The organism is Neotabrizicola sp. VNH66 (genome assembly GCF_049445895.1).
In the GTDB taxonomy this organism is placed as follows: Bacteria; Pseudomonadota; Alphaproteobacteria; order Rhodobacterales; family Rhodobacteraceae; genus Pseudogemmobacter.
Genome location: NZ_JBMSDW010000004.1, coordinates 165041 through 346558, shown reverse-complemented (window position 1 = coordinate 346558; position 181518 = coordinate 165041). Strand labels below are relative to the sequence as shown.

Sequence of the window (181518 nt, the reverse complement as noted above, 5' to 3'; positions counted from 1 at the left end):
CAGGGCCGCATTGTAGGCGGGCCAGTTCGTCGTGCGGTAGCGGGCAGAGGAAGGCTTCGGCATGGACCGAATCTAACGCTCAGGATTCACGACGTGAATCCGCATCACCGATAAGTGCAACAACGTCCATATTCTCTAGACCTCATGACTGCGCGAGTATGGTAAGTGGCTTTCAAGCATCTGGAATTTCAATGTTTTTCTGAGATTAATGCTGGACACTTCGCTGTCGGCGGCCTTCGTGGGGGGTACGCATGAAGTTTTAGATGGCGCATATCAAGCTGTCGCACAGCCGTGCCTTTTGCTTCGGGCCTACCCCTGCGGACCCATGAGATGCTGTTTGATGGGCATTGGCACATCCCCCCGTTGAAGCGCTCGACAAACCCGTTCTGCATCGGCTTTCCCTGTGCGATATAATGCCAGTCGATCCGGTGCTCGCCACGGAATTGGGGTCTGAGCTCGGTTCAACGCATCGGGCCATTAAGACGGCGAGGTGCTGGTCTGCCACGGGCCGTTTGTCAGGGCCCGGTTGATGATCCTGCGCTGCCGTCAGTCGGACGGCAATTGCCGGGCCTTGGACCATTCCGAGGTGAGGGCGGCCGGTTGCGCGTGGCCTGAAGCAACGGCGACAGGGCCCGTCCGGCCCCTGCAGGACTTTTGCAACAATGTTCTGTACCTGCTTCAGCGTGCCGCGCGCGCCGGGTGGAATGGCATGGCGCGGCTTCCAGAACCAACGGCGCTACTGTTCTTGACTCGTCCTGCGGGATTCGCAAAAATGGAACAAAAAGAGAACATACCGGCATGATCACTGCGCGCGCACCCACGATTGCCCTGCATGAGGCCGTCTCGCCTAGCGGATTGGCCGGGCGGGCGGCGTTGCATGAGTTCTATGCCGCGACCGAGGCTGATGCCGCTGCGATGACGGGTGTGGTCCTTGCCCTTGCTGCTGGTTCATCCCTGCGTCCGCTGCTCTGGGCCCGTCAGGATTTTCTTGAGCGGGAGTGGGGCACCCCTTTTCCGCCGGGGCAGGCAGAGTTCGGCTTCGATCCGGGCCGCCTGATTTTCGTGCGCGCAGGCACGACGCAGTCAATCCTGCAGGCCGGGCTGGAGGGCGCGCGCTGCGGTGCACTTGGTGCGGTGCTCATCGAATTGTGGGGCGAGGCAAGCGCGCTGGACCTGACGGCAAGCCGCCGCCTTGCCCTTGCCGCGCAGGCATCAGGCACGCCGGTGCTGATGGGGCGGGTTGCGGCACAACCCTGTCCCAGTGCCGCCGAGACGCGGTGGAGCGTGCGCGCCGCCCCCTCGCGCGCGCTGGCCGCCAATGCACCGGGCCCCCCGGCGGTTCGCCTTGAGTTGCTGCGTCATCGCGGCGGGCTCTCCCATGCAACCTGGGATTGGGAGTGGAATCGTGACACCGGACACTTCGAGGACAGAACTGCCGGATCCACCCCACAGGAACGTCCGGCGCTATCTGGCACTGTGGCTGCCGTATCTTTCGACGGACGCGTTCCGGCTGGCGGCGCGGAAATCCGGCGCCGCCAGACCGGATGACATGCCGCTGGCGCTCATTGATCGGGACAGGAGCGGGTTGCAGGTCATGGCGCTGAATGCTGCGGCTGAAAACAACGGCCTGCGCATCGGCATGACCCTTGCCGATGCCTCTGCCCTGCTGCCGGAGCTGAAGGTGGCCGAGGCTGACCCGGCGGCCGACAGTCGTCTTTTGCTGGCGGTGGCCGGGGCCTGCGAATCCGTGTCCCCGCTGGTTGCCCTGGACGGGGCGCATGGCGTGCTGGTCGATATCACCGGATGCGCGCATCTTTTCGGTGGTGAAGAGGGGCTGAGGGTGCAGCTGTCCCGGCGCCTCAAGGCGACGGGCGTCAAACAACGCAGCGCCATCGCAGGCACGCCCGATGCCGCACATGCCGCGGTCCGCTTTGGTCGCCACGCCATCGTGCCGACGGGCCGCGAAGCGCAGGTGGCGCGATCCTTGCCGGTGGCCGCGCTGGAACAGCCGCCCGAGGTCACGACCGCCCTGATCCGGGCCGGATTGAAGACCTTGGGCGATCTTGCAGATCGTCCGGCGCATATGCTGGCTGCCCGTTTTGGTGCCGGACTGGTCACGAGGCTGCGCCGCATCACCGGACAGGAAGATACACGGCTGACCCCCCTGCGCCCCTTGCCGGAGTGTCAGGTGACAAAGGTCTTTCCTGAACCCATGCTGGAAATGCCTGCAATCGAAGGGGTGCTGGCCGATCTGGCGCAGGATATCTGCCGCATGCTGGCCGAACGGGGGCAGGGGGGGCGGTGCTTTGAGGCGGGGTTCTTCCGCAGCGACGGCGCCGTCCGCCGCATCGCGGTTGAAACCGCGGTGGCTTGCCGCAATGTGCCCACCATCCTGCGGCTGATGCGGCTGAAGCTGGAGACACTGGCCGATCCGCTTGATCCCGGTTTTGGTTTCGATGCGTTCCGGCTGGGCGTGCAAAGGGTTGAGCCGCTGACGGAGCATCAGGTCGCCCTGGACGGACGGGTTGACCGGGAGGCGGATGTGAACGCGCTGATCGACCGGCTGGTCGTCCGCTTCGGGCGGGGCAATGTGCAGCGATTCGTCGCCCGCGACAGCCATGATCCGCGGATGAGTGCCGCGCGTGTTCCTGCAACATCCAACGCCTCATCGGCCCCTTGGCCTGAACCTGAACCCGGCGCGCCGCCTTCCCGGCCGCTGACCGTGTTCATCCCGCCGCAGCATATCGAAGCCCTTGCCGAGGTGCCGGACGGTCCGCCGCTGCGCTTTCGCTGGCGCCGCGTGCTGCATACGGTCGCGCGTGCCGAGGGGCCCGAGCGGATCGCCCCGGAATGGTGGCTGGATGGCAAGGCGGCAACGACCCGCGACTATTACCGCGTCGAGGATACGCTGGGCCACCGCTTCTGGATTTTCCGCGAGGGTTTGTTCGAGGAGACCGACGCCCGCCCCCGCTGGTTCCTGCACGGTCTTTTCGCATGAACAGCGCCGTCCCGCCCTATGCCGAACTGGTCGCGGCCACCAATTTCTCGTTCCTGCGCGGGGCTTCCTCCGGGCCGGAAATGGTGCTGCGTGGCCTGTGTCTGGGCCATGCCGGCCTTGGGATCGCGGACCGCAACACGTTGTCGGGCACTGTCAGGGCCTATACCGCCCTGAAGGAACTGCGCGAGGACGGCGTTTTGCCCCCGCTGAAGCGGCAAGACGGGTCCGGACCGGGCGAGTATAGCTATCAGCCCGCATCCTTTGCGGCACAGGATGAGAAAGAGGCCGCGGCATTCCAGGCCATGATCTTTGAACGTGCCCAGACATTCAGGCTTGTCACCGGCGTGCGTCTGGTCTTTGCCGACGGCACGCCCGACATCGTGGCACATCCCGAGAACCGCGCGGGGTGGGGCCGCCTGTGCCGTCTGCTGACGATCGGCAACAAACGGGCAGAGAAGGGTGAATGCCACCTGATACTGGATGATCTTCTGTCCGATCCCTACAACCTGCTGCTGACAGTCATGCCCTGTCGCAACAGTGCGGGCCTGCCCTCCCTTTTGCAGCGGCTGAAAGAGGCTGCTCCGGGCGCGGTCTGGCTGGGGGCGACCATGCCTCGGCATGGTGATGACCGCCGCAGGCTTGCCGGGATGAAGGCCCTTGCCGATCATGTCGGCGTTCCGCTTCTGGCCACCAATGATGTCCTCTATGCCAATCCTGCGGAGCGCGACCTGCAGGATCTGCTGACCTGCATCCGCGAAGGCACCAGCATCGCCAAGGCCGGCCGCCGGCTGGAGGCGAATGCCGAACGGCACCTCAAGGCACCTGCCGAGATGGCGCGGCTCTTCGCCGATTGCCCCGATGCCTTGCATCAGACGGCAGCGATGCTGGATCGCGTCGAATTTTCGCTGGCGGATCTGAAATACGAATATCCTGACGAGCCGATTCCGCCGGGCAAGGATGCGCAGGAATGGCTGACGGAACTGACTTTTCGTCATGCGATGTTCCGCTATCCCGACGGCATCCCGGAGAAGGTCGAGGCCCTGCTGCACAAGGAACTCGCCCTGATCGGCAAGCTGGATTACGCGCGCTATTTCCTGACGATCCACGACATCGTGCGCGTGGCCAACGACAAGGGCATCCTCTGCCAGGGGCGCGGGTCGGCTGCCAATTCTGCCGTCTGCTATGCACTGGGAATCACGGCGGTGGATCCGGCCGAGCACAACGTGCTTTTCGCGCGTTTCCTGTCGGAAGAGCGTCGAGAGCCGCCCGATATCGACGTGGATTTCGAGCATGAGCGGCGCGAAGAGATCATCCAGCACATCTATGAACGCTATGGCCGTCATCGCGCCGGAATCATCGCTACGGTCATCCATTACCGCCCCAAAAGTGCCATCCGCGATGTGGGCAAGGCGCTTGGCCTGTCCGAGGAGGTGACGGCGGCATTATCTCGCCTGCAATGGGGCAGTTGGGGCAGCGACATCACCCGCAATCAGGTGGTTCAGGCGGGGCTTGATCCGGACAACCCCATGATCGCCCGCGCCGTAGGCTTTGCCAAACGCCTGCTGGGTTTTCCCCGCCACCTGTCACAGCATGTCGGCGGCTTCGTTCTGGCCCGGGATCGTCTGGACGAATTGGTGCCCATCGGCAATGCAGCCATGCAGGACCGCACTTTCATCGAATGGGACAAGGATGATGTGGATAACCTGGGCCTGATGAAAGTCGATGTTCTGGCACTCGGGATGCTGACCTGCATCCGCAAGGCGCTGGATCTGCTGCGCGATCATGAGGGGATCGACTGGGGGCTGGCCGATGTGCCGCAGGACGATAGGGACACCTATGCCATGCTGAGCAAGGGCGATTCAATCGGCGTTTTTCAGGTCGAAAGCCGCGCCCAGATCAACATGCTGCCGCGCCTTCGCCCGCAGGAGTTCTACGATCTGGTGATTCAGGTCGCCATCGTCCGCCCCGGCCCGATTCAGGGCAACATGGTTCACCCCTATCTGCGCCGCCGGTCAGGTGCCGAAGAGGTTGTGTTCCCCTCGCCCGCGCCAGAACACGGCCCGGCAGACGAACTTTATGACGTGCTCAACAAGACCAAGGGCGTTCCGTTGTTTCAGGAACAGGCCATGCAGCTTGCCATGGTTGCGGCGAAGTTCACCGATATCGAGGCGAACAAGCTGCGCAAGGCGATGGCCACCTTCCGCAATGTGGGCACCATCAACCAGTTCGAGACGATGATGGTCGAGCGTATGGTCGCGCGGGGCTATGAGCGGGAGTTTGCGCAGAACTGCTACGATCAGATCAAGGGCTTCGGCAGCTATGGTTTTCCTGAAAGCCATGCCGCCTCTTTCGCCAAGCTGGTCTACATCTCGTCCTTCCTCAAATGTCACCACCCGGCGATCTTCGCCTGTGCGCTGCTGAACTCGCAGCCGATGGGATTCTATGCCCCGGCACAGATCGTGCGTGACGCACAGGAGCATGGGGTCAGGGTGCGCCCGGTCGATGTGAACCACAGCTTTTGGGACAATGTGCTGGAACCCGATGCCGACGGCAGTCTGGCCCTGCGGCTTGGGTTCCGTCAGACCGAAGGCATGCACGAATCCGAGGCGGAACGGCTGGTGCAGAACCGGCAGGGCGGTTTCACCTCGGTCAAGGCGCTTGCCGACCGCGCGCGGCTGTATGGCCGTCCGATGCGGGCGCTGGCCGATGCCGATGCGTTCCGCTCGATCGGCCTCGACCGCCGCGCGGCCCTTTGGGAGGTGCGCCGTCTGCCACAGGACGAACCCTTGCCGCTCTTCGCCGTTTCCGGGTCGGACGATCTGGGTGCGGAAGCGGACGCGGCCCTGCCACCCATGCCTTTGGGCGAGCATGTGGCGACGGATTATCAGACGCTGCGCCTGTCGCTGAAGGCACATCCGATGCAGATTCTGCGCCCGATCTTTGCCCGTGACAGGATTTCGACCTGCGCCGAAACCGCCGCCCGTGCCAACAATCGCTTCACCCGCACCGCCGGGCTGGTTCTGGTCCGCCAGCGTCCCGGCAAGGGCAATGCGATCTTCATCACGTTGGAAGATGAGACGGGCATCACCAATGTCGTCCTCTGGGCGCGCCAGTTCGAGGCGCTGCGCCGCGCGGTCATGGCCTCGCGTCTGATGCTGGTCGAAGGGCGGGTGCAGCGCAGCCCCGAAGGCGTCATCCACCTGATGGCGACCAATATCATCGACCGCTCTGCCGATCTTGAACAGCTGTGGAATGCCGGGGGGGATTCTGGCGGCCTGACATCAGAACTGGCAAAACGCCCGGTTCTGCCGCGACCTCGCGCCGACCAGCATCCGCGCGATGCCCGGATCTTGCCCAAGAGCCGCGACTTTCATTGATGGTCCTGAAAGCGGCAAGTTACAGGGTATTTTCTGCGGAGATTGAGTGGCGCCAGACCGACCCGTTCGAAGTTATATAACTGATTCCAAATAACTCTATGCAATCAGATTGTGGTGCGTTTTCGCTGCTCAGACAGGGCGTGCGCTGGCAGGTAGAGAGATGAAATCCCGCAGGAAACAACCGCGGAGAATGGGCCTTGTCTCTGTTTGGCAATGGACGCGGTTGTCGTGTGGCAGGGATTCTGGCAGCCGGTGACAGGAAGGTTTGCTGCAGGCGCACTTGCCTTGTTGGTGAAAACCCCCCCAAGGCGCCGCCGCGGGGATGAGGAGCTGCAAGCGGGTCTGGAGTGCGCCTCCTCTCAAGCTCAGCCAAGAACGGGCCACGAAAGGCGGAGCTCTTCGGGCTATCGGAATGAAGGGGGGTTGACGCCCCCACGCAGCTCTCTTACACGCGCCATCAGTGGGCCCGTAGCTCAGTTGGTAGAGCAACTGACTTTTAATCAGTGGGTCACAGGTTCGAATCCTGTCGGGCTCACCATTCAGGTCAAGCGCTTAGGCATAAGCCCAGGCTGCTATGCCCAGACCAAGTGTCCGATCAGAATGGCGCCAGGTCACAGCATCCCAGACGCATGTTTGCACTTTGCTGCGCGGGCGGCAGAGCGAAGCACCCCCAGCACGATGCAAGTGCCCCTGATCAGGGTCTCGCCCCTGTCCGCACCCCTTCCGCCGCGGGAAGGGGGCGGACAGGAGGGCTAGCGGACACAGGCCCCCATGAAGGGGCCTGAGATGGATTCGGAACGCTGTGTCAGCGGCCGGACAGCGGTTTTGTGCTGGGCCTTGTGAAAGACCCGAGCCTAGCCCCGCAGGGTGCCGCCCGTCGCCTTCGCGACCTTCTCGACGATCTTCTTCGATACTGCTTCGATATCGGCCTCGGTCAGCGTGGCCTCGATTGGTTGCAGCCGCACGGTCAAAGCGATGGACTTCTTGCCCGCCCCCATCTGTGCCTCGGCCTTGTCGCCGGTGAACTGATCGAAGACCCGGACGCTTTCGATCAGTGCCTTGTCGGCGCCCTGCGCGGCGTTGACCGCGGTCAGCGCCTCGACGCCCGCATCCACAACAAAGGCGAAGTCACGTTCCACCGCCTGAAGATCACTGATCGCCAGCGCCGGGCGGGTGGGCGTCTTGACCTTGGGCAGCGGGACATTGGCCACCAGCACGGTGAAGGCCACGGCCGGGCCCTTCACGCCCATGGCGGCCAGAACGCGGGGGTGAACCTCGCCGAAGGTGGCCATGACATTCGGTCCCAGCCCGATCACGCCGGACCGGCCGGGATGCCACCATGCGGGCACCTTGCGGGTGACCTGCACCCGGGCCGGGGCGCCGATGGCGGCCAGCACCGCCTCGGCATCGGCCTTGGCGTCATAGACATCGACCGGACGGCGGCTGCCGAACGGATCGCGCGGGGCAGTGGCGCCGACCAGCAGGCCCGCGGCCTGCAGGTGCTGCTCGCCCGGCTCACCGCCCTGGAAGGCGGGGCCAACCTCGAACAGGGCCAGATCGGCAAAGCCGCGTGCCTGATTGCGCGCCGCGGCGGCCAGCAGGCCGGGCAGCAGATCGGGGCGCAGATGGCTCATCTCCGACGAAATCGGGTTGTCCACCCGCACGGCATCAGCGCCGCCGCCGAACAGGGCGGCAGCCTTGGCCTCGATGAAGCTGTAGGTCACGCATTCATTGTAGCCAAGCGCGGCAATGGTCCGGCGGGCCGCCTTTTCCCGCACCTGCACGGGCGTCAGGATCGGCTTCGGCACGCCCGGTTGCGTCCGCTTCATCGGCGCGCCCTGCAATTTGGTCAGGCTGGCGATGCGGGCCACTTCCTCGACCAGATCCGCCTCCCCCAGCACATCGGGGCGCCACGACGGCGGGGTGGCCATCAGCCCGTCCATGCGGAAGCCAAGGGCGGTCAGCGTCTGGCGCTGCTCGGCCTCGGAAATCTGCATTCCGACCAGTGACACGCAGCGCGCGGGGTCCAGCCGGTAGGCGCGGGTCGTGTCCGGGGCGGCGCCATCCTCGACCACGCGGCTGGCTTCGCCGCCGCACAGGTCCAGCACCATCTGCGTGGCCAGTTCCAGCCCGGGCCGGGTGAAGGCCGGGTCCACGCCGCGTTCAAAGCGGTAGCGCGCATCCGAGTTGATCTTCAGCGCGCGCCCGGTGGTGGCAATGGTGATCGGGTCCCAGAAGGCGCTTTCCAGGAAGACGTTCACGGTATCCTCGGTGCAGCCCGAGTCTTCGCCGCCCATGATGCCGGCAAGGCTTTCGGGTCCGCGGTCATCGGCAATGACCATCTGGCCCGCCGTCAGCGCATAGGTCTTGCCGTCCAGCGCCAGCAGCGTCTCACCCGCCTCAGCAGGGCGGATGCGCAGGGTCGTGCCCTGCATCCGGTCCACGTCAAAGACATGCAGCGGGCGGTTCAGCGCGAAGGTGAAGAAGTTCGTGATGTCCACAAGGGCCGAGATCGGGCGCAGGCCGATGGCCTTCAGCCGCTTTTGCAGCCAGTCGGGCGAGGGGCCGTTCTTCACGCCGCGGATGACGCGGCCGGTGAAATGCGGCGCGGCCTTGGCCTTCAGCGCGGGGTCGATCTGCACGGCGACGGGGCTGTCGAAGCTGCCTTCGACAGGCGCAATCTCCAGCGGCTTCAGCGTGCCCAGACCGCGGGCCGCCAGATCGCGCGCGATCCCGCGGATGCCAAGCGCATCGGGGCGGTTCGGCGTGACCTTGATCTCGATCACCGGGTCGTTCAGGCCGCGGTAGTCGATGAAGCGGGCGCCAAGCGGCGCATCCTCGGGCAGTTCGATGATGCCGTTATGGTCGTCCGACAGCTCCAGCTCCCGCTCGGAACACAGCATGCCGTTCGATTCCACGCCGCGGATGACGCCGGGTTTCAGGTCCACGCCGGTGCCCGGCACATGGGTGCCCACGGGCGCGAAGACGCCGACAAGGCCGGTGCGGGCATTGGGCGCGCCGCAGACCACCTGCACCTCCATCGCCTCCGAACCGGGGCCGCCGGGATAGGTCGCCACGCGGCAGACGCGCAGCCGGTCGGCGTTCGGATGCTGAACCGCCTCGATCACGCGGCAGATGCGGAAGGCGCCAAGCGTTTCGGCCGGGTTTTCGATGCCTTCGACCTCTAGCCCAAGGTCGGTCAGCGTCTCGGCGATCTCCTCCACCGGGGCAGCGGTGTCGAGATGGTCGGCAAGCCAGGAGAGGGTGAATTTCATCGGCGTCGTTCCGGCTGATCGGGTTTGCCCCGGCCTTAGCGCAAAGCGGCGCAAAGGGAAAGCCGGGCATCTGCGGGCGCCGGACCGTGCGCGGATCGGAAACGCGGTGTTCCCGGACCGGGGGGAAGACCGGCGGCCCCCGCCGGGGTAGAAGGGGGCATGGATGACTGGCTGAAGATACCTGCCCGGCGCGAAGGGCTGCCTGCTACGCGGCTTTGCGTGATCATGGGGCTGACGCTGCTGATGCTGATGGCCGGGCAACCGTTTCTGGCCGCTGTTTTCCGCTAAGAATCGCGGCCATGGGGCCGTTCTGACGCTTGCCCCTGACCGGCCGGGCCGCTATCCCCTTCGTGCCAGTCTTGCGGGGAGGATCAGCCCATGACCACCAACCAGCGTTTCGACAAGTCGAAACTTCCCAGCCGCCATGTGACCGAGGGCCCGGCCCGCGCGCCCCATCGCAGCTATTTCTATGCCATGGGCATCACCGAGGACGAGATTCACCAGCCCTGGGTTGGCGTGGCCACCTGCTGGAACGAAGCGGCCCCCTGCAACATCGCCCTGAACCGTCAGGCGCAGATCGTGAAGCATGGCGTGAAAAAGGGCGGCGGCACCCCGCGCGAATTCACCACGATCACCGTGACCGACGGCATCGCCATGGGGCATGAGGGCATGCGCTCCTCGCTCGCCTCGCGCGATGCGATTGCCGATACGGTGGAGCTGACGATGCGCGGCCATTGCTATGACGCGATCGTCGGCCTTGCGGGCTGCGACAAGTCGCTGCCCGGGATGATGATGGCCATGGTGCGGCTGAACGTGCCGTCGGTCTTCATCTACGGCGGGTCGATCCTGCCGGGCCGCTACAAGGGGCAGGACATCACCGTTCAGGACATGTTCGAGGCCGTCGGCAAAAATCAGGCTGGCGTCCTGTCCGAGGCGGAACTGGACATCATGGAACGGGTGGCTTGCCCGTCCTCGGGTGCCTGTGGTGCGCAATACACCGCCAACACCATGGCCTGCGTGTCCGAGGCCATCGGTCTGGCGCTGCTGAACTCCTCGGGTGCGCCTGCGCCGTATGAAAGCCGCGACCAATATGGCGAGGCTTCGGGTGTGGCGGTCATGAACCTGATCGAAAAGAACATCCGCGCCCGGGATATCGTGACGCTGAAATCGCTGCAGAATGCCGCCCGCGTGGTGGCCTGCACCGGCGGTTCGACCAATGGCGCGCTGCACCTGCCCGCCATCGCGCATGAGGCGGGGATCGACTTCGACCTGTTCGACGTGGCCGACATCTTCCACGACACGCCCTATTTCGTCGATCTGCGTCCGGGCGGCAAATACGTGGCCAAGGACCTGTATGAGGTCGGCGGCGTGCCGGTCGTCATGAAGGAACTGGCCAAGGCCGGGCTTCTGCACCTCGACTGCATCACCGCCAGCGGCAAGACACTTGGTGAAAGCCTTGAGGAAATCCGCGGTGAGGCCGATGGCCGCGTGATCTATCCGGTGGAAACGCCCCTGACCAAGACCGGTGGCGTCGTGGGCCTGAAGGGCAACCTTGCCCCCGATGGCGCCATCGTCAAGGTCGCCGGCATGACCGAGGCTGAGCAGGTCTTCACCGGTCCGGCCCGCGTCTTCGAATGCGAGGAAGAGGCGTTCGAGGCGGTCAAGGCCCGCAGCTACAAGGAGGGCGAGGTGCTCGTCATCCGCAACGAAGGCCCGGCGGGCGGCCCCGGCATGCGCGAGATGCTGGCCACCACGGCCGCGCTTTCGGGGCAGGGCATGGGCAAGAAGGTGGCGCTGATCACCGACGGTCGTTTCTCGGGTGCGACCCGTGGCTTCTGTGTGGGCCATGTCGGGCCGGAGGCCGCGCATGGCGGTCCGATCGCGCTGGTGAAGACGGGCGATATCATCACCCTGAACGCGGTGACCGGAGAGATTTCGGTGGCCGTGTCGGATGAGGATATGGCCGCACGCAAGGCCGAGTGGAAAGGTCCGCGTCAGACCGATTACAACACCGGCGCGCTGTGGAAATACGCCCGTCTTGTGGGATCGGCCCGCTATGGAGCCGTCACCCATCCCGGCGCGAAGGCGGAAAGCCATGTCTATATGGATCAATAGGGCCGCGGCCTTTCTGATCCCAGTTCTGCTGGCCGCCTGCGTCCCCGCGGGCGGCCCCGCACCGCGCGGTGCCGCGACCTTTATCGGTGGCGAAATCACCGCCGCTCCGCCCGCGGGTTATTGCGTGGACCGCAGGGCCAGCCATGATGCCGCCGAAGGCGCCGTCATCCTGATGGGTCGTTGCAGCGGCGGGTCCGATGCGGCGCCCGCGCTGATCACCGTCAGCGTCGGCGGCACCGGCTCCAGCGCGGTGATCCGCTCGGGCGCGAAGGCACTGTCCGATTATTTCCGGTCCCCCGCGGGCCGGGCGGCGCTGGCGCGGGACGGCCGGGCCTCTTCTGTTCAGGTGCAGAAGACATCCGTGGCGGACGGGGTTCTGGTGCTGCGCGTGGCCGACCGCGGCGTCGGCACCTATTGGCGCGCGATCATGGCGCTGAAGGGACGGCTCGTGACCATCTCGGTCACCGCGCCCGAGGGCGCCACGCTGGACGAAGCCGCCGGACGGCTGATCCTTGACCGCAGCGTCGCCAGCCTGCGGCGCGCAAACCCCGCAACCATCAACTAATTCTGTCGAATGCCGCACAAGGTGTTGGCATGTTAACAATTTTGCGGTGATAACGGGAATCGTTTCCGGATCAGGAACGATCCGGGGGATCGGCAAGGGCAGACAACGGATGGCGGGCCGCTTTGAAAAGGTGATGGACCGGCTGGTCTTCCGCCGGGCGCTGGCCCGCTGGGCCCGTCTGGCCGAAGAGGCGCCCGGCATGGGGCTGGAACCGCTGCGCGGGTTGCGCAGCCGCGCCCGGCAGATGCGGCGCGAACTGGACCGGGTGATCCATCAGGCCGAATACCGCCTTGCCCTGCCGGTGATCGGCAGCAATGCCATCCGCAAACCCACCGGAACCGACTGGGCCTGGCGCCCCGACATCTGGAAGGGCCAGATCCCGGTGCCCGGCATGTCCTCGGTCGCGGCACGGGCGCAGGTCTGCGAAGGGGCCACGATCTTTCATGATTGTGTCCGGTCGGAACTGACTGTCCGGCAGATCCGCAACACGCGCGAGGCGGATATCGCCCCCTTCGGCCTGCGGATGGATGTGTTCCGCTTCGACGGCTCGTTCCTGTCTCTGGTGCTGGACCTGCCGCCCGATGCCTCCGATGGCCTGCGCCTGCGCCATCTGCTGCGGGTCGATGCCATCGTCGAGATGGAGAAACCGCTGGAAATCTTCGCCCGGCTGAACATCAAGCACGGGCCGAATGTGGAACAGGTGGTGCGGGAACTGCCGTTGAATGAGGAAGAGGTGATGGTGGAATTCGACCTCGCCTATACCAAGGTCAACGAAAAGCGGATCGAAAAGCTCTGGATCGACCTGATCTTCGAGGGGCCGGAGATGAACCAGATCATCCTGCGCGACGTGACGGTCAGCCGCCGTCCACGCGCGGAACTGTAAGGGGGCGGGCATGGACACGATCAGCCTGACACAGACGCGCATCCGCGCCGGGGTGTGGGAAGGGATCCTGACCGGCGGCGGACCGCAACCTCCGAAGATCGAGGTGCTGCTTCTGGAACGCGCGCTGCCCGGCGTGACGCTGGCTCCGGTGCCGGGCCGCCCGGGGGATTACGCCCTCCGCGTGCCCATTCCGGCCGATGTCCTGAACGAGGGCGTGCAGACCTTCCTGATCCGCGCCGCCGACCAGACGCTGGCACATTTCACCATCGTCACCGGGGTGGCGATGGAGGATGACCTGCGGGCCGAGATCGACCTTTTGCGCGCCGAACTGGACATGCTGAAACGCGCCTTCCGCCGCCATTGTCTGGAGACGATGGGCTGATCCTGTCGCTCCAGACGCGGTAAGCCCTTCATCTTGGCTCAAATGTCCCAAGGGATATGCCGGTGATTTCGCCGCGGTTTCGAGAAACCGGCGGCATGGGGGGGGACACCCCCCGGCCGAAGGTGCGGCAGGGGCCGTCAGTTCACCCGCCGCAAAATCTCGTCCGGGGTCAGGCCCGGGGGCGGCAGATCCGGCTCCTGCGGTGCAGACTTGGGCGGTGCGGGTTCCGGCTCCACAACCTCTTCGGCGACGGGTTCGGCCACCGGGGCGGGCTTCTGAATCCCCAAAGCGGGCGCGAACAGCAGCGGCGCAAGTTCCGGCCGCAGCGCAGGGCGCAGGGCGTGCGGGCGGTCCGCGTCTTTCCAGACCAGCGTGTCAAACCCGTTGCAGGACGAACAGACCGGGCCCCAGCGGTCATGCGTGGCGGCACAGGCCTCGCAGCACCATTCCGGGCCGCGCGGCGCGGTCAGCGCGCGCGCCAGAAGCTCACGCACCACCTCGTCCGGGGCGCCCTGACCGCGGCGAGCAGCAGCCAGAATGGCCAGCGCGCGCTGCGTCGGGTGGTCTTCCGGCACAGCGCCAAGCGCCGCCTCAGCCGCGGTGAAATCCTCTGCCGCCAGCAGAAGTTCGGCCCGCGTCAGCCGGGTTTCTTCGTGATCCGGGCGGCGCGACAGCAGCGCGTCGAACCGGCGCAGACGTTCCGCCGGGGTTTCGGTCGGCGCGATTTCGGCAAAGGCCCCGGCCAGATCGGGGTGGGGTTGGGCCTCCCATGCCTTTTTCAGCACCCGGGTCGCCCCCTTGATATCGCCCTTGTCGATCATCGCCCGCGCGGCCAGCGTGGCGGCGGGGATCAGGTCGGGCGACAGCTTGTTCGCCTCGATCGCGGCATCGCGGGCTTCCGGCGTGCTGCCCTCATCCAGAATGGTCTTCGCCTCCTGCAAGGCCAGCAGCGCATCCCGGCGGCGATAGACGCTGCGCGGCAGTTCGCCCGTGCGCAGCTTTTCCGAAAGCGTCTGCCGCGCGCCGCGCCAGTCGCCGCCCTCTGTCTGCAGTTTCAACACGATGTCCTGCGTCTCGGAATGACGCGGTTTCAGCGCCAGCGCCCGTTCGGCCAGCTTCAGCGCGGTAGACGTATCGCCTTCGGCCAGCTTCTGCCGCATCAATCCGCGCACGGCGACGAAGCGGGTCTCCTCATGGCCCAGAAGCTGTTTCCACGCCTCGGTCGCGGTGCGGCTGTCGCCCGAGGCTTCGGCCGCCTGCGCGGTCAGAAGCGCGGTCAGTTCCGGCTTGTGCAGCAGCCGCTCGGCCGTTTTGGCCCGGGCCATGGCCAGCGTCGTCTCGCCCCCGGCCAGCGCGATCAGCCCCTCGGACAGGGCCTGATAGCCGCGGCGTTCGCGGCTGCGGTCGAAATGGCGGCTGAGGGCTGTTTCATCGCCGTTCAGGAACCGGAAGGTGGCGACCAGCAGGCCCGACAGCCGCAGGATCAGCCACATCGCCAGAAGCAGCAATGCCAGCGCGATGATCCCGGCCAGCGGGCCAAGCGTGAATTCCTGATTGAACACCCAAAGACGCAGCGTTCCCCCGGTTTCCGAAAGCGAGGCGCCGAACAGCGCCAGTGCGGCGACAATGCACAGGAAAAGGACAACCTTAGCCAAAGACCAGAGCATGGACCTCTCCTCAGGGTGCGGTCGGGGCTGCAAGGCCCGCAATGGCGGTTTCGGCGGCGACACGCGCCTCGGCCTTTGCGGTCCAGTCCGCCATGGCAGACCTGCCTTCCGGCGGTAAGGCAGCAAGTTCCGTCAGCGCGCCGGCAACGTCCCCCGCGGTCAGCTTGGCCTCGGCCCGCGACAGCACGGCATCGGGATCGTCGCCCTCTTGCGGGGTCAACGACCGGGCGCCGGTCTGGATCCGCAGGAAGGACCACAGCTGCGAGGAGACGCCGTCCCCCGCCTCGGCCCGCAAGGCGGCATCCAGCGCGCTGCGGGCGGCTTCGGGGAAACCTTCCTGCAGCGCGGCCAAGGTCGGCAGGCCGGATCCGGAATATTGCGCCAGCACGGGCGGCACCTCCGGCAGGGCCAGAACCTCCAGTGCGGCGGCATAGGGGGCGCCGCTGACGGCGGCCTCGCGCAGGGTCAGCAGAGCAGTGTCATGGGCGGCGGTCTGCCGTGCCGCCTCGGCCCGTGCCGCTTCGGCTTCGGCCTCCGAAGCCGCACGGGCATCCAGGGCCCGGGACAGTTCCTGCGCGACAAGGGCCTGCAGCGCCTCGGGATCTGCGGGCGCTGCGGCCGGTGCAGCTTTCAGCGCGTCGATTTCGGCCTGAAGCCGGGCCACCGCCTCATCGGGCAAGGGGGTGCCAGCCGGCGCAGCTTTTACCGCTTCTTCCACCGCGGCCAGCCGGGATGCCAGCTCATCGCTGCGCGGATCGGCCGCCGGTGTGGCGGCGGCGGCCTTGGCCTCTTCCACCCCGGTCTTCACCGCGGTTTCAAGGGCGGCAAAGCGGGCGTCCAGCGCGACAGGATCGACCTCGGCCCGCAGCTTCAGCAGGTTGTAATGGGACAGGGCAAAACCTGCCCCAACGGCCAAGGCCCCGCCCAGCAACAGGAGGAGCACGGACCCCGCGCCCCGGCGGACGGGTGCCTGTGGCGGGACGGGCGGAACCGGGGGCACCGGCATTTCGACTGTTTCGGTCTTGCGATCCACCGAATCCGGTTCCGGCGGAACCACGGGCGCCATCGGCACAGGTCCGTCGGACTGTGGGGTCTCGCTAGCCGGGTGGTCAGAGGCGGGGCGGTCGGAATCACTCATATCGGGTCTGCCTCTGGCCTCATGGTCTACAGGGTCAAGGTAAGGGCGGCGGGCGGGAAGGTTCAAGTCGGCAGCGCGGCAATTGTGCGGTCAATGGCTTGCAGCATTGCCGCAGCACCGGGGTGGTCTGCCACAACGCATCGCGCGGCCAGCCGTTCCGGCAAAACGCCACGGGCGTTTTCGCTGATCGCCACCAGCACGGGCGGCGGTGCATCGGCGGGCAGTTCCGCCGCGAACAACCGGGCGGAGCGGGGGGAGAACAGCGGCACGATCACCAGGTCCGCCGCGTGCAGCAGGTTCAGCGCGGCGTCGGACAGGCTTTGCGCCTCTTGCCGGTAGACCACCTGCGACACAACCCGACGCCCCGGCAACAGCGCGGCCAGATCCGCCGCCCGGTCCGCACCATGCAGGTAGAGGAGCGGCCCCGTGTCGGGCTGCGACAGGATCAACCGGGCGAGGGCCGCGGCATCGCCCCCGGCGGCCATGGCGTGAAACCCCTGCGCACGGGCCGCTTCTGCCGTGCGCTCCCCCACGCAGAAGGCGCGGGGAATCCGGGCGGCGAGTCCCGCCGCGGCCTTGGCGCCGGTCTCGGAGGTCAGGACCACTGCGGCAAAGGGCCCCTCCGGCGGGGTGCAGGGCAGCAGCACCGCCCGCATCAGCGGAGAGATCACCAGCCGCAGTCCGGGGCCGAACCGCTCCGACAGTTCCGCCGCAAAGCGGCTGGCCTGCGGTTCCGGCCGGGTGATCAGGACGGCAAAGGATTGTCTCGACATGGGCGCGATGTTACCTGCGGGGCAGCGGGGGCCACAAGCGACCATGAACCAGAGCCTGACCTTCCTTGGCATCGAATCGAGCTGCGACGACACCGCCGCCGCCGTGGTGCGCTGGTCCGACGCGGGGGCCGAGGTGCTGTCCTCGGTGGTCGAGGGGCAGGCCGCGCTGCATGCGCCCTTTGGCGGGGTGGTGCCCGAGATCGCCGCCCGCGCCCATGCCGAGCGGCTGGACCACGCGGTGGAGGCGGCACTGGCACAGGCGGGCGTTCCGCTGGCGGGGTTGGACGGCATCGCCGTGACCGCGGGGCCAGGTCTGATCGGCGGGCTTTTGTCCGGGCAGATGTTGGCGCGCGGGCTGTCGGCGGCGACGGGCGTGCCGCTCATCTCGGTCAACCACCTTGCGGGCCATGCGCTGACGCCGCGGCTGACGGATGGAATCGGCTTTCCCTATCTGATGCTGCTGGTCTCGGGCGGGCATTGCCAGTTTCTGGCGGTGGAGGGACCGGACCAGTTCCGCCGTCTGGGCAGCACGATCGACGATGCCCCGGGCGAGGCCTTTGACAAGATCGCCAAACTGCTGGCCCTGCCGCAGCCCGGCGGCCCCCATGTGGAGCGGGAGGCGGCTTTGGGCGATCCGAAACGGTTCGCCTTCCCGCGCCCGCTGCTGGACCGGCCCGGCTGCGATCTGTCGTTCAGCGGGCTGAAAACCGCCGTGCTGCGCGCGCGGGATGAGGTGATTGCACAGAACGGCGGGCTGACGGTGCAGGACCGCCGCGACCTTTGCGCGGGCTTTCAGGCGGCGGTGGCGGATGTTCTGGCGGAAAAGACCCGTCGCGCGCTGGCCGCCTTTCCGGCGCCGGTTCTGGCCGTGGCGGGGGGCGTGGCCGCCAATGTGGTGCTGCGCGAGCGGCTGCAGGTGGCTGCGGCGCAGGCGGGCGCACGGTTTCTGGCGCCCCCCTTGCGGCTTTGCACCGACAATGGCGCGATGATCGCCTGGGCCGGGATCGAACGGCACCGCGCCGCACTGCCGCCCGAGGGCGGCATGGCCGCACGATCCCGCTGGCCGCTGGACGAAAGCGCCGCGCCGCTGATCGGCCACGGTCGCCGCGGGGCCAAGGCATGAGCGGCGGTGTCATCGGCATTGCCGGGGCCGGGGCCTTTGGCACCGCCTTGGCCGTGGCGCTGGCCGCGGGCGGGCGCGAGGTGCGGCTCTGGGCGCGCGATCCGGCGCAGCGGGCGGCGATGCGGCAGGACCGCAGCTCTGCCCATCTGCCGGGGATCACCTTGCCCGAAACGGTCGGGCTGCCCGATGATCTGGAGGCGCTGGCGGCGGCCGAGGCGGTGCTGCTGGCGCTGCCGATGCAGGCCTTGCGCGGCTTCCTGTCCGGGCCGGGGCAGGCGCTGCTGGCGCAGGACCTTGTGGCTTGCTGCAAGGGGATTGACCTTGCCACCCTGCAGGGCCCCTCGGCCGTGATGCGGGCGGCGGGGGCCATGGGCGCCGTGGCGGTTCTGACCGGTCCCAGCTTTGCGGCTGACATTGCCCGCGGCTTGCCCACGGCGCTGACCTTGGCTTGCGACGGGCCGGAGGCGACGGCGCTGCAACATGCGCTGTCCACGCCGACGCTGCGGCTTTACCGGACCGAGGATGTGGCGGGGGCCGAACTGGGCGGCGCGCTGAAGAACGTGATCGCCATTGCCGCGGGGGTGGTAATGGGCGCCGGTCTGGGCGACAGCGCCCGTGCCGCGCTGATCACCCGCGGCTTCGCCGAGATGCAGCGGCTGGCCGGCGATCTGGGCGCCCGGCCCGAGACTTTGGCGGGGCTGTCGGGCTTGGGCGATCTGATCCTGACCTGCACTTCGGCCCAATCGCGCAACTATTCCCACGGTTTCGCGCTGGGGCAGGGCGGCGTGCCGCCGGTGGCCACGGTCGAAGGCGTGGCGACGGCGCAGGCTGCCGCCCGACTGGCGGCCGAGCGCGGGGTGGATCTGCCGGTGGCGTCGATGGTGGCGCGGTTGGTGGCACAGGATATTGGCGTGGCCGAAGCGGTGAGGGAACTCATGTCGCGGCCCTTGAAGCAGGAGTAAGACGATGCGTGTGGCCCTGATCTGTCTTGATAAACCCGGCCATCTTGAAATGCGTAAAGCCAACCGCGAGGCGCATCTGGCCTATCTGGCGGAAACCGGCGTGGTCGAGATGGCCGGCCCGTTTCTGGATGCCGAGGGCGGCATGTGCGGCAGCCTTCTGGTGCTGGACGTCTCCGATCTGGCCGCCGCGCAGGACTGGGCCGCGAACGACCCCTATGCCAAGGCCGGGCTTTTCGCTTCGGTCGATGTGCGGGAATGGAAGAAGGTGATCGGATGAACTACTGGCTGTTCAAATCCGAACCCGATGTCTGGGGCTGGGATCATCAGGTCGCCAAGGGCGACGAGGGTGAGGAATGGCACGGTGTCCGCAACTATCAGGCGCGGAATAACATGCGCGCCATGAAGATCGGCGACCGTGGTTTCTTTTACCATTCGAACATCGGCAAGGAAGTGGTGGGCATCGTCGAGGTCTGCCGCGAATCCTCTCCCGACAGCACGACCGACGATCCCCGCTGGGACTGCGTCTGGATCAAGGCGGTGAAACCTTTGAAACGGGGGATCAGCCTTGACGAATGCAAGGTCACCCCGGGGCTGGAGCAGATGGTTCTGGTGAACAACACCCGCCTGTCGGTGCAGCCGGTGCGCCCCGAGGAATGGGAGATCATCTGTCGTCTGGGCGGGGTGGAGCCCTGAGGGGCCGTGCGGTCTGAAGCCCTGCACAGAAGGGCCGGACGCATCAGCGGCGGATCGCCTTAGCTGTAAGAAGACCGGTCTTGCCGGGTTTCCTGACTTCGAATCCGGCGGGGAGGGGAGCGGCTGACCGGTTTCCCGCGGATGTCTGCGGGGCGGGTTCCGAACCTGTCCGCATGGGACGTGCCGCCCGACCAGATTGTCGCGCTGAAAAAAGATGGAGGGCCCCGCACCCCTACGGAACCCTCCACCACCCCACGCGCACATCCCGTGCGTCCCCGCGTGATCTGAATAGGTTCCGGGCGTCCTGCCCTGCCTGAATGTTGTAACACAAAGCGCCGCGCCCGGGCAAAGCCGTAGCGCGGCGCTTTTTAGTCGAATGCGGTTGAGTGCCGGTCGTTAATGCCGGGCGTCGGGCAGGAAGAACGCGGCCAACCCCAGAAGCGGCAGGAAGGCGCAGATCTTGTAGACGGCGATAATCCCGATCTGGTCAGCCAGCACCCCCAGCCCCGCCGCCCCGAAGGCCGCGATGCCGAAGGCCACGCCGAACATCAGCCCGGCCACCATGCCGGTGTGCTGCGGCATCAGATCCTGCGCATAGACCACCATCGCCGGGAAGGCCGAGGCCAGCACCAGCCCCGCCACCGCCGCCACGATCACCGTGGGCACCAGCGGCAGCCAGGGCAGCACCAGCGTGAAGGGCAGGATGCCAAGGATCGACCACAGGATCACCCGGCGGCGGCCGATCCGGTCACCGATGGGTCCGCCGATGATGGTGCCCGCGGCCACGGCGGCCAGGAAGATGAACAGGCAGTTCAGCGCCTGTCCTTCGGTCAGCTGGAACCGCTCCATCAGGTAGAAGGCGTAGTAGCTGGAAAAGCTGACGGAATAGAGGAATTTCGAGAAGATCAGCAGGAGAAGCATGAACATCCCGAACCGCACCACACCGGGCGGCATCGCGGTTGCATCGCGGGCGCGCGCCTTGCGGGCCAGCGCCCGTCCGGCACCGACCTGCACATACCAGCGCCCGACCACAGCCAGAAGCACCATGCCCACCATGGCCACGCCTGCGAACCATTCGATCGAGACCTGTCCACGCTCCAAGACGATCCAGGCTGCGGCCAGCGGCCCAAGGGCAGAGCCCGCATTGCCGCCCACCTGGAACACCGATTGCGCGAAACCGGGTCGCATTCCCGCGGCCAGCCGCGCGATCCGCGATGCCTCGGGGTGGAAGATGGAGGAGCCAAGGCCGATCAGCGCGACCGAGAGCAGCACCATGGCAAAGCTGGAGGCATGCGCCAGCATCACCAGACCGACCCCGGTCGAGGCCATGCCCGCCGCCAGCGCATAGGGCATGGGGCGGCGGTCGGTATAAAGCCCGACCAAAGGCTGCAGGATCGAGGCGGTGCCCTGAAAGACGAAGGTGATCAGTCCGATCTGCGTGAAGTTCAGCGCAAGGTTCTGCTTCAGCAGCGGATATGCGGCCGGAATCAGCGACTGCATCAGGTCGTTCAGGAAATGCCCTGCCGCCACGGCAAGGATGATGGGCACGACTGTGGTGTCGGGCGTGTGGGCGGGGGCAGTCTGCGGAGAAGAGGTCATGGCACCGGCCTGGACGGACATTGCCGCGGCACCATGCCGCGGCATCCGGGAAATGGCAATCTGGTGCGCCGATATTTCTGAACCGTCCGGTTCGATTCCATCGGGAAACCGAACCGGCCCGGGACAGGTCAGCCGTAGACGGCTTCCTTGCCGAAATGCTTGACCAGAAGGTAATAGAACACCGCCCGGTATTTGTTGCGCTCGGACTTGCCATAGGTTTCGACGGCGGCGTTGATGCCTTCCATCAGGGCCGGGCTGTCGGCCAGCCCCAGCTTCTTGATCAGGAAGTTGGTCTTGATCCGCTCCAGCTCTTCCTTGTCGCTGGCGGCAACGGTCTGGGCGTCGTTGTCATAGATCGCCGGACCGCAGCCGATGGTCACCTTGGTCAGCAGCGCCATATCGGGCTGCATGCCGCATTTGTCCTTCAGGTCCCCGGCATATTTGGCGATCAGTTCGTCCCGCTTGCCCATGTTGTCCTCTCCTTTGGGTTCTTTCGCTCCCCCCGCCAATGCGAGAGACGGCGGAAGCTTAGGCCAAAGGGGAGGTGAGGCAATGGGGAAAAAACGCCGCCCTTCGTCAGGGCGGCGTTTCGGAAAGATCAGTCACCGGTGCCCTGCGGGCGATCAATAGCGGTAGTGGTCCGGCTTGAACGGGCCTTCGACCTTCACGCCGATATAGGCGGCCTGATCGGATTTCAGCTCTGTCAGCTTCACGCCGATCTTCTTCAGATGCAGGCGGGCCACCTTTTCATCCAGCGCCTTGGGCAGGATATAGACGCCGGGGGCATAGTCTTCGCCCTTGGTCCAGAGTTCGATCTGCGCCAGCACCTGATTGGTGAAGCTGGCCGACATCACAAAGGACGGGTGCCCTGTGGCATTGCCAAGGTTCAGGAGGCGGCCTTCGGACAGAAGGATGATGCGGCTGCCCGAGGGCATCTCGATCATGTCCACCTGTTCCTTGATGTTGGTCCATTTGTGGTTGCGCAGCGCGGCGACCTGGATCTCGTTGTCGAAATGGCCGATGTTGCCGACGATGGCCATGTCCTTCATCTCGCGCAGATGCTCGATCCGGATGACGTCACGGTTGCCGGTGGTGGTGATGAAGATATCGGCCGTGGCCACCTCATCCTCCAGCAGGGTGACCTCATAGCCGTCCATCGCGGCCTGCAGCGCGCAGATCGGGTCCACTTCGGTGACCTTCACGCGGGCGCCCGCGCCACGCAGGGATGCGGCAGAGCCCTTGCCCACGTCGCCATAGCCGCAGACGACGGCGACCTTGCCCGCCATCATCGTATCGGTGGCGCGGCGGATGCCGTCGACCAGCGATTCCTTGCAGCCGTATTTGTTGTCGAACTTCGACTTGGTGACGCTGTCATTCACGTTGATGGCCGGGAAGGGCAGCTGGCCCTTTTTGTGCAGCTCATAAAGCCGGTGCACGCCGGTGGTGGTTTCCTCGCTGACGCCCTTGATGGCGGCGCGGGTCTTGGTGAACCAGCCGGGGCTTTCCTTCATCCGCTTCTGGATCTGCAGCTTGATGACTTCTTCTTCTTCGGATTGCGGCACCGGGATGATGTCTTCCCCCGCCTCGGCCCGCGCGCCCAGAAGCACATAAAGCGTGGCGTCACCGCCGTCGTCGAGGATCATGTTCGCGCCTTCGGGGAACATGAAGGATTTGTCGAGATAGTCCCAATGCTCGGTCAGGGTCTGGCCCTTGACGGCAAAGACTGGGATGCCGGCGGCGGCAATCGCGGCTGCTGCGTGATCCTGGGTCGAGAAGATGTTGCACGAGGCCCAGCGGACATCGGCGCCCAGAGCGACCAGCGTTTCGATCAGCGCGGCGGTCTGGATCGTCATATGCAGCGAACCGACGATCCGCGCGCCTTTCAGCGGCTGCGACGGGCCGAATTCTTCGCGGCAGGCCATCAGGCCCGGCATTTCGGTCTCTGCGATGGTCAGCTCCTTGCGGCCGAATTCCGCAAGCGCGATGTCCTTGACGATGTAATCCGCCATGTCCGGCAATGCCTCTCTTTCACGTTTCGTCAGCCCATATCACTTGGCAGGGCAGACGGCAACGAAGAGGGGTCAGCTGGCCGGGCTGTCGGCGCCATAGGCCGGCACGGGCAGGCCAAGGGCCGTTTCAAACACCTTCGCGGGTGTGGTCGCATCTGTCCAGCCGATACCCGAAGACACGATGCACGAGATACCGTCATTGCCGCGGTGCACCACCGTCCAGGTGCCCATCAGGTCAGAGGCCCAGAGTTCCATCTCCAGCCCTTCGCCCGTGGTGCGGACCTGCACCGGCTCTTCGGCGAAGTCATGGCTCAGGTTCTGGGCCATGGTGGTATGGGGTTCGCAATGGGGCTGATCCATCGCCTGCGCATCGCCTGACATCATATCGTAGACCGAGGCATCACCCCCTGCGCCATAGGCCATGATTTCGGGCTGGGGAAGAACTGCGAACCGTGCATCCAGACGGTCCGACGCTGCGAAATAGATCGACGCGATGGCGGCAAGGCCCAGAAAGGGAAGCGGGTTCATGTCAGGTCCTCCAGCGGGTTTCCTTTCGCTCTGGCAACGCTGGTTCGGCGGAAAAGGTTCCGTCTTCGGCGCTTTACAGCCGGGCCGGGGCTGCGTTATCGCCGTGGAACAGGGATGCAGGGGGCGGGAATGGCACGGCAGGCGCGGGCATGGCAGCGGATGCTTTCGGGCCGGCGGCTGGACCTTCTGGACCCGACGCCGGTGGATATCGAGATCGAGGATATCGCTCATGGGCTGGCCTTCGTCGCCCGCTGGAACGGGCAGACCCGGGGCGACTGGCCGTATTCCGTGGCGGAACATTCGCTGCTGGTCGAGGAAATCTTCCGCCGCGCCAATCCGGGCATCGCGTTGCGCTGGCAGCTGGCCGCGCTGCTGCATGATGCGCCGGAATATGTCATCGGCGACATGATCAGCCCGGTGAAATCCGCGGTCGGCCCCGCCTATGGCGAGCTGGACCGGCGGCTGAGCGCGGCAGTCCACATCCGCTTTGGCCTGCCTGCGGTGCTGCCGGTGGCGGTGAAAAAGCAGATCAAGGCCGCGGACAAGATTTCGGCCTGGCTGGAGGCGGTGCAGATCGCCGGGTTTTCGGCCTCCGAGGCGGACCGCTTCTTCGGCCGCCCCGATGCGGCGCTGGCCGCGGGCCTGACCATCCGCCTGCGCCCCCCGGCCGAGGTGCGGGCGGATTATGTCGCCCGCCATGCGGCGCTGCTGGCGGGCTGTTAGCGCCGCCGCAGATAGACATACAGCGCGCCGCCGCCGCCGTGTTTCAGGTGCGCCTCTGACACCTGCTGCACGACATGGCTGAGGGGCGGCAGGCGCAGCCAATGCGGCACCTGATGGCGCAGCGCGCCGATGGGCCGGGGCACCGGCTCATAGACCTGCTTGCCCTTGCCGGTGATGACCAGAACCAGACGCAGCCCGGCAGATTGCGCGTTCAGGAGAAAGCGGATCAGTTCGGGATGCGCCTCGGACAAGGTCATGCCGTGCAGATCAAGCCGCGCCTCGGGTGCCAGCTTGCCGCGGGTCATCCTTGCATGGGTCTTGGCATCCATCCGCAGCGGCGCGTCCGACAGGACCGGCACAAGGACATGGGCGCGGGGCGCGGCGGCGGCCTTTTCGCCCACGGAAAACGCCGCCAGCAGCGACCGCGGCGGCGGTTCGGGCGGGGCGGCGGGCGGCGGGTCGGCCTCGGGCGCACGGGGAATGCGGGGGTGCATGGGCCGGGCGGTGCGGGCCACGGCCTCCCACAGCTCGGCCTCTTCGGGGCGCAGGGTGCGGCGGCGTTTCATTCGGCAACCAGCGCGAAGGCGCGGTCGATGGGCAGAAGCAGCACCATCCGCCCGCCATCCTTCACATCGCCCGCCGCATCGCCCGCCGCATCGCCGAAGCCATAGAAGATATCCGCCCGTTGCGCGCCCTTGATGGCGCCGCCGGTGTCCTGCGCCACCATCAGCCGGGCCAAGGGGGCGCGGCCTGCCTTCTCGATCCAGACGGGGGCGCCAAGGGGCGTGAAGACCGGATCCACCGCCAGTGACCGCAAAGGCGTGATCGACCGGCCCATGGCGCCGATCGGCCCCTTGTCGGCGGGCAGGTCGTCGATCCGGCGAAAGAAGATGTAGGACGGGTTGTGGTTCAGCAGCTCCGCCCCAAGCTTCGGATTGCGGCGCACCCAATTGGCGATGGTGCCCGCCGAAACCTCATGCGCGGTGAAGATGCCACGCCGTACCAGTTCCTGCCCCACGGAACGGTAGGGATGGCCGTTCTTTCCGGCATAGCCCACCCGGATCACCGACCCGTCGGTCATCCGGATCCGGCCGGAGCCCTGAATGTGCAGGAAGAACACCTCGACCGGATCGTCCAGCCACGCAATCTCCAGCCCGCGGCCCCGCAGGGCACCTGCTTCGATGGAGGCGCGCGAATGGTAGGGCACGCCCTCGTTCAGATCCGGCGGGCGGCGGTAGATCGGCCAGGCAAAGCGCGGGGTGCGGACCGGCGATCCGTTCAGCTCCGGCTCGAAATAGCCGGTGAAGAGGGCGGGCGGCTCGCCGACGATGACCGGGCGGAAGAAGAGTTCAAAGAACGCCCGGGCCGAGGCATCGTCCTTCGGCACATCGGCGGCCAGCGCGCAGATCGGGCGCCAGTCGGGCGCGTCCAGCTGGTCGCAGGTGACCAGAAAGGCGGCCAGCGCCTCCGCCTGACCGCCTTCGGCCCATCCGGCCAATTCCGCGAAATCAAGCACCCGCGCGGGTGCGGGGGCGGCTGTCACCGCCGCCACCAGTGCCAGTGCGGACAGGAGGCGCCGCCCCATGGCACGGGATCAGTCGCCGGTGGCCACAAGCTGCCAGTTCGGATCGTCGCTGCCCATGCGGCGCGCGAAGGTCCAGACATCGCGCTGGCGCTTGACGGCCTTGGGGTCGCCCTCGACGATCTGGCCCGCGCGGTCGCGCACGACCGAGGTCAGCTCCCCCACAAAGCGCACGGTCACCTCGGCCATGCCCGAGGCGCGGTCGAAGGTGGCATCTTCCAGCGAAAGCTCTTTCAGGCCGATGAAATTCGCCTCGACCGTCAGGCCCTGCGCTTCACGCGCGTCGATGACTTCGGCGAAGCTGGCCTCCACCTCATCCGACAGGAAGGGGCGGATGCGGTCCATCTCGCCCTTTTCGAATCCCATCAGGATCATCTCATAGGCCTGACGCGCGCCCTGAAGGAAGGGCGTCACGGTGAAGGATTTCTCCACCTTCTTCATCTCGGCCAGCGCCTGTGCGGCGGGGCTGCCTTCGGGCACATGGTCGGTGATGTCGCGGTCGGACCCGCCTTCGATCACCTCGAAGTCGCGCCGCACCTGCGGGCGCACCTCTTCGACCGGGACCGAGGGCTTTTCAAACCCGTCGCGGGTGCCAAGGACCGAGCGCAGCTTCAGGATCAGGAAAATGGCGATCCCGGCCAGCACGAGAAGTTGGATCAGCGACGAATTCATCGGGGTCCCTATACGAGATGAAAGCCCGCTTGGAACGGGCGGCAAGCCCACTATGTAGGGAGGCAGGGGGCGCAAGTAAACCTTGCGGCCGAATCTCTGGGGAAGGAGTTCCGGAATGTGGCGTCTTGGGGCATTTCTGGCATGGCCCTTGGCCGAAATCGCGCTTTTCGTGCTGATCGGCGGCGAGATCGGGCTTTGGGCCACGCTGGCCTGGGTGCTTCTCAGCGGCTTTCTGGGAATGCTGATCCTGCGGCTGGAGGTCGCACGTGGCGCGGTGATGCTGCGTCAGGGTGCGCGCGGCGGGGTCGGCCTGCGCGAAGGCGCGGCCGTGGGCGGTCTGTTCCGGGCGCTGGCCGGGGTCATGCTGATCCTGCCGGGGTTTCTGACGGATGCCATCGGCCTTCTGCTCCTGCTGCCGCCGGTGCAGAAGGCGCTGTCTGCCGCAGTGATGTCGCGGGTCACCATCGTGGGGGCCGGGATGGCATCCGGCGGCCGGTCGCGTCCGGCCGGTGAGGACGTGATCGACGGCGAATGGATCGAGGTCCCGCCCGAAGCCGCCGCACGGGGCGGGCGCCCCTCGGGCTGGGTCGAGGATCAGACCGGCGACCGAAACGGCCGGGACGGACGCTACTGACCCCGGGTCAGGGTCAGGATGCCGGGCATTGAGCGCGGCCCTCCTCTCTGCTAGGCACGGACGGCAACGAAGACGGACCGTGCCCGCCCAAGGGTGCGACCGGCCAGCCCGGAGGTTCCCATGGCCGAAGAGAACGACACGCCGAACGGTGCGGCACCCGCCGCCCCCGCCGCGCCGCGGATGCAGATCCTTGCGCAATATGTGCGCGACATGAGCTTTGAGAATGTCGTGGTGCAGAAGGGGCTGACCGCCTCGGAAGTGCAGCCTGACATTCAGGTGGCCGTCAGCCTTGACGCCCGCAAGCGCACCGCCGCCGGCCAGTATGATGTGCTGACCAAGTTCAAGGTCACCTCGAAGAACAAGGTGAACGGCGAGGTGCTGTTCCTGCTGGAGCTGGAATATGGCGCCACCGTGCTGGTGGACGGCGTGCCCGAAGAGCAGCTCCACCCGTTCCTGATGATCGAGGCGCCTCGGATGCTGTTCCCCTATGTCCGCCGCATCATCTCGGACGTCACGCGCGACGGCGGCTTCCCGCCCCTGAACGTGGACAATGTGGATTTCGTCGCCCTCTACCGGCAGGAGCTGGCCCGGCGGCAGGCTGCCGCCGCCGCTTCTGCCGCGACGCCGCAAGTGGCGAACTGATCCGAAGGGCGGGGATTTCCCCGCCCTTTTCCTTAGCAGGGAGGCCGGCCTTGGACATCCGCGAATTCGGTGTGGAAATCTGGATGAACGCGCATGAGACGAGCACGCGCTACAATCTGGCCGAGACCTGCGTCGACTCGATCACCATTGCCGAATTGCTGGCGCTGACCGGGCAGAATGACACTGCGCTGACGGACCTTTTGTCCATCCGCATGGGTTATGGCGACATCGAAGGGTCGGACCGGCTGAAGGATGCGATCTGCGCGCTTTATCAGCGGCAGTCGCGGCAGAATGTGATCGTCACCCATGGCACGATCGGCGCGAACCATCTGGTGCATGCGGCCTTGGCCGGGCCGGGTGATGCGGTCGTGGCGGTGGTGCCCACCTATCAGCAGCATTATTCCATCCCGGAGTCCTGCGGGGCTGAGGTGCGGCCGCTGTGGCTGCGGTCTGAAGACGGGTTTCTGCCGGATATGGACGCGCTGGCGCGGCTGGCCCGCGGGGCAAAGCTGATTGCCCTGACCAATCCGAACAACCCCACCGGCGCGCTGATCGGGCGCGAGGGGCTGGAGGCCATCGCCGCCATCGCCCGGGACAACGGCGCCTGGGTCCTGTGCGACGAGGTCTATCGCGGCACCGATCAGGAGGGGACCGGCACCACGCCGTCGATGGCGGACCTGTACGAAAAGGGCATCTCGACCTGCGGCATGTCCAAGGCGTTTTCGCTGGCCGGGCTGCGGCTGGGCTGGGTCGCCGCGCCGGAAGAGATCATCCGCAAGGTTTCCGTTCACCGCGATTACACCACGATCAGCGTGGGGCGCCTTGACGACCATTTCGCCGCGCTGGCGCTGGAACATGCGGACCGCATTCTGGACCGCAGCCGCCGTATCACCCGCACCAATCTGGCGATTCTGTCAGACTGGGTTGCGGCGGAGCCGCGGATCGACTGGGTGCGCCCGCGTTCCGGCACGACGGCGCTGTTGCGCTTCGATCTGCCGATGACCTCGGCCGAGCTTTGTCTGAAATTGCAGGCGGAAACCGGGGTCATGCTTTTGCCCGGATCGGCGCTGGATATGGAGGGCTGGCTGCGGATCGGCTATGCCTGCGACACGGAAACGCTGAAAACCGGCCTGTCGTTGTTTTCGGGATTTTTGGCCCGGCTGGGCTGACCGGCAGAAATTACCTATGCCGCGACCGTATAAGTTGCACTGTTTTGCCACATAGTTGCCTCAAAGTCTCACCTTCCGCAGCTTGGGGGGAAACTTCCGGGCTTTGCATCAACGTCACCCCATACCCTCTGGAAATTGAAGCGAAAGCTGGCTATCCCTTTCCTTAATAGGGGCATCAGACCCCATTGAGCATGTACCGGGCACAGACCCGGGTTTTCTGAGGCGGAGTAGTCAAATGTCCAAGGCGATTGAATTCGCCGTCCGTGATTCCGCGGGCGGTCTGGCGCGCGGCTTTGTGGCCGGGGATGCCAGCAGCAATATTGTGAAAATGGGAATCGGAGACGAGATCTCCCTGAACCTCGCCCCCCAATCCATCACCAATTATGCCAAGCGCGGCGATGATCTGGTGATCACGCTGGTGGACGGGCGCGAGGTCGTGCTCGACGGCTATTTCAATGCATCGGGAGAGCCGAACCAGCTCTATCTCTCGCAGCGCGGCGAGGTGATGGCGGTCGAATTCTCCGGCTCGGGCAATGCGCTTTATGCGCAATATGGCGCGGCCGATGGCTGGGACAAGTTCTCGACCATGGATGACCTGCGCTTTGCCCAAAGCGACGATCTGGCCATGATGCAGGCCGCCACGGACGATCCTGCCGGCATGGCACCTTTCCTGCCGGGCCTTGTCGGGCTGGGCGGCGTCGGCGCCGGGATCGCGGGTGTGGCCGTTGTCGGGGCCGTTGTTGGCGGCGGTGGCGGCGGCGGTGGCGACACCGGGCCGCGTCCGCCCACGGTGAATGACCCCACCTCGTCCCATACGGTCACGACCGAGACGACGGACCCCGCGCTGGTCGTTTCCGGCACGGGTGAGCCGGGCACCAATGTGACTGTGACGGTCGGCACCTCGACCGGGACCACGGTGATCGGTGACAACGGCACCTGGACGGTGACCATTCCGGGTACCAACCTGCCGCCCGACGGCACCTATGAATCGACGGCCACCTTTGAGGATGGCACCGGCGGCACCCCCACCACGCTGGACGGGCCGACCTTCATTCTGGACCTGACGCCCCCCGATGTGGCGATCACCGAAGGTGCCAAGAGCAACGGTGATGTCGAGAATGCCGTGGAATACACCGATGGCGTGACCATCGGCGGCACGGGTGAGGTGGGCGCGGCCATCGTGGTCGAGGTCAACGGCCATACCCAGACCACCACCGTCAGCACCTCCGGCACCTGGACCGTCACCTTCCCGACGACCCAGATTCCCGCCGGCGAATATGAGACGGCGATCACCGTCACCGCGACCGATGCGCTTGGCAACGACACCGTGATCCATGACACGCTGGTCGTCGACACGGTGCCGCATCCGATCACCTTCAATTCCGTCACCGCCGACAATACGGTCAATGCCAGCGAAAGCGCGGCAGGATTCACGATCACCGGCACTTCGACCGCAGGGGCCGTGCTGACCGTCACCGTGCAGGGCGTCAGCCAGACGGTCACCGTCGGGACCGATGGCAGCTGGTCGGCGACCTGGACCGCGGGCAGCCTGACGGCGGGCGAATATGACGCCACCGTCACCGCGACCACCACCGATGCCGCGGGCAACAGCAGCACCTCGACCCATACCTTCCGGGTGGACACGACCACCAGCGTGGCCTTCGATCCGGTGGCCATTGCGGGCGACAATGTGATCAACGCGACCGAGGCCGCGGCTGGCGTCACGCTGACGGGTACGGCTCAGCCCGGCGCGACCGTTCAGGTCAGCTGGGGCGGCACCACGCTTCCGGCGACCGTCTCGGCCTCCGGCGCGTGGAGCGTGGTCTTCCCGGCCACGGCCATTGCGGCCGGCACCTATGCCTCGACCGCGACGGTCACCGCAACGGATGCCGCCGGAAACACCGCAACCGCAACCCGCAGCATCAGCGTCGACACCGAGCTTTCGGTTTCGATCAATGCCGGTCAGGCGGGTGGCGATGATGTCGTCTCGGGCGCGGAACATGCCGCAGCCCTGACGATCACCGGCCGGGGCGAGCCGGGCGCGACCCTGCAGATCACGCTGGAAGGCGTAACGAAGACCGTTTCCGTCGATGCTTCGGGCAACTGGCAGGCCAGCTATGCCTCGGGCGAATATCGTGCGGGCACCTATGACACCACGATCTCGGTCACGGCGACCGATGCGGCGGGCAATGTGGCCACGGCCACCCGGTCGCTGCATGTCGATACCGAGGTCTCGCCCTTTGCCAAGGTTTCGGATTCCTCGGGCGCTGACGGCATCGTCAATGCAGCCGAGGCGACGGCGGGCCTGACCGTCACCGGCGTTGTCGAACCCGGTTCGACCGTCACGCTGCGGCTGGCCTCGGGCACGACTGTCACCGCCACCGTGGCGGCGGACGGATCGTGGACCGCGCTGATCCCGGCGGGCCAGATTCCCGCGGGCGAAAGCACCGTGCCGCTGGTCATCACCGCCACCGACGCCGTGGGCAACAGCGCCACGCTGAACCACAGCGTTGCCATCGACACCATCGTGCGCGATTTCGCCCGCACCGGCGGCGCCATCGGCGGTGACGGCATCATCAATGCGGCCGAGGCAGAAGCGGGCATCACCTTCGGCGGCACGGTCGAGCCGTTCTCGACCGTGGTGATCCGTCTGGGCAACGGCCAGTCCGTCACCGCCAGCGCGGGGGCCGATGGGCTGTGGTCGGCGACCTTCACCCAAGGGCAGCTTCCCGCGGGCGAAGGCACTTCGACCGTGACGATGACGGCGACGGATGCGGTCGGCAACACGCGGACCCTGACCGAGACTTTCACCTATGACACGGTGATGCCGGATACCCCCACGGTCATCTCGTTCGACCGGGTGGCCGCGGGTCTGCGCGGCATCGGGACCGAGATCACCTCGGACAGCTACAGCTTCACCGCGATCGACGCCGCGGGGAATGTCCATAGCCTCGGCTCGACCCGGGCGGATGACACGTTCTATGGCGAAACCGAATTCCGGCTGTCGTCCCCGGTGCCCGATGGCAGCTATCTGGTCATCGACACCACGGATACCGCGGGCAACCAGGTTTCCACGCTGCTGATCGTGAACAACACGACCTCGGTCAACGTGAACCTGTCGCGCACGGGCCTGTCGGAGTTCGACCTGAACGCCATCGACCTGACCTTCGCACCGGAGGCGAACCTGACGATCACCGCCGCCCAGCTTGAGGCCCTGACCGGCACCGAGCGGGAGCTGATCGTGAAGGGCGATGCCGATGACAAGGTGAACCTGGACCATGCAACCGCCACCGGCGCCACCCGGGTGATCGACGGGGAAACCTATCTCGTCTACTCGCTGGGCACCGGCACGGTTCTGGTGGACGACGACATCCAGACCACGATCATCTGAGCCACAGCCGGAGGACCGGTCATGGGTCTTCACCCTGTCATCCGACGGGCGGGGGGGCTTCTCCCCCTCGTCCCGGTGCTTTGCGCGGCGCTGGCCCTTTCGGGCTGCATGGGCGGCGCGCAGGCGGGCAAATCGGCGGCTTCGCCCGCCGATCTGGCCAGCCAGCCGGAACTGTCTGCAAAGGGAGACGTGCGCTCTCCCCTTATCGCCGACCTGACGGGTCGGCGGTCGATCCTGCCCGCGGGCAGTGCCTTTGCGCTGGTCGCGGAACAGGTGCTGCGGGCGGGTGCGGCCTCGGCCGAAAGCGAGCTGCGGATCAAGCGGCTGACGGCGCAGGCGCGGGCCAAGAACTGGCTGCCGCGGATCGGGCCGGATGTCAGCCTGTCCTCTCTGGGCGCCATTGCGGCGCAGCTTCTGCTGGATCAGGCCCTGTTCGATAACGGCCGCCGCAAGGCGGAGCGCGATTTCGCCGCCGCCGATGTCGAGGTGGCCGCGGTCAGCTTTGTGACCGATCTGAACCAGCGGGTTTATGACGGGCTGAAACTGTATCTGGAGGCGCAGCGCGCCGCCGAACTGGCCCGGATCAGTGAAACCGGCCTGACCCGGATGAAGGATTTCGAACGGATCATGCGCATCCGCATGGAGGGCGGCCTGTCCGACCCTTCGGAACTGCATATCATCACCCAGAAGCGGGCCGAGATGGAGGCCACCCTGTCGTCCGAGCGGGAGGGTCAGCGGTCGGCCATGGCGGAGCTGAACACGCTGTCTGCGGCGCCGCTGGACGGGGTGAAGGGCCTGTCTGCCCTGCCGCCCGATGCGGGCGCGCCCGAGGCCTTGTCGGTGCTGCTGGCACGCGGCGATGCGGCGCGGACGCTGGCCGAGGTGCGGATGGCGCGGTCCGGCTTTCTGCCGGGGCTTGGCGCCTCAGCCTCGGTCGACAAGGGCGGCGGTCTGGATGCGGGCCTGTCGCTGGACGGCGATGTGCTGAGTTTCGACCGCAAGGATAAGCTGCGCGCCTTGGCCGAGACCGAGGAAATGGCCGTTCGCAAGGTGGACGAGGCGCGGCGCGAGGCCGATCGCCGTATCGTCGCGCTGGACCGCGAGATTGCCGCCTTGCAGGCGCAGGCCGCACAGGAAGGCAAGGTTCTGGCCGAGATGGAGACCAACCTTTCCCTCTTTACCGAGCAGTATGAGGCGGGCCGCCGCACGCTGATCGAGCTGGCCGGACAATTCGAGGCGCTGGTCAGGCTGCAACGCAGCCAGGCCTCGGTGAAATATCAGATAGCACTGGCGCGGCTGGAAATCGCGCTGGTCAGAGGAGTTCTGGTGGACGGAGCCTCGATGTGAACACGGATCGCGTAATCGCCTTCGACATGAACGCCGGACAGGTTGTCGCGGCGGCGAACGGGGGCGGTGCGCGCGCCGTGCCCGTGGCCGGGACGCAAAGCCGCCACACCCGCCGGGCGCAGGCGCGGGCCGATCTGGCCGCGCTTTATGCCACGCTGCTGGGGGCCGATCTGTCGGCGCCCGATCTGGCCGAACATATCCGCAAGGCCGCCGATGCCGCAGGCACCCCGCCCGGTCTGGCCGAGATGGCGCGCGCGCTGCATGCGATGGGCCTGAAGGTCCGCATGCCCGAGGTGGGCGCCCTGACCGCGGGATACCTGCCCGCGCTGGCCGAACTGACGAATGGCCAGATCGTCCTTGTCCTGACCTTGGGCGAGGCGGGGCCAGAGGTCTATGACCCCGCCGCCCCGGATCACCGCACCGAGGTGGCCGCCGCCGATTTCGACGCGCTGTTCACCGGGCGCCTATTGGTCGCCCGCGCTTCTGTTCCCGATCTGGAGGTGCGGCATGTGCCCGCCGCGGCACCGGCCCATTGGTTCTGGGGAGAGTTCCGCAAGTTCCGCCGTCCCTTTGTCGAGGTATCGGCCGCGTCCATGGTGGCCAGCCTTCTGGCCGTCGCCGTCTCGCTGTTCTCGATGCAGATCTATGACCGGGTGATCCCCTATCAGTCGGAACCCACGCTTTGGGTGCTGGCGCTTGGCGTCACCTTGGCCGTGGTGCTGGAGGGGGTGCTGAAACTCGCCCGCTCCGGCCTGATGGATATGAGCGGCAAGAAGATCGACCTTGCCGTGCAGGACCGGCTGATGCAGCGCCTGCTGGGGATGAAGATGGCCCCGGGCGACCGCAAGCCTTCGGAAATCTTTGCCGCGATGCGTGATTTCGCTTCCGTACGGGAATTCTTTACCTCGTCGACCGTGGGCACATTGGCCGATCTGCCGTTCCTTGTGGTGTTCCTTGCGCTGGTCGCCTCCATCGGGGGCAATCTGGTCTGGGTGCTGATCATCGGCGGCGCGCTGATGGTGCTGCCGGGGTTCCTGTTCCAGCGGCGGATGGTGGCGCTGACCGCCTCGACCCAAGGAGCCTCGATCAAGGCGGCGAAGCTCTTGTATGAATCGGTGTTCGAGCATGAGACGATCACCACGCAGCGCGGTGAAGACCGGGTGCGGCGGTTGTGGTCGGAACTGGTGACGCTCAGCGCCGTGAAGGGCAGCGAACAGCGCCACCTGACCCATATGCTGACCACATGGGCGGCGGGGGTTCAGCAGCTGACCTATATCGCCACGGTGGTTGCGGGGACCTATCTGGTCTTTGCCGGGCAGTTCACCGTGGGCACCGTCATTGCCGTGGGCCTGCTGACCGGGCGCACGCTGGGGCCGCTGGCGCAGATCGCATCCATGATGGCACGGTGGAGCCAGGTGAAGGCCGCGCTGGTGGCGCTGGATGCCGTGGCGCAGTCCAAACAGGCCGAAGAGCCGGGCCGCCGCTATCTGCGCCGCGACCGGCTGACCGGGGCCTATGCGCTGCACAATGTGGAATTCCGCCATGACAAGCAGGGGCCGCCGACGGTGGAGATTGCCGCGCTGGCCATTCCGGCGGGGCAGCAACTGGCGGTGCTGGGCTCCAACGGTTCGGGGAAATCCACGCTGCTGCGGCTTCTGGCGGGGCTTTATGATCCGACGCAAGGCAGGGTGCTGATCGACGGGGTGGATCTGGGGCAGGTGCATCCGCGCGACCTGCGCCGCGGCATCGGCTATCTGGGGCAGGAGGTGCGGCTGATCGCGGGCTCGCTCCGCGACAACCTGAACCTGACGCAGCTGGAACGCGACGACGCGCGGCTTCTGGCGGCGCTGGATTTCGCCGGGCTGGGGCCTTTCGTCCGCAACCATTCCCGCGGGCTGGACCTTGAGATCCGGGAACTGGGCGAGGGGCTGTCCGTCGGGCAGCGGCAATCCATCGGCTGGGCCCGGCTGTGGCTGCAGGACCCGCAGGTCGTGCTCTTGGACGAACCCACGGCCGCGCTTGACCAGACGCTGGAGACCACGCTGGTCAGCCGCCTGAAGACATGGCTGCCGGGCCGCACAGCGGTGATCGCCACGCACCGGGTGCCGATCCTGCAACTGGTGACGCGGACGCTGATCCTGCAGAACGGGCGGCTGGCGGTGGATGGCCCGAAAGAGGCGGTGCTGGCCCATCTGGCCAAGGCACAAGCCGGTCAGGGGGGTGCGGCATGACCGTCTGGACCGACGAATTCGACCACCGCGAACGCCGCACCTCGGCCGTGGTCTGGGGCATTGCCGCGACGTTCTTGGTCTTTGTCCTTTGGGCCGCGGTGGCCTGGGTGGATGAGATCGTGCGCGCGCAGGGCACGGTCGTCTCCTCCTCGCGCCCGCAGATCATCCAGAACCTTGAAGGCGGCATTCTGGCGGAACTGAACGTCGCCGAAGGGGATGTGGTCGAACCCGGGCAGGTGCTGGGCCGGCTGCAATCCACGCAATACCAGTCGATGGCTGACGATCTGGCCGATCAGGCGGCGGGGCTGGAGATCCGCAAGCTGCGGATCGAGGCCGAGATGAAGGGCGAAGGCCGGTTCTTCGTGCCCGAAGACCTTGCCGCGCGGGTGCCGGAGATCATGGCCTCGGAAGCCACGCTCCTGAAGGCGCGGCTGGAGGATTTCGAGGCGAAGAAGGCGGGTGCGCAGGCGGTGCTGGACCAGACGCTGAAGGAACTGGATATCATGCAGCGCATGTTCGATCAGGGCGTGACACCGCAGATCGACGTGACCCGTGCGAAAAAGGCCGCCAGCGATGCGGAAAACAAGCTGTCGGATGTGGTGACGCAGACGGAACTGGACCGCGCCAAGGCCTATTCCGAGACCCTGGCCGAACTCTCCACGCTGGCCCAGAAGCTGAAGATCGCGCGGGATCAGCTGGACCGCACGACCCTTGTGGCGCCGATGCGCGGGGTGGTGAACAAGATCGGCATTTCCACCATCGGCGGCGTCGTCCGCCCGGGCGAGGAAATCCTGCAGATCATCCCGCTGGACGAAGAACTGTATATCGACGCCAAGGTGAAGCCCCGCGACATTGCCGCCGTGCGGCAGGGGCAGACCGCGACGGTGAAGCTGTCGGCCTATGATTACACGATCTGGGGCAGCCTGAAGGGCGAGGTCACCTTCGTCTCCGCCGATACGTTCATTGACGAACGGTCGCGCGCGGCGGACGGGGACCCGCATTACATCGTGACGCTGAAGGTGGATCTGGGCCAGCTGACCGAACGGCAGAAGGGCCTTGAGATCCGGCCCGGCATGCAGGCGGATGTGGAGCTGGAGACCGGCGGCAAGACGATCCTGACCTATCTGCTGAAGCCGCTCTATAAATCGAACGAGGCGTTGCGCGAACGCTGAAGGACTTTAGCGGGCACGATCCTCGTGGCCTTCGGCCGTTCTCGCAAGGTCACGGCACCGGGCGGTAGAAGTCGGAGGCGGGGTCGTTCAGCACCGCATCGCGCAGAAGATCCCAGAGCTGCCGCCGCAGTGGGGCGAAACCCGGGTGGGCATGCGGATCGCCGGTCCAGCGGGGCGGCGTGACGGTGGCCATGATCCTTCCGGGGCGGGCCGACATCACCGCTATGCGGTGACCCAGAAGCAGCGCCTCATCCACCGAATGGGTGACGAAGACCACGCCGGGGCCGCCTGCCTGCGCCACCAGCCGCAGAAGGCCGCACTGCATCAACTCGCGGGTCTGGGCATCCAGCGCGGCGAAGGGTTCGTCCATCAAAAGAACATCGGGCCGCGCGGCCAGTGCCCGCGCCAATGCCACCCGCTGTTTCATCCCGCCCGACAGCGCGGCGGGCCAGTGCCCCGCCACCCGCGACAGGCCCACCAGATGCAGCGCCGCGGCGACCCTTTCGGCCCGTTCGGCCGCGGGCAGAGGGGGCAGGGCAAAAGCCACATTCTGCGCCACTGTTTTCCACGGCAACAGGCGATAGGACTGGAACACCATCGCATTCCGCGCACCGGGCCGGGGGGCGCGGTCCTCCTGCCGCACCTCTCCGCCCGTGGGCGCCAGCAATCCCGCCATCAGCCGCAAAAGGCTGGTCTTGCCGCAGCCCGAGGGGCCAAGGAGGACCAGAACCTCGCCCCGGGACAGGGAGAGGCTGATATCCTGCACCACCGGCGCCCCGGCATAGCCGAAGGACACGCCGGTCAGCGCCAGAAGGGGCGGGGTCACCGCCAAGCGGTGTCTCCGGCCTCGGACGGGCCGATCTTCTCCAGCACCGCCTGAAGCGGGCGCAGATCGGCGAAGCTGTCCAGCGGGGCCGGGGTCAGGCCCTTGAAATCCTCTCCCTCATGCAGCCACGTCTGCGCCTCGGTCAGCTCTCCGACAGAGAGCCCGCCGTTCACCGTCCAGACGCCGGCAAAGGCCGTGGCCAGCAGGTGCAGATCGGCCTCATCCATATCGGGGCGGGCTTTCTTCATCGCGCTCACCCATTTCTCCGGGTCGGCCTGAAAGTCGCGGGCGGCCAGAACCAGCGCCTCGATCACGGCCTCGACCTCGGCCCCGCGGGTTTCCAGCGTGGCGGTGGTCACGACATTCAGTTTCGACAGGATTGGTGCGGCTTTGTAATAGGCGTCCACATCGACCAGCACCGACACGCCGGGGCTGTCGTCAATCGCAGTAAAGCTGCCAATCCCCATGGTGGTGGCGTCGATCTGCCCTGCCAGCAGGGCCTGCGCGCGCGCCTGCGGCTGGCCAAGCGCCACCAGTTCCAGCGTGCTGACATCCACCCCCGCCTCGGCCAGCACCCGCAACGACAGCAGGTGATCGACCGAGCCGACGCGGCCGATGCCAAACCGCTTGCCCGCCAGATCGGCGGTCGAGGCGACATCGCGCCCGGCAATCAGATAGGGCAGCGCCTTGTTGGGCGACATCACCCCGCGCAGATCGGTGGCGCCGCCCGCGACGGCCTGCAACAGCACATCCAGCGAGACATTGGCCATCTCGCCTTCACCCGCGCGCAGGGCGGCCATGACCATGGGCGACTGTTCGACACGGACGAATTCCACATCCACCCCGGCGCGGTCGAAGTAACCCTCCTGTTCGGCCAGCTCCATCACGGAATTGGGCACCAAGGGCGTCTCGGCGTCCGAGACGATCAGGCGGAAGGGCTCGGCCAAGGCAGGAAAGGCCAGCGCCGAGACGGCGGCGGCAAGGGCAAGGCGGAGTGCGGATTTCATCGGTGATCCTCCCGGGAAGATGAAAAGGGGTCAGGCGCCGCGCCAGCGCAGCAGGCGACGTTCGGCCAGTCGCAGCCCCTCGGCCAGGATCACGCCGATCAGGGCCAGGGTGCAGACGACGGCCAGATATTCGGCCATGCGGAAGCGGCCGCCGTACACGGCCAGCAGACCGCCAAGGCCCGCGATGGCGGTGTAAAGCTCGGCCACCACGGTATTGATCAGGCCGATGGTGGCGCCGATGCGGATGCCGGTCATCAGGAATGGCACCGCGCCGGGCAGGACGACATGGATCAGGATGCGGCCCCGTCCGGCGCCGGTGGCGCGCGCCATCTCGATCAGGTCGGGGTCTGTGGCGCGGACGCCCGCATAGGCGTTCAGGATGATGGGCATCACCGCGCCCAGAAACACGATCAGCACCTTGGCCTGAAGGCCCAGCCCAAGCGCCACGATGATCAGCGGGATAAAGGCGATGCGCGGCGTGGCGGCAAGGGCATAGACATAGACATCCAGCATGCGGCCCAGCCAGCCCCACATGCCCATGGCGAGCCCGAGTGCCGCGCCGAAGACGGCGGCCAGCGCGGTGCCGGTGGCAAAGACGGTGAGGCTGGACAGGACGGCGGGCGCCAGCTTCCCCTCACTCGCCAGCGCCCAACCGGCGTGGGCCGTATCCAGTGGCCCGGCAAAGAGGCCGGGCGGGGCCATGCGGTCGGCCAGCGTCCACACCGCCAGAACCAGCGCAAGGAACCCGGCCCGCAGGGCAAGGGTGCCCGTCAGGGTGGTTTTCGGCAGGGGGGCGGGCTGCTGTGACATGGGCCGATTGTCCGGCAGTGGGGGCCTGCCGCGCAAGGTGGCGGGCATCCGACCTTGGTCGTATGGGCCGGGCCCCGACGGGGACCTAGCGTGACGGCGGAGGAGAACCCGCCGTGCTTGCCCGCCTGCTGTGCCTGTGTCTCGCCCTGTTGCCGCTGGCCCTGCGGGCCGAGCCTCTGTCGCGCGAGGCCATCGCGGCGCTGGTGGTGCCGCCCTATGCCCTGGGCGATCCGGTGAACGACCGCGGCGTGTGGAGCTTGCTCAATTCGGGCGGGGCCGAGGCGGGGTATGTGTTCCAGACCGGCCCTTTGGCGCCGCTGCCGGGCTTTTCCGGCCAGCCGATCGACATGCTGGTGACGATCGATCTGGACGGTCGGTTTCTGGACGTGCGGCTGGTCCACCATAACGAGCCGATCTTCGTCTCCGGTCTGGGCGAGGCGCCGTTCCGCGGCTTTCTGGAGCAATACCGCGGCCATTCCATCCATGAGCCGCTGGTCGTGGGCACGCCCTATGGCGATGCCGGGCAGGGCAGCGATCTGGTCTATCTGGACGGGGTGACGAAGGCGACCGCCTCGGTCCGCATCGCGCATGAGTCCATTCTGGCGGCCACGCTGACGGTGGCGCGGGAAAAGATGCAGGGCATTGCTGCGGCGCCGCCGCTGCGGCCCGACCCTTCGGTCGATCTGGCGCTGACATGGGGTGATCTGGTGACCCGCGGGCTGGTGCGGCACCTGAGGGCGACGAACGCCGAACTGGACGCGGCGTTTGCGGGCACCCTCTGGGCCGGGGATGACCCTGATCCCGGCCCGCCAGACGCGGCTTTTCTGGACCTTTGGGCGGTGGACATCACGCCCCCGTCGGTGGCGCGTGCGGTGCTGGATACGGCCAGCCTGCGCGATGTGCAGCGCCTTTTGGGCGTGTCCCCGGATGATGAGCTGGTCCTGGTCATCGACGGCGGGCGGCACGGGCTGGTGTCCGAGGATTTCGTGCGCAACACCGCGCCGGACCGGCTGTCCGCCGAACAGGACGGGCTGCCGGTGGCGCTGCGCGATGCAGATCTGTTCTTCAACACCCTGCCCGGGGTGCCGGAGGGCACGGCGATGATCCTGCGGATCGACCGGAGGCTGGGCTTTGACCCCACCCGTGACTGGACCCTGTCGGCACAGGCGGTGCGCGAACACGGGATGCTGCAGCCCGAGATCGGATCGGCCCATTTCAGCCTGACACTGGCCAGCGACCGGGCGTTCTTTCAGGAACTTCGCCCGCCCGCGCCCTTGGCCCCGTGGCAAGAGGCGCTGTTGAACCGGCGGGGCGATCTGGTGGCGCTGGCGCTTGTTCTGACCGCGCTTCTGGCGCTGGTCGGCCCAGGCCAGCACTGGCTGGCGCGGCCCCGTGTGCTGCGTTGGCTGCGGCCTGCGGTGCTGCTGCTGGTGATCGGCTTTGTCGGCTATTGGGGGCAGGGGCAGCTATCCATCGTCACCGCGCTGGCGGCGCTGCGGGCGGCCACGGGGGGCGGCAGCCTTGCCGTGCTGCTTTATGATCCGTTTTCGCTGATGATCTGGGCGGTGGCAATCCTTGGCTTCGTCCTGTGGGGCCGCGGGCTGTTCTGCGGCTGGCTGTGCCCCTTCGGCGCGATGCAGGAGTTTGCGCATCATCTGGGCCGCCTGCTGCGTCTGCCGCAATGGATGCCGCCCGCGGTCTGGGACCGCCGGTTGATGGCGCTGAAATACCTGACCTTGGCCGGACTGGTGGCCGTGGCCTTCGTGGCCCCCGACCATGCCGAGACCGCGGCCGAGGTGGAGCCGTTCAAGACTGCCATCACCACAGGCTTTCAGCGCGAATGGTATTTCGTGGCATGGGCCCTGTTCTGGCTGGCTTTGTCCATGGTCACCTTCAAGGGGTTCTGCCGCTATCTCTGCCCTCTGGGTGCGCTGATGGCCATGGGCGGGTTGTTGCGGGGGCGCGATTGGATCGCCCGGCGGACCGAATGTGGCACGCCCTGTCAGCTGTGCCGGGTGCGCTGCCGCTATGGTGCTATCGAGAAGACCGGTGAAATCCGCTATTCTGAATGTTTCCAATGCTTTGATTGTGTGCAGATCCATGACGACCCGCGGCAGTGTGTGCCTTTGGTGCTGGCCGCGCGTCGCCGGGCGAAGGGGGCGGTATGAACCGCCGTCGGTTCCTGACCATCACTGCCGCCGCATGGGCAGCGCCCGCCAGCGCCGGGGTGACGACATGGCAGTCGACCGCTTTGGGCGGCACCCTGCTGCTGGACCTGCGCGGCCCGCGGGCGCTGTCCGCTGACTTGGCCACCGGGATTGCCGCCACCATCGAGGAGGTGGAGGCTGCTGCCAGCCTGTTCCGACCGGAATCCGCCCTGTCGCAGCTGAATGCCACCGGCAGGCTGGATGATCCGCCACGCGCGCTGCGCGATCTGCTGGCGCTGGCGGATGACATGCACCGGCTGACCGGCGGGCTGTTCGATCCGACGGTGCAGCCCCTGTGGCAGGCTTTGGCCATGGGGCGGGACCCGGCATCCGCCCGCGCGGCCATCGGCTGGGACCGGGTGCAATGGCAGGGCGCGCTACGGCTGGACACCGGGCAGGCCCTGACGCTGAACGGTCTGGCGCAGGGCTATGCCGCGGACCGGGTGGCGGCGCTGCTGCGGCAGGCGGGGTATGGCCCGGCGCTGATCGACATGGGCGAATTCGCGGTGTTGGGCGGGCCGTTCCGCCTTGGGGTCGAGGATCCCGAGGGCGGGCTGATGGCCACGCGGACGCTGACCGGTGGCGCCATGGCCACCTCCAGCCCCGGTGCGATGAGGCTGGGCATGTCGGGCCATATCCTTGGACCGCAGGGCCAGCCGCCGCGCTGGTCCACCGTCTCGGTCGAGGCGCCTTGGGCGGGGCTGGCGGACGGGCTGTCCACCGCCTTTTGCCTGATGGAGGCCGATGCGATCGGTGCCGTGGCCGCGCGGGCAGGTGCCACGCGGGTGATGGCCGTGGATGCGGGCGGCGATTTCAGCACGCTTTTTGTCAGCTGATGCCATCCAAACCGGCCTGTCGGCCGGAGCCACCCTCCCGCAGATCCGGATCGGCATTCCCGCAGCACAAAGGCCGCTGTTTCGGCGGGGGAAGCCGTGTATCCTGCCATTCCGGCCGGGCCTTGTCTGGGGGCTGGCCGGGGGCCCTTGCAGGCGCAAGCGGTTTGGCGGCAGAAGGCGCCGGCGGCCCGAAAAGCGGGGCGTCTGTCGGGGCTGTGGTCAGTGTCAGGGGCCATTCTGGCCGAGGAAACCGCCGGGATGGAGTTGGAAGCCATGAGGAAAGCCGATGCCGCTGCCGAAGGGAGCCGGGGGCTTGCGGCCTTCATCCCTGCTGGCGCGGCCTATCAGCCGGTGGATGATCCCGGGCCGACGCGCGACTATGCTTTCATTCTGGTGCCCGGTTTCACCTTTCTGGCCTTCGCCTCGGCGGTGGAGCCGCTGCGGATCGCCAATCAACTGTCGCAGCAGCCGCTCTATCGCTGGCGGGTGATGTCGGCCGACGGGGCGCCGGTGGCCAGTTCTTCCTCCATCCCCGTGGGGGTGGACGGGCCGATTGCGGCACAGGACAAGGAGACGCGGCTTTTCGTCTGCGCGGGCAATCCCGCGATGGCCGCGGCTGCTGTGGCCGTGGTGGGGGCGGTGCAGCGCCATCACCGCTTTGGCGGCACGGTGGGCGGCATCTGCACCGGGGCCGTGGCGCTGGCCAGTGCCGGGCTTCTGGCGGGCAAGCGGTTCACCCTGCACTGGGAAAATCAGGTCGCCTTTGCCGAGGCTTTCCCGGATCTGACCCCCACCACCGCCCGTTACGAGGCCGAGCCGCGGCTGGTGACCTGCGGTGGCGGCGCGGCGGCAACCGACATGATGCTGTCCTTTATCGCCGCGGATCACGGTGCCACCTTCGCGGCCATCGTGTCCGATATGTGCCTGCGCACGGTGATGCCGGGGGTGGAGCCGGGTCAGCGCAGTTCGACGGCGGCGCTGATGGCCTCACGCAATCCGGTGCTGATCGCCTGCGTCAAGCTGATGAACCTGCATATCGAAAACCCGCTGTCGATGGACGATCTGGCCGAGGCCGCGGGCTATTCGCGCCGCCATATGGAACGGCTGTTCCGCGATGCCATCGGCAAGACGCCGGGCGAGTTCTATCGTTCCTTGCGGCTGGATCGCGGGCGGAACCTGCTGGCAGCCACAGATATGACGCTGCTGGAGGTGGCCACGGCCTGCGGCTTCGATTCCGTCTCACATTTCTCGAAGAGTTTTCGCGCGCGTTTCGGGGTGGCCCCGACCCAGCTGAAACAGGGGATCGGTCGCGCGCGGCCTGCCGCCCGAAGCTGACACCACAAGGCCCTGCGAAAGACCACAGGGCCTTGCAGCGGGCCATTGCGGGGGAGCACCGCGGGCCCAAGGTCTTTGCCGCTTAACCGGCGAGGATCTGTTCGGCAATTGTGCTGGCCGTGCGGATTGCATGGGCGATGCCGCGGGCGGTCAGGTCGCGGTGCACGGAATGGATCACATTTGTGGGCTTCATCGCCTCTTCCCCCACCCGCAGCAGATCGGCGTCGGACACATCGGCCAGCCCCAGATCCGACAGCCGCACCGGCAGCCCGAGGAAGGCACAGAAACGCACGGCCTCTTCGATCTCGGGCAGAGGGCGGTTTTCCAGAACAAGCAGGCAGATGATCCCGAAGGCCACCTTCTCGCCATGGAAGAAATGGTGTGTCGGCTCCAGAATGGTCAGCGCGTCATGCACGCCATGCGCGCCCGACACCCCGCAGTTTTCAAAGCCAAGGCCGGACAGCAGCGTATTCGCCTCGATGATATTCTCCACCGCCTCGGTCAGGCAGCCCGCCTTGGCCGCCAGATAGGCGGCGCGGCCGTCGCGCATCAGCGTGTCATGGCAGGCCCGCGCGATCTGCGCGCCCGCGATGGTCACGGCATAGCCGTCTGCGATGTAATTGTTCGACCGGCTTTCGAAGTTCGACCGCGCCTCATACCATGTGGACAGCGCATCCCCCATACCCGCGGCCAGAAAGCGGACCGGCGCCTTCAGGATCACCTCGCTGTCCACCAGCACCACATCGGGGTTGCGGTAGCAACGCTCGACACGGACATAGACGCCGTCCTCGGTATAGATCACCCCGATGGAGCTGGTCGGGCTGTCGGTCGAGGCGATGGTGGGCACGGTGATGATCCGGGCGCCTGCCTCGCGCGCGGCGATCTTGCCGGTGTCCAGCGTCTTGCCGCCGCCCACGCCGATGACCACGCCGCAGCCCTGCGCAAGTGCGGCGCAGCGGGCGACCTCGGCTTCGGTCGATTCGCCGTTGAACCGGGTGGCCACCGTCTCCACCCCCGCCGCCGCCAGCGAGGCGCGCAGAGCGTCGCCATAGGTCTGGTCCACGAACGGGTCCATCAGCAGCAGCGCCTTCTGCCCCAGCCCGGCCGCATAGCCGCCCAGATCCTTCAGCACCCCCGGCCCCTGCACATAGCGCAGCGGGCCGCCGTATCCGCGTGTCAGCATGGTCGTCTCCCTCAGCGCAGCGTCAGGCCGCCGTCGATGGTGATGATTTCCCCGGTGGTGAAACTGGCCGCGTCCGAGGCGAGATAGACCGTGGCGCCCACCAACTCCTCGACGCCGCCGATGCGGTTCTGCACCGCGCCCTTGGCCCAGTGGTCGCGCACCACATCGGGGTGTTCCTTCAGCACCTCATCGGTCAGTTCGGTGCGGATATAGCCGGGCGCGATGGCATTCACCCGGATGCCATGCTCCGCCCATTCGGTGGCCAAAGCCTTGGTCAGCATATGAACCCCGGCCTTGGACACGTTATAGGCGGCATGCCGGAACGGCCAGTTCACGATGCGGCCCGACATGGACCCGATGGAGATGATGCTGCCGGATTTCTGCGCGATCATCTGCCGCCCCGCCGCGCGCGAGACGAGGAAGACCCCGTCAAGGTTCACCGACATGGTGCGGCGCCAGTCGTCCAGGCTGCAATCTTCGGCCGCGGCGGGCAGCACGATGCCCGCATTGTTGATCAGGATATCCACCCGGCCATAGGCGGCCACGGTTTCCGCAATCAGCCGGTCGGCATCCGCCTCAACGCTGACATCGGCCCTGATCGCCATGGCCCGTCCGCCCGCGGCTTCGATGGCGGCCACCACCTTTGCGGCCCGGTCCGCGGCGGACCGGTAGTTCACCACCACCGTCGCCCCCTGCGCCGCAAGCCCCTTGGCCAAAGCCTCGCCAATCCCGCGCGAGGCGCCGGTGACCACGGCCACCCGGCCCGAGAGGTCGAAGAGACCCCGGTTTCCCTCTGTCATGATATCCTCCCCGATATCCTTGTTCCGGCCGCGCCCGCCTCAGGCGGCGGCGCTGATCTTCAGCACGTCGCGCGTGATGTGTTCGGCCACCCGCACCGCCTGCGCCACGATGGTCAGCGAGGGATTGAACCCCGCCGAGGACGGCAGGAACGAGGCATCGACCACATAGAGGTTGTCCACGTCCCAGACCTTGCACCACGGATCCAGCACCGAGGTCGCCGGGTCGCGGCCAAAGACCGCGGTGCCGCATTGGTGCATCGACACGGTGATATCCATCCGCTGCGTGATGATCAGCGGATAGCCCACGGCGCGCATGGTCTTGGCCCAGACCTTCACCAGCTCGTTATGGGCCTTTTCGTTGTTGGGGGTGTAGGCCACGCGGATGGTGCCGTCGCTGTCCACCGTCACCCGGTTGTTCCGGTCCGGCAGGTCTTCGGACATGATCCACCAGTCGACCGAGCGGGTGGCAAAGAGGTCCATCATCCATTCCGGGATGAATTTCACATTGGCGGTCAGCATGCCGCCCTGCAGCTTGCCCAGACCCTGCACATTGCCCAAAGGATAGGGGCGATGGTCGTTGGCAAGGTAGAAGTCGTTGATCGCCATGGACTTCTGGAAGGTCACCCGGTTCTTTTTGAATGGGTTCACCGCCATCATCGCCGTGTTGTTATGGGCCATGTAGTTGCGGCCCAGCAGGTCCGATGTGTTATTGCCGATCCCGCCCGGGTGCCGATCCGTCTTTGACCGCAGGAGCAGCGCCGCCGAATTGATCGCCCCCGCGGCCGATATGAACAGGTTGCCGGTGATCGTGCGGCCCTGACCGCCGGTTTCCAGATCGACCCCGGTGATGCGCTTGCCGGTCGGATCGGTCAGCAGGCGGCGTACCTTGGTGTCCAAGACCAGATCCACACGGCCCGAGGCCAGCGCCGGGCCGACCAGCCGCACCTCGGCATCGTTCTTGGCGCCCAGCTTGCAGGCAAAGCCGTCGCAGGTGGCGCAGCGGATGCAGGCGCCGCCCTTGTGGCGGTCAATCGCAATGGGTAGCGGGAAGGGCCGCAGCCCCCGCGCCCGCAGCTTTTCGCCGATGGCCTCGATCTCCGGCTCATGCCCGATGGCAGGATAGGGGAAGGGGCCGGAGCGTGGCGGTTCGATCGGATCGGCGCCCGCGGTGCCATGGGTGCCCATCATCCGCTCCGCCTCGTCGTAATAGGGGGCGAAATCGTCATAGGTCCAGGGCCAGCCGGGGGCGACGCCACCTTCGTGCTGCAGGTCCTCGAAGTCTTCTTTCCGGAAGCGGACGGTGGCCGCCCCGAAGAACTTCGAATTGCCGCCGACATAATAGAAGGTGGACGGGTTGAACGGCTTGCCGTCCTTGTCGCGCCAAGTTTCCTTGGCGGTATATTTGCGGTCGTGGAACACCGCCTTTACCGACCAGTTGTCGGCCTCACGCGGCAGGTAATTGCCGCGTTCGATCATCAAGACCCGCGCGCCCGCTGCCGACAGCCTGTTCGCCATCGCCCCGCCGCCCACGCCGGCCCCTACGATCACCACATCATAGTGGCCGTCGATCGCGTTCATGTCCCGAAATCCTCCCATGCTCGGCAGTGGCCCGTGCGGGGCCTTCCGCCTGGCCGTGTCACATCACCGCGCCGACCTGCCACGGCACGAATTCATTGTCGCCGTAGCCCAGCTCTTCGCTGCGCGTCTGCTGACCCGAGGCGGTGGCGACCAGCAGGTCAAAGATCCTGTGGCCAAGCGCCTCGATGGTTTCGCCCCCGGTCACCACCGTGCCGCAGTCGATGTCCATGTCCTCGGACATGTGGCGATACATCTCGGAATTGGTGGCCAGCTTCAGCGTGGGTGTGGGTTTGAACCCCGAGACCGAGCCGCGGCCTGTGGTAAAGGCGATCAGATTGGCACCGCCCGCGATCTGCCCCGTCACGGCCACCGGGTCGTAACCGGGCGTGTCCATGAAGACGAGCCCGTGCTCCGTCACCCGTTCGGCATATTCATAGACGGCGTTCAGCCGCGACATCCCGCCCTTGGCCACCGCGCCCAGCGATTTTTCAAGGATGGTGGTCAGCCCGCCCTGTTTGTTGCCATGGCTGGGGTTGTTGTCCATCTCGGCATTGTTGCGGCGGGTGTAGTCGCGCCACCAGTCGATGCGCTGCAACAGCTTTTCCGCCACGGCGGGGCTGGCGGCGCGGCGGGTCAGCAGATGCTCGGCGCCATAGATCTCGGGCGTTTCCGACAGGATCACCGTGCCGCCGTGCCGCACCAGCAGGTCGGCCGCAAAGCCAAGGCCGGGATTGGCGGAGATCCCGGAATAGCCATCCGACCCGCCGCATTCCAGCGCCAGCGCCAGATGCGCCACCGATTGCGGCGTGCGTTCCGCGCTGCCGACCAGCGGCATCATCTCTTCCACGGCGCGGATGCCCGCTTCGATGGTGCGGCGGGTGCCGCCGACCTGCTGGATGGTCATGGTGCGCAGGCGGTCGCCCTCGGCCAGACCCTCGCGCTCCAGCAGGCTGGGGATATGGTTCGTCTCGCAGCCCAGACCGATCATCAACACGCCGCCCACATTCGGATGCGTGGCATATCCGGCCATGGTGCGGGCCAGATAGGCATAGCCTTCGGCCTTGGTGTTGAAGGCGCAGCCGCCGCCCCATGTCAGCGCGATCACGCCATCCACGCCGGGAAAGCGGTCCATCGCGCCGGGGGCCGCGAAATGCTGCGCCACTGCGCGCGACACCGTGGCCGAGCAGTTCACCGAGGAGATGATGGCAATATAGTTCCGCGTCCCCACCCGGCCATCGGCCCGCGCATAGCCCATGAAACGGGCGCGCTGATCGGCGGGCAGCATCTGCGGTTCCACCGCATCCACGCCCACGGCATAGTCGCGGGTGAATTCTCCCACCGTCAGGTTCTGCACATGGACATGGGCGCCGGGGGCGATGTCCTCTGAGGCGAAGCCGATGGTCTGGCCGTATTTCGTGACCGGCGCACCGCGGGCGATGGCCGCCGTGGCCATCTTGTGCCCACGCGGAATCTTGGCCAGCGGGCGGATGCCATCGACCTCGGGCATCTCGGCCGGGTCGATGCGTTCGCGCGCCACCGCCACATTATCCGCCGGGTTCAGCCGGATCAGCGGCGAGATGAAATTGGGCTTGTCCTGCATCAGGACCCCTCGACCGAGAACATGCTGGTGCGTTCCTGATAAAGCCGCGCCATCACGTCGAAGGACGTTTCCAGATGGATGCGCATGGCCAGTTCCGCCTGATCGGGCTTGCCCGCGCGGACCGCGGCCACGATGGCGGCGTGTTGTTCGGTGACCATGGCAAGGTGCCCCGGAACCGGCGCCGAAAGCTGGCGCATGCGGTCCAGATGCACCTTGGCCATGGTGATGAATTTCCAGATCCGGGGCATCCCGCTCAGCCGGGCAAGGGCGGCATGCAGGGTGTCGTCCTCGTCCAGATACTGGTCCAGCTGGCCGGTTTCGATCAGGTGGCGCATGCGGGCCATGATCGCGTCCAGCTCGGCCCCGGCTTCTTCGGTATAGTTCTTTGCGGCGCGGCGGACGCTTTCGATCTCCAGCGCGCGGCGGATGACGAAGCCTTCCTCGGCCACCTGAAACGAGATGCCGCTGACATAGGTGCCGGAATGGGGGATGACGTTCACCAGCCCCTCTTCAGCCAGGCGCTGCACCGCCTCGCGCACGGGGGTGCGGGACATGCCCAGATCGGCGCAGATGTCCTTTTCCACAATGGGTGCGCCGGGCTGAATCTCCAGCATGATGATCGAGCGCCGCAGCAACTCATATACTTGATCCGCTTTCTGCGCCGGCCGAATCTGCATGATTTGCTCCTCTCCCAGTGGTAGATAGCGCCGTTTTCTGGGGATATGCAATTATTTTTCGTGCCCCGTTGACAGACTCATATATCAGTGGCCTAACTAACTCATATATCGGTTCGGGCAGTGTTCCTGATTCTTCAGGGCTGCGCGACCGGAGGCGGCGCCCGCCGCCCAAGGGAGAGAGACATGCAGAATGGCGCCATCGCCGCAGTCCTTCGGGGGCGCGGATGAGCACGATCAACTATCTGACTCGCATCGAATTCGGCGAAGGCGAGATCGCCCGCCTGCCGGAGTTTCTCGCCGGTCTGGGTGTGAAGCGCCCGCTGATCGCCACCGATAAAGGGTTGGTGGCCACCGGGCTGGTGGCGCGGGTTCAGGACATGCTGCCCGGCGCGGTGGTCTTTGACGGCACCCCTGCCAACCCGACCGAAGAGGCCGTGATCGCGGCCCATGCGATCTATGTGGCCGAAGGCTGCGACGGTATCGTCGGTCTTGGCGGCGGGTCGTCGCTGGATCTGGCCAAGGCGGTGCGGCTTCTGACCGGGCACGAAGGCCCGCTGGAGCAATATACCGCCGTTGCCGGCGGCGTGGCACGCATCCATGGCCGGATCTGCCCGATGATCGCGGTCCCCACCACCTCGGGCACCGGGTCCGAAGTGGGGCGCGCGGCGGTGATCATCACCGCGGACGGGCGCAAGCTGGGCATCCTGTCGGGCTTCATGTTGCCGTCCATCGCGCTCTGCGACCCGGAGCTGACCTATGGCCTGCCGCCCCGGCTGACCGCGGCGACCGGAATGGATGCGATCTCGCATTGTCTTGAGACCTATATGGCCCCCGCCTTCAACCCTCCGGCCGAGGCGATTGCCCTGCACGGGCTGGATTGCGGGATGCGCGCGCTGGAGCGGGCGATGGCCGACGGCACGAACCGCGACGCCCGGCGCGACATGATGACCTGCGCGCTGGAAGGCGCGATGGCGTTCCAGAAGGGGCTGGGCGCGGTCCATGCGCTGACCCATCCGCTGGGCGCGATCCGCGAGCTGAACCTGCATCACGGCACGCTGAACGCGGTGCTGATGCCCGCCGTCCTGCGGTTTAACCGCAGCGTGATCGGGGCGAAATGGGATGTGCTCGCCGCGCGGATGGGCGGCGCCCCGGATGAGGTGATCGAGGCGCTGAACCGCCGGATCGGCATGCCCAAAGGCCTGCGCGACATGGGCGTGACCGAGGCAATGATGGAGCAAGTGTCCCATGCGGCGCTGAAGGACCATTGCCACGGCACCAATCCGCGCATCGCCACCCAGGCCGAATATCTGGAAATTCTGCATAACGCCGCCTGAGAGCGGCCTTGTGCGGGGAGGAGCCGAACCCGGGGAGGGTTCGGAAAGGGACCAAGGGAAACCGGGCAGAACGCCCGTTTGGGAGGAAAACAATGACCATCGAAACCGAAAAGCCCCAGTTCGTCGACAGCTACAACGGCATCCGGCTCACCCGTCGCGGCCTGCTGTCCGTGGGGGCCGCGGCAACCGTTGCGGCCACGCTGGCCCGTCCCGACTTTTCGTTCGCGCAGAATGCGGACAAGACCCTCTGTGCCTCGCTGGGGTGGACGGTCTGGGAATCGGGCCGCAAGATCGTGGCCGGTTATACCGATGCGGTGGAAAAACTGGGTGGCACGCTGACCATTGCCGATGCCAATTATGACATCAAGAAGCAGGCCGATCAGATCCTGGCCTTCGTGGAAGCCAAGCCCACGGCCATCTTCATCACCCCGGCCGATGCCGCGGCCATCTCTCCGGCTGTGCAGCAGGCCGTGGCCTCGGGCATTCCGATCTTCGTGGGTGACAGCTACGTGCCGAATGTCACCGTGACCTCGACCGCGATGTCGAACAACTTTGGCCTTGGTGCCTATCCGGCCCAGTACATTGCCGATCAGCTGGGCGGCAAGGGCAAGGTGGCCCTTGTCTCGCTGCCGTCGAACGAAAGCTGGGACCAGCGCACCCTTGGCGCGAAGTCGGTCTTCGTGCGCTATCCGGAGATTGAGATCGTTTCGGAAATCGCCTTCGCGCTGGGCGGATCGACCACGCCGCGGCAGGTGGTGGACCAGATCCTGACCGCCAACCCCGAACTGGATGCCATCTGGTGCGCATGGGACGGCGCGGCTTCGGAAGGCACCCTTGCGATCCGCGCCGCGGGCCGGGACGTGATGATCACCGGCATCGACGGCGGCCAGCAGTCGTTCGAATACATCAAGGCGGATTCGCCGTTCAAACTGACCATGGCGCAGAGCTTCTACGAAATGGCCTATATGAACGCTTTCTACGCGCAGGAAGTGGCTGCCGGCCGTCTGGCGCCGCGCTTCGTCATCACCTCGACCTATGCGGTGACGAAGGCCTCGCTGGATCCGCTGGCGACGATTCCCGACAATTACGACGTTCCCGGCGAAGCGGCCAAGCTGGGCTGGAACCGGGTGCTCTGACCTGATCCGGAGGCGGGCGGCGCCAGACACCGCCCGCCTCCGGGATTTTGGGAAACGCGAAAGGGTCAGGGGATGACGGCGGCTTCGGGAACGGTCCTTGCCATGCGCGGGATCGAAAAGCGGTTCGGCGACGTAAAGGCGCTGGACAATGTGGATTTCGATCTGAGGGCGGGGGAAATCCACGCCCTTCTGGGCGTGAACGGCGCGGGGAAATCCACGCTGATCAAGATCCTGTCGGGTGTCTATACCAAGGATGCCGGCATGATCGAAATCGGGGGCCGTCCGCAGGAGCTCGGCTCTCCCCGCGCGGCGATCGAGGCGGGCGTGGCGGTGGTGCAGCAGCACCCGGAATTGGTGGGCGATCTGACCGGGGCCGAGAACATCTATCTGGGCCATGAAGGTGGGCGTCCGGGCCTGTTCGCGCGCGTGAACCGCCCTGACATTGCCGCTCGTGCGGCGCAGATCCTGAAACGCTTTCCCATCGACATCGACCTTGGCCGCAAGGTGGCCGACATGCCCGCCGTGGACCGCGAGATCGTGGCGATCCTGCACGCCCTGCGGCAGGAGGACACCCGGATCCTGATCCTGGACGAGCCGACCTCGACTCTGACGGAACGCGAGAAGGCCTCGCTCTTTTCCATGATGCGGACGCTGCAGGCGGCGGGTATCGCCATCATCTACATCACCCACCGTCTGGAGGAAGTGTTCGAGATTGCCGACCGTTTCACCGTCTTCCGCGGCGGGCGCAACGTGGCCAGTTTTACCGCGGTCGAGGCGAAGGCGCGCAATATCTCGATCCCGAACCTGATGCTGGATTCCGACACCGGCCTGTCCTTCCCGCCGAAAACCGGGTTGGGCGGCGGCGAAGTCATGCTCGAGGTGAAGGGGCTGGGCGCCGAAGGTCTGTTCCGCAACGTCAGCTTTGCCGCGCGCAAGGGCGAGATCCTTGGCATCTTCGGCCTTGTCGGCTCGGGCGTGGATGAGTTGTCGAAGGCAATCTTTGGCGCGATCCAGCCCGATGCGGGCGAGATGCGGTTGAAGGGAAAGCCGGTGCGCTTCACCTCTCCGGCGCAGGCGCTGGGGGCGGGGATCTTCCTTGTGCCCGGCGACCGGAGGACCGAGGGGCTGACGCTGGACGAAAACGTCGTCTTCAACACCACGGTGGCCAATCTGGGCCGCGCTTCCTGGGCGGGGCTGCTGCGGTTCGGCGACAACCGCCGTCAGGCCGCCGCGCTGGCGCAGAAGGTGGACCTTTACCCGATGAAGCTGGACCGGCCGCTGCGCGGCTTTTCCGGCGGTAACCAGCAGAAGGTGGTCATCGCCAAGGGGCTCTACCGGCAGGCGGGCGTCTATATCTTCGTGGAGCCGACCGTCGGCGTGGATATCGGGGCGCGGTCCCGGATCTATGCCCTGATGCGCGAGATTGCCCGCGATGCCGCGGTCATCGTCATCTCTTCCGACTGTGATGAGGTGCATGGCGTGGCGGACCGCACCGTCGCGCTCTACAAGGGGGCGCCCATCGGCACGCCCTCGACCGACACCACGCGCGACCAGCTTCTGGCCGCCGGCATCATGGGAGGGGTGGCAGCATGATTTCCGGCCGTCTTCTGGTCCGCCTTGCGGCCTTTGCCGCGCTTCTGGCGATCATCGCGGGCCTGTTCTGGGCGCAGAATCCGGCGTTCCTTTCCACCGGCAACCTGCGCGCGCTGATGCGGCACATGTCGGTGCAGGGGCTGGCCGCGCTTGGTCTGACCTTCGTCATCGTCGTGCGCCATTTCGACCTGTCCTTCCCCGGCGTGGCCTCTCTTGGCGCGATGACGCTGGGCTGGCTGATCGCCATCGGCATGCCGCTCTGGCTGTCGGTCGCGGGGGGGCTGGCCGTGGGGGTGGCCTTCGGTCTGGTGAACGGCATCGCCGTGGCCAAGTTCCGCCTGCCCGATATCGTGACCACCATCGCCACCGGCGGTCTGGCCGTGGGGTTCTCCTACTTCTACTCGAACGGCACGTCGATTTCGCAGAACTTCTTCATGTCGGGCATCCTTGACCTGAACGACCAGAAGTTCCTTGGTCTTGACAAGCCCTTTGCCATCCTGATGGGCGCGGCACTCATCGGCTTTGTCGTGCTCCACGCTTCGCGCTTTGGTCATGGTTTCTATGCCACCGGGCAGAACCCGCTGGCCGCGCGGTTCTCGGGCATTCCGACGCGCAGCCTGATTGTCGCGGCCTTTGCCATCTGCGGGATGATGGCCTGCCTGTCTATCACGCTGCTGGTGGCGTCCTCCGGTGCGGCGAATGTCACCGCCGGGAACCAACTGCTGATGCCAGCCTTTGCCGCCGTCTATCTGGGCGCGGCGCTGTTCGGGCGGCCCTCGGTCGGGGCCACGCTGGCGGGCACGCTGATGATGTCCACCATGCTGAACGGATTCACGCTTCTGGCCATTCCCTATTACTATTCCGATGCCATCGTCAGCACCGTGCTGATCCTGGCCATCGCTGTCTTCGACCCGCGCGTTTCGGCTCTGATCGGCCGCATCTTCGCCCGCAAAAAAGAGAGGCTGGCATGACCGACATCCCCTCGCCGCCGCTGACCGCGGGCGCCATGCCCCGCCTGAGAGGAGATCTGTTCATGCGTTATGGCTTCTTCATTCTGGTGATCGCGGTCTTCGTGGTCTTTGCCAGCCTGCGCCCCACCTTCATCGCGCCGGGGAATATCCATGGCATGCTGATGTCGGCCTCGATTGCTGCGCTGATGTTTCTGGGCCTGACGCTGATCGTCGCCGCCGGTGAGATTGATGTCAGCTTCATGTCCGTCGCGGCGCTGGCCAATATGGTGGTGGCCGCGCTGGTGCAGGCGGGGCAGGGCTGGGGCATTGGCACACTGGGCGGGCTGGCCGTGGGGGTGCTGTTCGGGCTGCTGAATGCCGGGCTGGTGGCCGGGCTGCGGCTGCCCGCGCTGGTCATCACCATCGCCACCGGCGCGCTTGCCGCCTCCATCGCGGCGGCCATCGGGCTGGGGACCTCGATCTCGCTCTCATCCACCGGCTTTGTCGGTCAGCTTCTGGGCCTGCGGCTTGGTGTGGTCCCGGGCATCGCCATCATCGTCGGCCTGCTTTACCTGATCGCCTGGTATGTGCAGGACCGGCTGACCTTCGGCCATTATATTTACGCGATGGAGCAGAACCGCGCCGCCGTGGTGGAGGCAGGGGTGCCGGTCAACCGCATGCTCTTCATGCTCTATGTCCTGTCCGGCGTGGTTTCGGCGCTGGCGGGCATCCTCTTGGCGGCAAACCTGTCCTCCGGCCAGCCCTATCTGGGCACCTCCTACTTCCTCGACGGGCTGACCGCGGTGCTGCTGGGCGGCATGGCGCTGAAACTGGGCAAGCCCAATGTCATCGGCACGCTGGCCGCGGTGATCTTTCTGATCGGCCTGCTGAACGGCGCCGCCTTGCTGGGCTGGACCGACAGTGAACGTCAGATCGTCCGCGGCGGGTTGCTGCTGATCGGTGTGGGGCTGGTGGTCTTTGCCCGCAGCCGCACCCGCGGCCCCGCCCACAGCTGAAAGAGAGTGTCATGACCCTGACCGCCACCACCCGCCGCAAAGTCGCCTCCACCGGGCTGGAGGTGACCGCCCTTGGCATCGGCTCTGCTCCGCTGGGCGGGCTTTATGCCGATGTGCCCAAGGCACAGGCGCAGGAGGTTCTGTCCGCCGCATGGGACCTTGGCCTCCGCTACTTCGACACCGCGCCGATGTATGGGCTGACCCGGTCCGAGCATCTGGTGGGGGAGTGCCTGCGCGAAGGCGATGGCAGCCATGTCCTGTCCACCAAGGTGGGGCGCCTGATGACCACCGAACGGGCCGGGCGCAAGCTGCCGCCCGAACCGCCGAAAAACCCGCTGGACCCCGGCTGGTGGAACGGGCTGCCCTTCCGCGAGGTGTTTGACTATTCCTACGATGGGGTGATGCGCAGCTTTGACGACAGCCAGCAGCGCCTTGGGATGGACCGGATCGACCTGCTTTATGTCCATGACATCGGCCGGGTCACCCATGCCGATCTGCATGATCACCATTGGGGGGCGCTGACCCGTGGCGGGGGTTTCCGCGCGTTGCAGGAGCTGAAGGCGGCGGGCAACATCCGCGGCTTTGGCCTTGGCGTCAACGAATGGGAGGTGATCCGCGACGCGCTGGAAGAGACCGACCTTGATTGCTGCATGCTGGCCGGGCGCTACTCGCTTCTGGACCGTGATGCGGCCGAGACGTTCCTGCCCCTTGCGCAGCGCCGCAATGTCGCGCTGGCGCTTGGCGGTGTTTACAACTCCGGCATCCTCGCGGCGCCGAAAGGCGGGCGCAAGAAGTTCAATTATGCCGATGCCGATCCTGCCGTGGTCGCACGGGTCGAGGCGCTGCGGGCGGTCTGCGACGACCACAACGTGCCGCTGGCTGCCGCCGCCATCCGCTTTCCGATGCGGCACCCCGCCGTCACCTGCGTGGTGATCGGCGCCAAGACCGCGGCGCAGCTGCGCCAGAATGTCGAATGGTTCGACACCGACCTGCCCGAGGCCCTGTGGGCCGATCTTGACGCCGCGTTGCATACCGCCTGACAGGAGATTTTCATGCTGAAAACCATCAATCCCCTCCTGACCGGAGAGCTGCTGGCGATCCTGTCTGACATGGGACATGGCGATGAAATCGTCATCACCGATGCGAACTTTCCGGCCGCCGCGGTGGCACAGCGGCTGATCCGCATGCCCGGCATCACCGCGACCGATGCGCTGGAGGCGGTGCTGTCCGTTCTGCCGCTGGATGATTTCGTCGAACAGCCCGCCGCCGCCATGGATGCCCCCGGTGAACGCCCCGCCATCTATCCGGAATTCGAGGCCGCGCTTCTGGCCGCCGAAGGCCGCCCGCTGGTGCTGGAGCCGGTGGACCGCTTCGCCTTCTATGACCGCACGAAGACCGCCTATGCGGTGATCGCGACCGGAGAGCGGCGGCTTTATGCGAACATCATCCTGAAAAAGGGTGTGCTGCGGACATAGGGGGCGCCGATGCTGGACGCGCATCAACATTTCTGGAAGGTCGCCCGCGGGGACTACGGCTGGATGACGCCGGATCTGACCGCGCTTTACCGCGATTTCGGGCCGGATGATCTTTGGCCGCAGATGCAGGCCGCGGGGATCACGCAGACCATTCTGGTGCAGGCGGCCGAGACCGAGGCAGAGACCGATTTCCTGTTGGAGATTGCCGCCCGCACCGCCTTTGTCGCCGGTGTGGTGGGCTGGATCGACATGCTGGCCCCGGATTTCGCGGCCCGGCTGGCGCATTTCCGGGCGCAGCCGAAATGGGTCGGCCTGCGGCCGATGTTGCAGGAGCATGACCCGGCGCTGATCGCTGATCCGCGGTTCCGCGCATCGCTGGCCGAGGTAGCGCGTCAGCGCGTGCCTTTCGACATCCTGACCTTTCCGCGTCATCTGCCCGCGATGGTGCAGGCAGTGCAGGCGACACCTGGCCTGCGCGCGATCCTCGACCATATCTCGAAACCCGACATGACCGGCCCGCTGGACCCGGACTGGGTGGCAGGAATTCAGGCTTTGGCCGCGGTCCCGGGCCTGCATTGCAAGGTCTCCGGCCTTGTGACCGAGGCCGGGGCGGACTGGACCGCTGACCGCATCTGCCCCTTTGTCGAGACGGTCGCCCGTGCCTTCGGGCCGGACCGGCTGGTCTTCGGGACGGATTGGCCGGTCTGCACCCTGGCCGCGACCCATGCACAGGTGGTGGACCTTGCGCGAACGCTTCTAGGCGGTCTCTACGGCCCCGAGGAGATGCAGAATATCATGCAGACCAATGGTTTGCGCTTCTACGGACTGGACAGAGCATGACGTTCACCCCGCATGGCCGCCATCTGATCGCCGGGGATTGGATCGAGACAGAACACGCGTTCGTCAACGAGCCCGCCCATGGTCCGGTGCACCGGTTCAGCATGGGCACGGTGGCCCTTGTGGACCGTGCGGCAGAGGCGGCGGAGGAGGCGTTCTGGTCCTACGGCTATTCCTCGCGCGAGGAGCGCGCCGCCTTCCTCGACCGGATCGCCGATGAGATCGAGGCCCGCGCCGAGGCCATCACCGAAATCGGCACGCAGGAGACAGGCCTGCCTGTGGCGCGCCTGCAGGGCGAACGCGGCCGCACCACCGGGCAGCTGCGGCTGTTCGTCAGCCACATCCGCGCAGGCGACTACCTTGACCGCCGCCACGACCCGGCCATGCCCGACCGCCAGCCCGCCCCGCGGCCTGAAATCAGACTGGTGCAGCGGCCTGTCGGCCCGGTCGCGGTCTTCGGCGCGTCGAACTTTCCGCTGGCCTTCTCTACCGCAGGGGGTGACACCGCTGCTGCGCTGGCCGCAGGCTGCCCGGTGATTGTGAAGGGTCATTCGGCGCATCCCGGCACCGCGGAGATCATTGCGGAGGCCGTTCATGCCGCCATCGCTGCTTGCGGCGTGCATCCGGGCGTCTTCAGCCTGATCCAGGGCGGGCGCCGTGATGTCGGCACGGCGCTGGTGACCCATCCGCGGATCAAGGCCGTGGGCTTCACCGGATCGCTGGCCGGGGGTCGTGCGCTGTTCGATCTCTGCGCGCAAAGGCCCGAACCGATCCCGTTCTTTGGCGAACTCGGCAGTGTCAATCCGATGTTTCTGCTGCCGAATGCCATGGCCGCCCGGGCGGACAGCCTTGGTGCGGGCTGGGCCGCGTCGCTGACGATGGGGGCCGGCCAGTTCTGCACCAATCCCGGCATCGCCGTGGTTCTGGACGGGGCCGACGCTGACCGTTTCACCGAAGCGACCGCCGCCGCTCTGGCCAAGGTGGGGCCGCAGGTCATGCTGACCGAAGGCATCGCGCGGGCCTATCGCGAGGGGCAGGCGCGGTTCCAAAGCCGCAACACCGTGCGTCCGGTCTATGAGACGACCTCAGACGGCCGCAGCGCCAACCCCAATCTCTATGAAATCAGCGGTGCGCATTTCCTTGCCGATCATGCGATATCCGAAGAGGTGTTCGGACCGCTGGGACTGATCGTTCGGGTTAGTTCGATGGAAGAAATGATCAGCCTTGCCATGGCCTTCGACGGTCAGCTGACCGCCACGCTGCACATGGACCCCGAGGACACAGCCGACGCCCGCCGCCTGCTGCCCGTGCTGGAGCGCAAGGCCGGACGGGTTCTTGCCAATGGTTTCCCGACCGGGGTCGAGGTGGTGGACAGCATGGTCCATGGCGGACCCTATCCCGCCTCAACCAACTTTGGTGCGACCTCCGTCGGAACAATGGCAATCCGCCGTTTCCTGCGCCCCGTCAGCTTTCAGAACATGCCCGCCGGGCTGGTGCCGGAAACCTGAACGTCAGCGCGCGCACAAGGTCTGGGCATCATGGCTGTGACGCCCGGCGGACCTGCATCGCCGCCACGCTGCTTTTGACAATCAGCAATCGGCGGGGTTCCCGCCGCATTGAACGGTTGTGCACAGAAAAGTCCGGCAATGGCCTTCGTTATCCGGGAATATCCGCGACCGGGAAGATCGGCGGCCCGGCGTTCCCGCGACAGACACGGTTTCAGCAGGGCCGAGGACAAGGCTATGGCCAGAGATCCGCACAGCGCGATGCGGACCACTGCATTCGCCCACAAGCGCAGAAAATCCGTTCCGGCCCGCAGTTCAGCCTTCGGGGGCCATACTAATCCCGGTGCCGTGCCCGCCGGGATCAGGTCTTCCGCCCGCATCGGTCCAACCAAACGCAGAGGCGATGGCGTTCTTCGGGATTTCGGTATCCACCAGAATGCCATCGCAATCGAGGATGATCATTCCCCGTAGGGCACCCAGATGTTCTTGACCTGCGTGGCGCGGGACAGGAACAGGCGGCCCTGACCCTCGGCCCCGGCCCAATTGCGGGCGGCGCCGTCTTCAACCCAGGTCTGTTTCAGGTTCCCGGCGGAGGCCTCTTCCACCATCTTGCCCCCGGCGCGGGTGCCGAAATACCAGACGGCATCCACGTCATCGTGTTCGGACAGGGTCTTTGCCAGCGCGTCCCGCTCGCCTGTCACGATGTTCAGCACGCCACCCGGCAGGTCCGAGGTTTCCAGCACCTGATACAGGTCCGTCGCGGCCAGCGGGTGCAGCTGCGACGGCACCGCCACCACCCGGTTGCCCATGGCCAGAAGCGGCAGCGCCAGCGACACTAGGCCGAGGAGCGGCTGTGCCACAGGGCAGAGCACGCCGACCACGCCGATGGGTTCGTGCAGGGCCAGCGTCACATGCGCCGATTTGGTGGAATGCACGGCGCCATCGAATTTGTCCGCCTGCGCGGCATACCAGAAGATGCGGCGGATCGCGGTTTCGACTTCCGTCTTCGCGGCGGCTTGGGTCTGGCCAAAGCTGCGGAGCCGGGCCTCGAACTCTGCCGCGCGGGCCGAGAGGTTTTCCGCGAGATAATACAGCACCTGCGCGCGGTTATGGCCGGTCTGCGCGCCCCAGCCCTTGGCGGCCTGCGCCGCCTCTACCGCGTTGCGGATGTCCTTGCGGTTGCCCAAGGGTGCCAGCCCGGCGGCCCCCTTGGTGCCCGGCACGGTATAGGAATAGCCGCTGTCGGGCCGGGCCTGCTTGCCACCGATGTAGAGCTTGGCCGTGCGGTCGATGGCTTCGGCCGGCAGGTGTTCGGCGGGGGTGGCCACCGGGGCAGGGGGGGGCTCTTCCGGCTTTTTCGCGCGGGGCGCGGGATGGGTCAGGTAGGCAGCCATCCCCTCGCGCCCGCCTTCACGGCCAAAGCCGCTTTCGCGGTAACCGCCAAAGCCTGCGCCCGCGTCAAAGATGTTGGCGGCGTTGATCCAGACCACGCCCGCGCGCACCTTGCCCGCAATGTCCAGCGCGAGGTTGATGTTTTCCGACCAGACCGAGGCTGCAAGGCCGTAGCGGGTGTTGTTGGCCAGTGCTATGGCATCTTCGGGCGTGCGGAACGGCGTCAGGGTGACGACCGGGCCGAAGATTTCTTCGGTGGCAAGGGTCGAGGCGGGTTCCACCCTGGTGGCCAAAGTCGGCGGGTAAAAGCATCCCTTGGGCGCGCTGCCCTGATGGATTTCCGCGCCTTCGCTGCGGCCACGGTCCACCAGCCCGCGGATGCGGTCCAACTGCACCGGATGGACGATGGCGCCGATATCGGTGTTCTTGTCCAAAGGCTCGCCCACGGTAAGGGTCGTCATCCGCCGCTTCAGAAGCTCGGTGAACCGCGGCGCCACAGCCTCGGCCACCAGAATGCGAGAGCCCGCGCAGCAGACCTGCCCCTGATTGAACCAGATCGAATCCACCACCCCTTCGACCGCGGCATCCAGATCGGCATCGGCAAAGATGATGAAGGGCGACTTGCCGCCCAGTTCCAGCGTCAGCGCCTTGCCCGATCCGGCGATCTGGCGGCGGATGATGCGGCCCACCTCGGTCGATCCGGTGAAGGCCACCTTGTCCACGCCCGGATGCCCGGCAATCGCCGCGCCCGTCGTGCCGTCCCCGGTGACGATGTTCAGAATGCCCGGCGGCAGCCCGGCCTCACGCGCGATTTCGGCAAAGGCCAGCGCGGTCAGCGGGGTATATTCGGCGGGCTTCAGCACCACCGTATTCCCGGCCGCCAGCGCGGGCGCCACCTTCCACGCCAGCATCAAGAGCGGGAAGTTCCACGGGATCACCTGCCCGCAGACCCCATGCGGCGCAGCGCCGGGGAATTCGTCGGCCAGAATCTCGGCCCAGCCGGCATGGTGATAGACATGGCGGATGACCAGCGGAATGTCGATGTCGCGGCTTTCCCGGATCGGCTTGCCATTGTCCATCGTCTCCAGCACGGCCAGAAGGCGCGCGTGTTGTTGCAGATGGCGGGCGAGGGCATAAAGGTGCCGCGCCCGGTCATGGCCCGACAGCGCGGCCCATTTCGGCTGGGCGCTGCGGGCGGCTTTCACCGCGGCGTCCACATCTGCCGCGCTGCCCTGAGACACGCGCGCGATCACCACGCCGGAGGCGGGGTTTGTCACCTCGAACGTGTCCCCCGGCGCGGTGAAGCTGCCATTGATGAAATGGCCAAAGCCCGCCTCGTGCCGGGCCAGCCAGCCCTTGGTGATGGTGGCGTCTTCGGGGGCGGGGCCGTAATCCATGGATTGCAGGATCTCGTTGATCTTGTTCATCTCTTTGCCCTTATGCCAGCGCCAGCCGCGAGGCCGAGGAATAGCGGCCCGTGACGTAATGTTCCAATTGCCGCTCGATATCGCCCAGCATGGACGAGGCGCCGAGGCGGAACAGATGCGGCTCCAGCCAGTCGCGGCCCATCTCTTCCTTCATCAGGAACTGCCAGTTCATTGCATCCTTGGCGGATTTCATGCCGCCCGCGGGCTTGAAGCCGATGCGGTGGCCGGTGGCATCCAGATAGTCGCGCAGCGCCCGCACCATCACCAGCGAGACGGGGATCGTGGCATTCACCCCCTCTTTCCCGGTGGAGGTCTTGATGAAATCCGCCCCCGCCTGCATCGACACCATCGAGGCGGCATAGACGTTGCGCAGGGTCTGCAGGTCGCCGGTGGCGAGGATAGCCTTCAGATGCGCGTCACCGCAGGCCTGCCGCATGGCGGCGACTTCATCATAAAGCGCCTGCCAGTTGCCGGTCAGCACATGTTCGCGGGTGATGACGATGTCGATTTCATCGGCCCCCTGTGCCACCGCCCAGCGGATTTCCTCCAGCCGCAGGTGCAGGGGCATCAGGCCGGCAGGAAAGCCGGTGGCGACCGAGGCCACGGGAATCCCGGTCCCCTCCAGCGCCGCCACGGCATGGGGCACCATCGTCGGATAGACGCAGACCGCGCCGGTGGTCAGCGAAGGCCCGGTCAGGCCCAGCCCGTCAAGGATATGCGGCGCCAGCGGCTGACGGGCCTTGGCGCACAACCGGCGCACGCGGTCCGCCGTGTCATCGCCCGACAGGGTGGTCAGGTCGATGCAGCGGATCGCGTTGATCAGCCACGCGGCCTGATAGTCCTTTTTCACGCTGCGCCGGGCGGTCAGGCTGGCGGCGCGGCGTTCGGCGGCGCTGCGGTTCACGCCATGGCCTTCGAACATGGCAATATCCAGCGGCAGGCCGGGGTTGCGGGGCGCATTGGCCCCGGGGTGCGAGGGGGGCGCCCCCGCGGCGCGGTCAGCGGTCATCGGCATGCTCCAATGCGAAGGTTGCGGTCGGCCCGTCGGTGACGAGCACATCAATCAGTCCGGCGCGCAGCGCGGCCAGTGTCACGGCCTGCTTTTCCGGCCCCGCCGCGATACAGACGGTGCGGGCCGGGCCTTTCAGGTCCTCCAGCGTCAGGCCGATGGTGCGGCCCTCGATCCCGGGGTCGACGATCCGGCCCTGCGCGTCGATGAAATGGCCCAGAATATCGCCCACGGCACCGGCGGCCAGCAGGGCCTGCATTTCATCCGGCAGGATATTGCCCGAGTGGAGCAGGATCGAATCTTCACCCGCGACCCCCAGCGAGAACATCAGCACCTCGGCCGCGCGGGCCTGAACCAGCACGTCGGCGACGATGCGATCGCGTTCCAGAACCTCACGGGTGAGGCGGGCACCCACGATGGCGGGCACCGGCAGCGGGATCATCCGGCCACGACCCTTGCGCGCGAAAAGCTCGGCCACGTCGCCGGTGAAGGCGCCGCCGGGCAGGGGGGCCACCGCCCCGTTGATCTGCACCACCCGCACGCCATCCGCCCAGTCCTGCGGCAAAGCGTGGCCCACGGCGGCCATGGTCCGGCCCCATGACAGGCCCAGCGTCCGCGGCTGCGGTTTCAGCGTGGCCAGATATTGCGCGGCGGCCTGCGCCACATCCTCCAGCGCGGGGCTGGGCACCACGAGCGCATCGCGCAGCCCATAGGCGCGGGTCAGCGCCGCCTCCTGACCGGGGTTGCGCGGACTGCGGGGCACGATCTCGATCCGGACGATGCCGAGATCGCGGGCCTCTTGCAAAAGGCGGCTGACCTGCCAGCGGTTCAGCCCGGTGTCCTGCGCGATCTCGGTCGCGGTCATGTCCTGCTGCCACGCCATCCGCGCGACCTGCACCATCAGATGCTCGCGGCTGTCGTCCACCGGCAGGCGGTTGGTGCTGCGGTCGGTCTCGTCCTTCATGGGCCTTCCCCGGCTGGGCCGTCGGCCAGAGCATGCAGGACCGGCGCAAGGATTTCCACCGCCTGCCGGTATTGCGCCAGAAGCCGCCGATATTGCGCATGGCGCGCGGGGTCCGGTTGCAGGGTGCGCACCTCGGGTGCAAGCGCCCGCGCCGCCGCCGTCATATCGGGCCAGAGGCCAAGGCCGACGGCTGCCGCCACGGCATTGCCGTAAAGCGTCAGATTGTCATCCGGGGCCAGCCCGACCGGCTTGCCGATGGCATCCACCGTGGCCTGTAGCCACAGGGGATTGCGCATGATCCCGCCCGCCATGACGATCCGGTCCACCGCCACACCCTGCCGTTCCAGATCGAAGACCACATTCGCCGCGCCAAGCGCCACCGCCGTGACGGCGGCCCGGTAGATCGCGGCCCGGTCATGCGACAGGGACAGCCCAAGGAACGCGCCACGCAGCCGGGCATCGCGATAGGGGGTGCGGTTCCCCATCCAGAAATCCAGCGCCAGCAGCCGCGTCTCGGCTGGTTCGATGGCGCCGGCTGCCGCCAGAAGCGCGGGCAGATCTGCATTGGCGATGCCGAAGATGTCCTGCGACAGCCATTTCAGGATCGACCCGGCCGAGACCTGACCGCCCTCAATCATCCGCAGCCCGTGGGTCAGGGCATGGGGATAGGGGCCCCAGACCCCGGTGATGGCCGCGCCATCATCGGGCACCTGCGTGATATGCACGTTCGAGGTGCCGCCGATCAGCAGCATCGACCCCGGCGCGATGCAATCGGCCCCGAAGGCGCCCATATGCGCGTCGATCCCGCCCTGCACGACCAGCGGCGCGCCGGTGATGCCCCAGTCTGCGGCCACCTGCGGCAGCAATGGCCCGATCACCGCGCCGATATCCACAATCCTTTGCGGCAGACGCCCGGCCAGTTCCGGCACACCGAAGGCAGTGTAAAGGTCGGGGTGAAAGGCCCGGCTGCGGCTGTCCCAGTTCCATTTGCAGGTGGCGTTCATCACCGATCCGGCCCAGTCACCCGTCAGGCGGAAGTTGATGAAATCCAGCGCCTCGCAGATCACATCCACCCGCGCCCACAGGGCGGGATCATGCCGGGCCAGCCACATCGCCTTGGGTACCAGCCATTCGACCGCGTTCGATCCCCCGCAATAGTCCAGCACCGGGTGCTGCACCGTTTCCGAGTGACGGGCTTCTTCGGCGGCGCGGGCATCCATCCACAGGATCGCGGGGGCCAGCGGCTGGCCGTCCCGTTCTGCCACCACCACAGTCGAGGAAAACGCCGCTACGGTGATCGCCGCAATTTCCGGCTGCCCGGCCTCGACCAATGCCTGCCGGACGGCCTGCCCCAGGGCGCGCCACCAGTCTTCGGGGTCCTGCTCCGCCCGGTTGGGTGGCAGGTGGCGGGTGGGATAGCCCGCCTCGGCCTTGCCGGTCAGGACGCGGCGGTCCAGATCGAACACACCCGCGCGGGCGCCGTTGGTGCCCAGATCCAGTGTCAGAACGGCAGTCATCCGGGGCCTCCCCTCCCGCAAATGGCGGCGCAGCGTCAGGGCCGGAACAGCACTTTGGAGAAATGCAGGTCTCGCGCCCGGAAGCGGTCAAAGATAGCGGGCAGTTCGGCAAGGTCCAGATCATGCGAGATCAGGAATTCCCATTTCAGCGCGCCGCTGCCGAATTTCTCCAGCGTGACGGTCCATTGCGGGCCGGGGAAGGGGGCACCGAAACTGTTCCACGACCCGTGGAGCGAGATTTCCTGCCGCAGCAGATACTGGAACGTGGCATTGGCCAGCGTCACATCCGGCACCGGAATCCCGATAAAGCTGACATGCCCGCCGGGACCGGCCAGCATCACCGCGGCATTGATCGTAGCGTCGATGCCGACCGCCTCAATGACGACATCGGCCTTGCCCGCGAAGCCCGGCAGATCGGCCGACAGCACGGTGACCGTGGCCCCGGCCTCGCGCGCCAGCGCCAGCTTTTCCTCGGATACGTCCACCGCGATGACCTCACCCGCTCCCATCAGCCGCATCCACTGGATCGCGAACAGGCCGATCGGCCCGCAGCCGACCACGCCGCCGGTCTGGCCGACCGTCATCCCCCCCGCCTTCCACAAAGCATGCAGCGCGATGGAGGCCGGATCGACCATGGCAATCGCCCGCGGGTCCACATGCTGCGGCGCCTTCAGCAGATTGCCCACCGGCACCGCCACATATTCGGCATAGGCCCCGTCGCGGCGGCTGCCGAAGTAATCATAGTCCCGGCAGCGCGAGAAATTCCCGGTCCGGCACTGGTCACAGGCATTGCAGGGGATCAGCGGCGCCACGGCGACCAGCTCGCCCTCGGCCCAGCCGGTGACGCCCGGCCCCAGTGCGGCGATATGGCCGGAGAATTCGTGGCCGGTGATCAGCGGCATCTTCCATGCGCCCTTGACCAGCATCCGCGGCAGATCCGACCCGCAGACGCCCACCGAGGCGACGCGGACCAGAACCTCTTGCGGCCCCGGGACGGGGACCGGGCGGTCCTCCAGCCGAATGTCTCCGGGGGCATGCAGAACGATGGCGCGCATGAGATTCACCATGTGTGATTAAATATCACAATGGTGATACAGGGCGCGGCCTGTGCAGGCAAGGATTATCACATAGGTGTTATATGGTCACTTATGTGAATATCGCCCAGCTGTGCCGCATGATCCCGTGTTCTGGGGTTCGTCTTCCTGAGCCCCTGGGACGGTCCACTCGTCCAGATCATCCGGATGGCGCGTCAGGATGCCAAACCCCGTTGCGTCAGGGCGCTGACGGGACAAATGCCTTGCAACCCGCCGGCCAGCTTCAGCAGGCTGGCCTCCATCCCGGTCGTCTGCTTCGCGGCAGCCTGAACAACGTCTTGATCATCAGGCAGAATAGGATCGCGGCATCCGGGGCCACCGTAGGTCGACCGGGCGTGCCATCAGGCAGCGCGGGCCAGGTCACCCCCGGTCCAGCCAGAGCAGCCGACCCGCGCTTCCGACGCGAGGCAGAGCAGCTGGACCAGTCCGTCGTGCGAGAACCGGCGGGGATGGCTTGCTCATGAAATCCGGCGAACCGCGTGAATGCGCGAAGGGAACCGTCCAGATTCAGAGGGTTGCAAAAGCGCCAAGGCAGGGCCGCAACAGATCCTCGCGATGCCGGAATACACATCCGAAACCGAGATCATCTTCCGCGAAACCTTCACCGCCTTTGGCGCGGCGCTGAAGGCGGTCGGTAAGGTCTACAACATCAACGAAGCGGTAGAAGGCGACCCCTGTCGGGGCGCCGCCCGTTCTTTCGCGGGGCGTTCAGTCCACCGCCTTGCGGATATTTCCGGCATGGCCGCCGCCGCCGAAAACCTGTGCCCCCCCGAAAGAGGCTCGGGGCTGGTCGATGGGCGAGGCGATGCCCAGTTCCGGGAACAGCAGTTCCGCCACGCGATAGGCCTCTTCCAGATGCGGATAGCCGGAGGCGACAATCGTCTCGATGCCCAAGGCCTGATATTCCCGCAGCCGGGCCGCCACCGTGGCCGGAGAGCCGACCAGCGCCGTTCCTGCCCCCGACCGCACCAGCCCCACCCCGGCCCAAAGGTTGGGCGCAACCTCCAGCCGGTCGCGGCGGCCGTCATGCAGGCGACGCATCCGCTCCTGCCCGACCGAATCCGACTGGTTCCGCTGTGCTTCCTGCGCCGCGGCGATGGTGTCGTCCGACAGATGCGAAATCAGCCGGTCCGCCGCGGCCCAAGCCTCTTCATCCGTCTCGCGCACAATGAAATGCAGCCGGATGCCGAAGCTGACCGTCCGCCCGTGGCGGGCGGCGCTGGCGCGGACGGCGGCGATCTTTTCGGCCACCTGAACTGGCGGCTCACCCCAGGTCAGGTATTTTTCGACCCATTCCCCGGCGAAATCATGCGCGGCCTCGGACGAGCCCCCGAAATACAGCGGCGGGCGCGGGGCCTGCACCGGCGGCAGCACCAGCCGGGCGTTGTGCGCCTTGATATGGTCGCCGTCCAGATGCGCCTGCCCTGTGGTCAGTAGATCGTTGAAGACGGAGAAGAATTCCCGCGCATGATCATAGCGTTCGTCATGCGGCAGGAAGATGCCGTCACCGGCCAGCTCCTGCGCGCTGCCGCCGACCACTACGTTCAGCAAAAGCCGGCCCCGGGACACCCGGTCCAGTGTCGAGGCCAGTCGCGCGTAATAAGCGGGCGAGGCGGTGCCGGGCCGCACGGCGACCAGAAACTTCAGCCGCTCAGTCGTGGCAGCAAGGTAGGAGGCGAGAACGAAGCTTTCCTCGCAGGCGGCGCCAGTGGGGATCAGGACGCCGGAATAGCCCAGCCGGTCCGCCGCCTGCGCAATCTGGCGGTGATACTCCGGATCGTTCGGCCGGGTCAGCCAGTCGGTGCCAAGATAGCTGCCATCGCCGGAAGAGGGAATGAACCACAGAAAATCAAGCGGTTTTGCGGTATCAGTCATGGTCATCGCCTGTCTTTGCGCGGGGGGGGCGCCTTTGCCGCATGTTCCGGGCAGGATTGCCCGCGAATACACGACTTCTTTTAACGTCATTACCGCAGCAGAGCGCGCCGGACCACTCCAAAGAGCCCCGGGGAAAGAGATGAATATTCTCTCCAGCGCCGGTCAGGCCTGTCGGCGCCCGCCGCGCAGGCGCCATCCGGCCCATGCCCCGGCCAGACAGAAAATGGCGAAGACCCAACCCGACAAGGCCCCCGCCATGATCCCCGACAACAGCACCCCCACCGTGCACCCCAGCGAGACCATCGCCCCCCAGCCCAGCATCAGACCGCCTGTAAACAACCGCGGCAGATCGCGCAGCGGCGGCACCGCGGGTTTCCAATCGCCCGCCAGCGTGGCCGAGGCGGCGGCGGCAAGGATCATGCCCAGGACGAAGACGCCGTTGCGCGACAAAACCGTCTCTTTCACCAGCGTCGCGCAACCTGCAAAGCCGTCCAGCCCCAGAAGCGTCTCGGGCAACCAGTGCCCGGTCGCGGCGGCGGTCCGCGCCAGCGATCCCAGCTCGGCCGTCACGCCCAGCGGACCCACCCGGAAATAGGCCAGCACTGCGATGCCGCCCACCAGCACACCCGTCAACACCGCAGGCCAGCGGCGGCGCAGAATGGCCTCAGCCGCGGTAACGGCGGCAGGCTGCGCCGGCAGCGGCGCGCGCAGAACCCAGAACGCCAGCCCGGCCAGCAGCAAAAGCGTCAGCAGCAGCGATCCGCCATGGCCCAGAAATTGCGGCAGCCAGATCACCGGCGCGCGGTACAGGTCGGCGAGATAGAGCGTGTTCCAGCTGAGAAAGCCAAGGATGAAGCCCGCGAAAGCCCCGGCCAGCGCGACAAGCGAGCCAAACGCCCCCTCTCCCAGCCGGTAGAAATGGGCCGAGACGCAGGAACCGCTGATCGCCATGCCCAGCCCGAAGGTAAAGGCGCCCGCCGCAAGGGTCAGCGAGACCGGCCCGACATGCGCGTCCGGCGGCATACGCCCGGTGGAGGGGTCCGGCACCCAGGCACCGAAAACCAGCGCATAGCCCGCAGCGCCCGTGGCCAATGCGGCCAGAATGGCGATCAGCCCGCGCGGATCCCGCTGGGCCAGCCAGTCGCGCCAGATGCACCAGAAGCAAAACCGCCCGCGCTGCAGCACCACCCCGAAGGCCGCACCCAGCCCCAGAGACACCGGGAGCGACCGGCCAAGCGCATCGCGCGCGGGCAGGGCCCAGGACAGCGCGCACAGCGCCAGCACCGCAAGAAGGAACACCGGCAGGCGGGAGATCGGGGAGACAAGGCTCATGTCGGGATCCGTCAGGAAAAGGCCGGCCCGGCGGGAACCGGACCGGCAGGCGCGACCGGGATCTGCCGCAAAGCGACCCGACCGACAGGGAGAAGCGGAAGGGGTTACTGCCCGGTCCAGACCGTGCCGGCGGGGTTGGTCACCGGGACACCGACGGCATTGCCGTATTCGGTCCAGGACCCGTCATAGTTCTTCACCTCATAGCCCAGAATCTTCGCCAGCGCGAACCAGGTGTGGCTCGACCGCTCGCCGATCCGGCAATAGGTGATGATCGGCTTCGATCCGTCGATCCCGGCCTCTGCATAAAGCGCCTTCAGCTCCTCGGCAGGTTTGAACCGCCCGTCCTCCTGCACCGCCTTGCCCCAGGACACGTTGACGGCACCGGGCACATGGCCCGCGCGGACGGCGGTTTCCTTGAACCCTTCGGGCGCGATCACCTTGCCGGAATATTCATCGGCCGAGCGGATATCGACAATCGCCGTGCCGCCGCTTTCCGAGGCCGCGACCACATCCGCGATGCTGGCGCGCAGAGCGGGATTGGCGTCTTTCAGCGTTACATTGCCTGCCACCAGCGCCGCGGCCGAGGTGGACAGCGGACGGCTCTCGGCCTCCCACAGTTTCCGCCCGCCATCCAGCAGCTTCACATTCTCGGCGCCGTAGACATCCAGCACCCAGGCACCCCAGGCCGCGAACCAGTTGTTGGTGTCACCATAGAGCACGATCGTGCTGTCGGCATTCACACCGGCCTGCCGCAGCAGCCCCTCCAGCTTTTCCTTCGAGGCGATGTCGCGGCGGACCGTGTCCACCAGATCGGTGTGCCAGACAAAATTCGCGGCACCGGGAATATGACCGCGCTCGAACACTCCGGGGTTCACGCTGACCTCGATCACCCGCACGGCGGGATTGTCCAGATTGGCCTCCAGCCATTCGGTGGTGACCAGCGGCCCCTCCTGCGCGGCGGCGGCAAAGGCAAGGCATGACAGCCCCACGGCGGTCAGAAGGCGGGCGGCGAATTTCATGGACGGTCCTCCGATAATCACGACTATGTTTGTCATGTTATCCGGCAGGCACGGTTTCTCAAGGAAAGGGGCTGGTTGAAGTTTCCGCCCCTCCGGCAGAATTCTTCTCTTTGGACGAAGCCTTGCGGAACAATCGCGCCCCCGCGGGCGGCCCGTCCGAATCCGGCTCAGCGCCGGGCGGGCGTGACGGACAGTTCGGGCCGGGCCTGGGTTGCCACCGTGCCGGGGGGCAGGCTGTCGGTCACCCAGACCCCGCCGCCGATCACCGATCCGCGGCCAATGGTGATGCGGCCAAGAATGGTGGCCCCCGCATAGATGACCACGTCATCCTCGATCACCGGATGACGGGGTTGCCCCTTCACCAGCCCGCCCTGCCCGTCATCGTCAAACCGCTTCGCGCCCAAAGTGACCTGCTGATAAAGCCGCACATTGCGCCCGATGACCGCGGTTTCGCCGATCACCACGCCAGTGCCGTGATCGGCAAAGAAAGCCGGGCCGATCTTTGCGCCGGGGTGAATGTCGATCCCCGTCACCGAATGCGAATATTCCGCCATGATCCGGGCAATCATCGTGGCACCCAGACGATACAACTCATGCGCGATGCGGTGGTGCAGGATGGCCGCTACCCCCGGAAAGCAGAAGGCCACCTCGTCCAGACTCTTGGCCGAAGGGTCACCGGCAAAGGCCGCGGCAATGTCGGTGTCATGCAGGTCCCGGACACGCAACAGGCTGTTCAGGAAATTGTCGGCCGCGGTATCGGCACGGGTGCGGGCACTGCCCGGATCTTCCTCGGGCGAGAGCATCCGCTCCAGCTCGATCTGGTCGGCCAGCCGGTGCCGGACCGATCCCAGCATCCGCGCGACAAAGCTGTCCGTTTCGGCGGGCATCAGATCGGCCGGGCCGAAATGACGCGGATAAAGCAGGCCCATCACATCGGCCTGCAGCGCGATGATCTCTCGCTTCGACGGCAGACGCGGCACCGGTCGCCCGTGATAGCGCCGCTGCTGCGAGACCATGCGGATCAGCCGCAGCCGTTCGGTGATCGCAGCGATATCGGCCGCGACACCGGGTGCCGCCGTCCTGCCCTCTCCTGCGCCGTCCATGCTGCCGTCCCCTGTCTGCGCGACCTTTCAGCGATGATCGCTAATCGAACGCAGCCGGGCTGCCAATGGATGAAACTTCCGTTCTTCGGCCTCCGGAGGGAAGCTTCTTCTCCCGGCCTCGGGGCCAAGCGCACCGGACCAGTCCGGCCTGACCGCCGCCACCGCCGCACCAGAGCGGGCAACCGCGTGCAAAAGCCGGGCGGCGCGGGCGGGCGTCAGCACCTCTGCCACCTCGGGCCGCGCCAACAGCCAGCGACCGCGCGACACCAGAGTGTCAAATCCGATGGCCAGATGCAGCCCGAAGGCCGCATCCAGAATAAGCAGCCGCCAGACCAGCGGCGCCAGCAGAGGATCGGCGCCAGTCAGCCGCGCCCGCAGCGGGATCACCTCATCCTGTGCCTGCACCAGCCGCAGGGTCTGCCGCAGCCCATGAACCGCCAGATCAAGGTCTTGCGGATCGCGGGCCCGGGTGACCCGGTCCAGCCGGGCCAGAGCCTGCGCCAGAAGCGCCATGTCGGCCCTCAATCGCAGCAGACGGTCGGGGTCACGCGGATAAAGCGGCTGGTCCGGGTGCAGCGCCTCGATCCGGTCCAGCATGAGAAGCCCGTCAGAAAGGATTTCCTCATCCCCTGCACGAATGGTCAGTTCAGGCTCGGCCATGGTGATGCGGTGATGAAAGGCGGTGCCGCGGATGGCCAATGCAATACCCAGAGCTTCGGCCAGCGGCGAAAGATCGGGGGCGTCCAACCGGAAAAATGGCGTCATGGGGCACCTGCGGGCGGCGCCGGTTCACCCAGCGACAGGTTCAGTCCGCTTTCCCAAACCGCAAAGGCCGCGGCAAGCATGACATCCAAGATCTCCTGATCGTCCAGCTTTTCTTCGTCCAGCGCCCAGATCTCTCGGCGTGTCAGTCTGGACGGAGTGCCGGTCAGCGCCGAAGCCGCGGCTATCACCGCGCCCAGCCGGCCGCCCAGAGGTGAAGGCAGCCCATCCTCCAGCAGCACACCGATTTCCCGTTCCCGCCGCAAATGCTGAACCGCCTGCCGGGCATGTGCCGCGGTTGCGGTGAAACACCCTGTCCGGCGCGCGGCGGCCGTGGCGGCCAGCGCCCGTTCGCCACGCGGCAGACCGCGGGCCGGACCATGAAAGATATCATCGCCGATCCGGATCAGCGCGGCACGGCTGGCGGGATCATGGGCCAGAATCTGCAACAGCCCGGTGTTCCGGGCAGAACCTGCCGCGGACACATCCGGTGACCTGCCAGCCGGAGCAATCAGCCACGGCAGCCAGCCTGTCCTGTCACGGCCGAAGCTTTGCGGCCGGATGTTGCGCGGATGCGTCAGCACGGAAAACGCCATCTGCCCCTCAATGCAGGCTCGCCGCAGCCGGATGGCGCGCGGCGATGAAACTGCGAAGACCCGCCACGACCCGGATCTGAAAGCCAAGGAAAGACACCAGCTGCGACAGGAGAACCGCACCTTCAGCCGTCCAGCCCGCCTCGGCCAGCTTGCGCAGCGACGCGGGTGAGGCATCGCGCGGATGCAGGGCCAGAAGATGCGCATGATCCAGCGCGGCCGCCAGCCGCGGCCCCGTGGCCTGCAGGATCAGCGGCCCGGCCCGGTAAACCGGCCCCACCAGATCTTCGGCGGACAGCGGCCCGGACGGAAAGGCCCCGTAAGGACCGGGGTAGGATGCGCCTTCCGCCTCGGCCACGATGAGGGGCACAAGATGCGGCTCGGTCTGGCGCAGAAGGTCGATGAAATGGCTGCGGGTGGTCTCTTCGCCATGCAGCACGGCCACAAAGGCCGCCACGGCCCGCCGCTCGGCCAATGTCATGGCGCCCGGAACCTCGGGGTGAAGCAGCCTGCGGTAGCTGGCCTCCACCTCGGCGCGGGCTTCGGCCCGCATCCGAAACGCCCGGTCGACGGGACTGTCCTTCACAATTCCGGCAAGGCGGTCGATCAGGGTCTGGTCGTGATGCGTCATCGCGGTGTCCTTCGGCTTTGTCCGGCGGCAGGGGGCCGGGCAGCGCCCTGCGGACCAGAGGGGATTTGGCCCGCAGGGCGCCGGAAGGGATGCAGACAGGCCCAGGGGGAATTTGGCCCCGCGCATCCGGCTTGCGGTCTTGTCAGCGGCAGATCGAAATCCGGGAGGAGGGCCGGACCACCTCTGCCGCCGGGTCAGTCAGAACGCCTGTTGGGGCGATGACAGAACCATGCCACGGGTCGCCAAAAAAGACGATAAAACAGGACGTGTTTTTTCGGGGGCCGGGGAGAACGCCACCCGCGCCGGACGCGGCCGGAAGGAAAGATTTCGCGCAGGCGGGGAAATCCGGGCGTTCAGCTGCGGTGATAGGGTCCGCCGGCAAGGATGGTGGCGGCACGGTAAAGCTGCTCGGCCAGCATGACCCGCACCAGCATATGCGGCCAGACCATGCGGCCGAAGCTGATGGAATGATCGGCCTTTGCCCGCAGGCCGGGCGCGATACCATCGGCCCCGCCGATGACAAAGGCCACATCCTGCCGGCCGCCATCGCGCCATCGCGCCAGCAGCCCGGCAAATTCGGGGGAGGTCGGGGTCTGACCCCGCTCATCCAGCGTGCAGATCAGTGCCCCCGCGGGGATGACGCGGGACAGGAGCGCGGCTTCCGCCTCCATCCCCATGTTCTTCTTGTCTTCGACCTCATGCTCCTGCACGGGACCCAGCGACAATGCGCGGCCCTGCTTGGTCAGCCGGTCCAGATAGTCATCGGCAAGGGCCCGCTCCGGCCCCTGCCGCAAGCGGCCCACGGCACAGATGTGCAGCCGCATCAGCCGGGCTGGGACAGGGTCCGCGCGCCTGCCACCTGTCCGGCGGGCAGCCACATCTTTTCAAGCTGGTAGAAGTCGCGCACTTCAGGGCGGAAGACATGGACGATCACATCGCCGGTGTCGATCAGCACCCAGTCGCCCGTCTCCTTGCCTTCCATCTTCACGCTCAGGCCGAAGTCCTGCTTCAGACGGTCGGCCAGTTTTTCCGCGATGGCGGCGACCTGACGCGACGACCGGCCTGAGCAGATGACCATGTAATCCGCGACATCCGAGCGGCCGCGCAGGTCGATCTGCACGATATCCTCGGCCTTGTCGTCATCGACCGACTTCAGGACGGCGGCCAGAATCTGGTCGGGGGTAAAGTCGGTGGGGGCCGGGCGCCCCGCACGCGGCGCGACCGGAAGTCCGGTCGAAGGGTCAGAATGAGACAGGACTTGGGTCCTCCAGGATGCGTGCCGAACAACCCCGGCACCGGGCGCCTTCCGGCCCAGACTAACACCCGGGGCGCCATGCTTCAACGCAAAGACGGGGAAAGGACCAAGGGCGGGCACATAGCGGCAATCCCCCGCCGGGGCAAGGGCGCGCGGACAGGACAGGCCAGGCACCGCCCGATACCCTTGCCTGAGCGCAGATTCGCGCGTAAATACCCCTTCATGGACGGGTTCATCTACTTCAACATCACCGATCACGCGCGGCTTCCGGCGCGCTTCTTCGGCATGACCCGCAACGTTCTCGCCCGTCTTTGATGCGGCGGGGCGCGTCTGCGTCCCCGATGCCGCCTGACCGAGAATGCCTTCAGACCCAAAGCCAAAGACCCGAAGGGTAGAGCCATGACCGCTCCGAGAACGCTGTATGACAAGATCTGGGACGACCACGTCGTCCACCAGTCCGATGACGGCACCTGCCTGCTGTACATCGACCGCCATCTGGTGCACGAAGTCACCAGCCCGCAGGCCTTTGAAGGGCTGCGGATGACCGGCCGCAAGGTGCGCGCGCCGGAAAAGACCATCGCCGTGCCGGACCATAACGTCCCCACGACCGCAGGCCGCGACACCCATATTGACAATGAGGAATCGCGCATCCAGGTCGAGGCGCTGGACAAGAACGCCCGCGATTTCGGGATCAACTATTACCCGGTGTCCGACATCCGTCAGGGCATCGTGCATATCGTCGGCCCGGAACAGGGCTGGACGCTGCCGGGCATGACGGTGGTCTGCGGCGATTCGCACACCGCGACCCATGGCGCTTTCGGCGCGCTGGCCCACGGGATCGGCACCTCGGAAGTGGAACACGTTCTGGCGACCCAGACGCTGATCCAGAAGAAATCCAAGAACATGAAAGTGGAGATCACCGGCAGCCTGATGCCGGGCGTCACCGCCAAGGACATCACCCTCTCGGTCATCGGCCATACCGGCACCGCGGGCGGCACCGGCTATGTCATCGAATATTGCGGGCAGGCGATCCGCGAATTGTCGATGGAAGGCCGGATGACGGTCTGCAACATGGCCATCGAAGGCGGCGCCCGCGCGGGCCTGATCGCGCCGGATGAAAAGACCTTCGCCTATGTGATGGGCCGCCCCCATGCCCCGAAAGGTGCGAAGTGGGAGGCCGCGCTGGCCTATTGGAAAACCCTCTTCACCGATGAGGGTGCGCATTTCGACAAGGTCGTGACCATCCGCGGCGAGGATATCGCCCCGGTCGTGACCTGGGGCACCAGCCCCGAGGATGTGCTGCCGATCACCGGCGTGGTCCCGGCGCCCTCGGATTTCACCGGCGGCAAGGTCGAGGCGGCCCAGCGGTCGCTGGACTATATGGGCCTGACCCCGGGCATGAAGCTGACCGACATCAAGATCGACACGGTCTTCATCGGATCGTGCACCAACGGCCGGATCGAAGATCTGCGCGCCGCGGCGGCGATCCTGAAGGGCAAGAAGATCAAGGACGGCATGCGCGCCATGGTGGTGCCCGGCTCCGGCCTCGTCCGTGCACAGGCGGAAGAGGAAGGTCTGGCGCAGATCTTCATCGATGCGGGCTTTGAATGGCGTCTGGCCGGTTGCTCGATGTGTCTGGCGATGAACCCTGACCAGCTGTCGCCCGGAGAACGCTGCGCCGCGACCAGCAACCGCAATTTCGAAGGCCGTCAGGGCCGCGGCGGCCGCACCCACCTGGTCAGCCCCGGCATGGCAGCGGCAGCCGCCCTGACCGGCCACTTGACGGACGTGCGCGAACTGATGGGCGTGGAGGCCTGAGACATGGACAAATTCACCACCCTGACCGGCATCGCGGCGCCCATGCCGCTGGTCAACATCGACACCGACATGATCATCCCCAAGCAGTTCCTGAAGACCATCCAGCGGTCGGGACTGGGCAAGAACCTGTTCGATGAGATGCGCTATACGCAGGACGGGCAGGAAATCCCGGATTTCGTGCTGAACAAGCCGCAATACCGCAAGTCGCAGATCATCGTGGCGGGCGACAATTTCGGCTGCGGCTCCTCGCGCGAACATGCGCCCTGGGCGCTCCTGGATTTCGGCATCCGCTGCGTGATCTCGACCTCTTTCGCGGACATCTTCTTCAACAACTGCTTCAAGAACGGCATCCTGCCCATCGTGATGCCGCAAGAGGTGGTGGACGTTCTGATGAAGGATGCCGAGCGGGGCGAGAATGCCCGGATCACCGTCGATCTGGAGACGCAGACTGTCACCTCGTCCGACGGGCAAAGCTTCGGCTTCGAGATCGACCCGTTCCGCAAGCACTGCCTGCTGAACGGGCTGGATGACATCGGCCTGACGCTGGAAAAGGTCTCGTCCATCGACAATTTCGAACGGTCGCTGGCGGCGGCCCGGCCCTGGGCCTGAACGCAGGATCCGGGGCGCGCGGCAAACGTGGCGCGTCCCGGGTTCGGCTATCCGGAAGCCTGAGAAAAATCCCGGATCCACAACATCTTGGGTGTCGTGCTGCGGTCCTACGCAGCCGGCCCCCGAAACAAACCGGCCTTGCTTCAATCCTGCAACACCTTCGCCGCTGTTTTGCCACAGGGCTAAGTTTCCCTGCATGCAACTGTTGCGGCGGGGCACGAAAGAAGGCACAAATTGGGCAAGATTGAGGCAATCCGCCACAATGTGCGGAAATTCGTCGGAACAAGGGCGCGGCAACGCATCGCGTCCGTCCATATCGAGGATGTCAGGGCAGTGGTTTCGCGGGTAACGGGCGCGATCGTTCGTGCGATATTGGTGATGGTTGTCGTGACCACACCTTCGGTGATCCTGCCGGGGATCGGCGCGGACACCAAGCAGATGGTGGCGCTGGTCGCGCTGTTTGCGGGCGCGCTGACCTTTGCCGAATACAATGCCGTCTATCCCAGCCTTGTGGAATTCCGCGACGCGCCGCCCTTCAACCGCATCCGCTATCTGACGCTGTTTGCCATCGTGCTTTCGCTCTCGGTGATCGAGGCGACCGATGCGTCCTCTTCGGCCTTTGCCCGGCTGTTTCAGGCGCTTGGCGTTCTGGCCGGGCAGGTTCTGGACTTCCCCTATTCGCCGGTCCGCCTTGCCATCGCCCTGATGGCCGGCGGTGCAGAGCCCGAGCAGCTCCTGGCCGTCCGCACCGCCGCGGGCACCTCCTATGTGATCTCTCTGCTGGCAACCGGGCTCTTCGTCCTTGTGCTGAAGCTGACCGGCTGGCCCACGCGCAACGCGGCCTTCAACGTCTGGGTCAACCTGCCCACCTTCGAGCCGACCGCCGGTGGCGATGTGGTCGAACGGCTGGAGCGGGATGCGCGCATTAACCTGTCATTAGGCTTTCTGCTGCCATTCCTGATCCCGGCGGTGGTCAGCGTGGGTCAGATCGGATTCGAGCCGCTGACCCTGACCTCGCCGCAAACGTTGATCTGGACGATGACGGCATGGTCTTTCCTTCCGGCAAGCCTTCTGATGCGCGGCGCGGCCATGGGGCGGATTGCCGCCATGATCCGGCAAAAGCGCGAAAAGGCCGGGCCGCAGCGCGCGTCGCTGGCGCCGGTCTGATCCTTCTTCTGCTGGCGCTGATCCCCGCCGCGGCGCAGCCGCTGCGCATTGCCACATGGAATGTGGAACTGGACCGCGCCGGTCCCGGCCTTCTGGTCGATGCCATTGCCAAAGGCGGGGATCCGCAGGTGCTGGCCGTGCTGCGGGTGCTGGCGCAGCTGGATGCCGATGTGCTGCTGCTGACCGGGGTGGATTACGACCGCGGGCTGGTGGCGGGGCGGCTGCTGGCGGACCGCCTGCATCTTCTGGGCGCGGAATACCCGCATCTTTTCGCGCTGCGCCCCAACACCGGCATGGCAACGGGGCTGGACCTTGACGGCGACGGCCAGCGCGGCGGTCCAGGTGATGCGCAGGGCTGGGGGCTGTTCTCCGGTCAGGGCGGCATGCTTCTGCTGTCGCGACTGGCGGTGGATCAGGACGCGGTGCGCGACTTTTCCGGCTTTCTCTGGGCCAATCTGCCCGGTGCACTGATCCCCGAGGGGATGGAGGCCGAGGCGCTGGCCCTGCAACGCCTGCCCACCACCGGCCATTGGGAGGTGCCGCTGATCCTGCCCGAGGGCGGCCGGCTGCGCCTGCTGGCCTGGCACGCCACGCCCCCGGTCTTTGACGGGCCGGAGGACCGGAACGGCCGCCGCAACCATGATGAGGCGGCCTTCTGGCTGGCGCTTCTGGACGGGCGGTTGCCTCTGCCCCCGCCGGAGCCGCCCTTCGTGCTGATCGGCGACAGCAATCTTGACCCGATGGATGGCGACGGGCGGCCGCAGGCGATCCGCGCCCTGCTGGCGCATCCGGCGCTGAACGACGTGACCCCGCGCGGCATGGCCGCCCCGGAGCCGCAGCACAAGGGCGACCCCGCGCTGGACACCGCGGTCTTTGCCGCCACCGGCGGGCTGCGGGTGGATCTGGTGGTGCCCGGCCGCGGCCTGCCCGTCACCGGCGCGGGCGTGCTGCGGCCTGCGGAGACGGACCCGCTTTGGCCCGATCTGGCCGCCGCCAGCCGCCATTTCCCGGTCTGGGTCGCGGTGAACCCCGGTCCCGCTGCCGCCAACCCTTGACCGCAGCCCCCCCATCCGATAGCCCGCGCGCGTCCCCTTTCACGCATGAGGCGCCCGATGGCCAACCCTTCCCTCCTGATCCTTGCCGGCGACGGCATCGGCCCCGAAGTCATGGCCGAGGTGAAGAAGATCATCGCCTGGATGGGCGACAAGCGGGGCGTCACCTTCGACGTGACCGAAGACCTCGTCGGCGGCTGCGCCTATGATGCGCATGGCACGCCCCTGACCGATGCCACCATGGCCAAGGCACAGGAAGTGGACGCCGTCCTGCTGGGTGCCGTGGGCGGCCCGAAATACGACAAGCTGGACTTCAGCGTGAAGCCCGAGCGCGGCCTCCTGCGCCTGCGCAAGGAGATGGACCTGTTCTCGAACCTGCGCCCGGCGCAGTGCTTTGACGCGCTGGCCGACTTCTCCAGCCTGAAGCGTGAAGTGGTCGCCGGTCTGGACATCGTCATCGTGCGCGAGCTGACCTCGGGCGTCTATTTCGGCGAGCCGCGCGGCATCTTCAAGGAAGGCAATGAGCGGGTGGGCATCAACACCCAACGCTATACCGAAAGTGAAATCGCCCGCGTGGCGAAATCGGCCTTCGAACTGGCCCGTCGCCGCAACAACAAGGTCTGCTCGATGGAGAAGGCCAATGTGATGGAATCGGGCATCCTGTGGCGCGACGTGGTGCAGGAAGTCCATGACCGCGATTACCCGGATGTCGAGCTGTCGCATATGTATGCCGATGCGGGCGCGATGCAGCTCTGCCGCTGGCCCAAGCAGTTCGACGTGATCGTGACCGACAACCTGTTCGGCGACCTGCTGTCGGATGCGGCGGCGATGCTGACCGGCTCTCTGGGCATGCTGCCCTCGGCCTCGCTGGGGGCGCCGATGGCCAATGGCCGCCCGAAGGCGCTGTACGAGCCGGTCCACGGCTCTGCTCCCGACATCGCCGGTCAGGGCAAGGCCAACCCGATCGCCTGCATCCTCAGCTTCGCCATGGCGCTGCGCTACTCCTTCGACATGGGGGACGAGGCTGCCCGGGTCGAAGCCGCTGTCGAAAAAGTGCTGGCCGACGGTGTCCGCACCGCAGACCTGCTGGGGCCGGAAGGCGGCGTGCCGGTGTCTACCGCCGCCATGGGCGATGCGATCCTCGCCGCGCTGGACGCCAGCCTCTGATCCTGTGCGGTCCGGTCCTTCCGGGGACCGGACCCGCCTTGCGCCGGGGCGCGCTTCGGGCGAATATGCCGTGGCTTACGGCGCGCTGCGGCGCCCGTGCGGAGGAGCCCGAACCCGATGTCCCCCACCCTGCGCGGTGCGCTGACGGCCCTTGTGGCCTTTGGCATCTATGCCACCCATGACGTGATCATCAAATCGTTGGGCGCGCGCTATTCTTCGTTCCAGATCGTGTTCTTCGTCGGATTGTTCAGCTTTCCGCTGCTGACGCTCCTGCTGATGCGGGACAAGACCGACGGCACGCTCATTCCGCGCCATCCGTGGTGGTCGGCGCTGCGCGGGCTGACCTCGGTCGGGTCGGGCGTCTTTGCCTTCTTCGCCTTCTCGCAGCTTCCGCTGGCGCAAACCTATGCCATCCTCTTTGCGACGCCGCTGATCATCACCCTGCTGTCGATCCCGGTTCTGGGCGAGAAGGTCGGGCTGCGCCGTGGTGTGGCGGTCGTGGTCGGGCTGGCGGGCGTGATGATCGTGCTGCGCCCGGGGTCTGCGCCGCTGGCCGTCGGCCATGCGGCGGCATTGGCTGCCGCCTGTTGCGGCGCAATCTCTTCAGTGATCGTGCGCAAGATCGGGGCCGAGGAGCGGTCGGCGGTGCTGATGCTCTATCCGATGATGCTGCAGGTGCTGCTGATGGGCCTTCTCATGCCGTGGTTCTACACGCCGATGTCGGCGCAGGATCTGGGCATGGCGGCCGTTGTGGCCGTCTTCTCGCTGATCGCAGGGCTGCTGACCATCGTGGCCTACCGCACGGCCTCGGCGGTGGTGGTGGCGCCCATGCAGTATTCACAGCTGATCTGGGCGGTCTTCTACGGCTGGATGTTCTTCAACGAGAGTGTGGATCTGATGACCGGCATCGGTGCCGTGGTGATCGTCGGCTCCGGCATCTATATCGTCCTGCGCGAGGGCACGCCGGATGTATCGCAGAACACGCCGGTGCTGCAGAACCGCTCGCGGCTCGACACCGGGCCGGTACTGCGCTCGGGCCTCTGGCCCTGGCGCAAGGGTCCGCGCGGCGGTCAGTAAGGAATCCACCCGAATCCCGCGCATCGCCCCTTGCCAAACCCCCGCGCGGGCGGTAATCCCCGCCCACGGTCGGAGCGTAGCGCAGCCTGGTAGCGCACCTGCTTCGGGAGCAGGGGGTCGGAGGTTCGAATCCTCTCGCTCCGACCATTTTCCCGCATGATTGCAACTAGATAGATGGCACATGCTGCCGCGCAGGCGGCAGGCATAGCGCCATCACGGCGCTACACTAGCCAAGTCAGCGCCGCCGACCGAATCCTTATGCTCGTCAGCAAAACACCCCCGCCTTGCGGCGAGGGTGCTGTAGCGTCGGTGATGCCGTGCTGGTTGGACACCTCCAGCGCGACGCCGGAGGAGGGTCCGCTGTTGAGACCGTTCGTTTAACGACCGACGGTCCCCTGAGATGGCCGCCTTTTCTTTCGCCGGGGATCAGACTGCGTCGCGTCCGAACAGTTGCGCGAGGATTTCCTGTTCATAGCCTGCCACCTCCGGGCTGCCGTGGTGGCGCGGGCGGGGCAGGTCGATCATCAGATCCAGCGCGATCCGCCCCTGATCCAGCACGACCACCCGGTCGGCCAGCACCACCGCTTCGGCCACGTCATGGGTCACAAGGACGGCGGTAAAGCCCTTTTCGCGCCAGATCCGCTCCAAGAGGCCCTGCATTTCGATCCGGGTCAGCGCATCCAGCGCGCCAAGGGGTTCGTCCAGCGTCAGGATGCGCGGCGCGCCCACCAGCGCGCGGGCCAGCGCCACCCGTTGCCGCTGTCCGCCCGACAGGACCGAAGGCCAGTCGTCGCCGCGATCGGCCAGGCCGACCTCCTCCAGCAACGCATTGGCGCGTTGGTGCGCCTCAGCCCCTTTGGCGATCCCGGTCAGGCCGACCGCGACATTCTCGGCCACCCGCGCCCAGGGCAACAGGCGCGGCTCCTGAAACATGATCCGCGTCTCGGCCGGACCGCCGGGCCCCGGGCGTTCGATCCGGCCGCCATCAGGCTGATCCAGCCCGGCCAGAAGCCGCAGCAGCGTGGACTTTCCGCAGCCGGATTTGCCGATGATGGCCACGAACTGGCCCTCGGGCACCTGCAGATCCAGTCCGCGCAGCACGGATTTCGGGCCGAACCGCCGTTCAACCTTGTGAAAGGCAAAGGCCGCAGGGGTCTGGTCAAAGGCCATCAGTCACCCTTTCGCTGAAAGGCGGGGTGCCATTGCAGGCATTGCCGCTCAAGGAACCGGGCCAGACTGTCGGCCAGCTTGCCCAGAAGCGCATAGATCAGGATCGACAGCACCACGATGTCGATCTGCAGGAACTCGCGCGCCTGCATCGCCATGTAACCCAGGCCGGACTGGGCCGAGATGGTTTCGGCCACGATCAGCGTCAGCCACATGATGCCAAGCGCGTAGCGCAGACCGGCAAAGATGGCGGGCAGGGCACCCGGCAGGATCACCCGGCGGAACAGCCGCAGCGGGCGCATGCCGTAGATGCGGCCCATCTCCACCAGCTGCGGGTCGATGCCCTGAATGCCCAGAAGGGTGTTGACGTAGATCGGAAAGAACACGCCAAGGGCGACGAGAAAGATCTTCGCCCCTTCGCCGATCCCGAACCACAGGATGACCAGCGGGATCAGCGCCAGATGCGGGACGTTGCGGATCATCTGCAGCGTTGTGTCGGTGATGTCGCGGCTGAGGCGCGACAGCCCGTTGGCCAGACCAAGCGCAAAGCCGATGCCGCCACCGATGAGGAAGCCGGCCAGTGCCCGCCCGGTGGAGACGCCGATATGTTCGACCAGCCTGCCGGAGAGTGTCAGCTCCCAGAAAGCGCGCAGCACGGCCGATGGCGCGGGCAGCACATTGGCGCGGATCAGCCCGGCACGCGACAGCGCCTCCCACAGGACAAGGATCAGCACCGGCAGGACCCAGCCGATCCAGCCGCGGCCCAAACCCTTTGCAATGCTCAGGCGGAGAGGCTTTCGCCCCTCCGCCCCGCGGGTGTCTTCGGTGGTCACGGCCATAGGCTCAGCCCTGCGGTGCCTGCCAGACGGCATCCTGAACCACGATGGCCGTGGGGATCAGCCCCAGCCCGAAAAAGCGGTCTGCGGTGGCCTGCTGGCCTGCGATGATCTCGGGCGTCAGGGGGAAGATGCCGAATTGCGCGCGGTCCGCCGCCAGTTTCTGTGCCTCCAGCGGAACGCCGGTCACGGCATGCAGCGCCTCGGCCACCTTGTCGCGGTTGGCATCGGCCCAGGTGGCCGATTCCGCCAGCGCGGCAAGGGTCTTTTCGATGATCGGCGCATTGGCCGGATCGGCGGCAAAGGCCGCATTGCCCAGGAAATAGGTGTTCACCGTGATCACCTCGGGCGCGCGGACCAGAACGGTCGGCTTGTGCTGCACCTCGGCGATGGCAAGGAAAGGATCCCAGATCGACCAGGCATCCACCGCGTCCGAGGCAAAGGCAGCGCCGGCATCGGCGGGGGAGAGATAGACCGCCTCGACATCGCTGAACGCCAGACCATTGGCCTCCAGCGCCGCGACCAGCAGGTTATGGGCCGAGGTGCCCTTGCCGACGGCAACCTTCTTGCCCTTCAGGTCAGCGACCTTTTCGATCCCGTTGCCGGTTTTGGTGATGATCGCCTCGCCCAGACCATTGGCCGGCAGGGCCGCCACATAGACGATGGCCGCACCCGAGGATTGCCCGAAGATCGGCGGCGCATCCCCGGTCCAGCCCAGATGGATGGCCCCGACATTCAGCGCCTCGACCAGCGGCGGCCCCGCGGTGAATTCCACCCATTCGACCGAGACACCCAACGGCTCCAGCGCGGTTTCGATGCTGCGCTGCTCCTGCGCGATCACCGGAAGGTTGGTTTTCTGATAGCCGATCTTCAACGTGGTCACCGCTTCGGCGCGCAGGCCAAGCGGGGCAAGGGCGGTCAGGGCGGCCGCGCTGATCAGAAGCTGGCGGCGGGACAGGTGGGGCATCGTCTTCTCCAATGGACGGACCGGGCCAAGCGGATGAGGCCGCTGTATGGGTGCAGTCTGGCATGGAGGGTATATCACGAGTCAATAGATCGTATTTTGTGGCAGACTGTGAAGCGCCATGATTTAAAGACTTGATAATAATGCATTTAAGAACAGAGACCCAATCGTCTGGAAACGGGACTTCTGCCGTGGGGGTCAGAGAGGGAACATCCTTCTCCCCCGGCGCACAAGTTTGGAAGACCGGAAGCCTCTATTCGGTCACTTGGTTGCGCAAACGCCCTTCGGTCAGCAGCAGCCGCACCGTCTCGGCCGCGTTGCGGCGCATTTCGATGGCGGCATGGTCCGAGTAGAAGGCGTTGTGCGGCGTGATGACCAGCCGCCCGGCCAGCCAGTCCTCCCGCCCGCGCCAGGCCTGCAGCAGGGGATGTGGCCCGGGCGGCTCCTGCGGCAGGGTGTCGATGGCGGCGGCAGCAAGGTGTCCGCTGCGGAGGGCAGCCTCCAGCGCGTCCAGATCGTTGGTCAATTCTCCGCGCGCGGTGTTCACGAGAAGGGCGCCCGGCTTCATCTGCGCCAGTCCCGCTGCACCCAGAAGACCCCGGGTGGCGGCGGTGGCAGGGCAGTGAAGCGTCACCACATCGGATTGCCCCAGCAGATCGCCAATCCGGTTCACCCGGTCATAGCCGATGGCCTTCTCATGGCCGGGTGGCTGCCCCGGATCATAGCCCAGAAGCCGAAAGCCGAAAGGTTTCAGCCGGTTGACAACAGCCGTCCCGATTCGGCCGACACCGACAATCCCCACGGTCGCACGGTTCGACCGTGAAAGTGGTGACAGGCTGTGCACCTGCCAGCCGCGGACATGGCCGCGGGCGTGGCTGTCGTGCTCCCACAGCCGCCGGTGCAGCGACAGGATCATGGCAACGGCATGATCGGCGACTTCCTCGGTGCCGTAATCCGGGTTGTTTGCGAAGGGAATGCCCGCCGCTGCCAGCGCGGGCAGATCGATCTTCTCATAGCCGACGCCATAGCGGACCACGGCGCGGCATCTGTGAAGATGGGCGATACTGGCCGGTCCCAGCCGGGCGCCCCAGACCATCAGGGCATCCAGCCGCGCCAGCCGGGCCGGATCGAACCGGGCCTCATCGGTGGTGTCGAAAAAGTCGATTTCGACGCCATCGCCCAGAAGGTCTGCTTCCAGATCCGGCTGGCCGATCATGTGGTCGGTGATTCCGAGCACAGGTTTTGGATGATGCGTCATGCGGGCCTCGCCGGTTGCCGTACCAAGGATTGCGGCAGGTGGCGCGCGGTGCAACCGGTGCGGCGGAACCCGTCCCGGCGCGGACAGCCGGATATTTCTCCTGCATCGCAGATCCGGAGAACGGTTGTTCGGAAACGCTAAGGTTATTCTCCGCGGGCGGAGAAGACAGGTCTGTTCTCCTGCCGGTGCGCTGGTCTTTGGAATGGCTGGACAAGGCGGCAAGCCGTAGTTTGCGGCCGGAAGCAGACAGTTGGACAAAGCCATGACACTTCGGATCACAGGCATCGCCGGCAGCCTTGGCCGCCCTTCGCGCACCCGCGCCCTTGTCACCCTCGCGACCGCGCGCGTGGCAGAGCGGCATGGCGGACAGGCACAGGTGTTCGACCTGAACGACCTGCAGCCGGGTCTGGGCACCGCGGGCCGGATTGAGGACCTGCCGGCAGAGGCGCGCAGGATCGTCGATCTCATTCGCGCGGCGGATGTTCTGGTTGTGGGCAGCCCGGTCTACAAGGGTAGCTATTCGGGGCTTTTCAAGCATCTGTTCGATCTGATCGAACCAGCCGATCTGGCGGGCAAGCCGGTGCTGCTGACGGCGACTGGCGGTGGCGAAAAGCATGCGCTGGTCATCGAACACCAGCTTCGTCCTCTGTTTGCTTTCTTTGAGGCGGCGGTCCTGCCGACGGGTGTCTATGCCGCCCCGGCGGATTTTACCGAAGGCCAGCCCCCTGCGCCGGGTCTGCTGGCCCGGCTGGATCGCGGCATCGACCAGCTTTCCGCGGTGCTGGGCCACCGGCCGGATGCCCGCGCGGCCTGACCGGGCGCGGGGGGCGGCAACTCATCGGACGGCGCGGGTTTTCCGCGCCGTTTTCATTTCCGGCCTGCCGTCCATCGTTCTGAACCGCCGAGGACTTGCCGCGGGGAGAAAGCAGAACTCCGCTGTTTGCAGGGCCAAAGCCGGAAAATGCTTCCCAAACCCGGCCAACCTATAAAATGGACAATACGGACAGGTCAGTCTATCAAATTGGATAACGAAATCCGCAACATGCGGAGGACGGTTCCCGGTGATGGATGGGCGGACCATGGTCCTTCCGGCCGTCAGACGGGAGCAGAACCAATACCGGAGCACCAGAAACCGGCAGGGGCGCGGCCTTCCTGCCATTGGAGAAGCCTTGCCTGCCGCAGCCTGCGGTGCAGATCCGCCGTTTCCGACGCTCCGTCATCCGCCGGCCGGCAGGCGGATACCGATCACCGCCCCGTGCCGCCGCAGTCGGCGCCGGAGCACAACAAACCCCGAAGCTTCAGGACCTTTCCCATGACCGACCAACGCTCTGATTTCCGGCTGTCGCGCCGGCACCTTCTGGCCGGGACGGCCGCGCTTGGCGCGCTGTCATTGTCCGGCCTGTCCTCTGTGGCGCGTGCGGCAGCACCGGGCGGCGATCTTGTCTTTCTGATCGATTCCCTCGGTCCGACCTGGATTCCGAACAACAGTTCTATTTCCAGTTTCCAAGGCCATATCTGGGGTCATGTGACGGACAAGCTTATCTATGTGAACGCCGAAGGGGCGGTCAGCCCCTGGATCGCCGAAAGCTGGGACCAGAACGAGACCGCAACGGAATTCGTCCTGCGGCTGAAGCCGGGCGTGTCCTTCTCGGACGGGACGTCTGTGGATGCCGCGGCGGTGGTTGCCAATCTGGACATCTGGTATGCGGGCCGCACCGAGGACGGCATCAATCCTGTGGGCCTGTTCCCGAAAACCTATGACCGGAGCGAGGTTGTGGACCCGCTGACGGTGAAGGTGCTGTTCAAGGCGCCGACGCTCGGCTTCATTCCCACACTGGGCTATCACGGGTCGATCCTGATTTCTCCGGCGACACTGGCTTCGCCCGCGACGGATCAGGCGGATCTGTCGAAGACGGTGGCCAGCGGCCCCTATCTGGTGGACAGCTGGAAGGAAGGCGATTTCGTCCGGCTGGTGAAGCGCCCCGATTACAACTGGGGCCCAGCCGAGGTGGGGCATACCGGCCCGGCCTTCCTCGATTCGATCACCTATAAACTGGTGGCAGAGCAGTCGCTGCGGGTGGCAGCGGTGCAGGCCGGACAGGCGGATGTGGCCTATAATGCCTCCCCCCAAGAGCTTGAATCGCTGAAGGCAGAGGGGTTCGTCACCGCGACGCCGCGCTATCTGGGTTTTGTGAACGGCTGGGCGATCAACACGAAGCTGGCACCCTATGACGATGTCCGGGTGCGGCAGGCGCTGCGGGTGGCCATCGACCGGCAAGAGATCATCGACACGGTTTATACCCCCGACTGGCAGCTGGCAAAAAGCTTCATCCAGAGCAATGTGCCGGGGGCGACCGATCACGGCGACCTGCTGGTCCATGACGCCGCCCGCGCCGAGGCACTGCTGGACGAGGCAGGATGGGTCAAGGGTTCCGATGGCATCCGCGCCAAGGACGGCAAGCCGCTGGAACTGGTGCTGCATTCCAACCCCTATCTCGCCACCTCGCGCGCGGTGGATGAGCTGATTGCGCAGCAGCTGGGCCGGCTTGGCTGGAAGGTGGACATCCGCGCCTATGACGTGGTGACCTTCGGCGAGAAGGTCCGCTATGCCAGCGAAGGTGTGCCAGCCTACGAGGTGACCCGCAGCTTCATCGATGCAGGCACCGTGGCCAGCATCCTGACCGATGCCAACAAGGGCGAGAACTGGTTCAATCTGGGCGACAGCGACCCGCGCATCAACGAGCTGCGCGACAAGATTGCAGGCGCGGCCAGCCATGAGGTGCGCAACCCGCTGCTGGATGAGCTGCAGGCCTATGTCCTTGATCAGGGCTACTTTATCCCCCGGACGCAGATCGTGCAGCGCATCTATGCGCAATCGGCCGAGGTGAAGGATGTCGTCTACAACGGCATCGCCTACGCCAGCTACTACCGCGCGACCAAGGGCGCCGTCTGAGGCGGCCCCGACCGGAGGTGAAGACATGCGAAACGCCTATCTGACCTATGCGGCAAAGCGCCTGTTGCAGGCCGTTGTCGTGATCCTGCTGACCTATGTCTTCACCTTCGTCGTGGTCAGCATCCTGCCCGGTGATCCGATCACCAGCATCCTGCGCGATCCGCAGAACGGGTTCACGCTGGAGGAGATCGAGCAGATCATCGCCGCGCAGGGGCTGGACCAGCCGATTCATGTGCAGCTGTGGACATCACTGTCAGGTTTTGTCACCGGCGATCTGGGGCTGTCGATGCGGTCCAGCCGCCCGGTGGCCACCCTGATCGCAGAGGTCCTGCCTTCGACCCTGACGCTGGCGGCCTCCTCGCTGACGGTGGCACTGACCCTGGCTCTGGCCATCGCCTATGGCACGCGCTTTGTGCCGCGCCGCTATGGCCAGGGCATTCTGCGCGGCTTTCCCTCCCTGTTCCTGTCGGTGCCCAGTTTCGTGATCGGGCTCTTCCTGATCCATGTCTTCGGCTTCAAGTTCGGCCTGTTCATGGTGATCGACCCGAACAGCTTCTGGGCCACTTTCTTTGCGGCGGTCGCACTTGGCATCCCGATCTCGGCCCAGATCGCCGAGGTGCTGATTGCCAATCTGGATCACGAGGCCGGGCAGGATTATGCGGCCGTGGCACAGGCCCGGGGGTTGCGGCAGTCGCGGCTGTTCTTCCGGCATCTCTTGAAGCCGTCGTCCCTGCCGGTGGTGACGGTGATCGCGCTGATGGTGGGCGAGGTGCTGGGCAACACCCTGATCACGGAAACCGTCTTCGGCCGCACCGGCGTGGGCAGCCTGATCCAGCGGGCGGTGGTCACGCAGGACCTGCCCGTCCTGCAGGCCATCGTCTCGCTGGCCGCGCTGGTTTTCGTGGTGATCAACCTGATCGCGGACCTGATCTATCCGCTGCTGGACCCGCGCGTGAACCTGCTGGGCAGTGCGCGCCGTCCCGTGACGACCGCAGATGACACCCCTCCGCAAACGGTGACCGCATGACGACCTCGCTTCTTTCCCTTTCGCGTGCCGGCGGGTTGTTGCGCCTTGCGCGGCCAAAGACCCCGCTTGGCGTGATCCTGTCCTTCGTCGTCCTGGCCACCATCATCGGCTGGTCGCTTTTCCCGGGGGTCTTTGCCACGCATGATCCTTTCGTGGGCGTGCCCGCTGACAAGTTGCAGGCACCCGGTCTGCAATACTGGCTTGGCACGGATCATCTGGGCCGCGATCTTCTGGCCCGCGTGATCCATGGCACCGCCTCTTCGGTGACAAGCGCGCTGATCGCCGTGACGATCGCACTGGTCATCGGCGGGCTGATCGGGCTTCTGGCCGGATTTCTGGGCGGCTGGACCGATATCGTTCTGGCCAGGCTGGTCGATGTTCTGCTGGCAATCCCGAACTTCCTGCTTGCGGTGATCGTCGTCACCGCGCTTGGCTTCAGCACGCTGAATGCCGCCATCGCAACGGGCATTTCGGCCGTGGCCGTCTTTGCCCGGGTGATGCGGTCCGAGGTCATCAAGACCCGCCATGCCACCTTTGTCGAGGCTTCATGGCTGTCGGGGGGATCGCGCTGGCACATCCTGACGCGGCACGTGCTTCCCAATGCCTCGCGCTCGGTCCTGCCGCTGGCGGTGCTGCGCTTCGGCCTGTCGATCCTTGTGATCGCGGGTCTGGCCTTTCTGGGCTTCGGTGATCCGCCGCCTGCTTCGGACTGGGGCCTGCTGATCGCCACCGGCAAGGATTACCTGAAATGGCCGTGGCTGGTCTATGCGCCTGCCATCGTCACCATCGCCACCGTTCTCTCGCTTAACAGGATCAGCCGATGGCTTCGCAATTCCAACTGAACCCGCCGCTGCTGCGCGTCCGCGACCTGAATGTTCATTACGGCCCCAATCATGTGGTGCACGACGTGGGCTTTACGCTGGACCGTGGCCAGAGCCTTGCGCTGATCGGCGAATCCGGATCGGGAAAATCCACCATCGCACGGGCGGTGCTGCGGCTTTTGCCCGGGCAGGGCGAGGCTGCGGGGCGGGTTGAGTTCCGCGGGCAGGACATCCTGTCCCTGCCGGAGCGCCGGTTCCGCCCGCTGCGCGGTCGCGCCATCGGCTTTGTACCGCAGGACCCCGGCAATGCGCTGAACCCCGTGCGCACCATCGGAGTGCAGGCCGAAGAGGCCGCGGCCCTTCTGGACGAGGCGGATGCCCGTGTCCGCAAGGCCCTGATCCTTGAAACCTTCGCGCAGGTCGGGTTGGACAACCCGCAGCGGGTCTATGACAGCTATCCGCATCAGCTTTCCGGCGGGATGCTGCAACGGGTGCTGATCGGGCTGGCGGTGCTGCCGCGTCCCGCCCTTCTGGTGGCGGACGAGCCGACCAGCGCGCTGGATGTGACGATCCAGAAGCGCATCCTTGACCTGCTGTCCCGCCTGCGCGCGGAGCTGGACATCAGTCTGCTGCTGATCACCCATGACCTTGCCATCGCGGCCGAACGCACCGATGCGCTTCTGGTCCTGAAAGGCGGCGTGGTGCAGGAGGCAGGACCGACCCCCGCCGTCTTTGCCGCGCCGTCCTCGGCCTATGCCAGAAAGCTGCATGCCGATGTGCCCGCGCTGAACCCCGACCGTTACGCCAGCCTGCGCGATCCGGGTTTCCGGCGACTGACACAAGCCGCCCCGAAGATCGAGGTGTCGGGCGTGACCAAGACCTTTGCCGTGGATGGGCAGAGCCTGACTGCCGTGGATGACGTGTCCTTCGCCGTGCCCGCAGGCACCACCCATGCGCTGGTGGGGGAATCCGGTTCGGGCAAGACCACGACGATCCGCCTGCTTCTGGGGCTGGACCAGCCCGATGCCGGCGGGATTACCGTGGCCGGGGCGCCGCTGTCGGGCCGCGGGCCGGACACGCTGCGCGAGGCGTGGCGGCATCTGCAGCTGGTCTACCAGAACCCCTTCACCTCGCTTGACCCGACATGGAAGGTGGAACAGCTGATCCGGGAACCCCTGGACCGTTTCCGCATCGGCACACCGAAAGAGCGGACCGCCCGTGTGCGTGAGGTTCTGGCCAGTGTCGGCCTTGCCGATCATCTGCTGTCCCGCCGTCCCGCGGCGCTGTCCGGCGGACAGCGGCAACGGGTGGCCATCGCCCGCGCGCTGGTGTTGAAGCCGGACGTGATCGTGCTGGACGAACCGACCTCGGCGCTGGATGTCAGCGTGCAGGCCGATATTGTTCAGGTCCTTCTGGAGCTTCAGGCCAGCCTTGGCCTGACCTATGTCTTCGTCAGCCATGATCTGGCGCTGGTGCGCCAGCTGGCGCACAGCGTCTCGGTCATGCACCGCGGTCGCATCGTCGAACACGGGCCCGTGGCGCAGATCTTCGATCACCCGCGCGAGCCCTATACCCGCAGCCTTCTGGACGCCATTCCGCGCGGCATTGCCGCCCGGGAGACCGCGTCCCATCGTATCAGGGAACTGACCGCATGACCCTTGCCCTGACCATCCGCCTGCCGCAGCCGGACTTCCGCCCGAAGCTTCGGCTTGGTTTCAACACCCGCGTGGCGTTCAACGACAAGGACGGTCCGGCGCAGGGGCTGCGCGACGGGATCGCGCTGTATCAGGCGGCCGAGCGGCTGGGCTATCAGTCCGGCTGGTCCTATCAGCGGCATTTCGACCATTACCTGTCGTCGCCGTTGCCGTTCTTTGCCGCGGTGGGCCAGCACACCAGCCGGATCACCCTTGGATCGGCCGTGATCCCGATGCGCTATCAGGACCCGATCCTGCTGGCCGAAGCGGCAGGCACCACCGACCTGCTGATCGGCGGGCGGCTGGAGCTGGCGGTGTCCACCGGAGCCACGGCGGCGTTCGATGCCGTTTTCGGCCCCGTCGCCACCGATGCGCGGACCGAGGCGAAACGGCGGCAGGCGCGCTTTCTGGCCGCGGTGCGCGGCGATGTGCTGCACCGGGTGGACGGGCCGGGGCAGGGTGCGCCCGAAGGCACCGAACTGCGCGTGACCCCGCACAGCCCCGGTCTGGCGGGCCGCATCCGGCAGGGCGTGTCCAGTGTCGCCTCGGCCATCCATGCGGCCGAACTGGGGCTGTCGCTGATCACCGGCACCGTGCAGCACGGGCAGGACCCGGGCGAGAGTTTCAGCGACCATCAGGCGCGGATCATCCAGACCTACCGCGTGACATGGGAGCTTCTGCACGGGACCAAGGCGCCGCCGGTGGCGGTGGCTGCATCGGTCCTGCCCGGGACGACGGATGAATTGCGCGACACCTATGCCGCCTATGATCATGAGCGGCGCACCTTCGGCATTGCGGCCTCGCGGCCCGCGGGGGCGCTGACGCCTACGGCCCGCAGCAACGCGCCCGAGGGCAGCCAGATTTCCCCGGTCTTCCACGGTGCGCCCGATCAGGTGGCTGCGGCTGTGCTGGCGGATCCCGGCATCGCGCTGGCGGATGAGCTGGTGCTGTTCCTGCCCCCCGGGTTTGGTCTGCCCCAGAACATCCGGCTGCTGACCGATCTGGCAGAAACCGTGGCGCCCGCGCTCGGCTGGTCTCCCGCGGCCTGAAGGGCGCTGGGATTTCTGCCACGGACGGCCCCCCGTGCGGGGGCCGTTTCGTTTCGGGGTGTGCGGTTGCCCGGGATTCCGCGCAGAAAGAGGCGATGCGGGTGCAGGAAATCTTCGTCTCCCCAAGTGCTTGAATAGAGACTGCGCTTCTCGTGACAGGCCTCAAAAGGGAGAGACAGGTCGTTCTTTTTCTGCGCCGCAAATGATAGCTTTTCTGTAACGCGAACGACCCATTCCGACAGATCAGGAGCGAGACGCCATGTCCGCAGAGTTCATCTCCATCACGTTCCCCAATGCCTCGACCGACATCGCACCCCTGCCGGATGCGCCGGTCGATCCGGCCTTTCTGGTGCGTTATGCCCGGACGCTGGATGATTACGGGTTCAACTACACGCTGATCCCCTATCACTCGTCGTCTTTCGACAATTTCACCATTGCCGCCACGATCCTTGCGGTGACGAAAAATATTTCCGTCATTGTCGCGCTGCGTCCGAACACCGTCTATCCCACGGTGGCGGCCAAGGCGCTGGCCACGCTCAGCCAGTTGGGCGGCGGGCGTGTGGTGGTGCACTTCATCGCCGGGGGCGATCCGGCGGAACAGGCGCGCGAGGGCGACTTCCTGAACAAGGAGGAACGCTATGAGCGGCAGGCCGAATATATCCGCATTCTGCGCCGGGCCTGGGAATCCTCCGAACCCTTCAGCCATGAGGGCAAATATTACCAGTTCAAGGATTTCGCCTCGAAGGTGCGCCCGGTGAAGCCGATTCCGGTGTCGGTGGGGGGCTCCTCGGAGGAAGCCTACCGCGTGGGCGGAGAACTGGCGGACATCTTCGGCCTGTGGGGCGAGCCGCTGAAGGAAACCCGCGAACAGATCGAGAAGGTGAATGCCGCTGCCGCCGCGGCAGGCCGCAAGGATCGGCCGCGCATCTGGGTGACCTTCCGACCGATCATCGCCCAGACCGACGAGCTTGCGTGGGAAAAGGCCTATGCCGTGCTGGATCGCCTGAACGCCGCCCGCGAAAAGGGGCTGGCGCGCAAGCCGGTGAATGCCGCCGCGCCGCTGAACGTCGGTTCGCAGCGGCTGCTGGAGATCGCCAAGCGTGGCGATGTGCAGGACCGCGCGCTCTGGTATCCGACCGTCACCGCCACCAATGCCTCGGGCGCGTCCACCGCGCTTGTCGGCTCGCCCGAGACGATTGCCGCCTCGCTTCTGGACTATGTCGATCTGGGGGCCGATCTCATCTCGATCCGCGGCTACGACAATTACAACGATGTGGTGGATTACGGCCGCTATGTGCTGCCTCTGGTCCGCAAGGGTCTGGCCGAGCGGGAGGCCGCGAAGGCCCCGGTGGCCGAGACGGTCTGATCCTTACCTGACGGAGCCGGTGCCTACCGGCTCCGTCCCCCCGATGCCCGCAGAAGAGACAATATCGTGCCAACCGAACCCGAACACCGGCCCGCCGTAATCGTGCCGCCCGAAACCCTTGCCCGGATCGCCGCGGCGGGGCGGGTGGCCGACCGCAACGGCAGCTTTCCCGCGGAGGGCATTCAGGCGGTGCAGGACGCCGGTCTGCTGCAGGCCACCGTTGCGCGTCGCTATGGCGGGCCGGGCGGTGGGCTGGATCAAATGGTGCAGATCATCAGCCAGATCGGCCGGGCGGACCCGTCCGTCGCGCTGATCGTCACCATGACGCTGGCCAATCATCTGGCGCAGGCGGACCGCAGCCATTGGCCGGAAGACTATTATCGTCAGATCGTGGCCGAAGGTCGCAGCCGCCCGATCCTGCTGAACGCCGCCCGGGTGGAGCCGGACCTTGGCTCCCCTGCGCGGGGCGGGTTGCCGCAGACCCGCGCCCGGCGCACGGCCACCGGCTGGGCCATCAGCGGGACGAAACGCTTCGTCACCGGGTCCGAGGGGCTGACCCATTTCCTTGTCTGGGCCACAACGGATGAATCGCCCGCCCGCGTGGGCACCTTCATCGTCCCGGCCGAGACGCCCGGCATCACCATCATTCACAACTGGGACAGTCTGGGGATGCGGGCCACCTCGTCCCATGATGTGTCCTTCGACAATGTGGCCGTGCCACTGGGGCAGGTGCTGGATCTGGTTGAGGCCGGAAAGGGCCATCAGGATAATCTGGGTCATGCGGTGCTGACGCTGGCGCTGACTTCGATCTATCTGGGTGCCGGAGAGGCCGCGGCCGAGGCCTTTGCCCGCTTTGCCCATGACCGGGTGCCCGCCAACCTTGGCCGCCCGATTGCCGAGACGGAGCGGATTCAGACTGCCGCGGGTGAGATCGACCTGCTGGTCGGTTCGGCGCGGACCTTCCTGTTCGACGCGCTGGCGCATCACCGCCACGATCCGCTGCATCTGATGCGGGCGCGGCTTATTGTCGGGCGGCAGCTGCATGCGGCGGCGGGGCTGGCGGTGAAGACCTTGGGCAACCCCGGTCTGGCCGCCGAGCTGGGGCTGGAACGGAATTTCCGCGATCTGCAGGCGGTGCTGGTTCATGCTCCGCAAGAGGACACGGTGCTGACCATCCTTGGCCGCAGCGCGCTGACCCGGTTCCGCGAGGCACAGGAGACGCCGCCCCTGCGGCAGGCCGTCTGACGTGACCATCCGCCTTTACCGCCCCGGCCCGCAGACTATGCTGGCCATGCAATTTCGGACGGTGCCCCGGGCGCCTGTCCTGATCGGGGAAAGACCATGACCTATGTCATTCTTGGTGCAGGCGCCCTTGGCACCAGCCTTGCGGCCCAGTTCACCGAAGCCGGGATCGCCACCCTGCTCATCGGGCGCGGCGCACAGTTGGAACATCTGCGGCGGGAGGGACTGCTTTATCAGCGGCCCGGCGGCACATATCGCGTCGCGCTGAATGTGGCGGCGATTGGCGAGTTGCGGCTGACACCTGCGGATACGCTGGTGCTGGCCGTCAAGGCGCAGGATGTCGAGGAACTGAGCGCAGAGCTGGCGCATATTCCGGTCGAAGGCGGCGGCTTTGCCAGCGACCTGCCGGTTCTGACGCTGCAGAACGGGCTGGAGGCAGAACGGATCGTCGCGCGCCGCTTCCCGCGGCTTTATGCGGCGGTGGTGCGGGTGCCCGCAATCTATACCCGCACGGGCACCGTCCGTGTGCTGGCAGAGCCGCAGTTCGCCAGCCTGACTCTGGGTCGCTATCCGGCCGGCAAGGATGAGGTGACGGCACGGCTGACCGCCGATCTGGTCCGGGCGGGGGCGCTGGTGGAAGAGCGTGCCGATATCCGCCGATGGAAGGCGCAGAAGCTTCTCCATAACGTGCGCAATGTGGTGGAACTGTTCGCAGGCAGTCCCGAGGACGCGGCGCGTGCGGGCGATGCCCTTGCTGCCGAGGCGAAGTCGGTGCTGCGGGCAGCGGGGCATGATCCGGCAGCCGAGGCCGAGCGGCGGGTTTCGCTGGAAGGCTGGCGGATCCTGCGCGATCCCGACGATCCCGGCGGCCAGTCCACCTGGCAAAGCTTTACCCGCGGGGCCCGCAGCGAGGTGGATTTCCTGAACGGCGAAATCGTGCTTCAGGCACGGCTGCACGGGCTGGCGGCGCCCTGGAACCTTGCGGCACAGAGGCTGGCGGCGGAACTGGCTGCACGGGGCGGTGCGCCGGGAGACATCGGTCTGGACCGGCTTCTGCAACTGGCGCAGTCCGAAGAGGCGGCCTTGTCGGCCGTGCCCTGTTGAAAGGCCCCGCATGACCGCTGCCCGCCCCTCTCCCGTCGCGGCGCATATCCTTGGCGTTGCAGGTGGTCTGTTCTACCGCGAGGGCATCCGCGCCGTGGGGATCGACCGCATCATCCTTGAGGCCGATATCGCCAAGGCCACGCTCTACCGCCACTACAGATCCAAGGAGGATCTGGTGCTGGCCTATCTGCAGGGGCGCCATGATCTGGTGATGCAGGGGCTGGACGAGGTGCTGGCCCGCTTTGCCGATCCGCGTGCGCAGATCGCCGAGATTTTCGAAGGGCTGGTCCGCAAGGCCGGAAACCCCGAGTTCCGTGGCTGCGCCTTCGGGCTGGCTGTGGCGGAACATGGCGAAAGCGCGCGGATCGTCGGCATGGCGCGGATGCACAAATCCGCCGTCGCCGCGGTGCTGGACGGCATTGCCCGCCGCGCCGGGCTGGCCGCGCCGGGCAGCACCGGCTGCCATCTGGCGCTGCTTTATGACGGCGCGCTGGCGCGTCGGGCGATTTATGGCAGCGTGCAGCCCATGCGCGAGGCGAAGGAATGCGCACTGGCCTTGTTCGATCAGGCCCTGCGCGAAACGACGGCAGGAAAGACACCGGCATGACACAGCGCATTGATTATTTCTTCGGCCTCGGCTCGCCCTGGGCCTATGTCGGGCTGGAGCCCTTCGTCGATCTGGCCCGGGCCGAGGGGGCCGAGATCGTGCCCCATGTCATCGGGTTGATCGAAGAGAATGGCGGCATCTATTCCAAGAACCGTCCCCCCGCGCGCAAGGCCTATTGGCTGACAGACCTGCGTCGCTGGGCCGCGCGGCGTGGCGTCTCCCTGCGGTTCGAGGGGCGCGAGGGCCTGTCCGATATCGCCCCCGCAGGCGATCTGGTCATCGCGGCCTATCTGCGGGGCGAGGACTGGCTGTCCCTGGCGCGCGCCTTCCACGCGGCCTTCTGGGGCCGGGCCGAGGATATCGGCGCGGCAGAGGTGCGGGCACGGTTGGCTTCGGCCGCGGGTTTCGACAGCGCGGCGCTTGAGGCTTTCGCCCAAGGGCCGGAGGTTGCCCGCCGCAAGGCCGAAAGCCTTGATCTGGCCCGCGGCGCCGGCGTCTTCGGCCTGCCCTCCTATCTGGTGGGCGGAGAGCTGTTCTGGGGGCAAGACAGCCTGCCGTTTCTGGAACGCCATCTGAAAGGCGAGGCGCTGACCGCCTGACGCCCGCCGCTCAGGGTGGCGGCAGGATTTTCCCGGGGTTGAACAGATCCTCGGGGTCCAGCGCCGCCTTCAGCCGCCGCATCACCGCCAGCGCGGGGCCGTGTTCGGCCGCCATGTATTTCTGCTTGCCGATGCCGACGCCATGTTCCCCCGTGCAGGTGCCATCCACCGACAGCGCCTTTTCCACCATGGCCGAGTTGATCGCCGTCACCACTGCCTCGTCGGCGGGATTTTCGGGGTCGATGGCAAAGACCACATGGAAATTGCCGTCACCGACATGGCCCATGATGGCATAGGGCACCGGGCAATCGGCCAGCAGAGCCTTGGCATGGACGATGCAATCGGCCAGCGCGCCGATGGGCACGCAGACATCGGTGGGCCAGCCGCGCGATCCGGGGCGCAGCGCCAGCGTGGCATTATAGGCGCTGTGCCGGGCCTTCCACAGGCGGTTGCGTTCTTCCTCGGCCCGGGCCCAGCGAAAGCCGGAACAGCCGTTCGCTTCGGCCAGGCTGCGAAACAGCTCCACCTGCGCCTCCACTTCGGCCGTGCTGCCGGCGAGTTCCACGAACAGCGTGTCGGCCACGGTTTCAGCCAGGCCGGAGAAGGCGTTGACCGCGGCCACCGCGCCTGCATCCATATATTCCACCCGCCCCGGCGTCAGGCCGCATTGAATGGCCTCGATCGCGGTGCGGCTGGCCTCGGCCGGGCCCGGGAAGGTGCAGACGGCGGCCAGCACTTCTTCCGGCCGGCCATGCAGGCGCAGGGTCACTTCGGTGATGATGCCCAGCGTCCCTTCGGAGCCGAGGTAAAGATGCGTCAGATCATACCCGGCCGAAGATTTGCGGGCACGGCGTCCGGTGCGGATCACCTCGCCCTGCGGGGTCACGACGGTGAGGTTCAGCACATTCTCCGCCATCGTGCCATAGCGCACCGCGCTGGTGCCCGAGGCGCGGGTCGCGCTCATCCCGCCGATGGTGGCATTGGCGCCGGGGTCCACCGGGAAGAACAGGCCGGTGTCGCGCAACTGCGCATTCAGTGCCTCGCGCGTGATCCCGGCCTCGACCGTGCAGTCCAGATCGTCGGGGCTGATCCGCAGCAGGCGGTCCATCCGCATCATGTCGATGCTGACGCCGCCGCGCAGGGCAGCGACATGCGCCTCCAACGAAGAGCCGAGGCCATGGGCGATGACCGGCACGCGGGCCGCGGTGCAGATGCGGACGACCTCGGCCACCTCTTCGGTGCTGACGGGCCAGACCACGGCATCAGGCGGCTGCGGTGTGTGATGCGTCTCATGCCCGGCATGATGGTCGCGGTCGGCCGCGCGGATGGAGAACCGGTCCCCCAAAAGGGCAGAGAGGGCATCATAGGTTGCGGGATCAAGCGTCATCGGTCGGGTCCATGCGGCAGCTGCGGCCTTCGGCCGTGGTTCGCTGCAATCTAGCGCCTTGCCCTCAAGATGAAAGCCGAAGGGCAGCAGAGATGTTTCATCCTTTGGCATCGGCAGGGAATATTTCTGTCTCATCCGCGATGGCGGCAGAAGCCGGCTTTTCCGGCCCCTGTCCTGCTGCGGCACCGGACGCGAAGCGGGCCTTGCGGGGACGGGAATATATCGGGTTAAGCCGACGTGCACCTCCTTGGGCAAACACCGGCTCTGGTTGCGCTGCTGTCGGTGAGTGTTTCAATCCGGACGGCGAATTGTGGTATCTTGCCGATCCGACGGGGGCGGAGATCCAGAGCCGGTCAGCGTGGCGGGATGGTCGTATCTAGCCTGACTGAACGTCGGCAAGGCCGATGCCCGCGGTGAACCGGTCTTCGACGGGGGCATTCACCATCTTACCCGCGCGGAGATAAAAGGCGATCCCGGCCCGGCCGCGATGAAGACCGCTCGGACCGGGGAAGTGCCATAAGCCTATCGGCGGCGACCGGACCCCGGTGCGCTGGCCCCATGGTCCAGCTTTGCGAGGCGAGGGGGCGCGGTGTGATCCTGATCCGTTCGCTTGTCGAAACCGGCGCCCTGCATCGCGCTGGTCAGCCGGCCGGGTTGCGGCTAGAAAGCCAGAATAAGAATGATTTCAATAACAAGAGATCGTGATGACCGAATATGGTGCGCCGGATCATGTGGCCACTGCCCCGCTCCCCGCGCGGCATCCCCCCGGGCCGGGCGGCTGGATGGTCGCGCTGGATCTGGACGGCACGGTGCTGGACGATCACCACCGGGTTCCGGCAGCGGTGCAGGCGGCGATTGCGGACACCCGGGCGTGCGGTGTGCGGGTGGTCATCGTGACGGCACGGGCGCCGGTGGCCGCGCGGCATGTGCTGGGCGGGATCGGGCCGGTCGATGCGGTGATCTGTCTGGGCGGTGCGCAGATGCTGCGCCGCGATGCCTCGGGCCTGTGGCTGGCCGATCCGGACCTGCCGCCCGACACTGTGCCATCCGGGGCGGTGGCGGGCGTGGTCCGCGCCGCGCGTGCCCTGTCGTTGCCGCTGGCGGTCTACGCGGGTGAGGGGCTGTTCGCCGACCGTCTGGAAGAGATGCTGACCGAAGAGCTGCAGATCACCGGCATGACCGGGGCCGAGGCCGATCTTCTGGCGCTGGACCGGCCGGTCCTGAAGATGCTGGCCATCGCCCCGCCGGGGCGCGAGGGTGATCTGCTCCGTCTGCGCGCAGAGGCGGAAGGCGCGCTGTCCTGCGTGCTGTCCCATCCCCGCTATCTGGAGATCATGCGGCAGGGCGTGCGCAAGGGCCGGGCGCTGGCCCGGCTGCGCGATCATTGGCAGGTGGACCGGGCGCATTGCGTGGCGATGGGCGATTCCGAAAATGACCTGTCGATGTTCGCCGAGGCCGGGCTGCCCATTGCCATGGGCAATGCCACGCCCGAGGTGCAGGCGGCGGCGCGCTTCGTCACCGCATCCCACAGGCAGGCGGGCGTGGCGGTCGCGCTGAACCGGCTGATCGCGGGCTACTGGACCTCGCCTGCCCCTGGTCAGCTTTTGCGGTAGGGTCGAGGCGGCAGCATCCGTTGTCCGGCCGAACCCTATGTCCGCACCGTGCAGCATCCGCAGCTCCGCACCCGCCCCGATCTGATGGCCGCGGACATCCCTGTTGCATGATGCTGATCATGGGTGAAGGCCGCTGCCACCGGATCATCAATGCCGCGATCATGCCCGTGGCGGTCAGCGACAACACCAGTGCCATCCCATCCTGATCGACAAACGTGATGGCCTATTTCACCTGCCGCGGCGCCTGAATGCGAGGCCCGGCTGGTGGAAGCCGCGAGAGAGCCGAGGGTCTTTCACCCCCCCGCGGTTCAGCGGCTCATTTCAGCTCATGCCATCGCGCGGCCAGGCCGCGCAGGGCATCGGCCTTCTCCGGCAAGGGCACGGCCCTGGTGGCGGGAGGATCGGCCCGGCTCAGGCACAGAAGCGCCGCGCCCGCTGATGTTCCTGTGGCGGATTGCGCCACCTCGACCCCCTCGGGGCGCAGCGCGGCCAGCATGGCCAGATAATCTGGATTGCGGGCGAAGGGTCCTTCGATGATCACCGACCCCCGCGCGCCGATCAGTGAAAGGCAGGTGTCGGTCATCAGCGCAAGGTAATGCGACAGCGCGACCATCCGCGCGCCTTCGGTGGGCGGCTCCGCCGTCCAGCGGTGTTGGCGGCCCTGATAGGGTCCGGAGCCGGGTTCCACCGCGGGCAGCAGCAGGATGGTGCCCTCCCTCACCGCCTGCCGGTCCGCCCCGGTCGGGGCGATGTCACGCCCGGCGCGGATCACCTCGAACTCGCGCCCGCCCATGAACCGGGCCGAGGGCACGGGCTGGCCGAGCGCGTTGACGTTGACCAGCACATCCCGCGCGGGGTCCAGCGTTTGCGGCGCGGCGCCCACGGCCATGGAGACGACCCAGGTGCCGGTGGAGACGACGGCAAAGGGCGCCGTCCGGCCCAGCACATAGGGATAAAGCGAGGCGTTGCTGTCATGGATGCCCACGCTGACCGGCGTGTCGGGCCGCAGGCCGGTGGCTGCGGCCACCTCGGGGCGCAGGGTGCCCAGCACATCGCCGGGCCGCAGGGCGGGGGCCATCTTGCCGGTCAGGCCGAGCGTCTCCACCAGCGCCGAGAAGCGGGCCATCCGGGGTTCCCACAGATCGGTGTGGCAGCCCAGCGAGCAGAGGTCCGACGACATCCGCCCCGTCAGCCGCCAGCCCCAGTAGCCGGGATAGGTCAGCACATGGGCCAGCCGGTCGCGCAGGGCCGGCTGCGTCTGCAACAGCCAGTGCAGCTGCGCACCAAGGTTCAGGCCCATCGGCAGCCGGGCCGATCCCGTCGCCTCAAACCCCGGGCGCAGCGCATCATATTTCGTGGACAGATCGTCCGGCCCGGTGTGTTCGTAATCCAGCATCGGCACGGCCAGCCCGCCCGCGGCATCCAGCAGCACGGCCGAGGCGCCATGGGTGGTGACGGAAATCGCATCCACCCCGTGTTCCGCGTGGAAAGCGGCCAGATGGGTCAGGAAGAAATCCCAATGCCCCTCCAGATCGAAATGCGGATAGGGCGGGCCGGGCCGCACGGTGTTGGGGCGGGTGACCACGGCCACCTCACGCAGCCCATCTGCCGCGACCAGCGCGAGTTTCGCATTGGTCTTGCCGATGTCGATGACGGCGATGTGTTTCATGGCAGGTGGAACACCGGCACCAAGGGCACCGCCACGGGTTCGTTGTCGGGATGCGTGGCCATCACATCGGCCATATGCGCCCACCAGCGCTGCATCACGGGATGGGCGGGCAGGTCGTCCATGGTGTGATCGTCACGCCGCCACAGCACACCGAACAGCGCATTCGTCTCGGGGTCCAGATGGATGGAGTAATCCTCCACTCCGGCCTCTTTCAGCAGCGCCACCAGTTCGGGCCAGATCTCATCATGGCGCCTGCGATATTCGTCCTGCATTCCGGGGTTCAGCATCATGCGGAAGGCGTATTTCTGCATCATTTCCTCCACATCGCCCAAAGACGGGGCAGCGCGATCACCCCGATCAGCAGGGCGCCCACGATGATCGACATGACAATCCCAGGCACGTTCAGGAGGCCGAGGCCAAAGGTCACCAGCCCCATGACAAGGGCGGCGATCACCACGCCCGGGATCGAGCCGGAGCCGCCGAGGATACTCACCCCACCCAGGACGACCATGGTGACCACCTCCAGCTCAAACCCTGTGGCGATGGAGGGGCGGGTGGAGCCGAGGCGGGAGGTCAGGCAGACCGCCGCGATCCCGGACATGAGGCCGGTCAGCAGGAACAGGAGGAAGCGCACCCGGTCCACCCGCACGCCGGAAAACCGCGCGGCGGTGGCGTTGTTGCCGATGACATAGACCAGACGGCCAAAATTGGTGCGGTGCAGCAGGATGCCGAAGACGACCGCCATGACGGCGAACAGCACCAGTTCAACGCTGAACACCCACCAGACATAACCCTGACCGAACCAGCCGAATTCGGCCGGGTAGCCGGTATAGGCGCCATCGCCCAGAACGATATAGCTGATGCCGCGAAAGAGGCTCATCGTGCCGATGGTCACCACGATGGAGGGCAGGCCGAAGCCCGCGACCAGTAGGCCGTTGAACGCCCCGCACAAAAGGCCCGTGCCGATGCCAAGGACCACCAGCGCCCAGACCGGAAAGCCCGCCACCATGGCTGCGCCCATGACGGTGGAGCAGAGCGCGATGATCGCGGCGACCGACAGGTCAATCTCGCCCGCGATGATCAGCATGGCCATGGCAAAGGCGATCAGCGCCTTTTCGGTGAAGTTGAAGCTGGCGTCGCTGAGGTTCCACGGGTCAAGGAAATAGGGCGAGGCCAGCGAATTGGCGACGAAGATCGCCACGGCCACGGCCAAGAGCAGCGCCTCCCAGCTGCGCAGCGCGCGGCTCAGCGGCGATTGCAGCCGGTCGGGGATCTGGCGGGGGGATGCGGGGATCATGCCCGGTGCTCCGCTTGTTTCAGGATGAGACGGCCCTTGGCGCCCTGCCCGCGGGCATTCACCGCAATGGCGATCAGGATGGCCGAGCCGGAGATCGCCAGTTGCCAGAAGGGAGAGATGCCGACGACGGGCAGCGCGTTCTTGATGATGCCAAGGAACAGCGCGCCCATCACGGCGCCCGCGACGGACCCGGCGCCCCCGGCGATGGCGATGCCGCCGATCACGCAGGCGGCGACCACGTCCAGCTCAAACCCGCCGGCGATGTCGACATAGGCCACGGCGTAGCGCGCGACCCACAGGTAACCCGTCAGCCCCGCCAGCGCGCCGGAGATGACGAAGGCCGCGCATTGGGTGCGGCCGACCGAAATGCCCGTATATACTGCGGCATGCGGGTTGCCGCCCACGGCGAACAATGCGCGCCCCAGCGGTGTGCGGCTGATGAAGACCGCCATCCCGGCCACGACCAGAACAGCGATCCAGGCCATGACGGGCAGTCCAAGGAAGGCTGCGCGGGGAAAGGCCTTGAACCCCTCGCTCATCTGATGGGCGTTGATCCATTTGCCGTTGGTCAGCAGGAAGATGACCCCGCGGTAGATGGTCATGGTGCCCAGTGTCACCACGATGGACGGGATTGACAGTTTCCAGACCAGAAGCCCGTTCACCGCCCCCAGAAGCCCGCCCAGTAACACGACGCATAGCAGGATCAGCGGCAGCGGCAGGCCCATGCCGTTCAGCATGGCTGCGATCATCCCGCAGAGCGCAAGGTTCGCGGCCACCGACAGGTCGATGCATTTCGTCAGGATCACCGCCATCTGGCCCAGTGCCAGAATGATCAGGGGCGAGGTGTCGGTGAAGACGGCCGCCAGATTTCCCGGCCCGATGAAGGCCGGGAAACGGGTGGCGATCACCGCCAGAAGGACAAGGATGGCCAGCGCCAGAATGGCCTCACGCGATTTCAGCAACGGTTGCAGCATGTCAGGCGGCCTCCTCGATGCCCACGGCGGCGCGGACAAGGTTTTCCGGGGTCATCGCCGCGCCTGCGAATTCGGCCGCGATCCGGCCTTCGCGCATGACGATGACGCGGTCGGACATGCCCAGAACCTCGGGGATTTCCGAACTGACCATGATGACGGCCAGACCCTGCGCCGCCAGTTCCGACATGAAGTCATGCACCGCGGCCTTTGACCCGATGTCTATGCCCTTGGTCGGTTCGTCCAGAATGATGACGCGGGGCCGGGTGGCCAGCCATTTGGCGATGACCACCTTTTGCTGGTTGCCGCCCGACAGAAGGCCCACGTCCTGATCCAGACTGGCCGCCCGCAGGTCCAGCCTTTGCGTATAGTCCCGCGTCAGGGCGAATTCCTCGGCCAGCCGCAGGAAACCGCTGCGCGACGTCCGCGCCAGCGAGGGCAGGGTGACATTCTGGAAGATCGGCAACCCCTTCACCGCGCCTTGGCGACCGCGGTCTTCGGGGACATAGACGATGCCCGCCTCGACCGCCTCGGCGGTGGAGCGGATGACGCGGACCTGATTGTCGATCCGGACCGCACCTTTCGACGGTCGGGTGATGCCGAACAGGGCCTGCATCACCTCGGACCGGCCGGCACCGACCAGACCGTAAAAGCCCAGAATCTCGCCGCGGTGCAGGGTAAAGCCGATATCGGCAAATTCGGTCGGGTGGCTGTAGCCGGCCACGGTCAGCACCGGATCGCCAATCGTGGCGGGGCGCTTGGGGTAGATCTGATCCACCGCGCGGCCCACCATCATCTGCACCAGCTGCGCCTCCGTCACCTCGGCCATGGCGTCTTCGGCTACGAACTGGCCGTCGCGGAAGACGGTGAAGCGGTCGGCGATGCGAAAGATCTCATCGAACTTGTGGCTGATGAACAGGATCGCCTTGCCCTGCGCGCGCAGCTTTTCCACCAGCTCGTAAAGCTCATGGATTTCCTTGTGGGACAGGGCGGCGGTGGGTTCGTCCATGATGACCACGCGGGCGTCGATGGACAAGGCGCGGGCGATGGCGACCAGATGCTTCGATGCAATGCCCAGATCGCGCAGCCGTGCGCGCGGGTCCAGATCGGCTCCGATTGAGGCGAGAAGGCGCGCGGCCTCCTCCCCCATCCGGCGGCGGTCGATCAGGCCGAAGGCGCCGCGGGGCGCATGGCCGATGAAGATATTCTCGGCCACCGTCAGCTCGTCAAAGAGAACGGTTTCCTGATGGATCGCCGTCACCCCCGCGGCGCTGGCGGCCTGAGCGGTGGGAAAGCGCGTCTCCTGCCCGTCCACGGCGATGGTGCCTTCGTCCGGCTGGTAGATGCCGGTCAGGATCTTCACGATGGTGGATTTGCCCGCCCCGTTTTCCCCGATCAGCGCGGTGACGGTGCCGGGATACAGGTCCAGCTGCACGCCGTTCAGGGCACGCACACCGGGAAAGCTTTTCTGGATGCCGCGAAGGCTCAGCACCGGAGAGGTGCCGGGCGCGGCTGCGGTTTGCGCCTGCATGGGGATGCCCTGAAAGAAAAGGGTCCGGCCTTGGACAGGCCGGACCCGGAAGGTTCAGCCGATCAGAAGATCGAGGAGAACTGGTCGATGTTCGACGCATCATAGGTGAAGGGGTCGGCCATCGCGGCCTCGCCGTTTTCGTCCAGCTTGGCGGTGCCCATGCGGCCCATCGGGATTTCCGCGCCGGGTTCGGCGGTGGCTTTGCCGGTGTTCAGGTTGTAGGCTATCATCGTGGCGGCATAGCCCAGATCGATCGGGTTCCAGATCGCAAAGGATTTGGACGCGCCCGATTTCACATGGCCGGCCATTTCCGACGGCAGGCCCAGCCCGGTGACATTCACCTGACCGATCTTGCCCGCATCGGTCACCGCCTGCGCGGCGGCGACGATGCCGACCGAGGTCGGGGCGATGATCGCCTTCAGGTTCGGATAAGTCTGCAGCAGGCCCTGGGTTTCGCGGTAGGATTTGTCGGCAAGGTCATCGCCGTAGACGGTGGCGACGATGTTGATGCCCGGATAGTTCGGCAGCACCTTCTTCGCCTCTTCGATCCAGACATTCTGGTTGGTCGAGGTGGTGGTGGCCGACAGGATCGCCACATCGCCGCCTTCGGGCAGATGGTCAGCGGCCAGCTTGATGATCGTATTGCCGATCAGCGCGCTGGACGACGGGTTCAGGTGCATCAGGCGGCCGTCCTTGGCCACGCCCGAATCCCACGAGATGACGGTGATCCCGCGATCCATCGCCTTTTTCAGCGTGGGCACCAGCGCGTCGGTATCATTGGCCGAAACGGCGATGGCATCCACCTTCTGGGCGATCAGGCTGTTGATCACCTCGATCTGGCCTTCGGCGGTGGTGTCGGTCGGGCCGGTGTAGATGATCTCCACATCGCCCAGTTCCTTGGCCGCTTCTTCCGCGCCCTTTGCGGCGGCCTCGAAGAAGCCGATGCCAAGCGCCTTGACGACAATGGCGATGCGCTTGGTTTCGGCCTGCGCCGCGCCCGCGAGCAGGACCGAGGCCAGCGCGGCCGAGGTCAGTGCCTTTTTCAGAATGCTCATGTCTTCTCCTCCCTGAGTGATTGCCCGCATCCTCGGTGCGGGGTGGTCCGGTAAATCAATCCTCCTGCGCCCGGACCTTGCGGTCGGCGCTGGCGGTTTCAGCCACGATCAGCCGCACCTCCGCCGCCTCCAGCATCTTTGCGGCGCGGTCGTCGATGCGGTCATCGGTGATGACGGTGTGGATGCGCGACAGCGGGCACAGCAGCAGGCTGGACCGCGCGGCGAATTTGGAACTGTCGGCCAGCACGATCAGCTCATCCGCCTGACCGATCAGCTTCTGTTCGGCCTGCACCAGCAGGGGGTCGCCCTCCATCAAGCCCAAGGGGCCGAGCGCGCGGCAGCCCATGAACATGCGCCGGGCGTAGAAATGGCGGCTGCCGTCTTCATCGAATGGCGACAGGATGATGTTCTGTTCGCGGTAGATGGCGCCGGCGGGCAGAAGGACGGTGTTCTTCGAATGCTTCAGCAGATGTTCCGCGATGGGAAAGCTGTTGGTGAAGACCTGCAGCCGTTTGGTGGTCAGCGGATGGACCATCTGAAATGTGGTGGTGCCGCCGTTGATGATGATGGCATCGCCGTCCTGACACAGATCGACCGCCGCGCGGGCGATGGCGCGCTTTTCCGCCGCATGCACGGTTTCCTGCACCGAGAAGGGCCGCGCGTTGATGCCCACGAAGCTGGGCGGAGAGATCGCCTCGGCCCCGCCGCGCACCCGGCGCAGCTTCTTCTGCATGTGAAGCTGGGCGATGTCGCGCCGCACCGTCGCCTCGGACGCGCCGGTCAGCTGGCACAGGTCCGGTACCGTCACGACGGGCCGTTCCTGCACGGCGGAGAGGATGATTCTGTGGCGTTCGGTTTCGTGCATCCTGTCCTCCCTTGGGGTGCAGACTGAGAAAGTATTCGATCACTGTCAATCATTTTCAATCGCAGAAATGCATTCTGCGGCTGCATAATGATTGGATATGATCGAAACTGATTGACATTCCGTCGCAGGCTGGCATCTTCCGGGCAGGAGGCGCGGCACGTTCCCGCGTGAGATCAGGAGGACAAGATGGCCCCGACCGCAGCCGGAAACCGGCTTGAGAATCTGTGGGATGATGCGAAAGCCGCATCCATGACCGAGGCGGAAAAGCTGCTCTACCGCTCGAATCTCCTGGGGTCTGACAAGCGGGTGACGAATTACGGCGGCGGCAACACCAGCGCCAAGGCGATGGAAGTTGACCCCCTGACCGGCGATCTGGTCGAGGTGCTGTGGGTCAAGGGCTCGGGCGGGGATATCGGGTCCATGAAGATGGACGGCTTCGCCTCGCTGTACATGGACAAGCTGCAGGCGCTGAAGGGCAAATACCGCGGGCTGGCGCATGAGGATGAGATGGTCGGCTATCTGCCGCATTGCACCTTCAACCTGAACCCGCGCGCCGCCAGCATCGACACGCCGCTGCATGCCTATGTACCGAAGAAGCATGTCGATCACGTTCACTCGGATGCGATCATCGCCATCGCTGCTTCGGTCAACTCCAAAGAACTGACACAGGAGATTTTCGGCGACCAGATCGGCTGGCTGCCGTGGAAAAAACCGGGCTATGAACTGGGCCTGTGGCTGGAAAAGCTGGCCACCGAAAACCCGCAGATGCGGGGCGCGGTTCTGGAAAGCCATGGTCTGTTCACCTGGGCCGATGAGGCCAAGGACTGCTACCTGACCACGCTGGAAATCATCAACACCGCCGCCGTCTGGCTGGAGGAGAAATCCACGGGTGTGGCGCCGTTCGGCGGGCCCGCACGGCCCACGTTGCCCGCCGAAGAGCGGCGCGCTGTGGCGGCCCGGCTGATGCCGGTGATCCGGGGCCTGATCTCGAAAGACCGGCACAAGGTGGGGCATTTCGACGATCAGCCCGCGGTGCTGGAGTTTGTGGGCTCTGCCATGCTGGGCGATCTGGCGCCGCTTGGCACCTCCTGCCCGGACCATTTCCTGCGGACGAAGATCCGCCCGCTGCTGGTGGATTTCGACCCCGCAAACCCCGATCTGGACGCCACGATTGCCGGTCTGGCCAAGGCGGCCGAGGATTACCGCACCGACTACGCCGCCTATTACGACCGCTGCAGGAAGCCCGATTCCCCCGCGCTGCGCGACCCGAATGCCGTGGTCTGGCTGGTGCCGGGCGTGGGCATGATCACCTTCGCGCTGGACAAGGCCACCGCCCGGATTTCGGGTGAGTTCTATGTGAACGCGATCAACGTGATGCGCGGCGCCTCCTCGGTCAGCACTTACCAAGGCCTGCCCGAGCAGGAGGCCTTTGACATCGAATATTGGCTGCTGGAGGAGGCAAAGCTGCAGCGCATGCCCAAGCCCAAGGCGCTGGCGGGCCGGGTGGCGCTGGTCACCGGCGGGGCGGGCGGCATAGGCTCGGCCACGGCGGAACGGTTCCTGAAGGAAGGCGCCTGCGTCCTGCTGGCCGATATCGATGGCACCGCCGCGGCCGATGTGGCGGCGGGCATGGCCAAGGTCTTCGGCAAGGATGTGGTCCGGTCGGTGCAGATGAACGTCACCGATGAGGAGCAGGTCATCGGCGCCTATGCCGAGATGGCGGTGGAATTCGGCGGGATCGACATTCTGGTGTCGAATGCGGGGATCGCCTCTTCCGCGCCGGTCGAGGAAACCAGCCTCGCGCTCTGGAACAAAAATATGGACATCCTGTCCACCGGCTATTTCCTTGTCAGCCGCGAGGCGTTCAAGGCGTTCCGTGCGCAGGGCGTGGGCGGGTCGGTGATCTTCGTCGCCTCGAAAAACGGGCTGGCCGCCAGCCCGAACGCCAGCGCCTATTGCACGGCCAAGGCCGCGGAAATCCATCTGGCGCGCTGCCTTGCGCTGGAAGGGGCCGAGGCGGGAATCCGCGTCAATGTGGTGAACCCCGATGCCGTGCTGAAAGGGTCCAAGATCTGGTCGGGCGAATGGCTGGACCAGCGCGCCAGCACCTACAAGACCGACAAGGAGGGGCTGGAGGAGATGTATCGCAACCGCTCCATGCTGAAACGGTCGGTCCTGCCCGAGGATATTGCCGAGGGCGCCTATTTCTTCGCCAGCGATCTTTCGGCCAAATCCACCGGGAATATCCTGAACGTGGATGCGGGCAATGTTCAGGCCTTCACGCGCTAAGGAGGCAGCCATGACACGCTATGACAGCGCCCGCGCGCAATTCGCCGACTGGGGCATTGATACTGAAGCCGCCATCGCCGCCATGCTGGCGGTGCCAATCTCGGTCCATTGCTGGCAGGGCGATGATGTCGGCGGGTTCGAGAAGAAATCCGGCAGCGCGGGGGGCGGCATTCAGGCCACAGGTAACCATCCCGGCCGTGCCCGCACCCCCGATGAACTGAGGGCCGATCTGGAATTCGCCTATGGGCTGATCCCGGGCAAGCACCGGCTGAACCTGCATGCCTTCTATCTGGACACGGACGAAACGCCGGACCGCGATGCCATCGAATACCGGCATTTCGCCCCTTGGGTGGATTGGGCGAAAGATCAGGGTCTGGGGCTGGATTTCAACCCCACCTTCTTTGCCCATCGCAATGCCGATGACAACCTGACCCTGTCCCACCCGGACAAGGGCATCCGCGATTTCTGGATCGAACATGGCCGCCGCTGCCGCGAGATCGGCGCCCGGATGGGGACGGAACTGGGCAGTCCCTGCGTGATCAACAACTGGGTGCCGGACGGGTCCAAGGATATTCCGGTGGACCGGATGGCGGCGCGGCGGCGGCTGGAAACCTCTTTGGATGCGGTATTTGCCGCACCGCTGCCCAAGGCGCAGCTGATCGACGCGGTGGAATCAAAGCTGTTCGGCATCGGGGTCGAGGCCATGACCGTGGGCAGTCATGAATTCTACATGGGCTATGCCATCCGCAAGGGCACGGCCCTGTGTCTGGATATGGGGCATTTCCACCCGACCGAAAGCGTGGCGGACAAACTGTCGGCGGTGGCGCTGTCGCTGGAGCATATCCTGCTGCATGTCAGCCGCCCGATGCGGTGGGACAGCGACCATGTGGTCCTGCTGAATGATGATCTCTTGGCGCTGGCGCAGGAACTGGTCTTTGCGGACCTGCTGCCAAAGACCAGTATCGGGCTGGACTTTTTCGATGCCACGATCAGCCGCACCGCGGCTTGGGTCATCGGGGTGCGCAACATGCAGAAGGCGCTTCTGCGCGCGTTCTTGCTGCCGCAGGCCCGGCTGAAGGCAGCCGAGGCGGCGCTGGACCATACCGCGCGGCTGATCTTGACCGAAGAAGCGAAGGATCTGCCCTTTGCCGCTGTCTGGGATGAGCTGTGCGCCCGGGCGGATCTGCCGGTGGGGCAGGGGTTGCTGTCTGCGCTGGAAGGCTACCAGTCCAAAGCTGCTGCCCGTGGCTGAAGCCCCATAAGGAGCGGGCTGCTTGTCTCCTCCGCCCCGGCGGTTCTGAACGGCGCCGGGGTGCTGCCGGCCCGGAAGCGGTCTCCGGGCCGGCCGGTTATTATATGAAGGAGCAGGGACCCGGGTCGCGCACGGAACTGCGGTCGATGGTGCCAACCTCAAACCGTATCTAGGATCTCGGCACCCCGTCAGGCGCAACCCTTCCCCCTTTGCAGGATGGTTTCGACCGGGCCGATACGGCGGAGCCGTGCCCGCCCGCAGATCGTGGGTCTGATCCTCCCGGGGCCCGGGACCCGGCCGTGGTCAAGGGGTTTCCGGCATCCTGCCCTGTGGCGTTCTTTGTGGGACATTTCATGAACATAAAGAAAGCAAATGCTTGCGTGTCCGAACACTCTGTCCCAGAACTGCGATATGACATGGGGTTATGCACGGGCATCGGCAGGGGATAGGACCCGCGATCTGCGGCGGCGCGCGTTGAGGCATGCCGGCTGTGGGCGGAGCCTTGAGGGTCGCATGTCCGGCGCACTTGGCCGGCAGTCCGGAGGTCAGGATGCCCTTGCCCGTTGTGGCGCATCGGATGTGCGGGTGGAGCGGAAGCTTGATCGGCCTGGGCGCTCGATGCCGCATGTGATCAAGGTGATGCGGGGTCTTGCGGCGCGCGGTTGCAGCTTTCAATCCCTGACAGAAAACACCGATGCGCCGACGGCGGATGGCGGCCTTGTGTTCCGGCTTATGGATGCCCTTCCCGAATGTGCGCGGGCGCTGACGGCCGGGCGGACCACGGCAGGCCCCGCCTCCACGGATCAGCGCGAAGGGCCGCTTGACCGCAAGCGGGTTTCGTCTGCAGAACTGGCCCGTCTACGGGTAGGCCGGTCGTTGCCGGACAGGCCGCTGGATGCAGAGAAGGGCCGGGCGGCATGAAATCGTCAGCCAAATCAGATGCCGCTGCCCCTGCCGAAGTCGCGGCTAGGCTGGATGCCAAACGGGCCGAACTCTCTCGGGCCCGCGTCATGGCGCGCGCCTGGTCAAGAACGATTGTGGAGAGCCGCCACACCGGCCAGGCTGCCTTGTTTGCGCGCACGGCGATGGAGGCCTATGCCGCCGAAGCTGCGCCCGGACTGATCCTGAGCAGACCGTTTGCGGCTTTGCAGGGTGCGCTTGATGCCACCACCCACCAACTCGCGCAGTCGATCGGGCAGGAGGCTGCCGCGCTTCCCGTGCTGGAAGGGTGCCATTTTCTGACCAGCCTTTACACGGCGCTGCTGCCGGGCCGGGAGCGGAGCGCCCTTGGCGCCTTCTATACGCCGCCGGCCCTGGCGCAGCGGCTGCTTCAATTGGCGGATGAGGGCGGATTGGACTGGTCCTCGGCGCGTGTGCTGGATCCGGCAAGCGGCGGCGGTGCCTTCCTGCTGGAAGCGGCGCTGCGCATGCGGCAGGCGCTTGACGGCAGCGAGCCGGCCTTCATCCTGGCGCAGATCGGTGCCCGTCTCTCGGGCTTTGAGCTGGATCCCCATGCGGCGGGGCTGTCGCAGGCCGCTCTGGAGATCATGCTTTCTGACCTGAGTGCCGCCAGCGGCCGGATGGTGCCTGTCATCGTCAAAGTGTGCGACACGCTGGAAGAGACGCCCGGCCCGCAGTTCGATCTTGTGATCGGCAACCCGCCCTATGGGCGGGTGACGCTGACGCCGGCGCAGCGCAGCCGCTATGCGCGGGGTCTTTACGGACATGCCAATCTTTACGGGGTTTTCACCGATATCGCGTTGCGATGGACGCGCGCAGGCGGGCTGATCGCCTATCTGACCCCGACCAGTGTTCTGGGTGGCCAGTATTACACCGCCTTGCGCCGGCTTCTGGCTGCCGAGGCGCCGCCGGTCGCAATCGACTTTGTTCATGCGCGGCGCGGCGTCTTCGAGGATGTGCTGCAAGAGACGCTGCTTGCCCTTTACCGCAAGGGGGGGAAGCCCGGGCGTTTTCAGGTCCACCATCTTGATGTCGAGAGCGAGCGCGAGGCGCGGCCGGTCAGGAACGGGACGGTTGGCCTGCCGGGGGATGCCGGTGCACCTTGGCTCGTCCCACGGGAGCCCGCCCATGCAAGATTGATATCGGCTGCCGAAGGCATGACGGCCCGGCTGGCCGACTGGGGCTATGGCGTTTCCACCGGCCCGCTTGTCTGGAACCGCTTCAAGTCACAGCTGCGCGGCCGTGGGGCGAAGGGCTTGCATCCGCTGATCTGGGCCGAGGCGGTGACGGCGGATGGCCGTTTCGTATTCCGTGCGGAGAAAAAGAACCATGCGCCCTATTTCAGGACAGAGCCCGGGGACGGCTGGCTTGTCGTCGACCAGCCCTGCGTCCTTGTGCAACGCACGACCGCCAAGGAGCAATTGCGCCGTCTGATCGCGGCAGAACTGCCACAGTCCTTCATTGACGCACATGGCGGGGTGGTCGTTGAAAACCACCTGAACATGGTGCGCGCGATTGGTGAACCGAAGGTCACACCGGCAACCGTGGCGGCCGTGCTGAACAGTGATGTGGTCGATCAGATTTTCCGCTGCATCAGCGGAAGCGTCGCCGTCTCTGCATTCGAGCTTGAGGCCGTCCCGCTGCCGCCACTGTCTGCCATCATGCAGGTCGAAACGCTGGTCGCCGGGGGTGCGGCACGTGCGGCAATCGAGAAGGCTCTGCGCAACCTATATGGGTTCGACGCATGACATGGCCTGCCATGCTGCCCTGGAATGAGATCCATGCGCGTCTTCCGGAAATATTCCCCGAAGGCTCGGCGAACCGCGAGCATTCGATCTGGGAAATCGCCGCAAAGACCATCTTCGTGATGCTTTACGCCGGGGCGGTCGAAGGGGCGGGGCGGTGGATCCGCCCTGATCAGGTCACGCGGATGACCGAGGAGCAGGCCGGGCAAACCGGTGAAGAGGCGCGCGATGCCTGGGCGGCCGTCTCGGTCCGGCCCGGAAAGGCCGATGTTCCGGGCCGCTGGTATGCGGTCAACACCCGCGAATCCATCCGGGATGACACGATCCGTTATGCCCTGATCCAGAATGGCGCCGTGATCGAACGGGCTGGTCTTGCCACCACCTCACCGGCCGGGCGCTATGCGTTGCAGGGAGAGTTTGCCGCGCTGCTGGCCCCCGATATGGATGAGGTCACCTTCGTCGCCAAAGCGGCGGCCTGGCGAGAAAAGCATCTGAATGCCGGTGCGCTTGCGCGGATCGCCATCGTTCGCAAAGGCGCGGCCGGAGGCGGGGCCTTTCAGCTGGTGACCTTCCCCAATGGTGAGACCCGGCGCATGGCGGCCGGGCCGAGCGCGGATCTGTCAAAAGCCGTGATCGAGGGTTTCGCGCCCAGGTTTCTGGAACGGCCCGGCGTCATCGCCCTGAGCGAGAGCGGCAACAAGGTTGTCGCGCGGGATGACGAGCTGGCGAAAGCGATCGGCCTGACGATTCCCGCCGACAAGAGCCTGCCCGATATCGTGCTGGTCGATCTTGGACCGCAGCACCCGCTTCTGATCTTTGTCGAGGTGGTGCACACGGATGGGCCGGTGAATGATGCCCGGAAAACCGCACTTCTGCATATTGCCGAAGGGGCTGGTTTCGCGCCCCAGCATGTCGCATTCGTGACGGCCTATCTCGACCGGGCGTCGCAGGCCTTTCGCAAAACCGTCAGTGGTCTGGCCTGGGGCAGCTATGCCTGGTTTGCGTCAGAGCCGGACAAACTTGTCCTGTTCGGCGCCAGGCCGCAGCGGATCGAAGGCGGCTGACGCGCCCGCCTGCTGCCTTTTCCGGTTTTGCTCCCGATCCAACCCGTCCGCAGTCCGGTTGCGGGCGGCCGGGTCATCACGGCAATGTCACGGGGTGGCCGCTTGCGCCTTGCGGCAAACAAGGTCGCGCAGGCGGGCGTTGATTTCGTCGGGCGCCATCTTGTTCGAAGCCTCGCCGAGCGCCCAGAGCACAGCGGTTCGGGTGCGCGGGCCGAAGGTGCCGTCGATCGGGCCGGGATCAAGGCCATAGAGCAGCAGCAGGCGCTGTGTCCGGCTGCCAGCAGGCTCTGCCGGCAGATGATCGGCGTAGCAGCTCTGTCCCGCCTGTGACGATGGTTGGGGCGACCCCGCGACCGGACAATCCCCCAGACGAACGGGCAGCACCAGGTGAAGCGGCGCCGCAACATTGCTCAGCGCATTGGCAGGGACACCAGCCAGCAATTCAGCAAAAGGCAGGCCGGGCCAAGGCCGCAGACTGAGGCAGAGCGGGGGAAGGTCCTGAAACAGCGACATGGCCGCGGGCCGGGGTTCGGCAGGCCCCGCCGGAGCGCCCGTCGCAGGCTTCTTGTCTGGAACCGTCTTGCCGGCCGCAGCGGGATCGCCTGAGGCGGCTGGGGTATGGGCAGGCTTTGCCGCCGCGTCCGGGGCCGGGCTGGCGGGTGGCGGCGCAGCAGGTTTCCCGGTCGCAGGTTGGGGCGACGCGCCCGATTCCGTATGGGCTGGTTCCGAAACAGTCGCTGTTCCGGCGGGCGGCTTGGCCGGTGCAGGTTTTTCCGATGCGGGTGGTGCGGTGCCGCCTGCTTTCGGGTCCGCGGGTTTGGCGGGTGACTTTGCGGGCTCAGCCGGTTTTGCAGGCGCGGCCGGTGCAGAGGCTGCGGCGGGCGGCGTGGCCGGTGCAGGCTTTTCCGATGCGGGCGGCGCGGTGCCGCCTGCTTTCGGGTCCGCGGGTTTCGCCGGAGCCTCTGCTGTCGCTGCGGGTGGTTTGGCCGGGGCGGGCGTGGCGGGTTTTTCCGCTGCGGGTTTCTCGACCGCAGGCTTGGCGGCCCCCGGTTTTTCCCCATCGGGCTTTTTGGGATCGGGCTTGGCAGCACCGTCCTTGGGTGCCTCTGGCGTTTCCTTGGGTTTGGGTGGCTTGTGCGTCAGGCATTCCCCCAGTGCCTTTGCCACGGCCATCGCATCGGCAGGCGGGCTCTGAATGGAGCGGTAGCTGCACGTTCCCTTGGCAAGGTCACAGTCGAAATCGACCCGCCATGTCATCATATGCGGGTCGGCGCCCAGAGAACCCGAGCCGTTCACGAACAGCCGGAAGTCATAGCCCGCCTTGCCGGCCAGCCCCTGCTGCCATGCACCCGGAAACCGAGCGGTCGTGACGCTGGCCTGGCCGATGACAGTGTCGCGCGTGTCGGGCAGCGGGTCCAGCGGGCTGGTGGGCGGGCAGGCGATCTTGGCGGGCGCGGGGGCGACCTCGGCCGACAGGGGTGGGACCCCGGCCAGTACAGACAGAAGGACCGCCGCAACCCGCCCGCGCATCGCTTATTTTCCGATCTGCAGCATGGGGCCGCCGGCCCGGACGGCCAGCGCCGTCAGGATGATCCCGTTGGTATTGGCGGTGATCGAGGTGTTGACCGCACCGTCGATCTCATAGCGTCCCTCCTGCCAGCCGCGGTCGGGTTCGTTCAGGTCCGAGACGGCGGCGACCAGACGGGCGGTGTAGGGCGTGGCAAAAAGCGCATCCCAGCCGAAGGCAGCCTTGGTTGAAAGGGTGCGCCGGCTGTCGATCCGTTCGCCGGAGAAGGACATCACCGCCCAGGGCTGGCCGCCGCCCCAGACCGAGGCATAGGCAAAATAGGGGGGCACATTGATATGACCCTCGCTGACGGCGGTCAGCTTGCCGGTATCGGCATAGCGCTTTTCCTGTGCCCGATAGACCTGCGAGGCAAAGATCTGCGAGCGCCAGTCAAAGCCGAATTCGATCCCGTCCAGAACATAGGGTTCGCTGGTGGTCATGGCGGGCGAAAAGCCGCGGTTCAACCGCGCATCGACCGGCACCATGACGCCGCCCACGTCATAGACGGCCAGATGACCTGTCACATCCAGCGCGCGCGTGGTGTCGACGCCAAAGGCCAGGAAGGCCTTGGCCGCATATTGTTCATAGCCGATCCGGCCCTCCTGATGCTCGCTCAGAACGCCATCGGTGATATTGGCGCCGTTCAGCTCGCCCAGCTTGTGGGCCCGCTTCAGGTTCCAGCCGGACAGCAGGCTGGTGATCCGCGGCGCCAGTTCCGGATGGGCATGTTCGGCGATGGAAAGGCCCGACAGAAGCCGCCCGATGTCCAGTGTCGACCAGCCGAGACCGCGTTCGCTGGGCTTGTTCTGGTAATCCACCAGCTCCAGCGTGCGGATGTCATAGGCTTTGTTGGGCAGCCCTTCCTCCAGCAGCCGGATCTTGGACAGACTGTCCAGCGCCAGCGTAAAACGGGCCATGGCCTGATCCTTGGTGATCAGGTCCAGCCGCTCGGCCGCGGTGACGGCCACGAAGAAGGTGCCCATCTCCCACATGGTGGTGGAGGGATAGCCATCGACCGAGCCGAGCAAGCCGGTGTCGGGGTCGATGTTGTTCTCGAAATAGCGCCAGGCGATGGTGGCTGCCGTCCGTTCCTCATCCGTCAGGGGGCGGGGCTGGGCAAGGGGCAGCGGTTCGACCGCGGTCAGGCCAAGCAGCGGATCCTCAGGCAGCGCCTTGCGGAGCTCCAGCCCTTCCAGCCAGAAGACCAGCGCCAGACCGCAGGCCAGGGCCAGAACCATCACGATATGGCTGCGGGCCCGCACGAGGTTTTGCCGGAAGGTCGCCATCAGGAATCTGCCTTGTTCTGGGTGTCGGGCGGGGTATCGGGTTGCCAGACGGCGGCGGCGATCATGCCGGCCATGGCAAGGCAATTGTTCAGGCCCCACAAGAGGTTGGTCACGACGCCGACGGTGCTGTAGTGACCAAGGCCCTGCCAGAGCGCAAAGACTGCCCAGAGACCCGCGCCCGCGGTCAGCACCACGACGGCGATCTGGGGTCGTACCAGCGACAGGAAGGCGCTGGCCTGCCGGGTCTTGGGCGTGACGTGGAAGCTGATCTTCTTGCCCCGCAGCACAGTTGCCAGCGCCTTCAGGCCCAGCGGAAAGAAGCCAAGATAGCTTGCCTTTGCGGCATAGCCTGCGATCCCCCATGTGCCGACCATCATGGCCAGTTCCAGAAGGATCAGGAAGGGGATGGCATGCAGGAAGAACTGGTCGGAATAGGCCGAAACCGGCGAGATTCCGGTGGCCAGATAGATCACCGGCGCGGCCAGGAAGACCACGTTCCAGAGCGAGCCCAGATAGGACCAGAAGGTCGAGCCATACATCAGCTTTTGCGGCAGTGTCAGGCCCTTGCGGAAGATCGGGTTGTCGTGGAACAGGATATCAAGGCTGCCCCCGGCATATTTGAACCGCTGGATCGTCCAGGCCAGCAGATCCTGCGGCGACAGCATCCGGCTTTCGATCGTCGGATGCAGCACCGATTTCCACCCCCGCTCGCGGTCGGAATGCAGCACGATCGAGGTGTAGATGTCTTCGGAGACGTGGAATTTGTACGGGGTCAACGCCTCGGCCACCACAGCCTCGGTCCGCATCGCCGCCATCAGCTCGGGCGCGACCGCGCGTTCGCGGCTGGTGACGGTGTAATCCTCTTCCGCGGCGATCACCCGGCGTTCCACCTGACGGCCAAAGCTGCGCAGCGCGGCTTCCATCACCGCTTCGCGCCGGTGGACCGAACCCGCGCCGCAGCAGAAGGCCGCATTGGCCCAGTTCCTGCGCCGCAGGATGATGTCGTAGAACATCTGCGGATCGTTCACGAACGGGTCCTGCCCCAGTGTCACCTCACCCACCACCGCCTCGATCCCGCGGCCAAGCCAGCGGCCGGGCGCACCCAGAGCACGCCCCAGCTTCACGGGCAGTCTGGTGCCCGCGGGCAGGTCATAGAACCATTGCGGCGTCTGCACCCAGGCCATGCGCGGATCGCGGAAATGCCCCAGCGTATGGCGCAGGATGGTGGAGAAGGGCCGGGTATCGGCATCGCAGATCACGATGAAATCGCCCGAGGTGACCTCCATCGCGTTGCGAAGGTTGCCGGCCTTGTAGCCTTCGTTCGTGCTGCGGGTGATGTAATTCACCCCTTCGTCCTCGCAGACGGCGCGCATCTCGGGGCGGCGGCCATCGTCCAGCACATGGATGCGGATGTCGATGGGATGGGGGTACGTGATGGCCTTGCTGTCGATGATCCCCAGCCGCACCAGCTCGGGGTCTTCGTTGTAGGTGGCGATGAAAATGTCCACCGCGATGGGCCGCCCGGCCTCGGGCGAATCCGGCGTGGTGTCGCCCAGCAGGGCGGGAGGCTCGGGCAGGACGACCGGCTGATCCTTCCACAAATTGATCACGAACAGGATCAGCCCGAAATAGGCCAGGCTTTCGGCCAGAACCAGCGGCAGGGCGAACCACATCGCATCGGGGTTCAGCGAATGCTGCCAGCGCCACAACAGATACCAGGCCCCTGTGACCAGCGTGACCACTGCCAGAAACTGCCACAGCAGTTCACGCGCGGGGGAATAGGGCACCGGCTCGGGCGGGCGGCGGTCCTCGAAGGCGCGGAAATAGTCGTCCAACTTACTCCCCCGAGGCGGCGCTGGCGCCCGCCCGGCGCCATTCCCAGGGCGCCGGACCAAGGCCGATGGTCCAGGCCGTGGCCTTGAGCCGGGACAGAAGCACGACAAAACCGAAGGTCACCGGCAGCACCACTGCAAACCGCAGGATGACCAGTGCCGCGGGCGAGAGGTCAAGGCCGGAACGGTAGACCGCCACATCATAGAGGTCGACCATCATGGGATGCGCCAGATAAACGCCGAAGGTGTAGCGCGCCAGACGGGACCAGCGCGGGCTCCACTCCCCGTATTGCAGGCCCATGAACAGGCAGAACATGAACAGCGGCATCAGGAAATGGCCGTAAAAGCTCCACCCGTCGCGGGCGCCCCAGGTGCCGCTCATGAGGGCGCTGCCATAGAAGGGCAGCGTGGCGACATAGGCTGTCAGGGCAAAGAACAGCGCACCACGCCGGATCAGATGGGATTCGCCGCGCGGAATGCCGTCTTTCCACAGACCGTAAAGCGCAAAAGCCGCCATGCCATAGCCGACATAGCCCAGCACCTTGGTGGCGCGGATCAGGCCGTCACGCACCAGATCGGTCACCGGCAGGCCCCAGATGAAACCCTGCACGTAATGCATCACCCCAAGCGTCGCAAAGAGCGACAGGCCGAGGATCGGATAGCGCATGGCAAGCTTCATCACCGGGTAGAACAGGAACAGCAGGAACAGCGTCGGCAGGAAGTGCATGTGATACTGCGCTTCGCCCAGCAGGAAATAGCCCAGCCAGTTCTGCCAGACGCCGATCTCGTCGCGGATATGGTCGCCGTAATGGAAGGCATCGGCCTTCACCAGCCGGAAGAAGATGTAGAACAGCGTCCAGACGGCGAACGGAACCAGCAGCCGCCGGGCCTGTTCGGCGATGGCAGGGCGGTATTCCAGCCGCCGCCGGTCCAGCTTCATCGCGATCAGGAACAGCGAGAAGGTGAAGAACATCTCCGAACCGGAAAATTCGGCGATCGAGCGCAGGATGACCGGGACCAGACGCTCATCCGGTGTGACCTTGGGAAAGGCACTGCCCGAGAAATCGGTCGTGCTGTGGATCAGCACCACCCCCATGGCGGCGCAGACGCGGTTCGCGTCAAACCAGACCATCCGCGGTTTCGGGGATGCGCTCATGGCGTGGCCTCATCGGCGGGACAGGCCGGATTGGCTGCCGTGCAGGACGGCAAGGATGCGGCTGGTTCGGGGGGAAGGGGCCGGGGTGCCGGGCGGCAATAGCGGAACCCGGCCTGCCCCTCGGCCGGCGGCAGGCCTGCCGGGCAATTGCCGGGGTCCGGCAGAGGCTCATGCGGCTGTGGTCCGGAGATGATCTTGGGGTGACATTTGTTGGCGCGCAGGTCCGTCCCCGCATTGGCGGTATCCCAGACCTGGGTAAAGGGGTTCTCATACCGCAGCAGGGGGCCCTGCACCTTGTACAGCAATGTGGCCAGCAGGATCCCGTTGTTGTTGGCCGAAGCCAGCGGGATCGCCCCGTTGCCGTTTTCATAGACGCCTTCGTAGAACCCCTTATCGGGATCGTATTGATCGGCGACATAGTCGAACAGAAGCTGGGTATAGGGCGTGTCCCACAGCGCCCACATGCCCATGGCGGCCTTGGTGGCCACGGCGGCGCGGTCGGGCTGATAGACGCCGGACGGATCCAGCGTGTTCCAGTTGTAGCCATCTGCAAAGATTGCGTCGTAGACGAAATAGGGGGCGCCTTCGACCTGATGCTCGGACCGCGCGGTCAGGATGCCGGTCGTGGCAAAGCGCCGCTCCTGCACCTCATAGATGCGGTCGGCGAAATCGGCGCGCCAGCCGTCCGAGGCGATGCCCGGCTGGTTGCTGCGATCCCCGACCAGATCCCAGTTCAGTTCGATCCCCTCAAGCAGATAGCCCTCGCTCAGCGCGTAGTTCTGGTTCTTGAAGATGCGCGGATCGCGGCCGTCCACCGGCACATCGACATCAAGGATGCGCACGAAATCATAGGGATCGGGGGACGAGGCCGCATCGGTGCTGAAACCCCAGAGCTGAAAGCCCTTGGCGGCATATTCTTCATAGCCGAGACGGCCTTCCTGCACATAGGTCACCTTCTTGTCGCCACTGACAAGCGCACCGTTCATGCGCCCGTCTTCGCCGATGACATTGCAGAAGTTCCAGCGCAGCACGACATTGTCGATGCTGCCCGCCAGATAGGGATAGCGCTCTTTCATGATCCGCAGCCAGATCAGCAACCGCCCGATGTCCAGCGCGGAATAACCCACCTCGCCGGGCTTGTTGGTGTAATCCACCTTCTCGCCGGTCTCGGTATTGTAGACCTTGTTCGGCAGTTCGCCGCGGAACAGGTTCAGGTTGCGCAGCGTGGCGATGATCTTGGTGGCGCGGCTGTCGAATTCGCGTTTGTCGATGATGCCCAGCTCATAGGCTGAGACCAGCCCGCTGAGATAGGAGGCGGTGTCCCACATCGTGGTAGAGGGGTAGCTGCCGACGGCATTCGCCAGCCCGGTCTTTTCCTGATAGGAATTGACGAAAAAGGCCCAGGCGACTTCGGCCATCTGCCGTTCCCGTTCTGTCAGGGGGCCATGACGGCCGAACGGGACCGATGCGTCGAACGCCGCGGTTGCGGGAACTTCGGCCAGGCCGGGACCGCTGGCCTGCGCGCCCAGATAAAGGGCGCCGCCCAAGCCCAGAAGCGCAAGCCCCGCGCCGACCACATAGGTTCTGGCCTTTGACCCGAGTTCCGTCATCCTGTCGTCGCCCCTGGCAGAAGGAGTTGGGCTCTCACCTCGGTAAGTCGTTCTACCAGAAGGTGAAGTACACTTTCCAAAAGGTTGATACGGGCGGGTTGTGGCAAAATGACGGCACTGATCTGTTCCAGTTCCAGCGCTTCGCGGGCAAGTGAGACACAGCCCAGATTGCCCGCCAGACCCACGACCGAATGGAAGGTGGCGCGCAGGGTGTCCCGGTCGCCCTGGGTCCGGGCGCGGCAGCTGTCCAGATTGTCCAGATAGCGGGCAATATCGGACAGGGCGGCCTCCAGCAGGGTCAGCAACAGATCTTCGCCCAGAGTTGCGGTCAGATTGGCAAGGCCACTGGCCAGTTCGCGCGCATGCTGTGCAGGGGCGGGATCGGCTGCGGCAGGGGGGAGTGGCGGCGCGTCGTCGGCAGGCAGGCTGAGGGTGGGCGTATTGAGAGGGGGCTGGTTGGCGGGCAGCACGGGCCTTTCGGTGTCGGGAATTTTCGCAAGCTCGGCGCGCAGGGCCTCTGCCATCAGGGGCTTGATCAGAACCCCGTCAAATCCGGCATTGCGGCAGGCGGTCCGCTCGGCCTCGCCGGCATGTCCGGTCAGCGCGACGACGGGCAGCCGGCCCTGCGCACCATCAAGCGCCCGGATCCGCGCCAGTGCCTGATAGCCATCCATGCGTGGCATCGACAAATCCATCAGGATCAGGTCAAAGGCTGTCGCACTGGCAGCTTCGACCGCCTCAAGCCCGTCGTTCGCAACTTCGCAATCCTGACCCAGCCGCGCCAGCAGCTGACGCGCCACCACCTGATTGACCCGGTTGTCATCGACGACCAGCACCCGCATCCGGCGCAGATCCTCGGGCGGGGCGACCGCTTCGCGCTGCGGGGGCGTCGCGACAGAGGCGCAGGGTACGGTCAGGGTGAAGGTCGACCCATAGCCCGGAATGCTGTTGAAGGTCAGGTCGCCCCGCATGATTTCGGTCAGGCTGCGGCAGATCGACAGACCAAGCCCGGTGCCGCCGAAGCGCCGGTTATAGCTCAGGTCCAGCTGGTTGAAGCGTTCGAAGACGTGCTTCTGCTTTTCCAGCGGAATGCCGATGCCGGTATCGGTCACCGCGAATTGCAGGCGCACCTCTTCCGCATCGTCCGGGTCGGGCAGGGCCGTCACCCGCAGCGTGACAGAACCGGCAGGCGTGAACTTGATCGCATTGCTGATCAGATTAGACAGGATCTGCAGAATGCGCGGGGCGTCGGCCGAAACCCAGGCCGGGACTTCGGGTCCGATCTGAAGATCGAAGGACAGCCCCTTCTCCTCGACGCGGTAGGCGTAAAGCTGCCGCAGGCTGCGCACCATGTCAAAGACCTGAAACGGCGCGGCCTCGGTCTCCAGCTTGCCGGCCTCGATCTTGGACATGTCAAGAATGTCGTTCAGGATTTCCAGAAGGGCATTGGCACTGCCGCGCGCGATTTTCACCTGCTCCCGCGGACCGGGCGGTAGGGATGCGGCCTCCAGCCCGCCCAGCATGCCCAGAATGCCGTTCAGCGGTGTGCGCAGCTCATGGCTCATCACGGCCAGAAAGTCGGATTTTGCGTTGTTGGCGCGATGCGCCTCACGCAAAGCCTCCTGCAATCGCTCTTCCTGATGGACCTGATCCGTAATGTCGATCAGCGTACCGGTCATCTCTTCCTGTGCACCGTTCGCATCATAGGTCATGGCCGCCGCACAGCGGAAATGATGCACATCGCCGTTGCGGTGCCGCATGCGGAAGGTCAGCGTCACCGTCCGCTCGCTTTGCGGTCCGGCGGCTTCGTTCATGCGGCGCAGGGCGGCGGCAACCGCTGAACGGTCATCCTCATGTATCATCTCGCGCGGTGCGACAGGCCCTCCCTCGGGGGGGTAACCCAGCAGCTGATACATCTCGTCCGACCACCAGACCTTGTCCTCGCGCACCAGATGACGGAACCGTCCCAGCCGCGAGATGCGCTGCGCCAGTGCAAGTGACCGTTCGCTTTCCGCCAGCGTGCGGCGCTGCGCCTCTTCCTCGGTGATGTCGCGCACGGTCGAGACCATCCGCCGTGGCGAACCATCCGCTGCGGCACTGATTTCCGAACGTGCCCAGATGTCGACGACCCGGCCGTCGCTGCGCCGGATACGGTGGCTGATCTCGCGGATTTCGGGGCGGCCGGTCAGGGCCGAACGTGCCAGCGCCCGCTTTTCGCTGAGGATCACCCGTTCGGTGTCCTCAGGCAGCAGCAATGCCGTAAAGTCGCGCCCCGACAGCATTTCTCCCGGTTCCAGCCCGTAGATCTCGGCCACCTGATCGGAATAGCGCACTTCATCCGTCACGAAATCCCACGAGATCGTGCCCAGACGCGAAATCCTTTGCGCTTCGGCCAGTTCGGCGACTGTGGCAGTCAAGAGACGGCTTTGCCGGTGCGCCCCACGGCTGCGGGCCAGAAAGGACAGGCTGGCTACGACCGAAAGCGACAGCAGCGCGCCGGAGACGATGACGATGACGCGGACGATCTGCGACAGGCGCGCGCTGGATTTTGCCGCGGCCTTTTCTGTCAGGTCGTCAAAGGCGACCTGATAGGCCCCCAGATGCGGGCCGAATGCGGCCAGAACAGCCACCGCACCGGCGGTATCCTGCGCGGCGGCGCGGCGGTCCAGCGCCTCGCTGGCAAGGACAAGCTGTGCGCCGAAATCAGGCAGCTCCGACCGCAGGTGCGGATTGTCCAGCACCTGCTTCACATCCGCGCGAAACTGCGCAAGGCTGGCCTCAAAGGCAGCGGAGTGTTCCGGCTGCGCCGACGCAAGGCCAAGCGCATCGGCCATCACGTCATTGTAGGCCACCTGAAGGCCGGTCATCTGGTGGCGATCCTCCACCGCGATGGTGCCCTCGCTGACCCGCCAAAGCGCGGGAACGGTCAGCAACATCACCCCGGTAAGCGCCAGTCCGGCCAGAAACGGCAACAGGCCGTTTGTCAGCTGGCTGCGCATGGGAAGGCGCCGCGGCATCAGTCCGGCTCTCCGATCCGGTAGGCCAGTGTCAGGACATTCGCCCCGTCCTCGCGCCGGAAGAGCAGCCGGTCCGAGCAGCTGTGCATGATGTGCAATCCGCGACCGCCCTCGGCCAGCGGATCGGGATCGGGGTCGGGCGGGGTGTCATACAATGCGGCATCGACCGGCTGTCCGGTTGCATCGCGGATGATGACGCGGATTTCCCGCCCGTCGCTTTCAATCCGCACCTCGGCCAAGGCCCCTTCAGGCCGTGTGCCGCCATGGCGCACCAGATTGGTCAGCGCCTCGATCACCGATAATTCGAACCCGATCAGCTTGGTGGCCGACAGATGGGGGGCGGCGGCGGCAACCAGCTGTGCCAGCGCCGGATCAACCGCCTCCAGATCGACGGCCATCGTGATATCGGCCAGCCGTGTCATCAGCTTTGCAATGCGCTGATGGCCCGTGCGGTGTCAGGCTGCAGCGAGAAGACCCGGTCCATCCGCGTGATCCTGAACAGTTGCAGCACGCTTTCGTTCAGGCCGCAAAGGGCGATTTCGCCCCGGTTGCCGACCCGTTTCAGCAGGCCGACAAGCGCCCCCACCCCCGAACTGTCGACAAAGCTGACCGGGGCAAAGTCGATGACCAGCAAATTGTGACCCGCCTCGACCAGTTCGGTCAGGGCGGTCTTGAACCCGTTGGCATTGGCTGCGGTCAGCCGGTCGAACTGGGGTTCGACAACGGTGATCCCCGGCGCGGGCTGCGAGGTCTTGATCATGGGGCGGGGTTCCTTTTCAGTGTCAGGATTGTCAGGTCATCTTCCAGCGGCGCACCGGCGCGCCAAGCCTCCAGCGCAGAGAGCAGCAGCGGCGTGACTTCGGCTTCGGCCGCGGTGCGGAAGACAGCTTCCAGCCGGTCCTGTCCGAAGGGCTCTCCCGCCGGATTCTCGGCCTCGCAGGCGCCGTCCGAACACAGAAGCAGCCGGTCCCCCCGCGCGAATGAGGCTGTCTCGTTGACGAAATCGGCCCGTGGCCAAAGCGCCACCGGAAAGCCGCCATTGCCGATCTGCGTCAGCCGACCCTCAGCCGAGAGATGCATGGGCGTCGTGTATCCCGCCTGACAATAGCACAGTCGGGAAGCGTCAAAGTCGATCACGCCGCAGAACATCGTGAAATATTCATCGCCGTCGTCATGCAGAAAGCGCCTGTTCAGCGCCGCCACCAGCGCCGCCGGATCGGGCTGCCCGTCGGGGGCAATCCCAAGCGAGGCGAAATACTCCGGTGTGATCAGATGGCTCAGCGACACCGACAGTAGGGCCGCATTGATGCCGTGCCCCGCCACGTCGATGACATAGAACCCCATCCGGTTTCCGGGCAGATCGAAGTAGTTGAACATGTCGCCCGAGACGATGGAGGAGGGGCGAAAGGCGGAATGCACCTCGCAGGGGCCGGACCGTCCGATGGCAGGGGGCAACAGGCGGTGCTGCGCGCGCGCGGCCGCCTGAAGGTCGGATTCGATCCGCTCCTTGGCGAGCTGCAGGGTGCGGTTGCGCTCGGACAGCACGGATTCATGGGCGGCCAGACGTTCGGCCGCGCGCAGCCGCGCGGTCATCGTGGCAAAGTCGAAGGGTTTGGCCATGAAATCGTCGACCCCGGCCTCCAGCGCGGCGCGGCGGTTTTCCAGATGGTCGCGCCCGGTCACGATGATGAAATGCACATAGCGCGGCAGGTTCAGCGCCCGGACCTCGCGGGCGACCTGCAATCCGTCCATGCCGGGCATGTTGATGTCACAGATGATGGCGGCGGCATCGGTTTCGCGCACGGCCCGCAGCGCGGAAAGGCCGTCCGGAACCTCCAGCGCCTCGTGTCCCAGTTTCGTCAGCACCGCCGAGGTGAACTTGCGCTGCAGCGCATCGTCATCGGCAACAATCACCCGCATGAACCCGCATCCCCGCGCCGTCCTGTGTCATGAACGGAGCCCCGGTCCGTCCGGACGGTCACATTCTGCAACCCCCGGGCCTTGTCTGACGCCGGAAAATGGCAACAGAAGGGCAAGCCGGCGGCCATTCTGATCAACCCTTGATTGCGGAGGCGCCGCTGTCGCGTCTGGGCCTTATGATGCCGTGCCGGGGGCGATGGCGGCCCGCAGTTCGGCCCGGGTGCGGGCCCAAACGGATTGCAGCACCGGCCGCGCGCGGTCCAGCGCACCGGGCTGACCCTTCTTGAAATCGGCCTCGAAGTCGCGGATCACCGCCTGCAGGTCGGCCGCGCCCAGAAAGCCGGCGGCACCCGCGCAGCGATGCAGTTCGGCCGCCAGAACGCTGTCTTCGCGCGGGCCCGCATCCGGATCCGCAATCCGGGTCAGGGTCTGGTCCGTCTCGGTCACAAACCGCTCGACCAAGGCGCTGACTTGTGCGGCGCCGATCGTGTCGCGCAAAGCGGCGACAGAGCTTGAATTCACCGTGACTTCGGCCGGTGCGGGATCTGACCCGTCCGCCTGAGCCGCAGCCGCGGCGGTCTGGTCCAGCAGCCGGATCAGGCGGTCGCGTTCAATCGGCTTCTGCAGACACTCGTCCATGCCGCAGGCCAGAAACTCTGCAATCTCTTCGGGCATCGCATGGGCGGTCACGCCGATGATCGGCGATGCCCGCGATGGGCCGTGGCCTGTCCGGATCAGCCGCGTTGCTTCGCGCCCGTCCATCACAGGCATGGAAATGTCCATGAGGATCAGGTCAAACCGGCGCAGTGCGGCCAGATCGACCCCTTCCTTGCCGTTGACCGCCTCGGCAGTCAGGTGGCCCGCCGCCTCGATCATGCGGCGCAGGATCACGCGGTTGATCTCGTTGTCCTCGACCAGGAGCACCGAGAGCTGGCGCTGCGGAGCATGGGAGACGGGGGCGCCGACGGATGCCGCCTCGACCGCCGATGCGGGGTCAGCCGGGGCCAGATCCAGTTGCAGCCAGAAGGTGCTGCCGGCACCCGGCTCGCTGCTCAGCCCGAGCGAGCCGCCCAGCAGCGCCGCCAGCCTGCGGGCGATCCCCAGACCCAGACCAGTGCCGCCGGACGCCCGTCCATAAGAGGAGTCGACGGTGGCGAAATCTTCGAAGATGCGCGCGTGGTCTTCCGGCGCGATGCCGATGCCGGTGTCGATGACGCGGAATTCAACTGGCAGCTGCCCGGCCGCATTCGCGGTGGGACCAACGCGCAGCTCGACCGCGATATCGCCATGCTCGGTGAACTTGATCGCGTTGCTGACCAGATTCAGCAGGATCTGCATGATCCGCGGCGCATCGCCCCGCATCCGGTCGACCGGCGCGCTGCACCATTGCCAGTGCAGGCGGTTGCCCCGCGCAGAGGCAAGCGCCGTTGTGCTGGCGATCACATCGGCCACCAGTTGACCGGGATCGAAGTCATGCAGATCGGGTTGCACCTGCCCTGTCTCAAACTGAGTCACGTCCAGAACGTCATTCACATGACGAAGCAGCAGCCGGCCCGAAATGTCCATGGTCTCAAGCAGGCTGATCTGGTCGGCCTGGAGCGCGGTTTCACGCAAGAGCGACAAGGCCCCCAGCAGACCGTTCAGCGGCGTGCGCATCTCATGGCTCATGACGGCAAGGAAATGCGCCTTGGCGCGCTGACCCGCGACGGCCCGGTCGCGGGCCTCTTTCAGATCGGCCTCGGCCTGAAGGCGGGCGTCGATATCCCGCGCAAAGGCCACGTTGATCGCACCGGTCGCATCGCGGGCGGTGGCGATGGCCAGTTCAAGCGCAAAGATCTGGCCATCCGGACGGCGCGCCCGCAGCGTCAGGCGTTCCGGCCCCCGGCCGTCGATCGAACGGTCATAGTAATAGTCACGGATACGCTCCAGCTGCGCCTCGCGCCCGTCTTCCGGCAGGATTTCCTCAAAGAAGGCGCGGCCCGGGGCGGTTTGCTGGGGTATGCCGAAGATACGGCTTGCCGCGCCGTTCCAGTCCAGAACCTTGCCCTGCCGGTCAAACACGATCACCCCGTCCAGTGACGAGCCGATGATGGTCTCAAGCCGCAGGCTGGTTTCGCGCAGTACCTTGGCGCGGGATTCGCTTTTCCGGTACAGCCGCAGCAGGGTGAAGGCCATCAGCGAAATCAGCAGCAGCAGGGCCAGGGTCAACGCGGCCAGACGCACCAGAAGTTCGGTCACCGCCTGCCGCCGCTGGTCCGAAATCGTTGAAAACCGTGCCAGCCCCTTCAGCGACAATTCCCGCACCGGCAGATCGGCGCGGCGGACCAGACCCGACAATTCGTCCAGACGCAGCATCATCTGGTCATCGGGCAGGTCGATGATCGGCACCATCTCTTCCATCAGGGCTTTGACCAGATGGAAATTCTGCGCAAAGCCGGGGTCTTCCAGCAGCGCGGCATAGACCGGACCGGAGGCCAGAATATCCAGCCGGCTGTAAAGCACATCGAACCGCTCTCGCAGCCGCGCGCGCGCGGCAGGCGCGTCTTGTGGCTGGCCGTCGACAACCTCATCCAGAGCAATCTGGAGGTTGAGATATTCGACGCTGGTCTGTGTCAGCGTCCATTGCAGATTGTCCGAATTCGCGGTCTCCAGCCCGCGCATCTGCTCGATCACCGATTTGCCCAGAACCGCCAGCCCGCCAATGCACAGCGCCACCGCCAGCACGAACAGCTGGGTGCGCAAAAAGCGGCCTATGGCGGGTTTGTCATCCATGGCGGGGCTGCATCAGGGTTGTATCTCAATGCGGTCAAGTTGCCAGATGCTGCGGGAATAGATCACCTCGGTCTGCAGATCGACAGAGGAATCATAGGGATAGACCACCCAGAGCGGCCCCTTTTCCCGCACCGACATCAGTTTGCCGTTCCGTTCGAACGCAAGGATCGGGCCATTCTGGTCCCATGCCTCAACCGGGATCAGAACCTCATAATCGTTTACGGCCCGGGCGGCGATGGTCGCGCCCTTGGCATCGACAGCCGCCAGCACGGCCTCCATCGGAACCCCGACAAAATCCTGCGTGCCTTGGGTCCAGATCGTCGAAGTGCTGATCTCCCGCGTTCCGAGGGACCGGAGCATATCAAGGTCGAACCGGGCCACCCCGGGGGCATTGGTGTTGCCGATCCCGCCACTGACCGTCAGGATCACGGGACCCGTCGGCTCGGGCAGGGTTCCGGCCCCGGCAAGCGCCGGGCACAGCAGAAGAAGCGTGGCTGCAATCAGGCCAAACTTGCGGCGCGGCATGTCAGGCGACATAAATGGCTCCGGATGGATCGACATGACAATGGTGAATGATTTCCACGGATGTGGACACCGGGAAAAAGGATCTGCCCCCCTATCCGGAAGGATAGGGTGCGATCATGATCCGTCGTGAAATCCGGGTGGTTCCGGGGCGGCGGACAGAAGAAAGAGGGGGACCGATGCGGATCTTGCTCGCCGACGACCACGGGCTGTTGCGCGACGGGATCTCGATGCTGCTGCGGTCCGAGGCCGATATCGAGGTCGAAACCGCGCATGATATTGCCGGGGCGCTGGGGCTGATGGGCAGCCGCCCGCCTTTTGACCTGATCATCCTCGACATCAACATGCCGGGCATGGACGGGCTCGCCGGCATGCGTGCGGTGCAGGCCTGCGCCGGTCGCGGACGGGTGGCGCTGATTTCGGGCAGTTCCGATGCCCAGATCGTGCAGAATGCGGTGGCGCAGGGCGCGATCGGTTTCATCCCCAAATCGCTGGCCGGTCCCGCGATGATCCTTGCCGTGCGTCTGATGCACAGCGGCACGCCCTATATTCCGCCGGATCTTATGGCCCAACCCGCCCCGGCCGCGGATCACCCCCTGAGCCCGCGCGAGCGCGAGGTGCTGGCGGCGCTGGTCGAGGGGAAGGCCAACAAGGAAATCGCCCGCAGCATGGAGCTGAGCGAACCGGCCATCAAGCTGCATATGAAGAACATCCTGCGCAAGCTGGGCGCAAAGAACCGGACGCAAGCCGCATTGATGGCGCGCAAGGAAGGCTGGTTCTGATCCGGCCCCTTCGGTGACAGGACGGGCATTTGGGATTGCCGGGAACGGCCGGGCAAAGCCTTTGATATGGTCCGGCTGTGGCCATCCTGCACGGCGCAGCCCGCAGCCGCTATTTCCGCCCCCCTCAGAACGGTCTGGATGAAAGCCGGTTCGGCAGATCGCTGACGAAGCACGTCTTGGCGTATCGGGACGATCGTTAGGGGCATGACGGGGCCTTGCTGGCCGGGCTGGCTCACCCCTGACAGCTGCGACATATTCGACCCCTGTCACTTTCCGGCCCTGTTTGAGGCCGATAGGCGGCATCTGCGAAAGGAATGGCTGATGCATGACGCTGCGGCAACCGGTATAGCCCGCCCCAAATGGCTGCAGCAGGCAGCAGATGTGCTGTGAGACGGTAAGGCATATGAACGTCAAGAATTTCTATCTGGTCATGGCTGTTTTCGGCACCTTGGTACCTTGGTTGTTCTTCGGCGCATTTTTCGCGCAGCACGGGCCCGATATTCCGCTGTTTCTGCAGTCGCTTTTTGTGAACGGCGCGGCCGGAGGCTTCTCGGCGGATGTGCTGATCACGATCCTCATATTCTGGGTATGGTCATGGCGGGATGCGGCGGAACGCAATGTCAGCCGCTGGTGGCTGGTTCTTCCCGCAAGTTTCTTTGTCGGCCTCTCCCTCGCCCTGCCGCTTTATCTCTATCTGCGTGAACGGGGCTGAGGACCGGCGGAGAGTGATCTTTCGGGCGGCCGCAGCATCTTCCGTGCCGCAGTCGATATCCTGTTGCGGCGCCGTTGGCGCTCTGGTCCCGGCATTCTTGTGATGAGTGTCGTTCACGTCCCGAAGATCCCGCGCAGCACAGCCGCGCCCACCCGCCGCATCAGACAGGTCTGCAAGCACCCTTGACCCTTTGCGATGAGGCCGGGCGGTGCCCGATCCTTCGGGCAGGATGGGCGTACCACTACGAAACCCGCGCGCAGGATGGCGCGGGTTTTCAGAGCATCAGCAGCGCAATGGTGGCGCTTTTGCAGATAACCTGAGGTCTTGTGCGTCCAGCGCCTGTCACGTCGCGACGACACCCCCCGGAATGGTGTGGTCAGGCGCACCGGGCACACCGTTCCCCCACCCGGCTGCAAACCGCAAGAAACCGTCTCCCGGCGGGGTCCGCTTTGGAATGCGGGCGGCTTCCGCGAAAGCGAAATCCGCCGCAAACTCCACCCCAAGCTGACCTGTTCCACGGCTGCGCCGCGGCACCGTGACGGGACAGATTTTCACCGCATGAAACACTCTGCCCCCCGAGGCGGACCGAAGGATCGACAAATCATGACTCTCAGAGACACCACGGCGGCACCGATCAGCAGACGCGCGCTTCTGACGTTGGGCGGGTCGGCGCTGGCCGCCGGATGGCTGCTGCCCGCGAACCGGCTGCATGCGCAGGAGGACACCCGCCCAGAGGTGACGATCACCGATGAACTGGGGCGCGAGGTCACGCTGAAGACGCCCATTCAGGCGGTGTATCCGGATTTGTGGTATCAGACCGAAATCACCCGGGCCATCGGCGCGCTGGATACCATCGTGGCGATCGACCAATCCTCCAACCCCGACAAATCCGAACCCAACCGCGAATATTTCGCCAATCTTGCCGGGCTGCCGGATGCGGGCAATTACAATGAGCCGAACTGGGAAACCATCGTCAGCTCGGGCGCGGAGGTCTTTTTCGCGCGCCGCAACTCTCCCTGGCAGGATGCGGTCCAGAAGCTGGAACCCTTCGGAATCAAGGTGGTGGTGGCCAGCGCATGGGACCCCAAGGTCCTGCGGGCACAACTGCCGAACATCGGGCTGATCTTCGGCAAGGAAGAAGGCGCGGCCCGTCTGGCAGAGCTTTATGACGGGATCGAGGCGCTGCTGACCGAACGCCTGAAGGATGTGACCCCAAAGCGGGTCTATTTCGAAAATAACGCCGATTTCGTTACCTCGGTCCCCGGGTCGGGCTGGCACGACACTATCATTCTGGGTGGCGGCGAGAACATCTTTGCCGATGTCAGCATCAGCGACAGTGGCAGCGCCTCGGTCCATCAATATACCGTGGACCCGGTCGAGATCATCAGCCGCGATCCGGATGTCATCGTCCATATCGGCGTCGATGGTCAGGTTCCGGGCTATCAAAGCTGGGGACAGGAGGACGCCGAGGCGCAGGCGCTGCGGATCGCCGAGCGGCCGGGCTGGAACACCGTCAGGGCGGTGACGGACCGCCAGATCTACGTGGTCAACAACTTCTTCTATTCGGCTCTGGGCAAGCAATACGGCGCCCTTGCCTTGGCCACGTGGCTGCACCCCGAGAAGTTCGCCGATGTCGATCTGGACACCCTTTTCGCCCCTTGGGTCGAGCTGCAGGGCGTCAAGGCGCGTCCGGTCGCCGAATATATCCATCGCATCGGCTGAATGGCCGATCCCGAAACCTGAAAGTCCGACCCTATGGCGATTTCCACGCCCACAGACCCGATAGCCCAGACCCCGGCCGTGCCGGGGCGGGAACGCTATGCCTTTCAGAACGCGGCCATCCTTCTGGGGCTGGTCACGCTGGCGCTGGCTGCCATCCTGGGAATCCGCATCGGCACCTCCGGCGCCGATTTCCTGAATGTCATCGACGCCATCTGGGCGCGTCTGACCGGCAATCTGCCCACCGACCGGGCCGAATTGCAGCTTTACAATATCATCTGGGGCCTGCGTGTGCCCCGGGTGGCGCTGGCGATCCTTGGCGGTGCGGCGCTGGCCATTGCGGGCACGCTGTTTCAGGGGCTGCTGCGCAATCCGCTGGTCAGCCCCTATACCTTGGGCATCGCGCCCGCCGCGGCCTTTGGCGCGTCGATCGCCATCGTCCTGTTCGGGGGCAGCGCCTCAGGCTCTGCCCTGCCGCTGGTGATCGGCGCGCTGGCCTTCGCCTTCCTGAACACGGCGGTGGTCCTGACGCTGGCCGCCAGCCGCAACCTGAACGCCACGACGCTGATCCTTGTCGGCATCGCGCTGTCGCAGCTGTTCGGGGCGTTGACCGCCTGCATCCAGTATTTCGCCGAAGATGAGGTGCTGGCCGCCATCGTCCGCTGGACATGGGGTTCGGTGAACAACTCTGTCTGGTATCAGGTGCTGGTGCTGGCCGTCCTCTTGGCGCTGGTCTTTCCCTATATCCGCTACCGCAGCGGGGCGATCAACGCCATCGCCTTTGCCGGCGACGATCCCGCGAAAAGCCTTGGCGTCGCGGTGTCCCGTGTCCGGCTGGAGGCGATTGCCATCGCCGCCACGCTGACCGCCGTGACCATCGCCTTCACCGGGATCATCGGTTTCGTCGGGCTTGTCGCGCCGCATATCGCGCGGCTGGTCGTGGGGTCGAACCACCGTTTCCTGATCCCGTTTTCGGCTCTGACCGGCGCGCTTCTGCTTGTGGTGTCGGATGCGCTTGGCCGGTTGGTCATCGCGCCCGGGGTCATCCCCGTCGGCATCATCGACGCACTCGTCGGTGCGCCGATCTTCCTCTACCTCATCCTCACCCGTCAGAAGGCGATCGAATGACCCTCCGCATCTCCTCTCTCACCGCCGGATACGGCAAGAAGACCATCATCCATGACGCCAGCTTTCAGGTCGCCCCGGGCGAGGTCGTGGGGTTGCTCGGTTCAAACGGCGCCGGGAAATCTACCCTGATCAAGGCCATCGCCGGGATCAACCGGCACAGCGGCGGGTCGATCACATGGGAGGGCGGGGTGGACCTGCCCTCGCTGCCGCGGCGCGATCTGGCGCGGATCGTTGCCTATGTGCCGCAATCCATCGGGCTGTCCTTCGCGCTGGACATTCGCGAGGCCGTGCTTCTGGGCCGCACCCCCTATTTCGGCACCCATCCGCGCGATGAGGACTGGCAGCATGTGGATTCCGCGATGCGCCTTGTCGGGCTGGATCAGATGGGCGAGCGCGCCGTGACCGAGCTTTCGGGCGGACAGGGACAGCGCGTTCTGATTGCCCGGGCGCTGGCGCAGGATCCGAAGATTCTGCTGCTGGATGAGCCCACCAGCGCGCTGGACATCCGCTATCAGTGGCAGACACTGACGGTGCTGCGCCAGATCGCGCGCGAGCGGAACGTGGCGATCATCGTCTCGATTCACGATCTGAATCAGGCCGCGCGCTTCACTGACCGGGTCATCTTCCTGCACGGCGGCCGCGTTCTGGCCGCAGGGCGCCCGGCCGAGGTCTACGCGCCCGACTTGATCCGCACCGTCTATGACGTTGAGGTCGAACTGTCGGCTCATCGCGGCTTCGTCCAGGTGCATCCCCGCCATGAGGGGCCCGCCGAAGCCCCCACGCATCTGACACCCCGGCCGCCCGCAAGGGTTGCCATCGGGCAGTTCGCCTGAAATTCACAGAACCCGAGTATCCGACATGACTGAAAAATGGGGCAATCGCCGCAGTGAGCGGGGCGCAGGCTTCGTCCTTGGCCTGTTGCTGGGAGGCACGGGCCAGTCCCGCAAGCCGGGGACCCAGCCGAAGAACGACAATCTGATCGACATCTCGACCTATATCCAGCAGGCGCAGCAGGCCGAGGCGGGCAAGATCCACACGATCTTTCTGGCCGATGCCCTGACCGCCAGCGAGAAGGCGCCCAAACCGGGGCTGGAGCCGGTGACGCTGCTCAGCGCACTGGCGACGCAGACCTCGAAGATCGGGCTGGTCGCCTCGGTCTCGACCACGTTTACCGAGCCTTACAATCTGGCCCGGCAGATCCTGTCGCTGGATCACATTTCCAACGGGCGGGCGGGGTGGAACCTCGTCACCTCCTCGGCAGGAGAGCGGAACTTCGGAAAGGAACTTCCCGCCCATGACGAACGGTATGAGATCGCCGCAGAGTTTGCTGCCGTGGTCCGTGCGCTGTGGGAAAGCTGGGAGAGCGATGCCGTCTACTACGACAAGCAGGGCCGCCAGTTTGTCGCCGCGGAAAAGGTGCATCGCATCGACTGGCGCGGCAAACACTATGCCGTGCAGGGGCCGCTGAACCTGTCGCGCAGCCCGCAGGACCGCCCCATTCTGGCGCAGGCCGGGTCTTCTCCGGCGGGCACGGACCTTGGCGCCCGTGTTGCCGATCTGATCTTCACCACCGGCCTGACCGAGCTGGAACCCTCGATCAGAGTGCTGCGCGATTACAAGACGCGCGCCGAACGGTATGGGCGGAGGGCCGACCAGATCAAGGTGCTGCCCGGCGTGGCGCCGGTGATCGGTTCGACCGATGAAGAGGCGCACCGGCACTGGGAGAAGCTGATCGAGTCCATCGACTATGACGAAGGCCGTCAGTCGCTGGCCGGGCAGTTCGGCGGCATCGACTTTGAAGGGCTGGATCTGGACGCGCCGATCCCGCTGGACGACCTGCCCCAGACCGCGAATGTGCAGGGCCGGCAGTCGCGCTTTGGCGTGTTCCGCAAGCTGATCGAAAGCGGCAAGGTCTGCACCGTGCGCGATCTGGTGATTTACCATTCCAGCGGGGCGGGCCACTGGTTTCCCATCGGTTCGGTCGAGAACATCGCCGACCAGTTGCAGGACCGCTATGAGCGGGGCGGGGCAGACGGGTTCAACCTGCTGGCCTTCACGCTGAAATATGATCTCGGGCTGTCAGCGGTCACCGACTATCTGATCCCCGAGCTGCAGCGCCGGGGCATCTATCACCATGATTACGCCCATGACACGCTGCGCGGGAATCTGGGCCTGAACTGAAGCCGCCCGAACTGGCGCCCTGCCATCTGATGCGCCGCCCGTTCCCCCGGTGGGCCGGCAGGATGGCAGCTTTCTAAAGGGCGGAACAGCTTTGGAAAGACGGCAGCCGTGCCCTGCTGATCGCGCGGCGCGGCAGGGCGCGCCATGATGGAGAGGTTCACGGATCGTCCCGAAACGGATCGGACAGGCGGCTGCGATCTTGTCGTGGCCGTCCATCCGATGCGAAGGCGCATTCTTGACCATGGCAGTCCGCCAATCGGCGGGGGGAGGGTGCCTTTGGCTCAGTGCCGGGCCCAAAGGTCCTGACAGGCGCCAACGCGTTCCCGGGTGCCGTCACAGCGTAAGAGTTGCACGTCCGGCGTCACCCTGGGACCGGTCATGATCGACGGGCGGGCTCGGAGGATCAGGCCTGCGCCGCCGGATTCCCCGGTTGCAATGCCGGTTCCTGTCCCAGATAGCCGCGGACGGCCCTCAGGATCCGGGCTTCAAGGGTTGCCGGATCGCTGGGACCGAACAGGCCTGTCGCGTCGGCCATCCCGCGGGTCAGGGCGGCAAGGTCCCGGGCGGCCTCAAGTGGCTCCGGCACTGCGTGGCGGGTCAGGGCGCCCGCAAGAACACCCAGAATGCGCTGCTTCAACTTCAGGGTTTCCGCTTCCATCGGCAGGAAGGCTTCGGCATAGGCCAGACTGCGGACAAGACCGGGCCGGGCCTGCCAATGGCGGACAGCCGCCCTGATCATCGCGGGTAAAAATCGCGCCAGATCGGGCTGCGGGGGCGTATCGGCGGCTGTCAGCGCCGCCAGAAGCGCCTCACGCTGGTCGCGGATCAGCGCGGCCAGAATCGCGTCTCGGGACGGGAAGTATTGATAGAGGCTGCCGATGCTGACGCCTGCGCGCTCAGCCACGGCATTCGTCGTGAAACCGGCCAGCCCCTGTCGCTCCAGAATGTGAGCCGCGGCTTCGAAAATCGCCGCCACCGTCGCCTTTGAACGTGACTGGCGCGGCTGTTTCCTTGGGTCCAGGGGTGGGTTGTGGCGGGTCATCGAATGCGAGTTTCTGATGCGAGTGTTCGCTCACATTATGAAGCGATCCCTTTGCGAGCAACGAACATCATGACGGATAGCCTGCTTTTCCTTCGCGCCTGGATGGGCGCGCCGCTGCGTGTGGCCTCGGTCCTGCCCTCGGGGGCTGGCCTCGCCGATCTTATCACTGCGGACATTGACCACAGCACGGGCCCGGTGCTGGAGCTGGGGCCGGGGACCGGCGTATTCACCCGGCGGCTGCTGCAACGGGGCGTTGCCGAATCCGATCTGACCCTGATCGAGGCCGGGGCCGAATTCATCGACCTTCTGAAGCGCCGGTATCCGCATGCTGCCATCCATGTGATGGATGCCACCCGGCTGCACCGGCTGTTGCCCGGCTTGCAGGCCCGGCACGGTGCGGCGGTCAGCGGCCTGCCGCTGCTGTCGATGCCGCGCGCGCAGGTCTTCAGCATTCTGAGGGGCAGCTTTTTGTGGATGCGTCCCGGCGCGTCACTTTACCAGTTCACCTATGGGCTGCGCTGTCCGGTGCCGCAGTCCGTTCTGGCCCGGCTGGGACTGTGTGCCCGCCACAGAGGCCATACTTTCCGCAACGTCCCGCCGGCCTCGGTCTGGCAGATCAGCCGTGAGGGCAATCATGCGGCTTGAAGGACGGCGCGCGCTGATCACCGGTGGCACGTCAGGGATCGGCCTTGCACTGGCGCAGGTGCTGGCAGCACGGGGCGTGCGGGTCGTCGTGACCGGCCGCGATGCCGCGCGGGCCGAGGCGGTGGCTGCCACGCTGCCGGGGGCCGAGGCGATTGGCGTCGATCTGGCCCGGCCGGATGATCAGGACCGGCTTGTAGCCGAAGTCGGGCGACGCTGGCCCGATCTGGCGATACTGGTCAACAACGCCGGGGTTCAGGTGAACATGCCACCTGTAGGCCTTGGCGATTCAGGGCTGGCAGACGCGCTGCGCGACGAAGTGGCGCTGAACCTTGCCGCACCCGCAATCCTGACTCTGGGGCTGATGCCGGTCCTGGCGGGCCAGCCGGGGGCGGTCGTGGTCAATATCTCGTCGGGTCTGGCCATCGCGCCAAAGCGGACAGCCCCAGTCTATTGTGCCACCAAAGCCGGGCTGCGCAGTCTGACCCGCGGGCTGCGTCTGCGCTGTCAGGTGGCTGCCCCCGGCATCCGGCTGGTCGATGTGGTGATGGCCTATGTCGATACCCCGATGACGGCCGGTCGCCCGGGCCGCAAGCTGACCGCCGAAAGCGCGGCGGTGGCTGTTACGGCCGGACTTGAGCGGGACCTTGACGTGATTTGGATCGGCAAGACCCGCATCCTGAGCCTGCTGGACCGTCTGGCGCCACCCCTGGCCGCCCGCATCATGCGTGGCGGCTAAAGGCGGACCCGGTTGCCATCAGGCCCCTTGCCTGAAACGATGCTATTCGCGCGTGACGGCGATCCCGGGTCGATCATTCATCGGGACATCAATCCGGCTTCCCCGGTTTGCTCAGCCCGATCATGTGATGTCCGGAGAATGGCGAAGGCCTTTCTGAAGATCGGCCCTGATATGTGCGATCACATCAGCCGCAGCTTCCGCAGACCGTATCAGGCCGACGGCTTCTCCGACGAAAGGGGCGACAACCGAGGTGTCCGCCCTTGCGACAGCGGCCTGCCACAGCTTTTCCTGCACCGGCAGGTTCTGCCGCAGCCCGGCGTCATCGCTGTGCCAGCGTTCGACGAAAGGGCTGCGCAGAACCCGCCCGGAATAGCGCCCGGGCCAGTCGATCCGCCGGACCGTATCGACGACACGGGTGCGGATGGTGTCATCGCCGCCGTGGGCCAGCGTGGGGCCTACCAGCCGTGGGTCGACAAGCGCCTCCTGCGTTGCCCAGAACCGCGTGCCGATCACCGCTCCATCGGCCCCAAGCGCAAGCGCGGCGAGGACGCCCCTTGCATCAGCAATGCCTCCGGCCGCGCATAAAAGCGTGTCGCTGCCGCGCCGCGCGATTTCGTCCGCCACCTCGGGCACAAAGGCCATGGTGCCGCGGCTCTGCCCATGCCCACCCGCATCACCGCCCTGCGCTACGACGATATCGACGCCAAGATCCAGCGCGTGGCAGGCATCGCGAAAGGTCTGGACCTGACAGATGACCGGAACCCCGGCCGCGCGGGCCGGGGCAAGAAACGGCGCCGGATCGGCAAAGGACAGAAACAACGCCCGGGGTCTGTGCTTCAGCACCTGATCCAGCAGCTGGGGCCGGTCCTGAACCGCGAATGAGATCAGGCCGCAGCCGACCGGCGTATCACCCGCGATATCGAACTGCGCCTCAATCCAGGCAGCATCGCCATAGCCGCCACCGATCAGCCCCAACCCACCCGCCCGCGAGACCGCAGCCGCCAGCGCACCACCGGCGACAAAGGCCATGGGAGCCTGTATCACCGGCAGCGAGAGGCCGAAAACCTCTGTCAGCCGGGTTTTCATTGCCGCGCCCGGTAATCTTCGACCGGCAGGCCACCGACCCCCCAATCCTCCAGCGCCACCTCGTCGATGACGACGAATGTGGTGGCCGGGTTCTTGCCCAAAACCGTCTGGAGAAGGTCGGTCACTCCGGCGATCAGCTTTGCCTTGTCATCGGCAGAGGGGCCTTTGCCGTCCGGCCCGCCTTCGCGGGTGATCTTGATATTTACATAGGGCATGGCTCAGTCCTTCCGCGGCAGATATGTGAAAACCTTGGTGACGATGCGCCATTGACCATCATGCGGCACCAGGGTCAGGAAATCGAGGTAGTCGCGCCCCATCATGCTCATCCGCGCGGTGACGCGGGCGATGCGGTTGCTGCCGAAGGTGATCTCAAGGATCGCCTCATCCCTCGGGTCGCCCCGTTTTGCCGGTGGCTCGCGGGCGTCGACGCGGGTCATATAGGTGTCGAGGTCGAGATAAAGTTCATCGCCTTCGGTCGCGCAGACATAGGCGAGCCGCGGATGAAAGACCTTGCGCAGCATCGTGCTGTCGGCCTGATGCAGGCCTTCGAAATAGCTTTGTATCAGCGTGGTGATATCGCTGTGATCGGCGGGGGTCATTGGATCAACCCCTCCGCCGTCATCGCTTTTTGCGCCGAGGGCCGCGCCGCGACCCGCGCGACATGGGCGGCAAGGGCAGGCCAGCGCGCAAGATCAATACCGGTGAAATTCGCCCAGTTCACCACCGCAAAAAGATAGGCATCCGCGACAGTAAACCGCCCCGCCACCAGCCAGTCGCGGCCATCGGCAAGCAAGTCATCGGCCCGGTCAAACTTTGCCGCTACATTGATGCGGGCAGTCGCGCGATCTTCATCCGTGGCAGCAGCGCGGAACAGCGGGCCAAAGGCCTTGTGCAACTCGGACGCGATCCAGTTCAGCGCCTCGTGCAGGCGGGCGCGATCGAGTGTTCCGGCATCCGGTGCAAGGCCCGCACCCGGATGCCGATCGGCGATCCATTGCAGCACGGCGGCACCTTCGGTCAGGATCTGACCCCCGGCAAGTTCCAGCGCGGGCACATAGCCCTTGGGGTTGATGGCCCGGAAATCCGCCCCGGTCGCGGTGCGGCCGGTATCGGTATCGACGGCCTCGATCTGAAATGCCGCGCCGGTTTCATAAAGGGCAATATGGCTGGCCAGCGAACAGGCGCCGGGCTTGTAGTAGAGTTTCACTGTCTGGTCTCCTTCTGGCGGATGTCCTTTCGCTAGCCCGGATCCCGATCTGATGATAATATCAAGTTCTCATCCAGACGATCTGAATTTCCGATCATTATGAAGCACGACCAGCTCCTCGCCCTTGAGGCCATCGTCACCACCGGCACCTTTCGCGGCGCGGCAGAGCGGTTGAACAAGTCGCAAAGCGCGGTCAGCCACACGATCCGGCAGCTGGAGGATGCGCTGGAACTGACGCTGTTTTTCCGCGACAGTTACCGTCCGCGCCTGACTGCCGAGGGCCGGGTCTTCTACCGTGAGGCCAGCCGGGTGCTCGCCCAGATGCGCGACCTTGGTGCCACCGCCGCGCGGCTCCGCGCGCGAGAGGAGCCGGAACTGCGCCTTGCCGTTACCGCGACCCTGCCGCTGGACCATCTGCTGCCGGTGCTGGCGGCGATCGGACGGGATTTTCCGGCGACCCACCTGCGCCTCTCGACCGAGATGATGGGCGGCCCGATCGCCCGCCTGCTGCAGGGGCGCGCCGATCTGGCCATCGCAACCCTTGATGGCGTGCCGGTTGATGAGGTGGAGACGCGCCGCCTGACCGAGGTCACCATCCGCCCGGTGGCCTGCCGCGAGATGGCCGCGGAACTCGGGCCCGAGCTGTTGTCCGTGTCGCGGATGCAGACGATCCCGCAGATCGTTGTTGCCGGTACCAACGGGCCCGAGGACAGCCAGAGCCGGGATCTTCTGCCCGGCGGCCGGAAATGGACGGTGTCGGATTTCCACGCCAAACGGCAGGTCATTCTGGCCGGTCAGGGCTGGGGCGGGATGCCGGAACACCTCATCCACGATGATATTGCCTGCGGTGGCCTTGTGGCGCTTGCCGTCGAGGGGTTCCCGCCGCGCCGGTCCGAAATCTTCGCGATTCGCCGCAAGGATCAGGCACCCGGCCCGGTCGCGACGGCACTTTGGGGTGGGCTTTCCGAGGCGCTGAACCAAGGGTAAGATCTGCCAGACGCCACTTGCGTAGGGAAACTCCGGGGGGACGGGAAGGCGGTCCTTGAACTGACTGCCCGGATCACCAGCTCGGATGCCCCATGGCTGACCTCAGCCCGACCGGCACCGCGATGCGGGCATGGAAGCGACCGTCCTTCACCTTCAGATATCTGGTCTTTCCGGCCATCTTCGACCCCGTTCTGGTACCAAAAACGGCACGAAGCCCTTGAGTTCAGGGGGTTTCTTTCACATCAAAAGCTTATGGGATGATTGGGTGAGAGGCTGGACAACGACCCAAACGGATCTCGTTACGGCTGCTTCCTTCCGGACCTGACCGGGTTGGCAAGGCGTTCGCCCGCGCCAACCTCTCGCGGGTGGATATAGGGCGGGGCGGGGCGGGGCGCAAGGGATTTGCGGAGGACCCGTTGGGGGTCCGCGATGCGCGCGCAGCTCGGCCGCGTCCGGCGCTTGCCTGCGGCATTCCGTCTGTCAGGCTGGGTCAGCACGTCGAGGGAGGGGCCGGTTGGCCCGGCTTCCGGCGCCCCGAGTGGTATCCGACACCGGGCCCCGCGCAGGACGAAAGCCGGCACGCCCGTCCGCGGCGCCCTGATGCCGGGGTCAGAAAAGACCGGCCATCCGGGCACCTGCGATCAGGTCGGGTGCGACATGATGGGCCCAGCGACCGGTGGCGGCAATCACATCGGGGACCTGCACCACGGTGCAGCCCGCCCGGTGCGCGGCTTCGGCCCCGGTTTCGCTGTCTTCGAACACCAGACAGCGCGCGGCGGGTAGGCCCACCTTTTCGGCCGCCAGCAGATAGGGCGCAGGATCTGGTTTCGGCGCCGTCACATCGTGCAGCGTGATGACATGGTCGAACAACCCTTCCAGCCCGGCGATGCGCAGCTTGCGATGCGCGCCCGGTCGCCCGGTCGAGGTGACGATGGCACGGGGCAGGCCCTCCGTCGCGCGCAGCAGCTCTGTCACGCCGGGTTTCAGCGGCAGCCCGGCCTCGACCCCGGTCTCGAACCGGCTGCCCCAGTCGGCGCGGACGCCGCCAAGGTCGAGACCGGGAAAGGCCGCGCGGATCAGCGCACTGCTGGTGGGCTCATCCTTGCCGATCAGGCCATGCATGAAGCTTTCCTCAACGGTCAGCCCATGGGCGGCGAAGGCCGCGATCCCGGTGGCAAGGGCCAGCGTCTCGGTGTCGATCAGCGTGCCGTCGAGGTCGAAGAAAAGGGCGTCGAACATGGGCGGTTCCCGGCAGATGTCTGCCCCGGGGTTAGCCTATCCGAGATGCAGACGAAAGCGGTGAAAGCCCTCCGCCGTCACGCCCAGAAGCTCGGGCGCCAGATGTGCGACCTCTGCCAGATTGTCCGGCGCACCCGCCCCGCTGTCATAAAGCACCGATGTGCCGGGGACCGGCACGAACCGCCAGCCTCCGCCGTCATAGGGGCCGCAGTTGCCGGTGGCGGTGATATACCGGGCCAGAGCGTCGGTGCAGAGGGTGCGTTCGTCGAGAATGGTCCGGGCGCCGGGGATCGGTGCGGCGCCGGTTTGATAGCTGTTGGTGACAAGCACCACCGGCGTTTCAGGCGAAAGCGGACGGCCGCCGATGCGGACATCCCCGATCCGCCCGGCGCTGCGGTCTTCTGCGGGACGGGTCAGGTCGATGGCATAATCCATCCCGTTGAGGATTTCATAGCGCGACAGCGGTGTCGTGGGGTCGATCAGCGGCTGGTCCGGCAGGCCGGGCGTCAGCCGTGTCCAGATCGTACTGGACTTGCGCAGGATTTCCACCAGATCCGCGCCGCGCACCAGCTGTGCCACCAGAAGATTGGGAAAGGGGTAAAGATCAAAGACATGGCGCAGTGACAGCGGCCCCGGGGCGATGTCGGTATAGTTCAGCGGACCGCTGCGGCCGCCCATCCGGAAGGGCGTGACGGTGGCAACGACCGGCAGCGCCGCCTCGGACCGGCCGGCAAGCCGCAGCCGGGTGTGGGCCCGCAACGCTGCCCCGATCAGCCGGGTCGCCTGATTGTCGGCGGCGCCGGCGAAATAGCTGTGCAGCGGTCCGGCCGTGCTGCCCAGACGCCGCCGCATCCGCTCTTGCGCGGCGCGATGATCGGCGCTCAGCGCGGTCCGCAGCGGACCCGCGGCCTGCCGCAGCGCGCGGGGCGACAGGCCCGCCACCAGTTCCGAGGCACTGCGCGCCTCGGTCCGGCTCTCCTCAACCTGCCAGCCGGTGCCGTCATGGCGCAGCATGAGGTCGATCTGCCCCAGATGGGAGCCGGAATGGCCGGGCTGGACGATCGGCGCGGTGCCGGTGCCCCCCGGCAGGCGCAGCGGCGCAGGGGGGTGGACAAGGTGGCTGTGTCCGGCCACCACTGCATCAATGCCGGGGATCCGGGCGATCTCTTCCGCGGATTCACCCGTGGCGCCCTCTTCGGCGCCGCCGCAATCCGGCGTCAGGCCCGTATGGGCCAGGCAGATCACAACCTCGGCCCCGCGGCGGCGCAATTCGGGCACCCAAGCAGAGGCGGCCTCGGCCATCGGGCGCGCAACGACCCGACCGGCCAGATGGTGACGGTCCCAGACCAGAATCTGCGGCGGGGTCAGGCCCAAAATGCCGATGCGCACCGGATGCAGCGTGCCGTCCGGGTCCGGCAGCTGCCGTTCGATGATGGTGCAGGGGGAGAAGAGCAGGTCGTCGGCCAGCGGGTCCGGCCCCAAGGTCCGCGCGATATTGGCGGACAGGATCGCAAAGCGGGCATCGCGCAGCGCGCGGGTCAGGACCGGCAGGCCATAATTGAATTCGTGATTGCCAAGAGCCACAGCGTCATAGCCAAGCGTATTGAACGCAGCCACCGCCGGATGTGGGCGGCGGCGGCCGGTCTGTGCCGCCAGATCGGCCAGAACCGAACCCTGCAGGAAGTCCCCGTTGTCCAGAAGCAGGCTGCCGGGCACCCCGGCCCGCGCCTCGGCGATCAGGCTGGCGGTCTGGGCGAGGCCCAGACCGAACTGCGGCCGGTTCGTGCAATAATCGTAGGACAGCAGATGGGCATGAAGGTCGGTGGTGGCCAGCACACGCAGCAGAAGCGTCACATTCTGCAGACCGAGAGTGGTGTCCGTGCCCGGAGGAGCGCTGCCGTCCGATGGCGGCAGGGCATCGGGGTTTCCGAAATGGCGGCCCGACCCACCGGACTGAAGCGGCATTACATTCAACTTCCTGAGCCCGCATCGGACGGGCTGCACACGCTAAGACGGCAGATGAAACATAACTCGCTATAACATCTTCAGGTTGTCATGCACCTTGATCTGCCGCAAGCCACGCGGCGGGGCGCATAGGTTTACGTTGCGTCACTTGTGGCATTCCTGTCGCGGGTGACAGGGTGCTTCCTTTGCGCTGGCGGACATGCGATGCAGGGCGGGCGCAGGGGGATGATGGATATGAAGATTGCAGAGACGGTGACCTTTGGCGGAACGGGACGGGACCGGGCGCACGGGCTGCGGGCGGATGCCGCGGAATTGGGCCGGCTGCTGGAGACGGGGCGGGTTCTGCCTTTGTGGCGCGGGCGTGTGCTGGCGGGGGATGAAGGTCTGGGCTGGGTGGCCGCAGACAACCCCATTCTGACAGGCCGGGCCGAGCCGGTGTTTCTGGGCTATCTTGCGGAAAAGGCGGTCTTTGCCGCGGATATCTCACATTGGCAGCCAGAAGAGGGCATCCCCGACGAATCGCCGTTTCTGGCGGGAACGCAGCCGCATCCGCTGGCCGGGCCGGGGCTGAGTTTCATCGAATTGCGCCAGCAGATGGCAGCCCTATCCGCGGATGAGGCCGAGATCGCCGCCACCGCGCGTGCCCTTCTGGAATGGCACCGCAGCCACGCTTTCTGCCCTGCCTGCGGTGCACGCAGCCAGCCCGCAGGTGGCGGATGGCGGCGGGATTGCCCGTCCTGCCAGCGCCAGCATTTCCCCCGGACCGACCCGGTGGTCATCATGCTGGTGACTTCCGGCAACAGGGTGTTGCTGGGACGCAGCCCCGGCTGGCCCGAGGGGATGTATTCGCTTCTGGCCGGATTCATCGAACCGGGCGAGACGATGGAGGCCGCGGTGCGCCGTGAGGTGTTCGAGGAAACCGGCGTCCGCTGCGGCCCGGTGCGCTATCTGGCCAGCCAGCCGTGGCCTTTCCCGGCCTCGTTGATGCTGGGTTGTGCGGCCGAAGCCACAAGCGAGGCGATCACGCTGGACCCGGCCGAACTGGAAGATGCGCTCTGGGTTCCGCGCGAAGAGGTGGTGACGATCTTCGCGGGCGAGCATCCGCGCATCCGTCCGCCGCGCCGCGGCGCAATCGCGCAGTTCCTGCTCTCAAACTGGCTTGCCGACCGGCTGGATTGAAGCGACACTTCCGGTTGCAGGGGCAGGGTAAGAAGAACAGATGAAGCTGACCACGAAACAGGATATCGAGGCGCCGCTGGATTTTGTCTACGGCCAGCTGACGGATTTCGAACAGTTCGAACGGATGGCCATGCGCCGCGGCGCCGAGGTGGAACGCACGGACCGTCTGACGAAACCCGGCCCGGGGATGAGCTGGCGTCTGCGGTTTGCCTGGAAGGGCAAGCCGAGGAAGCTGCTGGTGCGGCTGGCCGATCTGGCGCCCGGCCAGATGATGGATTACGCCGTGGACAGCCCGGTTGCCGAGGGTGGCGCGAGGATCGAGCTGATGGCGCTGGCCCCGCGGCGCACCCGGATGACCGTGGCGACCGAGGTCCGCCCCAAGACGCTGGGCGCGCGCATTTTCATCCAGTCGATGAAACTGGCCAAGGGCCGTGTCACGCGCAAGCTGGACGGCGCCGCCGCAAAGCTGGCCGCCCTGATCGAGGAGCGCTGGCGCAGCGCGCAGCGCTGAGCGTTCAGCGCACCGTCCGGTCGGCCGGATAGACGCCCAGCAGGTTCAGTTCGGTCGTGAAGAAGCGCAGTTCTTCCAGCGCGCGGGCCACGGGTGCGTCGTCTGGGTGGCCTTCAATGTCCGAATAGAACTCGGTCGCGGTGAAGCTGCCGCCGACCATGTAGCTTTCCAGCTTGGTCATGTTCACCCCGTTGGTCGCAAAGCCGCCAAGCGCCTTGTAGAGGGCGGCCGGAATGTTGCGGACGCGGAAGGTGAAGGTGGTGATCATCTTCTCCGCCCGGCGCGCGTGGTCGGGTGTGCGGCTCATCACCAGAAAGCGGGTGGTGTTGTTCTGGTTGTCCTCGATATGCGCGGCCAGCACGTCCAGCCCGTAGATCGTGGCGGCCATCTCGCTGGCCAATGCGGCGCGGGAAGGGTCGTTCGCCTCGGCCGCCTCGCGCGCGGCGCGGGCATTGTCGCTGCTGACCACGCCGCGGATGCCATGCGCCTTCAGGTATGAGGCACATTGCGGCAGGATGACCACATGGCCATGCGCCTCGCGCACATCCTCGACCCGGGTGCCGCGGATGCCCAGAAGGTTGACATGGACCCGCACGAAGGCCTCGTCGACGATATGCAGACCGGCACGGGGCAGCAGGGAATGCACGTCCGCCACCCGGCCGTAGGTGGAGTTTTCCACCGCCAGCATGCCCAGGTCCACCTCGCCCGAGCGGGTCATTTCGACCACATCCTCGAAGGTCTGGCAGGGCACCGGGGTAAAGTCCGGACGGGCCTGCGCGCAGGCCTGATGGGAATAGGCGCCCAGCTCTCCCTGAAATGCGATGGTTCCGGCCATGACTTCCTCCGGTCAAACTTGCGTTTAAGGCCCCCGCGGGGCGATTGGTCGCGCTCCTACACCTTGCGCGGGGCGGGGTGAAGCGGGTAGATACCGGCGGAAAGGCGACCAAGGGAAGCGCGCGACATGTTCGACACGATGACGATGACCAAGGCGGTGGGTGCAGTTTGCGGGGCGCTTCTGGTGTTCCTGCTGGGCAACTGGGCGGCGTCGGCTCTTTACACCACCTCGACCGCCGGCCATGGCGCGGGCGAGGAACATGCGCAGGCCTATACGATCGACACCGGCGCAGCGGCAGGCGGCACCGAAGAGGCCGCGCCGGAAGTGGACTTCGCCACGCTGATGGCTTCGGCCGATGCAGCGGCGGGCGAAAAGGTCTTTGGCAAGTGCAAGGCCTGCCACAAGCTGGACGGCAATGATGCCACCGGCCCGCATCTGAACGGCATCGTCGGCCGCGGGATCGCCTCGGTCGCGGGCTTTGCCTATTCGACCTCGATGGCGGAACATGCGGGCAAGCCGTGGTCGCCGGAAGAGCTGAACCATTTCCTGACTTCGCCCAAGGCCTATGCCGCCAACACCAAGATGTCCTTCGCGGGCCTGCCCAAGGCCGAGGACCGGGTGAACCTGATCGCTTATCTGGAAACCCAGAAGTAAGCCGGATTGCATTGCGCATACCGGGGCCGTGCCGAAAGGCGCGGCCCTTTTCACATTCCGTGCGGGCTTCGGTCACGCAATCGCGCCTTTCCCTTCGACACGCGCCGCAATAGGGTTCACCATCGCCACGGGAACGGACACGGAGGACGGGATGCGGGCATCGGCACGGGCACAGGTCAGGACGGCAGCAGCGGGACAGGACTGGCGTCCCTGGCTGGCCGGCACCGTGATCGGGATGGCCGCCGCCCTGAGCCTTGCCCTGCCGTCCCGCGCGCAGGAGGCCGCCACCGAAACCACGGCGGGGACCGCGCAGGGAACAATCGTTTCGCACGGCATCTCGATCTTCGGCGATCTGGTTCTGCCTGCTGATTTCGCGCATCTGCCCTATGTGAACCCCGACGCCCCCAAGGGGGGCGAGATCAGCTTCGGCACCTTCGGGGGGTTCGATTCGATGAACCCCTATTCGGTCAAGGGCCGTGCGGCGGTCGGCTCTTCAACCCAGCTGGAATCGATCCTGACCGGCACGGCGGACGAAATCGGCGCGTCTTACTGCTTCATGTGCACCACGATGGAATATCCCGAGGACCGGTCCTGGGTGATCTTCACGCTGCGTGACGACGTGAAATTCTCCGACGGCACGCCGCTGACGGTCGAGGATGTGCTGTTCTCTTATGAAACCTTCCTGAACAAGGGTCTGTCCGACTTCCGCACCGTTCTGGCCGAACAGGTGCAAGGGGCCGAGATCATCGGGCCGAACCAGATCAAATACACCTTCAAGCCCGGTGTCCCGACCCGTGACCTGCCTGCTACCGTGGGCGGGCTGCCGGTGTTTTCCAAGGCGCATTACGAGGCCAAGAAGCTTGACCTTGAGGAATCCTCGCTGGTGCCGCTTCTGGGGTCGGGCGCCTATGTGCCTGATGTCATCGACGTGGGCCGGACCGTCACCTACAAGCGCAACCCCGATTACTGGGCGCAGAACCTGCCTTTCGGCATCGGGATGAACAATTTCGATACCATCCGGTATGAATATTTCGCCGAGCCGAACGCCGCTTTCGAAGGGTTCAAGGCAGGCGTCTATACCTTCCGGGTGGAGAATTCGTCCAAGCAATGGGCCGAGGGCTACAATATCCCCGCGGTCCGGGACAAGATCATCCGGAAGGAGGCGCTGCCTTCCGGCGCAAAGGCCACCGGGCAGAGCTTCGTCTTCAACCTGCGGCGTGAAAGCTGGCAGGACCCGCGGGTGCGCGAAGCCATCGGCATGATGTTCAATTTCGAATGGTCGAACCAGACTCTGTTCTTCGGCCTTTACAAGCGGGCGAATTCCTTCTGGGAAAATTCGTGGCTGGCTGCCGAAGGCCCGCCCTCGCCCGAAGAGGTGGCGATCCTCCAGCCTCTGGTGGATGAGGGGTTGCTGGATGTCGCGATCCTGACCGATCCGCCGGTGACGGCGCCGCTGTCCTCGACCGACCGGCAGCTGGACCGGCGCGCATTGCGCGCGGCTTCGGCCCTGCTGGATGAGGCGGGCTGGATCGCGGGCGACGACGGCATGCGCCGCAATGCCGCCGGCCAGACGCTGAAGCTGGAAATCCTTGAAGACAACCCGACGTTCGAGCGGGTGATCGTGCCCTTCGTCGAAAACCTTCGCGCGCTTGGCATCGACGCCAGCCTGAACGTCATCGACAGCGCGCAATACGAAGTGCGGGTTCGTAACCCGGCCTATGATTTCGACATGATCGGGTCGTTCACCCAGACCGACTATTATTCCGGGGCCGAGCTGAAACAGTTCTACGGCTCTGCCACGGCCGATATTTCCGTGTTCAATGCGGCGGGGCTGAAAAGCCCGGCGGTGGACCGGATGATCGACATTGTCATGGCAACGAAGACCAAGGACGAGCTGACGGTGGCCACCAAGGCCATGGACCGTGTCCTGCGTGCGCAGAAGTTCCGCATCCCGCAATGGTTCAACCCGGACAACTGGGTGGCCTATTACGACATGTATGAACACCCCGACCCCCTGCCGCCCTATGCGCTTGGGCAGACCACGCTCTGGTGGTTCAATGCCGACAAGGCCGCCGCGCTGAAGGCCAAGGGCGCGCTCAAGTAATCTGAAACCACGGGCGGCATCTTGGGCGCTTATATCCTCCGACGGCTTCTTCTGGTCATCCCGACATTGTTCGGGATGATGCTGATCAACTTTGCGCTGACCAATGTGGTGCCCGGTGGCCCGCTGGAACAGATCGAGGCGCGGCTGGAGGGGGATGGCGATGCCATTGCCCAGCTGGGCGGCAGCGGCGGCGACAGCAATCAGGGCCAGGGCAGCGGCTCCGACTCGGGCTATGTCGGCGCGCGCGGTCTGCCGCCCGAACGCCGCGCCCAGCTGGAGGTGGAATTCGGCTTTGCCCGCATCGCCTGCGATCCGGGGTATACCGGCACGCCGGACCTGAAATCCGCGGAATGCCGCAAGGAGATGATCCCGTTCTGGGAACGCTTTGGCATCATGATGTGGAACTATGCCACCTTCGACTTCGGCGAAAGCTACTTCCGCCGCATCTCGGTCGTGGACCTGATCCTTGAGAAGATGCCGGTCTCCATCACGCTGGGCCTCTGGTCCACGCTGATCGCCTATATCATCTCCATCCCCTTGGGCATCCGCAAGGCGGTGCGCGATGGCAGCCGGTTCGACACCTGGTCCAGCGGCATCATCATCGCGGCCTATGCGATCCCGGGGTTCCTGTTCGCCATCCTTCTGATGGTGCTGTTCGCGGGCGGCAGCTATTGGCAGATATTCCCGTTGCGCGGCCTGACCTCGCCCAATTGGGACAGCCTCAGCCTTTGGGGCAAGATCACGGATTACCTCTGGCACATCACCCTGCCGGTGACGGCGCAGCTGATTTCCGCCTTTGCCACCCTGACGCTGCTGACGAAGAACAGCTTTCTGGACGAAATCCGCAAGCAATATGTCATGACCGCCCGCGCCAAGGGCTTGTCTGAACGGCAGGTCCTGTACGGCCATGTCTTCCGCAATGCGATGCTGATCGTGATCGCCGGCTTCCCGGGCCTGTTCCTGAGCGTGTTCTTCGGGTCCTCGCTGATCATCGAGATGATCTTTTCGCTGGACGGGCTGGGGCAGCTTGGGTTCAAGGCCGCGGTGGAGCGGGATTATGCAGTGATCTTCGGTACGCTTTACGCCTTCGGCCTGATCGGGCTGGTGGTCGGCATCCTGTCAGACCTGATGTATGTGCTGGTCGATCCGCGGATCGACTTCTCGCGGCGGGAGACCTGAGATGGCGCTCTCCTCGCTGAACCAGCGCCGCTGGCGCAACTTCCGGGCCAACAAGCGCGCCTCCTGGTCGCTGGTGCTGTTCTGCATCCTTTACGGCCTTACGCTGTTTGCCGAGGTGCTGGCGAACGACCGGCCGCTTCTGGTGAAATATCAGGACAGCTACTACACGCCCTTCCTGAAATTCTACTCGGAACGCACCTTCGGCGGCGATCTCGGGACCGAGGCGAACTATCGCACGCCCGAGGTGGAATGCCTGATCGTCGCAGGCGGATCGCTGGATTGCTGGGACGATCCCGCGGGCATCATGGCCGAAGCGCAGGAGAAAGGCACCGCCAAAGGAGAGCCGGTCCAGACCGGCTGGATCCTCTGGCCCGTCGTGCCCTACAGCTACAACACCATCGTCGAGACGCCGACCCCGGCGCCCGCGCCGATCAGCGCGCAAAACTGGCTGGGCACCGACGAGGCATCGCGCGATGTGCTGGCGCGGGTGATCTATGGTTTCCGGCTGTCCGTCACCTTCGCGCTGATCGTCACCGCGCTGACCACGGTCATCGGCATCGCGGCAGGGGCGGTGCAGGGCTATATGGGCGGCAAGACCGACCTTCTGTTCCAGCGGTTCATCGAAATCTGGCAATCGGTGCCGTCGCTTTATGTCATCATCATTCTGGCGGCGGTCTGGGCAAGGGGCTTCTGGTTCCTTGTCTTCCTGACCGTACTCTTCGGCTGGACCGCGCTGGTGGGGGTGGTCCGGGCCGAATTCCTGCGGGCGCGCAACTTTGAATATGTCCGCGCGGCCAAGGCTTTGGGTGTCAGCGACGTGCAGATCATGTTCCGCCATATGCTGCCCAATGCCATGGTGGCCACGCTGACCATGCTGCCCTTCGTCATCACCGGCGCCATCTCGGGCCTTGCAGCGCTGGATTATCTGGGCTTCGGCCTGCCGTCCTCGCTGCCGTCGCTGGGGCAGCTGACGCGGCAGGCGCAGAACAATCTGCATGCGCCGCATCTGGCCTTTGTGTCCTTCTTCACCTTCGCCATCATGCTGACGCTGCTGATCTTTATCTTCGAAGGTGTCCGCGATGCCTTTGACCCGCGGAAGACCTTTCGATGAGCCTGCTGGATGTCCGCAACCTGACCGTCTCCTTCGCACAGGACGGCTGCAGCGTGCAGGCCGTGAGGGGCGTGTCCTTCTCGGTCGCCAAGGGTGAGACTGTGGCGCTGGTCGGCGAAAGCGGATCGGGCAAGTCGGTGACGGCTTTGTCCACCGTGCGGCTCTTGTCCGACAATGCCACGGTGGGCGGACAGGTGCTGTGGCAGGGGCAGGACATTGCTGCCCTGCCCGAGCGGGAGCTGCGCCGCCTGCGCGGGGACGACATCAGCTTCATCTTTCAGGAGCCGATGACCAGCCTGAACCCGCTGCATACGATCGAACGGCAGATCACCGAAAGCCTTGAGCTGCATCAGGGCCTGACCGGGGCCGCCGCACGGGCGCGGGTGCTGGACCTTCTCCAGAAGGTCGGTATCCGGGAGGCGGAAAGCCGTCTGTCCGCCTATCCGCATCAGCTTTCGGGCGGGCAGCGGCAGCGGATCATGATTGCCATGGCGCTGGCCAACGGGCCGGAACTGCTGGTCGCGGATGAGTCGACGACCGCGCTGGACGTGACCATTCAGGCGCAGATCCTGGACCTTCTGGCTGATCTGAAACGGCGCGAGAACCTGTCCCTCTTGTTCATCACCCATGACCTGAACATCGTGCGGCGGATCGCCGACCGTGTCTGTGTCATGCAGGGAGGCGAGATCGTCGAGCAGGGGCCCGCCGCAGACCTTTTTGCAAACCCGCAGCATCCCTATACGCAGAAGCTGCTGGCGGCCGAGCCGAAGGGCAGCCCCGATCCGGTGCCGCCGGATGCGCCGGAAATCCTGCGCACCGAAAGCCTGCGGGTCTGGTTCCCGATCCAGCGCGGCCTGCTGCGCCGCACCGTGGGCCATGTGAAGGCGGTGAACGAGGCCAGCCTGACGGTCCGTGCGGGGGAAACGCTGGGCATCGTGGGCGAAAGCGGATCGGGCAAGACCACGCTGGCGCTGGCCATCCTACGGCTGATCGGGTCCGAGGGGCGCATCCTGTTCATGGGGCGCGACATCACCCGGCTGCAAAAGCCATGGGACGGGGCCGATGCCCGCCCGGAGGCCACCAGCGCGGATGGTGCGGCTCTGTGGACCGCGCTGGAACAGGCCGCTGGCCACGGCGCCGCCAACCGCCTGCGTGCCCTGCGCCAGCACATGCAGATCGTGTTTCAGGATCCGTTTGGCAGCCTGTCGCCGCGGATGACGGCAGAGCAGATCATTGCCGAGGGGCTGGGCGTGCACGGTCTTGAACCCGGCCGCGACCGCAAGGGCATGGTCGCCGATATCATGACAGAGGTCGGTCTGGACCCCGCCATGATGAGCCGCTACCCGCATGAATTCTCGGGCGGGCAGCGGCAGCGGATCGCCATTGCCCGCGCCATGATCCTGCGGCCAAAGCTCGTGGTGCTGGACGAACCCACCAGCGCGCTGGACATGACGGTGCAGGTTCAGATTGTTGAGCTTTTGCGGCGTCTGCAGCGGCAATGGGGGCTGGCCTATGTGTTCATCAGTCACGATCTGCGGGTGGTGCGGGCCATGTCCCACAAGGTGATGGTCATGCGTGCCGGCGATGTGGTGGAGGCGGGCACCACAGAACAGGTCTTTGCCTTCCCCGCTTCGGATTATACCCGCGATCTGATGAAGGCGGCCTTCCTGCCGGCACCCGGCGCATGAAGATCCTGTTCGTTCACCAGAATTTTCCGGGGCAGTTCCCGCATCTGGCGCCGGAACTGGTGCGGCGCGGCCATGACGTGCGGGCGCTGACCGATGCGGCGAACAATCGTAGCCTGTCGCTTCCGGTCTGGCGCTACAAATACGAGGCGCCGCAGGTAGACCCCGCCGCCACCCGTCTGGGCCGCAACTTTACCACCATGTCAGACCGCGGCGTGATCGTCGCCCGCGCCTGCCAGCAGCTGCGCAACCGCGAGGGATATGTCCCCGATGTGATCGTGGGTCATTCCGGCTGGGGTGAGACGCTGTTTCTGAAAGAGGTCTGGCCCGAGGCAAAGCTGCTGGTCTATGCCGAATTCTATTATCGTGGCACCGGCGCCGATGTCGGCTTTGATCCGGAGTTTTCGGCCCGCGGGCTGGATACGGCCATGATCGCGCAGGGCCGCGCCGCGCATCTGGGGCAGGCTTTGGCCCATGCGGACCGCGGGCTGTCGCCCACGCAATGGCAGGCCTCGACCTATCCGGCGCCGCTGCGGGCGATGATCGACGTCATCTTCGACGGTGTGGATACCGAACTGCTGGCCCCCGATCCGGCGGCCCGTGTTACTCTGCCCGACGGCCGGGTCCTGCGTCCGGGGGATGAGGTTCTGACTTTCGTGAACCGCAATCTGGAGCCCTATCGCGGTTACCACATCTTCATGCGCGCACTGCCCGAAGTGCTGGCGGCGCGGCCGGAGTGTCAGGTGGTGATCGTCGGCGGGGACGAGGTCAGCTATGGCGCCAAACCGCCCGGCGGCAGAACCTGGAAAGACGTCTTTCTGGATGAGGTGCGCGACCGGCTGGACCTGAGCCGGGTGCATTTCATGGGCAAGGTGCCCTATCCGGTCTTCCGCCAGATCCTGCAGGTCAGCCGGGTGCATGCCTATCTGACCTATCCTTTCGTGCTGTCCTGGTCGGTGTTCGAGGCGATGGCGGCGGGGGCGCTGGTGGTGGGAAGCCGCACCGCCCCGGTGGAAGAGGTGATCCGCCACGGCGAGACCGGGCTTCTGGTCGATTTCTTCGATGTGGCGGGATGGTCGGATATCCTGACCCGGACACTGGCCGATCCCGCACGTCATGATGCGCTGCGCCACGCGGCGCGCGCGCATGTGAAGGCGCATTACGACCTGCGCAATGTCTGCCTGCCGCGGCAGGTGGCGCTGGTCGAGGGGATGTTGCCACAGGGCTAGATCGCGGCGGAATGCTGCGCCTTGGTCTGGTCATAGGCGTCGAAGGTGCGGGCGATCATGCGGGTCAGCGGCCGCGCGGCGGGCGGAATGGTCAGCACGCCGCCCTTCAGCTCGACCATGCCTTCGAACCGCCGGGCGGCATCGGACAGCATCCGGTCCACCGTCAGGAAATCGGCCCCGAAGTCGCGCAGCAGCGCGGCCCGGTCCACGCGGAAATCGCACATCACCGCCTCGATGATGCGGGCGCGGAGCAGGTCTTCGCCCTGAAAGGCATGGCCCTTTGCGGTCGAGAACCGGCCCTCGCGGATGGCGGCAGTATGGGCCGCGGTGGCAGGCGCATTCTGCGCATAGCCCTGCGGAAAGCGCGAGATGGACGACGCACCCAGCCCGATCAGCGCGGGCGCGGTGTCATCGGTATAGCCCTGAAAATTCCGCCGCAGCCGCCCCGCCTTCTGCGCCACCGCCAGCCCGTCCGGGGGCAGGGCGAAATGGTCGATGCCGATTTCATCATAGCCGTCGGTCACGAACAGATCGCGCGCCGTCTCGAACAGGCGCAGCCGTTCCTGCGGGGTGGGGATGGCGTCCGAGGGGATCATCTGCTGCCGCCTGCTCATCCACGGGACATGGGCATAGCCGTAAAGCGCAACCCGGTCGGGGGAGAGGGACAGGAGCTTCTGCACCGAATCCGCAATACGGGCCGGGGTCTGGAACGGCAGCCCGTAAAGGATATCCATGTTCAGGCTGGCCACGCCGCGGGCACGGATCGCTTCGGCCACCTCGCGGGTCAGCTCATAGCTCTGGTCGCGGCCGATGACCTTCTGGATCTCCGCGTCGAAATCCTGCACCCCGATGGAGGCACGGTTCATTCCCGCCTCGGCCAGCGCATCCAGCCGCGCGCCGTCCACCTCGTTCGGGTCGATCTCGACCGAGAATTCGCCGCCCTCGGCCATAGGGACCACATCAAAGATGGCCCGGGCCAGCGCATGGATCGCATCGGCCGGCAGCATCGTGGGTGTGCCGCCGCCCCAGTGCAGGCGCGACAGCCGCACCCCGCGCGGCAGGTGGCGGGCCAGAAGCGCGATTTCCTGATGCAGGGTGCGGACATAGGCCAGCACCGGATCGTCCGAGGTGGTGCCCTGCGTCCGGCAGGCACAGAACCAGCACAGCCGCCTGCAGAACGGCACATGCAGGTAAAGCGAAATCTCCGCCCCGTCGGGGATGGCGCCGATCCAGCGGGTGAAATCCGCCTCCCCGACCGTGGCCGAGAAATGCGGTGCCGTCGGATACGAAGTGTATCGCGGCACCTTTGCGTCAAATAGCCCAAGCCGGGTGAGTTGCGTATCCTGCATCATGGGACTACCTTTAATCCTGTCCGGGAGCGGCCTCCTTGACGCAGATCAATGGCATGAGGCAGGCGATGGGGCTGCATGATCTTCAGACGCTGCATCAGGACTGCGGCGACTGCCCGATCCGTCATCGCGCGTTCTGCGCGCGCTGTGACGGCGATGAGCTGACTGCGCTTGAGCAGATGAAATACTACCGGAGCTATCAGGCCGGGCAGACGATTGTCTGGTCGGGCGACCGGATGGATTTCGTGGCCTCGGTCGTGTCGGGCATCGCCACGCTGACCCAGACGATGGAGGACGGGCGCCGCCAGATGGTGGGGCTGCTGCTGCCGTCCGATTTCGTGGGGCGTCCGGGCCGCAGCACTGCCGCCTATGACGTGACGGCCACCACCGATGTGGTGATGTGCTGTTTCCGCAAGAAGCCCTTCGAAGATCTGATGGGCCGCACCCCGCATATCGCGCAGCGCCTGCTGGAAATGACGCTGGACGAACTGGATGCCGCGCGGGAATGGATGCTGCTTCTGGGGCGCAAGACCGCGCGCGAGAAAATCGCCTCGCTGATCGCGATCATCGCCCGGCGTGACGCGACGCTGCGGCTGCGGCAGGCGGCGGGCACATTGTCGGTGGAACTGCCGCTTACGCGCGAGGAGATGGCCGATTATCTGGGCCTGACTCTGGAAACCGTCAGCCGCCAGATCAGCGCGCTGAAGCGGGACGGGGTGATCCGGCTGGACGGCAAAAGGTCCATCCATGTCCCGGATTTCGACCGGTTGCTGGAAGAAGCGGGCGATGATGCCGATGGTGGCCTGCCCATCTGACCCCTGACTGCGCCCTGGGGCGGTTGCCCGTGCGCGCTCCGGCCCTGCCGGACGGATCGAACATGGGGACGCGCGGCGCGAACAATCTGGGGTCGTCGCACCTGCCAACCGGCAAGAGCCATTCCGCACGCACGGGCAACCTGCGGGCCGTTTCCGGGTCGGCCTGCCGGTGGCCTGAGGGATTCCCCTGCCACCGGGCAGACGCGGGCACCGGCACATGCCCAACACTCGTCAAAACCGGCAGACTTTCAGCCACGACGCCCGCAGGACGGACGGGCGGCATCGGCCTGCTTGCCCGCTTTGTGGCACTGCGGGATGCCAGTGTATATTGGCGTCATTGCCTATGCAGATGCAGAGACGGGACAGAAAGATTGCCAAAACGGCAGATTTCTGCGACAGGCGGCGCCATCCTTCCCGACAAGACCGGAAGGCCCGGGCCGGCGGGGCTTCGGTGCAGAGTTCCGGGTATAGGGCCGCACGGGCGGCGGGGCGCATGTCATGAGGAAATCGCTTGGTGCGCTGCTGGCGATCTGCCTGGCCGGATTGCAGTTCCTGGCCGTTCTGGCGGTGGTCTCGTCGTCCTATGTCACCTCGGAACAGGCGCTGATCCGCCATGCGCGCGATCTGCTGCGCGACGTGGGCCACAATACTATTGAACACAGCAAGGGCTTTCTGCGGCCGGCCGAGGGGGCCGCGGAGCTGGCCGCGCGTCTGGCGCAGAACCGGGTGATCGCCAGCGACAATCCGCAGCTCTTGGAACAGCTGCTGTTCCAGCAGCTTCAGATCGCGCCACAATTCGCGGGAGTCTATTTCGGCAGCGAAGCGGGTGACTTCGTCATGGTGATGCGCATGGCCGAGGGGCCGGCGCCGTTCCGCACCAAGATCATCAGCCGGACCGACACAGGGCACGAGGTGCGGCTGATCTGGCGCGACAACAATTTCCACGCGGTTCACGAAGAGGCCGACCCTCAGGACACCTACGATCCCCGCACCCGCCCGTGGTATCAGGAGGCGCGTGAACGGCTGACCACGATCTGGACCGATCCCTATATCTTCTTCACCTCGCATCAGCCGGGCATCACGCTGGCGGCGCCGGTGCTGGGCGAAAGCGGCGGTATCCGCGGCGTGGTGGGGGTGGATATCGAGATCAGCGCCATCTCGCGGTTTCTGGCGCAGCTGAACATCGGCGAGACAGGCAAGGCGCTGATCATCAACAGCAACGGGGATGTGATCGCCCATCCGGACCCCGAGCTGATCAAGACCAGCCGGGCCGACGGATCGCTTCGCTTTGTCAATATCGCCGAATTTGACGATCTGATCGCCCGCGCGGCCTTTACCCCCTATCTGCGCAATGGCCAGATGCAGGTGGAGGAGGAGCGCCCCTCGCAATTCGTGCTGCGCGGGGCACGCTATGTTTCCACCGTTCTGCCGATGCTGAACGACCGGCTGCCCTGGACGATTGCGGTCTATGCGCCCGAGGACGATTTTACCGCCGTCATCAAGGAAAACCGCACCACCAACATCTGGATTGCGGCGCTGGTTGCGGTGGTGACGGGCATTCTGGGCCTGAAGCTGGCCAATTGGCTGAACAAGCCCGTGCGGGCCTTTGCGGTGCGTTCGACCCTGATCGCGCAGGGCGAGATCGACGCCGATGCCCCCCTGCCCAAAACCTACCGCGAGCTTGAGCGGGCCAATGACACGCTGGTGCGTGAAATTCATGCCCGCCGCACGGCCGAGCAGGATTATGGCCAGACCTTCGATCTTTCGGCGCGGGGGATGGCGCAGGTCACGCCCGATGGAAAGATCCTGCGCGCGAATGCCAGATTCGGCGCCATACTGGGGCAGGGGGGCAACCTCTCCGGCCGTCCGCTGGCCGAAGTCCTGTCGGCGGAACCGCCCACCCTCTGGCCGCCGGATGCGACCGCTTTCGAGGCACCGGATTCGACCCGTGAATTTCAGTGTCGCCGGGGCGACGGCGCACTGATCTGGGTGGCAGTGAACACCATTCTGGTGCGTGACGATCAGGGCAGCCCGCGCCATGGGGTGATCACGCTGGATGATGTGACCGCCGCCAAGGATGGTGCAGCGCAGATCCTGCAGCTGAACCGCGAGATTTCCCATCTGGCCCGCGGGCATACGATGGGGCAGCTGGCCTCGGGTCTTGCGCATGAGCTGAACCAGCCGCTGACCGCCATCGCACAGAATGCGGACAGCGCGCTTCTGATCCTGTCGCAGATGCCCGGTGCTCCGGCAGAACTGGCCGAGATCCTAGATTCGATCGAGCGGCAGTCCCTCCGCGCGGGCGAGATCATCCGGGCGCTGCGGGGGTTCATCCGCAAGGATGAGGGCGTGCGCGCGGCCTTCGATCTGGCGGAACTGGTGGAACAGGCGCTGCAACTGGTGCGGACCGAGGCGGCCGAGGCGCAGGTCATCGTCGAAACCCGGCTGCCCTGCGATCTGCCGCAAGCCGAGGGCAACCGGGTGCAGATCGCGCAGGTTCTGGTCAACCTGCTGCACAATGCGATCGAGGCCATTGCCGCTTCCGGCGGGGCCGAACGCCGGGTGACGGTGGCCGCAACGGCGGCAGAGGGCTGGCTGACGGTCGACGTGCAGGACACCGGGCCGGGGGTCGCCGCCGGCCTGGCGCTGTTCAGCCCGTTCGAAACTTCGAAACCGGGGGGAATGGGGCTGGGTCTGACCATCAGCCGGTCCATTGTCGAGGCCAATGGTGGTGCGCTTTGGCATGAGGCGGGAGAGGGCGGCGGCACCTGCTTTGTCTTCACCGTGCCGCAGGCCGCAGGGCCTATGCGGACAACAGATGGATCAGAAGATGCAGCGTGACGGGCAGGGAAGATGCGGTTGCAGCGGCTTGCCGAAACCCTACATTGGTCCGTGTGACCTTTGATCGTGTCTGTGTAGCCGCCGAATGCAGAATGCAGCCCTGACCGTCTTTGTGGTCGATGACGATGAAGCGATCCGCGCGTCACTGGTCCGGGGGCTGTCCCTGCGTGGCTATCATGTCGAGGCGTTCGAGGCTGCGGGTGATTTTCTGGCGGCATGGGAAGACCGCCGGCCCGGTTGTCTGGTGCTGGATTATGGTCTGCCCGGCCCGAACGGGCTGGAGCTGCAGCGGCATCTGAACGCCATCGGGGCGCAACTGCCTGTCATCTTCATCACGGGTCATGGCGGGGTCCCGGAATCCGTGCAGGCGATGAAGGGCGGGGCGCTGGACTTTCTGGAAAAACCGTTCCGCCATTCCGAACTGGTCGAACGGATCGAGGCGGCATTTGCGCTTCAGCGGGAAAGGCTGGCTGCGCAGCATTCGCTACAGCAGCAGCAGGCAAGGCTTCAGCGGCTGACCGCGCGCGAGCTGGAGGTGGTGCAGCATATCATGGCCCATCCCGCCGAAACCTCCAGCAAGGAGATCGCGGCCCGGCTGGCCATCAGCCCGCGCACCGTGGACCATCACCGCGCGCGGATCATGGAAAAGCTGGGTCTGCGCTCGGTGGCAGAGATATTGGCCTGGGGGCGTTCTGGCCAGATCTGAGGCGGGGCCTCAGGCCGGGCTCAGACCGCGATCAGCAGGCCGATGGTGGCCAGATAGACCAGCCCGAACAGTGCAAGGCCGGCATAATCCGTCCAGCCCGGCGCATTGGTGCGGAACAATCTTTTCATGCCCATGCCCTCTGGCTGTGTTGCGCCGGCCGAAGGCCGGGATGCAGGGTGGTCCGCTGGGCCAGCGCATCGCGCAGCCGCTTGGCCTCTGGCCAGGGGCCATAGCCCGAAGCCACATTGATATGGCCCGACAGGCCAAGGTCCACGACATCGGCGCCCCAGGATTTCGCCAGACCGCTGGCGCGGGCAAAGCTCATCCACGGGTCATTGCGGCTGGCCACTACGGTGGCGGCAATGTCCAGCGGCAGTTCGGGGATTTCGCCGAAATGGCCGATCCGGTCATGGCCAGAGGTTTCTGCCGGTGCAACCAGCAGGGCCGCACGGACCCGAAGCTGCGGCCACCGGGCCAGCAGCCGGGTGATCAGCACGGCGCCAAGTGAATGGCCGACAAGGATGCTGTCGGGATGACGCAGCACCATGGAGGCGAGTTCCACCTCCCACAGGGCGGGCATCGGGCGCGAGGGGTCGGGCAGATCCACCATGATGGCGCGCGGATCGGTGGCCGCCCACCAATGCTGCCAGTGCGGCGCGGGCGATCCGTCCAGTCCGGGGACGATCAGCGTTCTGGTCATGTCGTCGCTCCTTTCCTCATTGAATTTAATCTAGCGTGTTTGTCGTGATTCTGAATTCCAAAATCACCACCGAAAAGAGAAGTTCCTTCGCCCGCGGGGGTCAGCGGTTGCGCGTGTCTACCGGATAGGCCGTGGTGAACTTCATCCGCTCCATCGCGAAATGCGAAGTCACGTTCTTGATCGGCACGGCATCGGTCAGCCGTTTGTAAAGCGTATCGAAGGCGGCCATGTCGGCCACCGCAATCCGCAGCAGATAGTCCATCTCGCCCGCCATCCGCCAGGTTTCCATGATTTCCGGGATGGCGGCCACGGCACGGCCAAAGCCCTCGCGCCATTCGGCGGTATGGTCGGGCGCCTCGATGCCGACAAAGACCGTCAGCCCGAAGCCCAGCCGGGCCGGATCGGCCAGCGCGACCCGCCCGGTCAGCACGCCGGAGCTTTCCAGTTTCTGGATCCGTTTCCAGCAGGGGGTCTGCGACAGGCCGACCCTGTCCGCGATCTGGGCCACGGGAAGGGTGGCGTCGCGCATCAGCTCTGCCACGATCTTGCGGTCGATCAGGTCAAGGTCATCCATCATTCTCTCCTGCCGCGGGGCCGCCTGACAGCGGTCTTCCTTATGGTTGCCGAATAAAGAACTTTTTGTCTACTGGTTTTGTCGTTATTATGATCATGGAAGCGAAACCCATGTTTTCTTGACCTTTCCGCAGAACCTGCGAGGTGCAGGGGCGGGATTCCGCAAATCCTGACGTTGATTCGTTCGCCCCCGGTCCTTAGGCTTGTCGTCATGATCACGCAGAAGATGAAATATGCGCTGAAGGCGCTTCTGGTCCTTGGCGACGAGGCCGGGCGCGAGACGCCGGAGCCCCTGACGATCGAAGAGATCGCCCGCCGTTCGGACACGCCGAAGCGGTTCATGGAACATATCCTGCTGGAAGTGCGGAATGCCGGGATCATCGCCTCGACCCGCGGCCGGTCGGGCGGATATACGCTGATCAAGAAGCCCTCATCCGTGTCGATTTCCGAGTTGCTGCGGCTGATCGACGGCCCCATCGCGCCCTTGCCCTGCCTGTCGCGCCGGGCCTACCAGCGCTGCGAGGATTGCACAGACGAGGCCAGCTGCCGCATCCGCAAGGTCTTTGCCGAGGTGTTCTGGTCTTACCTGCTGATCATCGAATCCCTGACGCTGGAGGATATGCTGCGCTCCTCCGCCGTGGCCGAGCAGGTGATCGGCCAGTAAGAATTCCGGACAAGCTGTTGGTGCCGCAGGAAAACTCCTGCGGCCTTTTCATTTGCTGCGCAGCGGTGGCGTAGAAAATAATTCTATTATCACGACGATTTTTGCCGTGAATTTTTCGTTGCAAAACTCGATAATCCCTGTCGTTATTTAGGTATTGGCGGAACCCACCGCCGCGACAAAGGAGTGAGCCGATGTTCGCCAGATCCACCTATGGAACGATGTCCCGCGGGGCCCGCCCTGCCGTGATGCCCGCCTCCGCCGCGCTGCGGGGGGCGATGCCGGGAACCGGCGGCACCTGTGTCGTGCGTCTGGTCGATCGCCGCACCGGGCTGACCCACAAGATCAACGGCAGCCCTCTGGTCGTGTTCACCCGCGATCCGGCCACCGCCGTGGATGAACTTCTGGAAGGCCGCGACCGTGGCATCTGGGAGGCCCGGATCGACCCGATCGAACCGTGAGAGGAGATGCCATGACGATCCCTGATCTTCCGCTGACTGTGCTGGGCATCGGCCCGCTGTTTCCCCTTCGCGCCAAGGCGCATCCCAAATCCCCGGCCGTCGCGCCGGACCTGCAGGAGCCTTCCATGCTGACCACAATTTCCGTTGCCGGCACCATCTCGGCGCAGGGCCCGCGTGTGGCCAACCACGCTGATGGCCGTGTGACCATCCTGTCGGGGCTGGCCCGGCTGACCGGCTGGCCGGTGGGCCGTCTGGTCTCGGGCGCTGCTGCCCTTGCGCTGGCCGTGGGCCTTGGTGCCGCGACCCCGGTTCGCGCCGAAAGCCTGCTGAACGTCAGCTATGACCCGACCCGCGAACTTTACCGTGAATTCAACGAAGCCTTCGCCGAATATTGGGTGGCGCAGGGCAACGAAGCGCCGCAGATCGAAACCTCGCACGGCGGTTCGGGTTCGCAGGCGCGCTCGGTCATCGACGGGCTGGAGGCGCAGGTCGTGACGCTGGCACTGGCCTCGGACATCGACAAGATCGCCGAAGCGGGCAAGCTGCCGGAAAACTGGCAGTCGCTCCTGCCGCACAATTCATCGCCCTATACCTCGACCATCGTCTTCCTTGTCCGCGAGGGCAACCCCAAGGGTCTGAAGGACTGGGGCGATCTGGTGGCCGACGGTGTGGAGGTGATCACGCCCAACCCCAAGACCTCGGGCGGGGCGCGCTGGAACTATCTGGCGGCCTGGGCCTGGGCTGAAAAGAACGGCAAGGACCCCAAGGAATTCGTGGGAGAACTCTTCACCCATGTGCCGGTGCTTGACTCCGGTGCCCGCGGTTCGACCACCACCTTCGCGCAGCGCGGCATCGGTGACGTGCTCTTGGCCTGGGAGAATGAGGCCTATCTGGCGCTGGCCGAACTGGGCGACGATCAGTTCGACATCGTGGTCCCCTCCGTCTCGATCCTTGCCGAACCGCCGGTCGCGCTGGTCGATGCCAACATCAAGTCGGACGGGCAGCGCAAGCTGGCCGAGGCCTATCTGAACTGGCTTTACAGCCCCGAAGGTCAGGCCATCGCCTACAAGAACTTCTACCGCGCCTGGGATGCCTCGAAGGCCAATCCCGAAGATGTGGCCCGCTTCCCCGAACTGGATCTGGTGACGATCGAGGATTTCGGCGGATGGAAGAAGGCGCAGCCCGAACATTTCGGTGACGGCGGCATCTTCGACCAGATCTACGTTCCGAAGTAACCGGCTGAAACGAGGTAAACGGATGGGCAGACCCCTCCTGCACCGGTCCCCCATGCCAGGTCTTGGCCTGAGCATGGGGATCACCCTGACGATGCTGTCCATCGTCGTGCTGCTGCCCATCGGCGCCCTGCTTCTGCAGGGCGCCCATTACGGTGCAGCCGGCATCTGGCAGACGGTGAACCGTGAACGGGTCTGGGCGGCCCTGTTCCTGTCATTCCGGCTGTCCTTCTTCGCGGCGCTGTTCAATCTGGTCTTCGGCGTCATCCTCGCCTGGGTTCTGGTGCGCTACCGCTTCCCCGGCCGCCGCATTCTGGATGCCGCGGTGGATCTGCCCTTCGCCCTGCCCACGGCCGTGGCTGGCATCGCCCTGACCGCGCTTTATGCCCCGAACGGGGCTTTCGGGGCACTGGCCAAGGAACTGGGAATGAAGATCGCCTATACCCAATGGGGCATCTTCATCGCGCTGGTCTTCGTCGGGCTGCCTTTCGTGGCCCGCACCGTGCAGCCGGTGATCGAAGAGATCGAGAAAGAGGTGGAAGAGGCCAGCGCGACATTGGGCGCCAGCCGGGCCTATACGATCCGCCGGGTCATCCTGCCCATGCTGACGCCCGCTGCGCTGACCGGCTTTGCGCTGGCGCTCGCCCGGGCAGTTGGCGAATACGGCAGCGTGATCTTCATCGCGGGCAACATCCCCCTCGTCACCGAGATCGCGCCGCTCCTCATCGTCATCCAGCTGGAAGAGTTCAACTATGACGGCGCGGCGGCCATCGGGATCGCCATGCTGACGATCAGCTTTGCCATGCTCCTGGCGATCAACCTCATCCAGATCTGGAGCCGCCGGAGGATCGGATATGTCTGACGCAACCTTCGCCCCCGCCCGCCGTTTCCGCCCTGCCACCCAGGAATCCGGTGCCGTGCGCTGGAGCCTGATCGGGCTGGCGGTCTTCGGGCTGGCCATCCTCGTCTTCGCGCCCCTGGCTGCCGTCTTTGCCGAGGCTCTGGCCAAGGGCTGGGCTGCCGCGGTCAAAAGTCTGGCGCATCGCGATGCCTTGTCGGCCATCAAGCTGACGCTGCTCATTGCCGCCATCGCCGTGCCGCTGAACGCGGCCTTCGGCATCGCGGCGGCGTGGTTCATCACCAAGTTCGACTTTCGCGGCAAGGCCTTCCTCATCACCCTGATCGACCTGCCTTTCTCGGTCTCTCCGGTGGTGGCGGGGCTCTGCATCGTGCTGATGTTCGGGGCCAATTCCGCGATTGGCGGCTGGCTGGTGGCACAGGGCTATCCCATCGTCTTTGCCCTGCCGGGCATCGTGCTGGCCACGGTCTTCGTCACCTTCCCCTTCGTCGCGCGCGAACTGATCCCGGTCATGATCGAACAGGGCCGGGCCGAGGAAGAAGCGGCCCTGACCCTGGGCGCCAGCGGCTGGCGCACCTTCTGGACGGTGACCCTGCCGAACATCCGCTGGGCCCTGCTCTATGGCGTTCTCTTGTGCAATGCCCGCGCCATGGGCGAATTCGGGGCGGTGGCGGTGGTCTCGGGCAAGATCCGCGGCCAGACGGCCACCATGCCGATCACCATCGAGATGATGTATAACGAATATCTCTCGGTGGCCGCCTTCTCGATGGCTGCCGTTCTCGCGCTTCTCGCGCTGCTGACCCTGCTGCTGAAAACCGCGCTGGAACTCCGCCATGCCGACGCGCTGTCAGCCACCCGCCGCCACTGATTTCATACTGGTCGAAATATCCCGGGGGTCCGGGGGCAGCGCCCCCGGCGGTTTCGGAAAGGAAAGACGCCATGCATATCCAGATTGATGAGATCGCCAAGGATTTCGGCACCACGGCCGCGCTGACTCCGGTCTCGCTCAACATCCCCTCGGGGGCGCTGGTGGCGCTTCTGGGGCCGTCCGGCTCGGGCAAGACCACGCTTCTGCGCATTCTGGGCGGGCTGGAATTCCCGTCCTCTGGCCGGGTCCTCTTTGACGGGCAGGATGCCACCGGCCTGACCGTGCAGCAGCGGCGGGCGGGCTTCGTGTTCCAGTCCTATGCGCTCTTCCGCCATATGACGGTGTTCGAGAACATTGCCTACGGGCTGAATGCCCGCCCGCGCGCCAGCCGGCCGCCCAAGGCGGAAATCGCCCGCCGGGTGACGAAACTTCTGGACCTGATCCAGCTGCCTGACATTGGCAGCCGCTACCCCTCGCAACTGTCCGGCGGACAGCGGCAGCGGGTGGCTCTCGCCCGCGCGCTGGCGATCGAGCCGCGGATGCTTCTCCTTGATGAACCCTTCGGTGCGCTGGACGCCAAGGTGCGCAAGGAGTTGCGGCAGGGCCTGCGCGACATCCATGACGAAACCGGGCTGACCACGGTTTTCGTGACCCATGATCAGGAAGAGGCGATGGAGCTGGCCGATCTGGTGGTGGTCATGTCGATGGGCCGCATCGAACAGATTGGCAAACCGGCCGACATCCGGGCCCGCCCGGCCACGCCCTTCGTCCGGGAATTCATCACCGCCTGACGCCTTCCTCGCCTTGAACCCTTTGGAAAGGGTTCTGGGTCATGAACTGCCTGTCAGGACTCTTGGCAGCCGTTTCCGAAACGCATACAAATTGTTGCGATAAATACGGTGACGCGCGGCACGTCCCGAAAGAAACGGCAAGGCAGGCAGCGGTCCCCGCATCGGGGGCCGGAAGGGCGGGGTAGACCCATGGCGAAGGCCGACAAGACGGCCCCGAAGGCGCCGCGGCCGTTTCTGGAACGGCCGCCGTCCCGGCATGGCCGGGTGACGGCCGTGTCGATGATGAAGGACGAGGGCCCCTTCGTTCTGGAATGGATCGCCCATCACCTTGCGGTCGGTTTCACCGACATCGTCGTCTACACGAACGACTGTTCCGACGGCACCGATGACATGCTCATCCGGCTGGAGGAGCTGGGGCTGGCCCATCACCGCCGCAACATCATTCCCGAAGGCCTGCGGCCGCAGCCTTCGGCGCTGAACTACGCGCAGGAAGAACCGCTGGTCGGCGAAAGCGACTGGGTGCTGGTCTTCGACGCGGACGAATTCCTGTGCATCAAATACGGCGACGGCACGCTGAACGACATGCTGGACGCCACCGTGGCACAGGGCGCGAACGGCGTTGTGATCACATGGCGCATCTTCGGCTCGGGCGGGGTGCATGACTGGTCGCGCGACCCGGTGACCGAACAATATCTGATGGCCGCGCCGCCGGACTGGAACAAGGGCTGGGGCACCAAGACCCTGTTCAAGTTCGATCCCGATTACTGGAAGCTGGGCATCCACCGGCCCAAGATGAAAAGCAAATGGCTGGAAACCGGCTTCCCCGACAGCGTGAAATGGCTGAACGGCTCGGGTCGGCCGATGGAGGATTATTTCAAGTTCCGCGGATGGCGGTCGATCACCCGCACCATCGGCTATGACTGGTGCCAGATGAACCATTATGCGGTGAAGTCGATCGACAGCTACGCGATCCGCAAATTCCGCGGCAACGTGAACCTGAAGAAGGACAAATATAACGCCGATTACTGGGCGCTTCAGGACCGGAACGAGGTGCGGGACGAGTCCATGCTGCGTTACTCGGCGGAGCGGAAGCGGATCTTCGACCATCTCCTTACCGACCCGGAACTGAACCGCCTGCATTTCGCCGCGCTGGCCCGGGCTGAGGGGCGGCTGGCCGAGTTCAAGGGGACCGAGGCCTATAATGAGCTGGTCGCCGGGCTGAAGGCCGCCTCGCAGGTGCCGATCACCGATGTGGTGGCCAAGCCGCCGCAGGCGCGCGACCCCGAAAAGATTGCCGCGCTGATGAGCCGGGTCGAAAAGGACGCGAGCGAAAAGCAGAAGGCGGACCGCAAGGAAAAGGCCGCCGTGGCGCCGCCACAGCGCGCGATGCTTCTGGTGGACAATCCCGTCGCGGACGGGCCGGTCAATGTCGGCTGGCATCCGAACCATGATATCCGCCTGCCTGCCGATCCGCGGTTTTTCACCGCGACCGGGCTGGGGCTGATGACCACGGGCAAATATGAACGCCAGCTGGCCCGCGGTCTGCCGCGGCTTCTGGCGCAAAGCCGGATGCATCTGGAACTGGGCGCGGGCTGCGGCTTCCGGGCAGCGCATCTGGCGCGCACGGTGCCCGCGCTGCGGCAGGTGGTGCACGAACCCGACGCCGCCCGCACGCGGCTGATCGGTGCGGTCTGGGCAGAGAACGGGCTGGTGCAGGGGCCGAACCTGCGGCTGATCAGCGGCCTGACGGATCTTGTGGCTTTGTTGCGGGACCACGCGCCCGACAGCCTTTTGCTGGGCGACGGGGCGCCAGACGGGGCCACTCTGGCCGCCGCCATGCTGGCTGCGGGGCAGAGCCCGGCACAGATCGTTCTGGCCGGGGCCGCCTATGACGCGCGCGAAGATTACATCCGCGCCTTCCCGGTGCTGCGCGCCGCGTTGGCCGCCGTGGGCGAATTGCCGCCCGCCGATCATCTGGCCATCCGGCTGCCTGCGGGCGGGCTGATGGCACCGCTTTCGCCTTCTTCCTTTCCCGGCGCTTTTGCCGGATGACCCACGGAGACGCCTGATGTCCACGCCCACCCGCCGCCCGGTTGCCTCGCTCTGGATCGGGCCGCGCCTGCATTACCTGAACCAGCTGTGCCTGTTGTCGCACATCCGGCAGGGGCACCCGACCACGCTCTATTGCACCGAAGCCGTGGACAACGTCCCCGAAGGGGTGGAGGTGCGCCCCGCGACCGAGATCATGACGATCGACATGGGCATCGTCTCGCAAACGTCTGAGTCGTTCCTGTCCAACGTCTTCCGCTACAAGATGATCCAGAAGACAGATGCCGTCTGGATCGACTGCGATGCCTATTGCCACGCGCCCTTCCCGGATGAGATGACGCATATCTACGCCGGGCACGGCTTCCGTGGCGCGCTGAACTGCGGGGTGGTCTATATCCCGCAGAAGGGCGCGCTGATGGATGCGCTGCTGGATTATTACGACAACCTGCCCGAGGCCCCAGCCTGGTTCAACAAGCAGCAGCGCAAGCGGCTGGACAAGCAGGACCGTTCGCTGCCGCAGGCGGTGCGGATCTACAATGCCGAACGCACCTCCTTCGGCCCGCAGGCTTTCACCTATTTCGCGCAGCAGACCGGCGATTACGACAAGGCGCTGACGCATGACGTGCTGTATCCGGTGCCGTTCCAGCTGAACGATGTGTTCTTCGACCCCTATGGAAGGGTCGAGGGGCACTTCACCGACAAGACGCTGTCGGTCCATCTTTACACCAACGGCACACGGCCGTGGTGGCGCAAGAACGCGCCGCTGCCCAATTCCTATGTGGCGCGGATGTGCGACCACATCGGTGTTGACCCGACGAAGGCGCTGGAGGAATGACTACCCCCTCGCTGACGCTGTTCTACATCGTCGAGCCGCCGGATTATCAGATCATGGCCTGCATGCTCTTGGCCTCGATCCGGCAGAATTTCGGGCCAGAGGTGAAGGCCGTGGGCTATTGCCCCGAACACTGCATGGGTGAACTGGACCCGGCGGTGCTGAAGGCCCATGCCATGGCCGGGGCCGAGGTCAGGCCGATGAAGACCGAAGGGATGTGGGACGAGCCCTATCCCCATGGCAACAAGATCGTGGCCTGCCTGCAAAAGCGCGAGACGGAGTTTTCCGCCTTTGTCGACAGCGACGTGCTGTTTCTGGAACCGAACACGCCTTCGGCGCTGGTGAAGCCCGGACATGTGTCCTGTTCGATGGCCGCGTCGATGCAATGGGGTGACCATGCGACGTGGGAGCGGATCTATGCGCATTTCGACATGCCCGTCCCCGAGGAGCGGCTGGTGCTCATGCGGCAGAAGGCGCTTGGTCCGGTGGTGCCCTATTTCAGCGCGGGCTTCATCCTGTTCCCCGAAGCGGCCGGGCCGCAGGGCCGGTTCCCCGATGTCTGGTATGACACCGCGCGCGAACTGGACCGCGACACCGACCTGCCGAAGCGGCGGCCCTATCTGGACCAGATGACCCTGCCTCTGGCCATTCAGCGTGCCGGGATGCGCTGGAACATCCTGCCCGAGGAAGAGCATTTCATTCTGGGCGGTCAGCTGCGCGGCAAGCCCCTGCCGAAAAACCGCGGCATCAAGACCGTGCATTACCGCAACTTCGCCGTGCTGCGCGAAACCGGGCTGATGGCCACGGGTCGCGCCATGCAGCGCGAGGAATTCGGCGTGGCCTATATCCGCAACCTGAACGGCGCGGCGGCCGAGGAGGAAGAGGCATGACCCTGGCCGCAGACCCGGCAGACCGGCCGGAAAAGCCGGTGAAGTCGCCGGAAGACCTGATCCGCCGCCACAAGCGGAACCTGCGCAAAGCCTCGGCCGAGGGGTTTCTGGCGGGCGTCTGCGCCATGCTGCGTCCGGGGGATGTGGTGCTGGACTGCGGGGCCAATGTGGGCAAGGTCACCGCCCGGCTGGCCGCCACCGGCGCCCATGTCCATGCGTTTGAGCCGGACCCCTTCGCCTTTGCGGAACTGAGCCGCGCCAGCGCCGGGCTGGAGAATGTCACCCTGCACAATGCCGCCGTGGGTGCCACCGCGGGCACGATCCGTCTGATGCGGGCCGCGAATTTCGGCGACAACCCCACCGGGGCCAGCGTCAAAAGCACGATCGTCGCCGGGGGCCGCAGCATCGACGAAAGCGAGGGGATCGAGGTCAGCCTGTTGTCTTTCCCCGATCTGCTGCGCGATCTGATCGCAAGGCATGGCGATATCGCGCTGATCAAAATGGATATCGAGGGCGCCGAACTCGACATTCTCGAGGCGCTGGAGGACACTGGCCTTCTGGGCAGCATCCGCTGCATGGTGGTCGAGACGCATGAACGCAAGTTCAAGGACCTGCGCGCCCGCTACCGCGATCTGCGCGCGCGTATGGAAGAGCCGCCCCATGCCGGGCGCATCTATCTGGACTGGATCTAGGGGGCGGGCGTGGCCACGGGCTCTCTGACCGAATTCACGCGCTTCGGCTATGGGCCGGCCCCGGGCGACCGGGTTGAAGGCACAGGTGTCGATCCCGACCGGCTCCTGGCGCAGCTTTCCCTGCCCGCCCCTGAGCGGGAGGATGGCCTTGCCGACCGTCTGGCCCTTCTGGCGGATCAGGAACGCGAGAAGCAGGCAATGAAGGCCGGCGGTCCCAAGACCGATGTGGCGATCAAGCAGCTGCGGCAGCGCGCCGCGGCCGATGTGCAGGCCTATTTGTGGGACCCCGTGCTGTCGGACGCGGGCTTTGCCGAACGACTGGTGAATTTCTGGGCCAACCGGCTGACCGTGGCCTGGCGCCGCGGCCCGGTGGAATTCCTGATGGGTCCCTATCGGGATGAGGCGATCCGCCCTCATATCGGCGGGCGCTTTGCCGATATGCTGGCCGCCTCGGCCTGGCATCCGGCGATGATGGTCTATCTGGATCAGGCGGCTTCGGTCGGGCCGAACTCTCCCTTCGGACAGAAGCAGCGCAAGGGCCTGAACGAAAACTATGCGCGTGAGTTTCTGGAACTGCACACCATGGGCGGTGTGGGCTACAGCCAGACGGATGTGACCGAGTTGGCGCGGCTGTTCGCCGGCATGCGCTATGACGAAGAGGGCGCGCGGTTTGACAGCGCGCGGTCCGAGCCGGGCGAGAAGATCATTCTCGGCCAGACCTACCTGAACGGCCCGGATGAGATTGCCCGGCTGGTTGAGACCGTGGCTCTGCGGCCGGAAACGGCGGAGAGCGTGGCGCTGGCGCTGGCGCGGCATTTCATCGCCGACGTGCCGCCCGCCGATCTGGTGGCGGGTTTGGCGGCGGCCTATCTGGCGGGCGGGTCCGATCTGCGACCGGTTTATCAGGTGTTGCTGAGCCATCCTTCCGCGGCCGATCCGGGTCGATGGAAGGTCCGCAGCCCCCATGAATATCTGGCGGCCAGCCTCCGTGCGCTTGGCGTCACGCCGGACATCGCCGGGGGCCGCAAGGTCAAGCTGGCGCTGAGCGAGGCGCTGAGGACGATGGGCCAACAGCCGCTGCGGGCGCCCGGTCCCGATGGCTGGCCGGAGATGGCCGAGGGCTGGGTGACGGCGCCTTATCTGGCGGCGCGGCTGGCTTGGGCCGAGACTTTGGCGCAGAAGCTGGGCGAGGGCGCGCTGCCTGCCGATCTGGCGCGCTTTGTGCTGGGCGACGGCACGGAAGGGCCCGAGGCCGACACGATCCGTGCCGCGTCCCGCGCGGAACAACGGTGGGAAGGCGTGGCGGTGCTGCTGGGCGCCCCGGTCTTTCAGCGGAGGTAGCCATGGCGGTCCTGTCCAGACGCAATTTCCTGATCGGTTGTTCCGCGGCAGCGGCGCCCCTGTTCACGCCGGTCACCTTTGCCGCGGCGCCGGGAGAGAACCGTCTGGTCGTCATCGTATTGCGCGGCGCGATGGACGGGCTGGATCTGCTGCGTCCCTTGGGCGACCCGGCGCTGATGGCGCTGCGGCCGCGGCTGACCAGACATGCGCTGCGCGATCCGCTGGATCTGGACGGCTTCTTTGCGCTGCATCCGGCCTGTGCCGATCTGATGCCGCTGTGGCAGGCGGGTGAACTGTCCTTTGCCACGGCGGTGGCCACGCCCTATCGCAGCCGCAGTCATTTTACCGGGCAGGATTTTCTGGAGAATGGCGGCGATGCCCCCGGTGGCAACCTGACCGCTTCGGCCGATGGCTGGCTGAACCGCGCGATCCAGCTGATGCCGGGTGCTAGGGCGGAAATGGCGGTGGCCATCGGGCAGGAGCCGATGCTCATCCTAGAGGGCAAGGCCCCCGCGCGCCACTGGCTGCCGGTGGCCGACAGCGCGCTTTCGGCGCAGGGGCTGGACCTTCTGGGCGATCTTTATGCGGGCGACCCGGCCTTTGCCGCCGCCTATGCCGAAGCCCTTGCCCTGCGGGACGAGACGGAGGCCGCCGATCCCAAGGAAAAGAAAGATATGCTGGGCCAGTATGTTGCAGGCCGCCTGAATGCCGAGGCGCGGATCGCGGCCTTCTCCTTCTCGGGCTGGGACACCCACCACAATCAGGAAGCGGCGATTTCCCGCCGTCTGATGGCGCTGACCAGCCTGTTCCTCACGCTGAAGGACGAACTGGGCGCCAACTGGGACCGCACCGCCATTCTGGCCCTGACCGAATTCGGCCGCACCGCGGCCGAGAACGGCACAGCGGGCACTGATCACGGCACCGGCGGGGCGGCCATTCTTGCCGGGGGCGCGGTGCGCGGCGGAAAGATCCACGGCAACTGGCCCGGGCTGGATGAAGCCAGCCTTCTGGACCGCCGCGACCTGATGCCGACCGAGGATGTGCGCGGACATGCGGCCAGCCTTCTGCATGCGATGTTCGGCCTCAGGCTCTCTGATCTGGCTGCGACGGTATTTCCTGCATTGGACCTGACCACGCCTTACGGGCTGGTGCGCTGACCATGGGCCGGGACAGCCAGGAGCGGCGCCGAAGGCGTGACGCAGAAGCTGCGCCCGCGCGGCTGGATCCGGAGGAATTGCTGGGCGACATCGACGCATGGAACCTGCGCGAAGACGGCGGCTGGCTGCGGTTCGACGCGCGGCTGGAGGATGGCGCGCGCGCCTATCTGCGGTCGCGGGCGGGCGGGGATATTCTGGCCGATGCGCCGGGGCCGCTTTATGCGATCCTCGGGATCGGCGGGGCACGGCGGGCGGGGTTCAATGCCGGGCCGCCGCAGTTCCGGTTCAACGTGCTGGCCCCCGCAGACCACATTGGTGCCGTGGGACTGGAGGGCACCGCGCGGGCCGAGCCGGTCTCCTCCCTGCAACATCTGCCGCACCGCAGCCGTGAGGCGCTGGTGGCCGATCATCTGCTGGACCTGCGCTACCGCGACCGCCGGGGCCTGCCGCTGATCCTGACCCGGGCCGAAACGGATGCCAGCGCCAGCCTTGGCGCGCTGTCCGGCGGGCTGGCCATGGCCAATCTGGTCACCGCGCTGGACAATCTCTGTATGGCCGCTGAGACGTTGGGGCGCCCGGCGCAGGTTCTGGCCGTGGGGCTGGAATTCGGGGCCGAGGATCTGGGCACCGACAGCACAGGCTTTGCCGAGGGCATCCGTGCGCTGATGACGCGGCTGAGCGAGGAGATGCGCCGCCGCGGGCTGGCCCCGCCAGTCTATCTGGCCTGCGCCGAGAACGGGGATCACCCGTCCACCCCGGCATGGTGGGAACTGGCATGGTGCCCCGGCCCGCACCGCCTGCGGATCACCGCGCCCGGCTATATGGCCGCGCGGGATGGGTTCGGGCGGTTGACCGAGGCAGGGCGCGATATGCTGGCCGCGATGGACGCCCATGCGCTGCGGGCGGTGGAACAAGGGCAGGACTGGCTTTGCCCGCTGCCCCTGCTGGCTGAGCATCGGGGGGCCGAGATCCGCGTGACTTTCCGCGCTTTGGCGGATTTGGTGGTCGACGCGGCAGATCTGTTCGGGGCCGGTCCCGCCGCGGGCTTTGCCCTGACGGGTGATCCGGCGCAGATCACCGGCGTGGCGATTGCCCCGGATGATCCGCAGGTGGTGGTCCTGACGCTGGACCGGCCGCTGACCGGAACTGCGGCCCGGCTGCGGCTGGCCATCGGCGGGCCGTCCACCCTCCGCGACACTTGGGCGGCGGGGGGGCTGCACCGTTGGGCGCTGCCTGCCGATCTGCCCCTTCATCCGCAAGGCACAGCGCCATGAGCTTTACCCGCGACACGATCCGCGACGGCAACATCTGCCTGATCTGGATCGACGATATGATCGACATCTTCACCTGGCGCGATGCCTTTGGCGTGACGATCCGCACGCCCAACATCGACCGGCTGATGGCCGAGGGTACCCGCTTTGCCAATGCCTATGCTACGATCCCCCTCTGCGCCCCCTGCCGGGCCGAGGTGTCGACGGGCCTTTCCCCCTTCGTCACCGGGCTGGTGGACCTGAACCGCTTCTGGCGCGATGCGCTGCCGCCCACGGCAAGCTGGGTCTATGACCTGCGCCGGGCGGGGTTCCACACCATGACCACCGGCAAGACCGATGCCAATTACAAACCGATGCCGGAGGAGTATCGCCGCATCCTGTTTCACGAGGATATCCCCGCCGATGACGTGGGCAAGCGGCGGCGGGTCCATGCCTATCTGGACAAGGGGCCGGGGATCGAGGGGGTGAACCACCCGGACGACGACGGCAGCTTTGACCATACGTTTTACGACCACAGCGTCGCGCAGAATGCGATCGACTTTCTGGGCCGGGCGGACCCGGCGCGGCGGCACCTGATCCAGCTGGGCTTCAAGCATCCGCATTACAACCTGACCTGCCCGGACCGGTTCTATCAGATGTATGATCCGGCGCGGATTGTCTGGCCGCGCAGCGCGCATCCTGAAGATTACCACGGCCCGCAGCCCGGTATGGCGGTCTATGAGATGGCCTATATCGTCAACGGCCGCTGGTCGCCCGAAAAGGCCGGGGATGAGGCATGGCGGCAGGTGGTCCGCGGCTATTTCGCGGCCTGTTCGCATGTTGATCATGAGATCGGCCGGTTCATGGACGCGCTCCGTGCCTCTTCCTTCGGGGAGAATACCACGGTGCTGCTGGTGTCGGACAACGGGTTCAACCTTGGCACCCATGACAGTTTCCACAAGATGAGCCAGTGGGACAGTGCGGCCCATGTGCCCCTTGGCCTCTGGCATGCCGACATGCCCGGCGGGCAGGTGGTCGATTGCCCGGTTTCCCTGCACAACCTGCCAAAGACGCTGCTGGACCTTGCCGGTCTGCCACCGCGGCCCGACTGGACCTCAGGCCAAAGCCTGCTGCCCTTGGTGGACGACAGCTTCGGCGCCTATGACCGCGCGCAATCGCCGCTGACGGCGGTTTTCGGCACCCTGTCGGTGCGCCCCTCGGTCCCGGGGTTGGAGCATCTGCGCTATTTCCGCTACCCGAACGGCGAGGAGCATGTCTATGACGTGGTCCGCGATCCGGGCGAGACGACGAACCTTGCCGGCGGCGCGGAAACGCCTGCGCTCCGCGCCGAACTGGTGACGGCGGCAGCAAGGCTGGGGCTGGACCTGTCGGGGATGGAGGCGCCGGACAGCGGCCTGACCGCGATGATGGCCATGGACGGCACCGTGGCCCTGCAACTGCCGCCGGGCGGTGCCCATGTCTGGGCCTATGGCGCCGCGGCGGACCGTGTGCAGGCCAGCCCCGGCGCTGACCATGTGCTGTGGTATCTGGGCGGGCCGGATGACCATGTGCTGCGGGTGCCTGCCGGGATCGGCACGCTGCGGATCGGCACGGTGACCTCCCGCGAAGAGGGCGAAGGCCATGCCCCGCGGGCCTATCAGGTGGTGGCCCATCCGGACAGCGCCATCACCTTTGAAGCCTCAGAACGCGTCCCGGTCGAGGTGCAGGGCAGCGACCGCGGCGACCGGATGTTCGGCCCGGTCTATGCCGGCGCCGTCTTCCGCGGCGGGGCGGGGGATGACCTTCTGGTCGCCGTCTCGGGCCGCCGCAATGACTGGCACGAATTCTACGGCGGGCCAGGGAATGACACGCTGATCGGCGCGGCAGGCCGGGCCACGCTGGACGGCGGCGCGGGCGATGATGTCATTCAGGGCGGCGACGGGTTCAACCGCATCTATGGCGGGCCGGGGAATGACACGATCACCGATGGCGACCGCAGTTCGATCATCCACACCGGACCGGGGCGCAATACGGTAAAGGCGGGCTTGGGCGCGCATATCTTCCACATCGGCCCGGGCGAGAACCTTGTGACCGGCGGCCCCGGCGGCAACACCTATCGCATCGCCTATGGCGGGGTGTGCCGGATCACCGACTGGACAGATGAAGACCGGATCGTGCTGGAAGACTGGCCCGCCGCGCCGCAGATCATGGCGGGGTCGCAGGGGGTGACCCTGACGCTGGGCCTGTGCA

Annotated in this window: 157 protein-coding genes, 2 tRNA genes, 1 other RNA gene and 2 pseudogenes (1 of these 162 running past the window's edge); 91 read left to right on the top strand and 71 right to left on the bottom strand. The window is 66.0% G+C overall.

Annotation, left to right across the window (positions count from 1 at the left end):
- Window positions 1–188: 188 nt before the first annotated feature.
- Window positions 189–434, bottom strand: a pseudogene (locus tag ACO2Q5_RS08500) (integrase core domain-containing protein); the annotation flags it as partial.
- A 364-nt stretch (window positions 435–798) separates the two neighbouring features.
- Here ACO2Q5_RS08500 and ACO2Q5_RS08495 point away from each other — a divergent pair.
- The 4 genes from ACO2Q5_RS08495 (at window position 799) to ACO2Q5_RS08480 (ending at window position 6913) form a co-directional block, all read left to right on the top strand.
- Window positions 799–1548 carry an ImuA family protein gene (locus ACO2Q5_RS08495; RefSeq protein ID WP_423289886.1) on the top strand — a complete coding sequence of 250 codons (750 nt, stop codon included), beginning with the start codon at window positions 799–801 and terminating at the stop codon, window positions 1546–1548.
- Between the two features lies 1 nt (window position 1549).
- Entirely contained in the window at window positions 1550–2998 is a 1449-nt protein-coding gene (locus ACO2Q5_RS08490; protein ID WP_423289885.1) for a Y-family DNA polymerase, read from the top strand.
- Window positions 2995–6375 carry an error-prone DNA polymerase gene (locus ACO2Q5_RS08485; RefSeq protein ID WP_423289884.1) on the top strand — a complete coding sequence of 1127 codons (3381 nt, stop codon included), beginning with the start codon at window positions 2995–2997 and terminating at the stop codon, window positions 6373–6375. Before ACO2Q5_RS08490 ends, ACO2Q5_RS08485 begins: the two co-directional genes overlap by 4 nt.
- Window positions 6376–6837: 462 nt before the next feature.
- Window positions 6838–6913, top strand: a tRNA-Lys gene (locus tag ACO2Q5_RS08480).
- Between the two features lie 316 nt (window positions 6914–7229).
- On the opposite strand, the gene pheT is transcribed toward ACO2Q5_RS08480, so the two are convergent.
- Window positions 7230–9650: a phenylalanine--tRNA ligase subunit beta gene (pheT, locus tag ACO2Q5_RS08475; RefSeq protein ID WP_423289882.1), complete on the bottom strand. Its 2421-nt coding sequence runs from the start codon at window positions 9648–9650 to the stop codon at window positions 7230–7232.
- Window positions 9651–9809: 159 nt separating this feature from the next.
- On the opposite strand from pheT, the gene ACO2Q5_RS08470 reads away from it, so the two are divergent.
- The 5 genes from ACO2Q5_RS08470 (at window position 9810) to ACO2Q5_RS08450 (ending at window position 13595) form a co-directional block, all read left to right on the top strand.
- Window positions 9810–9938: a hypothetical protein gene (locus ACO2Q5_RS08470; protein ID WP_423289880.1), complete on the top strand. Its 129-nt coding sequence runs from the start codon at window positions 9810–9812 to the stop codon at window positions 9936–9938.
- Between the two features lie 90 nt (window positions 9939–10028).
- Window positions 10029–11765: a dihydroxy-acid dehydratase gene (gene ilvD, locus ACO2Q5_RS08465; protein ID WP_423289878.1), complete on the top strand. Its 1737-nt coding sequence runs from the start codon at window positions 10029–10031 to the stop codon at window positions 11763–11765.
- Entirely contained in the window at window positions 11746–12330 is a 585-nt protein-coding gene (locus ACO2Q5_RS08460; protein ID WP_423289876.1) for a hypothetical protein, read from the top strand. Before ilvD ends, ACO2Q5_RS08460 begins: the two co-directional genes overlap by 20 nt.
- 109 nt (window positions 12331–12439) lie before the next feature.
- On the top strand, window positions 12440–13213 hold the full coding sequence (locus ACO2Q5_RS08455) for a DUF6478 family protein (RefSeq protein ID WP_423289874.1): 774 nt from the start codon (window positions 12440–12442) through the stop codon (window positions 13211–13213).
- A gap of 10 nt (window positions 13214–13223) precedes the next feature.
- Window positions 13224–13595 (top strand): hypothetical protein, encoded by a 372-nt coding sequence (locus ACO2Q5_RS08450; protein ID WP_423289872.1) that lies wholly within the window; start codon window positions 13224–13226, stop codon window positions 13593–13595.
- Window positions 13596–13732: 137 nt separating this feature from the next.
- Here ACO2Q5_RS08450 and ACO2Q5_RS08445 read toward each other — a convergent pair whose 3' ends face one another.
- The 3 genes from ACO2Q5_RS08445 to ACO2Q5_RS08435 form a co-directional block, all read right to left on the bottom strand.
- Window positions 13733–15262: a heme biosynthesis protein HemY gene (locus ACO2Q5_RS08445; RefSeq protein ID WP_423289870.1), complete on the bottom strand. Its 1530-nt coding sequence runs from the start codon at window positions 15260–15262 to the stop codon at window positions 13733–13735.
- Window positions 15263–15272: 10 nt separating this feature from the next.
- A complete protein-coding gene (locus ACO2Q5_RS08440; RefSeq protein WP_423289868.1) occupies window positions 15273–16400 on the bottom strand; it encodes a COG4223 family protein in 1128 nt (375 codons plus the stop codon).
- Between the two features lie 62 nt (window positions 16401–16462).
- Window positions 16463–17173, bottom strand: coding sequence for a uroporphyrinogen-III synthase (locus ACO2Q5_RS08435; RefSeq protein ID WP_423289866.1), 711 nt, complete (start codon window positions 17171–17173; stop codon window positions 16463–16465).
- A gap of 43 nt (window positions 17174–17216) precedes the next feature.
- On the opposite strand from ACO2Q5_RS08435, the gene tsaD reads away from it, so the two are divergent.
- The 4 genes from tsaD to ACO2Q5_RS08415 are packed head-to-tail and all read left to right on the top strand — an operon-like array spanning window position 17217 to window position 19951.
- Complete coding sequence (gene tsaD, locus ACO2Q5_RS08430) at window positions 17217–18296, top strand: tRNA (adenosine(37)-N6)-threonylcarbamoyltransferase complex transferase subunit TsaD (protein ID WP_423289864.1); 1080 nt, start codon at window positions 17217–17219, stop codon at window positions 18294–18296.
- On the top strand, window positions 18293–19258 hold the full coding sequence (locus ACO2Q5_RS08425; protein ID WP_423289862.1) for an NAD(P)H-dependent glycerol-3-phosphate dehydrogenase: 966 nt from the start codon (window positions 18293–18295) through the stop codon (window positions 19256–19258). The genes tsaD and ACO2Q5_RS08425 overlap by 4 nt, the downstream gene beginning before the upstream one ends.
- Window positions 19259–19262: 4 nt before the next feature.
- A complete protein-coding gene (locus ACO2Q5_RS08420) occupies window positions 19263–19535 on the top strand; it encodes a YciI family protein (RefSeq protein WP_423289860.1) in 273 nt (90 codons plus the stop codon).
- On the top strand, window positions 19532–19951 hold the full coding sequence (locus ACO2Q5_RS08415; RefSeq protein WP_423289858.1) for an EVE domain-containing protein: 420 nt from the start codon (window positions 19532–19534) through the stop codon (window positions 19949–19951). The genes ACO2Q5_RS08420 and ACO2Q5_RS08415 overlap by 4 nt, the downstream gene beginning before the upstream one ends.
- 396 nt (window positions 19952–20347) lie before the next feature.
- On the opposite strand, the gene ACO2Q5_RS08410 is transcribed toward ACO2Q5_RS08415, so the two are convergent.
- From ACO2Q5_RS08410 to ACO2Q5_RS08395, 4 genes are all read right to left on the bottom strand, one after another.
- On the bottom strand, window positions 20348–21550 hold the full coding sequence (locus ACO2Q5_RS08410; RefSeq protein WP_423289856.1) for an MFS transporter: 1203 nt from the start codon (window positions 21548–21550) through the stop codon (window positions 20348–20350).
- Between the two features lie 128 nt (window positions 21551–21678).
- Window positions 21679–22020 carry a DUF2853 family protein gene (locus tag ACO2Q5_RS08405; protein WP_423289854.1) on the bottom strand — a complete coding sequence of 114 codons (342 nt, stop codon included), beginning with the start codon at window positions 22018–22020 and terminating at the stop codon, window positions 21679–21681.
- Window positions 22021–22173: 153 nt separating this feature from the next.
- Entirely contained in the window at window positions 22174–23559 is a 1386-nt protein-coding gene (gene ahcY, locus ACO2Q5_RS08400) for an adenosylhomocysteinase (protein ID WP_423289852.1), read from the bottom strand.
- Between the two features lie 72 nt (window positions 23560–23631).
- A complete protein-coding gene (locus tag ACO2Q5_RS08395; protein WP_423289850.1) occupies window positions 23632–24087 on the bottom strand; it encodes a hypothetical protein in 456 nt (151 codons plus the stop codon).
- A gap of 129 nt (window positions 24088–24216) precedes the next feature.
- On the opposite strand from ACO2Q5_RS08395, the gene ACO2Q5_RS08390 reads away from it, so the two are divergent.
- Entirely contained in the window at window positions 24217–24810 is a 594-nt protein-coding gene (locus ACO2Q5_RS08390) for an HD domain-containing protein (protein WP_423289848.1), read from the top strand.
- Here the strand turns inward: ACO2Q5_RS08390 and ACO2Q5_RS08385 are convergent.
- The 3 genes from ACO2Q5_RS08385 to ACO2Q5_RS08375 are packed head-to-tail and all read right to left on the bottom strand — an operon-like array spanning window position 24807 to window position 27064.
- Complete coding sequence (locus ACO2Q5_RS08385; RefSeq protein ID WP_423289846.1) at window positions 24807–25376, bottom strand: Smr/MutS family protein; 570 nt, start codon at window positions 25374–25376, stop codon at window positions 24807–24809. The genes ACO2Q5_RS08390 and ACO2Q5_RS08385 overlap by 4 nt on opposite strands.
- Window positions 25373–26395, bottom strand: a complete 1023-nt coding sequence (locus tag ACO2Q5_RS08380) for a murein transglycosylase A (RefSeq protein WP_423289844.1) — start codon at window positions 26393–26395, stop codon at window positions 25373–25375. Before ACO2Q5_RS08380 ends, ACO2Q5_RS08385 begins: the two co-directional genes overlap by 4 nt.
- Before the next feature lie 9 nt (window positions 26396–26404).
- Window positions 26405–27064 carry a Tim44/TimA family putative adaptor protein gene (locus tag ACO2Q5_RS08375; protein WP_423289842.1) on the bottom strand — a complete coding sequence of 220 codons (660 nt, stop codon included), beginning with the start codon at window positions 27062–27064 and terminating at the stop codon, window positions 26405–26407.
- A 115-nt stretch (window positions 27065–27179) separates the two neighbouring features.
- On the opposite strand from ACO2Q5_RS08375, the gene ACO2Q5_RS08370 reads away from it, so the two are divergent.
- The 7 genes from ACO2Q5_RS08370 to ACO2Q5_RS08340 all read left to right on the top strand — a co-directional run bounded on the left by ACO2Q5_RS08370 (window position 27180) and on the right by ACO2Q5_RS08340 (window position 37650).
- Window positions 27180–27698, top strand: coding sequence for an FxsA family protein (locus tag ACO2Q5_RS08370; protein WP_423289840.1), 519 nt, complete (start codon window positions 27180–27182; stop codon window positions 27696–27698).
- A 120-nt stretch (window positions 27699–27818) separates the two neighbouring features.
- Window positions 27819–28340, top strand: a complete 522-nt coding sequence (secB, locus tag ACO2Q5_RS08365) for a protein-export chaperone SecB (RefSeq protein WP_423289838.1) — start codon at window positions 27819–27821, stop codon at window positions 28338–28340.
- A gap of 50 nt (window positions 28341–28390) precedes the next feature.
- Complete coding sequence (locus ACO2Q5_RS08360; protein ID WP_423289836.1) at window positions 28391–29509, top strand: aminotransferase; 1119 nt, start codon at window positions 28391–28393, stop codon at window positions 29507–29509.
- 235 nt (window positions 29510–29744) lie between these two features.
- Window positions 29745–32900 (top strand): Ig-like domain-containing protein, encoded by a 3156-nt coding sequence (locus tag ACO2Q5_RS08355; RefSeq protein ID WP_423289834.1) that lies wholly within the window; start codon window positions 29745–29747, stop codon window positions 32898–32900.
- A gap of 21 nt (window positions 32901–32921) precedes the next feature.
- Window positions 32922–34247: a TolC family protein gene (locus ACO2Q5_RS08350; RefSeq protein ID WP_423289832.1), complete on the top strand. Its 1326-nt coding sequence runs from the start codon at window positions 32922–32924 to the stop codon at window positions 34245–34247.
- Window positions 34248–34273: 26 nt separating this feature from the next.
- A complete protein-coding gene (locus tag ACO2Q5_RS08345) occupies window positions 34274–36478 on the top strand; it encodes an ATP-binding cassette domain-containing protein (RefSeq protein ID WP_423289904.1) in 2205 nt (734 codons plus the stop codon).
- The gene (locus ACO2Q5_RS08340; RefSeq protein WP_423289830.1) at window positions 36475–37650 is read left to right on the top strand and encodes an HlyD family efflux transporter periplasmic adaptor subunit; all 1176 of its coding nucleotides are present in this window, start codon (window positions 36475–36477) and stop codon (window positions 37648–37650) included. The genes ACO2Q5_RS08345 and ACO2Q5_RS08340 overlap by 4 nt, the downstream gene beginning before the upstream one ends.
- Before the next feature lie 49 nt (window positions 37651–37699).
- On the opposite strand, the gene ACO2Q5_RS08335 is transcribed toward ACO2Q5_RS08340, so the two are convergent.
- The 3 genes from ACO2Q5_RS08335 to ACO2Q5_RS08325 are packed head-to-tail and all read right to left on the bottom strand — an operon-like array spanning window position 37700 to window position 40293.
- A complete protein-coding gene (locus tag ACO2Q5_RS08335; RefSeq protein WP_423289902.1) occupies window positions 37700–38476 on the bottom strand; it encodes an ABC transporter ATP-binding protein in 777 nt (258 codons plus the stop codon).
- On the bottom strand, window positions 38473–39483 hold the full coding sequence (locus ACO2Q5_RS08330; RefSeq protein ID WP_423289828.1) for an ABC transporter substrate-binding protein: 1011 nt from the start codon (window positions 39481–39483) through the stop codon (window positions 38473–38475). Before ACO2Q5_RS08330 ends, ACO2Q5_RS08335 begins: the two co-directional genes overlap by 4 nt.
- A gap of 30 nt (window positions 39484–39513) precedes the next feature.
- Window positions 39514–40293, bottom strand: coding sequence for an ABC transporter permease (locus ACO2Q5_RS08325; protein ID WP_423289826.1), 780 nt, complete (start codon window positions 40291–40293; stop codon window positions 39514–39516).
- Window positions 40294–40406: 113 nt separating this feature from the next.
- Here ACO2Q5_RS08325 and ACO2Q5_RS08320 point away from each other — a divergent pair, with 113 nt between their 5' ends.
- The 3 genes from ACO2Q5_RS08320 to ACO2Q5_RS08310 all read left to right on the top strand — a co-directional run bounded on the left by ACO2Q5_RS08320 (window position 40407) and on the right by ACO2Q5_RS08310 (window position 44671).
- Complete coding sequence (locus ACO2Q5_RS08320; protein ID WP_423289824.1) at window positions 40407–42461, top strand: 4Fe-4S binding protein; 2055 nt, start codon at window positions 40407–40409, stop codon at window positions 42459–42461.
- Window positions 42458–43336 carry an FAD:protein FMN transferase gene (locus ACO2Q5_RS08315; protein WP_423289822.1) on the top strand — a complete coding sequence of 293 codons (879 nt, stop codon included), beginning with the start codon at window positions 42458–42460 and terminating at the stop codon, window positions 43334–43336. Before ACO2Q5_RS08320 ends, ACO2Q5_RS08315 begins: the two co-directional genes overlap by 4 nt.
- Before the next feature lie 273 nt (window positions 43337–43609).
- Window positions 43610–44671 (top strand): GlxA family transcriptional regulator, encoded by a 1062-nt coding sequence (locus ACO2Q5_RS08310; RefSeq protein WP_423289820.1) that lies wholly within the window; start codon window positions 43610–43612, stop codon window positions 44669–44671.
- Between the two features lie 82 nt (window positions 44672–44753).
- On the opposite strand, the gene ACO2Q5_RS08305 is transcribed toward ACO2Q5_RS08310, so the two are convergent.
- Genes ACO2Q5_RS08305 through ACO2Q5_RS08285 form a run of 5 tightly spaced genes read right to left on the bottom strand, consistent with a single transcriptional unit; the run spans window position 44754 to window position 50509 of the window.
- A complete protein-coding gene (locus ACO2Q5_RS08305; RefSeq protein ID WP_423289818.1) occupies window positions 44754–45854 on the bottom strand; it encodes a glycerol dehydrogenase in 1101 nt (366 codons plus the stop codon).
- Between the two features lie 11 nt (window positions 45855–45865).
- Window positions 45866–46654, bottom strand: a complete 789-nt coding sequence (locus ACO2Q5_RS08300) for an SDR family NAD(P)-dependent oxidoreductase (RefSeq protein ID WP_423289816.1) — start codon at window positions 46652–46654, stop codon at window positions 45866–45868.
- Between the two features lie 39 nt (window positions 46655–46693).
- Window positions 46694–48232: a GMC family oxidoreductase gene (locus tag ACO2Q5_RS08295; RefSeq protein WP_423289814.1), complete on the bottom strand. Its 1539-nt coding sequence runs from the start codon at window positions 48230–48232 to the stop codon at window positions 46694–46696.
- A gap of 58 nt (window positions 48233–48290) precedes the next feature.
- The gene (locus ACO2Q5_RS08290) at window positions 48291–49832 is read right to left on the bottom strand and encodes a UxaA family hydrolase (protein ID WP_423289812.1); all 1542 of its coding nucleotides are present in this window, start codon (window positions 49830–49832) and stop codon (window positions 48291–48293) included.
- Entirely contained in the window at window positions 49832–50509 is a 678-nt protein-coding gene (locus ACO2Q5_RS08285) for a GntR family transcriptional regulator (protein ID WP_423289810.1), read from the bottom strand. The genes ACO2Q5_RS08290 and ACO2Q5_RS08285 overlap by 1 nt, the downstream gene beginning before the upstream one ends.
- A gap of 224 nt (window positions 50510–50733) precedes the next feature.
- Here ACO2Q5_RS08285 and ACO2Q5_RS08280 point away from each other — a divergent pair, with 224 nt between their 5' ends.
- The 9 genes from ACO2Q5_RS08280 (at window position 50734) to ACO2Q5_RS08240 (ending at window position 60358) form a co-directional block, all read left to right on the top strand.
- A complete protein-coding gene (locus ACO2Q5_RS08280) occupies window positions 50734–51843 on the top strand; it encodes an iron-containing alcohol dehydrogenase (protein WP_423289808.1) in 1110 nt (369 codons plus the stop codon).
- Window positions 51844–51935: 92 nt separating this feature from the next.
- A complete protein-coding gene (locus ACO2Q5_RS08275) occupies window positions 51936–52979 on the top strand; it encodes a sugar ABC transporter substrate-binding protein (RefSeq protein WP_423289806.1) in 1044 nt (347 codons plus the stop codon).
- A gap of 72 nt (window positions 52980–53051) precedes the next feature.
- A complete protein-coding gene (locus tag ACO2Q5_RS08270; RefSeq protein ID WP_423289804.1) occupies window positions 53052–54572 on the top strand; it encodes a sugar ABC transporter ATP-binding protein in 1521 nt (506 codons plus the stop codon).
- Window positions 54569–55543: an ABC transporter permease gene (locus ACO2Q5_RS08265; protein WP_423289802.1), complete on the top strand. Its 975-nt coding sequence runs from the start codon at window positions 54569–54571 to the stop codon at window positions 55541–55543. Before ACO2Q5_RS08270 ends, ACO2Q5_RS08265 begins: the two co-directional genes overlap by 4 nt.
- Window positions 55540–56538 carry an ABC transporter permease gene (locus tag ACO2Q5_RS08260; RefSeq protein ID WP_423289800.1) on the top strand — a complete coding sequence of 333 codons (999 nt, stop codon included), beginning with the start codon at window positions 55540–55542 and terminating at the stop codon, window positions 56536–56538. Before ACO2Q5_RS08265 ends, ACO2Q5_RS08260 begins: the two co-directional genes overlap by 4 nt.
- A gap of 11 nt (window positions 56539–56549) precedes the next feature.
- Window positions 56550–57578: an aldo/keto reductase gene (locus tag ACO2Q5_RS08255; protein ID WP_423289798.1), complete on the top strand. Its 1029-nt coding sequence runs from the start codon at window positions 56550–56552 to the stop codon at window positions 57576–57578.
- A gap of 12 nt (window positions 57579–57590) precedes the next feature.
- The gene (locus ACO2Q5_RS08250) at window positions 57591–58013 is read left to right on the top strand and encodes an RbsD/FucU family protein (RefSeq protein ID WP_423289796.1); all 423 of its coding nucleotides are present in this window, start codon (window positions 57591–57593) and stop codon (window positions 58011–58013) included.
- Window positions 58014–58022: 9 nt separating this feature from the next.
- Window positions 58023–58853, top strand: coding sequence for an amidohydrolase family protein (locus ACO2Q5_RS08245; protein WP_423289794.1), 831 nt, complete (start codon window positions 58023–58025; stop codon window positions 58851–58853).
- A complete protein-coding gene (locus ACO2Q5_RS08240) occupies window positions 58850–60358 on the top strand; it encodes an aldehyde dehydrogenase (NADP(+)) (RefSeq protein WP_423289792.1) in 1509 nt (502 codons plus the stop codon). Before ACO2Q5_RS08245 ends, ACO2Q5_RS08240 begins: the two co-directional genes overlap by 4 nt.
- 312 nt (window positions 60359–60670) lie before the next feature.
- Here ACO2Q5_RS08240 and ACO2Q5_RS08235 read toward each other — a convergent pair whose 3' ends face one another.
- From ACO2Q5_RS08235 to rsfS, 16 genes and pseudogenes are all read right to left on the bottom strand, one after another.
- Window positions 60671–60817 (bottom strand): hypothetical protein, encoded by a 147-nt coding sequence (locus ACO2Q5_RS08235; protein WP_423289790.1) that lies wholly within the window; start codon window positions 60815–60817, stop codon window positions 60671–60673.
- The gene (locus ACO2Q5_RS08230) at window positions 60814–63174 is read right to left on the bottom strand and encodes an aldehyde dehydrogenase family protein (RefSeq protein WP_423289788.1); all 2361 of its coding nucleotides are present in this window, start codon (window positions 63172–63174) and stop codon (window positions 60814–60816) included. Before ACO2Q5_RS08230 ends, ACO2Q5_RS08235 begins: the two co-directional genes overlap by 4 nt.
- Window positions 63175–63184: 10 nt before the next feature.
- On the bottom strand, window positions 63185–64183 hold the full coding sequence (gene deoC / locus ACO2Q5_RS08225) for a deoxyribose-phosphate aldolase (RefSeq protein WP_423289786.1): 999 nt from the start codon (window positions 64181–64183) through the stop codon (window positions 63185–63187).
- Window positions 64173–65147, bottom strand: coding sequence for a sugar-binding transcriptional regulator (locus ACO2Q5_RS08220; RefSeq protein WP_423289784.1), 975 nt, complete (start codon window positions 65145–65147; stop codon window positions 64173–64175). Before ACO2Q5_RS08220 ends, deoC begins: the two co-directional genes overlap by 11 nt.
- Window positions 65144–66664, bottom strand: a complete 1521-nt coding sequence (locus ACO2Q5_RS08215; protein ID WP_423289782.1) for an FGGY-family carbohydrate kinase — start codon at window positions 66662–66664, stop codon at window positions 65144–65146. Before ACO2Q5_RS08215 ends, ACO2Q5_RS08220 begins: the two co-directional genes overlap by 4 nt.
- Before the next feature lie 35 nt (window positions 66665–66699).
- Entirely contained in the window at window positions 66700–67719 is a 1020-nt protein-coding gene (locus ACO2Q5_RS08210) for a galactitol-1-phosphate 5-dehydrogenase (RefSeq protein ID WP_423289780.1), read from the bottom strand.
- A 251-nt stretch (window positions 67720–67970) separates the two neighbouring features.
- Window positions 67971–68220 (bottom strand): annotated as a pseudogene (locus ACO2Q5_RS08205) (transposase); the annotation flags it as partial.
- Between the two features lie 246 nt (window positions 68221–68466).
- Window positions 68467–69633 (bottom strand): FMNH2-dependent alkanesulfonate monooxygenase, encoded by a 1167-nt coding sequence (ssuD, locus tag ACO2Q5_RS08200; protein WP_423289778.1) that lies wholly within the window; start codon window positions 69631–69633, stop codon window positions 68467–68469.
- A gap of 162 nt (window positions 69634–69795) precedes the next feature.
- On the bottom strand, window positions 69796–70965 hold the full coding sequence (locus ACO2Q5_RS08195) for a YeeE/YedE family protein (protein WP_423289776.1): 1170 nt from the start codon (window positions 70963–70965) through the stop codon (window positions 69796–69798).
- Window positions 70966–71069: 104 nt separating this feature from the next.
- A complete protein-coding gene (locus ACO2Q5_RS08190; RefSeq protein ID WP_423289774.1) occupies window positions 71070–71984 on the bottom strand; it encodes a sulfurtransferase in 915 nt (304 codons plus the stop codon).
- A gap of 167 nt (window positions 71985–72151) precedes the next feature.
- Window positions 72152–73087, bottom strand: coding sequence for a serine O-acetyltransferase EpsC (epsC, locus tag ACO2Q5_RS08185; RefSeq protein WP_423289772.1), 936 nt, complete (start codon window positions 73085–73087; stop codon window positions 72152–72154).
- A 27-nt stretch (window positions 73088–73114) separates the two neighbouring features.
- Window positions 73115–73852: a hypothetical protein gene (locus tag ACO2Q5_RS08180; RefSeq protein ID WP_423289770.1), complete on the bottom strand. Its 738-nt coding sequence runs from the start codon at window positions 73850–73852 to the stop codon at window positions 73115–73117.
- The gene (locus ACO2Q5_RS08175; protein ID WP_423289768.1) at window positions 73849–74445 is read right to left on the bottom strand and encodes a carboxymuconolactone decarboxylase family protein; all 597 of its coding nucleotides are present in this window, start codon (window positions 74443–74445) and stop codon (window positions 73849–73851) included. Before ACO2Q5_RS08175 ends, ACO2Q5_RS08180 begins: the two co-directional genes overlap by 4 nt.
- Window positions 74446–74452: 7 nt before the next feature.
- A complete protein-coding gene (locus tag ACO2Q5_RS08170) occupies window positions 74453–75073 on the bottom strand; it encodes a CMD domain protein (protein WP_423289766.1) in 621 nt (206 codons plus the stop codon).
- Window positions 75074–75426: 353 nt separating this feature from the next.
- On the bottom strand, window positions 75427–75897 hold the full coding sequence (gene rlmH / locus ACO2Q5_RS08165) for a 23S rRNA (pseudouridine(1915)-N(3))-methyltransferase RlmH (protein ID WP_423289764.1): 471 nt from the start codon (window positions 75895–75897) through the stop codon (window positions 75427–75429).
- Window positions 75897–76244 (bottom strand): ribosome silencing factor, encoded by a 348-nt coding sequence (gene rsfS, locus ACO2Q5_RS08160; RefSeq protein ID WP_423289900.1) that lies wholly within the window; start codon window positions 76242–76244, stop codon window positions 75897–75899. The genes rlmH and rsfS overlap by 1 nt, the downstream gene beginning before the upstream one ends.
- 483 nt (window positions 76245–76727) lie before the next feature.
- On the opposite strand from rsfS, the gene leuC reads away from it, so the two are divergent.
- The 7 genes from leuC to ACO2Q5_RS08125 all read left to right on the top strand — a co-directional run bounded on the left by leuC (window position 76728) and on the right by ACO2Q5_RS08125 (window position 83365).
- On the top strand, window positions 76728–78146 hold the full coding sequence (gene leuC, locus ACO2Q5_RS08155) for a 3-isopropylmalate dehydratase large subunit (protein WP_423289762.1): 1419 nt from the start codon (window positions 76728–76730) through the stop codon (window positions 78144–78146).
- Window positions 78147–78149: 3 nt separating this feature from the next.
- Complete coding sequence (gene leuD, locus ACO2Q5_RS08150; protein WP_423289760.1) at window positions 78150–78755, top strand: 3-isopropylmalate dehydratase small subunit; 606 nt, start codon at window positions 78150–78152, stop codon at window positions 78753–78755.
- A 378-nt stretch (window positions 78756–79133) separates the two neighbouring features.
- A complete protein-coding gene (locus ACO2Q5_RS08145; protein WP_423289898.1) occupies window positions 79134–79922 on the top strand; it encodes a hypothetical protein in 789 nt (262 codons plus the stop codon).
- A 62-nt stretch (window positions 79923–79984) separates the two neighbouring features.
- The gene (locus tag ACO2Q5_RS08140) at window positions 79985–80977 is read left to right on the top strand and encodes an endonuclease/exonuclease/phosphatase family protein (RefSeq protein ID WP_423289896.1); all 993 of its coding nucleotides are present in this window, start codon (window positions 79985–79987) and stop codon (window positions 80975–80977) included.
- A 57-nt stretch (window positions 80978–81034) separates the two neighbouring features.
- Window positions 81035–82141, top strand: coding sequence for a 3-isopropylmalate dehydrogenase (gene leuB, locus ACO2Q5_RS08135; RefSeq protein WP_423289758.1), 1107 nt, complete (start codon window positions 81035–81037; stop codon window positions 82139–82141).
- Between the two features lie 117 nt (window positions 82142–82258).
- The gene (locus ACO2Q5_RS08130; protein ID WP_423289756.1) at window positions 82259–83218 is read left to right on the top strand and encodes a DMT family transporter; all 960 of its coding nucleotides are present in this window, start codon (window positions 82259–82261) and stop codon (window positions 83216–83218) included.
- Window positions 83219–83288: 70 nt separating this feature from the next.
- Window positions 83289–83365, top strand: a tRNA-Pro gene (locus ACO2Q5_RS08125).
- A 279-nt stretch (window positions 83366–83644) separates the two neighbouring features.
- Here ACO2Q5_RS08125 and ACO2Q5_RS08120 read toward each other — a convergent pair.
- The 4 genes from ACO2Q5_RS08120 to ACO2Q5_RS08105 form a co-directional block, all read right to left on the bottom strand.
- Entirely contained in the window at window positions 83645–84388 is a 744-nt protein-coding gene (locus ACO2Q5_RS08120; protein WP_423289754.1) for an ABC transporter ATP-binding protein, read from the bottom strand.
- Window positions 84388–85224: an ABC transporter permease subunit gene (locus ACO2Q5_RS08115; RefSeq protein WP_423289752.1), complete on the bottom strand. Its 837-nt coding sequence runs from the start codon at window positions 85222–85224 to the stop codon at window positions 84388–84390. The genes ACO2Q5_RS08120 and ACO2Q5_RS08115 overlap by 1 nt, the downstream gene beginning before the upstream one ends.
- A gap of 4 nt (window positions 85225–85228) precedes the next feature.
- Window positions 85229–86188, bottom strand: coding sequence for an aliphatic sulfonate ABC transporter substrate-binding protein (locus tag ACO2Q5_RS08110; RefSeq protein ID WP_423289750.1), 960 nt, complete (start codon window positions 86186–86188; stop codon window positions 85229–85231).
- 250 nt (window positions 86189–86438) lie between these two features.
- A complete protein-coding gene (locus ACO2Q5_RS08105; protein ID WP_423289748.1) occupies window positions 86439–87443 on the bottom strand; it encodes a C-terminal binding protein in 1005 nt (334 codons plus the stop codon).
- A 262-nt stretch (window positions 87444–87705) separates the two neighbouring features.
- On the opposite strand from ACO2Q5_RS08105, the gene msuE reads away from it, so the two are divergent.
- The 11 genes from msuE to ACO2Q5_RS08050 all read left to right on the top strand — a co-directional run bounded on the left by msuE (window position 87706) and on the right by ACO2Q5_RS08050 (window position 99905).
- The gene (gene msuE, locus ACO2Q5_RS08100) at window positions 87706–88257 is read left to right on the top strand and encodes an FMN reductase (protein WP_423289746.1); all 552 of its coding nucleotides are present in this window, start codon (window positions 87706–87708) and stop codon (window positions 88255–88257) included.
- Window positions 88258–88755: 498 nt separating this feature from the next.
- Window positions 88756–90396, top strand: a complete 1641-nt coding sequence (locus ACO2Q5_RS08095) for an ABC transporter substrate-binding protein (protein ID WP_423289744.1) — start codon at window positions 88756–88758, stop codon at window positions 90394–90396.
- 25 nt (window positions 90397–90421) lie between these two features.
- Entirely contained in the window at window positions 90422–91423 is a 1002-nt protein-coding gene (locus tag ACO2Q5_RS08090; protein WP_423289742.1) for an ABC transporter permease, read from the top strand.
- On the top strand, window positions 91420–92265 hold the full coding sequence (locus tag ACO2Q5_RS08085) for an ABC transporter permease (protein WP_423289740.1): 846 nt from the start codon (window positions 91420–91422) through the stop codon (window positions 92263–92265). The genes ACO2Q5_RS08090 and ACO2Q5_RS08085 overlap by 4 nt, the downstream gene beginning before the upstream one ends.
- Window positions 92244–93899, top strand: a complete 1656-nt coding sequence (locus ACO2Q5_RS08080) for a dipeptide ABC transporter ATP-binding protein (protein WP_423289738.1) — start codon at window positions 92244–92246, stop codon at window positions 93897–93899. Before ACO2Q5_RS08085 ends, ACO2Q5_RS08080 begins: the two co-directional genes overlap by 22 nt.
- The gene (locus tag ACO2Q5_RS08075) at window positions 93896–94987 is read left to right on the top strand and encodes an LLM class flavin-dependent oxidoreductase (protein ID WP_423289736.1); all 1092 of its coding nucleotides are present in this window, start codon (window positions 93896–93898) and stop codon (window positions 94985–94987) included. Before ACO2Q5_RS08080 ends, ACO2Q5_RS08075 begins: the two co-directional genes overlap by 4 nt.
- Before the next feature lie 259 nt (window positions 94988–95246).
- Complete coding sequence (locus ACO2Q5_RS08070) at window positions 95247–96353, top strand: LLM class flavin-dependent oxidoreductase (RefSeq protein WP_423289734.1); 1107 nt, start codon at window positions 95247–95249, stop codon at window positions 96351–96353.
- 66 nt (window positions 96354–96419) lie between these two features.
- Window positions 96420–97598 carry an acyl-CoA dehydrogenase family protein gene (locus ACO2Q5_RS08065; RefSeq protein ID WP_423289732.1) on the top strand — a complete coding sequence of 393 codons (1179 nt, stop codon included), beginning with the start codon at window positions 96420–96422 and terminating at the stop codon, window positions 97596–97598.
- A gap of 96 nt (window positions 97599–97694) precedes the next feature.
- Window positions 97695–98699, top strand: a complete 1005-nt coding sequence (locus ACO2Q5_RS08060; RefSeq protein ID WP_423289730.1) for a ketopantoate reductase family protein — start codon at window positions 97695–97697, stop codon at window positions 98697–98699.
- A 10-nt stretch (window positions 98700–98709) separates the two neighbouring features.
- Window positions 98710–99306, top strand: coding sequence for a TetR/AcrR family transcriptional regulator (locus ACO2Q5_RS08055; protein WP_423289728.1), 597 nt, complete (start codon window positions 98710–98712; stop codon window positions 99304–99306).
- Window positions 99303–99905, top strand: a complete 603-nt coding sequence (locus tag ACO2Q5_RS08050; RefSeq protein ID WP_423289726.1) for a 2-hydroxychromene-2-carboxylate isomerase — start codon at window positions 99303–99305, stop codon at window positions 99903–99905. The genes ACO2Q5_RS08055 and ACO2Q5_RS08050 overlap by 4 nt, the downstream gene beginning before the upstream one ends.
- A gap of 10 nt (window positions 99906–99915) precedes the next feature.
- Here ACO2Q5_RS08050 and ACO2Q5_RS08045 read toward each other — a convergent pair whose 3' ends face one another.
- The gene (locus ACO2Q5_RS08045; RefSeq protein ID WP_423289724.1) at window positions 99916–101292 is read right to left on the bottom strand and encodes an FAD-binding oxidoreductase; all 1377 of its coding nucleotides are present in this window, start codon (window positions 101290–101292) and stop codon (window positions 99916–99918) included.
- A 704-nt stretch (window positions 101293–101996) separates the two neighbouring features.
- Between ACO2Q5_RS08045 and ACO2Q5_RS08040 the strand changes: the two genes are divergently transcribed.
- Complete coding sequence (locus tag ACO2Q5_RS08040) at window positions 101997–102905, top strand: Cof-type HAD-IIB family hydrolase (protein ID WP_423289722.1); 909 nt, start codon at window positions 101997–101999, stop codon at window positions 102903–102905.
- Window positions 102906–103221: 316 nt separating this feature from the next.
- On the opposite strand, the gene ACO2Q5_RS08035 is transcribed toward ACO2Q5_RS08040, so the two are convergent.
- The 7 genes from ACO2Q5_RS08035 to ACO2Q5_RS08005 all read right to left on the bottom strand — a co-directional run bounded on the left by ACO2Q5_RS08035 (window position 103222) and on the right by ACO2Q5_RS08005 (window position 110293).
- The gene (locus ACO2Q5_RS08035; protein ID WP_423289720.1) at window positions 103222–104574 is read right to left on the bottom strand and encodes an FGGY-family carbohydrate kinase; all 1353 of its coding nucleotides are present in this window, start codon (window positions 104572–104574) and stop codon (window positions 103222–103224) included.
- Entirely contained in the window at window positions 104571–104885 is a 315-nt protein-coding gene (rhaM, locus tag ACO2Q5_RS08030; RefSeq protein ID WP_423289718.1) for an L-rhamnose mutarotase, read from the bottom strand. Before rhaM ends, ACO2Q5_RS08035 begins: the two co-directional genes overlap by 4 nt.
- Window positions 104885–105871, bottom strand: coding sequence for an ABC transporter permease (locus ACO2Q5_RS08025; RefSeq protein ID WP_423289716.1), 987 nt, complete (start codon window positions 105869–105871; stop codon window positions 104885–104887). The genes rhaM and ACO2Q5_RS08025 overlap by 1 nt, the downstream gene beginning before the upstream one ends.
- Window positions 105868–106845 carry an ABC transporter permease gene (locus tag ACO2Q5_RS08020; protein ID WP_423289714.1) on the bottom strand — a complete coding sequence of 326 codons (978 nt, stop codon included), beginning with the start codon at window positions 106843–106845 and terminating at the stop codon, window positions 105868–105870. Before ACO2Q5_RS08020 ends, ACO2Q5_RS08025 begins: the two co-directional genes overlap by 4 nt.
- 1 nt (window position 106846) lies before the next feature.
- Window positions 106847–108373: a sugar ABC transporter ATP-binding protein gene (locus ACO2Q5_RS08015; RefSeq protein WP_423289712.1), complete on the bottom strand. Its 1527-nt coding sequence runs from the start codon at window positions 108371–108373 to the stop codon at window positions 106847–106849.
- A gap of 62 nt (window positions 108374–108435) precedes the next feature.
- Window positions 108436–109428: a rhamnose ABC transporter substrate-binding protein gene (gene rhaS, locus ACO2Q5_RS08010; protein WP_423289710.1), complete on the bottom strand. Its 993-nt coding sequence runs from the start codon at window positions 109426–109428 to the stop codon at window positions 108436–108438.
- A gap of 55 nt (window positions 109429–109483) precedes the next feature.
- Window positions 109484–110293, bottom strand: a complete 810-nt coding sequence (locus ACO2Q5_RS08005) for a DeoR/GlpR family DNA-binding transcription regulator (RefSeq protein ID WP_423289708.1) — start codon at window positions 110291–110293, stop codon at window positions 109484–109486.
- Between the two features lie 186 nt (window positions 110294–110479).
- Here ACO2Q5_RS08005 and ACO2Q5_RS08000 point away from each other — a divergent pair, with 186 nt between their 5' ends.
- The 5 genes from ACO2Q5_RS08000 (at window position 110480) to ACO2Q5_RS07980 (ending at window position 117603) form a co-directional block, all read left to right on the top strand.
- Entirely contained in the window at window positions 110480–112582 is a 2103-nt protein-coding gene (locus ACO2Q5_RS08000) for a bifunctional rhamnulose-1-phosphate aldolase/short-chain dehydrogenase (RefSeq protein ID WP_423289706.1), read from the top strand.
- 10 nt (window positions 112583–112592) lie between these two features.
- A complete protein-coding gene (locus ACO2Q5_RS07995; RefSeq protein WP_423289704.1) occupies window positions 112593–113834 on the top strand; it encodes an L-rhamnose isomerase in 1242 nt (413 codons plus the stop codon).
- A 372-nt stretch (window positions 113835–114206) separates the two neighbouring features.
- Window positions 114207–114755 carry a recombinase family protein gene (locus tag ACO2Q5_RS07990; protein WP_423289702.1) on the top strand — a complete coding sequence of 183 codons (549 nt, stop codon included), beginning with the start codon at window positions 114207–114209 and terminating at the stop codon, window positions 114753–114755.
- Window positions 114756–114901: 146 nt separating this feature from the next.
- Entirely contained in the window at window positions 114902–116542 is a 1641-nt protein-coding gene (locus ACO2Q5_RS07985) for an HsdM family class I SAM-dependent methyltransferase (protein ID WP_423289700.1), read from the top strand.
- On the top strand, window positions 116539–117603 hold the full coding sequence (locus ACO2Q5_RS07980) for a BsuBI/PstI family type II restriction endonuclease (RefSeq protein ID WP_423289698.1): 1065 nt from the start codon (window positions 116539–116541) through the stop codon (window positions 117601–117603). Before ACO2Q5_RS07985 ends, ACO2Q5_RS07980 begins: the two co-directional genes overlap by 4 nt.
- A gap of 87 nt (window positions 117604–117690) precedes the next feature.
- Here the strand turns inward: ACO2Q5_RS07980 and ACO2Q5_RS07975 are convergent, their stop codons facing one another.
- From ACO2Q5_RS07975 to ACO2Q5_RS07925, 11 genes are all read right to left on the bottom strand, one after another.
- Entirely contained in the window at window positions 117691–119133 is a 1443-nt protein-coding gene (locus ACO2Q5_RS07975) for a hypothetical protein (protein WP_423289696.1), read from the bottom strand.
- 3 nt (window positions 119134–119136) lie between these two features.
- Window positions 119137–120456, bottom strand: a complete 1320-nt coding sequence (locus tag ACO2Q5_RS07970) for a DUF3131 domain-containing protein (RefSeq protein WP_423289694.1) — start codon at window positions 120454–120456, stop codon at window positions 119137–119139.
- The gene (locus ACO2Q5_RS07965) at window positions 120456–122291 is read right to left on the bottom strand and encodes a glycosyltransferase family 2 protein (protein WP_423289692.1); all 1836 of its coding nucleotides are present in this window, start codon (window positions 122289–122291) and stop codon (window positions 120456–120458) included. The genes ACO2Q5_RS07970 and ACO2Q5_RS07965 overlap by 1 nt, the downstream gene beginning before the upstream one ends.
- A 1-nt stretch (window position 122292) precedes the next feature.
- Window positions 122293–123444, bottom strand: coding sequence for an acyltransferase (locus ACO2Q5_RS07960; RefSeq protein ID WP_423289690.1), 1152 nt, complete (start codon window positions 123442–123444; stop codon window positions 122293–122295).
- A complete protein-coding gene (locus ACO2Q5_RS07955; protein WP_423289688.1) occupies window positions 123441–125054 on the bottom strand; it encodes a DUF3131 domain-containing protein in 1614 nt (537 codons plus the stop codon). Before ACO2Q5_RS07955 ends, ACO2Q5_RS07960 begins: the two co-directional genes overlap by 4 nt.
- Complete coding sequence (locus ACO2Q5_RS07950; protein WP_423289686.1) at window positions 125051–128071, bottom strand: ATP-binding protein; 3021 nt, start codon at window positions 128069–128071, stop codon at window positions 125051–125053. The genes ACO2Q5_RS07955 and ACO2Q5_RS07950 overlap by 4 nt, the downstream gene beginning before the upstream one ends.
- Window positions 128071–128493 carry an ATP-binding protein gene (locus tag ACO2Q5_RS07945; RefSeq protein ID WP_423289684.1) on the bottom strand — a complete coding sequence of 141 codons (423 nt, stop codon included), beginning with the start codon at window positions 128491–128493 and terminating at the stop codon, window positions 128071–128073. Before ACO2Q5_RS07945 ends, ACO2Q5_RS07950 begins: the two co-directional genes overlap by 1 nt.
- Entirely contained in the window at window positions 128493–128831 is a 339-nt protein-coding gene (locus ACO2Q5_RS07940) for an STAS domain-containing protein (protein ID WP_423289682.1), read from the bottom strand. Before ACO2Q5_RS07940 ends, ACO2Q5_RS07945 begins: the two co-directional genes overlap by 1 nt.
- Window positions 128828–129991, bottom strand: a complete 1164-nt coding sequence (locus ACO2Q5_RS07935) for a PP2C family protein-serine/threonine phosphatase (RefSeq protein WP_423289680.1) — start codon at window positions 129989–129991, stop codon at window positions 128828–128830. Before ACO2Q5_RS07935 ends, ACO2Q5_RS07940 begins: the two co-directional genes overlap by 4 nt.
- 174 nt (window positions 129992–130165) lie before the next feature.
- Window positions 130166–132763: an ATP-binding protein gene (locus tag ACO2Q5_RS07930; RefSeq protein ID WP_423289678.1), complete on the bottom strand. Its 2598-nt coding sequence runs from the start codon at window positions 132761–132763 to the stop codon at window positions 130166–130168.
- Between the two features lie 12 nt (window positions 132764–132775).
- The gene (locus ACO2Q5_RS07925) at window positions 132776–133300 is read right to left on the bottom strand and encodes an oxidoreductase (protein WP_423289676.1); all 525 of its coding nucleotides are present in this window, start codon (window positions 133298–133300) and stop codon (window positions 132776–132778) included.
- Window positions 133301–133464: 164 nt separating this feature from the next.
- Here ACO2Q5_RS07925 and ACO2Q5_RS07920 point away from each other — a divergent pair, with 164 nt between their 5' ends.
- The 6 genes from ACO2Q5_RS07920 to ACO2Q5_RS07895 all read left to right on the top strand — a co-directional run bounded on the left by ACO2Q5_RS07920 (window position 133465) and on the right by ACO2Q5_RS07895 (window position 139807).
- Complete coding sequence (locus ACO2Q5_RS07920; protein ID WP_423289674.1) at window positions 133465–134067, top strand: LuxR C-terminal-related transcriptional regulator; 603 nt, start codon at window positions 133465–133467, stop codon at window positions 134065–134067.
- Window positions 134068–134470: 403 nt separating this feature from the next.
- Window positions 134471–134779, top strand: coding sequence for a DUF2834 domain-containing protein (locus ACO2Q5_RS07915; RefSeq protein WP_423289672.1), 309 nt, complete (start codon window positions 134471–134473; stop codon window positions 134777–134779).
- 603 nt (window positions 134780–135382) lie between these two features.
- Window positions 135383–136501 carry an ABC transporter substrate-binding protein gene (locus ACO2Q5_RS07910; protein WP_423289670.1) on the top strand — a complete coding sequence of 373 codons (1119 nt, stop codon included), beginning with the start codon at window positions 135383–135385 and terminating at the stop codon, window positions 136499–136501.
- 33 nt (window positions 136502–136534) lie between these two features.
- Window positions 136535–137626, top strand: a complete 1092-nt coding sequence (locus ACO2Q5_RS07905) for a FecCD family ABC transporter permease (protein ID WP_423289668.1) — start codon at window positions 136535–136537, stop codon at window positions 137624–137626.
- Window positions 137623–138459, top strand: coding sequence for an ABC transporter ATP-binding protein (locus tag ACO2Q5_RS07900; protein ID WP_423289666.1), 837 nt, complete (start codon window positions 137623–137625; stop codon window positions 138457–138459). The genes ACO2Q5_RS07905 and ACO2Q5_RS07900 overlap by 4 nt, the downstream gene beginning before the upstream one ends.
- Before the next feature lie 25 nt (window positions 138460–138484).
- On the top strand, window positions 138485–139807 hold the full coding sequence (locus ACO2Q5_RS07895) for an NtaA/DmoA family FMN-dependent monooxygenase (protein ID WP_423289664.1): 1323 nt from the start codon (window positions 138485–138487) through the stop codon (window positions 139805–139807).
- A 403-nt stretch (window positions 139808–140210) separates the two neighbouring features.
- Here ACO2Q5_RS07895 and ACO2Q5_RS07890 read toward each other — a convergent pair whose 3' ends face one another.
- On the bottom strand, window positions 140211–140849 hold the full coding sequence (locus ACO2Q5_RS07890; protein WP_423289662.1) for a TetR/AcrR family transcriptional regulator: 639 nt from the start codon (window positions 140847–140849) through the stop codon (window positions 140211–140213).
- A 69-nt stretch (window positions 140850–140918) separates the two neighbouring features.
- Here ACO2Q5_RS07890 and ACO2Q5_RS07885 point away from each other — a divergent pair, with 69 nt between their 5' ends.
- On the top strand, window positions 140919–141494 hold the full coding sequence (locus ACO2Q5_RS07885; RefSeq protein WP_423289660.1) for a class I SAM-dependent methyltransferase: 576 nt from the start codon (window positions 140919–140921) through the stop codon (window positions 141492–141494).
- Window positions 141484–142230, top strand: coding sequence for an SDR family NAD(P)-dependent oxidoreductase (locus ACO2Q5_RS07880; protein WP_423289658.1), 747 nt, complete (start codon window positions 141484–141486; stop codon window positions 142228–142230). The genes ACO2Q5_RS07885 and ACO2Q5_RS07880 overlap by 11 nt, the downstream gene beginning before the upstream one ends.
- Window positions 142231–142350: 120 nt before the next feature.
- Here ACO2Q5_RS07880 and ACO2Q5_RS07875 read toward each other — a convergent pair whose 3' ends face one another.
- From ACO2Q5_RS07875 to gstA, 4 genes are read right to left on the bottom strand one after another with little or no spacing between them, the layout of a single operon-like run.
- A complete protein-coding gene (locus ACO2Q5_RS07875; RefSeq protein ID WP_423289656.1) occupies window positions 142351–143316 on the bottom strand; it encodes an NAD(P)H-dependent flavin oxidoreductase in 966 nt (321 codons plus the stop codon).
- On the bottom strand, window positions 143313–143531 hold the full coding sequence (locus ACO2Q5_RS07870; protein ID WP_423289654.1) for a tautomerase family protein: 219 nt from the start codon (window positions 143529–143531) through the stop codon (window positions 143313–143315). Before ACO2Q5_RS07870 ends, ACO2Q5_RS07875 begins: the two co-directional genes overlap by 4 nt.
- A gap of 3 nt (window positions 143532–143534) precedes the next feature.
- Entirely contained in the window at window positions 143535–143915 is a 381-nt protein-coding gene (locus ACO2Q5_RS07865; protein ID WP_423289652.1) for a nuclear transport factor 2 family protein, read from the bottom strand.
- A complete protein-coding gene (gene gstA, locus ACO2Q5_RS07860) occupies window positions 143912–144523 on the bottom strand; it encodes a glutathione transferase GstA (protein ID WP_423289650.1) in 612 nt (203 codons plus the stop codon). Before gstA ends, ACO2Q5_RS07865 begins: the two co-directional genes overlap by 4 nt.
- A gap of 99 nt (window positions 144524–144622) precedes the next feature.
- Between gstA and ACO2Q5_RS07855 the strand changes: the two genes are divergently transcribed.
- Window positions 144623–145510: a LysR family transcriptional regulator gene (locus tag ACO2Q5_RS07855; RefSeq protein ID WP_423289648.1), complete on the top strand. Its 888-nt coding sequence runs from the start codon at window positions 144623–144625 to the stop codon at window positions 145508–145510.
- Between the two features lie 264 nt (window positions 145511–145774).
- On the opposite strand, the gene ffs is transcribed toward ACO2Q5_RS07855, so the two are convergent.
- The 3 genes from ffs to ACO2Q5_RS07840 form a co-directional block, all read right to left on the bottom strand.
- Window positions 145775–145871: signal recognition particle sRNA small type (gene ffs, locus ACO2Q5_RS07850), an RNA gene on the bottom strand.
- A gap of 248 nt (window positions 145872–146119) precedes the next feature.
- Window positions 146120–146749 (bottom strand): HAD family hydrolase, encoded by a 630-nt coding sequence (locus ACO2Q5_RS07845; RefSeq protein WP_423289646.1) that lies wholly within the window; start codon window positions 146747–146749, stop codon window positions 146120–146122.
- Between the two features lie 36 nt (window positions 146750–146785).
- Window positions 146786–148714 (bottom strand): metallophosphoesterase, encoded by a 1929-nt coding sequence (locus ACO2Q5_RS07840; RefSeq protein ID WP_423289644.1) that lies wholly within the window; start codon window positions 148712–148714, stop codon window positions 146786–146788.
- Window positions 148715–148948: 234 nt separating this feature from the next.
- On the opposite strand from ACO2Q5_RS07840, the gene nudC reads away from it, so the two are divergent.
- Both nudC and ACO2Q5_RS07830 read left to right on the top strand, forming a co-directional pair.
- Complete coding sequence (gene nudC, locus ACO2Q5_RS07835) at window positions 148949–149893, top strand: NAD(+) diphosphatase (protein WP_423289642.1); 945 nt, start codon at window positions 148949–148951, stop codon at window positions 149891–149893.
- A 40-nt stretch (window positions 149894–149933) separates the two neighbouring features.
- Window positions 149934–150404, top strand: a complete 471-nt coding sequence (locus ACO2Q5_RS07830; RefSeq protein WP_423289640.1) for an SRPBCC family protein — start codon at window positions 149934–149936, stop codon at window positions 150402–150404.
- A gap of 4 nt (window positions 150405–150408) precedes the next feature.
- Here ACO2Q5_RS07830 and ACO2Q5_RS07825 read toward each other — a convergent pair whose 3' ends face one another.
- Window positions 150409–151239 (bottom strand): prephenate dehydratase, encoded by an 831-nt coding sequence (locus ACO2Q5_RS07825; protein ID WP_423289638.1) that lies wholly within the window; start codon window positions 151237–151239, stop codon window positions 150409–150411.
- A 126-nt stretch (window positions 151240–151365) separates the two neighbouring features.
- Here ACO2Q5_RS07825 and ACO2Q5_RS07820 point away from each other — a divergent pair, with 126 nt between their 5' ends.
- The 6 genes from ACO2Q5_RS07820 (at window position 151366) to ACO2Q5_RS07795 (ending at window position 159201) form a co-directional block, all read left to right on the top strand.
- A complete protein-coding gene (locus ACO2Q5_RS07820; RefSeq protein WP_423289636.1) occupies window positions 151366–151893 on the top strand; it encodes a c-type cytochrome in 528 nt (175 codons plus the stop codon).
- A 151-nt stretch (window positions 151894–152044) separates the two neighbouring features.
- Window positions 152045–153997, top strand: a complete 1953-nt coding sequence (locus ACO2Q5_RS07815) for an extracellular solute-binding protein (protein ID WP_423289634.1) — start codon at window positions 152045–152047, stop codon at window positions 153995–153997.
- 21 nt (window positions 153998–154018) lie between these two features.
- Window positions 154019–155176, top strand: coding sequence for a microcin C ABC transporter permease YejB (locus tag ACO2Q5_RS07810; protein WP_423289632.1), 1158 nt, complete (start codon window positions 154019–154021; stop codon window positions 155174–155176).
- Window position 155177: 1 nt separating this feature from the next.
- Window positions 155178–156287, top strand: a complete 1110-nt coding sequence (locus ACO2Q5_RS07805) for an ABC transporter permease (protein ID WP_423289630.1) — start codon at window positions 155178–155180, stop codon at window positions 156285–156287.
- A complete protein-coding gene (locus ACO2Q5_RS07800) occupies window positions 156284–157975 on the top strand; it encodes an ABC transporter ATP-binding protein (protein WP_423289628.1) in 1692 nt (563 codons plus the stop codon). The genes ACO2Q5_RS07805 and ACO2Q5_RS07800 overlap by 4 nt, the downstream gene beginning before the upstream one ends.
- Window positions 157972–159201, top strand: coding sequence for a glycosyltransferase family 4 protein (locus tag ACO2Q5_RS07795; protein ID WP_423289626.1), 1230 nt, complete (start codon window positions 157972–157974; stop codon window positions 159199–159201). Before ACO2Q5_RS07800 ends, ACO2Q5_RS07795 begins: the two co-directional genes overlap by 4 nt.
- On the opposite strand, the gene hemN is transcribed toward ACO2Q5_RS07795, so the two are convergent.
- Complete coding sequence (gene hemN, locus ACO2Q5_RS07790) at window positions 159198–160553, bottom strand: oxygen-independent coproporphyrinogen III oxidase (protein ID WP_423289624.1); 1356 nt, start codon at window positions 160551–160553, stop codon at window positions 159198–159200. The genes ACO2Q5_RS07795 and hemN overlap by 4 nt on opposite strands.
- Before the next feature lie 65 nt (window positions 160554–160618).
- Between hemN and fnrL the strand changes: the two genes are divergently transcribed.
- The 3 genes from fnrL (at window position 160619) to ACO2Q5_RS07775 (ending at window position 164912) form a co-directional block, all read left to right on the top strand.
- On the top strand, window positions 160619–161365 hold the full coding sequence (gene fnrL / locus ACO2Q5_RS07785) for a transcriptional regulator FnrL (RefSeq protein ID WP_423289894.1): 747 nt from the start codon (window positions 160619–160621) through the stop codon (window positions 161363–161365).
- 498 nt (window positions 161366–161863) lie between these two features.
- On the top strand, window positions 161864–164206 hold the full coding sequence (locus ACO2Q5_RS07780; protein WP_423289622.1) for a sensor histidine kinase: 2343 nt from the start codon (window positions 161864–161866) through the stop codon (window positions 164204–164206).
- A gap of 85 nt (window positions 164207–164291) precedes the next feature.
- Entirely contained in the window at window positions 164292–164912 is a 621-nt protein-coding gene (locus ACO2Q5_RS07775) for a response regulator transcription factor (protein ID WP_423289620.1), read from the top strand.
- Window positions 164913–165036: 124 nt separating this feature from the next.
- On the opposite strand, the gene ACO2Q5_RS07770 is transcribed toward ACO2Q5_RS07775, so the two are convergent.
- Together ACO2Q5_RS07770 and ACO2Q5_RS07765 are read right to left on the bottom strand one after the other, a co-directional pair.
- A complete protein-coding gene (locus ACO2Q5_RS07770) occupies window positions 165037–165612 on the bottom strand; it encodes an RBBP9/YdeN family alpha/beta hydrolase (protein WP_423289618.1) in 576 nt (191 codons plus the stop codon).
- Between the two features lie 100 nt (window positions 165613–165712).
- Entirely contained in the window at window positions 165713–166186 is a 474-nt protein-coding gene (locus tag ACO2Q5_RS07765) for an Lrp/AsnC family transcriptional regulator (protein ID WP_423289616.1), read from the bottom strand.
- A gap of 210 nt (window positions 166187–166396) precedes the next feature.
- Here ACO2Q5_RS07765 and ACO2Q5_RS07760 point away from each other — a divergent pair, with 210 nt between their 5' ends.
- The 14 genes from ACO2Q5_RS07760 to ACO2Q5_RS07695 all read left to right on the top strand — a co-directional run.
- The gene (locus ACO2Q5_RS07760; RefSeq protein WP_423289614.1) at window positions 166397–166849 is read left to right on the top strand and encodes an RrF2 family transcriptional regulator; all 453 of its coding nucleotides are present in this window, start codon (window positions 166397–166399) and stop codon (window positions 166847–166849) included.
- A 191-nt stretch (window positions 166850–167040) separates the two neighbouring features.
- Window positions 167041–167307, top strand: coding sequence for a hypothetical protein (locus ACO2Q5_RS07755; RefSeq protein WP_423289612.1), 267 nt, complete (start codon window positions 167041–167043; stop codon window positions 167305–167307).
- 125 nt (window positions 167308–167432) lie between these two features.
- Window positions 167433–168542 carry a sulfate ABC transporter substrate-binding protein gene (locus tag ACO2Q5_RS07750; RefSeq protein ID WP_423289892.1) on the top strand — a complete coding sequence of 370 codons (1110 nt, stop codon included), beginning with the start codon at window positions 167433–167435 and terminating at the stop codon, window positions 168540–168542.
- A gap of 22 nt (window positions 168543–168564) precedes the next feature.
- A complete protein-coding gene (gene cysT, locus ACO2Q5_RS07745; RefSeq protein WP_423289610.1) occupies window positions 168565–169401 on the top strand; it encodes a sulfate ABC transporter permease subunit CysT in 837 nt (278 codons plus the stop codon).
- On the top strand, window positions 169394–170266 hold the full coding sequence (gene cysW, locus ACO2Q5_RS07740) for a sulfate ABC transporter permease subunit CysW (RefSeq protein ID WP_423289608.1): 873 nt from the start codon (window positions 169394–169396) through the stop codon (window positions 170264–170266). Before cysT ends, cysW begins: the two co-directional genes overlap by 8 nt.
- Before the next feature lie 71 nt (window positions 170267–170337).
- Complete coding sequence (locus tag ACO2Q5_RS07735; protein WP_423289606.1) at window positions 170338–171057, top strand: sulfate/molybdate ABC transporter ATP-binding protein; 720 nt, start codon at window positions 170338–170340, stop codon at window positions 171055–171057.
- Window positions 171058–171246: 189 nt separating this feature from the next.
- The gene (locus ACO2Q5_RS07730) at window positions 171247–173109 is read left to right on the top strand and encodes a glycosyltransferase family 2 protein (protein ID WP_423289604.1); all 1863 of its coding nucleotides are present in this window, start codon (window positions 171247–171249) and stop codon (window positions 173107–173109) included.
- Between the two features lie 16 nt (window positions 173110–173125).
- A complete protein-coding gene (locus ACO2Q5_RS07725) occupies window positions 173126–173941 on the top strand; it encodes a hypothetical protein (protein ID WP_423289602.1) in 816 nt (271 codons plus the stop codon).
- Window positions 173938–174828, top strand: coding sequence for a hypothetical protein (locus ACO2Q5_RS07720; protein ID WP_423289600.1), 891 nt, complete (start codon window positions 173938–173940; stop codon window positions 174826–174828). The genes ACO2Q5_RS07725 and ACO2Q5_RS07720 overlap by 4 nt, the downstream gene beginning before the upstream one ends.
- Window positions 174825–175520 (top strand): FkbM family methyltransferase, encoded by a 696-nt coding sequence (locus tag ACO2Q5_RS07715; RefSeq protein ID WP_423289598.1) that lies wholly within the window; start codon window positions 174825–174827, stop codon window positions 175518–175520. Before ACO2Q5_RS07720 ends, ACO2Q5_RS07715 begins: the two co-directional genes overlap by 4 nt.
- Before the next feature lie 9 nt (window positions 175521–175529).
- The gene (locus ACO2Q5_RS07710; RefSeq protein WP_423289596.1) at window positions 175530–176861 is read left to right on the top strand and encodes a DUF1800 domain-containing protein; all 1332 of its coding nucleotides are present in this window, start codon (window positions 175530–175532) and stop codon (window positions 176859–176861) included.
- Between the two features lie 2 nt (window positions 176862–176863).
- Complete coding sequence (locus ACO2Q5_RS07705; protein WP_423289594.1) at window positions 176864–178018, top strand: DUF1501 domain-containing protein; 1155 nt, start codon at window positions 176864–176866, stop codon at window positions 178016–178018.
- A gap of 2 nt (window positions 178019–178020) precedes the next feature.
- A complete protein-coding gene (locus ACO2Q5_RS07700; RefSeq protein ID WP_423289592.1) occupies window positions 178021–179292 on the top strand; it encodes a hypothetical protein in 1272 nt (423 codons plus the stop codon).
- On the top strand, window positions 179289–181518 hold the 5' portion of the coding sequence (locus tag ACO2Q5_RS07695) for a sulfatase-like hydrolase/transferase (protein ID WP_423289590.1). The gene runs 125 nt beyond the window's last position; only the first 2230 of its 2355 coding nucleotides appear in the window; the start codon lies at window positions 179289–179291; its stop codon lies off the right edge, out of view. Before ACO2Q5_RS07700 ends, ACO2Q5_RS07695 begins: the two co-directional genes overlap by 4 nt.

Bases quoted from the DNA above. Each gene is read 5' to 3' on its own strand.
- ACO2Q5_RS08220 (WP_423289784.1), bottom strand. From the start codon at position 65,147: ATGAAGGACGAGACCGACCGCAGCACCAACCGCCTGCCGGTGGACGAC.
- ACO2Q5_RS07780 (WP_423289622.1), top strand. From the start codon at position 161,864: ATGAGGAAATCGCTTGGTGCGCTGCTGGCGATCTGCCTGGCCGGATTG.
- ACO2Q5_RS08285 (WP_423289810.1), bottom strand. From the start codon at position 50,509: ATGCAGATTCGGCCGGCGCAGAAAGCGGATCAAGTATATGAGTTGCTG.
- ACO2Q5_RS08380 (WP_423289844.1), bottom strand. From the start codon at position 26,395: ATGGGGCGGCGCCTCCTGTCCGCACTGGCACTGGTGGCGGCGGTGACA.
- cysT (WP_423289610.1), top strand. From the start codon at position 168,565: ATGGGCAGACCCCTCCTGCACCGGTCCCCCATGCCAGGTCTTGGCCTG.
- secB (WP_423289838.1), top strand. From the start codon at position 27,819: ATGGCCGAAGAGAACGACACGCCGAACGGTGCGGCACCCGCCGCCCCC.
- ACO2Q5_RS07975 (WP_423289696.1), bottom strand. From the start codon at position 119,133: ATGCGCGGGCGGGTTGCGGCGGTCCTTCTGTCTGTACTGGCCGGGGTC.
- hemN (WP_423289624.1), bottom strand. From the start codon at position 160,553: ATGATGCAGGATACGCAACTCACCCGGCTTGGGCTATTTGACGCAAAG.
- ACO2Q5_RS07815 (WP_423289634.1), top strand. From the start codon at position 152,045: ATGCGGGCATCGGCACGGGCACAGGTCAGGACGGCAGCAGCGGGACAG.
- ACO2Q5_RS08325 (WP_423289826.1), bottom strand. From the start codon at position 40,293: ATGTCACAGCAGCCCGCCCCCCTGCCGAAAACCACCCTGACGGGCACC.
- ACO2Q5_RS08370 (WP_423289840.1), top strand. From the start codon at position 27,180: ATGTGGCGTCTTGGGGCATTTCTGGCATGGCCCTTGGCCGAAATCGCG.
- ACO2Q5_RS07990 (WP_423289702.1), top strand. From the start codon at position 114,207: ATGCTTGCGTGTCCGAACACTCTGTCCCAGAACTGCGATATGACATGG.
- ACO2Q5_RS08000 (WP_423289706.1), top strand. From the start codon at position 110,480: ATGGCCCCGACCGCAGCCGGAAACCGGCTTGAGAATCTGTGGGATGAT.
- ACO2Q5_RS07775 (WP_423289620.1), top strand. From the start codon at position 164,292: ATGCAGAATGCAGCCCTGACCGTCTTTGTGGTCGATGACGATGAAGCG.
- ACO2Q5_RS07725 (WP_423289602.1), top strand. From the start codon at position 173,126: ATGTCCACGCCCACCCGCCGCCCGGTTGCCTCGCTCTGGATCGGGCCG.
- ACO2Q5_RS08310 (WP_423289820.1), top strand. From the start codon at position 43,610: ATGAGGAAAGCCGATGCCGCTGCCGAAGGGAGCCGGGGGCTTGCGGCC.
- ACO2Q5_RS08340 (WP_423289830.1), top strand. From the start codon at position 36,475: ATGACCGTCTGGACCGACGAATTCGACCACCGCGAACGCCGCACCTCG.
- ACO2Q5_RS08270 (WP_423289804.1), top strand. From the start codon at position 53,052: ATGACGGCGGCTTCGGGAACGGTCCTTGCCATGCGCGGGATCGAAAAG.
- ACO2Q5_RS08090 (WP_423289742.1), top strand. From the start codon at position 90,422: ATGCGAAACGCCTATCTGACCTATGCGGCAAAGCGCCTGTTGCAGGCC.
- ACO2Q5_RS08245 (WP_423289794.1), top strand. From the start codon at position 58,023: ATGCTGGACGCGCATCAACATTTCTGGAAGGTCGCCCGCGGGGACTAC.
- ilvD (WP_423289878.1), top strand. From the start codon at position 10,029: ATGACCACCAACCAGCGTTTCGACAAGTCGAAACTTCCCAGCCGCCAT.
- ACO2Q5_RS07865 (WP_423289652.1), bottom strand. From the start codon at position 143,915: ATGACCCCCGCCGATCACAGCGATATCACCACGCTGATACAAAGCTAT.
- ACO2Q5_RS08405 (WP_423289854.1), bottom strand. From the start codon at position 22,020: ATGGGCAAGCGGGACGAACTGATCGCCAAATATGCCGGGGACCTGAAG.
- ACO2Q5_RS08450 (WP_423289872.1), top strand. From the start codon at position 13,224: ATGGACACGATCAGCCTGACACAGACGCGCATCCGCGCCGGGGTGTGG.
- ACO2Q5_RS07750 (WP_423289892.1), top strand. From the start codon at position 167,433: ATGCTGACCACAATTTCCGTTGCCGGCACCATCTCGGCGCAGGGCCCG.
- ACO2Q5_RS08170 (WP_423289766.1), bottom strand. From the start codon at position 75,073: ATGACGCATCACGACCAGACCCTGATCGACCGCCTTGCCGGAATTGTG.
- ACO2Q5_RS08210 (WP_423289780.1), bottom strand. From the start codon at position 67,719: ATGCGCGCCATCGTTCTGCATGCCCCCGGAGACATTCGGCTGGAGGAC.
- ACO2Q5_RS08330 (WP_423289828.1), bottom strand. From the start codon at position 39,483: ATGAAATCCGCACTCCGCCTTGCCCTTGCCGCCGCCGTCTCGGCGCTG.
- ACO2Q5_RS07720 (WP_423289600.1), top strand. From the start codon at position 173,938: ATGACTACCCCCTCGCTGACGCTGTTCTACATCGTCGAGCCGCCGGAT.
- ACO2Q5_RS08105 (WP_423289748.1), bottom strand. From the start codon at position 87,443: ATGACGCATCATCCAAAACCTGTGCTCGGAATCACCGACCACATGATC.
- ACO2Q5_RS07910 (WP_423289670.1), top strand. From the start codon at position 135,383: ATGACTCTCAGAGACACCACGGCGGCACCGATCAGCAGACGCGCGCTT.
- ACO2Q5_RS08345 (WP_423289904.1), top strand. From the start codon at position 34,274: ATGAACGCCGGACAGGTTGTCGCGGCGGCGAACGGGGGCGGTGCGCGC.
- ACO2Q5_RS08180 (WP_423289770.1), bottom strand. From the start codon at position 73,852: ATGACGCCATTTTTCCGGTTGGACGCCCCCGATCTTTCGCCGCTGGCC.
- tsaD (WP_423289864.1), top strand. From the start codon at position 17,217: ATGAACCAGAGCCTGACCTTCCTTGGCATCGAATCGAGCTGCGACGAC.
- ACO2Q5_RS08280 (WP_423289808.1), top strand. From the start codon at position 50,734: ATGAGCACGATCAACTATCTGACTCGCATCGAATTCGGCGAAGGCGAG.
- ACO2Q5_RS07755 (WP_423289612.1), top strand. From the start codon at position 167,041: ATGTTCGCCAGATCCACCTATGGAACGATGTCCCGCGGGGCCCGCCCT.
- ACO2Q5_RS07820 (WP_423289636.1), top strand. From the start codon at position 151,366: ATGTTCGACACGATGACGATGACCAAGGCGGTGGGTGCAGTTTGCGGG.
- ACO2Q5_RS08040 (WP_423289722.1), top strand. From the start codon at position 101,997: ATGACCGAATATGGTGCGCCGGATCATGTGGCCACTGCCCCGCTCCCC.
- ACO2Q5_RS08050 (WP_423289726.1), top strand. From the start codon at position 99,303: ATGACACAGCGCATTGATTATTTCTTCGGCCTCGGCTCGCCCTGGGCC.
- ssuD (WP_423289778.1), bottom strand. From the start codon at position 69,633: ATGACTGATACCGCAAAACCGCTTGATTTTCTGTGGTTCATTCCCTCT.
- ACO2Q5_RS08255 (WP_423289798.1), top strand. From the start codon at position 56,550: ATGACCCTGACCGCCACCACCCGCCGCAAAGTCGCCTCCACCGGGCTG.
- ACO2Q5_RS08215 (WP_423289782.1), bottom strand. From the start codon at position 66,664: ATGACTGCCGTTCTGACACTGGATCTGGGCACCAACGGCGCCCGCGCG.
- ACO2Q5_RS07980 (WP_423289698.1), top strand. From the start codon at position 116,539: ATGACATGGCCTGCCATGCTGCCCTGGAATGAGATCCATGCGCGTCTT.
- ACO2Q5_RS08470 (WP_423289880.1), top strand. From the start codon at position 9,810: ATGGATGACTGGCTGAAGATACCTGCCCGGCGCGAAGGGCTGCCTGCT.
- ACO2Q5_RS08195 (WP_423289776.1), bottom strand. From the start codon at position 70,965: ATGAGCCTTGTCTCCCCGATCTCCCGCCTGCCGGTGTTCCTTCTTGCG.
- ACO2Q5_RS08435 (WP_423289866.1), bottom strand. From the start codon at position 17,173: ATGTCGAGACAATCCTTTGCCGTCCTGATCACCCGGCCGGAACCGCAG.
- ACO2Q5_RS08060 (WP_423289730.1), top strand. From the start codon at position 97,695: ATGACCTATGTCATTCTTGGTGCAGGCGCCCTTGGCACCAGCCTTGCG.
- ACO2Q5_RS07905 (WP_423289668.1), top strand. From the start codon at position 136,535: ATGGCGATTTCCACGCCCACAGACCCGATAGCCCAGACCCCGGCCGTG.
- ACO2Q5_RS07895 (WP_423289664.1), top strand. From the start codon at position 138,485: ATGACTGAAAAATGGGGCAATCGCCGCAGTGAGCGGGGCGCAGGCTTC.
- ACO2Q5_RS07970 (WP_423289694.1), bottom strand. From the start codon at position 120,456: ATGGCGACCTTCCGGCAAAACCTCGTGCGGGCCCGCAGCCATATCGTG.
- ACO2Q5_RS08395 (WP_423289850.1), bottom strand. From the start codon at position 24,087: ATGAACCCGCTTCCCTTTCTGGGCCTTGCCGCCATCGCGTCGATCTAT.
- ACO2Q5_RS08445 (WP_423289870.1), bottom strand. From the start codon at position 15,262: ATGCTCTGGTCTTTGGCTAAGGTTGTCCTTTTCCTGTGCATTGTCGCC.
- ACO2Q5_RS08025 (WP_423289716.1), bottom strand. From the start codon at position 105,871: ATGATCCCCGCATCCCCCCGCCAGATCCCCGACCGGCTGCAATCGCCG.
- ACO2Q5_RS08085 (WP_423289740.1), top strand. From the start codon at position 91,420: ATGACGACCTCGCTTCTTTCCCTTTCGCGTGCCGGCGGGTTGTTGCGC.
- ACO2Q5_RS07930 (WP_423289678.1), bottom strand. From the start codon at position 132,763: ATGGATGACAAACCCGCCATAGGCCGCTTTTTGCGCACCCAGCTGTTC.
- deoC (WP_423289786.1), bottom strand. From the start codon at position 64,183: ATGACCGCTGACCGCGCCGCGGGGGCGCCCCCCTCGCACCCCGGGGCC.
- ACO2Q5_RS08440 (WP_423289868.1), bottom strand. From the start codon at position 16,400: ATGAGTGATTCCGACCGCCCCGCCTCTGACCACCCGGCTAGCGAGACC.
- ACO2Q5_RS07940 (WP_423289682.1), bottom strand. From the start codon at position 128,831: ATGATCAAGACCTCGCAGCCCGCGCCGGGGATCACCGTTGTCGAACCC.
- ACO2Q5_RS07955 (WP_423289688.1), bottom strand. From the start codon at position 125,054: ATGACGGAACTCGGGTCAAAGGCCAGAACCTATGTGGTCGGCGCGGGG.
- ACO2Q5_RS08455 (WP_423289874.1), top strand. From the start codon at position 12,440: ATGGCGGGCCGCTTTGAAAAGGTGATGGACCGGCTGGTCTTCCGCCGG.
- ACO2Q5_RS08260 (WP_423289800.1), top strand. From the start codon at position 55,540: ATGACCGACATCCCCTCGCCGCCGCTGACCGCGGGCGCCATGCCCCGC.
- ACO2Q5_RS07765 (WP_423289616.1), bottom strand. From the start codon at position 166,186: ATGGATGACCTTGACCTGATCGACCGCAAGATCGTGGCAGAGCTGATG.
- ACO2Q5_RS07845 (WP_423289646.1), bottom strand. From the start codon at position 146,749: ATGTTCGACGCCCTTTTCTTCGACCTCGACGGCACGCTGATCGACACC.
- ACO2Q5_RS08045 (WP_423289724.1), bottom strand. From the start codon at position 101,292: ATGACGCTTGATCCCGCAACCTATGATGCCCTCTCTGCCCTTTTGGGG.
- msuE (WP_423289746.1), top strand. From the start codon at position 87,706: ATGACACTTCGGATCACAGGCATCGCCGGCAGCCTTGGCCGCCCTTCG.
- ACO2Q5_RS08020 (WP_423289714.1), bottom strand. From the start codon at position 106,845: ATGCTGCAACCGTTGCTGAAATCGCGTGAGGCCATTCTGGCGCTGGCC.
- leuB (WP_423289758.1), top strand. From the start codon at position 81,035: ATGGCCAACCCTTCCCTCCTGATCCTTGCCGGCGACGGCATCGGCCCC.
- ACO2Q5_RS08420 (WP_423289860.1), top strand. From the start codon at position 19,263: ATGCGTGTGGCCCTGATCTGTCTTGATAAACCCGGCCATCTTGAAATG.
- ACO2Q5_RS08145 (WP_423289898.1), top strand. From the start codon at position 79,134: ATGGTTGTCGTGACCACACCTTCGGTGATCCTGCCGGGGATCGGCGCG.
- ACO2Q5_RS08275 (WP_423289806.1), top strand. From the start codon at position 51,936: ATGACCATCGAAACCGAAAAGCCCCAGTTCGTCGACAGCTACAACGGC.
- ACO2Q5_RS08375 (WP_423289842.1), bottom strand. From the start codon at position 27,064: ATGAATTCGTCGCTGATCCAACTTCTCGTGCTGGCCGGGATCGCCATT.
- leuC (WP_423289762.1), top strand. From the start codon at position 76,728: ATGACCGCTCCGAGAACGCTGTATGACAAGATCTGGGACGACCACGTC.
- ahcY (WP_423289852.1), bottom strand. From the start codon at position 23,559: ATGGCGGATTACATCGTCAAGGACATCGCGCTTGCGGAATTCGGCCGC.
- leuD (WP_423289760.1), top strand. From the start codon at position 78,150: ATGGACAAATTCACCACCCTGACCGGCATCGCGGCGCCCATGCCGCTG.
- ACO2Q5_RS08390 (WP_423289848.1), top strand. From the start codon at position 24,217: ATGGCACGGCAGGCGCGGGCATGGCAGCGGATGCTTTCGGGCCGGCGG.
- ACO2Q5_RS07735 (WP_423289606.1), top strand. From the start codon at position 170,338: ATGCATATCCAGATTGATGAGATCGCCAAGGATTTCGGCACCACGGCC.
- ACO2Q5_RS07770 (WP_423289618.1), bottom strand. From the start codon at position 165,612: ATGACCAGAACGCTGATCGTCCCCGGACTGGACGGATCGCCCGCGCCG.
- cysW (WP_423289608.1), top strand. From the start codon at position 169,394: ATGTCTGACGCAACCTTCGCCCCCGCCCGCCGTTTCCGCCCTGCCACC.
- ACO2Q5_RS07880 (WP_423289658.1), top strand. From the start codon at position 141,484: ATGCGGCTTGAAGGACGGCGCGCGCTGATCACCGGTGGCACGTCAGGG.
- ACO2Q5_RS07840 (WP_423289644.1), bottom strand. From the start codon at position 148,714: ATGCCGCTTCAGTCCGGTGGGTCGGGCCGCCATTTCGGAAACCCCGAT.
- ACO2Q5_RS08080 (WP_423289738.1), top strand. From the start codon at position 92,244: ATGGCTTCGCAATTCCAACTGAACCCGCCGCTGCTGCGCGTCCGCGAC.
- ACO2Q5_RS08130 (WP_423289756.1), top strand. From the start codon at position 82,259: ATGTCCCCCACCCTGCGCGGTGCGCTGACGGCCCTTGTGGCCTTTGGC.
- ACO2Q5_RS08300 (WP_423289816.1), bottom strand. From the start codon at position 46,654: ATGACAGAGGGAAACCGGGGTCTCTTCGACCTCTCGGGCCGGGTGGCC.
- ACO2Q5_RS07925 (WP_423289676.1), bottom strand. From the start codon at position 133,300: ATGTCGCCTGACATGCCGCGCCGCAAGTTTGGCCTGATTGCAGCCACG.
- ACO2Q5_RS07950 (WP_423289686.1), bottom strand. From the start codon at position 128,071: ATGCCGCGGCGCCTTCCCATGCGCAGCCAGCTGACAAACGGCCTGTTG.
- ACO2Q5_RS07760 (WP_423289614.1), top strand. From the start codon at position 166,397: ATGATCACGCAGAAGATGAAATATGCGCTGAAGGCGCTTCTGGTCCTT.
- ACO2Q5_RS07700 (WP_423289592.1), top strand. From the start codon at position 178,021: ATGGGCCGGGACAGCCAGGAGCGGCGCCGAAGGCGTGACGCAGAAGCT.
- rhaM (WP_423289718.1), bottom strand. From the start codon at position 104,885: ATGCAGAAATACGCCTTCCGCATGATGCTGAACCCCGGAATGCAGGAC.
- ACO2Q5_RS07705 (WP_423289594.1), top strand. From the start codon at position 176,864: ATGGCGGTCCTGTCCAGACGCAATTTCCTGATCGGTTGTTCCGCGGCA.
- ACO2Q5_RS08175 (WP_423289768.1), bottom strand. From the start codon at position 74,445: ATGGCGTTTTCCGTGCTGACGCATCCGCGCAACATCCGGCCGCAAAGC.
- ACO2Q5_RS07795 (WP_423289626.1), top strand. From the start codon at position 157,972: ATGAAGATCCTGTTCGTTCACCAGAATTTTCCGGGGCAGTTCCCGCAT.
- ACO2Q5_RS08095 (WP_423289744.1), top strand. From the start codon at position 88,756: ATGACCGACCAACGCTCTGATTTCCGGCTGTCGCGCCGGCACCTTCTG.
- ACO2Q5_RS07855 (WP_423289648.1), top strand. From the start codon at position 144,623: ATGAAGCACGACCAGCTCCTCGCCCTTGAGGCCATCGTCACCACCGGC.
- ACO2Q5_RS08190 (WP_423289774.1), bottom strand. From the start codon at position 71,984: ATGAAATTCGCCGCCCGCCTTCTGACCGCCGTGGGGCTGTCATGCCTT.
- ACO2Q5_RS08015 (WP_423289712.1), bottom strand. From the start codon at position 108,373: ATGCAGGCGCAAACCGCAGCCGCGCCCGGCACCTCTCCGGTGCTGAGC.
- ACO2Q5_RS08230 (WP_423289788.1), bottom strand. From the start codon at position 63,174: ATGAACAAGATCAACGAGATCCTGCAATCCATGGATTACGGCCCCGCC.
- ACO2Q5_RS08265 (WP_423289802.1), top strand. From the start codon at position 54,569: ATGATTTCCGGCCGTCTTCTGGTCCGCCTTGCGGCCTTTGCCGCGCTT.
- ACO2Q5_RS07920 (WP_423289674.1), top strand. From the start codon at position 133,465: ATGCGGATCTTGCTCGCCGACGACCACGGGCTGTTGCGCGACGGGATC.
- ACO2Q5_RS08295 (WP_423289814.1), bottom strand. From the start codon at position 48,232: ATGAACGCGATCGACGGCCACTATGATGTGGTGATCGTAGGGGCCGGC.
- ACO2Q5_RS08305 (WP_423289818.1), bottom strand. From the start codon at position 45,854: ATGCTGACACGCGGATACGGCGGCCCGCTGCGCTATGTGCAGGGGCCG.
- ACO2Q5_RS08460 (WP_423289876.1), top strand. From the start codon at position 11,746: ATGTCTATATGGATCAATAGGGCCGCGGCCTTTCTGATCCCAGTTCTG.
- ACO2Q5_RS07960 (WP_423289690.1), bottom strand. From the start codon at position 123,444: ATGAGCGCATCCCCGAAACCGCGGATGGTCTGGTTTGACGCGAACCGC.
- ACO2Q5_RS07870 (WP_423289654.1), bottom strand. From the start codon at position 143,531: ATGCCCTATGTAAATATCAAGATCACCCGCGAAGGCGGGCCGGACGGC.
- ACO2Q5_RS08110 (WP_423289750.1), bottom strand. From the start codon at position 86,188: ATGCCCCACCTGTCCCGCCGCCAGCTTCTGATCAGCGCGGCCGCCCTG.
- ACO2Q5_RS07805 (WP_423289630.1), top strand. From the start codon at position 155,178: ATGGCGCTCTCCTCGCTGAACCAGCGCCGCTGGCGCAACTTCCGGGCC.
- ACO2Q5_RS07715 (WP_423289598.1), top strand. From the start codon at position 174,825: ATGACCCTGGCCGCAGACCCGGCAGACCGGCCGGAAAAGCCGGTGAAG.
- ACO2Q5_RS08495 (WP_423289886.1), top strand. From the start codon at position 799: ATGATCACTGCGCGCGCACCCACGATTGCCCTGCATGAGGCCGTCTCG.
- ACO2Q5_RS07730 (WP_423289604.1), top strand. From the start codon at position 171,247: ATGGCGAAGGCCGACAAGACGGCCCCGAAGGCGCCGCGGCCGTTTCTG.
- ACO2Q5_RS08290 (WP_423289812.1), bottom strand. From the start codon at position 49,832: ATGCAGGACAAGCCCAATTTCATCTCGCCGCTGATCCGGCTGAACCCG.
- ACO2Q5_RS08250 (WP_423289796.1), top strand. From the start codon at position 57,591: ATGCTGAAAACCATCAATCCCCTCCTGACCGGAGAGCTGCTGGCGATC.
- ACO2Q5_RS08035 (WP_423289720.1), bottom strand. From the start codon at position 104,574: ATGAAACACATCGCCGTCATCGACATCGGCAAGACCAATGCGAAACTC.
- ACO2Q5_RS08055 (WP_423289728.1), top strand. From the start codon at position 98,710: ATGACCGCTGCCCGCCCCTCTCCCGTCGCGGCGCATATCCTTGGCGTT.
- ACO2Q5_RS08240 (WP_423289792.1), top strand. From the start codon at position 58,850: ATGACGTTCACCCCGCATGGCCGCCATCTGATCGCCGGGGATTGGATC.
- ACO2Q5_RS08350 (WP_423289832.1), top strand. From the start codon at position 32,922: ATGGGTCTTCACCCTGTCATCCGACGGGCGGGGGGGCTTCTCCCCCTC.
- ACO2Q5_RS07995 (WP_423289704.1), top strand. From the start codon at position 112,593: ATGACACGCTATGACAGCGCCCGCGCGCAATTCGCCGACTGGGGCATT.
- ACO2Q5_RS08485 (WP_423289884.1), top strand. From the start codon at position 2,995: ATGAACAGCGCCGTCCCGCCCTATGCCGAACTGGTCGCGGCCACCAAT.
- pheT (WP_423289882.1), bottom strand. From the start codon at position 9,650: ATGAAATTCACCCTCTCCTGGCTTGCCGACCATCTCGACACCGCTGCC.
- nudC (WP_423289642.1), top strand. From the start codon at position 148,949: ATGAAGATTGCAGAGACGGTGACCTTTGGCGGAACGGGACGGGACCGG.
- ACO2Q5_RS08235 (WP_423289790.1), bottom strand. From the start codon at position 60,817: ATGATCATCCTCGATTGCGATGGCATTCTGGTGGATACCGAAATCCCG.
- ACO2Q5_RS07945 (WP_423289684.1), bottom strand. From the start codon at position 128,493: ATGACACGGCTGGCCGATATCACGATGGCCGTCGATCTGGAGGCGGTT.
- fnrL (WP_423289894.1), top strand. From the start codon at position 160,619: ATGGGGCTGCATGATCTTCAGACGCTGCATCAGGACTGCGGCGACTGC.
- ACO2Q5_RS08410 (WP_423289856.1), bottom strand. From the start codon at position 21,550: ATGACCTCTTCTCCGCAGACTGCCCCCGCCCACACGCCCGACACCACA.
- ACO2Q5_RS07900 (WP_423289666.1), top strand. From the start codon at position 137,623: ATGACCCTCCGCATCTCCTCTCTCACCGCCGGATACGGCAAGAAGACC.
- ACO2Q5_RS08115 (WP_423289752.1), bottom strand. From the start codon at position 85,224: ATGGCCGTGACCACCGAAGACACCCGCGGGGCGGAGGGGCGAAAGCCT.
- ACO2Q5_RS07830 (WP_423289640.1), top strand. From the start codon at position 149,934: ATGAAGCTGACCACGAAACAGGATATCGAGGCGCCGCTGGATTTTGTC.
- ACO2Q5_RS07800 (WP_423289628.1), top strand. From the start codon at position 156,284: ATGAGCCTGCTGGATGTCCGCAACCTGACCGTCTCCTTCGCACAGGAC.
- ACO2Q5_RS07890 (WP_423289662.1), bottom strand. From the start codon at position 140,849: ATGACCCGCCACAACCCACCCCTGGACCCAAGGAAACAGCCGCGCCAG.
- ACO2Q5_RS08075 (WP_423289736.1), top strand. From the start codon at position 93,896: ATGACCCTTGCCCTGACCATCCGCCTGCCGCAGCCGGACTTCCGCCCG.
- ACO2Q5_RS07885 (WP_423289660.1), top strand. From the start codon at position 140,919: ATGACGGATAGCCTGCTTTTCCTTCGCGCCTGGATGGGCGCGCCGCTG.
- ACO2Q5_RS07935 (WP_423289680.1), bottom strand. From the start codon at position 129,991: ATGCGGGTGATTGTTGCCGATGACGATGCGCTGCAGCGCAAGTTCACC.
- ACO2Q5_RS08355 (WP_423289834.1), top strand. From the start codon at position 29,745: ATGTCCAAGGCGATTGAATTCGCCGTCCGTGATTCCGCGGGCGGTCTG.
- ACO2Q5_RS08005 (WP_423289708.1), bottom strand. From the start codon at position 110,293: ATGCACGAAACCGAACGCCACAGAATCATCCTCTCCGCCGTGCAGGAA.
- ACO2Q5_RS08070 (WP_423289734.1), top strand. From the start codon at position 95,247: ATGTCCGCAGAGTTCATCTCCATCACGTTCCCCAATGCCTCGACCGAC.
- ACO2Q5_RS07915 (WP_423289672.1), top strand. From the start codon at position 134,471: ATGAACGTCAAGAATTTCTATCTGGTCATGGCTGTTTTCGGCACCTTG.
- epsC (WP_423289772.1), bottom strand. From the start codon at position 73,087: ATGGACGGCGCAGGAGAGGGCAGGACGGCGGCACCCGGTGTCGCGGCC.
- ACO2Q5_RS08385 (WP_423289846.1), bottom strand. From the start codon at position 25,376: ATGAAACGCCGCCGCACCCTGCGCCCCGAAGAGGCCGAGCTGTGGGAG.
- ACO2Q5_RS07875 (WP_423289656.1), bottom strand. From the start codon at position 143,316: ATGAAAACCCGGCTGACAGAGGTTTTCGGCCTCTCGCTGCCGGTGATA.
- ACO2Q5_RS07825 (WP_423289638.1), bottom strand. From the start codon at position 151,239: ATGGCCGGAACCATCGCATTTCAGGGAGAGCTGGGCGCCTATTCCCAT.
- ACO2Q5_RS08315 (WP_423289822.1), top strand. From the start codon at position 42,458: ATGAACCGCCGTCGGTTCCTGACCATCACTGCCGCCGCATGGGCAGCG.
- rlmH (WP_423289764.1), bottom strand. From the start codon at position 75,897: ATGCGGCTGCACATCTGTGCCGTGGGCCGCTTGCGGCAGGGGCCGGAG.
- ACO2Q5_RS08490 (WP_423289885.1), top strand. From the start codon at position 1,550: ATGCCGCTGGCGCTCATTGATCGGGACAGGAGCGGGTTGCAGGTCATG.
- ACO2Q5_RS08415 (WP_423289858.1), top strand. From the start codon at position 19,532: ATGAACTACTGGCTGTTCAAATCCGAACCCGATGTCTGGGGCTGGGAT.
- rhaS (WP_423289710.1), bottom strand. From the start codon at position 109,428: ATGAGCATTCTGAAAAAGGCACTGACCTCGGCCGCGCTGGCCTCGGTC.
- ACO2Q5_RS08120 (WP_423289754.1), bottom strand. From the start codon at position 84,388: ATGGCCTTTGACCAGACCCCTGCGGCCTTTGCCTTTCACAAGGTTGAA.
- ACO2Q5_RS08425 (WP_423289862.1), top strand. From the start codon at position 18,293: ATGAGCGGCGGTGTCATCGGCATTGCCGGGGCCGGGGCCTTTGGCACC.